Origin of the sequence: Micromonospora sp. CMU55-4 (genome assembly GCF_011602315.1) — a bacterium.
Lineage (GTDB): Bacteria > Actinomycetota > Actinomycetes > Mycobacteriales > Micromonosporaceae > Micromonospora > Micromonospora chalcea.
In genome coordinates this window covers 1-225,069 of sequence record NZ_JAAOLH010000003.1, presented here as the reverse complement: position 1 = coordinate 225,069, position 225,069 = coordinate 1, and the positions used below count along the sequence as shown (strand labels likewise).

The 225,069-nt window shown below is 74.4% G+C and carries 212 protein-coding genes and 1 riboswitch (1 of these 213 only partly in view); of the genes, 121 read left to right on the top strand and 91 right to left on the bottom strand.

From position 1 onward, the window contains the following. The 4 genes in view from HA073_RS07215 to HA073_RS07200 are tightly spaced (at most 16 nt apart) and all read right to left on the bottom strand, a layout consistent with a single transcriptional unit that may run on beyond the window. Positions 1 to 1,292 carry the 5' portion of a selenium-binding family protein gene (locus tag HA073_RS07215; RefSeq protein ID WP_166455962.1) on the bottom strand. Its footprint begins 115 nt before the window's first position, so 1,292 of the gene's 1,407 nt are visible here — the first part of the coding sequence; the start codon lies at positions 1,290 to 1,292; its stop codon lies off the left edge, out of view. 16 nt (positions 1,293 to 1,308) lie between these two features. Further along, positions 1,309 to 2,034 (bottom strand): ABC transporter ATP-binding protein, encoded by a 726-nt coding sequence (locus HA073_RS07210; protein ID WP_166455961.1) that lies wholly within the window; start codon positions 2,032 to 2,034, stop codon positions 1,309 to 1,311. Beyond that, positions 2,007 to 2,843 carry an ABC transporter permease gene (locus tag HA073_RS07205; RefSeq protein WP_104114083.1) on the bottom strand — a complete coding sequence of 279 codons (837 nt, stop codon included), beginning with the start codon at positions 2,841 to 2,843 and terminating at the stop codon, positions 2,007 to 2,009. Before HA073_RS07205 ends, HA073_RS07210 begins: the two co-directional genes overlap by 28 nt. Next, the gene (locus tag HA073_RS07200) at positions 2,840 to 3,814 is read right to left on the bottom strand and encodes a sulfonate ABC transporter substrate-binding protein (protein WP_064445699.1); all 975 of its coding nucleotides are present in this window, start codon (positions 3,812 to 3,814) and stop codon (positions 2,840 to 2,842) included. Before HA073_RS07200 ends, HA073_RS07205 begins: the two co-directional genes overlap by 4 nt. A 140-nt stretch (positions 3,815 to 3,954) precedes the next feature. Between HA073_RS07200 and HA073_RS07195 the strand changes: the two genes are divergently transcribed. Continuing rightward, entirely contained in the window at positions 3,955 to 5,121 is a 1,167-nt protein-coding gene (locus HA073_RS07195) for an LLM class flavin-dependent oxidoreductase (protein ID WP_166455960.1), read from the top strand. A gap of 30 nt (positions 5,122 to 5,151) precedes the next feature. On the opposite strand, the gene HA073_RS07190 is transcribed toward HA073_RS07195, so the two are convergent. The 7 genes from HA073_RS07190 to HA073_RS07160 all read right to left on the bottom strand — a co-directional run bounded on the left by HA073_RS07190 (position 5,152) and on the right by HA073_RS07160 (position 10,772). After that, complete coding sequence (locus tag HA073_RS07190; RefSeq protein ID WP_166455959.1) at positions 5,152 to 5,661, bottom strand: NUDIX domain-containing protein; 510 nt, start codon at positions 5,659 to 5,661, stop codon at positions 5,152 to 5,154. A 41-nt stretch (positions 5,662 to 5,702) separates the two neighbouring features. After that, positions 5,703 to 6,293 carry an NADAR family protein gene (locus tag HA073_RS07185; protein ID WP_069088505.1) on the bottom strand — a complete coding sequence of 197 codons (591 nt, stop codon included), beginning with the start codon at positions 6,291 to 6,293 and terminating at the stop codon, positions 5,703 to 5,705. A gap of 308 nt (positions 6,294 to 6,601) precedes the next feature. Beyond that, a complete protein-coding gene (locus HA073_RS07180) occupies positions 6,602 to 7,243 on the bottom strand; it encodes an SRPBCC family protein (protein WP_166455958.1) in 642 nt (213 codons plus the stop codon). After that, on the bottom strand, positions 7,240 to 7,605 hold the full coding sequence (locus HA073_RS07175; RefSeq protein ID WP_064445703.1) for a helix-turn-helix transcriptional regulator: 366 nt from the start codon (positions 7,603 to 7,605) through the stop codon (positions 7,240 to 7,242). Before HA073_RS07175 ends, HA073_RS07180 begins: the two co-directional genes overlap by 4 nt. A 91-nt stretch (positions 7,606 to 7,696) precedes the next feature. Beyond that, on the bottom strand, positions 7,697 to 8,371 hold the full coding sequence (locus tag HA073_RS07170) for a peptidoglycan recognition family protein (RefSeq protein ID WP_064445704.1): 675 nt from the start codon (positions 8,369 to 8,371) through the stop codon (positions 7,697 to 7,699). Positions 8,372 to 8,444: 73 nt separating this feature from the next. Beyond that, positions 8,445 to 9,191: a lysozyme gene (locus HA073_RS07165; protein WP_166455957.1), complete on the bottom strand. Its 747-nt coding sequence runs from the start codon at positions 9,189 to 9,191 to the stop codon at positions 8,445 to 8,447. A gap of 126 nt (positions 9,192 to 9,317) precedes the next feature. Next, entirely contained in the window at positions 9,318 to 10,772 is a 1,455-nt protein-coding gene (locus tag HA073_RS07160; RefSeq protein WP_205796509.1) for an FAD-dependent oxidoreductase, read from the bottom strand. On the opposite strand from HA073_RS07160, the gene HA073_RS07155 reads away from it, so the two are divergent. From HA073_RS07155 to HA073_RS07120, 8 genes are all read left to right on the top strand, one after another. Next, positions 10,764 to 11,114, top strand: a complete 351-nt coding sequence (locus tag HA073_RS07155) for a YciI family protein (RefSeq protein ID WP_064445706.1) — start codon at positions 10,764 to 10,766, stop codon at positions 11,112 to 11,114. The two genes, HA073_RS07160 and HA073_RS07155, sit on opposite strands and share 9 nt — an antisense overlap. Then, a complete protein-coding gene (locus tag HA073_RS07150; RefSeq protein WP_166455955.1) occupies positions 11,111 to 12,316 on the top strand; it encodes an RNA polymerase sigma factor in 1,206 nt (401 codons plus the stop codon). The genes HA073_RS07155 and HA073_RS07150 overlap by 4 nt, the downstream gene beginning before the upstream one ends. 140 nt (positions 12,317 to 12,456) lie before the next feature. Beyond that, the gene (locus HA073_RS07145; RefSeq protein WP_166455954.1) at positions 12,457 to 13,269 is read left to right on the top strand and encodes an ABC transporter ATP-binding protein; all 813 of its coding nucleotides are present in this window, start codon (positions 12,457 to 12,459) and stop codon (positions 13,267 to 13,269) included. Then, on the top strand, positions 13,266 to 13,982 hold the full coding sequence (locus HA073_RS07140; protein ID WP_166455953.1) for an ABC transporter ATP-binding protein: 717 nt from the start codon (positions 13,266 to 13,268) through the stop codon (positions 13,980 to 13,982). Before HA073_RS07145 ends, HA073_RS07140 begins: the two co-directional genes overlap by 4 nt. A 13-nt stretch (positions 13,983 to 13,995) precedes the next feature. After that, positions 13,996 to 14,874 (top strand): branched-chain amino acid ABC transporter permease, encoded by an 879-nt coding sequence (locus HA073_RS07135; RefSeq protein WP_166455952.1) that lies wholly within the window; start codon positions 13,996 to 13,998, stop codon positions 14,872 to 14,874. Beyond that, entirely contained in the window at positions 14,871 to 16,016 is a 1,146-nt protein-coding gene (locus tag HA073_RS07130) for a branched-chain amino acid ABC transporter permease (protein WP_069088511.1), read from the top strand. Before HA073_RS07135 ends, HA073_RS07130 begins: the two co-directional genes overlap by 4 nt. 52 nt (positions 16,017 to 16,068) lie before the next feature. After that, complete coding sequence (locus tag HA073_RS07125; protein WP_166455951.1) at positions 16,069 to 17,340, top strand: ABC transporter substrate-binding protein; 1,272 nt, start codon at positions 16,069 to 16,071, stop codon at positions 17,338 to 17,340. 89 nt (positions 17,341 to 17,429) lie between these two features. After that, positions 17,430 to 18,056 carry a TetR/AcrR family transcriptional regulator gene (locus HA073_RS07120; RefSeq protein WP_064445710.1) on the top strand — a complete coding sequence of 209 codons (627 nt, stop codon included), beginning with the start codon at positions 17,430 to 17,432 and terminating at the stop codon, positions 18,054 to 18,056. 16 nt (positions 18,057 to 18,072) lie between these two features. On the opposite strand, the gene HA073_RS07115 is transcribed toward HA073_RS07120, so the two are convergent. The 4 genes from HA073_RS07115 to HA073_RS07100 form a co-directional block, all read right to left on the bottom strand. Beyond that, positions 18,073 to 18,660: a cysteine hydrolase family protein gene (locus HA073_RS07115; RefSeq protein WP_166455950.1), complete on the bottom strand. Its 588-nt coding sequence runs from the start codon at positions 18,658 to 18,660 to the stop codon at positions 18,073 to 18,075. 10 nt (positions 18,661 to 18,670) lie between these two features. After that, positions 18,671 to 20,758 carry an amylo-alpha-1,6-glucosidase gene (locus tag HA073_RS07110; RefSeq protein WP_166455949.1) on the bottom strand — a complete coding sequence of 696 codons (2,088 nt, stop codon included), beginning with the start codon at positions 20,756 to 20,758 and terminating at the stop codon, positions 18,671 to 18,673. Further along, entirely contained in the window at positions 20,751 to 21,119 is a 369-nt protein-coding gene (locus HA073_RS07105) for an SCP2 sterol-binding domain-containing protein (protein WP_064445712.1), read from the bottom strand. The genes HA073_RS07110 and HA073_RS07105 overlap by 8 nt, the downstream gene beginning before the upstream one ends. Before the next feature lie 74 nt (positions 21,120 to 21,193). Beyond that, positions 21,194 to 21,610 (bottom strand): MarR family winged helix-turn-helix transcriptional regulator, encoded by a 417-nt coding sequence (locus HA073_RS07100; protein WP_166455948.1) that lies wholly within the window; start codon positions 21,608 to 21,610, stop codon positions 21,194 to 21,196. Positions 21,611 to 21,717: 107 nt separating this feature from the next. Here HA073_RS07100 and HA073_RS07095 point away from each other — a divergent pair, with 107 nt between their 5' ends. Next, positions 21,718 to 23,499 (top strand): ABC transporter ATP-binding protein, encoded by a 1,782-nt coding sequence (locus HA073_RS07095; RefSeq protein WP_369799351.1) that lies wholly within the window; start codon positions 21,718 to 21,720, stop codon positions 23,497 to 23,499. Positions 23,500 to 23,602: 103 nt separating this feature from the next. Continuing rightward, positions 23,603 to 24,160 carry a M23 family metallopeptidase gene (locus HA073_RS07090; protein ID WP_082930909.1) on the top strand — a complete coding sequence of 186 codons (558 nt, stop codon included), beginning with the start codon at positions 23,603 to 23,605 and terminating at the stop codon, positions 24,158 to 24,160. Positions 24,161 to 24,251: 91 nt separating this feature from the next. Here the strand turns inward: HA073_RS07090 and HA073_RS07085 are convergent, their stop codons facing one another. Beyond that, entirely contained in the window at positions 24,252 to 25,031 is a 780-nt protein-coding gene (locus tag HA073_RS07085; RefSeq protein WP_240925576.1) for a hypothetical protein, read from the bottom strand. Positions 25,032 to 25,361: 330 nt separating this feature from the next. On the opposite strand from HA073_RS07085, the gene HA073_RS07080 reads away from it, so the two are divergent. Next, positions 25,362 to 25,907, top strand: coding sequence for a hypothetical protein (locus HA073_RS07080; RefSeq protein WP_043323518.1), 546 nt, complete (start codon positions 25,362 to 25,364; stop codon positions 25,905 to 25,907). Here the strand turns inward: HA073_RS07080 and HA073_RS07075 are convergent. Together HA073_RS07075 and HA073_RS07070 are read right to left on the bottom strand one after the other, a co-directional pair. Continuing rightward, complete coding sequence (locus tag HA073_RS07075; protein ID WP_166455947.1) at positions 25,835 to 26,140, bottom strand: hypothetical protein; 306 nt, start codon at positions 26,138 to 26,140, stop codon at positions 25,835 to 25,837. The genes HA073_RS07080 and HA073_RS07075 overlap by 73 nt on opposite strands. Before the next feature lie 2 nt (positions 26,141 to 26,142). Continuing rightward, positions 26,143 to 26,418: a DivIVA domain-containing protein gene (locus tag HA073_RS07070; protein WP_069088517.1), complete on the bottom strand. Its 276-nt coding sequence runs from the start codon at positions 26,416 to 26,418 to the stop codon at positions 26,143 to 26,145. A gap of 299 nt (positions 26,419 to 26,717) precedes the next feature. On the opposite strand from HA073_RS07070, the gene HA073_RS07065 reads away from it, so the two are divergent. The 5 genes from HA073_RS07065 (at position 26,718) to HA073_RS07045 (ending at position 32,163) form a co-directional block, all read left to right on the top strand. Next, on the top strand, positions 26,718 to 26,957 hold the full coding sequence (locus HA073_RS07065) for a winged helix-turn-helix domain-containing protein (RefSeq protein ID WP_064445718.1): 240 nt from the start codon (positions 26,718 to 26,720) through the stop codon (positions 26,955 to 26,957). 58 nt (positions 26,958 to 27,015) lie between these two features. After that, the gene (locus HA073_RS07060; protein ID WP_166455946.1) at positions 27,016 to 27,861 is read left to right on the top strand and encodes an alpha/beta fold hydrolase; all 846 of its coding nucleotides are present in this window, start codon (positions 27,016 to 27,018) and stop codon (positions 27,859 to 27,861) included. 286 nt (positions 27,862 to 28,147) lie between these two features. Continuing rightward, entirely contained in the window at positions 28,148 to 31,057 is a 2,910-nt protein-coding gene (locus HA073_RS07055) for a M36 family metallopeptidase (RefSeq protein WP_255481358.1), read from the top strand. Positions 31,058 to 31,244: 187 nt separating this feature from the next. Then, on the top strand, positions 31,245 to 31,685 hold the full coding sequence (locus HA073_RS07050) for a ribonuclease domain-containing protein (RefSeq protein WP_030499301.1): 441 nt from the start codon (positions 31,245 to 31,247) through the stop codon (positions 31,683 to 31,685). Between the two features lie 61 nt (positions 31,686 to 31,746). Then, positions 31,747 to 32,163, top strand: a complete 417-nt coding sequence (locus HA073_RS07045; protein WP_064445722.1) for a barstar family protein — start codon at positions 31,747 to 31,749, stop codon at positions 32,161 to 32,163. 128 nt (positions 32,164 to 32,291) lie between these two features. Here the strand turns inward: HA073_RS07045 and HA073_RS07040 are convergent, their stop codons facing one another. The 9 genes from HA073_RS07040 to HA073_RS07000 all read right to left on the bottom strand — a co-directional run bounded on the left by HA073_RS07040 (position 32,292) and on the right by HA073_RS07000 (position 45,271). Next, on the bottom strand, positions 32,292 to 33,020 hold the full coding sequence (locus HA073_RS07040; RefSeq protein ID WP_064445723.1) for an HD domain-containing protein: 729 nt from the start codon (positions 33,018 to 33,020) through the stop codon (positions 32,292 to 32,294). Positions 33,021 to 33,077: 57 nt separating this feature from the next. Further along, positions 33,078 to 36,341 (bottom strand): ATP-binding protein, encoded by a 3,264-nt coding sequence (locus HA073_RS07035; protein ID WP_166455944.1) that lies wholly within the window; start codon positions 36,339 to 36,341, stop codon positions 33,078 to 33,080. 111 nt (positions 36,342 to 36,452) lie between these two features. Continuing rightward, positions 36,453 to 36,872, bottom strand: a complete 420-nt coding sequence (locus tag HA073_RS07030) for an ATP-binding protein (protein ID WP_113972873.1) — start codon at positions 36,870 to 36,872, stop codon at positions 36,453 to 36,455. Positions 36,873 to 37,154: 282 nt separating this feature from the next. After that, positions 37,155 to 38,498, bottom strand: a complete 1,344-nt coding sequence (locus HA073_RS07025; RefSeq protein ID WP_166455943.1) for a polysaccharide lyase family 1 protein — start codon at positions 38,496 to 38,498, stop codon at positions 37,155 to 37,157. A gap of 28 nt (positions 38,499 to 38,526) precedes the next feature. Then, positions 38,527 to 39,693: a Gfo/Idh/MocA family oxidoreductase gene (locus tag HA073_RS07020; protein WP_166455942.1), complete on the bottom strand. Its 1,167-nt coding sequence runs from the start codon at positions 39,691 to 39,693 to the stop codon at positions 38,527 to 38,529. Positions 39,694 to 39,718: 25 nt separating this feature from the next. After that, positions 39,719 to 41,203, bottom strand: a complete 1,485-nt coding sequence (locus HA073_RS07015) for a mannitol dehydrogenase family protein (protein ID WP_166455941.1) — start codon at positions 41,201 to 41,203, stop codon at positions 39,719 to 39,721. Further along, positions 41,194 to 42,495 carry an enolase C-terminal domain-like protein gene (locus HA073_RS07010; RefSeq protein ID WP_166455940.1) on the bottom strand — a complete coding sequence of 434 codons (1,302 nt, stop codon included), beginning with the start codon at positions 42,493 to 42,495 and terminating at the stop codon, positions 41,194 to 41,196. Before HA073_RS07010 ends, HA073_RS07015 begins: the two co-directional genes overlap by 10 nt. Next, positions 42,492 to 43,925, bottom strand: a complete 1,434-nt coding sequence (gene uxaC / locus HA073_RS07005; RefSeq protein WP_166455939.1) for a glucuronate isomerase — start codon at positions 43,923 to 43,925, stop codon at positions 42,492 to 42,494. Before uxaC ends, HA073_RS07010 begins: the two co-directional genes overlap by 4 nt. Before the next feature lie 17 nt (positions 43,926 to 43,942). Next, positions 43,943 to 45,271, bottom strand: coding sequence for a Gfo/Idh/MocA family protein (locus HA073_RS07000; RefSeq protein WP_064445730.1), 1,329 nt, complete (start codon positions 45,269 to 45,271; stop codon positions 43,943 to 43,945). Between the two features lie 241 nt (positions 45,272 to 45,512). On the opposite strand from HA073_RS07000, the gene HA073_RS06995 reads away from it, so the two are divergent. The 8 genes from HA073_RS06995 to HA073_RS06960 all read left to right on the top strand — a co-directional run bounded on the left by HA073_RS06995 (position 45,513) and on the right by HA073_RS06960 (position 52,903). Continuing rightward, positions 45,513 to 46,559, top strand: a complete 1,047-nt coding sequence (locus HA073_RS06995; RefSeq protein ID WP_043323558.1) for a LacI family DNA-binding transcriptional regulator — start codon at positions 45,513 to 45,515, stop codon at positions 46,557 to 46,559. A gap of 97 nt (positions 46,560 to 46,656) precedes the next feature. Beyond that, a complete protein-coding gene (locus tag HA073_RS06990) occupies positions 46,657 to 48,000 on the top strand; it encodes an ABC transporter substrate-binding protein (protein ID WP_043323559.1) in 1,344 nt (447 codons plus the stop codon). Between the two features lie 21 nt (positions 48,001 to 48,021). Beyond that, positions 48,022 to 49,002 (top strand): carbohydrate ABC transporter permease, encoded by a 981-nt coding sequence (locus HA073_RS06985; RefSeq protein WP_064445732.1) that lies wholly within the window; start codon positions 48,022 to 48,024, stop codon positions 49,000 to 49,002. Beyond that, the gene (locus tag HA073_RS06980; RefSeq protein ID WP_104114116.1) at positions 48,999 to 49,868 is read left to right on the top strand and encodes a carbohydrate ABC transporter permease; all 870 of its coding nucleotides are present in this window, start codon (positions 48,999 to 49,001) and stop codon (positions 49,866 to 49,868) included. Before HA073_RS06985 ends, HA073_RS06980 begins: the two co-directional genes overlap by 4 nt. Next, positions 49,865 to 50,473: a hypothetical protein gene (locus tag HA073_RS06975; RefSeq protein WP_166455938.1), complete on the top strand. Its 609-nt coding sequence runs from the start codon at positions 49,865 to 49,867 to the stop codon at positions 50,471 to 50,473. The genes HA073_RS06980 and HA073_RS06975 overlap by 4 nt, the downstream gene beginning before the upstream one ends. Beyond that, positions 50,470 to 51,312 carry a PmoA family protein gene (locus HA073_RS06970; protein ID WP_166455937.1) on the top strand — a complete coding sequence of 281 codons (843 nt, stop codon included), beginning with the start codon at positions 50,470 to 50,472 and terminating at the stop codon, positions 51,310 to 51,312. Before HA073_RS06975 ends, HA073_RS06970 begins: the two co-directional genes overlap by 4 nt. 29 nt (positions 51,313 to 51,341) lie before the next feature. After that, positions 51,342 to 52,292 carry a sugar kinase gene (locus tag HA073_RS06965; protein WP_309227993.1) on the top strand — a complete coding sequence of 317 codons (951 nt, stop codon included), beginning with the start codon at positions 51,342 to 51,344 and terminating at the stop codon, positions 52,290 to 52,292. Continuing rightward, positions 52,289 to 52,903 carry a bifunctional 4-hydroxy-2-oxoglutarate aldolase/2-dehydro-3-deoxy-phosphogluconate aldolase gene (locus HA073_RS06960; protein ID WP_166455935.1) on the top strand — a complete coding sequence of 205 codons (615 nt, stop codon included), beginning with the start codon at positions 52,289 to 52,291 and terminating at the stop codon, positions 52,901 to 52,903. The genes HA073_RS06965 and HA073_RS06960 overlap by 4 nt, the downstream gene beginning before the upstream one ends. On the opposite strand, the gene HA073_RS06955 is transcribed toward HA073_RS06960, so the two are convergent. The 18 genes from HA073_RS06955 to HA073_RS06870 form a co-directional block, all read right to left on the bottom strand. Continuing rightward, complete coding sequence (locus HA073_RS06955; RefSeq protein WP_166455934.1) at positions 52,896 to 53,660, bottom strand: hypothetical protein; 765 nt, start codon at positions 53,658 to 53,660, stop codon at positions 52,896 to 52,898. The genes HA073_RS06960 and HA073_RS06955 overlap by 8 nt on opposite strands. A gap of 18 nt (positions 53,661 to 53,678) precedes the next feature. Next, on the bottom strand, positions 53,679 to 54,155 hold the full coding sequence (locus tag HA073_RS06950) for a hypothetical protein (protein ID WP_104114122.1): 477 nt from the start codon (positions 54,153 to 54,155) through the stop codon (positions 53,679 to 53,681). Then, on the bottom strand, positions 54,152 to 55,072 hold the full coding sequence (locus HA073_RS06945) for a hypothetical protein (RefSeq protein ID WP_113972860.1): 921 nt from the start codon (positions 55,070 to 55,072) through the stop codon (positions 54,152 to 54,154). Before HA073_RS06945 ends, HA073_RS06950 begins: the two co-directional genes overlap by 4 nt. Continuing rightward, the gene (locus HA073_RS06940; protein WP_166455933.1) at positions 55,069 to 55,704 is read right to left on the bottom strand and encodes a phage tail protein; all 636 of its coding nucleotides are present in this window, start codon (positions 55,702 to 55,704) and stop codon (positions 55,069 to 55,071) included. The genes HA073_RS06945 and HA073_RS06940 overlap by 4 nt, the downstream gene beginning before the upstream one ends. Continuing rightward, positions 55,685 to 58,309 (bottom strand): putative baseplate assembly protein, encoded by a 2,625-nt coding sequence (locus tag HA073_RS06935; RefSeq protein WP_166455932.1) that lies wholly within the window; start codon positions 58,307 to 58,309, stop codon positions 55,685 to 55,687. Before HA073_RS06935 ends, HA073_RS06940 begins: the two co-directional genes overlap by 20 nt. Continuing rightward, entirely contained in the window at positions 58,306 to 58,746 is a 441-nt protein-coding gene (locus HA073_RS06930) for a GPW/gp25 family protein (RefSeq protein ID WP_064445742.1), read from the bottom strand. Before HA073_RS06930 ends, HA073_RS06935 begins: the two co-directional genes overlap by 4 nt. Then, complete coding sequence (locus tag HA073_RS06925) at positions 58,743 to 59,081, bottom strand: hypothetical protein (RefSeq protein ID WP_166455931.1); 339 nt, start codon at positions 59,079 to 59,081, stop codon at positions 58,743 to 58,745. Before HA073_RS06925 ends, HA073_RS06930 begins: the two co-directional genes overlap by 4 nt. After that, positions 59,081 to 60,652, bottom strand: coding sequence for a phage baseplate assembly protein V (locus HA073_RS06920; RefSeq protein ID WP_166455930.1), 1,572 nt, complete (start codon positions 60,650 to 60,652; stop codon positions 59,081 to 59,083). Before HA073_RS06920 ends, HA073_RS06925 begins: the two co-directional genes overlap by 1 nt. A 109-nt stretch (positions 60,653 to 60,761) precedes the next feature. After that, the gene (locus tag HA073_RS06915; protein WP_069088535.1) at positions 60,762 to 61,520 is read right to left on the bottom strand and encodes a hypothetical protein; all 759 of its coding nucleotides are present in this window, start codon (positions 61,518 to 61,520) and stop codon (positions 60,762 to 60,764) included. After that, the gene (locus tag HA073_RS30530; RefSeq protein ID WP_231915426.1) at positions 61,520 to 61,660 is read right to left on the bottom strand and encodes a hypothetical protein; all 141 of its coding nucleotides are present in this window, start codon (positions 61,658 to 61,660) and stop codon (positions 61,520 to 61,522) included. The genes HA073_RS06915 and HA073_RS30530 overlap by 1 nt, the downstream gene beginning before the upstream one ends. Before the next feature lie 1,261 nt (positions 61,661 to 62,921). Then, positions 62,922 to 63,404: a phage tail protein gene (locus tag HA073_RS06905; protein WP_043323571.1), complete on the bottom strand. Its 483-nt coding sequence runs from the start codon at positions 63,402 to 63,404 to the stop codon at positions 62,922 to 62,924. Position 63,405: 1 nt separating this feature from the next. After that, complete coding sequence (locus HA073_RS06900; protein ID WP_069088537.1) at positions 63,406 to 64,662, bottom strand: phage tail sheath subtilisin-like domain-containing protein; 1,257 nt, start codon at positions 64,660 to 64,662, stop codon at positions 63,406 to 63,408. A 16-nt stretch (positions 64,663 to 64,678) separates the two neighbouring features. After that, complete coding sequence (locus HA073_RS06895; protein WP_069088538.1) at positions 64,679 to 65,359, bottom strand: carboxypeptidase-like regulatory domain-containing protein; 681 nt, start codon at positions 65,357 to 65,359, stop codon at positions 64,679 to 64,681. After that, positions 65,356 to 65,964 (bottom strand): hypothetical protein, encoded by a 609-nt coding sequence (locus tag HA073_RS06890; protein ID WP_069088539.1) that lies wholly within the window; start codon positions 65,962 to 65,964, stop codon positions 65,356 to 65,358. The genes HA073_RS06895 and HA073_RS06890 overlap by 4 nt, the downstream gene beginning before the upstream one ends. Before the next feature lie 13 nt (positions 65,965 to 65,977). Continuing rightward, the gene (locus HA073_RS06885; RefSeq protein WP_069088684.1) at positions 65,978 to 66,322 is read right to left on the bottom strand and encodes a hypothetical protein; all 345 of its coding nucleotides are present in this window, start codon (positions 66,320 to 66,322) and stop codon (positions 65,978 to 65,980) included. A 138-nt stretch (positions 66,323 to 66,460) separates the two neighbouring features. After that, a complete protein-coding gene (locus tag HA073_RS06880) occupies positions 66,461 to 67,297 on the bottom strand; it encodes an LppM family (lipo)protein (protein ID WP_240925575.1) in 837 nt (278 codons plus the stop codon). Positions 67,298 to 67,476: 179 nt separating this feature from the next. Next, positions 67,477 to 67,728 (bottom strand): hypothetical protein, encoded by a 252-nt coding sequence (locus HA073_RS06875; RefSeq protein ID WP_223201021.1) that lies wholly within the window; start codon positions 67,726 to 67,728, stop codon positions 67,477 to 67,479. Positions 67,729 to 67,760: 32 nt separating this feature from the next. Continuing rightward, positions 67,761 to 68,750, bottom strand: a complete 990-nt coding sequence (locus HA073_RS06870; RefSeq protein ID WP_064445751.1) for a LacI family DNA-binding transcriptional regulator — start codon at positions 68,748 to 68,750, stop codon at positions 67,761 to 67,763. A gap of 118 nt (positions 68,751 to 68,868) precedes the next feature. Between HA073_RS06870 and HA073_RS06865 the strand changes: the two genes are divergently transcribed. Beyond that, complete coding sequence (locus HA073_RS06865) at positions 68,869 to 70,128, top strand: MFS transporter (RefSeq protein ID WP_113972851.1); 1,260 nt, start codon at positions 68,869 to 68,871, stop codon at positions 70,126 to 70,128. An 88-nt stretch (positions 70,129 to 70,216) separates the two neighbouring features. Beyond that, entirely contained in the window at positions 70,217 to 70,549 is a 333-nt protein-coding gene (locus HA073_RS06860) for a hypothetical protein (RefSeq protein WP_030499339.1), read from the top strand. Positions 70,550 to 70,558: 9 nt separating this feature from the next. Here HA073_RS06860 and HA073_RS06855 read toward each other — a convergent pair whose 3' ends face one another. Further along, on the bottom strand, positions 70,559 to 70,921 hold the full coding sequence (locus tag HA073_RS06855; RefSeq protein ID WP_113972850.1) for a CrcB family protein: 363 nt from the start codon (positions 70,919 to 70,921) through the stop codon (positions 70,559 to 70,561). Positions 70,922 to 70,943: 22 nt separating this feature from the next. After that, positions 70,944 to 71,414 (bottom strand): CrcB family protein, encoded by a 471-nt coding sequence (locus tag HA073_RS06850; RefSeq protein WP_043330057.1) that lies wholly within the window; start codon positions 71,412 to 71,414, stop codon positions 70,944 to 70,946. Between the two features lie 223 nt (positions 71,415 to 71,637). Here HA073_RS06850 and paaK point away from each other — a divergent pair, with 223 nt between their 5' ends. Together paaK and paaI are read left to right on the top strand one after the other, a co-directional pair. After that, entirely contained in the window at positions 71,638 to 72,945 is a 1,308-nt protein-coding gene (gene paaK, locus HA073_RS06845; protein WP_166455928.1) for a phenylacetate--CoA ligase PaaK, read from the top strand. A 1-nt stretch (position 72,946) separates the two neighbouring features. Further along, positions 72,947 to 73,354, top strand: coding sequence for a hydroxyphenylacetyl-CoA thioesterase PaaI (paaI, locus tag HA073_RS06840; RefSeq protein WP_043323587.1), 408 nt, complete (start codon positions 72,947 to 72,949; stop codon positions 73,352 to 73,354). A gap of 76 nt (positions 73,355 to 73,430) precedes the next feature. On the opposite strand, the gene HA073_RS06835 is transcribed toward paaI, so the two are convergent. Beyond that, complete coding sequence (locus tag HA073_RS06835; RefSeq protein WP_166455927.1) at positions 73,431 to 75,599, bottom strand: adenylate/guanylate cyclase domain-containing protein; 2,169 nt, start codon at positions 75,597 to 75,599, stop codon at positions 73,431 to 73,433. A 189-nt stretch (positions 75,600 to 75,788) separates the two neighbouring features. Here HA073_RS06835 and HA073_RS06830 point away from each other — a divergent pair, with 189 nt between their 5' ends. The 4 genes from HA073_RS06830 (at position 75,789) to HA073_RS06815 (ending at position 82,277) form a co-directional block, all read left to right on the top strand. Beyond that, the gene (locus HA073_RS06830; RefSeq protein ID WP_064445755.1) at positions 75,789 to 78,725 is read left to right on the top strand and encodes a LuxR family transcriptional regulator; all 2,937 of its coding nucleotides are present in this window, start codon (positions 75,789 to 75,791) and stop codon (positions 78,723 to 78,725) included. 112 nt (positions 78,726 to 78,837) lie between these two features. Further along, entirely contained in the window at positions 78,838 to 79,608 is a 771-nt protein-coding gene (locus HA073_RS06825) for a DUF5995 family protein (RefSeq protein WP_043323591.1), read from the top strand. Positions 79,609 to 79,704: 96 nt separating this feature from the next. Next, on the top strand, positions 79,705 to 80,115 hold the full coding sequence (locus HA073_RS06820) for a hypothetical protein (protein WP_043323592.1): 411 nt from the start codon (positions 79,705 to 79,707) through the stop codon (positions 80,113 to 80,115). Positions 80,116 to 80,180: 65 nt separating this feature from the next. Further along, positions 80,181 to 82,277, top strand: coding sequence for an amino acid transporter (locus tag HA073_RS06815; protein ID WP_104115214.1), 2,097 nt, complete (start codon positions 80,181 to 80,183; stop codon positions 82,275 to 82,277). Between the two features lie 9 nt (positions 82,278 to 82,286). On the opposite strand, the gene HA073_RS06810 is transcribed toward HA073_RS06815, so the two are convergent. The 6 genes from HA073_RS06810 to HA073_RS06785 form a co-directional block, all read right to left on the bottom strand. Beyond that, complete coding sequence (locus HA073_RS06810) at positions 82,287 to 83,249, bottom strand: TIGR03557 family F420-dependent LLM class oxidoreductase (RefSeq protein WP_166455926.1); 963 nt, start codon at positions 83,247 to 83,249, stop codon at positions 82,287 to 82,289. A gap of 168 nt (positions 83,250 to 83,417) precedes the next feature. Continuing rightward, entirely contained in the window at positions 83,418 to 83,624 is a 207-nt protein-coding gene (locus tag HA073_RS06805) for a hypothetical protein (RefSeq protein WP_030504423.1), read from the bottom strand. A 121-nt stretch (positions 83,625 to 83,745) separates the two neighbouring features. Next, positions 83,746 to 84,945, bottom strand: a complete 1,200-nt coding sequence (locus tag HA073_RS06800; protein WP_064445757.1) for a low temperature requirement protein A — start codon at positions 84,943 to 84,945, stop codon at positions 83,746 to 83,748. A gap of 220 nt (positions 84,946 to 85,165) precedes the next feature. After that, the gene (locus HA073_RS06795) at positions 85,166 to 86,122 is read right to left on the bottom strand and encodes a helix-hairpin-helix domain-containing protein (protein ID WP_166455925.1); all 957 of its coding nucleotides are present in this window, start codon (positions 86,120 to 86,122) and stop codon (positions 85,166 to 85,168) included. 243 nt (positions 86,123 to 86,365) lie between these two features. Further along, a complete protein-coding gene (locus HA073_RS06790; RefSeq protein ID WP_030504426.1) occupies positions 86,366 to 86,713 on the bottom strand; it encodes a TcmI family type II polyketide cyclase in 348 nt (115 codons plus the stop codon). 63 nt (positions 86,714 to 86,776) lie between these two features. Next, positions 86,777 to 87,577 (bottom strand): BTAD domain-containing putative transcriptional regulator, encoded by an 801-nt coding sequence (locus HA073_RS06785; protein WP_113972844.1) that lies wholly within the window; start codon positions 87,575 to 87,577, stop codon positions 86,777 to 86,779. Between the two features lie 429 nt (positions 87,578 to 88,006). Between HA073_RS06785 and HA073_RS06780 the strand changes: the two genes are divergently transcribed. From HA073_RS06780 to HA073_RS06680, 21 genes are all read left to right on the top strand, one after another. Beyond that, entirely contained in the window at positions 88,007 to 88,360 is a 354-nt protein-coding gene (locus tag HA073_RS06780) for a TcmI family type II polyketide cyclase (RefSeq protein WP_043323608.1), read from the top strand. Continuing rightward, positions 88,357 to 90,081, top strand: a complete 1,725-nt coding sequence (locus HA073_RS06775; RefSeq protein ID WP_140946471.1) for an acetyl-CoA carboxylase carboxyltransferase subunit alpha — start codon at positions 88,357 to 88,359, stop codon at positions 90,079 to 90,081. Before HA073_RS06780 ends, HA073_RS06775 begins: the two co-directional genes overlap by 4 nt. Beyond that, positions 90,081 to 90,560 (top strand): acetyl-CoA carboxylase biotin carboxyl carrier protein, encoded by a 480-nt coding sequence (gene accB, locus HA073_RS06770; protein WP_043323610.1) that lies wholly within the window; start codon positions 90,081 to 90,083, stop codon positions 90,558 to 90,560. Before HA073_RS06775 ends, accB begins: the two co-directional genes overlap by 1 nt. Beyond that, positions 90,560 to 92,107 (top strand): acetyl/propionyl/methylcrotonyl-CoA carboxylase subunit alpha, encoded by a 1,548-nt coding sequence (locus HA073_RS06765; RefSeq protein WP_166455924.1) that lies wholly within the window; start codon positions 90,560 to 90,562, stop codon positions 92,105 to 92,107. The genes accB and HA073_RS06765 overlap by 1 nt, the downstream gene beginning before the upstream one ends. Then, entirely contained in the window at positions 92,104 to 92,811 is a 708-nt protein-coding gene (locus tag HA073_RS06760) for an SRPBCC family protein (RefSeq protein WP_166455923.1), read from the top strand. The genes HA073_RS06765 and HA073_RS06760 overlap by 4 nt, the downstream gene beginning before the upstream one ends. Then, positions 92,808 to 93,218 carry a cupin domain-containing protein gene (locus tag HA073_RS06755; protein WP_018784080.1) on the top strand — a complete coding sequence of 137 codons (411 nt, stop codon included), beginning with the start codon at positions 92,808 to 92,810 and terminating at the stop codon, positions 93,216 to 93,218. The genes HA073_RS06760 and HA073_RS06755 overlap by 4 nt, the downstream gene beginning before the upstream one ends. Beyond that, a complete protein-coding gene (locus HA073_RS06750; protein WP_069088550.1) occupies positions 93,215 to 94,486 on the top strand; it encodes a beta-ketoacyl synthase in 1,272 nt (423 codons plus the stop codon). The genes HA073_RS06755 and HA073_RS06750 overlap by 4 nt, the downstream gene beginning before the upstream one ends. Beyond that, on the top strand, positions 94,483 to 95,730 hold the full coding sequence (locus tag HA073_RS06745) for a beta-ketoacyl synthase N-terminal-like domain-containing protein (protein ID WP_166455922.1): 1,248 nt from the start codon (positions 94,483 to 94,485) through the stop codon (positions 95,728 to 95,730). Before HA073_RS06750 ends, HA073_RS06745 begins: the two co-directional genes overlap by 4 nt. 264 nt (positions 95,731 to 95,994) lie before the next feature. Continuing rightward, complete coding sequence (locus HA073_RS06740) at positions 95,995 to 97,392, top strand: class I adenylate-forming enzyme family protein (RefSeq protein WP_064446474.1); 1,398 nt, start codon at positions 95,995 to 95,997, stop codon at positions 97,390 to 97,392. 180 nt (positions 97,393 to 97,572) lie between these two features. Beyond that, positions 97,573 to 97,836 carry an acyl carrier protein gene (locus tag HA073_RS06735; RefSeq protein WP_043323623.1) on the top strand — a complete coding sequence of 88 codons (264 nt, stop codon included), beginning with the start codon at positions 97,573 to 97,575 and terminating at the stop codon, positions 97,834 to 97,836. Continuing rightward, positions 97,836 to 98,081, top strand: coding sequence for a hypothetical protein (locus HA073_RS06730; protein WP_043323626.1), 246 nt, complete (start codon positions 97,836 to 97,838; stop codon positions 98,079 to 98,081). Before HA073_RS06735 ends, HA073_RS06730 begins: the two co-directional genes overlap by 1 nt. After that, positions 98,074 to 99,204 carry a beta-ketoacyl synthase gene (locus tag HA073_RS06725; RefSeq protein ID WP_166455921.1) on the top strand — a complete coding sequence of 377 codons (1,131 nt, stop codon included), beginning with the start codon at positions 98,074 to 98,076 and terminating at the stop codon, positions 99,202 to 99,204. The genes HA073_RS06730 and HA073_RS06725 overlap by 8 nt, the downstream gene beginning before the upstream one ends. Positions 99,205 to 99,350: 146 nt before the next feature. Then, positions 99,351 to 99,791 (top strand): beta-ketoacyl synthase chain length factor, encoded by a 441-nt coding sequence (locus tag HA073_RS06720; protein ID WP_104115201.1) that lies wholly within the window; start codon positions 99,351 to 99,353, stop codon positions 99,789 to 99,791. Then, a complete protein-coding gene (locus HA073_RS06715) occupies positions 99,788 to 101,407 on the top strand; it encodes a class I adenylate-forming enzyme family protein (protein WP_166455920.1) in 1,620 nt (539 codons plus the stop codon). Before HA073_RS06720 ends, HA073_RS06715 begins: the two co-directional genes overlap by 4 nt. Further along, the gene (locus HA073_RS06710) at positions 101,404 to 102,666 is read left to right on the top strand and encodes a beta-ketoacyl synthase (protein WP_166455919.1); all 1,263 of its coding nucleotides are present in this window, start codon (positions 101,404 to 101,406) and stop codon (positions 102,664 to 102,666) included. The genes HA073_RS06715 and HA073_RS06710 overlap by 4 nt, the downstream gene beginning before the upstream one ends. 62 nt (positions 102,667 to 102,728) lie before the next feature. Next, positions 102,729 to 103,826, top strand: coding sequence for a 4-hydroxyphenylpyruvate dioxygenase (gene hppD, locus HA073_RS06705; RefSeq protein ID WP_166455918.1), 1,098 nt, complete (start codon positions 102,729 to 102,731; stop codon positions 103,824 to 103,826). Further along, positions 103,823 to 104,746 (top strand): phytanoyl-CoA dioxygenase family protein, encoded by a 924-nt coding sequence (locus HA073_RS06700; RefSeq protein ID WP_166455917.1) that lies wholly within the window; start codon positions 103,823 to 103,825, stop codon positions 104,744 to 104,746. Before hppD ends, HA073_RS06700 begins: the two co-directional genes overlap by 4 nt. A gap of 2 nt (positions 104,747 to 104,748) precedes the next feature. Further along, on the top strand, positions 104,749 to 105,546 hold the full coding sequence (locus HA073_RS06695; protein WP_013286631.1) for a DUF3050 domain-containing protein: 798 nt from the start codon (positions 104,749 to 104,751) through the stop codon (positions 105,544 to 105,546). After that, positions 105,543 to 106,514, top strand: coding sequence for a thiamine pyrophosphate-dependent dehydrogenase E1 component subunit alpha (locus tag HA073_RS06690; RefSeq protein ID WP_064445767.1), 972 nt, complete (start codon positions 105,543 to 105,545; stop codon positions 106,512 to 106,514). Before HA073_RS06695 ends, HA073_RS06690 begins: the two co-directional genes overlap by 4 nt. Continuing rightward, positions 106,514 to 107,479 carry an alpha-ketoacid dehydrogenase subunit beta gene (locus HA073_RS06685; protein ID WP_064445768.1) on the top strand — a complete coding sequence of 322 codons (966 nt, stop codon included), beginning with the start codon at positions 106,514 to 106,516 and terminating at the stop codon, positions 107,477 to 107,479. Before HA073_RS06690 ends, HA073_RS06685 begins: the two co-directional genes overlap by 1 nt. Positions 107,480 to 107,482: 3 nt before the next feature. After that, on the top strand, positions 107,483 to 108,832 hold the full coding sequence (locus HA073_RS06680; RefSeq protein WP_166455916.1) for a hypothetical protein: 1,350 nt from the start codon (positions 107,483 to 107,485) through the stop codon (positions 108,830 to 108,832). Between the two features lie 136 nt (positions 108,833 to 108,968). Here HA073_RS06680 and HA073_RS06675 read toward each other — a convergent pair whose 3' ends face one another. Genes HA073_RS06675 through HA073_RS06655 form a run of 5 tightly spaced genes read right to left on the bottom strand, consistent with a single transcriptional unit; the run spans position 108,969 to position 113,540 of the window. Beyond that, positions 108,969 to 109,649 (bottom strand): SGNH/GDSL hydrolase family protein, encoded by a 681-nt coding sequence (locus tag HA073_RS06675; protein ID WP_166455915.1) that lies wholly within the window; start codon positions 109,647 to 109,649, stop codon positions 108,969 to 108,971. Between the two features lie 41 nt (positions 109,650 to 109,690). Beyond that, complete coding sequence (locus HA073_RS06670) at positions 109,691 to 110,323, bottom strand: HAD family hydrolase (RefSeq protein WP_166455914.1); 633 nt, start codon at positions 110,321 to 110,323, stop codon at positions 109,691 to 109,693. Beyond that, a complete protein-coding gene (locus HA073_RS06665; protein ID WP_064445772.1) occupies positions 110,320 to 110,712 on the bottom strand; it encodes an MmcQ/YjbR family DNA-binding protein in 393 nt (130 codons plus the stop codon). The genes HA073_RS06670 and HA073_RS06665 overlap by 4 nt, the downstream gene beginning before the upstream one ends. Before the next feature lie 36 nt (positions 110,713 to 110,748). Beyond that, positions 110,749 to 111,969 (bottom strand): MFS transporter, encoded by a 1,221-nt coding sequence (locus HA073_RS06660; protein ID WP_166455913.1) that lies wholly within the window; start codon positions 111,967 to 111,969, stop codon positions 110,749 to 110,751. Further along, the gene (locus HA073_RS06655) at positions 111,966 to 113,540 is read right to left on the bottom strand and encodes a class I adenylate-forming enzyme family protein (RefSeq protein WP_166455912.1); all 1,575 of its coding nucleotides are present in this window, start codon (positions 113,538 to 113,540) and stop codon (positions 111,966 to 111,968) included. Before HA073_RS06655 ends, HA073_RS06660 begins: the two co-directional genes overlap by 4 nt. Positions 113,541 to 113,825: 285 nt before the next feature. Here HA073_RS06655 and HA073_RS06650 point away from each other — a divergent pair, with 285 nt between their 5' ends. From HA073_RS06650 to HA073_RS06625, 6 genes are all read left to right on the top strand, one after another. Next, positions 113,826 to 115,136: an SGNH/GDSL hydrolase family protein gene (locus HA073_RS06650; protein ID WP_043323654.1), complete on the top strand. Its 1,311-nt coding sequence runs from the start codon at positions 113,826 to 113,828 to the stop codon at positions 115,134 to 115,136. A 66-nt stretch (positions 115,137 to 115,202) separates the two neighbouring features. After that, positions 115,203 to 116,426, top strand: coding sequence for a cytochrome P450 (locus tag HA073_RS06645; protein ID WP_166455911.1), 1,224 nt, complete (start codon positions 115,203 to 115,205; stop codon positions 116,424 to 116,426). Next, entirely contained in the window at positions 116,423 to 117,391 is a 969-nt protein-coding gene (locus HA073_RS06640; RefSeq protein WP_166455910.1) for an alpha/beta hydrolase, read from the top strand. Before HA073_RS06645 ends, HA073_RS06640 begins: the two co-directional genes overlap by 4 nt. Beyond that, positions 117,384 to 118,487, top strand: a complete 1,104-nt coding sequence (locus HA073_RS06635) for an alpha-hydroxy acid oxidase (protein WP_166455909.1) — start codon at positions 117,384 to 117,386, stop codon at positions 118,485 to 118,487. The genes HA073_RS06640 and HA073_RS06635 overlap by 8 nt, the downstream gene beginning before the upstream one ends. Before the next feature lies 1 nt (position 118,488). Continuing rightward, entirely contained in the window at positions 118,489 to 119,832 is a 1,344-nt protein-coding gene (locus HA073_RS06630; RefSeq protein ID WP_166455908.1) for a PLP-dependent aminotransferase family protein, read from the top strand. A gap of 27 nt (positions 119,833 to 119,859) precedes the next feature. Beyond that, on the top strand, positions 119,860 to 120,111 hold the full coding sequence (locus HA073_RS06625; RefSeq protein WP_013286617.1) for a hypothetical protein: 252 nt from the start codon (positions 119,860 to 119,862) through the stop codon (positions 120,109 to 120,111). Positions 120,112 to 120,176: 65 nt separating this feature from the next. On the opposite strand, the gene HA073_RS06620 is transcribed toward HA073_RS06625, so the two are convergent. From HA073_RS06620 to HA073_RS06600, 5 genes are all read right to left on the bottom strand, one after another. Next, entirely contained in the window at positions 120,177 to 121,613 is a 1,437-nt protein-coding gene (locus HA073_RS06620) for a glycine hydroxymethyltransferase (protein ID WP_166455907.1), read from the bottom strand. 18 nt (positions 121,614 to 121,631) lie between these two features. Further along, a riboswitch (ZMP/ZTP riboswitch) is annotated at positions 121,632 to 121,721 on the bottom strand. 123 nt (positions 121,722 to 121,844) lie between these two features. Further along, the gene (locus HA073_RS06615) at positions 121,845 to 122,345 is read right to left on the bottom strand and encodes a hemerythrin domain-containing protein (protein ID WP_030499909.1); all 501 of its coding nucleotides are present in this window, start codon (positions 122,343 to 122,345) and stop codon (positions 121,845 to 121,847) included. Between the two features lie 107 nt (positions 122,346 to 122,452). Beyond that, positions 122,453 to 123,937 carry a S8 family serine peptidase gene (locus HA073_RS06610; protein WP_166455906.1) on the bottom strand — a complete coding sequence of 495 codons (1,485 nt, stop codon included), beginning with the start codon at positions 123,935 to 123,937 and terminating at the stop codon, positions 122,453 to 122,455. A gap of 145 nt (positions 123,938 to 124,082) precedes the next feature. Further along, complete coding sequence (locus tag HA073_RS06605; protein ID WP_043323664.1) at positions 124,083 to 124,946, bottom strand: NAD(P)H-hydrate dehydratase; 864 nt, start codon at positions 124,944 to 124,946, stop codon at positions 124,083 to 124,085. Beyond that, positions 124,930 to 125,661, bottom strand: coding sequence for a histidine phosphatase family protein (locus HA073_RS06600; protein WP_166455905.1), 732 nt, complete (start codon positions 125,659 to 125,661; stop codon positions 124,930 to 124,932). Before HA073_RS06600 ends, HA073_RS06605 begins: the two co-directional genes overlap by 17 nt. A gap of 135 nt (positions 125,662 to 125,796) precedes the next feature. On the opposite strand from HA073_RS06600, the gene HA073_RS06595 reads away from it, so the two are divergent. From HA073_RS06595 to HA073_RS06565, 7 genes are all read left to right on the top strand, one after another. After that, positions 125,797 to 126,126, top strand: a complete 330-nt coding sequence (locus HA073_RS06595) for a hypothetical protein (RefSeq protein ID WP_166455904.1) — start codon at positions 125,797 to 125,799, stop codon at positions 126,124 to 126,126. Between the two features lie 67 nt (positions 126,127 to 126,193). Then, on the top strand, positions 126,194 to 129,877 hold the full coding sequence (locus tag HA073_RS06590; protein ID WP_166455903.1) for a DUF4132 domain-containing protein: 3,684 nt from the start codon (positions 126,194 to 126,196) through the stop codon (positions 129,875 to 129,877). Then, the gene (locus tag HA073_RS06585) at positions 129,874 to 131,004 is read left to right on the top strand and encodes an AAA family ATPase (protein WP_166455902.1); all 1,131 of its coding nucleotides are present in this window, start codon (positions 129,874 to 129,876) and stop codon (positions 131,002 to 131,004) included. Before HA073_RS06590 ends, HA073_RS06585 begins: the two co-directional genes overlap by 4 nt. After that, the gene (locus HA073_RS06580) at positions 131,001 to 133,310 is read left to right on the top strand and encodes a DUF5682 family protein (RefSeq protein ID WP_166455901.1); all 2,310 of its coding nucleotides are present in this window, start codon (positions 131,001 to 131,003) and stop codon (positions 133,308 to 133,310) included. Before HA073_RS06585 ends, HA073_RS06580 begins: the two co-directional genes overlap by 4 nt. After that, complete coding sequence (locus HA073_RS06575) at positions 133,307 to 134,419, top strand: VWA domain-containing protein (RefSeq protein WP_069088567.1); 1,113 nt, start codon at positions 133,307 to 133,309, stop codon at positions 134,417 to 134,419. Before HA073_RS06580 ends, HA073_RS06575 begins: the two co-directional genes overlap by 4 nt. A 9-nt stretch (positions 134,420 to 134,428) precedes the next feature. Further along, the gene (locus tag HA073_RS06570) at positions 134,429 to 136,471 is read left to right on the top strand and encodes a hypothetical protein (protein ID WP_166455900.1); all 2,043 of its coding nucleotides are present in this window, start codon (positions 134,429 to 134,431) and stop codon (positions 136,469 to 136,471) included. A 34-nt stretch (positions 136,472 to 136,505) separates the two neighbouring features. Next, positions 136,506 to 137,486 (top strand): DNA polymerase domain-containing protein, encoded by a 981-nt coding sequence (locus tag HA073_RS06565; protein WP_064445786.1) that lies wholly within the window; start codon positions 136,506 to 136,508, stop codon positions 137,484 to 137,486. A 5-nt stretch (positions 137,487 to 137,491) separates the two neighbouring features. Here HA073_RS06565 and HA073_RS06560 read toward each other — a convergent pair whose 3' ends face one another. Next, positions 137,492 to 137,998, bottom strand: coding sequence for an Lrp/AsnC family transcriptional regulator (locus HA073_RS06560; RefSeq protein ID WP_030499924.1), 507 nt, complete (start codon positions 137,996 to 137,998; stop codon positions 137,492 to 137,494). A gap of 72 nt (positions 137,999 to 138,070) precedes the next feature. Here HA073_RS06560 and pdhA point away from each other — a divergent pair, with 72 nt between their 5' ends. The 4 genes from pdhA to HA073_RS06540 all read left to right on the top strand — a co-directional run bounded on the left by pdhA (position 138,071) and on the right by HA073_RS06540 (position 143,578). Continuing rightward, positions 138,071 to 139,270: a pyruvate dehydrogenase (acetyl-transferring) E1 component subunit alpha gene (gene pdhA / locus HA073_RS06555; RefSeq protein WP_166456104.1), complete on the top strand. Its 1,200-nt coding sequence runs from the start codon at positions 138,071 to 138,073 to the stop codon at positions 139,268 to 139,270. Beyond that, positions 139,270 to 140,274 carry an alpha-ketoacid dehydrogenase subunit beta gene (locus HA073_RS06550; RefSeq protein ID WP_069088570.1) on the top strand — a complete coding sequence of 335 codons (1,005 nt, stop codon included), beginning with the start codon at positions 139,270 to 139,272 and terminating at the stop codon, positions 140,272 to 140,274. Before pdhA ends, HA073_RS06550 begins: the two co-directional genes overlap by 1 nt. A 110-nt stretch (positions 140,275 to 140,384) precedes the next feature. Next, positions 140,385 to 141,719, top strand: a complete 1,335-nt coding sequence (locus HA073_RS06545; RefSeq protein ID WP_166456105.1) for a dihydrolipoamide acetyltransferase family protein — start codon at positions 140,385 to 140,387, stop codon at positions 141,717 to 141,719. Between the two features lie 587 nt (positions 141,720 to 142,306). Further along, entirely contained in the window at positions 142,307 to 143,578 is a 1,272-nt protein-coding gene (locus HA073_RS06540) for an Ig-like domain-containing protein (protein ID WP_064445788.1), read from the top strand. A 60-nt stretch (positions 143,579 to 143,638) separates the two neighbouring features. Here the strand turns inward: HA073_RS06540 and HA073_RS06535 are convergent, their stop codons facing one another. Beyond that, a complete protein-coding gene (locus tag HA073_RS06535) occupies positions 143,639 to 144,658 on the bottom strand; it encodes an SMP-30/gluconolactonase/LRE family protein (RefSeq protein WP_166455899.1) in 1,020 nt (339 codons plus the stop codon). Positions 144,659 to 144,832: 174 nt separating this feature from the next. Between HA073_RS06535 and HA073_RS06530 the strand changes: the two genes are divergently transcribed. Further along, positions 144,833 to 145,231 carry an STAS domain-containing protein gene (locus tag HA073_RS06530; protein ID WP_083297017.1) on the top strand — a complete coding sequence of 133 codons (399 nt, stop codon included), beginning with the start codon at positions 144,833 to 144,835 and terminating at the stop codon, positions 145,229 to 145,231. Positions 145,232 to 145,305: 74 nt separating this feature from the next. Here HA073_RS06530 and HA073_RS06525 read toward each other — a convergent pair whose 3' ends face one another. Continuing rightward, on the bottom strand, positions 145,306 to 145,674 hold the full coding sequence (locus HA073_RS06525) for an FKBP-type peptidyl-prolyl cis-trans isomerase (protein WP_030499930.1): 369 nt from the start codon (positions 145,672 to 145,674) through the stop codon (positions 145,306 to 145,308). 154 nt (positions 145,675 to 145,828) lie between these two features. Beyond that, the gene (locus tag HA073_RS06520; RefSeq protein ID WP_369799256.1) at positions 145,829 to 146,410 is read right to left on the bottom strand and encodes a hypothetical protein; all 582 of its coding nucleotides are present in this window, start codon (positions 146,408 to 146,410) and stop codon (positions 145,829 to 145,831) included. A 217-nt stretch (positions 146,411 to 146,627) separates the two neighbouring features. Here HA073_RS06520 and HA073_RS06515 point away from each other — a divergent pair, with 217 nt between their 5' ends. Continuing rightward, positions 146,628 to 147,326 carry a CBS domain-containing protein gene (locus HA073_RS06515; protein WP_030499932.1) on the top strand — a complete coding sequence of 233 codons (699 nt, stop codon included), beginning with the start codon at positions 146,628 to 146,630 and terminating at the stop codon, positions 147,324 to 147,326. A 14-nt stretch (positions 147,327 to 147,340) separates the two neighbouring features. Here the strand turns inward: HA073_RS06515 and HA073_RS06510 are convergent, their stop codons facing one another. Next, positions 147,341 to 148,060 (bottom strand): helical backbone metal receptor, encoded by a 720-nt coding sequence (locus HA073_RS06510; RefSeq protein ID WP_166455898.1) that lies wholly within the window; start codon positions 148,058 to 148,060, stop codon positions 147,341 to 147,343. Positions 148,061 to 148,086: 26 nt separating this feature from the next. After that, positions 148,087 to 149,178: a DICT sensory domain-containing protein gene (locus HA073_RS06505; RefSeq protein ID WP_043323680.1), complete on the bottom strand. Its 1,092-nt coding sequence runs from the start codon at positions 149,176 to 149,178 to the stop codon at positions 148,087 to 148,089. Between the two features lie 131 nt (positions 149,179 to 149,309). On the opposite strand from HA073_RS06505, the gene HA073_RS06500 reads away from it, so the two are divergent. Beyond that, positions 149,310 to 150,176 (top strand): hypothetical protein, encoded by an 867-nt coding sequence (locus HA073_RS06500; RefSeq protein ID WP_166455897.1) that lies wholly within the window; start codon positions 149,310 to 149,312, stop codon positions 150,174 to 150,176. Between the two features lie 270 nt (positions 150,177 to 150,446). Beyond that, the gene (locus HA073_RS06495; RefSeq protein ID WP_069088576.1) at positions 150,447 to 151,739 is read left to right on the top strand and encodes a hypothetical protein; all 1,293 of its coding nucleotides are present in this window, start codon (positions 150,447 to 150,449) and stop codon (positions 151,737 to 151,739) included. Positions 151,740 to 151,973: 234 nt separating this feature from the next. On the opposite strand, the gene HA073_RS06490 is transcribed toward HA073_RS06495, so the two are convergent. Then, positions 151,974 to 152,321: an Lsr2 family protein gene (locus tag HA073_RS06490; RefSeq protein ID WP_043330078.1), complete on the bottom strand. Its 348-nt coding sequence runs from the start codon at positions 152,319 to 152,321 to the stop codon at positions 151,974 to 151,976. Positions 152,322 to 152,566: 245 nt separating this feature from the next. Between HA073_RS06490 and lon the strand changes: the two genes are divergently transcribed. After that, on the top strand, positions 152,567 to 154,903 hold the full coding sequence (lon, locus tag HA073_RS06485) for an endopeptidase La (RefSeq protein WP_113972817.1): 2,337 nt from the start codon (positions 152,567 to 152,569) through the stop codon (positions 154,901 to 154,903). A 60-nt stretch (positions 154,904 to 154,963) separates the two neighbouring features. On the opposite strand, the gene HA073_RS06480 is transcribed toward lon, so the two are convergent. Continuing rightward, the gene (locus tag HA073_RS06480; protein ID WP_043323686.1) at positions 154,964 to 156,721 is read right to left on the bottom strand and encodes a DEAD/DEAH box helicase; all 1,758 of its coding nucleotides are present in this window, start codon (positions 156,719 to 156,721) and stop codon (positions 154,964 to 154,966) included. Positions 156,722 to 156,839: 118 nt separating this feature from the next. After that, positions 156,840 to 157,667, bottom strand: coding sequence for a hypothetical protein (locus HA073_RS06475; RefSeq protein WP_166455896.1), 828 nt, complete (start codon positions 157,665 to 157,667; stop codon positions 156,840 to 156,842). Between the two features lie 132 nt (positions 157,668 to 157,799). Here HA073_RS06475 and HA073_RS06470 point away from each other — a divergent pair, with 132 nt between their 5' ends. From HA073_RS06470 to HA073_RS06430, 9 genes are all read left to right on the top strand, one after another. Further along, positions 157,800 to 158,945 (top strand): sensor histidine kinase, encoded by a 1,146-nt coding sequence (locus HA073_RS06470; protein ID WP_166455895.1) that lies wholly within the window; start codon positions 157,800 to 157,802, stop codon positions 158,943 to 158,945. After that, positions 158,942 to 159,547, top strand: coding sequence for a response regulator transcription factor (locus HA073_RS06465; protein WP_064445796.1), 606 nt, complete (start codon positions 158,942 to 158,944; stop codon positions 159,545 to 159,547). The genes HA073_RS06470 and HA073_RS06465 overlap by 4 nt, the downstream gene beginning before the upstream one ends. Before the next feature lie 44 nt (positions 159,548 to 159,591). Beyond that, positions 159,592 to 160,125: a 2'-5' RNA ligase family protein gene (locus tag HA073_RS06460; protein WP_166455894.1), complete on the top strand. Its 534-nt coding sequence runs from the start codon at positions 159,592 to 159,594 to the stop codon at positions 160,123 to 160,125. Positions 160,126 to 160,210: 85 nt separating this feature from the next. Further along, positions 160,211 to 161,155 (top strand): inositol-3-phosphate synthase, encoded by a 945-nt coding sequence (locus HA073_RS06455; protein ID WP_043323695.1) that lies wholly within the window; start codon positions 160,211 to 160,213, stop codon positions 161,153 to 161,155. A 57-nt stretch (positions 161,156 to 161,212) separates the two neighbouring features. After that, complete coding sequence (locus HA073_RS06450) at positions 161,213 to 161,956, top strand: helix-turn-helix transcriptional regulator (RefSeq protein ID WP_064445798.1); 744 nt, start codon at positions 161,213 to 161,215, stop codon at positions 161,954 to 161,956. A gap of 105 nt (positions 161,957 to 162,061) precedes the next feature. Beyond that, on the top strand, positions 162,062 to 163,066 hold the full coding sequence (locus tag HA073_RS06445; protein WP_240925574.1) for a cytochrome P450: 1,005 nt from the start codon (positions 162,062 to 162,064) through the stop codon (positions 163,064 to 163,066). Continuing rightward, the gene (locus tag HA073_RS06440; RefSeq protein WP_140946515.1) at positions 163,063 to 163,857 is read left to right on the top strand and encodes an isocitrate lyase/phosphoenolpyruvate mutase family protein; all 795 of its coding nucleotides are present in this window, start codon (positions 163,063 to 163,065) and stop codon (positions 163,855 to 163,857) included. The genes HA073_RS06445 and HA073_RS06440 overlap by 4 nt, the downstream gene beginning before the upstream one ends. A 102-nt stretch (positions 163,858 to 163,959) precedes the next feature. Beyond that, on the top strand, positions 163,960 to 164,919 hold the full coding sequence (locus HA073_RS06435; protein WP_043323699.1) for a hypothetical protein: 960 nt from the start codon (positions 163,960 to 163,962) through the stop codon (positions 164,917 to 164,919). Positions 164,920 to 164,923: 4 nt separating this feature from the next. Next, positions 164,924 to 166,534 carry an asparagine synthase-related protein gene (locus HA073_RS06430; protein ID WP_166455893.1) on the top strand — a complete coding sequence of 537 codons (1,611 nt, stop codon included), beginning with the start codon at positions 164,924 to 164,926 and terminating at the stop codon, positions 166,532 to 166,534. 31 nt (positions 166,535 to 166,565) lie between these two features. Here HA073_RS06430 and HA073_RS06425 read toward each other — a convergent pair whose 3' ends face one another. Next, positions 166,566 to 167,441, bottom strand: coding sequence for a transglutaminase domain-containing protein (locus HA073_RS06425; protein ID WP_166455892.1), 876 nt, complete (start codon positions 167,439 to 167,441; stop codon positions 166,566 to 166,568). A 122-nt stretch (positions 167,442 to 167,563) separates the two neighbouring features. On the opposite strand from HA073_RS06425, the gene HA073_RS06420 reads away from it, so the two are divergent. After that, the gene (locus HA073_RS06420) at positions 167,564 to 168,037 is read left to right on the top strand and encodes a DUF1203 domain-containing protein (RefSeq protein ID WP_166455891.1); all 474 of its coding nucleotides are present in this window, start codon (positions 167,564 to 167,566) and stop codon (positions 168,035 to 168,037) included. 48 nt (positions 168,038 to 168,085) lie between these two features. Next, positions 168,086 to 169,078: a carcinine hydrolase/isopenicillin-N N-acyltransferase family protein gene (locus HA073_RS06415; protein ID WP_069088584.1), complete on the top strand. Its 993-nt coding sequence runs from the start codon at positions 168,086 to 168,088 to the stop codon at positions 169,076 to 169,078. Here HA073_RS06415 and HA073_RS31100 read toward each other — a convergent pair. Next, positions 169,057 to 169,485 (bottom strand): hypothetical protein, encoded by a 429-nt coding sequence (locus HA073_RS31100; RefSeq protein ID WP_198033267.1) that lies wholly within the window; start codon positions 169,483 to 169,485, stop codon positions 169,057 to 169,059. The genes HA073_RS06415 and HA073_RS31100 overlap by 22 nt on opposite strands. Before the next feature lie 114 nt (positions 169,486 to 169,599). Next, complete coding sequence (locus HA073_RS06405) at positions 169,600 to 171,042, bottom strand: LVIVD repeat-containing protein (RefSeq protein WP_375336228.1); 1,443 nt, start codon at positions 171,040 to 171,042, stop codon at positions 169,600 to 169,602. Positions 171,043 to 171,189: 147 nt separating this feature from the next. On the opposite strand from HA073_RS06405, the gene HA073_RS06400 reads away from it, so the two are divergent. The 5 genes from HA073_RS06400 to HA073_RS06380 all read left to right on the top strand — a co-directional run bounded on the left by HA073_RS06400 (position 171,190) and on the right by HA073_RS06380 (position 177,289). Beyond that, on the top strand, positions 171,190 to 171,885 hold the full coding sequence (locus tag HA073_RS06400; RefSeq protein ID WP_166455890.1) for a DUF305 domain-containing protein: 696 nt from the start codon (positions 171,190 to 171,192) through the stop codon (positions 171,883 to 171,885). 139 nt (positions 171,886 to 172,024) lie between these two features. Continuing rightward, the gene (locus HA073_RS06395; protein WP_375336223.1) at positions 172,025 to 173,227 is read left to right on the top strand and encodes a sensor histidine kinase; all 1,203 of its coding nucleotides are present in this window, start codon (positions 172,025 to 172,027) and stop codon (positions 173,225 to 173,227) included. Continuing rightward, on the top strand, positions 173,224 to 173,889 hold the full coding sequence (locus HA073_RS06390; RefSeq protein ID WP_043323707.1) for a response regulator transcription factor: 666 nt from the start codon (positions 173,224 to 173,226) through the stop codon (positions 173,887 to 173,889). Before HA073_RS06395 ends, HA073_RS06390 begins: the two co-directional genes overlap by 4 nt. Positions 173,890 to 174,089: 200 nt before the next feature. Continuing rightward, positions 174,090 to 174,803, top strand: coding sequence for an ABC transporter ATP-binding protein (locus HA073_RS06385; RefSeq protein WP_166456103.1), 714 nt, complete (start codon positions 174,090 to 174,092; stop codon positions 174,801 to 174,803). A 5-nt stretch (positions 174,804 to 174,808) separates the two neighbouring features. Next, positions 174,809 to 177,289 carry an ABC transporter permease gene (locus tag HA073_RS06380; RefSeq protein ID WP_166455888.1) on the top strand — a complete coding sequence of 827 codons (2,481 nt, stop codon included), beginning with the start codon at positions 174,809 to 174,811 and terminating at the stop codon, positions 177,287 to 177,289. Positions 177,290 to 177,352: 63 nt separating this feature from the next. Here HA073_RS06380 and HA073_RS06375 read toward each other — a convergent pair whose 3' ends face one another. Next, entirely contained in the window at positions 177,353 to 178,735 is a 1,383-nt protein-coding gene (locus HA073_RS06375; RefSeq protein ID WP_166455887.1) for a serine/threonine-protein kinase, read from the bottom strand. Positions 178,736 to 179,231: 496 nt separating this feature from the next. On the opposite strand from HA073_RS06375, the gene HA073_RS06370 reads away from it, so the two are divergent. The 7 genes from HA073_RS06370 to HA073_RS06340 all read left to right on the top strand — a co-directional run bounded on the left by HA073_RS06370 (position 179,232) and on the right by HA073_RS06340 (position 185,907). Beyond that, the gene (locus tag HA073_RS06370; RefSeq protein ID WP_069088687.1) at positions 179,232 to 179,867 is read left to right on the top strand and encodes an RNA polymerase sigma factor; all 636 of its coding nucleotides are present in this window, start codon (positions 179,232 to 179,234) and stop codon (positions 179,865 to 179,867) included. A 16-nt stretch (positions 179,868 to 179,883) separates the two neighbouring features. Further along, entirely contained in the window at positions 179,884 to 180,615 is a 732-nt protein-coding gene (locus HA073_RS06365; protein ID WP_064445808.1) for a hypothetical protein, read from the top strand. A 156-nt stretch (positions 180,616 to 180,771) separates the two neighbouring features. Beyond that, the gene (gene egtA, locus HA073_RS06360) at positions 180,772 to 182,007 is read left to right on the top strand and encodes an ergothioneine biosynthesis glutamate--cysteine ligase EgtA (protein ID WP_166455886.1); all 1,236 of its coding nucleotides are present in this window, start codon (positions 180,772 to 180,774) and stop codon (positions 182,005 to 182,007) included. Further along, on the top strand, positions 182,004 to 183,332 hold the full coding sequence (gene egtB / locus HA073_RS06355) for an ergothioneine biosynthesis protein EgtB (RefSeq protein ID WP_043323713.1): 1,329 nt from the start codon (positions 182,004 to 182,006) through the stop codon (positions 183,330 to 183,332). Before egtA ends, egtB begins: the two co-directional genes overlap by 4 nt. Positions 183,333 to 183,341: 9 nt before the next feature. Further along, positions 183,342 to 184,088, top strand: coding sequence for an ergothioneine biosynthesis protein EgtC (egtC, locus tag HA073_RS06350; RefSeq protein WP_166455885.1), 747 nt, complete (start codon positions 183,342 to 183,344; stop codon positions 184,086 to 184,088). 38 nt (positions 184,089 to 184,126) lie between these two features. Next, entirely contained in the window at positions 184,127 to 185,092 is a 966-nt protein-coding gene (egtD, locus tag HA073_RS06345) for an L-histidine N(alpha)-methyltransferase (RefSeq protein ID WP_069088591.1), read from the top strand. 227 nt (positions 185,093 to 185,319) lie between these two features. Beyond that, complete coding sequence (locus tag HA073_RS06340) at positions 185,320 to 185,907, top strand: TMEM165/GDT1 family protein (RefSeq protein WP_043323720.1); 588 nt, start codon at positions 185,320 to 185,322, stop codon at positions 185,905 to 185,907. 55 nt (positions 185,908 to 185,962) lie between these two features. Here the strand turns inward: HA073_RS06340 and nhaA are convergent, their stop codons facing one another. Both nhaA and HA073_RS06330 read right to left on the bottom strand, forming a co-directional pair. Further along, on the bottom strand, positions 185,963 to 187,261 hold the full coding sequence (nhaA, locus tag HA073_RS06335) for a Na+/H+ antiporter NhaA (RefSeq protein ID WP_113972798.1): 1,299 nt from the start codon (positions 187,259 to 187,261) through the stop codon (positions 185,963 to 185,965). Between the two features lie 154 nt (positions 187,262 to 187,415). After that, positions 187,416 to 189,263, bottom strand: a complete 1,848-nt coding sequence (locus HA073_RS06330) for a nucleoside-diphosphate sugar epimerase/dehydratase (protein WP_043323722.1) — start codon at positions 189,261 to 189,263, stop codon at positions 187,416 to 187,418. Positions 189,264 to 189,448: 185 nt separating this feature from the next. On the opposite strand from HA073_RS06330, the gene HA073_RS06325 reads away from it, so the two are divergent. Continuing rightward, positions 189,449 to 190,900: a polysaccharide biosynthesis tyrosine autokinase gene (locus tag HA073_RS06325; protein ID WP_043323724.1), complete on the top strand. Its 1,452-nt coding sequence runs from the start codon at positions 189,449 to 189,451 to the stop codon at positions 190,898 to 190,900. Here the strand turns inward: HA073_RS06325 and HA073_RS06320 are convergent. Then, positions 190,881 to 191,435: a protein-tyrosine-phosphatase gene (locus HA073_RS06320; protein WP_043330096.1), complete on the bottom strand. Its 555-nt coding sequence runs from the start codon at positions 191,433 to 191,435 to the stop codon at positions 190,881 to 190,883. The two genes, HA073_RS06325 and HA073_RS06320, sit on opposite strands and share 20 nt — an antisense overlap. Before the next feature lie 144 nt (positions 191,436 to 191,579). Between HA073_RS06320 and HA073_RS06315 the strand changes: the two genes are divergently transcribed. The 8 genes from HA073_RS06315 (at position 191,580) to HA073_RS06280 (ending at position 200,545) form a co-directional block, all read left to right on the top strand. Continuing rightward, positions 191,580 to 192,842: a glycosyltransferase family 4 protein gene (locus HA073_RS06315; protein WP_166455884.1), complete on the top strand. Its 1,263-nt coding sequence runs from the start codon at positions 191,580 to 191,582 to the stop codon at positions 192,840 to 192,842. A 78-nt stretch (positions 192,843 to 192,920) separates the two neighbouring features. Next, the gene (locus HA073_RS06310; protein ID WP_113972795.1) at positions 192,921 to 194,705 is read left to right on the top strand and encodes a DUF4012 domain-containing protein; all 1,785 of its coding nucleotides are present in this window, start codon (positions 192,921 to 192,923) and stop codon (positions 194,703 to 194,705) included. Positions 194,706 to 194,718: 13 nt separating this feature from the next. Then, the gene (locus HA073_RS06305; protein ID WP_043323730.1) at positions 194,719 to 195,339 is read left to right on the top strand and encodes a hypothetical protein; all 621 of its coding nucleotides are present in this window, start codon (positions 194,719 to 194,721) and stop codon (positions 195,337 to 195,339) included. 98 nt (positions 195,340 to 195,437) lie between these two features. Further along, entirely contained in the window at positions 195,438 to 195,854 is a 417-nt protein-coding gene (locus tag HA073_RS06300; protein ID WP_166455883.1) for a protein-tyrosine phosphatase family protein, read from the top strand. A 98-nt stretch (positions 195,855 to 195,952) separates the two neighbouring features. Beyond that, the gene (locus tag HA073_RS06295; RefSeq protein ID WP_166455882.1) at positions 195,953 to 197,221 is read left to right on the top strand and encodes a D-alanyl-D-alanine carboxypeptidase family protein; all 1,269 of its coding nucleotides are present in this window, start codon (positions 195,953 to 195,955) and stop codon (positions 197,219 to 197,221) included. A gap of 54 nt (positions 197,222 to 197,275) precedes the next feature. Then, positions 197,276 to 198,439 (top strand): glycosyltransferase, encoded by a 1,164-nt coding sequence (locus HA073_RS06290; RefSeq protein WP_140946350.1) that lies wholly within the window; start codon positions 197,276 to 197,278, stop codon positions 198,437 to 198,439. Then, entirely contained in the window at positions 198,436 to 199,158 is a 723-nt protein-coding gene (locus tag HA073_RS06285; RefSeq protein WP_166455881.1) for a polysaccharide deacetylase family protein, read from the top strand. Before HA073_RS06290 ends, HA073_RS06285 begins: the two co-directional genes overlap by 4 nt. A 100-nt stretch (positions 199,159 to 199,258) precedes the next feature. Next, a complete protein-coding gene (locus tag HA073_RS06280; protein WP_166455880.1) occupies positions 199,259 to 200,545 on the top strand; it encodes a D-alanyl-D-alanine carboxypeptidase family protein in 1,287 nt (428 codons plus the stop codon). 15 nt (positions 200,546 to 200,560) lie between these two features. Here the strand turns inward: HA073_RS06280 and HA073_RS06275 are convergent, their stop codons facing one another. After that, positions 200,561 to 201,586, bottom strand: a complete 1,026-nt coding sequence (locus tag HA073_RS06275) for a LacI family DNA-binding transcriptional regulator (RefSeq protein WP_043323734.1) — start codon at positions 201,584 to 201,586, stop codon at positions 200,561 to 200,563. Between the two features lie 199 nt (positions 201,587 to 201,785). Here HA073_RS06275 and HA073_RS06270 point away from each other — a divergent pair, with 199 nt between their 5' ends. The 3 genes from HA073_RS06270 to HA073_RS06260 are packed head-to-tail and all read left to right on the top strand — an operon-like array spanning position 201,786 to position 204,175. After that, positions 201,786 to 202,751: an acetylxylan esterase gene (locus HA073_RS06270; protein ID WP_043323736.1), complete on the top strand. Its 966-nt coding sequence runs from the start codon at positions 201,786 to 201,788 to the stop codon at positions 202,749 to 202,751. Positions 202,752 to 202,799: 48 nt separating this feature from the next. Next, positions 202,800 to 203,624, top strand: coding sequence for a M15 family metallopeptidase (locus tag HA073_RS06265; RefSeq protein ID WP_113972792.1), 825 nt, complete (start codon positions 202,800 to 202,802; stop codon positions 203,622 to 203,624). 44 nt (positions 203,625 to 203,668) lie between these two features. Next, entirely contained in the window at positions 203,669 to 204,175 is a 507-nt protein-coding gene (locus tag HA073_RS06260; protein WP_064445820.1) for a DinB family protein, read from the top strand. A gap of 10 nt (positions 204,176 to 204,185) precedes the next feature. On the opposite strand, the gene HA073_RS06255 is transcribed toward HA073_RS06260, so the two are convergent. After that, positions 204,186 to 204,959, bottom strand: a complete 774-nt coding sequence (locus HA073_RS06255) for an alpha/beta hydrolase family protein (RefSeq protein ID WP_043323740.1) — start codon at positions 204,957 to 204,959, stop codon at positions 204,186 to 204,188. Between the two features lie 147 nt (positions 204,960 to 205,106). Between HA073_RS06255 and HA073_RS06250 the strand changes: the two genes are divergently transcribed. From HA073_RS06250 to HA073_RS06240, 3 genes are all read left to right on the top strand, one after another. Further along, positions 205,107 to 205,499 (top strand): hypothetical protein, encoded by a 393-nt coding sequence (locus HA073_RS06250; protein ID WP_043323741.1) that lies wholly within the window; start codon positions 205,107 to 205,109, stop codon positions 205,497 to 205,499. A gap of 75 nt (positions 205,500 to 205,574) precedes the next feature. After that, positions 205,575 to 206,249 carry an HAD family hydrolase gene (locus HA073_RS06245; RefSeq protein WP_166455879.1) on the top strand — a complete coding sequence of 225 codons (675 nt, stop codon included), beginning with the start codon at positions 205,575 to 205,577 and terminating at the stop codon, positions 206,247 to 206,249. Positions 206,250 to 206,622: 373 nt separating this feature from the next. Further along, positions 206,623 to 207,822, top strand: coding sequence for an RtcB family protein (locus HA073_RS06240; protein ID WP_064445823.1), 1,200 nt, complete (start codon positions 206,623 to 206,625; stop codon positions 207,820 to 207,822). Between the two features lie 32 nt (positions 207,823 to 207,854). Here HA073_RS06240 and HA073_RS06235 read toward each other — a convergent pair whose 3' ends face one another. The 5 genes from HA073_RS06235 to HA073_RS06215 all read right to left on the bottom strand — a co-directional run bounded on the left by HA073_RS06235 (position 207,855) and on the right by HA073_RS06215 (position 210,063). Next, on the bottom strand, positions 207,855 to 208,019 hold the full coding sequence (locus HA073_RS06235; protein WP_166455878.1) for a hypothetical protein: 165 nt from the start codon (positions 208,017 to 208,019) through the stop codon (positions 207,855 to 207,857). Beyond that, a complete protein-coding gene (locus tag HA073_RS06230; protein WP_030499989.1) occupies positions 208,016 to 208,234 on the bottom strand; it encodes a helix-turn-helix transcriptional regulator in 219 nt (72 codons plus the stop codon). The genes HA073_RS06235 and HA073_RS06230 overlap by 4 nt, the downstream gene beginning before the upstream one ends. After that, on the bottom strand, positions 208,234 to 208,713 hold the full coding sequence (locus HA073_RS06225) for a DUF2975 domain-containing protein (protein ID WP_043323747.1): 480 nt from the start codon (positions 208,711 to 208,713) through the stop codon (positions 208,234 to 208,236). The genes HA073_RS06230 and HA073_RS06225 overlap by 1 nt, the downstream gene beginning before the upstream one ends. Positions 208,714 to 208,744: 31 nt before the next feature. After that, positions 208,745 to 209,386 carry a dihydrofolate reductase family protein gene (locus HA073_RS06220; RefSeq protein ID WP_113972789.1) on the bottom strand — a complete coding sequence of 214 codons (642 nt, stop codon included), beginning with the start codon at positions 209,384 to 209,386 and terminating at the stop codon, positions 208,745 to 208,747. A gap of 83 nt (positions 209,387 to 209,469) precedes the next feature. Then, positions 209,470 to 210,063, bottom strand: coding sequence for an HD domain-containing protein (locus HA073_RS06215; RefSeq protein WP_064445826.1), 594 nt, complete (start codon positions 210,061 to 210,063; stop codon positions 209,470 to 209,472). Between the two features lie 140 nt (positions 210,064 to 210,203). Here HA073_RS06215 and HA073_RS06210 point away from each other — a divergent pair, with 140 nt between their 5' ends. The 5 genes from HA073_RS06210 (at position 210,204) to HA073_RS06190 (ending at position 214,657) form a co-directional block, all read left to right on the top strand. Next, positions 210,204 to 211,151, top strand: a complete 948-nt coding sequence (locus HA073_RS06210; RefSeq protein WP_166455877.1) for an LpqB family beta-propeller domain-containing protein — start codon at positions 210,204 to 210,206, stop codon at positions 211,149 to 211,151. Positions 211,152 to 211,258: 107 nt separating this feature from the next. Beyond that, positions 211,259 to 212,029 carry a class I SAM-dependent methyltransferase gene (locus HA073_RS06205; protein ID WP_166455876.1) on the top strand — a complete coding sequence of 257 codons (771 nt, stop codon included), beginning with the start codon at positions 211,259 to 211,261 and terminating at the stop codon, positions 212,027 to 212,029. A 55-nt stretch (positions 212,030 to 212,084) separates the two neighbouring features. After that, positions 212,085 to 213,089: a hypothetical protein gene (locus HA073_RS06200; RefSeq protein ID WP_064445829.1), complete on the top strand. Its 1,005-nt coding sequence runs from the start codon at positions 212,085 to 212,087 to the stop codon at positions 213,087 to 213,089. After that, positions 213,086 to 213,739, top strand: a complete 654-nt coding sequence (locus tag HA073_RS06195; protein WP_064445830.1) for a hypothetical protein — start codon at positions 213,086 to 213,088, stop codon at positions 213,737 to 213,739. Before HA073_RS06200 ends, HA073_RS06195 begins: the two co-directional genes overlap by 4 nt. Positions 213,740 to 213,754: 15 nt before the next feature. Next, the gene (locus HA073_RS06190; protein WP_064445831.1) at positions 213,755 to 214,657 is read left to right on the top strand and encodes an inositol monophosphatase family protein; all 903 of its coding nucleotides are present in this window, start codon (positions 213,755 to 213,757) and stop codon (positions 214,655 to 214,657) included. Between the two features lie 28 nt (positions 214,658 to 214,685). Here the strand turns inward: HA073_RS06190 and HA073_RS06185 are convergent, their stop codons facing one another. Continuing rightward, positions 214,686 to 215,450: an SDR family oxidoreductase gene (locus tag HA073_RS06185; RefSeq protein WP_113972786.1), complete on the bottom strand. Its 765-nt coding sequence runs from the start codon at positions 215,448 to 215,450 to the stop codon at positions 214,686 to 214,688. Between the two features lie 140 nt (positions 215,451 to 215,590). Between HA073_RS06185 and sigJ the strand changes: the two genes are divergently transcribed. Then, complete coding sequence (sigJ, locus tag HA073_RS06180) at positions 215,591 to 216,451, top strand: RNA polymerase sigma factor SigJ (RefSeq protein ID WP_166456102.1); 861 nt, start codon at positions 215,591 to 215,593, stop codon at positions 216,449 to 216,451. 36 nt (positions 216,452 to 216,487) lie between these two features. Here the strand turns inward: sigJ and HA073_RS06175 are convergent, their stop codons facing one another. Genes HA073_RS06175 through HA073_RS06165 form a run of 3 tightly spaced genes read right to left on the bottom strand, consistent with a single transcriptional unit; the run spans position 216,488 to position 219,009 of the window. Next, positions 216,488 to 217,387 carry a GNAT family N-acetyltransferase gene (locus HA073_RS06175; protein ID WP_166455875.1) on the bottom strand — a complete coding sequence of 300 codons (900 nt, stop codon included), beginning with the start codon at positions 217,385 to 217,387 and terminating at the stop codon, positions 216,488 to 216,490. Between the two features lie 55 nt (positions 217,388 to 217,442). Next, positions 217,443 to 217,766: a nuclear transport factor 2 family protein gene (locus HA073_RS06170; protein WP_043323765.1), complete on the bottom strand. Its 324-nt coding sequence runs from the start codon at positions 217,764 to 217,766 to the stop codon at positions 217,443 to 217,445. Between the two features lie 10 nt (positions 217,767 to 217,776). Continuing rightward, positions 217,777 to 219,009 carry an SLC13 family permease gene (locus HA073_RS06165; protein ID WP_043323767.1) on the bottom strand — a complete coding sequence of 411 codons (1,233 nt, stop codon included), beginning with the start codon at positions 219,007 to 219,009 and terminating at the stop codon, positions 217,777 to 217,779. Positions 219,010 to 219,117: 108 nt separating this feature from the next. On the opposite strand from HA073_RS06165, the gene HA073_RS06160 reads away from it, so the two are divergent. After that, on the top strand, positions 219,118 to 224,883 hold the full coding sequence (locus tag HA073_RS06160; protein WP_140946346.1) for a TIR domain-containing protein: 5,766 nt from the start codon (positions 219,118 to 219,120) through the stop codon (positions 224,881 to 224,883). The last annotated feature ends 186 nt before the right edge of the window (positions 224,884 to 225,069 follow it).

The window sequence follows — 225,069 nt, the reverse complement described above, 5'->3', positions numbered from 1 at the left end:
CCGCCGGTGTCCGGGTCGACGTCGAGCTTCGCCACCCACGCGCCCACCCCGTCGGGGTAGAACTGGTCGTCCCAGGCGCCGTAGAGCGAGTTGCTGACGTAGACGCGGCGGCCGTCGCGGCTGATCTCGACCATCTGCGGGCCGCCGGCCAGCGGCTCGTCCGGGTACGCCGGGTGCGGCGTGCGGTTGACGATGCCGCCCAGGCGCACCGAGCCGACGCGTACCGGGTGGAACGGGTCGCTGACGTCGTAGCGGATCAGCTCTCCGGTGCCCCAGCAGGAGACGTGCAGGAACCTGTCGTCCACTGACAGGTCGATGTCGGTGACCAGCGGCGGCACCGCCCCGAACGGCTTGAGCAGGTCCGGCAGGTCCGCCGGCTCGGCCGCCTCGGCCGGGATGTCGATCACCTTGGTCACGGCCCAGGCGTCGCCGTCGCGGTGCCACAGCCAGATCGAGGCGGACAGGTCCTCGACGCTGATCACCACGCCGACGAAGCCGTACGACTTCGTCGGGTCGTGCGCGGGGCGCAGCTCCAGCGGCATCTGGTACTGGTCGCCGAGGTCGACGCGCTGCACGTGCCGGCGCTTCGCCAGGTCCCAGAAGTGGATCGCGTGCCCGTACTTCCGCCCCAGCAGCAGTTCCCCGACGATGCCGTCCTCGATCATCGACGGCGTGCCCCACTCGCTGGTGACCAGCACGTCCTGCGTGTAGTGCCACCAGAAGTCGTACGCCAGGAACTGCGGCCCCCGGTCGGCCTCCCACGCGCCGCGTACCTCGAACGTGGTGTGGTCGAGCACGGCGATGCCGCCGGGCCCCTCCTGCCCGTCCGCGCCGCCGAGCGCGGAGACGTAGATGCCGTCCGGCCCGCAGTGCACGGTGTGCGGGCGTGAGTACCCGGCGCGCTTGCCGAGTTCCTCCGGGCCGATCACCTTCACCAGTTCGGGGCGGCGCGGGTCGGGCTTGGTGTCGAGCACGTGGATCCGGGACGAGCGCAGGCCCGGCACGATCAGGTAGCGGCGTTCCACGTGCGGGTGCGGCGCGGTGGGGCAGAGCGCGCTGCTGCACGCGTTCCAGCCGAAGTGGTGCAGCTCGTCGCCGGTGTTCGGCAGCTCGGTCCAGCCCACCACCCGGCCGTACGAGCCGGAGTCCGGGTCGGTGTCGAGCACCGCGATGGCGTCGGGGCGCTGCCCGGCGCGGTCGAACGCGGCGACGTACGCGAGTTTCTCGGCCGGCGCGGTGGCGGCGAGCGCGGGGGAGGGGTAGAAGGTCGGGTCGGGGGTCCAGCGGGTCATCGGTTCTCCCTCGCGGTCAGCCGGCGGGTACGCCGAGGCGGTCGAGCAGGTGGCGGCGCAGCGCGCCGAGGGCCGGGTCGTCGGGGCTCGGGGTGGGGCCGAGGCGTACCGGCACCTCTTCGGCGATCACGCCGTCGTCGAGGAGCAGGACGCGATCGGCGAGCAGCAGCGCCTCCTCCACGTCGTGGGTGACCAGCAGCGCGGCGAAGCCGTGCTGGGCGCGCAGCCGCCGCAGCAGCCCCTGCATGCGCAGCCGGGTCAGCGCGTCGAGCGCGCCGAACGGCTCGTCCAGCAGCAGCAGGTCCGGTTCGCGGACCAGCGCGCGGGCCACCGCGACCCGCTGCGCCTGCCCGCCGGACAGCTCGGCGGGCCAGGCCCGGCCCCGGTCGGCGAGCCCGACCTCGGCCAGCGCGCGGCCGACCCGGTCGCCCACGTCCGGCCCGGTCAGCCCGAGCGCCACGTTGTCCGCGACCCGCTTCCACGGCAGCAGCCGGTGCTCCTGGAACACCACGGCGGCGGTGCCGTGCACCGCGTGCTCGCCGCCCGCGTCGCCGTCGAGCCCGGCGAGCACGCGCAGCAGCGTGCTCTTGCCGGATCCGCTGCCGCCCAGCAGCGCCACCGTCTCCCCGGCGCCGATGATCAGGTCCACCCCGGCCAGCACCACCGCCGGGCCGAACGCCCGGGTCACCGCGCGCGCGGTGAGCACCGGCCCGGTCAGGTCGCGCGCAGTCCGCGTCGCCACGCCAGCGTCCTCCTCTCCGCGTACCGGATGAGCAGGTCGGAGGCGAGCCCCAGCAGCGCGTAGATGAGCAGGCCGAGCACCACCACGTCGGTCTGGCTGAACTCGCGTGCCTCCATCATCAGGAAGCCGACGCCGGTCTGCGCGTTCACCTGCTCGCCGACGACCAGGCTGAGCCAGGCCGCGCCGATGGCCAGCCGCAGCCCGAGGAACAGCGCCGGCAGCGCGCCGGGCAGCACCACGTGCCGCAGGCGGGCCGCCGCGCCGAGACCGCAGGTGCGCGCCGCCTCGACCAGGCGTTCGTCGATGTCGCGGATGCCGGCGTACGTGTTGAAGTAGATCGGGAAGAACGCGCCGAGCGCGACGAGCGTGACCTTCAGCGACTCGCCGATGCCGACCCAGATGATCAGCAGCGGGACCAGGCCCAGGTGCGGCAGCATCCGGGCCATCTGCACCGGCGGGTCGACCAGGTCGTCACCGAGGCGCAGCAGCCCCGCCGCCGCGCCGAGCACCAGCGCCAGGCCGCCGCCGATGAGCAGGCCGAGCGCGGCGCGGGTGAGCGAGTCGAGCAGGTGCACGCCGAGCGTCCCGTCGCGCGCCAGCCGCCACCCGGTCGCCAGCACCGCGCTGGGCGCGGGCAGCTTCTCCGCGGCGAGCAGGCCGGTGCGCGCGGCGACCTCCCAGGCGAGCACCAGCACGACCGGGCTCACCGCGCGCCGCCACCGCCGCGAGGCGCGGGCCCGGGACCGCCGCGGCGTCGCCCGATCGGGTACGACAGCGGGGATCGCCTCGGCCAGCGCCGGACCGCTCACTGGAACGCCTCGTTGAACCGGCCGTCCACCCGCCCGGCGATGTCGACCGGTCCGGGCACCAGCTTCAGCTCCACGAAGCTGTCCGCGATGGCCTGCAACTCTGCGCCGATCTCCGGGGTGACCGGGGCGAGCGGCTTGGCGCTGCGGGCCAGCGCCCGGGTGGTCACGTCGAGCGGGATCTTCAGCTCCGGGGCGAGGACGGCGGCCCGCTCGGTCGGGTGGGCGATGCCCCAGTCGGTGGTCTGCCGGTACGTGTCCAGGAACGCGCGTACGTCGGCGGTGCGGTTCTTCACCGCGTCCGGCGCGGCCAGCACGTACTCGCGGTTGCCGGCCAGGCCGGTGGCGTCGGCGAGCACCCGTACGCCGGGCTGCTCGGCCAGCGCGAAGTAGGGATCCCAGATGATCCAGGCGTCGACCTGCCCGTTGTCGAACGCGGGCCGCCCCTCGGCGGGCTTGAGGTACTTCACCTTGATGTCGGCGAGCGTCATCCGGTTCGCCTCCAGCAGCTTGACCAGCAGCCAGTGCACGTTGGAGCCCTTGTTCAGCGCGACCGTCTTCCCGCGCAGGTCGGCGAATCCACGATACGGGCTGCCCGCCTTGACCAGAACCGCCTCGCCCTGCGGGATCGGCTGGGACGTGCCGACCACGGAGAACGGGATCTTGCCGGCGGCGGCGAACACGGGTGGGGCCTCGCCGACCTGACCGATGTCGATCGAGCCGGCCTTGAGCGCCTCGGTCAGCGCCGGGCCGCTCTCGAACAGCGACCAGGTGACGTTCTTCGCGTCGCCGCGCGCCTTGACCAGGCTGAGCCCGCCGAAGCGCTGGTAGCCGATCCGCAGCGGGCCGTCACTGCCGCCGCCGCTGGCGTCGGCCGCCTCGCCGCCGCAGGCCGTCAGCGCCGTCGCGGCCAGCAGCGCGAGGGTGGTGAGCAGCGCGGCCACCGGCCGGCGGCGGGTTCTGGGGGTACGCATGGCGACTCCTCGGGGAGGGAAGGGCCCGGCATCGACGGGCGACAGCAACCTACCAACCCGATAGGTTTTATGGGTAGTCTGTCGGCGCGGTCGTCCCACCACTCAGGAGACGGCCCGTCCGACGCGCACCGGAGGCCCCCATGTCGCTCACCTTCCACTGGTTCCTGCCGACCTACGGCGACAGCCGGGACATCGTGGGCGGCGGACACGGCGTACCGGTCGGCACGGCCGGTGGCGCGCGACCCGCGAGCGTGGCGTACCTGGGGCAGATCGCCCGCACCGCCGAACAGCTCGGTTTCGCCGGCGCGCTCACCCCCACCGGCGCCTGGTGCGAGGACGCCTGGCTGACCACCGCCATGCTCACCGAGGTCACCGAGCGGCTGAAGTTCCTCGTCGCGTTCCGGCCCGGCCTGCTCTCACCCACCCTCGCCGCGCAGATGGCGTCCACGTTCCAGCGCCTGTCCGGCGGGCGGCTGCTACTGAACGTGGTCACCGGCGGCGAGTCGGCCGAGCAGCGCGCGTACGGCGACTTCCTGGACAAGGACGCCCGCTACGCGCGTACCGACGAGTTCCTGCACGTGGTGCGGGCGCTGTGGCGCGGCGAGACGGTCGACCACGACGGCGCCCACGTGCAGGTCGAGGGCGCCCGGCTCGGCCGGCTGCCCGACCCGGTGCCGCCGGTCTACTTCGGCGGGTCGTCCGGCGCGGCCGGGCCGGTGGCCGTCCGGCACAGCGACGTGTACCTGACCTGGGGCGAACCGCCCGCGCAGGTGGCCGGCAAGCTGGACTGGATCCGTGGGCTCGCCGCCGGGGCCGGCCGCGAGCTGCGGTACGGCATCCGGCTGCACGTGATCAGCCGGGACACCGCCGAGGAGGCGTGGGCCCAGGCGCGCAAGCTGCTCGACGGCATCCCCGAGGCCGACGTGCGCGCCGTGCAGGAAGGGCTGCGACGCAGCGAGTCCGAGGGGCAGCGGCGGATGCTCGACCTGCACGGCGGCTCCCGCGACGGGCTGGAGGTCTCGCCGAACCTGTGGGCCGGATTCGGGCTGGTACGCGGCGGCGCGGGCACCGCACTCGTCGGCAGCCACACCGAGGTCGCCGACCGGATCGCCGAGTACCACGCGCTCGGCCTGGACGAGTTCATCCTCTCCGGTCACCCGCACCTGGAGGAGGCGTACTGGTTCGGCGAGGGCGTGCTGCCGATCCTGCGGCGGCGCGGGCTGTGGCGGCACCCGGCCGGCGAGCCGGAGATCGAGGCGCCGGCCGCAGTGCCGTTCTCACCCCAGCCGGTTCCGGCCCGCGGCTGACCGCGCCGCACGCTGCCGGGGCCGGTCCGGTCAGAGCGGGCGTTGCCCGGCGAGGAAATCGGCGAGCACCCGGGTGTGCGTGGAGAAGGCCAGCTCGACCGGATCGGTGAGCACCAGCCACTCGGTGGCCTCCTCGGTCGGCGCCGACGGCGGCAGGTCACCGATAGCCCGCTCGGGCAGCACCCCGAAGACCATCATGGTGCCGCCAGCCGGAGCGCCGTGCACCGCGAACAGCCGCGCCTCGCCGGCCTCGGCCAGCAGCCCGGTCTCCTCGCGCAGCTCCCGCACGAGCGCCTCGGACCACTCCTCGCCGTACTCGACGAAGCCACCCGGGAGCGCCAGCAGCCCCCGGGCCGGTTCGATGTCGCGGCGCACCACGACCACGCCGAGCCCTTCCGGCGTGCGGACCGGCAGCACCGCCACCGCCACCGGCAGCGGATTGCGCCACACCGTCTCGCCGCACGAGGAACAGACCCGCGGCCACCCGGCGCCCGCCGGGTAGGCCGCGCCGCAGAAGGAGCAGTGCGAGTACGGGGTCACGCCGCAGCACGTTACCCGCACCTGCCGCCCGAGGTCAGACGTCACCCCCTCTGGCCGGCGAGCTGGGCGCGCGCCTCCATCAGGGCGAAGCCGAGCAGGTTGTCGCCCCGCCAGGTCGCCGGGTCGGCGGCGCGCGGGTCGTCGGCGGTCAGGCCGATGCCCCAGACCCGGTCCGTCGGGCTGGCCTCGACGAGCACCCGGTCGCCGGTGCCGAGCAGGAACCGCCGCAACGGCTCGTGCTGGGCGAACTTGGCCACGCTGCCGGCCACCACGATCTCGTAGCGGCGGGCCGCCCAGGTCGCCTCGTCGAAGTCGCGCACCTGCCGGCCGAGCGCCTTGGCCCGGTGCGGGTGCCCGGCGGCCAGCACCCGCTCGGCGACCGCCAGGTCACCGAAGAGGGTGGCCTTGTGCCACATCATCCAGTGCTCGGCGGTGGCGAACTCCCGGCCGTCCACTGTGAACGCCGCCGGCCACCACTGGCTCAGGCAACCGGCGCCGACACCGCCGTCGCGCTGCGGCCGGTGCCCCCAGAAGCGCAGATACTTGAACGTCGCGCCGGTGTCGAGCGCGGCGGTCAGGTCGGCGACGGAACGGATCGGCATGCCCCGCAGTCTGCCCCACCCCACTGACATCCCACCGCCGCTTTTCGCCCCCGCAACGATCACCCGCATCTCCGCCGGGACAACGACGGATGTCCTGCTTGGAGAGGCCTGCTCCACATCACGAGATGCAAAGAGATCTTGAAAGGAAAAGGCTCCTATGGCGACCCTTTCCTTCCAAGATCTCGAAGAGCTCGACCGAACCCGCCGATCTTGCGATTCGGTGCCCCGCAAACTCCGTCAAACGGACATTCTGAGGGCCCAAACCGCAAGATCGACGAGGAGAGAGCGGGAGGGGAGAGGGCGGGGAGGGGGGAGGGCGGGGAGGGGGGAGAGGAGGGTCAGGGCGTGGGGGCGCCTGTGTAGAACGCGGTGACGCGCTCGCCCGCGCCTTGTGCCTCCTCGGCCGGGGTGCCGGCTTCGATGCTTGCCTCCGTCCAGCTCCTGCTGGACTCGGTGACGAAACGGAGGCCCTCGGGTGAGGCCATCCACTCGGCTGCGGCGGCCGGGTCGACGCCCGTGCCGTCGGCCGCGAAGTGGGAGGCCAGCCCGACCAGCGCCAGGTCCCAGCCGATGCCGACCGCGCCCGGGCCGTACTCGGCCCACCGCTGGTCGTCGACGTGCGCGACGTGCTCCAGCTCGAAGCGGGTACGCCCGGGGCCGGCCTCGCGCAGCCGCACCTCGATCCAGCTCACCTCGTCGCCGAACTCCCAGGTGGCGGCGAAGCCGTGCGGCGGGTCGCAGCGTTCGACGGTGCCACCGGCGTTGCCCTCCAGCTGGTAGCGGCCGCCGAGGCTCAGGTCGCCGGAGACCGGCAGGAACCAGCGCGGTATCCGTTCCGGGTTGGTGCAGGCGTCGAAGACGTCGTCCACCGGCGCGTCGTACGTCTGGGCGATGGTGAGCACCCGCGCCTGCCCGGCGGGGAGCGTGCGGTCGCCGATGCGGCGCTCGACGGCGCTGATCTGTCCGGTCACGTCGATCATGGTTCGGTCCTCTCGTCGTCGGTGTCGTCTGCGCGCAGCCGTCGTTCGCGGCGGCCCCGGGCCAGCTCGGTGGCGAGCGCGGCCAGTGGCGGCGTCCAGAAGCGGCGGAACCCGTCCAGCCACGCGTCGATCTCGCGCAGCGGGCCGGGATCCACGGCGTAGAGCCGGCGGGTGCCGTCGGCGCGCACCGTGGTGAAGCCGTGTTCGCGCAGCACCTTGAGGTGCTGCGAGACGGCGGGCTGGCTGATGCCGAACTCGCGCCGCACGGTCTCACCGAGCGCCCCGGCGGGCTGCTCACCGTCGGCGAGCAGCTCCAGGATCCGGCGGCGGACCGGGTCGCCGAGGACGTCGAAGGCGTGCACGACACCTTTGTATCAGACGCGGCTTATATAAGCGAGCACTGACGCGCTGCGGGACGCCCGTCGCACCCGGGCGTCCCGCGTACCCCCGTGGTCAGCCGCCGAGACGGGCGGCGACGGTACGGCGCAGCTCCGGCAGGCGGTCGTGCAGCAGGCCCGGGCACTGCGTGTCGTTGAAGTCCTTGTGTCCGTAGATCTCGGTGGGCGCGATGCCGTACTGCTGGCAGGTGAACGCGCAGAACGTCACCAGGCTGTTCCAGAGCGCCTGGGGCGGCTGCACGTCCAGGTAGATGCCGTCGTTCTCGATGCCGATGGCCTGGCTGTTCTGCCCGACGCAGTGCGCGCCCTGCACCATGGTCTGGCCGTGCAGCAGCGCGTAGAGGCTGCCGTGGCGGCCCTCGGTCAGGTAGCCGCCCCGGCTGTTGGTGAAGTGCTGCCCGGAGTCGAGCCAGCCGTTGCTGTCCATGTGCAGGTCCTGGATGTCGCGGGAGTTCCGGTACGCCTGGGCGAGGCTGTAGTCGGTGGTGTTCGGGAACGCGGTGTGGTGCACGATGATCTTGTTGGGCCGGCTGGACACCACGCTCACCGGCGACGAGGGCGGGCGGGCGCCCCAGGTCGCGCAGTTGGCGATGGTCGGCTGGTCGACCCGGGTGGCAGCGGCCCGCGCGTCGGGGCCGGAGCCGATCTGGGTCAGCGCACCGACGCCGGCGGCGGCGCCGAGCAGGACCGCGCCGCGCAGCACGGTCCGCCGGTGGACGGGAACAGACATCGCAGCCTCCTCGTGGGGTGAGGTACGGCCGGGCGTGGCGGGACCGGCACCGCCCGCCACGCCCGGGCCGGGGTCAGCAGGGTCCGTTGCAGGCCAGCACGCGCAGCCGGTCCAGCGAGCCGTTCCACACGTTCTGGTCACCGGGGAAGACCCCGGAGGAGGACCACTGCCAGAACGAGTACGTGCCCCAGCCGGCCGGCAGCGCGCCGACGCTGCTGGAGTAGCGGGCGATCCACAGTGGGTTGTTGGCCGCGAACTGCGAGGTGTTGCCGGTGCAGGTGCTCCACCAGTCGGTGGTGGTGTAGATGGTGGCCCACCGTCCGGTGCGGGCGTAGTACTGGTTGACGAACGAGGCGATCCAGCTGCGCATCGACGCCTGGCTCAGGCCGTAGCAGGTCGCGCCGTACGGGTTGTACTCGATGTCCAGCGCGCCGGGCAGCGTCCGCCCGTCCTTGGACCAGCCGCCGCCGTGGTCGACGAAGTAGTTGGCCTGGACGGCGCCGCTGGTGGTGTCGGGGCGGGCGAAGTGGTACGAGCCGCGGATCATCCCGACGTTGTAGGAGCCGTTGTACTGCTGGGCGAAGTACGGGTTGGTGTAGTACGTGCCCTCGGTCGCCTTGACGTAGGCGAACCGGGCGCCGTTGGCCCACGCCCCGGACCAGTTCACGTTGCCCTGGTAGCTGGACACGTCCATGCCGGGTAGTCCGGCCGGGGCGGCGGAGGCGGGTGCCGCTGCGGACAGGGCCGCGGCGGCGACGGTGACGGTGGCGAGCAGCGCGGCTCCGGCCGCGCGCAGCGCCGATCGGATCGATCTGTGCATCTGTCCTCCCTGGGGGTTGCCGCGCTCCGGCGGCGGGAGTATGACGAAAGGAACTGTCGTCATTAGTGCACAGGGCGGAGAAACTTTTCAATAGAGCGCATCGAAGAATCTCACTGAATTGGGTGCTCAGCCGAGCTGGGCGAGCGCCTCGGCGGCGGCGCGCTCGCCGGCGGTCACCGCGCCCTCCAGGTAGCCGCTCCACCGGGTCGCGGTCTCCGTGCCGGCCCAGTGCACCCGGCCCACCGGCGTGCGCAGTTCCGGGCCGTACGCGCACCACGCGCCGGTCGGCAGGACGCCGCAGAAGCAGCCGCGCGTCCACTCGTCGGCAGACCAGTCGTACTCGACGAGGTCGTCGGGGCGCGCGGCGGCCGGGCCGAAGATCGCGGCGAGCGCCTCGCACAGCGCGTCCCGGCGCGCGCCCTCCGGCAGCCGGCGCAGCGCCCGGGCCTGCGCGCCGTAGCTGAACGCGGTGAGGATCCCACCGGGTACGTCCGGCAGCGAGTTGTCCACCGTCTCGGTGAGCGGCCCGGTGTCGGTGCTGGACACGCCGGAGCGGCCGTCGGCCCGCCAGAACGGCTCCGGATAGAGCGCGTGGACCTTGAGCGCCGCGCCCATCGGCATCCGCTGGGTCAGCCCGTCGCGCAGCGGCGGCAGCGGCGGGTCGTACCGGATGCGCCCGGCCAGCGTCGGCGCCAGCGCGACCACCACCGCGTCGCCGCGGTACGTCTCGCCGCCGCAGCGCACCCGCACCCCGTCGCGGTCCTGCGCGACGCCGTCCACCGGCGCGCGCAGGCACAGGCTCCCCGGAGGCAGCGCGGCGGCCATCCGCTCGGCCAGCGCGGCCGGGCCGCCGGCGATCCGGTCCTGCTGGGCGCCACCCGCCATGCGCAGCAGCGACCCGGTGCCGCCGCCGCTGCGCAGGTAGAACAGCATGTGCAGCAGCGAGACCTCGTCCGGCGAGGCGGCCAGCAGGCCACCGGCGAGCATCCGGCCCGCGTACCCGGCGGTGACCGGGTCGGCCCCGCTCGCATCGAGCCAGCCGCCGAACGTGACCCGGTCCCACAGTGCCGCCCCGTCCGCCCGCCACGGCGCGGCCGGGTCGAGCCCGGCCGCCATCTCGTCGAGCGTGCCCAGCAGCGCGGACAGCCCCGGCGCCTCGCCGGTGGCCGGGCGTGCGCCGAGCAGCAGCGTCGCCGCGCCGCGCGCGGGGGAGGGGAACGTGGCCAGGCCGTACGCGGCGGCGAGCGCGTACATCCGGTCCTGGGTCGGGCCGATCCACTGCGCGCCGAGATCGAGCCAGCCGCCGCCTGGTAGCGGTCGGCTGAGCGTGCGGCCGCCCACCCGGTCCCGGGCCTCCAGCACCCGCACCTGCGCGCCCGCCGCGTCCAGCGCGAGCGCGCAGGCCAGACCGGAGAACCCGGCGCCCACGACGACGACCCGGTGGCGGCGCACGCGGCGGCGTACCCCGCTCCCGGCCGGATTCACCCGGCCCGGCGTGTCGAAACCGGCGCCAGCCGTTCGTGTGGAGGGTGAAGGGGCGGCGCGGGGCCGTCCGGTGACGAGGAGAAGCCGATGAAGCAGTACCTGATCAGCATGTACCAGCCGGCCGGCCAGGGACGCCCGGACCCGGAGTTCCTGGCCGGGGTGATGCGCGAGGTCGAGGCCATCGGCCGGGACCTGCGGGAGGCGGGGTGCTGGGTGTTCGGCAACGGCCTGCACGACCCGCAGACCGCCACCGTGCTGCGCCCGGCCGGTGACGAGGTGCTGGTCACCGACGGGCCGTTCGCCGAGGGCAAGGAGTACCTGGGCGGCGTCACCATCATCCGGGCGCCCGATCTGGACGCCGCGCTGGACTGGGGCCGCCGGTACGCCCTCGCGACCACGCTGCCGATCGAGGTCCGCCCGTTCCAGGGCGAGGGATGACCGACGTCGAACGGGTCTTCCGGGCCGAGTACGGCCGCGCGGTAGCCGTCCTGGTCCGTCTCCTCGGCGACATCGACCTCGCCGAGGAGGCGGTCCAGGAGGCGTTCGCGATCGCGGTGACGCGCTGGGCCGCCGACGGGCCGCCGCCCAGCCCGGCCGGCTGGATCATCACCACCGCCCGGAACCGGGCGATCGACAGGTTGCGCCGCGAGGCCACCCGGACTGCCCGGCACGCCGAGGCCGCCCTGCTGCACGCCGCCGACCCGCCCGCCGAGGAGGGGCCCGTGCCCGACGACCGCCTGCGCCTGATCTTCACCTGCTGCCACCCGGCGCTCGCCGCGCCCGCCCGGGTGGCGTTGACGCTGCGCCTGCTCGGCGGCCTGAGCACCGCCGAGATCGCGCGCGCCTTCCTGGTGCCGGAGCGGACGATGGCGCAGCGCCTGGTCCGGGCCAAGGCGAAGATCCGCGACGCCGGTATCCCGTACCGGGTGCCGCGCGACGCGGACCTGCCGGACCGGCTGCGCGGGGTCCTCGCGGTGGTCTACCTGATCTTCAACGAGGGGCACACGGCCAGCGCGGGGGAGCGGCTGGGCCGCGCCGAGCTGGGCGCCGAGGCGATCCGGCTGGGCCGGCTGCTGGTGACGCTGATGCCGGACGAGCCGGAGGCGCTCGGCCTGCTCGCGCTGATGCTGCTCACCGAGGCGCGCCGGGACGCCCGGACCGGGCCGGACGGGGCGCCGGTGTCGCTGTCCGAGCAGGACCGTGGCCGGTGGGACCGGGAGCTGATCGCCGAGGGCCAGGATCTGGTCCGCCGGTGCCTGCGGCGGGGCCGGCCCGGCCCGTACCAGCTCCAGGCCGCGATCGGCGCGGTGCACGCGGACGCGCCGACCGCCGCCGCGACCGACTGGGGACAGATCCTCGCGCTCTACGACCAGTTGGCGGCCGTCGCGCCGGGACCGGTGGTGGCGCTGAACCGGGCGGTCGCGCTGGCCGAGGTACGCGGACCGGCGGCCGCTCTGGCCGAAGTGGACCGGCTGGACCTGACCGGATACCACGTGTGGCACGCGATCCGGGCCGACCTGTTGCGCCGCCTCGACCGTCCGGCGCAGGCCCGGATCGCGTACGACGCGGCGATCGCCGGCACCGGCAACGCGGCGGAGCAGACGTTCCTGCGCCGCGCCCGCGACCGGATGGCGGGATGATCACACCGACAGTGCACGTTGGAGGCCGATAACCCCGGGAAATGAACCGTGATCGTCTGGGCATTGACGCGGCGGCAGAGAAAAGTACACTCCCGGTGTAATTAGTTTTTCCGCGCTCCGTCGACCGGCACGAGGTGACGATGAGCCCACCGGCCACCCCCGTCGACGATCAGGGTCTGGCGCTGCACCACGTCGGCGTACGCTTCGGCGGCCTGGTCGCCCTCGACGACGTCTCGCTGCGCGTACCGCCCGGCCGGGTCGTCGGCGTGATCGGGCCCAACGGCGCCGGCAAGACCACGCTGTTCAACGTGGTCTGCGGCTTCGTCCGACCCACCGAGGGGTCGCTCACGCTCGACGGCCGGCCGTTCCGGCCCCGCCCGCACGCCCTCACCCGGCTCGGCATCGCCCGCACGCTGCAGGGCGTCGGCCTGTTCGCCGGGCTGACCGTGCTGGAGAACGTGGTGGCCGGCGCGAGCCACACCGCCCGCGCCGGTTTCGCCGCCGCGCTGTTCGGCCTGCCGCGCAGCGACAACGACGAGCGCCGGCTGCGCGCCCGGGCCCTGGACCTGCTCGCCGAGCTGGGCATCGACAAGCACGCCGACGCCGCGCCGGGCACCCTGCCCTATGCGGTACGCAAGCGGGTCGCGCTGGCCCGCGCGCTGATCGCCCGCCCCCGGCTGCTGCTGCTCGACGAGCCGGCCGGCGGTCTCGGCGCCGACGACGTGGCCGAGCTGGCCGACCTGGTCCGCGCGTTGCCCGACCGGGCCGACGGCTGCGCCGTGCTGCTCGTCGAGCACCACATGGACCTGGTCATGTCCGTCTGCCACGACCTCGTGGTGCTCGACTTCGGCAAGGTGATCGCCGCCGGGGCGCCGGAGAGCATCCGCGACGACCCGAGGGTCACCGAGGCCTACCTGGGCGCCGACGTGCCGGTCGAGGGGAGCACGCCGTGACCGCCGTGCTGGAGGTGGAGGCGCTCAGCAGCGGCTACGGCCCGGTGCCGGTGCTGCGCGACGTCGCGTTCACCGTCCCGGCCGGCACCGTCACCGCCGTGCTCGGCGCCAACGGCGCGGGCAAGACCACGCTGCTGCGTACCCTCTCGGGCCTGCTGCGGCCCACCGGCGGCCGGATCCGGTACGCGGGCGAGGACCTGCGCGGCGTCCGGGTGGAACACCTGGTCCGGCGCGGGCTGGCGCACGTGCCGGAGGGGCGCGGCGTGGTGACCGAGCTGACCGTGGCGGAGAACCTGCGCCTGGGCGGGCTGTGGCGGCGTGACCGGGCCGACGCCCGGCGCGCGCAGGACGAGGTGTACGAGCTGTTCCCCGCGCTGGCCCGCCGCCGCGACCACGCCGGACACCAGCTCTCCGGCGGCGAACGGCAGATGCTCGCGATCGGCCGCGCGCTGATCGCCCGGCCCCGGCTGCTGCTGCTCGACGAGCCGTCGCTCGGGCTGGCGCCCAAGGTCACCGCGCAGATCATGGCGCTGCTGCGGCGGCTGCGCGACGAACGGGGGCTCACCGTGCTGCTGGTCGAGCAGAACGTGCGCTCCGCGCTCTCCATCGCCGACCAGGGCATCGTCATGTCGCTCGGGCGCGTGGTGACCGCCGCGCCGGCAGCCCGGCTGCGCGACGACGACCAGCTCCGGCACGCGTACCTCGGATTCTAGGAAGGGGTCGCGGATGGAGCGGTTCTGGTTCCTCACCTTCGACGGGCTCGCCGCCGGGGCGGTCTACGCGGCGTTCGCGCTCGCGCTGGTGCTCATCTGGCGGGCCGCCCGGGTGGTCAACTTCGCCCAGGGCGCGATGGCCGTGGCCACCGCCTACGTCGGCTACGCGGTCGTCTCCGCCACCGGCTCGTACTGGCTCGGCCTGGCCGCCGCGATCCTGTCCGGACTGGCCCTGGGCGCGCTGGTGGAGCGGGTGCTGATGCGGTTCGCCGGACCCGGCGGGCCGCTCAACCAGGTGATCGTCGCGCTCGGCCTGGTGCTCGTCATCCAGGCGGTGCTCGGCATGATCTTCGGCAACGAGTACCGTCCCGCCCCGGCGCCGTTCGACACCGACGCGCTCACCATCGCCGGGGTGGCCGCGCTGTCCCCGTACGACCTCTGGGTGCTCGGCGCGGCGCTCACGGTGGTGGCGCTGCTCGCGGTGCTGTTCACCCGCACCCCGATCGGATTGCGGATGCGGGCTGCCGCGTTCGCCCCCGAGGTGTCCCGGCTGCTCGGCGTCAGCGTCGGCCGGATGCTCACGCTCGGCTGGGCGCTCGCCGCCGCCGTCGGCGCGCTGGCCGGGATGCTCGTCGTCCCCACCGGACTCGGCCTGCACTCGCACGCCATGGACCTGGTCTTCGTGGTCGCGTTCACCGCCGCCGTGGTCGGCGGCCTGGACAGCCCGGTCGGCGCTGTCGTCGGCGGCCTGCTGGTCGGGCTGATCCTGTCCTACGTCACCGGCTACCTCGGACCGGACACCACCCCGCTGGCCGTCCTGGTGCTGCTGCTGGCCGTCCTGCTGGTCCGCCCCGGCGGGCTCTTCTCCGCGGCGAGAGCGAGGCACGTGTGACGACCACCCCGACCGAGACCGCGCCCGCCACGGCGTCCCCGCTGCGCCGGCTGCTGCCCGGCGCGCCGGCCGGACGCGATCCGCGCGGCTCCACGCTGCTGCGCCACCTGGCCGTGGCCGTGTTCGCCGGCACGCTCGTCGTGCTGGTCACCAACCAGCTCGCGCCGTACCAGAACCTCCAGGTGGCGCGCGTCTGCGCGTTCCTCTGCGTCACCGCCGGGCACACCGTGCTGGTCGGGCTCAACGGCCAGCTCTCGCTCGGGCACGGCGCGCTGATGGCCACCGGCGCGTACACCGTGGCGCTGACCCAGCAGGCCCTCGACGAGCGGGCCGTACGCGGGTGGTGGACGCTGCCGGCGTCGCTGCTCGCGGGGGTCGCGGTGACCGCGCTCGGCGGACTCGTCGTCGGGCTGGCCGCGGCCCGGCTGCGCGGCCCCTACCTGGCCGGCGTGACCCTCGCCGTGGCGACGCTCGTCCCGGCGGTCACCACGATCTTCACCGGCGTGTTCAACGGCGAGCAGGGGCTGTCGTTCCCGGCGCAGACGCCACCGGCCGCGCTCGGCGCCTACTTCCAGCCCGAGCGCTGGCTGGCCTGGATCGCGCTGGCCGCCGCGCTGCTCACCATGCTGCTGCTGGCCAACCTGGTGCGCAGCCGCTTCGGCCGGTCGCTGCGGGCGGTACGCGACGACGAGGTCGCGGCCCGGCTCGCCGGCATCCCGGTGGCCCGTACGCAGGTGCTCGCGTTCGTGGTCAGCGCCGCCTGCGCCGGGCTGGGCGGCGGCGTGTACGCCATGCTCACCGCCACCGTCGCGCCCGGCAAGTTCCCGCTGGACCTGTCGCTGTTCCTGCTCATGGCGATCGTCATCGGCGGGCTGGGCAGCCTGGCCGGCGCGGTCTGGGGCGCGGTGCTGCTGGTCGCGCTCCAGGACCTGCCCGGCCTGCTCACCGAACACCTCAGCCTCTCCGCCGGGCTGGCCCAGCGGCTGGAGGGCAACCTCGCGCTGGCCGTGTTCGGCCTGGTCCTCATCGTCGTCATGCTCGCCGCCCCGGGCGGCCTGCAGGGCGGCGTGCGTGCCCTCACCGCCCGCCTACGCGGGGCCGTCCGCCGCCGTCCCGCCACCCCCCGGCCGCCGGACCGCTGACCTCACCGGTTCCACCCACACCGTTCGCACCGTCGCACCGGAATGGAGAACCATGCGCACCACCACCCGCCGCGTTCTCGCGGCCGCCGCCGGCCTGGCCCTGCTGGCCGCGCTGCCGGCCTGCGCCGACGACGAGAAGCAGGCCGCCGAGAACGTTCCCGGCGTCAGCGACTCCGAGGTCGTCATCGGCACCCACCAACCGCTCACCGGACCGGCCGCGCCCGGCTACTCGAAGATCTCCGCCGCCACCAAGGCGTACTTCGAGCACGTCAACGCCAAGGGCGGCGTGCACGGCCGGAAGATCGTCTACAAGGTCATGGACGACGGCTACAACCCCGCCAACACCGAGAACGTGGTCCGCAAGCTGGTGCTCGACGACAAGGTCTTCGCGCTGCTCGGCGGCCTAGGCACGCCCACGCACACGAACGTGCTGGAGTTCGTCAAGACGCAGAAGGTGCCGGACCTGTTCGTCGCCTCCGGCAGCCGCAACTGGAACGAGCCGGACAGGTACCCGACGACGTTCGGCTGGCAGCCCGACTACACGGTCGAGGGCAAGATCCTGGCCAGCTACGTCAAGCGGGAGTTCCCCGGCGCGAAGGTCTGCCACTTCGGGCAGAACGACGACTTCGGGCGGGACTCGCTGGTCGGCGTCGAGCAGGTCCTCGGCCCGGTCGCGGCGAAGCAGACGTACACCACCACCAACCAGCAGGTCGGCCCGGCGATCGGGGCGCTGCGCGCGGCCGGCTGCCAGGTGGTCATCTCGGCGACCATCCCCGGCTTCACCGCGCTGGCCATGGGCCAGGCCGCCGGGCAGGGCTTCAAGGCGCAGTGGGTGGTGTCCAACGTGGGCGCCGACTACACCACGCTGGCCGCCCAGCTCGGCGACAAGAAGGTGATCCTCGAGGGCATGGTGGCCGACAACTACCTGCCGAACGTGGCCGACACCGCGAACCCGTGGATCCAGGAGTTCACCAAGATCCACCAGAAGTACAACGCGGGCAACCCGGTCGACGGCAACGCCATCTACGGCTACTCGATGGCGTACACGTTCGTCCAGGCGATGCTCGCCGCCGGGCCCGACCCCACCCGGGAGAAGCTGGTCGAGGCCGTGCGCAAGGGCGGCTTCCGCGGGCCCGGCCTGGTCCCCTTCCGGTACGCCGACGGCGTGCACGCCGGCTACGGCGGCGTCCGGCTCACCAAGGTGAGCAACGGCGTGCAGGAGTACTTCGGTCCCGCGTACACCACGGACGACGGCGACGGCGCGGTCACCGAGTTCACCGAGCCGCCGACGAACCCGCCCGCCGACGCGGTGCCGACCGCCTGAGGCGTCCCGCCGGGCGGCCGGGTGCCGGTCGCCCGGCGGCACGCACGTAGAGTTGCCGCCGGTACCCGAGCAACAGGAGATCCGTACCCATGATCGAGGTGGAGGCCGACCCGCCGGAGCGGGTGGACGGCCGGGCGGCGCGAGCCGAGCGGACCCGGGCCGCGATCGTGGAGGCGCACCTGGCCCTGATCGACTCCGGTGACCTGCGCCCCACCGGGGAACGGATCGCCGAGCGGGCCGGGGTGTCGCTGCGCACGCTCTGGACCAACTTCAAGGACATGGAGACGCTGTTCGCCGCGACCGGGCGGCGGGTCGGCGAGCGGCAGGCCGCGCTCTGGCGGCCGGTGTCGCCGGAACTGCCGCTGACCGCCCGGATCGCCGCGTTCTGCGACCAGCGCGCCCGGCTGCTGGAGGTGCTGGCGCCCTCGGCCCGCGCGTCGGCGCTGCGGGAGCCGTTCTCCCCGCAGTTGCGCCGCAACCGGGAGGCGGCGGTCGCCCGGGTCCGGCACGAGATCGAGGCGGTGTTCGCCCCGGAGCTGGCGCACGCCGGTCCGGGCCGCGCGCAGTTGCTGGACGCGCTGACGGTGGCCGGCACCTGGTCGTCCTGGTCGATGATGCGCGACTCGATGGGTCTCGACGTGGACGCCGCCCGCGCGGTGATGGCCCGGATGCTCGGCGCGCTGCTGGTCGACGCGATCGCCGCCGGCCTGCGCTGAGCGCCCCGGCGGCCGGTCAGGCGATCTCGCCGGTGGTGGCGATCTCGCCGAGCTGGCCCAGCGTGGTCAGGTACGCCTCGTGCAGCTCGTCGGTGGCCGCCGTGCACGCGTCGGAGACGGTGACGATGCGGTACCCGTTGTCGACCGCCTGGTAGGCGGTGGCGGCGACGGCCAGGTTCGTCGCGACGCCGGTGAACACCACGGTCCGCACGCCCCGGCCGCGCAGGATCAGGTCCAGTTCGGTGCCGGAGAATCCACCGAGCCGGGTGCCGGTGACCACGACGTCGCCGGGCTGTCGCCCGACCTCGTCGACGATGCGGGTCTTCGGGTCGCCCTCCAGGAACGCCCCGCGTTCGGCGATCATCGCGAAGCTCGGGGTGTTGGTGATCAGGTCCGGGTAGCCGGGCCGGTAGGCGACCCGGGTGAAGACCACGAGGCCGCCCGCTGCCCGCGCGGCGGCGGCGACCCGGGCCGCGTTCGCCGCCACGCCGTGCCGGGCCACCTGGTCGGCGAAGAACGGGCCGAAGACGCCGTCCGGGCTGACCACCTCGGGTTGCCAGTGGACGCCCACGACCGCGGTGTGCTCCCAGTCGATGCGCTGCATGTCGATCCCGTCACGGTGCGGAGAGCTGCTGTGGCGCCAGCTCGTAACGGCTCAGGCCGCCGGCGGCGGTGCTCCTGCCGAAGGCGTCCAGCCGCCCCCAACGACCGGGGATGTCGAGCAACGCCACGTAGTCGAGGCTAGCAGGCAGAGCCGGCCGGGCCACGAGATCGTCGCCGACCGGCCGCAGGCCGAGCATCGTCCGCAGGAGCAGCAGCGGCGCTCCGGCCGACCACGCCTGCGGGCTGCACGCGGTCGGATACCGGATCGGGTAGCGGGTCTCGGACCGGTTGTGCCCGGCGAACGCCTCCGGCAGCCGGCCGTCGTAGAAGGCCGCCGCGTCCAGGATGCCGGCCGCGACGCGGGCCGCCTCCTCGGCGTACCCGTAGCGCCGCAGTCCCCAGGCGATGAACGAGTTGTCGAACGGCCAGATGGTCCCGACGTGGTAGCCCACCGGGTTGTAGCGGGCCTCGCCCTCGGCCAGCGTGCGGACACCCCAGCCGCTGAACATCGCCGGTGACATCAGGTGCCGCACCAGGGCCTCGGCCTTCGGCTCCTCGACGATGCCGCTCCACAGCAGGTGGCCGATGTTCGACGACAGGGCGTCCACCTTGCTGCCGTCGCCGTCCAGCGCCAGCGCCATGTACTCGCCGTCGTCGATCCAGAAGTCGTGGTTGAAGCGGCGCTTGAGGTCGGCGGCGTCCCGCTCCAGCCGGTCCGCGTACGCCGCGTCGTGCCAGATCTCGCGGGCCAGCCGGGCGGTGCGCACCTTCGCGTCGTACGCGTACCCCTGGAGTTCGCAGGTGGCGCGCGGGAAGCCCGGCAGCCGGCCGTCGCGGTAGGAGATGCTGTCCCAGGAGTCCTTCCAGCACTGGTTCTCCAGGCCGTTCACCGGGTTGCGCCGCTCGTAGGAGACGTAGCCGTTGCCGGCCCGGTCGGCGTAGTGGTCGATCCAGTCGACGGCCGCCCGCGCCTCCTGCTCCACCGCGCGCACGAGGGCGGCGTCGCCGGTCCACCGCTCGTACTCGTCGAGCAGCACGAGGAACAGGGGAGTGGCGTCCGCGCTGCCGAAGTAGGGGCTGTGCGGCGTCTCGTCGAAGACGGTCAGCTCGCCGTAGCGCATCTCGTGCAGGATCCGGCCCGGCTCCTCCTCCCGGAAGTCGTCGATCCGGCTGCCCTGGCGGAACGCGAGCACGGTGAGCGTGGTGGCGGCGAGTTCCGGTGCGAACGGCAGCGCCTGGAGGCTGGTGAGGATGCTGTCGCGGCCGAACAGGCTCATGAACCAGGGCAGCCCGGCGGCCAGCACGCACCCGGTCCCGGCGAGGAACGGGCTGAACCGCAGCGCGGCCAGGTCGATGAGGCTCTGCCGGTAGGTGTTCTGCAACGGCCCCCAGCTGGTCTCCAGTCGCGGCGCCCGGTCCAGCCACTCCCGTAGCTCGACGGGCTTGTCCCGGGCGTTGCCCTCGACCCGTCCGGGCAGGCTGAGCCGTTCCAGTCCGCGGGGCAGGGGGAGGTCCGGCTCGGCGGTCAGCCGGGTCTGCCACCGGCCGTGCGGTTCGATGTGCACGCGCAGCGTCAGGCCGTTCTCGTCCACCTCCGCCGGAGCCGTCGCCGACACGATCGTCTCGCGGCGGTAGCGTTCGCGCTGGTAACCCAGGACGAGTCGCGGGCCGTCGACCCGCCGGTAGTGCCGCCCCTCCCGGTTCGTCGTGCCCTCCTTGACCGCGAAGAGGTCCGCGAAGTCCGCGTCCACCTCGATCCGTACGGTCAGGTCGACGGCTCGCCGGTCGTTGTTGACCAGGACCAGTTCCTCGTGGAGTCCGCTGTTCAGCCTGTGGGTGCGGCGCACCTCGAGCGTGCTGTTGACGTAGACGTCCTGCGCGCCCGGGACCAGGTAGAACCGGTTCTCGAAGTACTGGATGTCGTCGATGGACAGCGTGCTGAGCCGCTCGCCGTCGATGGTGAGCTGCCACCGGGACAGCAGGCGGGTGTCGTGGGCGAACAGGCCGTGGGTGCCGTCGGCCGCCGGGACGATGTCGCCGGCCCGGTCGCAGACCAGGAAGATCGTCCCGTCGAAGATGCCGACGTGGTCGTCACCCATGATCGTCTCCCCGGTGTCCTTCCGGGCGCGAGCCGGGCGGGGAGGGGAACAGCCGGCGTACGGTCGCGAACAGCCGGGGGCTGCCCTCCACCTCGGCCTCGCCGCGCAGGACGGTGGTCAGGAAGTACGCCTCGCCCCGGGCGATCCGGTCGAAGACGGCCCGGTCCGCCCGGACGACCGCGTCCCCGCCGGTGGCCTGCCGTGCCGCGGTGACCTCGCCCCGGGCGATGGAGACCAGCCAGTGGTCGACCGACCCGTCACCGGCGATGTCGAACCGGACGCTGCCCTCGTGGAGCGCTGTCAGCCCGCGCTGCCGGCGCTGCCCCAGGCTCCGGAAGAACTCTTCGGTGGCGTCGACCATCGGCCCTCCTCCCGATGGCGCTATTCCCCGCCACGGGGCCTGTCGCCTCACCCGGATCGGGTGAAACCGCTGATCTAGTCCTCGCGCAGGCGGCGCAGGATGCGGGTCAGCTCGTCCCGGTCGTCCGGCGAGAGCGCGCCGAAGAACCGTTCCGCCTCGGTGGCCCGCGCCTGCCGGATCGCGGCGCCCACCCGCTCGCCCTCGGCGGTGGGCGCGACCAGCGTGGCCCGCCGGTCGGCCGGGTCGGGCCGGCGTTCGACCAGCCCGCGCTCCTGCAACCCGTCGATCACCTCGGTGGCCGATCGCGGCGCGATGCGCAGGTGCTCGGCGAGCGCGCCGGGACGCAGCGCGCCGTGACGCATCAGCACGCCCAGCGCCCGCGCCTGCCCGGGGCTGATCTCCCACGGCGCAAGCGCGCGCTTGGTCTGGTGCCGCAGCTGGCGGGTCACCGCCCAGAACGTCTCGGCCAGGCTCTCGTCGCTGCCGTCCACGGGGAATACGGTAACAGGCTTTCGTGTTGTTCCCTCATGTTGAGGTAACCTCAGCATTGTTGGTAGTTCGGCATTCGTCCCCCACATGAGGAGCACCCTTGGATCGCATCCCCGAAGGCCGTCGCGACGGCCGAACCGTCTCCCCGGCCGAGAAGGCCCAGGCCCGCGACGTGTCCCTGCGCCGGATCGGCGGCCTGTTCACCGCGCACCGCGGCCCGCTCGCCACCGTGGTGGCGATCATCGTGGCGTCCTCGATCATCGCGATGGCCACGCCGTTCCTGCTGCGTACCGTGATCGACAGGGCCCTGCCCGAGCGTGACCTGACGCTGCTGGCCTGGCTGGTCGCGGGCATGGTCGCGGTCGCCGCCGTCACCGCCGTGCTCGGCGTCGCCCAGACCTGGATCTCCACCCGCGTCGGCCAGCAGGTCATGCACCGGCTGCGCGCCGACGTCTTCGCGCACCTCCAGCGGCAGTCGATCGGCTTCTTCGTGCGCACCCGCACCGGCGAGGTCCAGTCGCGCATCACCAACGACATCGGCGGCATGCAGGCGGTCGTCACCTCCACCGCCACCTCGATCGCCGCCAACCTCACCACAGTGGTCGCCACCACCATCGCCATGCTGGCGCTGAGCTGGCGCCTCACGCTCGTCTCGGCGGTCGTGCTGCCGCCCGCGCTGTGGCTCACCCGCCGCGTCGCCCGGCTGCGCCGGGAGATCACCGCCCAGCGCCAGCGCGAGCTGGCCGACCTCACCGTGACCATCGAGGAGGGGCTGTCGGTCAGTGGCGTCCGGCTGGCCAAGACGCTCGGCACCGGCCCGGCCCTGGTCGACCGGTTCACCGCGTCCTCGGCCCGCCTGGTCGACCTGGAACTGCGCTCCGAGCTGGCCGGACGCTGGCGGATGGCCGCCATGAGCATCGTCTTCGCCGCCATCCCCGCGGTGATCTACCTCGGTGCCGGGCTGCCCGGCACCGCCGGCACGCTCACCATCGGCACGCTCGTCGCGTTCACCGCCCTGCAGGGCAACCTGTTCCGGCCGCTGATGGGCCTGCTCAACGTGGGCGTCACGCTCACCGCGTCGCTTGCGCTGTTCGCCCGCATCTTCGAATACCTCGACCTGCCCGTCGAGGTCGCCGAGCCGGCCCGCCCGGTCCCGCTCGACCCGGCCACCGCCCGCGGCCACCTGCGCGTCGAGGACGTCACCTTCAGCTACCCGGGCAGCGACACCGCCGCCCTCGCGGGCGTCAGCCTGGACGTCCCGGCCGGCACCAGCCTCGCCCTGGTGGGGGAGACCGGCTCCGGCAAGAGCACGCTCGCCGCGCTGATCAGCCGGCTGCACGACCCGGACGCCGGCCGCATCACCATCGACGGGATCGACCTGCGCGACCTGCGCCCGGCCGATCTGGCCGCCGTCGTGGGCGTGGTCAGCCAGGAGACGTACCTGCTGCACGGCACCGTGCGGGACAACCTCCGGTACGCGCGTCCGGACGCCACCGACGCCGACATCGAGGCCGCCGCCCGCGCCGCCCGCATCCACGACCTCATCGCCGCGCTGCCCGACGGGTACGACACCATGGTCGGCTCGCGCGGCCACCGGTTCTCCGGCGGCGAGCAGCAGCGCCTGGCGATCGCCCGGACCCTGCTGCGCGACCCGCGGATCCTGGTGCTGGACGAGGCGACCAGCGCGCTGGACACCGAGACCGAACGCGCGGTCCAGCGGGCGCTGGACGAGCTGGCCCGGGGCCGCACCGTGGTGACCATCGCGCACCGGCTCTCCACCGTGCGCGACGCCGACCGGATCGCGGTGCTCGACCACGGCCGGATCGTCGAGTCCGGCACCCACGACGCGCTGCTGGACCGGCGCGGCCGCTACGCCGCCCTGGTCGGCTGACCGTAGGATAGTTTTGATCGAGCATTCATCCGTGTAGCTATTTACCCGACCTCCGCGCGGCCCATAGCATCGACCTGGATCACTCGATGCGAGGAGGGGAACGATGTCGCTGACGACCACCGCCGCCCGGTGGCGCGTGCCGGCGCTGCTCACGACCGCCGTCGTCGCGGGCGCGATGCTCGGCGTGCAGCCCGCGCAGGCCGCCCGGCCGGGCTTCCGGATGCCGTTCCTGTGCGGCCAGACCTGGCAGGGCAACAACTGGAACGGGCACAGCCCGGCTCACGCCATCGACTGGAACCACTACGACGCCAACGGCAGCCCGGACGACCTCAACCGCCGGACGGTCGCCAGCGCCGCCGGCACCGTGCTGGAGTCGTACTACTCCACCACCTCCGGCTACGGGAACACCATCGTCATCGGGCACGGCGACGGCTGGCGCACCCGGTACGCCCACCTCAACTCGCGCGCGGTGGCCACTGGCGACACCGTGAAGCGCGGCGACGTCATCGGCCGGGTCGGCGCGACCTCGGCGAAGTACGACCTCAGCCCGCACCTGCACTACGAGCAGATCCACAACGGCAGCGTCGTGGTGGCCGTCGTGCAGGGCGTGACCTGGTCAGACGGGCTGAAGCGCAACCAGAAGAGCACCAACGGCTGCTGATCGGCCTCGCCGCGTACCTGACCGCCCGCCGGACCCGGCCGGACGAGGCGGCCGTAGCGGGCTGACCGCCGCCGTCCGTCCGTGCGGCGCGTCAGACAGCCGGTGGCTGCGGCTCGCCGGGACGCGGTCGCTGCCCCGGAGCCGGGCGCGGCGCGGGCGGGGGGAGCAGCGGCTCCAACGGGAACAGGTCCGCCGGCCCCTCGGCGTCCGGCGCTCGCGGCGCGGGCCTCGCTCCCGCCGCCTCCGGCTGCCGGTCGCGCCGGTCCCGCTCGTCGGCGTACTCGGCGCGGCGGCGGGCCAGGTCGCGCTCGCACTCCAGCGCGATGCGCTGCTCCCAGTACGGCTGGAGCAGCCGGCGCACCCGCTCGTCCAGATGCACCGTGACGTCCGGCTCGCAGGCGAACGTCACCTCCCCGCGCGCGTACGTCCAGGGCGGTGGATCGTCCTCGGCCAGCGCCGCCGTCAGCGCGGCGTGCAGGTCACGCGGCCGGTGCGGCGGCACCTCCACCGCGTAGCGGACGGCCAGCCGGTGCAGCCGCTGCGTGGCCTGCGCCTGGAAGTAGTCGACGTACCAGCCGAACAGCTCCGGCCGCGCGGTCTCCGACGACCAGGTGTAGGTGGCCCGCACCAGGAACACGTACACCTGGCCCTGCGCCGGCACCACGAGCGGCTCCGGGGCGCGCCGGTCGACTGTGGTCACCGGCGTCTCCGGCTCCTCGGTCCACCAGAGCCGCCGCAGCGTAGGCTGCGCGCCGTCCCAGAAACGCCGGGCCCGCAGGCGCGCCGCGTCGCCGAGCGCCCGCGCCCGCCAGCCGTTGCGCGGCGCGGGCCGCTGGTCGGCCGGCCCCGGATCCTCCGGCACCGCGGTCATCGCACCCCCTCCCTGCCGGATCGCGGCACCGCGTCCCGCGGCGTCACCGGGACGCGCGGGCCGTCGGGTGAGGGGTGGCCGGACCGCCGTGGCGGTCCGCGATCCACGCTAACAACAGCGACCGGTGTACGCGCGCAGCCGCGCGGACGGCTCCGCCCCGCCGGTTGACCGATCGGACGAGCCGTCCCGTAGTCCTATCCGTGGGACTCGGGGCGGGTTCGGTCCCGTTCACGAGACCGACCATCCAAACTCGATCGGCATGCCTTGATCTGTTATCGAAGCGCTTCGTAGCGTGAGGCTCCGCGATGCTTCGGGGGAGGACCAGAACGCATGGGCGTAGACGCTCGCCACGCCGCCGGCCAGACCGTGACGTACGTGCGGTCCCTGGCGGAGCGGCAGTACGACCGGGTCTGGACTCCGGACTTCCTGCACCTCACCCCCGACGTGCAGGGCTTCGCCGTCTTCCACCGCGGTGGCCTGGTGCTGGTCTACGGCGCGGTGTCGCCGGAGGACCCGGCCCGCTGGGTCTTCCGGATGGCCTGCGCGGCCGGCGCCGACGTGCCGGACATCTCCGGGGCCATGGCCTGGGCGAACATCCGCAACCGGCTGGCCGAGGAGGGGCGTTACTACTGCGTCGTCAAGGCCGACCAGAGCGCCTGCCACGTGGTGTTCGCGCTGGACGTCCGCAGCCCGCTGCTCGACGACGCCACCGCGCCCGACGCGCAGGCGTTGCGCGAACTGCTGCACTTCTCGCTCGCGGTGTGCGTGCACAACGCCGTAGCGGACTTCCGCGATCTGGCGTCCTACCTGCCGGCGCGGCCCCTCGCGCCGACCGAGATCGACGCCTGGACGCTGTTCGCCGGCACCCAGGACTGATCGCGCGGCAACGGTTCGCGGGCCCGGCGCAGCCCGGCGAGCTGCACGAAGATCTCCCGCTTCGCGGTCGCGGTGCCTCGACGGTTGAGCACGTAGCCGGTCAGCCAGATCCAGCCGGTGTGCGTCACCTCGGCGCCGACCGACGCGACCCGGAACGTGAGCGCCCGGTCGCCGCCGAACTGCACGGACGCTCGGCCGTCGACGCGCAGCAGGTCACCGGGTTGCGGGCGCACCGCTACCAGTGGCCGTCGTTCGGCGGGCGGCACTCGCGGGCGTGCATGGTCTGCCAGTCCCGCAGGGCGCGCTTCAGCCTGTCGTTCTCCTGCGCGAGCAGGCGTACCTGTCGGTGCAGCTCGGTCAGCTCGTCGGCGACCCGGGCCTGGAACTCGCGTACCTGATCGGGGTCGACGCCGCGCCTGCGGGCGTCGAAGGCGCGGATGCGCACCTCGTGCGGGGTCAGCCGGGCCGGTGGGGCGGTCAGGTAGAGCCGACCGGATCGATGCGGCGTCATATCGGTCCTTCCAGGAGCGGGGGACAGGTGCGGTGGGTCTGGAAGGGCGGGCCGTCCGCACACCGGCCGCGGGCGGCCCGCCCGCCCCGCCGCCGCAGCCCGGATCGGCGGTACGGAGGCGGAGCAGTCCGGAGGGTCGGGACGGGTACGCGCACCCGCCCCGACCGGGGGATGAGCCGAACTCGTTGCCACGCGAGGAGCGGCCCGGAATCAACATATCTAGACATGTTAGATGAGTCAACGCTGCTTGTTAGGCGAGTCGCGGTGTGATCGAATCGGATCGCCACGCGAGGAGTGCCATGCGAGAAGTGCCGGATTACTGGCGCATCGCCGATGATGTGATCGCCGACGTCAGAGGAAAGAAGCTGAAGCCGGGGGACAAGCTGCCCTCAATCGCTGAGCTGCGCGATCGCTACGACGTCAGTCATGGGACCGTGCAGATGGCGTATGCGCGGCTGGAAGCGTTGCGGGTGATCCGACGACAGCAGGGCAAGGGCGTCTTCGTGACCGATCCGAAGACCTGGATGAGAGAGCCGTAACCGGCGTCAGCCCAGCAAGCCCTCATCGGCCGGCGCGCGACTCGCCATACTGTCGGCGATGACTGGGGATGTGCGTACCGAAGACGGTTGTCGCCTGTGGGCCGACCAGGGCGGCGCCGGAGCGGCGCTGGTGCTCTGTCACGGCGGTCCGGGCATGTGGGACTACCTCGGCCCGGTCGCCCGGCTGCTCGACCGGCACGCCCGCGTCATCCGGTGGGACCAGCGTGGTTGCGGGCGCTCCGAGCGGCGCGGTCCGTACTCGATCGGCCGCTTCGTCGCGGACCTCGATGCGGTACGCGAACGCCTGGCCGGGCCGCGAACGGCGGTGCTGGGCCACTCGTGGGGCGCGCACCTGGCGCTGCGGTACGCGATCGACCACCCGGAACGGGTCAGTCACCTGATCTACGTGTCCGGCACCGGCATCGACCCCGATCGCGGCTGGCACCCGCACTACGAACGGAATCTCCGGCGGCGGCTCGGGCCGCACCTGGATCGGTGGGAGGCGCTTGGCGCACGGGACCGCACCCCGGCCGAGGAACGGGAACGGGCGGTCCTGCAGTGGTCGGCCGACTTCGCCGACCCCGACGACGCCGTGCGGCACGCCGAGGAGATGGCCACGCCGTGGCTCGGTGTCAACAGCGACTGCAACCGGGCGATCAACGCCGAGGTCAAGCAGGAACTCCGCATCCGCGACCTCGCGGCGCGGTGCCGGACGCTCGACCTGCCCGTGCTGATCATCGACGGACCCGAGGACATCCGTCCCCGCTGGGGCGTCGACTCGCTGGAGAAGGCGCTGCCGAACTGCCAGCGGGTCAGCCTCCGCGGATCCGCTCATCTGCCGTGGGTCGAGAATCCGCACGACTTCCGCCGGGCGGTGACCACCTTCCTCGACGCGACGATGTAAGCCGGGGTGCCCCCGTCCGGCACGCTACCGACCTGTGGAGATCTTGGTACGAAAGGGCCCTCATAGGGGCCGTTTCGTACCAAGATCTATTCGCGTCTCGACTGGTGAGAAGCGAGTCTCGAAACTGCTCGGCCAGGGGTGCCTGTGGGCGCCATCGAGAAATCGACGCAACAACATTTATGGATGTTCGGATGGTGTCGGCGCGTCGATCGTGCTGGTCGGATGGCGGAACGGACATCGCCGTTCGACGATGACAGGAGGGACCGTGCGCACACCATCCCGTGCGTTGACGGGGACCACCGCGCTGCTGCTGGCAGCCGGTCTGGTCCTGACCGCCGCTGGCGGCGGCCAGGCGGCACCCCGGGAACAGACCCGTACCCAGGCGCCACCCGACCACCTGCCGGGCGACCGGCACGACACCAAGGCCACCGACAACCGCAAGGGCCGCGTCGCCGCCACCGAGCGGCAGCGGGACCGGGCCGCCGCGCTCGGCGCGCGCGTGCGCTGGACCGACTTCGGTACGCCCGCCACGCTCACCTCCACCGGCAAGCCCCTGGCCACCGGCCTGCCCGCCGACCCGGCCGCCGCCGCGCGCGCGTACGTGGCCGCCAACCGGGACGTGCTGGGCCTGACCGCCGAGGGCGCCGCCGCGCTGGAACTGCTGACCGTGGCGCCGATGGGGCAGGGCGCGACGGTGCTGCTCCGGCAGCGCTTCGGTGACCTGCCGGCCGCCGTCGACGGTATGCTGTCGGTCGGCGTACGCGACGGAGCGGTGTGGCACGTCAGCTCCTCGCTCGCCCGCGACGCCGGTACGCCGGCCCCTGCGACGATCAGCGCCGAGCAGGCCCGCAAGGCGGCGATCGCCGATGCCGGCCGCGGCGACGCGCAGGTCATACGTACCTCATTGGTCGCGGTGCCCACCGCGGACCGTGGGCCGCGCGCGGCGTGGGAGGTGGTCCTCGGCGCGGACACCACCGGCGCGGACCCGGCCGCCTACTCCACCTACGTGGACGCCCGCGACGGCGCCGTGCTGGTCCGCGAGGACCTGATCGACCACGCCTCGGACCACCCGTCCTGGGAGGTCTTCCCGAACTCGCCCCGGGTCGACAGGTCCTCCGTCGACACCCGTAAGCGGTGGTGCGCGGTGCCGGCGCGCGGCTGCGCCGAGGTGGTCGGGGTGCCCGGGCACCCGGCCTGGGACGTGGACCCGGCGACCGGCGAGTCCACCACCACGACCAAGGGCAACAACGCGATAGCCGTGCAGAACTGGTTCAGCAACGACGCGTTCAGCGTCGGCACCGAGACCGCCACGCCCCGCCCGGACCGCAAATACGCGTACCCGTGGACGAACCAGTGGCGGGAGCAGCGCTGCAACCCGGAGGTGTTCACCTCGCCGCGCGCCAACGACATCGACGCGGCCCGGGCCAACCTGTTCGCGATGCACAACCGGATGCACGACTGGACGTACCACCTCGGGTTCACCGAGGAGACCTGGAACATGCAGCAGGACAACCTCGGCCGCGGCGGTCTCGGTAACGACCCCGAGCAGGGCAACGCCCAGGCCGGTGGCGTCAGCGGCGGCCCGCCGACGTTCCCGGCCCGCAACAACGCCAACCAGATCACCCCGCCGGACGGCGTCGCGCCGACCACCAACATGTACCTGTGGCAGCCCACCGCCGGCTCGTTCTACGCGCCCTGCGTCGACGGCGACTTCGACATGTCGGTGATCGCCCACGAGTACGGTCACGCGGTCACCAACCGCATGATCGCCGGCCCGAGCGCCGGGGTCAGCACGCCGCAGGGCATGAGCGAGAGCTGGTCCGACCAGCTCGCGATGGAGTACCTCTTCGAGCACGGGTACGCCGCGCCCGGCCGGCGCGGTTTCACCATCGGCGAGTACACCACGCAGGACCCGAACGCGGGCATCCGCAACTACAACATGAGCGACAGCCCGCTGAACTACAGCTCGCTGGACTACGACTTCGTCGGCCTGCAGGTGCACGCCTCCGGCGAGGTGTGGAGCGCCACCAACACCGACATCCGCGCGGCCATGATGCGCCGCTGGGGCAGCGGCACCCCGGCGATCCAGAAGGCGTGCGCGACCGGCGCTCGCGACGTGACCGCCTGCCCCGGCAACCGGCGCTGGATCCAGCTGGTCTTCGACTCGTTCCTGCTGATGGCGGTCAGCCAGGTCAGCATGGTCGACGCCCGGGACGCGATGCTCGCCGCCGACCGGATCCGTTTCGGCGGGGCCAACCAGGACCTGCTCTGGAACGCGTTCGCCAAGCGCGGCCTGGGGGAGGGCGCGGTCAGCGTCGGCCACACCGACCCCGACCCCACGCCGGGCTTCACCTCCCCGTACGCCCGGGAGGGCTCGCTGCGGCTCCTGCCGGTGGGCGAGCGCGGGCCGGTGGCCGGTGCGCAGCTGTTCGTCGGGCGCTACCAGGCGCGGGCCGTGCCGGTCGCGGACACCGACGCGGCGACCCCGCTGACCGACCGGGTGGACCTGGTGCCCGGCACGTACGAGTTCGTGGTGCGGGCCCCCGGCTACGGGCACACCCGGATCGGCCCGGTGACGATCAAGGCGGGCCAGAACCGGACGCTGCCGGTGAAGCTGCGACCCAACCTGGCCTCGGCGACCACCGGCGCGACAGTGGCCGGTGACGGGATCAACCTGCCGCAGATCGTCGACGACGACGAGGCCACCAACTGGGCCTCGCTCGGCGCGCCGGTCGCCGGCCGGCAGGTCACCGTCGACCTGGCCGGCGGCGTCCAGCAGGTACGCCGGGTGCAGGTCAGCGCGATGCTGCGCCCGCCGGTGGCCGGTGACGCGGATGCCGGCACCCAGAGCCGGTACTCCGCGCTGCGGCAGTTCCGGGTGCTGGCGTGCACCGCGCAGGGGCCGGTGACGTGCGCCGACGCGGCGGACTTCCGGCCGGTCTACACCAGCAAGCCGGACGCCTTCCCGTCGGTGGCGCCGCGTCCCCGGGCGCCGGAGCTGATCATGCGGTCGTTCGACATCCCGCGCACCACTGCCACGCACCTGCGCGTCGAGGTGCTGACCAACCAGTGCACCGGCGCGCCGGACTACGCCGGTGAGCAGGACGACGACCCGCGGGCGGCGACCGACTGCGCCACCGCCAGCCCGCAGGCGCAGAACGTGCGGATCGCCGAGTTCCAGGCGTTCTCGCACTAGCTCCACTCGGCGGGTGTGGACGGGCGGCCCCTGTCGTCCGTCCGCACCCGCCGCCGTGTGTTCACGCGGGGTTCGGGGCGCCGTCGCCGGATCGGGGCTGTACCGGGGGCAGGATCCCGGACAGACTGAGCGTCGACCGGTCATCAACGCCGGTCGATGCGCTGTCGTCCCGTTCAAGGAGGATCCCTTGACCCCGTTCCGCGCCGCCGTCACCCGCGTACGCCGCGCCCTCGCCGCGTCCGCCCTGGTCGCCGCCGTGGCCGCCGCCGCGCTCGTCGCCCCCGCCACTGTCTCCACCCGGCTCGCCGAACCGGCCGCTGCCGCCGTCTACGGCTCCTGCACCCAGTCCCGCTGCGCCGACGCGCGCACCGCGCGGTCCGGCTGGTCCGCGAAGAGCTTCCCGACCAGCCGCGGCTGGTACTCGTGGAGCGGCGGCCAGTGCAACTTCGCCGGCGGCCGGTTCTACAACTACGAGGGACAGCTGCCCTCCGGCGCCACCTACTACGAGTACGACGTCTACCCGCGCGCCTGCAACGCCTCCCGGGACGCGTACCGGATCGTGGTCAACAAGAGCACCGGGGCGACCTGGTTCTCACCCGACCACTACGCCAACTTCTACCGGCTCTGAGCAGCCTCGACGCCGGCCGGGCTCCCGACGCCCGGCCGGCGCCGTCGGGAAAGGACGGATCATGGGTACGCGGTTGCCGGCCTGGCTCGGGTACGACTTTGCGCCGTCCGAGCCGGACGGTGTGCCGGTCTCCGGCGTGGCCGGCCGCACCCGGGCCGGGCTGCACGAGACGCTGGCCGGTGCGCTGGACCTGCCCGACTGGTACGGCCGTAACTGGGACGCCCTGGCCGACGCGCTCGCCGACCGCCTCGACGCCGGTCCGCTGACAGTGGTCGTGACCGACGCGGCGTACCTGCTCGCCGACGAGCCACCCGCCCAGCTCGGCACGCTGCTCGACGTGCTCGGCGCGGTCGCCGCCGGTGGCCACGAGACGCTGCGGGTGGTGCTGCACGACCACCCGGACCGGCTGCCCGCCCTGCGTGACCGCGTCGCCGCCGTGCTCGGCGGACGGCTCGCCGGCCCACCCGCCACCGGCTGATCCCACCACCCGCACCCGTCACCCTCACCCGGCCTGCCGACCGGGGCGGTGATCAAGGAGTTTGTGTCCGAATCAGGCCGCCGGGGCGACCCAAACTCCTTGATCAACGCCGCGAGGGCGGGTGGGGGTCAGGTGGGGTGGTCGAGGATGGCGCTGAAGCGTTCCTCGGCCAGGTCCAGCTGGGCGAGGATGTGCTCCTTGACCGGTGGCGACAGCGGTGTGTCCGGGCGGGCGACCAGGTCGCGGAAGACCGGCACCAGCGGGCGGTACTTCGCGGCGGCGCGGGCCACCTTCGGCCCGACCGTGTGGATCACGCCCACGCCGTTGTCGGTGAAGTCGGACACCTTGATCACCCGAGCCCAGGGCTCCCGTTCCAGGCTGGCCGCCACGTGCTCCCGGTACTGCTCGTCGCGGTCCCGCCCCGGGTCGTACTCGGGGTTGGTGACCGCCGCGACCAGCCGGGCGACCCGCGACCCGAACCGGCCGGACAGTGCGGCGAGCGCCGCCGAGGTCACGTCGGGCCCGGTGGCCGAAGGGTCGAGCCCGGCCAGCTCGGCGGGGTGGTCCTCGACCGCGTCGTGCAGCAGCCCGGCGACGATCACGTCCACGTCCCGCACCTGGTAGTGGTGCATCAGCCGGATCGACACCCGCAGCAGGTGGTTGAGGTACGGCTCGCGTACCCGCCGGTCGTCGCGGTGCAGGTCGGCGGCCAGGTCGAGCGCCTCGGTCAGCCGGTCGCGGTCGGCCTCGTCGAACGCCTCGATCTCCAGCCGGAACCGGGCCAGCAGGCCGGGCTCACCGTGGATCTCGGTGATCGCGTGCATCGGCATGGTGGCGAGGTACGCGGGGAACTCCATGCGTCCCTTATAGCCGATCTTCGCTAGATCCGGGGTCCGACACCGCGGCCGAGCAGTTCACCAGCGGCGCCACCTCGGCAGGTCGCGGCGGGACATCTGTCGCCAGAACCGGCGCATCCGTGCACGCCGCACGTTCTGCCAGGAGGCGCGGGCGGAGATCGCGTACCACAGGGAGGTCAGGTCGGCCTGCCGGGCGCAGAAGTTCTGGTCCATCCGGTGCGGCAGCGGCTCACCCTTGGGCGGCAACGGGCACAGCCGGAAGGCGCAGTCGTCCAGGCAGGTGGCGCCGGGTACGCAGGCATCGCCCCGGCGGGTGCTGCGTTCGGGCTCCAGCGGTTCCCGGTCGTCGGTGAGGCAGGGCGGGAGATCACACCGGTCGGCCCGGTGCAGGCGTTCCTCACGCTGCTTCACCGATCCGCCCCGGTCGGCGAGGTTCAGCAGCAGCATGACGTCGGCGAGCAGCCGTTCGGCGGTTGGTTCGAGCACGCTCCAACCCGTGGAGTCGGGAATCCACAGCCGTTGGCTGCGCCGTACCTCGGGCGACGGGCTGCACGACCCGACCCGGCCGGCCGTCTCGCCCTCCTCGATCCAGCAGAACCGTTCCGGCTGCCGGGTGACGAGTGCCGACATGCAGAGCCGCGCCGCGGCCAGCAGGAAAGGATGGGCCGGGCACGGCTCGCGGTCGGTGACCGCGCTTCCCGCCGTACGCAACCAGTGCTGCACCAGGCCGATGGGATTGGCGCCGGCCCCCCGTTTCGGCAGCGGCTCGCTCGGGTTCATCGGCAGCGACAGCAGGGTCAGCGCCTGGATCAGCACCAGGTGGCTGTACCAGAAGCGGGAATGGGCCAGGGCGAACTCGGCCTTCTCGACCAGGAAGCTGCGATCGGCCTCCTGCCGGCCGATCGGCAGGTGACGGATGTTCGCCGCGATGCGGAAACCCTGCGCCAGCGCGATCTCCAAGGAGACTCCGAGTCCACGGTCGTCGCCGGGGCCGTGCTTCGCCGCCAGTGCGTCGAGCCAGGCATCGAGTTGACGCTCGGTCCGCAGCCGGGTCTCCGGGCTGCCCTCGGTGTCGCGGGTGACCGAGAGGAGCAGCAACGGCGCGCTCCACGTCCGCAGCCGCTGGGGCCAGAGCGCCGAAGCGGAGGCATTCCGGTCGGGCAGGTGCGGGAGCACGCCGCCCTCGGGTCGCAGCGCGTCCGCGGCGTCCGCGCCACCGAGTCCGATCTCGCGGGCGGCGGCCAACTGGACCCGGTAGGAGGCCTCCCCGGCGGCGAGACGGAAGAGACTGGCGTAACTCGACGGTAGTCCGGGCGGTGGCTGCGGCACCTGGTGCCGGCGACGGCGTTCGGCGAGGTACCGGGCGGCGTCGCCCCACCGGCGGACGAGCCCGAGTTTCGCCTCGTCCAGCGGGCGGTCGCCGACGTCGCCCTCCTGGAACTGGGACCAGCTCGCCTCGATCCTCGCGGCGATCCGCTCCTGCTGCGGACAGTTTGTGCCGGCGTCGATCTCGAACGCGGTCGCGTACATCTCCAGCCGCCAGCAGGGGTTACGCCCCTTCTCGGCGTGGTGCAGCAGCCGTTCGACCAGATCGGCGTCGGATTCGCCGTGGCCCGCCCCCCGGGACAGGAGGACCAGCGCGATCAGCGCCTCCCGGCTGGGTTCGTCTGCGACGAGGAACGGCAGCAGGGCGTCCCGCACCTGCGTGTCGGCCAGGAACCGTGCCCCGAGATAGGCCTGGACAACACCGTGCTGGAAGCGCATGCCGTCGGGATGCAGGGTGACGAGGGAGAACTCACCGGCGGTGGTGACGGCCGTGACGAGGTCGGCGCGGCTTCGCACGTCGAGCCCGCCCTCGACCTGGTCTCCCAGGTGGTTCGTGACGGCTTCGAGCGCTTCTCTGAAGTCCTTCCCGCCGTCGCCGGCGTCCGTCAACTGGTCGTAGGTTACGTTCAGCGACTTGCGCAGCAGGCCCGCGCACGCGAAGGCGGACACCACGGCCAGGGCGTGCCGGCGCTCATCCGAGCCGTGCGCGAAGTCCTCGCAGATGTATCCGTCCTGGAGCGCCTGCAGCCATGCGTCGAGCAGGCGGCGGCGGATGTCTGCCCGGTCCACCGGACGGACCGATCCGCCGGTCTCCCGGTGGCTACCGAGCCCCTCCGGCAGCCGCCCGAGCCGGTTGAGGTCCCGGATGACCTTCAGATAGACGGGTGACTCGGTCACGTCGGCGTCGTTGATCAGATGCGCGACGGTCATCCGGGCCGGCCTCGGCGCCTGGTCGTCGCTGTCCAGGCCGAAGGTGAGCGCGTGGGTCTCGCTGAGCGGCTCGAGCCCGATCACCACCGCCGGCATGCTGCGCAGCGGGTCGTAGGGGCGGGTGGCGGTGACCAACGGAAGCCGGTTCTGCGCGGCCCGGGTGAACGCCTGGCGGAGCACACTGTCGTGCTGGCCCTCCTGACCCTCCTGGCCCTTCCCGTACTGCCCGCCGAGTTCTTCCAAGCCGTCGGCCAGCACCGCGATCTTGTTGCTCCACCGCAGTTGGCGCCACAACCGGTCGGCCTGTCCACCGTTCCACAGGTACGGGTCGACGTACTGCGTGAACTGCTCGCGCGCCGCCTTCTCGAAGTCGAGGGAGTCGACGTCCTTCACCTCGCGCAGCGAGAGGGCGACAGGTACGACGCCGCGCCGCGCCAGCTCGTGGGTCAGCCGCAACATCACCGCGGTCTTGCCGGCGCCGACGCCGCCGACGAGGATCATCGGGCACCGGACGTCCGGGTCCCGGATCCGTTCGATCAGTACCTCGCACAGCTCGTCGCGGCCGACGATGTCGGCGAGCGTGTCGTTCGAGGTGCCCACCAGGTCCTCGGCGTGCTCCTTGGCGATCCGCTGGTACCGCCGATAGACCCGGACGAAGGTGAGCAGGTAGAAGCCGACGAAGGCGATCGCGACCGCGAGGACCGTGCCGAGGAAGCCGCTGATCTTCTTGCACTGCCCCTGGTTCGCGGCGCCGTCGCAGAACTGGTCCTGGACCCAGGCCAGCGGCGGGAGCTGCTCCACCCGCCAGTGCCCCACCGTCACGTTCCACAACGGCAGTACGAACTGGGTGAGCACCCAGACACCCACCACCACCGCCGCGCCGACCGCCAGCACCAGCCACCACCAGGGACGGTGCCACCATCGGGCCGGAGCCGCGGGACGGGTCGCCGCTCTCCGGCGCTGTCGTTGCGACCGCTCCCCGTACCAGGTGGTGGCCCGGCGGGACACCATCGCGGCCCAGACACGGGGCGTCCAGAGCCAGCCGCGCCACAACGGACCCCGCATGCCGGCACCCCCCCGGGCTCGCGTGCCGCCCGTACGGCGGAGGCGAGCGACGCTCACTTGGTCTCCGGGCCGAGGCTAACCCCTGCCTGAGCTGGGAGGAGGGGGTTTGCGTCAGCCGCCGGGGGTGAGGCGCTTGACCAGGCGTACGCAGGTGCCCTCCGGCGTGCCGACGATGGTTGCCTCGTCCATCACCCGCGCCATGATCAGCCGCCCGCGTCCCCGGTCGCCGCTCTCGTCGCCGTCGGCTGGCCGCCAGCCGCCCTGGTCGCGTACCTCGATCTCCAGCCGGTCGCCGCGCAGCTCGGCCCGCAGCGTGGTGATCCCCTCCGGTGCGAAGCGGTACCCGTGCTCGATGGCGTTGGCGCACGCCTCGCCGGTGGCGATGAGGACGGTTTCGACGTCCCACTCGCTGACGCCCCGGGCGTGCAGCCAGCCGCGTAGCCGCTCGCGGGTGGCGGCGAGCCGGCCCGGGTCGGCCGGCAGCTCGATGGTGAGGACCGGGCCGACGTCGCCGGATGTCCCACCCGTCACGTCCGGCCCTCCGTCCCGTGCCCGTCCCCGGACCTGGGCGCCCACTCGCGCTGTCACCGCCCGATTCTCACCCTGCTGTCCCCGGTGACCGCCGATTCATTCCCCCGGCGGCGCTGTCCGTCAAACGTGATCATTGCGCATCGGGGGCGGCGTGTCAGCCGGCGGCCCGGCAGGGCGGCAACGGCGGCGGGCCGGCGCCCCCCGGAGGGGACGCCGGCGCGGGATGAGCGGACGGTCACGCCGGCGACGTGGAGGCGGTACGCGAGCGGGTATCGGGGCAGGTCAGAGCGGCAGCCGCCTGGCGCCGGCGAAGGCGTCGACGACGAGCGGGACCAGCGGGGCCGGCATCGGCCGGGCGGCGCGCAGCGTCGGCGTCCATCCGGCGTCGCCGCCGAGGTCCGGGTCGTGGACGGCGTTGTACGCGGCGAGCAGGCTCACCGGCCGGGGCAGGCGGTCACCCTGGCGCACCCAGCTGCCGCGCTCGGTGAGCGCGGTGCCGCCCCAGTCGTACAGCAGGTCTGCGGGGCCGGCGTCGCCGGTGAGCGTGAAGAAGTTGTTCTCCGCGTACAGCGCGGACTGCACGCCGACGCCGAGGGCGTACTCGAAGCCGGGCCCGCCGAGCCGGTAGTGGTTCTCGTGCACGTCGACCTGGCCGAACCGTACCCGGGGCAGCCGTTGCAGCGTGCCGTCGAACAGGTTGTGCCGCACGGTGACGGCGAGCCGGCCCACGTCCGGCCCGACGGTGTTGGACGAGCCGATCAGCATCACCTTGTCCCGGCCGGTGAACCGGTTCCAGGAGACGGTGACCAGGCTGGCGGTGTGCGTGACGTCCAGCGAACCGTCGTGCACCTGCCAGGGCCGGCCGAAGTAGACGGGCTGCGTGCTGTCCGGGTTGTCGCCGTCGGTGAACGTGTTGTGGTCGATCCAGACGTGTTCGCTGCGCCGCACCGAGATCTGGTCGTACTGGGAGTTCCAGTTGCCGGTGTCGCCGTCGGTGGGGGACCAGGCGGGGAAGCAGTCCCGGGCGTCGACGAACTCGATGTTGCGCACGATCACGTTGTCCACCCGGTCGATCATCAGCGTCAGGCCGGTGAGCCGGGCGCCGCGCAGGCCGATGATCGTGGTGTTGGAGCCGACGTTGATCTGGGTCAGCCGGGTCTGGTTGGCCACCGACCGCACCCGGGCGGCCTCCAGCGGCCCGCTCGGGTTCGTCCGCCCCCAGGTCGCCGGGTCGTACGCGGCCAGGTAGGCGGGCAGCGAATACTCCGGATCGGCCAGGTCGGCGCAGTCCAGCGGCGTGCCGTCCGGACCCTCGAAACCGTCGACGGTTCCGGCCACGTACACAATCTTGGAGGTGGCGTCGGTGGCGTTCGTGGCGTTGTCGCCGCCGAGCGCGGCGACCAGTTCGGCCCGGGTACGCACGACGCGCACCCGCTCCGGCGTGGCGGCCGACCCGCCGGTGGTGCCGGTGCCGGCGGCGGCCCAGCCGTCGTTCGCGGCGAGGGCCTGGCGGCCGATCAGCTCGGCGGCCCGGGACGGCTCACCAGGTGCGGCCGGCGCGGGCGCGGCGGTGGTGAGGACGAGCGCGGCGGTCAGCGCCGCGACGACTGCGGTTCGGGTACGCATGACTCGTTCCGTTCTCCTGGAGGGACATTCACTGCGCGGGCAGGTCCACCACGTACGGCGTGACCGCCCACGGCACGCCCGCCTCGGACGGCAGCGCGCCGGTCTGCGCGGCGGCCCGCAGCACCGCGCCGACGCCCCGCACCACCCGCACCCGCTGCGGGCCGTCGCCCGCCACGCGCACCAGGTCCCCGTCGAGCAGCCTCGGTTCGGGCGCGTCCCGCAGCGCGTCCAGCACCGCGGTGAACGGTTCGGTACGCGCCAGCGGCGCGATCAGCGGCGTGCCGTCCGCGCGGTGGTCGAGCAGGTTCGCCAGCAGCCCGCGGCGGCCGGGCACCGGGCGTGGCGTGTCGTCGCCGGGTAGCCGCAGCCGGTCGGTGGGGTACTCCAGCACCGCCCGGCCCCGCTCGCCGGTGACCAGCACCTCCCCGGGTACGTGTTCCTCGGCGGCGAGGGTGAGCGCGGCCAGCACGGGCGGCCCGGCGTGCGGGGTCAGTCGCAGCACTGTGGTGTCGTCCACCTCGATCGGGCGCACCCGGTAGCGCTCCACGGCGATCCGGGCGGGGCGGACGGGTGCGCCGGTGACCGATTCTGCGACGGCGAGGCACTGCATGAGCGCGTGGGCGAGCGGGTTGGCGAGCGCTCCGTCCAGCGCCGGGCGGCCGTCGACGGTTCGTCGCCCGGCCCACGGGGAGCGGGCGTAGTAGGCGTCCGGGCGTTGCCAGGCGGCGAGTGTGGCGATGCCGGTGAGCGGGCCGAGCCGCCCGAGCGCGCCGGTCAGTTCGGTCAGCGCGGCCGAGCCGAGCGCCTGGAAGTTGACCTGCACGGCCCGGCCGGCGGCGTCCGCGGCGGCGGTGAGCGTCAGGTGTTCGGCGAGGTCGAGCACCGGCGGCTTCTCCAGCAGCAGGTCCGCCCCGGCGGCGAGCGCGTCGAGCGCGATCGGCAGGTGGGTGTGCGGCGGCGTGCAGATCACCACCACGTCGGGCCGGGACTCGGCGAGCATGGCCCGGTGGTCGGTGAAAACGGCCGCCTCCGGCGGGACCGGCGCGTCCGGTTCGGCATCCAGCGGCCGCACGTCGACCAGCGCGACCAGGCGCGCCCGCCCGGCCGCGTGCAGTTCCGCGATGGTCCGGCGGTGCCAGCGGCCGTGCCCGTTCGCCCCGATCAACGCCACCCGTGGCGGCCCGCCGGCGCTCACCGGGCGCCGCCCGGCGTGCTCCCGGTCACCGGGCGTCCGCCAGCGTGGCCCGGACGCCGTGGCGTTCCAGCGCGGTGAGCCAGCCGGTCACGTCGGCGCGGAACTCGTCGTCGGCGGCCAGGTCGGGCGGGAACACCTCGCGCAGCGCGAAGACCGCGTCCACCACCCCGGCCGGGGTGTGCGCTCCGGCGGCGAGGGCGGCGCGCAGCCGGTCGGCGAGCGGGTCATCCAGCGGCAGCGGCCGGCCGTCGTCGGCGTACCCGAGCAGGAACCGCAGCCAGGCCGCCACCACGAGCGCGCTCCACCGCGCCGACCGGCCGGCCGCCCGCAGGTCGGCGACGGTGTGCAGCACCCGCTGCGGCAGCTTCTGCGAGCCGTCCATGGCGACCTGCGTCGTCCGGTACCGGATCGCGGGGTTGGCGAAGCGGGCGAGCACCTGCTCGCCGTAGGCGGTCACGTCGACGCCGGCCGGCGGGGTGAAGCTCGGCGTGATGTCCTCGGCGACCAGCCGCCGCAGCACCGCCTCCAGGTGCGGCAGCGCCAGCGCCTCGGCCACCGTCTCCGCGCCGGCGAGCGCGCCCAGGTACGCGGTGGCCGAGTGCACGCCGTTGAGGGCCCGCAGTTTCAGCCGCTCCCACGGGCCGGCGTCGTCGGTGAGCACCGCGCCGGACCGCTCCCAGGCCGGGCGGCCGCCGGGGAAGTCGTCCTCGATCACCCACTGCGACCACGGTTCGGCGGCGATCGCCGCCAGGTCGGTCACGCCCAGCGCCCGGCGCGCGGTGTCCCGGGTCTCGTCGGTGGCGGCCGGCACGATCCGGTCGACCATGGTGCCGGGGCAGGTGACGGCGGTGAGCACCCGTTCGGCGCTCGCGTCCGGCACCCGGGCCAGCGCGAGGCACTGCTCCACCAGCCCGCGCAGACGGCGTCCGTTGGCGGGCAGGTTGTCGCAGCTCACCAGCGCGATCGGCCCGGCGTCGGCGGCGGCGCGGGCGAGCAGCCCGCGCACCAGCAGACCGGGCACGGTACGCGGGGGACGGCCGGTGGTGAGGTCGGCGGTCAGGTCCGCGTCCACCGTCAGCGCTGCGGTCACCGGGTCCAGCCGGTACGCCTTCTCGGTCACCGTCAGCGTGACCACCCGGATCGCCGGGTCGGCGAGCAGGCCGACCACCGCGTCCGGGTCACTCGCGGCGTGCCGTACCCCGGCGAGCGCGCCGACCACCCGGGTGGCCGCGGCGTCGGGGGCGAGCGTGGTGACGCTGAACAGGCAGTCCTGCGCGGCCAGGGCGTCGACCACGTCGGTGCTGCGCGGCGCGACGCCGATGATGCCCCAGTCGCCGCCGGCCGCGCCGACCGCCGCCTCGGTGTGCACCGCCTGGTGGGCGCGGTGGAACGCGCCGACGCCGAGGTGGACGATGCCGGCCGGCACGGTGCCGGGGCGCAGCAGCGGCCGGGACTCCGGCGGCAGGTGGCGTAGCGTGGCCAGGCCGAGCCGGTCGGGGGTCAGCGCCATGCCGGGCCGTCCGGGAAGCGGAACCGCGCGATCGACTCCGGGCGCATGGTGGAGCTGTAGCCGGGCACGGTGGGCACCAGGTAGCGCCCGCCCCGGGTGCGGACCGGGTCGGTGAAGTGCTCGTGCAGGTGGTCGACGTACTCGACCATGCGGCCGTCCAGGCTCGTGCCGACCCGCAGGTGGTCGAAGATCGCGAGGTGCTGCACGTACTCGCACAGGCCCACGCCGCCCGCGTGCGGGCAGACCGGCACGCCGAACTTCGCCGCCAGCAGCAGCTCGGCGAGCACCTCGTCCACGCCGCCGACGCGGCAGGCGTCGATCTGCATCACGCCGATCGCCTCGGCCTGGAGCAGCTGCTTGAAGATGACCTTGTTGGCGGCGACCTCGCCGGTGGCGACCCGGCAGCGTCCGCCGGTCAGCTCGGTGACCGCGCGGGCGATCCGGGCGTGGCCGAGCACGTCGTCGGCGTGCGTGGGCTCCTCGATCCAGTACGGGTCGACCTCGGCGAGCACGCCCATCGCGGCGATCGCCTCGTCCACGTCCCACACCTGGTTGGCGTCCATCATCAGCAGCGCGTCCGGGCCGATCTCGGCCCTGATGATCCGGGCCCGCCGCAGGTCGTCCTCGATCCGCCCGCCGACCTTCATCTTCATCGCGCGCCACCCGGCGGCGTACGCGTCGCGGGTCAGCGCGCGCACCTGCTCGTCCGGGTAGCCGAGCCAGCCCACCGACGTGGTGTACGAGGGGAACCCGTCGCGTTCCAGCCCGGCGAGCCGGTCGGCCAGGCCGTCGCGTCCCTTGTCGAGGATGGCCGCCGCCTCGTCCGGGGTGAGCGCGTCGGTGATGTGGTGGAAGTCGACAGTCGCGACCAGCTCGTCGGTGGGCAACTCGGCGAGGAGGCGCCACATCGGCTTGCCGGCGAGCTTGGCGCGCAGGTCCCAGACCGCGTTGACGAGCGCGCCGGTGGCCATGTGGATCACGCCCTTCTCCGGGCCCAGCCAGCGCAGCTGCACGTCGGCGGCCAGGGAGCGCCAGAACGCGACGGGTTCGGCGGCGATCTCGGCGACGGTGCGTCCGCGTACGTGGTGGGCGAGCGCGCGGACCGCCGCGCAGGTGATCTCGTTGCCCCGGCCGTTGGTGAACGTGAACCCGGTGCCGGTGGGCCCGCCGTCGGTGGTCAGCTCCACGTACGTGGCCGAGTAGTCGCCCCGGTTTATCGCGTCCGACCCGTCGCCGCTGGCGGCGGTGGGGAAGCGCACGTCGTGCACCTCGACGTCGACGATTGTGGTCATGACGGCCCACCTCCGAACTTGAAGACCTGCTTCGGCAGCCGGTACGCCAGGTCGACGATCGTCTCGGCGGCCTCGTCAGCGGTCATCCGGTGCTCGGTGACGAGGCGGGCGAGGAATCCGGCGTCGACCCGGCGGGCCACGTCGTGGCGTACCGGGATGGAGCAGAACGCGCGGGTGTCGTCGACGAACCCGGCGGTGTTGTAGAAGCCGGCCGTCTCGGTGACCGCCTCGCGGAACCGGCGCAGCACCTCGGGGGAGTCCAGGAACCACCAGGGCGCGCCGAGGCGCAGCGCCGCGTAGCCGCCGGCCAGGGGGGCGAGTTCCCTGGTGAACGTGTCCTCGTCGAGCGTGTAGAGCACCACTGTGAGCCGCGGGTCGTTGCCGTGCGCGTCCAGCAGCGGCGCGAGAGCGTGCACGTACTCGGTGGCCTGCGGCACGTCCCCGCCCACGTCGCGGCCGTGCCGGGCGTGCAGCCACCGGTTGTGGTTGCGCACCGCACCGGGGTGCAGCTGCATGACCAGGCCGTCGTCGAGCGACATCCGGGCGAACTCCAGCAGCATGTGCGCCCGGAACGCCTCCGCGTCGCCCGTGTCGGCCAGGCCGCGCCGGCCCCTGTCGTAGAGCGCGGCGGCCTGCGCCGGACTGAGGTCGAGGGTACGGGCGGTCGGGTGCCCGTGGTCGGTGGAGGTGGCCCCGGCGGCGGCGAACGCCTCCCGCCGGGCCCGCAGCGCGGCCAGGTATCCGGCGTACGTGCCGGTGTCCTCGCCGGAGACCTCGGCGAGCCGGTCCACGTTTGCCGCCCAGTTGCCGAACTCCATGTCCACCACGTCGTCGGGGCGGAACGTGGTGACCACCCGCCCGCCCGGCCCGCCCCAGCCGTCGGCGGCGAGCTTGGCGTGCCGGCCCAGGTCGTCCAGCGGCGACTCGGTGGTGGCGAGCACCTCGATGCCGAAGCGCTCGAACAGCGCCCGGGGCCGGAATCCCGGTTCGGCCAGGCGCGCGGCGAGCGCGTCGTAGACGGTGTCGGCGGTGGCCGGGCTCAGCGGCGTGTCGACGTCGAACACGTTGCGGAACGTCTGCTCCAGCCACAGGCGGGACGGGGTGCCGCGGAACAGGTGCCAGTGCGCGGCGAAGCGCCGCCAGATGGTCCGCCCGTCGGTCTCCACCGGGCTGCCGTCGACGCTGGGCACGCCCAGGTCGGCCGGGGGTACGCCCTGGCTGAGCAGCATCCGGGTCAGGTAGTGGTCGGGTACGACGAGCAGCCGGGCCGGGTCGGGGAACGGCTGGTCGTCGGCCAGCAGCCCGGGGTCGACGTGCCCGTGCGGGGAGATGATCGGCTGCTGCGCGGCGAGCGCGTACAGCTCGCGGGCCAGGGCACGCAGGCCGGGCTCGGCGGGCAGCAGCAGATCGCTGGGGGAGATGATCGGCACGGGGGCGGGCTCCTCGGTCAGGGCAGGGTGAGCAGGTCGGCGACGCGGGTGGGGGCGCCGGTCTCCAGCGAGCGGTTGGCGGCCAGGCCGGTGAGCAGCGCGAGCGCGCCGTCGCGGGCGGTGGCGGCCCGGCCGAGCGGGTCGGGTTCGCCGCCGAGCAGCACCCGGGTCATCCGGGTGTCCGCGCCGCCGTGCCCGCGCCGGGTCCAGCCCTCGACCGGGATCTGGACCGGCGGCGCCCAGAACGGGCGCAGCGTGAGCCGGGCCGCGCCCCGCTCGACGGCGGCCTCGTCGCCGTGCAGCGCCGCGCCCTTCAGTGCACCGGCGACGGACGGGCTGACGTGGTCGCTCTCGGTCACCTCCAGCTCCAGGCGGCCCCGGCTGCCGTTGACCATCACCCGGTAGCCCTCCCAGGGGGCGTACGCGGTCAGGTGGTAGGTCATGGTCGCGCCGGTGTCGTAGCGGGCGAGCACCGCGAGGTCGTCCTCGATGGTCACGCCGGGGGCGAAGACGTTGCGGTCGCGGTGGTAGCCGTCCTCGGCCTCGGCGTCGAGGTACAGCTCGCGCAGTCGCGGGTGGTCGGCCAGGCGCAGCGCGAACGGGTCGCCGTCGGCGGCGGGGGAGCCGTGCGCCCGGTCGTAGTCGCGGGCGTAGCCGTGCCGGCGGCCGTGGGCGCCGTAGAAGAACAACCTGCCGTACGCGTGCACCTCGACCGGGCGCGCGTCCAGCCACCAGTTGACCAGGTCGAAGTGGTGGCCGGACTTGTGCACCAGCAGCCCGCCGGAGACGGACTTGTCGCGGTGCCAGCGGCGGAAGTAGTCGGCGCCGTGGCGCACGTCGAGCAGCCACTCGAAGTGCACCGACCCGATCTCGCCCACCGCGCCGTCGGCGAGCAGCCGCCGGACCTGCTCGTGCAGCGGGTTGTAGCGGTAGTTGAACGCGACTGTGACGCGGCGGCCGGTCTCGGCGACCGCGTCCAGGATGCGGCGGCACCGTTCCGCGTCGACCGTCATGGGCTTCTCGACGATCACGTCGCAGCCGGCGCGCAGCGCCGCCGTCACGTACTCGTCGTGGGTGGCGTCCACGCTGGTCACCAGCGCCACGTCGACGCGTTCCTTGGCGAGCATGGTGGTGAAGTCGGCGGCGGCGTACGTGGGCACCGGCGACCGGCCCAGCTCGGCCAGCCAGCGGTTGTGCGCGTCCATCCTCGTCTGGTTGACGTCGGCGAACGCGACCAGCTCGGCGGTGTCGGCGTGGTCGAGCGCCAGGGCGCGGACGAACATCTCGGCGCGCGCCCCGGCGCCGACCAGGGCGTGGCGGACCCGTTCCCGGGCCGGTGGTGACATGACGTCGGCCTCCCCGGCAGTCGGCTGCAAAGGTTTGCAGCCGAAGAAACCACGACGATGGATACGTCGTCAACGGATGGCGGTCAAGCCGCCCTGTCCATCCGCATTGATGAGGTTTCGCGCGCCCACCGGCACCGTCGCCGCAATCGAGCCGCAACAATGGACCGTTGACACGGGCGCAACCGTTTGCATTAATGGGCGACACCCGTGACCCCCACCACATCGGACGAGGGAGCCCGCCGTGCCAGCCACCATCCGGGACGTCGCCCGCGCCTCCGGTGTGCACATCTCCACCGTGTCCCGGACGTTCTCGGCCCCGCACCTGGTCAACCCGGAGACCCGGGTCCGGGTGCTGGCCTGCGCGGAGGACCTCGGCTACCGGCCCAACCGGGCCGCCCGGGCCCTCATCACCGGCCGTACGCACAACATCGGCCTGATCGTGGCCGACATCGCCAACCCGTTCTTCCCGCCGCTGATCAAGGCGGCGGAGGGGCAGGCCCGGCACCGCGACTACCACGTGTTCGTCGCCGACACCAACGAGGACCCGGTCGCCGAGGAGGACCTGGTCCACGCGCTGGCCAAGCAGGTCGACGGCGTGCTGCTGTGCAGCCCCCGGATGAGCAACAGCCTGATCGAGCAGGTCAGCCGCGAGGTCCCGGTGGTGGTGATAAACCGCCAGGTCGCCGGCCTGCCCTGCGTGATGATGGACGTCGGGCAGGGCGCCCGGGCCGCGATCGAGCACCTGCTCGGGCTCGGCCACCGCCGGATCGCGCTGCTCGGCGGCCCACGCGGCTCGTGGACCGCCCGGGAGATGCGCCGCGCCGCTACCGCCGCCGCCCGCAGCGGCTCAGCGGAGCTGACCGTCCTCGGACCCAACCAGCCCACCGAGACCGGCGGCGGCGCCCTGGCCGAACAGGTGCGCCGCAGCGGCGTCACCGCCGTGCTCGCCTACAACGACCTGATGGCGATCGGCCTGATCGAAGGGCTGGACGCGCTCGGGACGCGGGTGCCGCACGACGTGAGCGTGGTCGGCGTCGACGACATCGCGCTGAGCCGGCTCACCCGCCCCAAGTTGACGACGGTGGCCACGCCGACCGCGGCCGCCGGCCGGACGGCCGTCGACATGCTGCTGCAACTCGACTCCGACGCGCCACGCGGCGCCCGGGGCCGGGGCGCGGCGGCCGGCGACCGTCGCACCACCGCACAGGTAATGCTCCAGACCGAACTGGTCGTCCGCGACTCGACCGGGCCCGTCCCCGCGCCCGGCCGGGACGGCACCGGGGCCTGAGCAGGTGGCCCGGGCCCGCACAGCACTGCGGACCCGGGCGGCCCGTGGACGGCCGCCGGTGACGTCGTCGCCTCCCACAGCCGAGGAGTGAGCGCAGATGCACCCCGCAACGTCCCCCACCGCCGGCGCACCCGCCGGGCGGCATCACCGTACCCCTCTGACCCGACGCCGACTCGTGCGCGGCCTGGCCGCCGTCGCGCTCGCCGTGCCCCTCGCCCTGGGCGCGGCCGGCTGCGGCGACGACGACGCCGGCGGCGACGGCGGCCCGGTCAAACTCTCCGTCTTCTGGTGGGGCGGTGAGGCCCGGGCCAAGCTCACCGAGGACGCCCTGGCCCTCTACACCAAGAAGCACCCGGACGTGACGTTCGAGAAGACCTGGCAGGCCAACCAGGGCTACTTCGACAAGCTCGCCACGCTCACCGCCGGCGGCAACCCGCCGGACCTGTTCCAGATCGACGACAACTACCTGGCCGAGTACGCCGGCCGCAGCACCACGCTCGACCTGGGCAGCTACCAGGACTCCGGCAAGCTCGACGTGTCGAAGTTCCCCAAGAGCCTGCTGGAGTACGGCGTGGTCGACGGCAAGCTCGCCGGGGTGGCCGCCGGGGAGAACACCCAGGGCCTGGTCTACAACAAGACGCTGCTGCAAAAGAACGGGCTGCCCGAGCCGACCACCGGGATGAGCTGGGAGGAGCACATCGCCTGGGCCGAGCAGGTGGCGAAGAAGACGAAGGTGCCCGGCACTCAGGACCCGAGCGCCGACTACAAGGCGCTCTGGGTGTGGCTGCGCCAGCAGGGCAAGGACCTGTACAACGGCAAGGAGCTCGGCTTCACCGCCGAGGACGTGACGAAGTGGTTCGAGCTGTGGAAGGGCGCGCGGGACCGGGGCGCCACCCCGAAGCCGGATGTCATCCACGAGGGCAACTCCAGCGACATCACCAAGCAGCTGGTGGTCACCGGCAAGTCGGCCACCTCCTGGGTGTGGGTCAACCAGATGCCGGACCTGAAGAAGAACACCAAGGACGAGCTGGGCGTGGTCGCGTACCCGGGTGACCCGAGCGGGCAGTGGGCGCGCGCCTCGATGTACTGGTCGGTGTTCAAGGGCAGCAAGCACAAGGACGTCGCCGTCGACGTGATCAACTTCCTGAACAACGACCCGGAGGCGGTCGCGCTGCTCGGCACCGACCGTGGTCTGCCGTCGAACATGGATCTGCGCGCCAAGGTCAGCGAGACCGCCACCGACCCGGCCATGAAGCAGTCCATCCAGGTCGAGTCCGACCTGGCGCAGAAGTTCGGCGCCTCGCCCCAGGTGCCGATCAAGGGGCACAGCAAGGTCAAGTCCGAGCTGGTCAAGGCCGCCGAGAACGCGCAGTACGGCCGCGCCACCCCGGCTCAGGCGGCCGAGCAGTTCGTCACCGCCTGCAAGTCCGCGATCGCCTGACCACACGAAAGGACCGGTCCCGTGGCTGTCACCACGGCGCCCGGCCGGACCCCGCGCACCGGACCGGCCGGCCCTCGCCCCACGCGGCGTCGGGCCGGCCGGGCCCGGCTCGGCGAGGGCCTGGCGGGGTACGTCTTCCTCTCGCCCTGGCTCATCGGACTGATGGGCGTCACGGCGATCCCCATGCTGCTGTCGCTCTGGCTGAGCTTCACCGACTACGACATCCTCACGCCGCTGTCCGAGGTGCGGTGGGTGGGGCTGGCCAACTACGAGCGGATGTTCACCGCCGACCCGTCGTACTGGCACGCGGTGCGGGTCACGCTGACGTTCGCGCTGATCGCGGTGCCGCTGAAGCTGGCCGCCGCGCTCGGCGTGGCGCTGCTGCTCAACCGGGCCTGGCGCGGCGTCGGGCTGTTCCGCAGCCTGTTCTACCTGCCGTCGCTGCTCGGCGGCAGCGTCGCGCTGGCCATCGTCTGGGTCAACATGTTCAACCGGGACGGCGCGTTCAACTCGTTCCTCGCCCTGTTCGGCGTCGAGGGGCTGCCCTGGGTCAGCGACCCGGACTGGGCGCTGGAGACGCTGATGGTGCTGGCCATCTGGCAGTTCGGCGCGCCCATGGTGATCTTCCTGGCCGGGCTCAAGCAGGTGCCCACCGAGCTGTACGAGGCGGCGGCGGTGGACGGCGCCGGGGCGTGGCGGCGCTTCCGCGCGGTCACCCTGCCCATGCTCTCCCCGGTGATCTTCTTCAACCTGGTGCTGGAGACCATCAACGGCTTCCAGGGCTTCACCGCCGCGTTCGTGCTCAGCAACGGCACCGGCGGCCCGGTCGACTCCACCCTGATGTACACGCTGAAGCTCTACATCTCCGGCTTCACCGACCTGGAGATGGGCTACGCGTCGGCGATGGCGTGGGTGTTCCTGGTGGCGATCGGCGTGGTCACCGCCGTCTTCTTCAGCACCGGCCGGTTCTGGGTGCACTACTCGGACGGAGACGACTCATGACGGCGCTTCCTGTCGCCCGCCGCCGGCCGGGCAGCGGCCGCAACGTCCTGCGGCTGGTCGTGCTCGTGGCGATCGTCGCGGTGGTGCTCTACCCGCTGTTCTGGATGCTCGGCACCTCGGTCAAGTCGCAAGCCGAGATCGTCAACAACGTCGGCCTGCTGCCGGAGGTGTTCACCCCCGGCAACTACGTCGACGGCTGGACCAACTTCGACATCAGCTTCGGCCGGTTCTTCCTCAACAGTGTGCTGGTCAGCGGGCTCACCGTCGTCGGCAACGCGCTGTCCTGCCTGCTCGCCGCGTACGCCCTGGGCCGGCTGCGGTTCCGGCTGCGCAAGCTGTGGTTCACCGTCATGATCGGAACGCTGCTGCTGCCCGGGCACGTGCTGATCGTGCCGCAGTACATCCTGTTCCGCAGCCTCGGCCTCGTCGGCGGCGACTGGCCGTACCTGCCGCTGCTGGTGCCGCAGTTCCTGGCCACCGAGGCGTTCTTCGTCTTCCTCATGGTGCAGTTCATGCGCGGCATCCCGCGCGAGCTGGACGAGGCGGCCACCATCGACGGCGCGTCCCCGTACGGCGTGTTCCGGCACGTCATCCTGCCGCTGAGCCGCCCGGCGCTGGTCACCACCGCGATCTTCTCGTTCATCTGGACCTGGAACGACTTCTTCCGGCAACTGGTGTTCCTGTCCAGCCTGGAGGACTACACGGTCCCGGTGGCGCTGACGCTGTTCATCGACTCGACGAGCCAGAGCGCCGTCGGCCCGATGTTCGCCATGTCGGTGCTGTCGCTGCTGCCGGTGTTCCTGTTCTTCCTGGCCTTCCAGCGGATGCTCGTCGAGGGCATCAACACCAGCGGGCTGAAGGGATGACCGCCGTGCCTGCCCGTGGCGACTGGCGGGACACGCTGCGCGAGGCGACCGATCTGGCGCTGCTCGGCTTCGCCGTGGCGCTGGCCGCGCTGCCGGTGCTCACGCTCGCCCCGGCGCTCGCCACTGCCAGTGCCGCGCTGCACGACAGGTCGGTCACCGGTTCCTGGCCCGACGCGCGGACCAGCCTGGCCCGGTTCGGCCGCGCGCTGCCCGCCGGGCTGGCGGTCAGCGCCGTCGCCCTGGCCGCCGTCGCGCTGCTCGCCGCCGACCTGCTCGCGCTCGCCACCGGCCGGGTTCCCGGCGGCGGGCCCGCGCTCGCGCTCACCGCCGTCGTGGTCGCGGTCCTGCTCGGGTACGCGGGCCTGGTCACCGTCGCGGTCGGGCGCAGCGGCGGCCGGGGCTGGCGGTCCGCCGCCCGTAAGGTGGCCCGCACCTGCCCGCAGCGCCCCGGCGTGTGGGCCGCCGCCTCCGGCATCTGCGCCCTCGCGGTGCTGCTGGGCGTGCTGGTCACGCCGGTCGCGGTGCCGATCCTCGGCGGGTACGCCCTCGCGGCGCTGCACGCGCTCGACGCCCGCCGCCCGGTCCCCGCCCCGGACCCGACGTGACCGCCGAACCCCGGCTGGTGGTGGACGGTGTCGAGGTGGCCCGGTACCTGGTCCGGCCGGAGCTGGACCCGCGCCACGGGCCCCGGCCGTACCTGCATCCGGTGCGGACCCGGGCCGGCACGCCGGTCACCGACGCGCTCCCGGCCGACCACGTCTGGCACCTCGGCGCGTCACTGGCCGTGCAGGACGTGGACGGCGTCAACCTGTGGGGCGGCCGGACGTACGTGCGCGGCACCGGCTACGCCTGGCGCGACGACCACGGCGTCATCGCGCACACCGGCTGGCGGGAGCGGACCGCCGACCGGCTGGACCACGACCTGGAATGGCGGGACCGGCACGGCCGGGTGCTGCTGCGCGAGCACCGGCGGATCACCGCCACCCCGGCCGGGGAGGACGCCTGGTGGCTGGACCTGTCCGCCACGCTCACCTCCGCCACCGGCGCCGACGTGCGCCTGGGCAGCCCGGCCACGAACGGCCGCCCGGGCGGTGCCGGCTACGGCGGCTTCTTCTGGCGTGCCCTGGCCGACGGGGAAGCGCGGGTGCGCACCGCCGAGGCGGCGGGCGAGGAGGCGGTGAACGGCTCGGCCGCGCCCTGGCTGGCGTTGTCCGCCTCCGCGCCCGGCGGTGGCGCGTACACGCTGGTGTTCACCGGTCTGGGGCCCGGTGACAGGTGGTTCGTACGCACCGCCATGTACCCGGGCGTCTGCGTCGCGTACGCGTTCGACACCCCGACGGTGGTCGCGGCCAGCCGGCCCCGGCACAACCGGCACCGGGTGCTGGTCGCCGACGGCCACCTGGACCCGGACGACGTGTCGGCCCGCCTGGGGGTGACGCCGTGAGCCCGGCGGGCGGGCCGGAGGTGGTCTGCGTGGGCGAGACGATGGTGGTGCTCGCCCCTGACGACGGCGGGTCGCTGGAGCGCGCGGCGCGGCTGACCGTCGGCGTGGGCGGCGCGGAGTCGAACGTGGCGGCCGGGCTGGCCCGGCTCGGGCACCGCGCGGCGTGGGTGAGCCGGGTCGGCGACGACCCGTTCGGGCGGCGGGTGGTGGCCGAGGTCGCCGCCGCGGGCGTGGACGTCAGCCTGGTCACCGTGGACCCGGACGCGCCGACCGGGCTCTACCTGAAGGATCCGGGGCCGTACGGCACCCGCGTGCACTACCACCGCGCCGGGTCGGCCGCGAGCCGCCTCGGTGCCGCCGACCTCGCGCGTCCCGGGCTGGCCGGGGCACGCCTGCTGCACCTGTCCGGGATCACCGCGGCGCTCTCCGGCACCTGCCGTGACCTGCTCGTATCAGCGCTGGACGGGCGCGCGCTACCGGGTGCCCGGGTCAGCTTCGACGTGAACCACCGCCCGGCGCTCTGGCCCGCCGACCGGGCCGCCCCGGTCCTGCGCGGCCTGGCCGACCGCGCCGACGTGGTGCTGGTCGGGCTGGACGAGGCGGCCGGACTGTGGGCTGCGGACGATCCGGCCGACGTTCGTGCCCTGCTGCCCGACCCGGAACTGGTGGTGGTCAAGGACGGGCCGGTCGGCGCGACGGCGCTGCCGCGTACCGGGCCGGCGGTGTTCGTGCCGGCGCTGCCGGTGGACGTGGTGGAGCCGGTCGGCGCGGGTGACGCGTTCGCCGCCGGGTTCCTGTCCGGGCTGCTGCGCGGCCTGGACCTGCGCGCCTGTCTGCGGCTGGGGCACCTGACCGCCGCGCCGGTGCTGGTCGTGCCGGGCGACACCGCGCCGCCGCCGGACCCGGAGACGATCGCGCGGGCGCTGGCGCTGCCGGAGACGATGTGGACCGCGCAGGTCAGGGGAGGGAGTGGGAGATGAGCGGGCACGACTTCGAGGCACTGTTCGGCGACGCGCGGGTGATGGTGATCCTGCGCGACCTGCCTGTCGACGAGACGGTCCGGCTGGCGGAACTGGCCTGGGATCTCGGCATCGCCGTGGTGGAGGTGCCCATCCGTACCCCGGAAGCGGTGCCGGCGCTGCGCGCCGCGGTGACGGCCGGGCGGCGGCGGGACCGGATCGTCGGCGCGGGCACCGTGCGTACCCCGGCGCAGGTCCACGACGCGGTGGCCGCCGGGGCGGCGTTCACGGTGGCGCCGGGCCTGGATCTGGCGGTGGCCGACGCGGCGGCCGGTCTCGGCATGCCGCACCTGCCCGGCGTGGCCACCCCGACCGAGGCGCAGCGGGCGCTCGACCACGGCCTGGTGTGGCTCAAGGCGTTCCCGGCGGTCAGCCTCGGCCCGGCCTGGTTCCGGGCGGTCGCCGGGCCGCTGCCGGAGGCCCGGTTCGTGGCCACCGGCGGCGTCGACGCCGGCAACGCGGGTGACTTCCTCGCCGCCGGGGCGCGCGTGGTGGCGGTCGGGTCGGCGCTCACCGACCCGGCGCAACTGCCGCGCCTGGCCACGCTCGCGGCCGGCGGCGCGGTCAGGTGACGGTACGGCCGGACGTGGTGGCGGTGGTCCGGATCGCCTTCACGATCGCCGGGATCGACCCGATCAGCAGCACCAGCGCCCAGATCAGCGCCACCACCGCGAACACCACGGCGCCCAGGTCGTCCAGGATGCTGACCAGGATCACCGGCACCAGGCCGTGCAGGAACTGCAGCGCCACTGTGCACAGCAGCGTGGTCAGCACCAGCGCGACGAGGCCCTTGTTGCGCAGGAACCGGGGCTGGGCGGCGAGCAGCAGCCCGGCCCAGACCAGTTTGAGCAGCAGCGCCAGCCCGAGCAGCACCGCCGCGTCGCCGACCGGGAAGAACCCCCACACCGCGAGGTACGCCAGCGTGCCGAACGGCGGCGCCAGGAACAGCGACACCATCACCGTCAGCTCGACGAACGCGACGACCAGCAGGACCAGCGACACCAGCAGCAGCACGATCGAGAAGACGAGCGTGGCCACGCCCTGCACCCGGCCCTGCACCCGGTCCGGCAGCACCAGGCTCAGGCAGAACAGCCCGGTCGTCCAGAGCGCCACCACGTCGATCAGCGCCAGGTAGCCGATGCCCCGGCCGGACGGCTCGGACACCGCGCCGACGTCGCCCAGCTCGACGCCGAGCCGCCCGGCGCGCTCCCGCAGCGCGCCGCTCGCGTCGCCGCCGCCGGTCAGCGCCGCCGCGCCCAGCTCCACGCCGACCACGAGCGCCACCGCGAGCAACGCCAGCAGCAGGAACGGCTTGCGCAACTCACCCATGCCGCGTCTCCGTCCCGGTCAGGACCGGGCCAGCGTGACCGAACATCCGCCACCTCCCGGACACCGCAGGAGCACCTCGGTCTCCCGGTCCACCGCCACCTTCGCCGCCGCCGGGCCGTCCGCGTCCGGGGCGACCTCGTCGGTGACCGTGACGTCCGCGTCGCCCGGCGCGCGGGCGGTCACCTCGAACGGTGTCGTGCCGCGCAGCACCAGCGTGCGCAGCGCGCCCGGGTCGGCCACCCGCAGCCGGCACACCGTGCCGAAGGTGAGCGTCACCCCGTCGGCGGTGGTGGCCGGTTCGGCGGCAGGCGGCAGGCAGTTCACCGCCACCGTCGCCGGGTCGACCGTCCCGGACCCGCGTCCCAGCCGGGCCAGCGCGCCCGGCCCGGCCGCCGGGTCGCCCCTGTCGTCGCGGCGTCCGGCCACCGCCACCACGTACAGCGCCACCAGCAGCACTGCCACCGCCACCAGCAGCACCTTCTGCCTGGTGGTCATGGCCGGACGACGGGCGTGAAGCGGATCTCGTCCACCCCGGCGAAGTACCTGTCGGTGCCCTGCGTCTTGCTCACCGCCACGAGCGTCAGCTTGTGCGGGCCGCGGGTCAGCTCCAGGGTCCCCACGTCCACCTCGTCGGTGCGGACCACCGTCGGGGTGAACCCGAAGAACGTGTCGCCGACCTGCCGGCCGTCGACCAGCCAGATCGTGTTCGCGTAGTCGAACGACGTGGTCCGCACGGTGGAGAACCGCCAGGTGCCGTCGGACGGCAGGTCCACCTGCACGGTGACCCGGTCGCCGACGCCCCGGCCCAGGAAGAACAGCTGGGCGTCGCCGGACCACACCACGTCGCAGCAGTTCTTTTGCGCCACCACGTCCGCCTTCGCGCCGGTGGTGGACTGCACCGTCGCGCCGGAGACCAGCGTCTCCGCCTCCACGGTCACCGCGTCGGCCTGCGGCGGCGCGGGGGTGTCCGGTCCGCGGGTCACCAGCCAGGCCACCACCCCGGCCACGACCAGCACCAGCGCCGCGGCGGCCGCGATCCACGGCCACGGCGTGCGCTTCGGGGGTACGACGGCCCGCACGTCGTACGTGACCCGGCCGCTGGAGCGGGAACTCTCCTCCGGCGCGGTGTTCGCCGAGTACGCGAACCCGGTCATGTCGTAGCGCCGGGGCGGCGTGCCGGGCGGCACGGCCAGGCGTACCAGGAACGACACCGAGCCCTGCCCGGGCACCACCCGCTGCGGCTCGGCCACGGTGAACCAGGCCCGCTGGCTGCCCTCGCCGGGCGCGACGTCGAAGACGACGGTGTCCGGCGCGGTGCCCGGGTTCGACACGGTGAACGTCAGCTCACCGCTGTTGCGGGCGTCCAGGGTGAACTGTTCGGCGGCGGCGACGACTGTCCATTCGGTGGTCATGACGGCTCCTCGGGCGGATCGTGGGGTGCGGGTACGTGCGCCCGGCCGACCGCGCGCACCGTCGCCACCCCGGCGGCGGGCTCGGCATCGTCCGGCTCGGGCGTGGGCGGCGGGCCCGGGGCGGGCGGGTCCCCGGTGACGACCTCGACGGTGACCGCCGCCGGTTTCTCCGCCTCGACGATGCGGGTGACCAGCGCGAGCCGGTCGGCGGCGGCCGGTGGCACCCGCACCACCAGGTGGAACGGCCGGTCCGGCGGTTCGTCCAGCACGAACCCGGTCACGCCGGTGGCCAGCTCCAGCGCGGTCCGCATGCCGTACGGGGTGCCGCGCCACCGGGCCAGCAGCGCGCCGTGCGCCACCAGGTCCCGCAGCCGGCCCGCCGGCAACGGCAGCGGCGCGTCGGCGCGGGGCGCGGCGACCACGTGGTCCATCGCCACCCAGCGGGTCAGGTACGCCACGAACCCGTCCGGCGTCCGGTACGGCCCGAACAGCGCGTCGACGTCGGCGAGCACCACCTCGTCCGGGGCGTGCAGCGCCTCCATCACGTCCAGCAGCGCGCCCAGCACGCTGCCCGGGCCGGCGGCCCGCTGGTACGCGGCCGGCAGCAGCCGCTCAATCGCCGCTCGGCGCATCCTGCCGCACCACCTCGATGTCGTGCTCGCCGGAGCAGAGCAGCCAGGTGCCGGGGACGGTGACCACGTCGGCGGTGGCCTGGTTGGCGCTCGCCGTCCAGTTCTCGCCGTCGCCGCTGCGGAACACGCCGCGCTCGCCGCCGGCGAGCACCAGCCGCCCGGCGCCGGAGGTGCCGGTGGGCGCGGTGGCGGCGATGGCGTCGACCGGGACGAACCGGGTGCGGTCCCGCAGCGGCAGGCCGCAGTTGACCATCACGGGCGACCACTGCGGCTGCCCGGCGAGCGTGTCGAGGCGGACCACGCCGCCGCTCTGCGTCGCGGCGAGCGCGAGCGGGCCGCTGAACGCCAGGTCGCGGCAGGTGCCGCCGATCCAGCCGGACGCCATCGACTGCCACTTCACGTCCGACTCGAACAGCCGGGTGCGGTGGCAGCCCTGGCCGGGCTTCTTCGGGTCCGGCTCGCCCGCGCCGCACCACAGCAGCGTGGCCGGGCCGTCGTACTGGACGGCGAGGATCCGGTTGTCGACGTTGGCGAGGCCGACGTGGGCGAACGTGCCGGGCCGCCCGGCCGCGGTGGACAGGTAGACGCCGAATCCGGCCTGCGCGGCGACCGCGACCCCTGGTGCGCCGCGCTCGGAGACGAACGCGCGCACCGCGTAGAAGCCCCGGTCGGCGTCGGCCGGGTCGACCAGGATCTGCAACGGCACCGCGCCGGGTAGCAGCGGCACCTCGTACAGGCCCGCGTCGGTGGCCAGCAGCAGCGCGCCGGTGCCGTCCCGGTCGATCCAGGCCAGATCGCGGACGCCGGAGTCGAGGTCGGTCAGCAGCGTCCACGTCTCACCCAGGTCGGTGCTCAGCCGGACCCGGGAGCCGCCGGCGGCGCGGGCCGTCACCACCGCCACCGAACCGGCCCGGGGGACCACGCCGGGGCGGACCGGGGCGGGCGCGGGCACCACCCGCACCACTGTCTCGTCGTCGAACCGGCCGGCCGGTTCCCAGCCCGCCCCCGCGTTGGTGGAGCGGAACAGCACCGGGCCGCCGCCGGCGTACCAGGTGTCGGCCTGGTACTGGTCCACCGCCACGGTCCGTACCTGCGCGTCCGGCGCCTCGTCGACCACGAACCGCACCGACTCGACGTAGCGCACGCCCGGCTCGGCGTGCTCCAGCATCCGGTACACGTTGGAGGCGCGCAGCGGCTCGCCGAACGCCCAGCCGGCCGGGTTCAGCGGCGTCGGCAGCGGGCTGAGCGTCTGGTGCAGCCGGTCGTGGATGCGGCGGCGCACCGCGTCCACGTCCTCCTCGCGGCGCACCACCACCCGGGCCCTGATCGACACCGCTTTGTACCGGGCCCAGCCGGCCCGCACCGCCGTACCCAGGGCACGGCGGCGTTCCAGGTCGGCCTCGACCCGGCGGCGGGCCTCCTCCACCTCGTGCTCGCGCAGCACCGCCACCGGCAGCCGGCCGCCGGGGCGGGCCGCGTCCGGCACGTACGGCACCAGCACCACCTCGACCTCGCCGGGCCGGGCGAAGCTGTAGACGGCGGCCCGGGTGAACGCCCGCGCCCGCGCCACCGCCCCGGAGCCGGTGGCCAGGATCTCGAAGTCCCGGGCGGTCACCGCGCGCTGCTGGGCGAAGAACTCGTACGGCCCGCGCGCCAGCACCGACTCCAGCGACTCCAGTTCCCGCCCACCGGTGGCCGGCTCCGGGTTGTCCACCCGCACCCCCGGCAGCGGGTCGCGCAGGCTGGTCAGCACGCCCGCCGCGACGTTCCCGGCCGGTCCGCCGCCGCAGCGGTACCAGAGCCGCACCTGCCGTCCGGCCGGCGGCACCGCCGCCACAGTGGTCGCCCCGGCCGCCCCCTCGACGGCCGGAGCGGCTTCGGTGTCCGGGCGCAGGTCCAGCGCCGGGGCGAACGTGACCACCCCGGAGGCCCGGTCCACCAGGTAGACCTTCGCCTGCGGGCCGACACCGGCGAAGCTGTCCACCGGCCGCCAGATCTCGTACGTGCGCCCCTCGTGCTCGCGGGCGGCCGCGCCCAGCTCCACCGAACCGGCCGGCACCTCCACCCCGAGCAGCAGATCAAGCGCCTCGGTGGTACGGGTCAGCGGCGCACGGCCGGCCCGCAACACCTGACCGGGCTGCCCGGTGCCGGTGCCCAGCAGCTCCGCCTCGACCGGCTCGCAGTGGTGCACACGTACCGTCGTCGTGGTCTCCCCGGCGGGCAGCACCGCCGGTTCGGTGGTCACGAAGACGACCGGCCGGGGGTCCGCGCCGCGGGCCGCGGCGACCCGGGTGCCGGCCGGCACCCGCACCGGGCCGCGGTCCGGGCCGGTACGGGTCAGGCGCACGTCCGCCCAGGCCGCCGCCGGTGGATGCCGGGTGACGCCGAGCAGGTTCAGGAACGCCACGTACGCCTTCTCCGGCAACTGGTTCAGCCGGTAGATCATCACCTCGGTCAGGTACGCGAACGCCTCCACCAGCGCCATGCCCGGGTCGTGCGCGGACAGGTCGGTCCAGTCCGGGCAGGACCGGGCGATGCGTTCCCGCGCCTCGGTGACCAGGTCGAGGAAGGCGCGGTCGTCCAGGTGCGGCACCGGCAGCGTCATGACGTGCCCTCCTCGTCTCCGGTTTCCTCGTCGGCGGGCAGCAGGTCGACGGAGAACACCAGGTGGCCGGGGGAGAGGCTGGCCCGCACCCGGTAGTCCAGCCGGATCACCAGACGCCACGGGTCGTCCGGGTCGGGGCCGGCGTCCACATCGAGCACCTCGACCCGGGGCTCCCAGCGCCGGATCGCCTGCCGCACGTAGTGGATCGCCAGCCCGGCGGTGGTGTCGTCGTTCGGCGCGAAGACGAGCCGGTGCAGCCGCGACCCGTACCCGGGACGCATCAGCCGCTCCCCGGGCGTGGTGGACAGCAGCAGGTACAGCGCCTGGCGTACCGTCTCGTCGCCGTCGGTCATGGCGAGCGAGCCTGCGGCGGTGAGCGCGAGACCACCGGCGCGGCCGGCGTCGAAGCCGGCGCCGACGAAGCGGAAGGCCCTCATGCGTCCGCCCCCAGGAACCCCTGCCGCACGTCGCGGACCTGGTGGTGCACGGTGCCCGGCGGGGTGCCGTCGGTGAGGCCGTCCAGGTGTGACAGCACCACCGGCTGCCGGTCCACCCGCACCCACGTGCTGTAACCCACTGTCACGGTCAGCGTGTGCAGGCACGGTTTGATCGTCGGGCCGTAGTTCGGGCAGGCGGTGATGTCGCGCCCCTCCGGGTCGGGGCGGATCAGCACCGGCACGGCCTGGACCGTGACCCACTGCTGGGACGGGCGGTTGCTCACCCGCCCGTCGTGTCCGCAGGTGATCAGCGAGTCGCGGTGGATCCAGCGCATCAGCCACCTCCGGCGGAACGGGCGAGCGTACGGGCCCGCGCGGCGGCGGTCTCGGCGTCCTCGGCCGCCGGGGCGTGCAGGAAGTCGACGGTGCGGCCGCGTACCACGACGGCCCGGCCGGGCGCGGAGAGCACCAGGTCACCGGCGGCGTGCACGGTGGTCAGCTCGGGGCGCAGCTCGACGAAGCTGCCCGCGTCGGTGGCCAGGCGCAGCGTCCGCCCGTCGTCGTCGATCACGATGGACTGCCCGGTGCCGGTCCGCATCGACCAGCGGCGCGAGCGGCCGGACACGATCCCGGTGTCGTACGGCTCGACCGCGCCGAACAGCGAACCGAGCACCACGCCCGAGGCCGGCTCGCCGCCGGGCAGCGCCACCAGCACGGTGTCGTCCGGATCGGGCAGCGCGACGATCCCCTTGCCCCGGCCCGCGCCCGGGCAGAGCACCGCGAGCCAGCCGGCGTCCAGATCGCCGTACGCGGGGAGCGTCACCCGGGCCCGGCCCAGCCCGTCCGGGTCGTCGACGTCGGTGACGGTGCCGAGCGTGACAGTCGCCGCCGGGGGCGCGGCCGACGGCGGCGGGCCGGGCGGCACCGTGGAGAACCGGGTCAGGTGCCCGTCGGCGTCCACCGTGTGCACCACCTCGGTGAGCACGTACACCCCGGCCAGCGGCTCCGGGACGCCGGCCAGCGCGATCCGCCGGCCCGGCCGCAGCGCCGGGTCGCCCTCCGCGGTGCCCTCGGCGGTGACCAGCGCCGCCACCCGGGCGTCCAGCCCGGCCTGGGCCAGCGCGGCCAGCTCGTCGTCGCTGCGGCCCGGCTGGTCCACAGCGGTACGCACGCCGTCCGCGCCCACGTCGCCCGGGTCCGGGCGCAGCGGGATGCGCCGCCCGCTGCGCGCCTCGTCCGCGCGCTGGCTCAGCGGCTCGGCGCGCTGCGGGTGCCAGCCGAGCACTGCGCACTCCGCGCCCGCCCGGTCCAGGTTCTCGGTGATCCGCAGCGCGTGCACCGTCTCGCCGAGCGTCAACGGCAGCGGCTCCCCGTAGCCGGCCAGCGTGCACAGCCGCAACCGGTCACCGTCCACGCCGAGGTGCAGCCCGGCGCGACCGGCCACCTCGCACAGCAGATCCAGGTCGGTGTGCCGGTGCTGGAGCAGCCGGTCCAGGCGCGGCCCGTCGTCCTCGGCCGCCACGCTCAACCCCAGCCCGGCGCACAGGTCGGCGGCCAGCTCGGCGGCGGTCACCGACTCGAACACGCGCAGCTCCTGCCGCTTGCGCAGCCGGTGCAGCGGGTCGTACGCCCGGATCCGGGCCAGCGCGGCGCCGTCACCGGCGTACTCCCGCTCGACTGCTGTCACCTCGCCGGTGAACAGCGCCTCCGCCTGCCCGTCGAGGCGGACGTCGAGGGCGGCGCCGGGGCGTACCGGAGGGTCGAGCGGACCCGCGCCGGGGGCGGCGGCGAGGGTCAGCTCGCACTGTGCCGGGCGGTCGAGGCGGGCGGCGACGCGGATGCCGCGCAGCCGGGCCGGGTCGGCCAGCGGTCGCCCGTCGACCGTGACCAGGGCGGCCCGGCTCACGGCGCACCCCCGGCGGTCGCAGGCCGCGCGGCGCTTCTTGTCGCGTCGCCGCTCAGGGGAGTCGTGCTCGCGGTAGCGGGGCGGCACGAGGCGCCGGTCGCGTGGCGGGTCACGGGGCGCCTCCCGCGGTGACGGCGTCCGGCGCGACGGTGGCGGCGCCGGCCGGAGGGACGGCGAGCGCGGTGCCGGCGGGCACGGTGAGCGGGTCGGTGATCCGGTTGTGCTCGGCGAGCAGACGCCAGCGCAGCGGCGAGCCCAGCGCGTCGTGGGCGAGCAGGTCGAAGCGCACCCCGGACCAGCCCGGCTCGGCCGCGCCGTCGGCGGCGGCGACCACCGCCGACCCGGGCGCGACAGCGGGTGTGCTCGCCGCGGCCAGTTCCTCCTCGAACCCGGCGCGCGCCGCCTCCGCGCCCTCCGCGACGCGGACCAGCTTCAGCCGCAGCCAGGAGCGCCGGGGCGTACCGGTGAGGGTGAACGCGTCGAAGCGTTCCGCGATCGCGGTGATCACGCCCGGGACGTTCCAGGTCTTGCCCCAGACCAGGCGGACCAGCGGCGGGCGCAGCCAGCCGTGCTCGACCGCCGAGTTCTCCGCCAGCATCCACAACGGCCGGGTCAGCGCGCGGACGTCCTCCGGCCGGGCCGGCGACTCCACGAAGTCGACGTCGAAGAGCAGATCCAGGACCAGTTCGGTACGCCCGCCGCCGGTGAAGACCAGCGGGTCGTCGGCCAGCCCGGCGCCGGTCAGCGGCCCGTCCGGTCCGCCGCGCGGGCGTACCCCGGCCAGCCGGGTCACCTGCACGGTCTCCGGGTTGAGCAGGCAGTCGACCCGGGTGCCGGACTCGTCCACGAGGAAGGCCACGCGCTCCATCAGTCACCCGCCTGTTCCCGGTCCAGCCGGGCCGTGTCGCTCCACCGCGTGGGCTGCGGGGCGGGCCAGGCCGGTTCGGCCGGGAGCGCCGGCCACGGATCCGCGTGCGTCCCGCCGCCCTCGGCCATCCCGGTCGCCACGTGGCCCGTCGTGCGGGTCGGGTCGGAACCGTCCGGCAGGGCCGGCCACGGGTTGCTGTACGTGGGACGCGCGGGCCACCGCCCCTGCCTCTCCCCGGACGCCGGGTCGTGTCCGCCCGGGTACGGCAGGCCGGCGGCGCGCCCCGGGTACTGGGCGACGGATCCGTCCCTTGTCCCGTTGCGACCGTTCGTTGATCCGGTTCGACCGCCCTTGATGCGTGCGGCCGGTCCACGCGGCAACGACGGTGGCGCAGCCGCGAAGGCGAGCGGGGGCATGTCCCCTCGACCGGACGGCACGTCCGCTCCGGCGATGTCGTCCCTGCGCGTCGGCCGGCCCCGGTCGACCTGTGGGAGGTTCCGGAGCGGGTCCACCCGGTCGGGGCCGGGCCTGCGCTCGGACGGTGAGGGCCGGTCCGATTCGCCGGATACCACGGGACCCGGCGACCCGATCGTGTCCCGGCTGCCGGCGGGGTGTACGGGCCCGGCGGGCACGCCCGGATCGGTGGGCCGACCGGTGCCGTCGCTGCTCGCGCCCCTCGTGCCGGTGAGGGCCGGCCTGAGGGCGCGAGTCACCACCGGCCGGCGTGCCGGGGGCGCGCCACCGATGGCTTCCGTGGTGCTTGCGGTACCGGTCGGGCCGACGGCGCCCGGTGATCCGGTCCGGTCCGGCATACGCGCCGCTCTCGTCCTCTCCGGTGCCCCGGCCAAGCCGATCGGCTCCGTCACGAACCGGTTCGCGGGTTCACCCGCAGACGCCCCGTCGTCCCACGACCGCGAGGCCCCGTCCGAGCGGGACCGGGCGCCCGGCGTCGGCGTGGAGGGCGTCGCCCCGCTCACTTCCCACCCGGCACTCGTCGCTCCCGGCGACCGCGCACCGCGCCCCGGCTCCGAGTTCCCGCTTCCCGAGATCCCCGTCCCACTTCCCAGGAGCTCCGGGAGATCTTGGTAGGAAACGGCCCCTATAGGGGCCCTTTCGTACCGAGATCTCGGCGGGCTGTTGCGGAAAGCGGCGAGTCCGTTGATCAAACGTGCCATCCAGCGCCACCGGCCCCTCTGGCGCCGCTCGTCGGAGAGCGGGGGAGGAGCGGAAACCGGCGGAAGGTCGCGCAGCAGGCCGGGGGCGTGCGCCGCCACCAGCCGCCGCCAGTGCTCGGGCGGCTGACCGGGGGCGGGCTGCTGGCCGGGCAAGGACGGCGCGTCCTCGGCCGGGGCCGGACCGGACAGGCGATCCGCGGTGGCCCGCAGCGCGCGGGCCAGCCGGTCACGCGCCCGCCGGGGCGGCGGCACCGCCGGCCTCCAGTTCCAGGCCCTCGTACGCCAGGGTCAGCGCCTCGATGGCGATCTCCTGCGACAGGGTGTTCAGGTGCGCGCCCCGCCACCGGGTCGGCCAGGCGTTGATCATGTTCCAGCGCAGCACCTCGGCGGTGCCGGCCGGGTCGAGCAGCACCACCGACACGTTGCGCCGGTTGACGGTGCCCTTCGCCGCCGCGTTCACCCAGTCCCACAGCTCACGCGAGCTGGTCAGGCCGAAGTGGAGCGTGACCGGGGCGTACTCGACCTGTCCCGGCACGGCCCGGATGCGCTCGTTGCCCGCCTCCCGGTACGACAGCGCGGGAATCGCCACCTCGAAGCCGCTGACCTCGGTGAAGTGCCCGTTGGTGATGCCGTTGATCAGCAGCTTGAAGTGGTAGGCGCGGTACGGGTCGACGGGCGCCCCCGGCTGCGGCGTCGCGGTGGTGGGCATGTCAGCCTCCGATCGTCTCGGTCTCGGTGCCGCCGGCCCACTGGCTCAGCTTGAACACCACGAACTCCGCGGGCTTGACCACCGCGATGCCGATGTGCGCGACCACCATCCCGGCGTCGCGGACGTCGGCCGGGTTGGTCTCCTCGTCGCACTTGACGAAGAACGCCTCCTCGGGCGTACGGCCGAGCAGCGCGCCGTCGCGCCACACCCGGGTGAGGAACGCGCCGATGTCGCGGCGGATCGAGCGCCACAGCGTGAAGTCGTTCGGCTCGAACACCATCCACCGGGTGCCGCCCGCGATGGCCTGCTCGATCGAGATGGACAGCCGCCGCACGTTCAGGTAGCGCCACTCGCTGGCCTCGGCGGCGAGCGTACGGGCGCCCCACAGCCGGATGCCCTCCCCCGCGAAGAAGCGGATCACGTTGACGCCCTTGGGGTTGAGCACGTCGTGCTCCGGCCGGGTCACCCGGTACGCGAGGTCGACGGCGCCGCGTACCGGCTCGTTGGCGGGCGCCTTGTGCACGCCGCGCAGCGCGTCGGTGCGGGCCCAGATGCCGGCGACGTGCCCGCTCGGCGGGGTGAGCACCAGGTCGCCGCTGAGCGGGTCGCGGACCCGGATCCACGGGAAGTAGAAGGTGGCGTAGTCCGACTGCCGGGGCCGGTCACCGCCGGTGCCGGGCGGTTCGTCGTCGGCGTCGCCCGGCGTACCCTCGGCGGGTTTGTCGACCGACGCGGATGAAGCGGCCGACGCGGGCTTGGGCGGCTTGCCCGGCGTGGCGACGCGGGTGAGCCGGGAGACGTCGGTGACCTCCGGCGGCGGGTCGCAGATCGCCACCATGGTGCGCAGCCGCTCGGCCATGCTGATCAGGGCCTCGTGCGAGACCGGGTCGTGGTAGCCGGGCGCGGCCACTATGGAGACCTCGTCGATCGCCTCCAGCAGTTCCAGGCCGCCGCGCCGCCCGCCGGTGCCGGTGAGGCGGCCGCCCTCGCCGACGTTCACCACCCAGCAGCGGGTGCCGCCGTTGTCCAGGAAGCCGAACACGGCGCGGGCCAGCGGGGTGCTCTCCAGGTGCTCGCCGTCGGCGTACAGCCGCAGGAACTCGGTCCAGCTGTTCACCGCCAGCGCCTCGCCGACGTGGGCGCCCCGGTCGGGCGCGACCCCGACGAACGCGGCGGTGCTCATGCCGACCGGTCCGATCGGGCGGGCCCCGCTGGGCACCTCCTCGACGTAGATGCCGGGGGAGAAGTAGGTGGGCATCGGTCCTCCTCGGACGTCAGTCGGGCGCGCGGACGACGATCAGGTGGTCGCCGTCCGGATCGAGTTCGGCGGTGTGGACGCGTCCCGCGCCGACCAGCCGGATCCGCACCGGGGCCTCCGGCGCGTCGGGGTCGTGCGGCACGCCGGTCAGCCGGAACCGGCCGGCGGTGTCGGTCTCGGTGGCCTGGGCGGTGTCCACCAGCTCCACCCGGACGGCGGCGAGCGGCTGGTCCTGCGGGCCGACCACCCGGCCGTCGAGCGTGCGCATGCCGAGCTGCCGCAGTCGCAGCGGGTGCCGCACCGGCGGCGCGACCGGGACCGGCCGGTCGATCCGGGCCGGCACGTCCAGCAGCAGCGCCGGCCGGGGCGCCACGCCGAGCGCCCGCCACAGCGCCGGGTCGCCGGTGGCGAGCACCAGTTCCGGCCGGCCGGACGTGGTGGCGGCGGCGAGCACCCGGTCCAGCGCGGGCAGCGCCGCCGGCCCGCCGCCGGAGACCAGCAGCCGGACCACGAACCGGTACGGCTCGCGCGCCGCGCCGCCGGTGGCGGTCTGCCGGCCCGGCCGCAGCTCCAGCGGCCAGACCGTGAGGCCGCCGCCGGGGTCGTCGCGCGGCGGGCCGACCGGTACGGGCTCACCCGCGGCTCCGGTCAGCCAGCTCGCGACGTCCGCGACGGCCGCCTCGATCGCGCCGGTCATCGCGGTGGCGTCCCCTGGATCCGGTACGCGATGGCCTCGTTCCACACGTGCGGGTAGACGCCGATCTCGAAGTAGCGGGTGAACCGGTTGATCGGCGCGTTGGTGTGGTCGTGCCAGAGCAGCCACACCGGGGCGATGGTGAACAGCACGTAGTTGAGAGCCACGAGCGGCAGGTAGAACGGGCCGAGCAGCCGGGCCTGGAACACGTGCACGTCCTCGTGGCGCTGGATGCCCGGGCTGGAGCCGGCGCACACGGTGCCGATCGTGGTCGCGTACCGGGGTGAGACGCCCTCGATCACGTTGACCCGGCCGCTGCCGGCCGAGACGATCCGGTCGAGCTGGTGGCCGAAGACCAGGTGCAGGGCCAGGAAGAGCGCCCCGGCGAACGTGTTGAGCAGGCTCCAGGTGTGGTCGACCACGAACAGGAAGATCCCCTTCGGGTCGGGGCCGTACGTGCCGGCGGACGCGGACGCCCAGCCGAACGGCGCGCCGACGAGCAGGCCGACGACCGCGCCGGCCAGCAGGCCGACGGTGCCGGCGGCGAGTTGCCCGAGTACGGCGCCGAAGACGACCTGGACGGCCGCGCTGAGGATGCCGAAGATCATGGGGTCACCTCTCTCAGACCCAGGAGCGGACGTAGCGGGGCTCGCGGCCCTGGGCGAGCTGGGTCGGCGACGCCTGCGTCGCCTGCCGGTTACCAGGGGGGAGCTGGTTGACGCCGAGCGCGGCGGAGAAGATCACCAGCCCGTTGAAGAACGCGATGATCCACTTCTCCGGGCCGGCGTCGGCGGCGAACGCGGCGGTCAGGTAGGACAGCAGGAGCGCGAAGCCCAGCGCGATCCACTTGCGCGCCTTGTCGCCGCTCGGGCCGATCAGCCCGCCGATGACGTTCGCGGCGAGCAGGGTGGCGGCGCTGGCGCCGGTGAGGCTGCCCAGGGCGGCCCAGGTGAAGAGATCGTTCACGGCGATCCCCCTCTTTTCGGTGGTGCGGTGGTGCAGGTCGGGGTGGGATGGTGCGGCGGCGTTCCGGGTCACGTGACCCAGCCTCCGCCCGGTGTGCTGGTGGGCCGCCGGCGCGGACGCCGTCGGTGGTCGGTGGGCTCAGGCCGACGGACCGGCGGGTCGAGTCGGTGCGTCGGGCGCGGCCGGGGCGCCGGTGGAGGCCGGGGCGGGGTCGGCCGGCACGCCCGGGCCGGTGGTCGCCGTCGCGTCCGGGCCGCCGCGGGAGCGCCGTCGCCGCATCAGCAGCACGAGCACGACGGCGGCGACCAGCAGCAGGACGACCACGGCGGCCACCACCGGCAGCCACGGGAAGGAACCGTCACCGGTCACCACGGCGGCCGGGCTGGTGGCCGGCGGCGGGGGCGCCTGGGCGACGGCGCGCAGCTCGGACGGCTTGGGCTGGTTGGCGACCACCTTCCAGGTGACCGAGCGCCCGGTGACAGTGCCGTTGGTGTCGAGCACCCGGCCGGGGAACGTCACCGAGATCTCGAACGCCATCAGCGTCATGAACGCCTGCTGCTGGCGCGGATCCTGCTGCCCGAACTTGCCGCCGTATTTCTTCGGGTCCAGCGGGAGCGAGAAGCGATACAGATCATCGTCCCGGACAAGATTCACGCTTTCGCTCGTGAATTGTGCCAGCGGTGTTTTCCGGTACGTGATCTGAATGCCGTACGAGGTGGCGTCCTCGTACCGGGTCTCCGCTCCGGGCGGAAGTGAGGGAATGTTCGGCCGCAGTTCCGCGAAGGCCACCGCCGGGTCCGGGTTGCGCTGCTTGAGCACGGACTTCGGCGCGGTGAGCAGGAGCTGACCGGAGACCGTGTCGTCGTCGTTCACGGTCAGCCCGAGGTTGAGCTGCATGCAGCCGCTCAATATCGCCACGAGGGCGAGACACACCGCGAGGCGGAATGCCCGGCTGCGGCGGAGTCTCGTATTCATGCGCTCAGTGTGAGCCGGTGCAGCCCGCCGGGCAGTCCGTGATCGGTCGCCGTTCTGTCGCCGATCTTACCGGCGTCCTCTCCCATTCGGACGACGTCGAAAACGTGAGCGATCGATATTCTGAAGGATTGTCGTGTCGCCGTTCCGCCGGGGTTCCCGGTGACGACCCGGGCGGCGGGTCACCGCGCCGGGGACTCCGCCGCGACGATCCGGAAGACCGGGATGCCGGGGGCGACCCGGGCGAAGTCGGCGAGCGGGGCGTGCCGGTCCACCGGCGCGTGCGGGCGCGCGCCGGGAGCGAGCGCGAGATGCCGGCGCAGGATCGGTGGCCGCTGCGCCACCGGCACCTCGACCAGCCGGACCGGCTCGCGGCGGCGACGGCGCAGCACCACCCGGCCGCCCCGGTACATCCACGTCATGACACCGCCCACCGGAGGCCCTCCTTCGCCGTACCCGTCGACCGTCAGGCGCTCTCGCGGGCCACCAGCGTCGACGGGAACGCGGTGCTCGGGGCGACCGGCGCGCGCGTCAGCACGGCCGTGGCCGCGGCGGCGGCGATCCGGTCCACCGGATGGGTCGCGGTGGTCAGCGGCGGGCTGCTGATCGCCGCGTACGGCAGGTCGTCGAACCCGGCCACCGCCACGTCGTGCGGCACCCGCACGCCGCGCCCGCGCAGCGCGGCGATCACGCCGAACGCGGTGGCGTCGCTGGCCGCGTAGACCGCGTCGGCGTCCGGCCACCGGCGCAGCGCCTCCAGTGCCGCCCGGCCGCCCCGCGCCGCGGTGAAGTCGCCGGTGACCAGCCGCTCCGGCGACCCGGACTCCCGCATCAGCTCCCGGTACGCGGTCACCGACCGTTCTGCGCAGCTCAACCAGCGCGGCCCGGTGACCATGACGACGCGGCGCCGGCCGGTGGCGTACAGGTGACGCAGCACCTCACCCGCGCCACCGGCGTTGTCGACGTCGAACGACGGCACCGCCGGAGAGCCCTGACCGATCGAGACGACCCGGCCGCGCAGCCTCGGCGGCACCGCGTCCAGCGCGGCCTGGGTCGTGTTGACCAGGATCACCCCGCACACGCCCCGGTCGGCGCCCAGCCGGGTCAGCCCGGACGGGTCGGCCAGCGGCAGCCACTCCAGCGCCACCCCGACGCCGTGCGGCGCGCCCACCCGCGACGCCGCGCCCACCACCCGGTGCACGTACGGGTCGTCCAGCACGGTGTCGTCGCGGCCCACCACGGCCACCACCAGGCGTACGCCCGCTCCGCGCACCAGCGACCGGGCCGCGAGGTCCGGCACGTAGCCGAGGTGCTCGGCGGCGGCGTGCACCCGGGCGCGGGCGTCCGCCGAGGCGAACCCGTAGCCGCCGAGCACCCGGGAGGCGGTGGCCCGGGACACCCCGGCGCCGCGGGCGACGTCGTCGAGCGTGGCGGGACGTGCGGTCGGCGTACCCATGTCCGCATCATGCCTGCTCCGGCGCGGATGGGCGAAGCCATAACGGCGCTTGTGGTGGAAGCGCTCTCAGGTGTGCGATTGTCGTCGGGAACCAGACGGGGGAAGGGACCACCGCACCGTGAGCAGCACCATCGACGCACCGGCCGGGAAGCGGCCACCGGCGCCCCGGGCGGTGCTGACCGCCCGCAACGGCGTCGCCGTCGTCTTCGCCCTCAACGGGCTCGCGGTGGCGAGCTGGTTCTCCCGGGTCCCGGCGGCCCAGGAGGCGCTCGACCTCAACCCGGGGCGGCTCGGCCTGCTGCTGCTCTGCGCGTCGGCGGGTTCGCTGCTGGCCATGCCGACGGCCGGCCTGGTCACCCAGCGGCTCGGGCCCGCGCGCACTGTCGCCGTGTCGGTGGTGCTGGTCTCGCTCGGCCTGACCGTGGCGGGTCTGTCCGCCAGCCTGGTCGGCTCGGTCGTCGGGGTGGGGTTCGGCCTCGCCGCGTTCGGCTTCGGCTCCGGCATGTGCGACGTGGCGATGAACGTCGAGGGCGCGGCCGTGGAGAAGCGCCTCGGCTACACCATCCTGCCCCGGTTCCACGCCGCCTGGAGTCTCGGCTCGGTGGCCGGGGCCGGGCTCGGCGCCGGCGCCGCGCACTTCGGCGTACCCGTGGGCGTGCACCTGCCGGTCCTGTCCGTACTGATCCTGGCCGGCACGCTGGTCGGCGCCCGGGCATTCCTCGCGGCCACCGCCGAGGCGGCCGGGGCCGGGGAGCCGGCCGCCCGGCGGCAGGCGCTGCTGGCCGCCTGGCGCGAGCCCCGCACCCTGCTGGTCGGCCTGCTCGTGCTGGTCATGGCGTTCACCGAGGGCAGTGCCAACGACTGGCTCGCGGTGGCGTTCGTCGACGGGTACGGGGTCGACGAGGCGGTCGGCGCCGCGGTCTTCGGCGTGTTCGTGGTGGGCATGACGATCGGCCGCACCGTCGGCACCGTCGCCATCGACAGGTGGGGCCGGGTGCCGGTCCTGTTCACCACCATCGCGATGGCGTCCGCCGGCGCGGCGCTCGCCGTACTGGCCGGGAACGGCCCCCTCGCGGTGGTCGGCGTCGCGCTGTGGGGACTCGGTGCCTCGCTCGGCTTCCCGGTCGGGATGAGCGCCGTCGCCGACGACGAGGACAAGGCCCCGGCCCGGGTGAGCGTGGTCGCGGTGATCGGCTACACCGCCTTCCTGGCCGGCCCGCCGCTGCTCGGCTTCCTCGGCGACCACTTCGGCGTGCTGTCCGCGCTCGGCGTGGTGCCGCTGCTCCTGCTGCCCACGCTCGCGCTGGTGCCGGTGCTGCGGGAGCGCCCCGCCGCGCCGGACACGCAGGCCGGCGCAGCGGCGGCGAAGGTCGGCTGAGCGGGTCCAGCCGACTCCCACCGCGCTCCCAGCCGCCTGCCAGGCCGGCGTGCTGCACTGGAGCGAACGCCGAGGAGAGGAGGCGGGCATGGGCTGGTTCAGCCGCCGGGCCGCCGACCCGACGACGCCCACGAAGCTCGACCGCGAGGCGACCAAGGAGGACCTGGCGCAGCTGGAGGCGTTCGTCACCAGCCGGCGCGGGGTCGAGTTCTACCTGGAACCGGAGACCACCGCCACCGACACCACAGTCGTCGCCATCGCGCACGACGGTGAGTGGATCCGCCGCCGTACCGGCTCGCCCCGCGCCGCCGGCAAGATCGCCCAGAAGCACGCGGTGCCGCTGTACGAGGCGGCCCGCACCGGCTACCCGGAGCGGATGCGGGCGTGGAACCGGGCCCACCCGGAACGCCGGGCCCGCTGACCGGCGCGGTCAGCCGGTCAGCGCGGTGACGAGGGCGTAGCCCAGGAACGCCGCGCCCAGGCCCGCGGCCACGCTGAGCGCCGCATTCGCGTACGCGAGGCGGCGCTTCCCGGTGCGGGCCAGGCGCAGCGTCTCGTAGCTCAGCGTCGACCAGGTGGTCAGCGCGCCGCAGAAACCGGTGCCGACCAGCGCGGTCACCGCCGGGTCGACGGGCGCCGCGAGCAGGCCGCCGAGCAGCAGCGACCCGGACACGTTCACGGTGAGCGTGCCCCACGGGAACGGTGAGCCGTGCCGGGCCTGCACCGCCCGGTCGGTCAGGTAGCGCAGCGGCGCGCCGAGCGCGGCGCCGAGCGCGATCAGCAGGACGGTCATCGGCCCGCCACCGTCTGGGCGGTCACGGGGCCCGCCCGTGCCGGGCGGCCAGCAGGCGCGCTGTCACCGCGTCCCCGGCCGCGACCGCGGCCAGCGCGCCGAGCACCGTGGCGGCCAGGTAGACGCCCGCCGTCGCCGCCGCGCCGTCGGTCAGCAGCCGCTGCGCGTCGACCGCGTACGCGGAGAACGTGGTGAACCCGCCGAGCACGCCGACGCCGAGGAACGGCCGGGTCAGCGGGTGGGCCGGGCGGGCGGCGAGCATCGCCGTCAGCGCACCGATCAGCAGGCAGCCGGTGACGTTGACGGCGAACGTGGCCCACGGAAACTCGCCGGGCCGGTGCGGCACCGCCGCCTGCGCGCCCGCCCGCGCGAGCGCGCCGAACACGCCACCGGCGGCGATCACGCCGAGCACGGCCGCCGGGTGCGCGGACAGTTCCGACCGGTCCGCCGGTACGCGCAGGTCGACGTCCGGATCAACACGCGGATCCGACACCACACCTCCCACCGCCCCCGCGAGCATAACCCCGCCGCCCGCCCGCGCCCCCGCTCTCGGTGATCTTGCGGTTCCAGCCCCGGCATTGCGCGTAAAGCGGACACCCGAGGGGCGGCAAGTGCAAGATCACGGGGGCGGGGGGTGGGGGAGGGATGAGGGGCGTACGGTGGGCGGCAGCGCCCGGCGCGGCGGTGCCCGGGGCCCGTCGCGCCAGGAGGAAGCCGTGCAGGACCGCACCCCTCGTCCGGACGAGCTGGATCCCGTCGAGCGGATCGGCGTCGACGAGCTGCGCGCCCTGCAGCTGGACCGGCTGCGCCACTCGCTGCGGCACGCGTACGACAACGTGCCGCACTACCGCCGCGCGTTCGACGACGCCGGCGCGCACCCGGGCGACCTGCGCGAGTTGACCGACCTGGCGCGCTTCCCGTTCACCACGAAGGCGGAGCTGCGGGAGAACTACCCGTTCGGCATGTTCGCGGTGCCCCGCGAACGGGTCGCCCGGCTGCACGCGTCCTCCGGCACCACCGGACGCCCGACCGTGGTCGGCTACACCCGCGCCGACCTGGACACCTGGGCGAAGCTGATGGCCCGCTCGATCCGGGCCGCCGGTGGCCGCCGCGGTGACCGGGTGCACGTCGCGTACGGCTACGGGCTGTTCACCGGCGGCCTCGGCGCGCACTACGGCGCCGAGGAGCTGGGCTGCACCGTCGTCCCGGTCTCCGGTGGCATGACCGAGCGCCAGGTCATGCTGATCCGCGACCTGGAACCGGAGGTCATCATGGTGACCCCGAGCTACATGCTCGCCATCGTGGACGAGATGGAACGCCAGGGCGTCGACCCGCGCGCCACCTCGCTGCGGGTGGGCGTCTTCGGCGCCGAGCCGTGGACCGAGGACATGCGCCGTGAGCTGGAGCAGCGCCTGGACATGCACGCGCTGGACATCTACGGCCTGTCCGAGGTGATGGGCCCGGGGGTGGCGGTCGAGTGCGTGGAGACCAAGGACGGCCTGCACCTGTGGGAGGACCACTTCTACCCGGAGATCATCGACCCGGTGACCGGGGAGGTGCTGCCCGACGGACAGCGGGGCGAGCTGGTGCTGACCTCGCTGACCAAGGAGGCCATGCCGGTGGTCCGCTACCGCACCCGGGACCTGACCCGGCTGCTGCCCGGCACAGCCCGCCCGATGCGGCGGATCGAGAAGATCACCGGACGGACCGACGACATGATGATCGTCCGGGGGGTGAACGTCTTTCCGACGCAGATCGAGGAGCTGATCCTGCGTACCCCGGCCCTGTCGCCGCACTTCCAGTGCGTGCTCGACCGGCGGGGGCGGATGGACACGCTCGCCGTCCACGTGGAGCGGCGCGCGGACGCCGCCGCCGACGAGGCCGAACGGGCCGGCGCGGCCCTGGCCGAGCAGGTCAAGAACACCATCGGCGTCTCCGTCGCGGTGCGGGTGATCGAACCGGACGGGGTGGAACGGTCGATGGGCAAGATGCGCCGCATCGTCGACCAGCGGCGGGAGCGCTGACATGGCGGACGACGGCGGCCGCACCGCGGCGCACGACATGTTCGACGCCGACGTGGCGTCCAAGGGGCTCGGCATCGAACTCGTCTCGGCCGGTGACGGCGCGGCCGTGGCGCGGATGCGGGTCACCCCGGCGATGCTCAACGGGCACGCGATCGGGCACGGCGGCTTCGTGTTCCTGCTCGCCGACACCGCGTTCGCGCTGGCCTGCAACAGCCACGGCCCGGCCACCGTCGCGGCCGGCGGCGAGATCAGCTTCCTGCGACCGGTACGCGAGGGCGACGTGCTGGAGGCGTACGCCACCGAGCGGGTCCGGCAGGGCCGCAGCGGCATCTACGACGTCACGGTGCGGCGCGGCGACGAGGTGGTGGCGGAGTTCCGGGGACGCAGCCGCACCATCGCCCGCGGCTGACGGCCACCGCTCGACCCGCCCGACGAGCCGCCCGGGCCGGAGTGGCCCCGTGCCCGCTCCGACCCGGACGTCGCCGTCATGCGGCGAGCCCAGTCGCGTACCCGCCGGGCTCGGCTCTTCGCCGCGCGCGGCCCGCCCTCTCAGGCCGCGCCGCGGCTCCGGGTAACGGGACGGTCCGCCACCCGGGCCACGCCGCGAGATCGCCGGCCGTCGCCGGTCCGGCCCAGGACGGCCCGGGCACCGCCCGGAGCACGCCGCTCCGATCCGGCGGGCCGGGCGCCGGTCGGGCCCCTCCACCCGACCGGCGCGACCGTCCCGCCCCGAGCGGGCAGAGTTCCCGCTCGTCGGGGTCCCGTGCGGGGACACCGGCTCCCGCTCCCGGCGCGAAGCCGGCAGCGGTGTCCTCCGGGACGCGGGCCGGATGCCGACCCGCGCCCACTCCGGCCGTCCGGGCGGCGGCGCGTCCGCCACCGGCCACGCCCGGCGGTACGGCCGCGCCGACGGTCCGGACACCGGCCCGGGCGGCGACGCGCTCGCCGTCCGCCATTGCGCCGATGTCGCCGACTCCGGACGCGGCGCGAAGACGGCGGGCGAAATCCGCTCGCACGGCCCGGGAGAGCCGGTGCGCGGCCACCCGCGCCACCAGCGGCTCGACCGTCCACCCGCCCGGCGCGACGGGCCGCAGCAGTCCGGCCGCGGCCAGGGCGCGCAGCGCCGGCGTGGCCCGGCCGGCGGGCCAGCCGAGCATCGCCTCCACCGTCGCGGCGGCGACCGGGCCGCCGCGGGCGGCGGCGGCCATCAGCACCGCCCGGTGCGTGCCGTCCAGCCGGTCCAGCCGGGCGTCCACCAGCCGCCGCGCGGCCGAGGGCACGCCGGCCGGCTCGTCCGCCGGGTCGGTCAGGGCGTACGCGGTCGCGACGGCCGGGTTGCCGCCGGCCAGGGGGAGCAGCCGCGCGGCGAGCGCGGCCGGCCGGCCGGTGTGGCCGAGCAGGTGCCGCAGCAGCCGTCCGGTCTCCAGCGGGCTCAGCGGGCGCAGCGGGATCCGCCGGGTCCCCGGGGCGGGCAGCGGGTCGGCCGACCCGGAGCCGTACGTGGTGACCACCGCGAGCGGCAGCCCGCGGTCGCTCGCCGCGACGTGGAGCTGGCGCAGGAACCGGCGCAGCGCCGGCGCGGCCCGGTCCAGGTCGTCGACGGCCACCACCACGGGCGCCTCGGCGGCCAGGCCGAGCAGCGCCTCCCGGCAGGCCACCACGGCCCGCGCCGCCGCGGTGTCGTCGTGCGGCGCGGCCAGGAACGCGGCCAGCGCCCCGCCGCCCGGACCGTCGGTGACGGCCACGCCCGGCAGTGGGCGCGGCGCCTCGGCCCGGGTGCGGAGCAGGTCGGCCAGGGGCGCCAGCTCGCCGGCCGGGTACGGCGGGCAGTACGCCACCCGCCGGAGTACCGGGACACCGTCCACCTGGGACACCGCGCGGATCACCTCGTGCAGCAGCCGGCTGCGGCCGCTGCCGGGCGGCCCGACCAGCGAGATCCACCGGGGACGCCGCTGCCGGAGCGCGGCGGTCACCTCCTCGGCCGCGGTGGCCAGCTCACGCCGTCGCCCGACCAGCGGGGCGCGATGCCGCGCCGGCCGGCGCCCGGCGGTCCCGGTCACCCGCCACACGTCCAGCGGCAGCGACTTGCCGGCGAGCGTCATGGTGGCCAGTGGACGCTGCTCGACCAGGCCGGCCACCGCGTCGCGGGTGACCGGGCAGACCACCACGCCACCGGGCGGCGCGTGCTCCTGGAGCCGGGCCGCGGTGGTGATGACCGCGCCGCTCGCCGCGCCGTGGCCGCCGTCGCGGGCGCCGGCCAGGTCGAGCAGCACCTCGCCGGTCGCCACGCCGACCCGCACGCGCAGCCGGACGCCGCCCGGCCGCCGCCGGTCCAGCGCGGCCTGGATGTCCAGCCCGGCCCGCACCGCCCGGTATGCGTCGAAGCCGTCCGAAGCGGACGCGCCGAACAGCGCCATCACCGCGTCGCCGACGTACTTCTCCACCACGCCCCGCCAGCGGCGCAGCACCGACGCGACGGTGCCGAAGTAGGCGCGTTGCAAGGCCCGCAGGTCCTCCGGGTCGAGCCGCTCGACCAGCCGGGTCGAGCCGACGATGTCGACGAAGAGGACGGTCACCGTGCGGCGTTCCTCCGGCACCGGCGGGCAGGCCGCGACGACGGCTTCCCGACTTACCACGGGCGTGGTGATCAACATCGCACCCACCCTTTCCCTGGTCCGGTGCCTGACGACCTCCGAAGACTTTCACCACCGGGTTCTCGGGGGATCGGTAGGACGACGTATGTCGGCCACCCGCAACCATTAGTCGTGTAGTCGACGCGAGGAGTACGAGTCCGACCCCGAGGCCGTAGAACGGTGCGGGGCCCTGTGACTAGGCTGCGTCCCATGGCCAGCGAAGTGGACACCGCACCGCTCGTCGGCCGCACCGGCACCATGGCGACGCTGCGGTCGGCGCTCTACGACGACCTGCGGCCCGGGCAGACCGGGGCGGTGTTCCTCACCGGTGAGAGCGGAGTGGGCAAGACCCGCCTGCTGAGCGAGGTCGGTGACCAGCTGCGGCAGGCCGGGGCCCTGGTGCTGACCGGCGCCTGCCTGGACATCGGCGACGCCTCGCCGCTGCACCCGGTACGCCAGGCGTTGCGCCGGCTCGACGCCGAGCAGGGCGAGGCGCGTACCGCGTCGGCGATCCGCGGGCTGTTGCAGGTCTTCGACGAGGAGACGCCCGGCCCGGACGGCGCCGGGGCGCTGCTGGAGCGCGTCGCCCAGGGCCTGCACCTGGTGGCCGGCGGGCGGCCGCTGGTGCTCGTCCTCGACGATCTGCAGTGGGTCGACCGCAGCACCCGGCAGCTCCTGCTCTACCTGCTCGCCGGTCTGGGCGACCTGCAGCTCTCCGTGCTGGCCGCGATCCGGGCCGAGTCGCTGCGCGGCGCGCACCCGCTGCGCCGGGTCCTCACCGAACTGCGCCGGCTGCGCTCGGTGCAGGTGGTCGATCTGCTGCCGCTGGACCGGGCCGCCACCGACGAGCTGGCCGCCGCCGTGGTCGGGGCGCCGCTGCCGCCGGAGGCCGCCGACCAGCTCTGGCGGCGCAGCGGCGGCAACCCGTTCGTGGCCGAGGAACTGGCCCGCGACCGGCGCGACGGCCGCGACGGCATCTCCGACACCGTGCGCGAGGTGTTCCTGGACCGGGTCGACGCGCTGCCGCAGCCCGCGCACGCCGTGGTGCACGCGGTGGCAGTGGGCGTCGAACCGGTCGAGCACTGGCTGCTGGCCCAGGTCGTCCGGCTGCCCGAGGAGGAGCTGCTCGACGCGGTCCGCGAGGCGGTGGCGCACCGCCTGCTGGTCGGCGCCGACGACGGCTACCGGCTGCGCCACCGGCTGGTCGCCGAGGTGCTGGCGAGCGAGCTGCTGCCGGCCGAGCGGGCCGCGCTGCACCGCCGCTTCGCCGAGGCGCTCACCGCCGCCCCGGGCGAGCTGCACCAGGCCCGGCTGGCCCACCACTGGCGGCACGCCGGTGAGCCGGCCCGGGCGCTGCCCGCCGCGATGGCCGCCGCCCGCGAGGCGGAGCGGCTGCACGGGTACGCCGAGGCGCACCGCCACTGGTCGGCCGCGCTGACGCTCGCCACCGAGCCGCCTGCGGTGCTGCCCGACGGCGGCCGGCCCGAGCCGGTCGAGGTGGACCGGGCCGAGCTGCTCAGCCACGCCGCCGAGGCCGCGCACCACAGCGGGGAACACGCCCGCGCCCTGACCCTGCTGGAGGAGCTGGCAGCCGAGGAGTCCGGGCCGCCGGTCTGCGCGCTGCACATCCGCCGCGCCCGCTACCTGGCCGCGGCGGGCCGGTCCGCGCCGGCCGAGGAGGAGTACCGGCGGGTGCTGGCCTCGCCCGACTGCACGCCGCACGAGCGCTGCACGGCCGCGGCCCGGCTGGCCGAGCTGCTGCTGCACCTGGGCCGCTACGCCGAGGCCGGTGAGCAGGCCCGGGAGGCGCTCGCGCTCGCCGCCGACGTGCCGGGCTCCACCTCCGAGGTGGTGATGGCCAGCGCCGCGCTCGGGTTCAGCGAGGCGTTCCTGGAGGATCCGGCCGCCGGGCTGGCGGTCATGCGCCGCGCTCTGGACACCGCCGAGCGCTCCGGCGGCCCGGAGGACGTGGCGTGCGCGTACCTGCACCTGGCCGACCTGATGACCGGGCCGCTGAACATCCTCGAGGAGGGTGTGGTGGTGGCCCGCCGTGGCGCCGAGCGGGTCGCCGAACTGGGGCTGGGCCGCACCTGGGAGACCCGGCTGCTGGCGGTGGCGACGAACGGGCTGTTCCGGGTGGGGCAGTGGGCCGAGGCGGAGAAGGTCGTCGCCGCCGCGCTGCGGCACCGCCCCTCCGGCGCCGACGCGGTCGAGCTGCTGCTGGCCCGGTGCCGGCTCTCCGTCGGGTACGGCGACGTCGAGGCGTCCGACCGTGACCTGGAGGCGGTCGCCACCATGCTGGCCGGCGGCGGCGCCCGGCACGTGCTGCCGATGCTCATCCTGCGCGCCGGCCTGTCCATGTGGCAGGGCCGGCACGACCTGGCCCGGCAGGCGGTGCAGCGGGGCCTGACCGAGAGCCGGTCCGACGACGTGATCGTGCTGGCCACGCTGGCCTGGCACGGGCTGCGCGCGGAGGCGGAGGCCGCGGCCGGCCGCACCATCGAGCCGGATCCGAACGCGGTACGCCGGCTGCGCGAGGCGGTCGACCGGGTGACCCGCAAGAGCGCCCGGGCGGGCGCGCCGGTGCGGTACGTCGCCGACGGGTTCCTGGCGCTCTGCGACGCCGAGCTGAGCCGGCTCGACGACGGCCGTGGCGACCCCGCGCTGTGGGAGCGTTCGGCGCTCGAGTGGGACCGGCGCAACCACCCCTATCCGGCGGCGTACTCCCGGTTGCGGCAGGCCGAGGCGCTGCTGGGACGGCGCAGCCGGGTGGCCACCGCGGGCAAGCTGCTGCGCCAGGCGTACGAGATGGCCCAGTCGCTCGGCGCGGTGCCGCTGACCGCGGAGATCCGTACCATCGCCTCGCGGGCCCGGGTGACCGTGGACGCCGCGCCCGGCCCCGCGCCGGTGCCCCGGCCACGGGCGGCGCCGGCCGGGCCCGCGGTGGACGAGCTGGCCACGCTCACCGCGCGGGAGCGGGAGGTGCTCGCGGCGGTCGCCGAGGGGCTGACCAACCGGGAGATCGGCCAGCGGCTGTTCATCAGTGAGCGGACCATCGGCGTCCACGTCTCGCACATCTTCGACAAGCTGCAGGTCCGTACGCGGGTGCAGGCCAGCGCGATCTTCCTGCGCAGCCGTCCGGGATAGACGTACGTCGGCAATACGTCGTTCTACCGATCCGGCGCGCGGGCGCCGGCTGGCACGCTGTGCGCCGGAGCGCCGGTGGCGTCGTGGGGGCGCCGACCATCGTGGAGGAGAAATGACCGAACCGGTCTGGGGTCCTGTGCACCAGGACATCGTCGGGTTGCTCGCCGATCACCCGGCCGACGTGCCGGCGGTCGTGGACCATCTCACCAAGCTGCAGGATCTGCTGGTCCGGCTCCCCCCGCTGGAGGAGAGCTGCCCGCTCGCCGACTTCAACAAGCTCTACCTGGTCATCACCAGCACCGTGCTCGACGGCCTGTACGACGACCGGTTCCGTGACCCGGCGTTCCTGGCCCGCCTGGACGTGGAGTTCGCGGCCCGGTACTTCGACGCGCTGCGGTTCTGGACCGACTCCAGCCCGAGCACGCCGAAGGCGTGGGCGTGCCTGTTCAAGCGGATGCGCGGCCCGGACGCCCGGCCGCTGCCCTCGGCCGCCGCGGGCGTCAACGCGCACATCAACTACGACCTGCCGTTCGCCCTGGTGACGACGTTCGACAGCCTGGACTCCGAGCCGATCGACGGCAGCGACCAGCACCGCGACTACCTGGAGATCAACAACATCTTCGCCGAGCGGATCCCGCAGCTGCGCCGGGGCTACCTGGACAACTGGCAGCTCATGATCGACATGGTGAACGGTGACATCGACGACTGGTACCAGGGCGAACTGGTGGAGTACACCCGGAACGTGGCCTGGCGCAACGCGCAGAAGATCTGGCGCTGCCGCCACGACCCGGAGGCCCGCGAGTGTGAGCGGACGCGGCTGGACGACAACGCCGCGCTGCTCGGCCGGCTGCTGCTGTCGCCCCTCGGGGCGTTCCTGCAGTAGCCGGGACGGGGGGTTCCCGCGTCCCGCCGTCCGGGCGCGGGACGCGGGAACGCCGCCGGCGGGTGTCGGCCCCGCCGGACCGGGTACGTCGCCGCCGTGCCGCGAGACGAACCGACCCGCCGTTTCCCGTTCCGCTTCGACCCGGTCTTCCGGCTGCCCCTGGCGCTGCTCGGGGTACGTCCCGCCACGGCCTGGGTCGACTGGGGCCCGGACGGTCTGCTCGTCCGGTTCGGCCCCTGGCTGCTGCGCACCACCAGGGACAACGTCACCGGCGCCGAGCTGAGCGGGCCGTACCGCTGGTGGCGGGCGATCGGCCCGCACCTGTCGCTGGCCGACGGCGGGGTGACCTTCGGCGCCGGCCTGGCCGCCGGGGTCTGCCTGCGCTTCGCCGAGCCGGTGCCGGCACTGGCGCCCGGTCCGTGGCTGCGGCACCCGGCGGTCACCGTCACCGTGGCCGACCCGGCCGCGCTGCGCGACGCGGTGACCGCCGCCGCAGCGGATCTTTGACCGGTTCGGCCGGGCCGCGACCGGGACAACCCCTACCGTCTTTGCCAGGGGACGAAGGGGAACAGATGGGGCAGGCGGGGGACGCGGAACAGCCCAGGCGTACGCGGGAGCGGCGCCGGGAGGCGCACGCCGCCGCGGCCGCCCGGGCCGGCCGGCACGGCGACCACGCCGAGCGGTCCGGTCGTCCCGTGCCGGAGCTGCCGGAACGGGTGGCCGCCCCGGCCCGGCCGGCCCCACCGCCCGGCCGGCTGCACCGGTGGCTGTTCGCCCACCGCGTCGAACCGGTCGGCCCGGAGGTAAGGGAGCACCAGACCCGGTCGCACCCGTGGTGGCAGGTGATGTGCCTGACCGGCGTCGACTACTTCTCCACGCTGTCCTACCTGCCGGGCATCGCGGTCGTGGCGGCCGGCGCGCTCAGTCCGCTGGCCACCCTGCTGATCGTGGCGCTGACCCTGCTCGGGATGCTGCCGATGTACCGCCGCGTGGCCCGGGAGAGCCCGCACGGGCAGGGCTCGGTGGCGATGCTGGAGCGGCTGCTGCCGTTCTGGCGCGGCAAGGTCTTCGTGCTGGTGCTGCTGGGCTTCGTCGCCACCTCGTGGATCATCACGATCACGCTCTCCGCCGCCGACGCCAGCGTGCACCTGCTGGAGAACCCGGCCCTGCCCGCCGCGTTCCCGCACGGCCGGACAGCGGCGGTGCTGGTCACCGTGGCGCTGCTGCTCGTGCTCGGCGGCGTGTTCCTGCTCGGGTTCAGCGAGGCGGTGCAGGTGGCCATCCCGCTGGTGGCGGTGTTCCTGGCGCTGAACGCGGTGGTGGTGGTCGCCGGCGTGGCCGAGCTGGCCGCCGACCCGGCGCCGCTGGCCGACTGGACCGGCCGGCTGGCCGACGCCGGCGGACCCGGGGACGTCCTGGCCACCAGCGCGCTCGCGTTCCCGCTGCTGGTGCTCGGCCTGTCCGGCTTCGAGACCGGGGTGAGCATGATGCCGCTGGTGCGCGGCCGCGGCGCCGATCCGGAGCAGCGGCTGGCCGCCCGCATCCGCAACACCCGCCGGCTGCTCACCGCCGCCGCGCTGATCATGTCGGTCTACCTGATCGCCACCACGTTCGTGACCACCGTGCTGATCCCGCCCGAGGCGTTCGCGCCCGGCGGGCCGGCCAACGGCCGGGCGCTCGCGTTCCTCGCCCACGAGCATCTCGGCCAGGCGTTCGGCACCGTCTACGACATCAGCAGCATCCTCATCCTCTGGTTCGCCGGCGCCTCGGCGATGGCCGGGCTGATCAACATCGTGCCGCGCTACCTGCCGTCGTACGGCATGGCGCCGGAGTGGGGCCGCGCGGTCCGCCCGGTGGTGCTGGTCTACACCGCGATCAGCGTCGCCATCACCATCGCGTTCGCCGCCGACGTCAACGCCCAGGCCGGCGCGTACGCCACCGGCATCCTGGCGATGATGGTCTCCGGCGCGATAGCGGTGACCATCGCGGCGCTGCGGGCCGGCAGCCGCGCGGCCGGCGCCGGGTTCGCGCTGCTCACCGCCGTGCTGCTGTACGCGCTGGCGGAGAACGTGGTGGCCAAGCCGGACGGCATCACCATCTCCGGGTTCTTCATCGCCGGGATCGTCGCGGTGTCGCTGATCTCCCGCGTCACCCGGACCACCGAGCTGCGCGCCGAGCGGATCGAGTTCGACGAGACGGCCCGCCGGTTCGTCGACGAGTCGGTGGCCCGGGACGGGCGGCTGCACCTGATCGCCAACAAGCGGCAGCGCGGGTCGGTCAAGGAGTACCGGGTCAAGGAGCGGGCGCAACGGTCGATGAACCCGGTGCCCGGCGCCGCCGACGTGCTCTTCCTGGAGATCGACGTGAGCGACCCGTCGCAGTTCAGCCAGGTGCTGCGGGTGCACGGGGTGGAGGCCGGCGGCTACCGGATCCTGCGTGCCAGCAGCCCGGCCGCGCCGAACGCGATTGCCGCGATCCTGCTGGCGCTGCGCGACGCCACCGGGGTACGCCCGCACTGCCACTTCGAGTGGTCGGAGGGGAACCCGATCGCGCACCTGCTGCGCTACCTCATCCTCGGCCGGGGCGACACGCCGCCGGTGGTGCGGGAGATCATCCGCAAGTCCGAGCCGGATCCCACCCGCCGTCCCGGCATCCACGTCGGCGGCTGACCCGCCGGGCTACGACCCGAGGGCCCGTACCCGGGCCAGCAGGTCGCGGGCGCAGAAGTCGAGGAAGCCGTCCGGGTCCGGGCCGGCGTTCTGCAGCACGATGTGGTCGAAGCCGGCCTCGACGTACGCGCGCGCCTTCTCCACGTGCGGCCCGGCGTCCGGGCCGACGGAGAACTGGCTGCGGATGTGGTGGTCCTCGACCCAGGTGGTGGCGGCGTCGAAGTTCACCGGGTTCGGCAGCTCGCTCATCACCTTCCAGCCGGTGACCGCCCAGCGGCTGGTCTCCTTCGCCGCGCGTACCGCCGACTCCTCGTCGGTGGCCCAGGCCATCGGCACCTCGGCGTAGCGGGGGCCCCGGCCGCCGGCGTTGCGGTACTGGTCGACGATGGACGCCTTCGGCTCGGTGGCGAACAGGCCGGTGCCCAGCTCGGCGGCCAGGCCGGCGGACTCCCGGCCGCTGGCCGCCACGGCGATCACCGGTAGGTCGTCGGGCAGGTCCCAGATCCGCGCGTCCTCCAGCTTCAGGTGCCGGCCCTCGTAGGACCGGTAGCCGCCCTGCCAGAGCAACCGGATGATCTCCAGCGCCTCGCGCAGCCGCTCGTGCCGCCCCCGTACGCTGGGGAACCCCTGCCCGACGACGTGCTCGTTGAGCCGCTCGCCGGCGCCGACGCCGAGCGTGAACCGCCCGTCGGAGATCAGCGCCATGGTCGCGGCGGCCTGCGCGACGATCGCCGGGTGGTAGCGGACGGTGGGGCAGGTGACGCCGGTGGCGAGGCCGAGCGTGCTGGTACGGGCGGCGATCGCGCCGAGCGCGCTCCACGTGAAGCAGGAATGCCCCTGCGACTCCAGCCAGGGGTGGTAGTGGTCGCTCATCTCGACGAAGTCGAAGCCGACCTCCTCGGCCCGGATCGCCTGCCGGATGAGTTCCCGGGGCCCGAACGCCTCCGAGGCGAGCTTGTAGCCGATCCGCATGCCCGGTTCTCCGTTTCCGTCGTCGGCGAACCGCTGCCGTTCCCGCCCCTCCGCCGGGCAAACCCCGGCCAAACCCAGCCTCCTAGGACGCCTTAGGGGTGGTGGCGTGCCGCGCCCCGGGCACGGAACGGCCCGCGCTCGCCGGGCGGGCGCGGGCCGGGAGGTGATCTACTTCGAGGGCTCGGGCAGCTTGCAGTCCACCTTCGGGTTGGCGCCGATGTAGTTCAGCGGGCCGGCCACGATGGTGACCAGGATCGTGCCCGCCTCCGCGCAGTTCGTCTCGTCGTTGCCGTAGTAGCCGCGCTGACCGGCGGCGATGGCACCGATGATGAGCCAGATGACGACCAGGACGCCGAATATCGAGGTGCCGCGCATCAGTTGCCTCCACTGGGGTTGTGGTGGATTCGAGGTGGAGGCCATGTACCCCGGGCGGGTGATCCGCCAAACGGCGCGCTGGTGCCCGGCGCGGCCGATTCCGATTACCGGCGGCGCCCGCTCAGTGCGGCGGCATCGGCTCCTCCGGCGGGCGGCCCCGGCTGCGGCGGTAGTCGGCGGACGCCACCCCGGCCAGCACCAGCATCGCCCCGGCCGAGGCGTAGACCGGCGCGAGGAACAACCCGGCCGGCGCGATCGTGAGCAGCGCCAGCACCCCGCCCGGCCGGGACGACGACACCCGGCTGAACACCTCGTACTCGAAGGCGGCCCGCCCGGTCAGGAACAGCGCCGGCCCGCCGAGGATCACCGCCAGCCAGGCCGGTGGCGTGTGCCCGGTCGGCTCCAGCAGCACTAGGTCGAAGCCCGCCGCGGTGGTCACCACGCCCGCCACCATCATCAGATGGGTGTACGGCGCGGTGTTGAGGAACCGGCTCGGCTGGGCGGCCCGGGCGATGGCGTGCGGCAGCAGCTCACCGGACTTGTGCACGTAGATGCGCCAGAGCAGCAGCGTGGTGGCGAACGCGACGGTGAAGGCGGCCAGGTTCTCCACCTCGGAGTGGTGCAGGCTGAACACGGTGCCGGCGACCAGCACGGCGTCGCCGAGCGCGATGATGAAGAACTGCTGGTACCGCTCGGACAGGTGCTCGGCGGTCACGTTGCGCTGGGAGTCCGGCACCGCGCCCAGGACCGGCACCGGGTACGCCAGCCGGAATCCGAGGTAGTCGATGGCCAGGGCGCCGAACCAGAGCAAAAGCCGTGCGGTGCCGTGCGCGGCCAGCGCGCCGACCAGCCAGGGCACCGCCGACACGGCGAACCAGACGAAGATGCGCAGGGCCCGCTGGTTGCTCTGCGGGTGCCGCCGTACGGCGGGCATGAGGAACAGGCCGCGTCCGAGATGGATCGCCACGTACGTGCCGGCGAACACCAGCCCTCGGGAGCTGAACGCCTCCGGGATGGCGGTGGTCATCAGCAGCGCGCCGAACATCACCGCCACGATCAGCAGCTTGATCTCGGTGCGCTGCGGATCGTAGATGTCGGTGACCAGCGTGGTGATCGCCCAGGTCCACCAGATCGCCATCAGCATGACCAGGGACTCGGCGGCCCGCTCCCAGGTCACCGACCCGACCAGGTGACGTGAGATCAACGCGAGCGCGGCCACGTAGACCAGGTCGAAGAAGAGTTCGAGCAGCGTCACCCGGCGCGGCGCCTCCGGATCGCGGACCGGCGGTCGCCGGCCGGGCTCCGGCGCTGCGGTGGGCACGACATGCTCCTGCGGGTGGCGGTTCGTGCGGCGGGCCGTGAGGGCCCCTCACCGACCGTAGCGATGCCTGTCCGCAAGCGGTCAGTTTTCCGACATACCGGTCCGGGTGGTGGCTGATGGTCGCGCGGTGATGTCACCACTTCGGGGTTCTGGTGGGGCGGGAAACGCGCCGGGCCGGTGGCGACGATCGTCACCACCGGCCCGGAACACGGAGGAGCGTCTACTCGGTACCGGCCGGGAGCACCCGATCGGCCTCAGCGCCGGCACCCGCCAGCACCTTCGCCTGCTGCGGCCAGGTGGCCAGACCCGGCGCGGAGCGCAGGCCGGCGGCCTTCACCGTCTGCCGCAGTGCAGCCTCGTCCAGCTCGGCGAGCTGCCGGTAGGTGCGGATCCCGGCGTCCTGCAGGGCGGCGGCCAGCTTCGGCCCGATGCCCTGGATTCGCCGGAAGTCGTCCGACGCGTCGGTGTCCGCCGCGGCCGGGACATTCTCGACCGAAGTACGCGGCGCGGGCACGGCGACCGGCTCGATGGCCTCGGCCGGCGCGGCCTCGGTGGCCGGCGCGTCGACGGCCGTGCCGACCGCGGGCTGCTTCTCCGTGGCGGGCTCGTCCTCGGCGAGGGTTGCCGAAGCCGCCACCGGCTCGGCGTCAACGGTGGCCGGAACCGTCACCGAGTCGGAGTCAACGGTGGCCGGAGCCGGCTCGGCGTCGGCCACGGGCGCGGCAACCGGCCCGGCGTCAGCCGAGGGCGACACCGGCTCGGCACCGACGGGCTCGGACTCGACCCGCTCGGAGGCAACGGGTGCGGAAACGACGGGCTCGGCGCTGACCGGCTCAGACCCGACCGGCTCGGCGGTGGCTGGCTCAGACACGACCGGGTCGGAGGCGGCGGGCGAGGACTCGGCCGGCTCGTCGGCGGTGCGGGCGGCGGTGGCTACGGCCGGTTCGGCGGTCGCGGACTCGGTGGGGGCGGGCTCGGTCACGGTGGCGGTCGCCGGCGGCTCGTCGACCACGGCGACCGGACGCGGCTCGTCGACGGTGGCGGTCACCGCGGGGGCGCCCTCCACCGTGGGCGTCGCCGGGGCGCCGGGCCGGCGGCCGAAGAGCACCCAGCCGGCGACCAGTCCGATGAGCAGGGCCAGGATCACGAACAGCCACTGCCCGAAGCTCGACGGCATGGCCAACCTCCTTCTATGTACGTGCACGACGGTGGCGAAAGACTCGGGGCAGCTTCGCACACGCGCGCCGACGACGACAGGCAGGCTGGTGCCGGGCCGCGACTGCGGGACGGGTGGTGTCCGCCGGTGGCCGGCGAGTGACCGAGCGTGCGTCGGGAATCGAATGGTGCACGGCCGGGAGGCGCCCCGGAACCTGGGTGCCGTGCGTGGTTCCGGGGCGCCCCGTCCGTCGCCCGTGTCCGGTCAGCGGATCCGGTCGGGCGCAGGGGTGCCGGCGGCGGTCCAGCTGTAGAAGCAGCCGGCCACCGCGTCCCGGGGCGAGTCCCAGGTCGGCAGGTACGGCGAGGTGTGCGCGGACAGCCGCTTGTTCACCTGCTCGTAGAGCGGGTGGTCGCGTAGTTCCGCGGTCAGGTCGGGCGCCACGTCGACGGTCTCCATCAGATGGACGCACAGGTCGTGCAGGTAGTACAGGGACCGGTGCCGCACGCCGGTGAGGTGGGGCAGTTCCGTCGCGTCGGACTCGGCGAAGATCTGCGCCACCCGTCCCTGTGCGCCCGGCACGATCCGGCTGACCACCAACAGTCGACTCATCGTGTGACCCCCTCTGCCGCGCGGTGCTGGGCTCACCGTGCCGGTCGCGCTGTCACCTCGCCGTCACCGCGTACCCCGGGGGATTGATGGCGGTGCCGCCTTGGCGGCCCGGTCCGTGCGGCGCGGCGGCGGCGGTTCCGGGCGGCTGGCCCGCCGGATCGGCGCGAGCGTGTCGTCCAGCAGCGCGGTCATGGCCGGGGACGGTTCCAGGCGCAGTTCGCGCAGGAGCAGGTCACGGTAGACGTAGAAGGAGTGGACCGCCTCGAACGCGTTGCCCTCGGCCAGGTGGATGCGGACCACCAGGCGGTGCGGGGTCTCCCGCAGCGGTTCGGCGGCCATCGCTTCCAGCGCGGCCTCGAGCGCCTCGCCGTGCCGGCCGGCGGTGAGGTGGTTGCCGGCGAGTTCCTCCAGCATGTGCAGGCGCAGCTGGCGCAGCCGTTCGCGTTCCAGCAGCACCCAGTCGTCGTACCAGCCGGGGAGCAGGTCGTGGCGTCCGGCGCCGGCAGCGCCGCGGGGGACTGCGCCTTCGCGTACCCGGGTGGCCGTCTCCACCAGGTCGTCCACGTCGAGGCGTACGGTCGGTCCGAGGCGGACGGTGTCGCCGTCGGTGCGCAGCGGGCAGCACGGGTCCTGCCGCAGCCGCCACAGCGCGGTCCGCAGCGACGACAGCGCTCGCTCCTCGGGGGTCTCGGGCCAGAGCAGACCGGCGAGGTGGCTGCGGGTGGCAGCCGGGCGCAGGCCGATCAGGGCGATGACGCGCTGCAGCCCCCGGGGTACGACCACCGGAGTGTCGTCGTGCAGCAACTGGAAACCGCCGAGCAGGTGCAGTGCCACCCGTGGGGCGGGTTCGCCCGCCGTCGGCATCCTCGATCCACCCGACACGGCGCACCCCCCAGCACCGGAACCCTCGTCCCGACCGTCGTCTCCCGGCCCGTCGCCCGCGACGCCGGTGTCGGAACGCCTCCACCACGGTCCGGAACCTCCACCGTGGCCGGGCTGACCGAGACGGAGAATATCAATGCCTGTTACTCTCAGTCAACGGTCGGTCGGCCACCTGACCGTCCGGCGCGGACCCGTAACACGCCTGTGATCTGCGAAAAAGTGTCGCCGCCCGGAATCCGGAAGGTGATCTTCCCATAGCTCACGCACAGCTCCCGTCAACGCAGCGTCACCATGTTTGTGGCGCGATGGGGTGCGGTTGACGCCCGGTAGACGGCCCTGGCGGCACCGTGTGGCAATCCGTGCGGCGCGACCGGTTCGCCGCGCACCGGGACGTACGCAGGGAGGCCGCGAATGGACCGTTCGCTCATCGTCGCCAAGGTGGTGCCCACGGCCGAGGACCGGGTGGCCGAGATCTTCGCCGAGTCCGACGCGACCGAGCTGCCCGGCCTGGTCGGTGTCCGGCACCGCTCGCTGTACCGGCTGCACGATCTCTACGTCCATCTGCTGGAGACGGAGACGCCGGCGCAGGGCGCGGTGGAGGACAACCGCGGGCACCCGGAGTTCATCCGGATCAGCGAGCGGCTGCGGCCGTACATCTCGCCGTACCTGCCGACCTGGCGCTCGCCCCGCGACGCGATGGCGCACTGCTTCTACCGGTACGACGCCCCGGCCCACCTGCACGACGCCGCCGGGCGGCTTCAGTGACCACCACCGCGCCGCGCGACGAGCAGCTGTGGTCCCGGTGCGACGGGTGCGCGTCGCTGCTCTACCGCAAGCGGCTGCGCCGCAACCTGGACGTGTGCCCGGAGTGCGGCTCGCACGCCCGGCTCGACGCGCCGGACCGGGTGGCGCAGCTCGCCGACCCGGACTCGTTCACGCCGCTGCCGGACCGGGCGGTACGCGTCGACCCGATCGAGTTCGTCGACGCGCTGCCGTACCCGCATCGGCTCGGCGCGGCCCGCGCGGCGACCGGCCTGGACGAGGCGGTGCTCTGCGGCACCGCCCGGGTGGGCGGGCACCCGGTGGCGCTGGCGGTGATGGACTTCCGTTTCCTCGGCGGCAGCCTCGGCTGCGCGGTCGGTGAGCTGATCACCCGGACCGCCGAGCGGGCCCTGGCCGACGACGTCCCGCTGGTGCTGGTGACCGCGTCCGGCGGCGCGCGGATGCAGGAGGGCGCGCTGTCGCTGATGCAGATGGCCACCGTCAGCCAGGCCCTCGCGGGGATGCGCGAGGCGGGTCTGCTGACGGTCAGCGTGGTCACCGATCCCACGTACGGCGGGGTGGCCGCCTCCTTCGCCACAAACACCGACCTGGTGCTCGCCGAGAGCGGCGCCCGGCTGGGCTTCGCCGGCCCCCGGGTGATCCGCCAGGTCACCGGCGCCACGCTGCCGGAGGGCTTCCAGACCGCCGAGTACCTGCTGCGCCACGGCCAGGTGGACATGGTGGTGCCCCGGCACGCGCTGCGCGGCCGGCTCGCCGCGCTGCTCGCCGCCGCCCACTCCGGCCGCCGCGCGCCGGCAGGTGCGCCCGCGCCGCGCCCGGCGCCGGCCGTGAGCACCGTGGCCGCCGCGCCGGACCGCGACCCGTGGGAGACGGTACGCACGGCGCGGCACCCGGGCCGCCCGACCACACTGGACTATCTGGAGACCGCGTTCGACGGGTTCGTGGAGCTGCACGGGGACCGGCTCGGCGCGGACTGCCCGGCCGTCGTCGGCGGCATCGCCCGTCTCGACGGCCGGCCGGTGATGGTGATCGGCCACCAGAAGGGGCACACCACCGCCGAGCTGGTCACCCGCAACTTCGGCATGGCGAGCCCGGCCGGTCACCGCAAGGCGCTGCGGTTGATGCGTCTCGCGGCGCGGCTGCGGCTGCCGGTGGTGACGCTGGTGGACACGCCCGGCGCGGATCCGGGGGTGACCGCCGAGCAGCAGGGCCAGGCGGCGGCGATCGCGGAGAACATCCTCGCGCTCACCGTGCTGCCCACGCCTGTGGTGGCGGTGGTCACCGGCGAGGGCGGCAGCGGCGGCGCGCTCGCGCTCGCGGTCGCCGACCGGGTGCTCATGCTGGAACACGCGGTCTACTCGGTGATCAGCCCCGAGGGCTGCGCCGCGATCCTCTGGCCGGACAGCTCGGCGGCGCCGCAGGCGGCCCGCGCGTTACGGCTCACCGGCACCGACCTGTGTCACCTCGGCGTGGTCGACGAGCTGGTGCCGGAGCCGCGGCCGGCCGCGCACGCCGACCCGGCCGGCGCGGCCGAGCTGCTGCGCCGGGCGGTCGCGGCGAACCTCGCCCCGTTGCTCACCGTGCCTCCCGCCACGCTGGTCCGCCGACGGCGTCAGCGGTTCCGCCGCTTCGGGGCGGCCCGCTCGGCCACCGCCGGTCCCGCCGCGACGGCGCGCGCCGCCGAGCGGCCGGAGGTGGCGTGATGGCCGACGTGGAGTCCGAGCAGGTGCTCGACGGGCTGCGCCGGCAGGCCCGCAAGCTCGTCGCCGACCTGGCCGGGCCGGTACGCCGGGTGCGGCTGCGCAGCGGCGAGTCGGTGCTGGAGGTCGAGTGGCACGACCCGGCGGCGCCGGCGCCGCGCGCCGGGACCGAACCGGTGGGCGCGCGCATCGAGGAGCCCGCCCGGCAGACGGCGCCGCCGGTCGACCGGCCGGCCGTGCGCTCGCCGGTGGTGGGCACGTTCTACCGGGCTCCCGAGCCCGGGGCGATGCCGTTCGTCGCGGTCGGCGACGTGGTCCGCCCGGGCCAGGTGGTCGGCATCGTCGAGGCCATGAAGCTGATGAACGAGGTGACCGCCGGCCAGGCCGGACGGGTGGTCGAGGTGCTTGTCGACGACGGCAAGCCCGTCGAGTACGACCAGCCGCTGATCGCCCTGGAACCGGTCACCGGACAGGACGGCTGATGTTCGACAAGGTGCTGATCGCCAACCGGGGCGAGATCGCGCTGCGGGTGCTGCGCGCCTGCCGGGAGCTGGGTGTGCGCACCGTGGTGGTGCACTCCAGCGCCGACGCCGACTCGCTGCCGGTGCGGCTGGCCGACGAGGCGGTCCGGATCGGCCCTGCGGCCAGCCGGCGCAGCTACCTCAACGCGGCGGCGATCGTGGAGGCGGCCCGGCAGACCGGCGCGCAGGCGGTCCACCCCGGGTACGGCTTCCTGTCCGAGGACGCCGACTTCGCCGAGATCTGCGCGGAGAACGGGTTGGTCTTCGTCGGCCCGCCGCCGCAGGTGATGGCCGCGCTCGCGGACAAGTCGACGGCGCGGGCGCTGATGAGCGCCGCCGGGCTGCCGCTGCCGCCGGGCAGCGTCCGGACACTGCCCACCGTCGCCGAGGCGCAGGAGGTGGCCGCCGACGTGGGCTACCCGGTGATCGTGAAGGCCGCTGCGGGCGGGGGCGGGCGCGGCATGACTGTGGTGCGCTCGGCCGCGGAGCTGCCCCGCGCGTACGCCCGCACCCGCGCCGCCGCGCAGGTCGCGTTCGGCGACGACCGGGTGTACGTCGAGCGGTACCTCGCCGACGCCCGCCACGTCGAGGTTCAGGTGCTCTGCGACGGCCAGGGCAACGGCGTGCACCTGGGCACCCGGGACTGCTCGGTGCAGCGCCGGCACCAGAAGCTGATCGAGGAGGCGCCCGCGCCCGCGCTGCGGCAGGCCACCCTGGACACCGTCGCCGAGGTGGCGCTGCGCGGCGCGCTGTCGGTCGGCTTCACCGGGGCCGGCACCGTGGAGTTCCTGGTGGACGAGGCGGAACGCTGCCACTTCCTGGAGATCAACTGCCGGATCCAGGTGGAACACCCGGTCACCGAGATGGTCACCGGCGTGGACCTGGTGCAGGAGCAGCTGCACATCGCGTACGGCACCCCGCTGCGCCTGCGTCAGTCCGACGTCCGGCTGACCGGCGTGGCGATCGAGTGCCGGGTCAACGTGGAGGACCCGGACCGCGACTTCGCGCCCGCGCCCGGCCGGCTGGACCGGTTCCGGCCGCCCGGCGGCCCGTTCACCCGGGTCGACACCCACGGGCACACCGGCTACCTGGTCAGCCCGCACTACGACTCGCTGCTGGCGAAGGTGGCGGTCTGGGCGCCGGACCGGGACGCCGCGCTGGACCGGCTCGACCGGGCGCTGGCCGAATTCGACGTGGCCGGTCCGGGTGTGCGTACCACGATTCCGTTCGCCCGGCGGGTGCTGCGCGACCCCGCGTTCCGGGCCGCCCGGCACACCACCGCCCTGGTGGAACGCCTGCTCACCCCGCCCGCCGTGGCCACCGACGGGCCCGTCGGGAGCGTCGGCAGCGCCCCGGCCGGCGAGCGGGCCGACGGCGCCCACGCCGGCGCCGTCGTACCGCGGCTGCGGTCGGCGGTGCCCGACCCGCGCGCCGAGGCCGACCCGGCCGGCCGTACCCCCGTTCGCGCCGTGCCCGCCGCCGGCCCGACCACCTGGAGGAACCAATGACAGTCGCCCCCGACCGCCCGCTCGCCCGCGAGATCACCGACATCCTGGTCACGCACTGCGGCCTGGACCCGGACGCCGCCGCCAGCACGCCCGCCGCGAGCCTGGAGGAGCTGGGCATGGACTCGCTGGCGCTGCTCGAACTGTCCGCGGTGGTGGCCGACCGGTGGCGGGTGAAGATCCCGGAACAGGCCGGGCAGCTCAGCATCGCCGGCGTCGCCGACCTGGTCGCCCGCAAGGCCGATCCGCCCGGGCATACCGAGAACGCGGTGGAGATCGACGCGCCGCTGCCGCTGGTCTGGGAGATCACCAACGACGTGGCCCGGTGGCCCGAGCTGTTCACCGAGTACGCGGTCGCCGAGATCCTGCACCGCGACGGCGACGCGGTGCGCTTCCGGCTCACCATGCACCCCGACGAGAACGGCGTGGCGTGGAGCTGGGTCAGCGAACGTACCGCCGACCCGGCCACCCGCGAGGTGCACGCCCGGCGCGTCGAGACCGGGCCGTTCGAGTACATGCGCATCCACTGGCGGTACGAGGAGATCCCCGGCGGCACCCGGATGACGTGGACGCAGGACTTCGCGATGAAGCCGACCGCGCCGGTCGACAACGCCGGCATGACCGACCGGATCAACACCAACAGCGCGATCCAGCTCGCCGTGATCAAGGAAAAGATCGAGCGGGCGTACGCGGGAGGCACCCGATGACCGACACCACCACCGCCCGGGTCTCCGTCCACGACGTGCCGGCCGACCGCCGTCGCGGCGGGGAGCTGCGGGTCCTGCTCGGCCCGAAGACGGTCGGCAGCACCTCCGGATTCATGGGCGTGGCCACGCTCGCGCCGGGGGAGCGGATCGCCGAGCACTACCACCCGTACAGCGAGGAGTTCCTCTACGTCGCCCGCGGCGCGATCACCGTGGACCTGGACGACGTGCCGGTGCCGGTCGCCGCCGGGGAGGCGCTCTACGTGCCGAAGGACGTGCGGCACCGGCTGCGCAACACCGGCGACGAGCCCGCCGAGGTGGTGTTCCATCTCGGACCGCTCGCCCCCCGCCCGGAACTCGGCCACGTCGACACCGAGAGCGCGGCCCCGCCGCCACGGGAGCCGTCGTGACCGGCCGGCGCACCGTGGTCACCGGCGTGGGCGTCGTCGCGCCCGGCGGCGCCACCCGGGACCGGTTCTGGAAGACGATCACCGAGGGCCGCACCGCGACCCGGCGGATCAGCTTCTTCGACCCGTCGCCGTTCCGGTCGCAGATCGCCGCCGAGTGCGACTTCGACCCGGACGCCGCCGGGATCACGCTCGCCGAGCGGCAGCGCGCCGACCGGTACGTGCAGTTCGCGCTCGCCTGCTCCGCCGAGGCGCTCGCGGACAGCGGTCTCGTCCTCACCGACGCGCAGCGCGAACGCGCCGGGGTGGTGCTCGGCACCGCCGTCGGCGGGACCATGGCCCTGGAACAGGAGTACGTGCGGGTCAGCGACTCCGGCCGGCACTGGCTGGTCGACCACGCGCTCGGCGGGCCGTACCTCTATCAGGCGCTGGTGCCCAGCAGCCTGGCCGCCGACGTGGCGTGCCGGCACGGCCTGCACGGCCCCGCGCAGGTCGTCTCCACCGGCTGCACCTCCGGCATCGACGCGATCGGGTACGCCCACCAGCTCGTCGCCGACGGCGAGGCCGACGTGGTGCTGGCCGGGGCGGCCGACTCGCCGATCTCCCCGGTCACCGTCGCCTCGTTCGACGCGATCGGCGCGACCAGCCCGGACAACGACGACCCGGAGCACGCCTCCCGGCCGTTCGACGCCGACCGGCACGGTTTCGTCCTCGCCGAGGGCGCCGCCGTGCTGGTGCTGGAGGAGGCCGAGCACGCCCGACGCCGGGGCGCGCACGTGTACTGCGAGGTCGCCGGGTACGCCAGCCGCAGCAACGGCTTCCACATGACCGGGCTGCGCCCGGACGGCGCGGAGATGGCGGTGGCGATCAGCGACGCGCTGCGGCAGGCCCGGCTCGCCCCGTCGGCCGTTTCCTACGTCAGCGCGCACGGCTCCGGCACCCGGCAGAACGACAGGCACGAGACCGCAGCGTTCAAGCGGGCGCTGGGGGAGACCGCGTACCGGGTGCCGATCAGCTCGATCAAGTCGATGGTCGGCCACTCGCTCGGCGCCATCGGCTCGATCGAGATGGCCGCCTGCGCGCTGGCCATCGAGTACGGCGTGGTCCCGCCCACGGCGAACTGGACCACCCGCGACCCGGAGTGCGACCTGGACTACGTGCCGAACGAGGCGCGGGAGGTGCCGGTGGACGTGGCGCTGTCGGTGGGCAGCGGATTCGGCGGCTTCCAGTCCGCGATGGTGTTCCGCCGGCTGGCGGCGGTGCCGACATGACCGCGCGGGCCGTGGTGACGGGCATCGGTGTGGTCGCGCCCAGCGGGATCGGCGCCGAGGCGCACTGGAACACCGTGCTGGCCGGCACCCGGCGCATCGGGCCGATCACGCTGTTCGACCCGGAGCGCTACCCGACCCGGGTGGCCGGGGAGGTGTCCGACTTCGACCCGGCCGGGTTCAGCGACACCCGGCAGCGGGTGCAGACCGACAGGTGGACCCACCTCGGCTTCGCCGCGACCAGGCTGGCGCTGGCCGACGCCGGGCTGCCCGAGGTGTCGCCCGACCCGTACCAGTGGGCGGTCACGCTCGCCAGTTCCTCCGGCGGCAACCTGTTCGGCCAGCGGGAGCTGCAGCGGCTGTGGGGCGGGCCGACCCGCACCGTCGGGGCGTACCAGTCGATCGCCTGGTTCTACGCGGCCAGTGTGGGCCAGCTGTCGATCCGCCACCAGTTCAAGGGGCCGTCCGGGGTGACCGTGTCCGAGTCGGCCGGCGGGCTGGACAGCCTCGCGCACGCGGTGCGCACCGTCCGCCGGGGCACGCCGGTGGTGATCGCCGGGGCCACCGAGTGCCCGCTGAGCCCGTACGCGCTCGCCTGCCAGCTGCGCTCCGGCCTGCTCAGCGACGTGTCCGACCCGCAGGCCGCGTACCGGCCGTTCGACGTCGCGGCCAGCGGCTACGTGCCGGCCGAGGGCGGCGCGGTCTTCGTGGTCGAGGAGCTGGGCCACGCGCTGGCGCGGGGCGCGCGCGTCTACGGGGAGATCACCGGCTGGGCCGCCACCCACGACGCCGCGCCCACCGACCCGGCCGCCGGCCCCGACCCGGCGCACTACGCCCGGGCGCTGCGGCTGGCGCTGGAACGCGCCGGGGTACGCCCGCACGACGTGGACGTGGTCTGGCCGGACGCGCTCGGGGTGCCCGCGTACGACCGGGCCGAGGCGACCGCGTTGCGTGCCGTCTTCGGCGACCGGACCCCGCCGGTGACCACCCAGAAGCCGCTGACCGGCCGGGCGCACCAGGGTGGGTCCGCGCTGGACGCGGCCACCGCGCTGCTGGCGTTCCGCCGCGGGATGCTGCCCGCCTCGGCCGGCCCGGACGAGCCCGCGCCCGGCTGCGAGCTGACGTTCCTGCGGCAGCCCCGCCCGCCGCGCAGCCGGATCGCGCTGGTCGGCGCGCGCGGCTTCGACGGGTTCAACAGCGCGCTGGTGCTGCGCGGCGCCGCGCCCCCACCGGCGGGCGAGCGCTGAGCGGGGCCACCCGGGAGCGTCGTCGCCCGCCGTCCGCGCGGGAGCCCGCGCGCACAGCATCCGGCGGCCGGCGGACTACCTTGCCGGCGTGGCCCCGATCCTGCCTGTCCGATCGAGCCTGAGCAATCCACCCAGCCGCTGTTTTGGATCTAGCCATTTGCATCTGGCGATGCAGAAGAGGGTCGTCGTAGGGTTCCGCCATACCCCGAACGACGTACCCGCTGGGCGGATCCGCCCAGTTCCTCATTGGAACGGTGGCTGGTCGTGACTGCACATCCCGTGGCGGAAGATCCTGCCTCGACGACGGTGGACTGGGTGGACGACATCCTGTTCACCGGCCGCGACACCGACGTCTGCCTGCGCCTGCCCGAACCGGTGGACAAGGGCACGCTGCGCCGGCTCGTCGGCGAGGCGCAGGACCGGCTCGCCGAGGCCGGGCTGCGCGCCGGAGGCGCCGCCGCGCTGCGTCTGCCGCCCTCGCTGGCGTACGTGGCGCACCTGCTCGCCACCTGGCGTACCGGCGCCCAGGCGGTGCTGCTGGACCACCGGCTCACCGACCACGAGGTCGACCAGGCACTGCGCCGGCTCAGCCCGCAGGTGGTGGTCGCCCCGGTGCGCTCCGGCGGCGGCGCGCTGCGGATCTTCGTCGACGTCACCGCCGGGGTGAGCGCGTACTCCGACCGCCCGGCGGGCAGCCCGCACGCGGTGATCCAGCTCAGCTCCGGCTCCACCGGGCCGTCCAAGGTGATCGGCCGCACCGCCGCCGACCTGGTCGGCGAGGTGCGCCGCTACACCCGCATCGACGGCGTCGCGCTGCCCGGCGAGCGGATCATCCTGCTGCCCAGCATGGTGCACGTGCTCGGCCTGGTCGGCGGCCTGCTCTACGGGCTGCACGCGGGCGTCGAGCTGTGCCCGCCGGAGCGGCTCAGCGGCGACGCGATCCTCGCCGCCGTGGCCGCCCAGGACACCCCGGCCACTGTGCTCGGCGTGCCGTTCCACATCGGGCTGCTCGCCTCCACCACACCGGCCGGGCCGCTGCCGCAGCTCAAACGCATGACCACCGGCGGCGAGCTGGTGAGCGCCGCCGTGGCCAATGCCTTCACCGACCGCTACGGCGTGCCGCTGGGCAACATGTACGGGATGACCGAGGTCGGCGTCATCGGCACCGACCTGTACGGGCGGCACCGCCCCGCCATCGCGCCCGCCCCCGGCATCGAGGTGCGCGAGCGTGACGGCGAGCTGTGGGTCAGCTGCCCCGCCAACCCGTACGTCGGACTGGCCGACCCGACCCGGTGGGCCGACGGCTGGCTGCACACCCGCGACGCCGGGGTGGTCGACCCGGACACCGGCCTGGTCACCATCAAGGGCCGGCTGGACTCGCAGGTGTCGGTGGGCGGCCTGAAGGTCGACCTGACCGAGGTGGAGGCCACAGTGGCCGGGCTGCCCGGCGTCGTCGCCGCGGTGGTGGTCTGGGACGACGGCATCACCGCGTACGTCCAGGCCGACGGCTCGCTGACCGAGGAGACGCTGGACAAGCTGATCGCCGAGCGGCTGGCCGGCTTCAAGCGTCCCCGCACGCTGCGGCTGCTCGACCAGATGCCCCGCACCACCACCGGAAAGCTGGTCCGGTCGGTCCCGGCGCTGCGGGACGCGGCGTCGTGACCGGACCGCTGTACGAGCCGCGCAGCCGCCGGACTCCCGCCGGACGTCCGATCCACCCCGATTCCCGACCCGCCCCGGCCGAGCGGCGCGCCACCCGCGCGTCCGAGCCGGCCGGTCCACACGCACACGGTGTCCCGACCGGGCACCGTCAGCCGGTACACGGAGAAGAGGTCTGAACCCATGCGAGACCAGGTCCGCACTTTCGTCGTCGAACAGCTCGCCGACATGAACTACGACGTGGACGAGCTCGACGACGACACCACGCTCGGCCCTTCCGGCGTCGACCTGGAGTCGCTGGCCCTGGCCGACCTCGCGGTCCGCGTCGAGGACCGGTACGGCGTGAAGTTCGCCGACGACGAGTCGGAGAAACTGGCGCTGATGACGGTCGGCGAGTTCACCACGATGGTCGCCGACCGGGTGGCCGCGAACAGCGACAAGTCCTGATGTCCGGTCAGCCCGACCTGGGGCGAGCTGACCTGGTGAGCATGCTCGCCGAACTGACCGCGAAACCCGCCGACCAGGTGCCGGACCGGCTCGGCTCGATGGAGCTGGCCTGGCTGGTGCACATGGTCGAGCAGCGCCACGACCGCCGGCTGGACCTGAGCGACGACGAACTCGCCGGCATCCGCACCGTCGACGACGCGCTCGCGGTGTTCCGCGGCGCGCTGACCGCTCCCGCAGATGGCTGAGCGGGAAACCGTACGGATCACCGGCACGTACGCGCTCAGCGCCCTCGGCAGGGGCGCGGACGCGCTGCTGGCCGGGGTGCTCACCGGCGCCCCGGCGTTCGGACCGGTGCGCCGTTTCGACACCACCGGCCGCCGGGTCACCGTGGCGGCCACAGCGCCGGACGTCGGCACGCTCGCCGACGAGCTGGCCGACGCGATCGACGCCGCCGCCGGGGTCGCCGGGCTGGACCGGGCCGGGCGCGCCGGGTCGGCGCTGTTCCTGGCCACCCACGGCGGGCCGCACTCGCTGCCCGTACCGCAGGGGCGGGACGCGCCGACGGTGCCGGCGCTGGCCGGTCACCTGGCCGCGCGGTGCGGACTCGGCGGGCGGACCCGGATCTACACCACGGCCTGCGTGTCGGCGAGCAGCGCGGTCGCCGACGCCGCCGCGTTGATCCGCCGGGGCGACCTGGAGCGTGTCGTGGTCGCGGCCGGTTACCTGGTCGAACCGGACCAGTACGCGCTGTTCGACGCCGGGCGGGCGCTCGCCGCCGACGGCGCGGTACGCCCGTTCAGCGCCGGGCGCAAGGGACTGCTGCTGGGCGACGGGGTGGCCGCTGTGGTGCTGGAGTCGGCGAGTGCCGCCGCCCGGCGGGGCGCCGAGACGGTGGCGACGGTGGCCGGGTGGGGGCGGGCGGGGGACGCCTACCACGCGTGCCAGCCGCACCCGGAGGGGCTGGGGCTGGCCCGGGCGGTCGAGGCGGCGCTGCGGCGCGGCGGGCTGCCCCCGGACGCGGTCGGTTACGTCAACGCCAACGCCACCGGCACCTCGTTCAGCGACGCCTCCGAGGCGGCGGCGCTGACCCGGGTGTTCGGCGACGACGCCGGGCGGCTGCCGGTCAGCTCCACCAAGTCGGTGCACGGGCACGCGCTGGAGGCGTCCGGGCTGCTGGAACTGCTGGTCACCGTGCTGGCCCTGCGGCACGGCAAGCTGCCGGTCACCGCCGGCTGGCTCGGCCCGGACCCGCAGTGCCCGCTGGACGTCATCCGCGACGCCCCCCGCCCCGCGCGCACCGCACACGCCCTGACCCTCAACGCCGCCTTCGGCGGCGCCAACACCGCCCTCCTGGTGAGCACCTCATGACCGCCTCCACCCCCAGCCCTCCGCGATCTTGCACTTCCGGTCCCGGCGAAACGGGCACAACGCCCGCCGAGAGGGCGCCAACCGCAAGATCGCGCAGCCAAGGGGAGGCGCGGTGGCCCGAGGACGGGGATGAGGGGCCGGCGGGGGTGCCGGGGTTTGTGCACTCGGCGTTCGCGCCTCTCGTGGTGGCGGTCGCCGAGCGGTGCCTCGCGCGGCGCTACGGCACCGGGCCGCTGCCGCCGGGCAACGGTACGGCGGTGGTGCTGGTCAGCGCCGGCGGAGACACGGCCAGCGCGGCGCACGTCCGGGCCGCGGTGGACGCCGGTGACCGGATCGGGCCGCTGTTCTTCTTCCAGTCGGTGCCGAACAGCGTGGCCGGGCACGTCGCGGCGCGCTGGGGACTGGACGGGCCGGTGGTGTGCCTGAGCCCGACCGGCGACCCGCGGGCCGAGGGGGAGGCCGAGGCGGACCTGCTGCTGCACGACGGCGACGCCGCACAGGCGTTGCTGATCCTGATCGAACTGGCATCGGACGGTACGCCGGGCGAGGCGACCGCGGTGCTGCTGGGGGAGGGAACACGTCAATGAGGACGAAGGGACTGCGCGGCGCGCTCGCAGCCGACGCGGAACTGGGCGCGGGCAACGTGCTCGCCCGGGTGCTGGCCCACGGCGCCGACCCGGACGGGCCGGGGCTCACATTCGACACCGAGGTCGACGGCCACCCGGCCGAGACCCCGCTGACCCTGGGCCGGCTCGACCGGATGGTCGCCGCCCGGGCGGCCTGGCTGCACGAACGCGGGGTGAAACCCCGCGACCCGGTCGCCGTCTGGGCCGGTACGGCCGCCGACATGGTGCTGTCGTTCCTGGCGCTGACCCGCCTCGGCGCCATCCCGGCGCTGATGAACGGCAGGCTGCGCCCCGAGATCGCCGCCGAGTACATCCGCCGGCTACGCGCCGCCGGGGTGCTCGCCGACGCCGCGCACGCGCAGGCGCTGGCCGGGCACGACCTGGGCGCGCCGATGCTCGGCGAGCCCGCGCAGGCCGGGACCGGCGACCCGGACGCGGCGCCGGCGCACTACCGGCACCACCCGGACGACCCGATCGTCATCACCCACACCTCCGGCACCACCGGAGTGCCGAAGGCGGTGCTGCACTCGCACGCCAGCCTGTTCGCCGCCACCCGGCACCTGCTGTCCATGCCGCAGGCGCAGGGCACCACGCGCATCCTCAACGCGCTGCCCGCCCCGCACACCGCCACGGTGCTGATGGTCAACCAGGCGCTCGGCAACCGGGCGGAGATGTTCCTGCTCTCCGAGCAGGGCGGCGAGCGGGTGCTCGACGCGATCCAGCGGTGGCGCCCCGACGGCGTGTTCGGCTTCTCCGTCACCTGGGCCGAGCTGGCCCGCTTCGACCTGTCCGGCTACGACCTGGACTCGGTGCGGCTGTGGTTCAACACCGGCGACTGCTCGCACGAGCCGCACGTACGGCGGCTGGTCGCGGTGGGCTCCCGCGACGTGGTGACCCGTCAGGGCGTGACCCGGGTACCCGGGTCGGTGTTCATCGACGGCCTGGGCTCCAGCGAGATGGGCCACTCGATGTTCCACATCACGCACACCTCCGACACCGACAGGTACGGCCGCTGCGTCGGCCGCCCGTACCGGTTCACCAAGGTCGCGGTGCTCGACACCGACGGCAACGAGCTGCCGCCCGGGCAGGTCGGCTGGCTCGGCATCGACTCGCCGTCGCTGTTCCGCGGCTACTGGAACGACTCGGTCACCACGTACCGGTTCCGGCTGCGCGGCTGGTACCTCACCGGTGACCTGGTGTACGCCGACGAGGACGGCCGCTACTACCACCTGGACCGGGCGGTCGACTCGGTCGAGGCGGGCGACGGCAAACGGTTCTTCACCGCGCTGTCCGAGGAGCGCATCCTGGCCGCCAGCCCCGACGTGACCGACTGCACCGTGGTGATCGTCAAGGCGGACGACGGCACGGTCACCACCGACGTGCTGCTGGAACTGGCCGCCGGCGTCGACCCGGACGCGGACCGCACCGAGCGGATCCGTACCGCGCTGGGCCCGGACGTGGGCGCCACGCTGCGCCGGATCGTCCCGGTGCGCGCCGACGACATCCCGGTCACCGTCACCGGCAAGGTACGCAAGGTGGCGCTGCGCGAGCGCTATCTGACCGAGGCGCCGTCGTGACCGCCGTCGTCACCGGCATGGGCCTGTTCACCCCGGCGGGGCGCGGCGTGGCGGACACGTTCGACGCGCTGCTCACCGGCCGCTCCGGACTGCGTCGCCCGCCCGAGGGACACCCGGCGGCGGGCAGCCTGGAGGTGGCCGGCGTGCTGCCGGACATCGACCCGCGCAGCGTCGCCTCCGGACCGGAGACGAAGGTGCTCGACCGGGTGGTGCTGCTGGCCCTGATCACCGCCGCCGAGGCGCTCGCCGACGCGGGCATCGAGGTGGGCCGCGACGTCGACCCGGAGCGCATCGCGGTGATCGTCGGCGGTGTCGGCGGGATGTCCACGCTGGAGGGGCAGGTGCTGGCGCGGGCCGCCCGGGGCCGGGCGGCGGTCAGCCCGTATCTGCTCACCGGCATCCTGCCGAACATGCCGTCGGCGCGGATCGCCATCGCGCACGGCATCCGCGGCTACAGCTCGTCGGTCGGCACGGCCTGCGCCTCCGGCGCCCAGGCGGTCGCCGACGGGGTACGCCTCATCCGCTCCGGCGAGGCCGACGTGGTGGTGTGCGGGGCGAGCGAGGCGCCGCTGTTTCCCACGTTCGCCGACACGTTCGGCAACGCCCGGGCGCTGGCCCGGGGCTGGGACGAACCCACCGAGGCGAGCCGCCCGTTCGACAAGCGGCGCAACGGGTTCGTGCTGGCCGAGGGCGCGGCGCTGCTGGTGCTGGAGCGCGCCGGGCACGCCGACGGTCGGGGCGTGCGCGGCTACGCCGAGGTCGCCGGTTTCGGGGCGAACACCGACGCGTACCACCCGACCGCGCCGCGCCCGGACGGCGCGGGAGCGGCCGCGTGCATGCGCCGGGCGCTGGCCGCCGGCGGGATCGTGCCGGGCGACGTCGGGTACGTCAACGCGCACGGCACCGGCACCAAGCTCGGTGACGTCGCCGAGACGATCGCCCTGGCCGAGGTGTTCGGCCTCGGCGGCGTCCCGGTCAGCTCCACCAAGGCGCTCACCGGGCACCTGCTCGGCGCATCAGGTGTGCTGGAGGCCGCCGCCACCGCGCTGGCGCTCGACAGTGGCCTGCTGCCGCCCACCTACCACCTGGACGACCCGGACCCGGAGTGCGAGGCGGACCACGTCCGCGCCGTGCCCCGGCCCACCCGGGCCGACCACGCGCTGACGAACTCGTTCGGGTTCGGCGGCCAGAACGTCAGTCTGCTCCTGCGCCGGCTCTCCGGGCCGGCCCGCCGGGCCGCCACCCCGGCCGCCGGCTGACCGGACTCCAGTCCCGGGCGTCCGTCCGGGTCGCGATCACGGGGGGAACAGGGGAAGCCCATATGACCATCAACGGGATAGATCATCTCGAACTGTACGTGGGGGACGCCCGGCAGGCGGCCTTCTACTTCGACAACGCCGTCGGTTTCCGGCTGCGCGGGCAGGGCGGGCCGGAGACCGGGCTGGACGGGCAGCGTTCGCTGCTGCTGGCCCAGGCCGGCATCCGGCTGCTGCTGACCACTGGACTGTCCGCCGAGCACCCGGCGGCCACGTACGTGCACCGGCACGGCGACGGCATCGCCGTGGTGGCGCTCGCCGTCGACGACGCCGCCGGGGCGTACGCGGAACTGGTGGAACGCGGCGCGACACCGCTGAGCCCGCCGCGCACCTTCACCGGCGCGGACGCCGAGGTCGTGGTCGCCGAGGTCGGCGGCTTCGGCGACGTGGTGCACCGCCTCGTCCAGCGCAGCGGTGACCCGGAGGTGTTCCTGCCCGGCGTGATCGAGCCGGTGGCCGCGCCGGACGGCGACTCGCTGCTGGCCGAGGTGGACCACCTGGCCGTCTGCGTGCCGCCGGGGCAGCTCGACGAGACAGTCGCGCACTACGAGAAGGTGTTCGGCTTCGCCGACATCTTCACCGAGCACATCGAGGTCGCCGGTCAGGCGATGAACTCCAAGGTGGTGCAGAGCCCGTCGGGGAAGGTCACGCTGGTGCTGCTGGAGCCGGACACGAGCGCCCGGCCCGGCCAGATCGAGGACTTCCTGCGCTGGCACGCCGGCGCCGGGGTGCAGCACCTGGGGCTGCGCACCGACGACATCGTCACCGCCGTCGGCGCGCTCGCCGGGCGCGGGGTGCGGTTCGCCAGCACGCCCGGCGCCTACTACGACGGCCTGGAGCAGCGGGTCGGCCGCCTCGACGCGCCGGTGGACCGGCTGCGCGAGCTGAGCATCCTGGTCGACTCCGACCACGACGGGCAGCTGCTGCAGATCTTCACCGAGTCGATGCACGTGCGCCGCACCCTGTTCCTCGAACTCATCGAGCGGCGCGGGGCGCGCACCTTCGGCAGCGGCAACATCAAGGCGCTCTACGAGGCCAAGGAACGCGAGCTGGCCGCGGCGGGGGCGACCCCTGCTGCCGCGGCCGGAGGGGTAGGGGCATGACCACCATCGATCCCGGGCTGACCGCCGAGGAGGAGGCGCTGCTTCCCTCCGACGAGGACGTCCGGCACTACGCCGAGCACGGCTGGTACCTGTCGAAGAAGCTGCTCACCGACGACGAGGTGGACGAGCTGGTCGCCGCCACCGACAGCTACTACGCCGGGGAACGCGACCGGCGGCTGCCGGTCCGGCCGCCGAAGCTGGCCTACTGGGAGCCGGCCAAGGGCGACGTGCAGCGGCACAACGACTACGTGCACCACGAACACGACGGCATCGCGCGCATCCTGCGCAAACCGCTGATCGGGGCGGTCGCCGCCCGGCTGGCGCAGGCCACCGAGATCCGCATCTTCCAGTCCACGCTGATCTGGAAGCCGCCGATCGCCGGTGAGCCGTCGAACATCGTGCCCTGGCACTTCGACAAGCACTACTGGGCGTCCTCGTCGTCGGAGAACATGCTCACCGCGTTCATCCCGTTCCACGACTGCGGCGAGGAGATGGGCACCATCACCATGGTCGACGGCTCCCACCGCTGGCGGGAGATCGGCGCCGACGACACGGTGGTGCGGCACTTCGCCGACCGGGACCGCGACCAGCTCGAGGCGATGCTGGCCGAGAACGCGGCGTACAACGGGGCGACGATCCGCAAGATCCCCATGGTGATCCCCAAGGGGCACATGAGTTTCCACCACTGCCGCACCTACCACGGCAGCGGTGCGAACGTCAGCGGGCGGCCCCGCCGGGCCATCTCGCTGCACCTGCAGGACGGCGACAACGCCTGGCGGGAGTATCCGCTCTCCGACGGCACGCTCGCCGCGTACAACCACGACGTGCTGGTCCGCCGCACCCACGAGGGCCGGCCGGACTACGCGGACCCCGATTACTGCCCGGTCATCTGGCGCGACCGCGCCCAGCAGGGAGGCTGACAATGTCACGGTACGACTGGGGTAAGACGCACCCGGGCATCGAGCGACTCGAGCGGGCGGTGACCGAGCGCCGCGACGTGGTGGTCAAGCACCCGCTCTACGCCAACCTCGACACCCACGACGCGCTCGTCACGTTCATGGAGCACCACGTCTTCGCGGTCTGGGACTTCATGTCCCTGCTGAAGTCGCTGCAGCGGCAGCTCACCTGCGTCACGGTGCCGTGGATCCCGACCGGCCCGACCGGCAGCCGCCGCCTGATCAACGACATCGTCATGGTCGAGGAGAGCGACGAGCTGGGCGACGGCTACATCAGCCACTTCGAGCTGTACGTGCAGGGCATGACCGAGGCCGGCGCCGACACCACGGCCGTGAACAAGCTCGTCGACCTGCTGCGCGACGGCACGCCGGTCACCGAGGCGCTCGGCGCGGCGGGCGTACCCGCGGCGTCGGCCGCGTTCGCCGGCACCACCTGGCGGATCATCGAGACCACCCCGGTGCACTGCCAGGCCGCGGCGTTCGCGTTCGGCCGCGAGGACCTCATCCCGGAGATGTTCACCCAGGTCGTCGCCGTCAACGAGCGCAGCAACCGGCTCAACAAGTTCGTCGACTACCTGGAGCGGCACATCGAGGTCGACGGCGAGCAGCACACCCCGATGGCCATGCAGATGCTGGCCGACCTGTGCGGCGACGACGACACCAAGTGGCAGGAGTGCGCCGACACGGTCAACGCCGCGCTGGCCGCCCGCGCCCGACTCTGGGACGACATCCTCGCCGCCGTCAAGGAGGGCCGTCCGGCGTGACCGGCTCCGACCCGCTCCGGCTCTACCGGGCGGTCCGGCTGATCCGCCGCTTCGAGGAGCGCGCGATCGAGCTGGTCCGCGCCGGACAGATCGTCGGTGGCATCCACCCGTACCTCGGTCAGGAGGGGATCGCCGCCGGCGTCTGCGCGGCGCTGGACCGCGAGGACCTGGTCACCGGCACCCACCGCGGGCACGGGCACGTGCTCGCCAAGGGCGCCGACCCGGCCCGGATGCTGGCCGAGCTGTGCGGCCGGGTCACCGGGCTCAACCGGGGCCGGGGCGGGTCGATGCACGCCGCCGACTTCGGCGTCGGCGTCCTCGGCGCCAACGCCATCGTCGGAGCCGCCGGCGCGATCCTCACCGGAGCGGTGTGGGAGCGCCGGCGGCGCGGCGCCGACATCGTCGGCGTCACCTTCTTCGGCGACGGCGCGGTCAACGAGGGCATGCTGCTGGAGGCGTTCAACCTGGCCGCGCTCTGGCGGGTGCCGGTGCTGTTCGTCTGCGAGAACAACGGCTACGCCACCACCATGCCGGTCGAGGGCGCGGTCGCCGGCACCATCGCCGGGCGGGCTGCCGCCTTCGGCATGCCGGCGGCCGCCGTCGACGGGCAGGACCCCGAAGCGGTACGCGAGGTCACCGCCGCCGCCGTCGCGCGGATGCGCGCCGGCGGCGGCCCCGAGCTGGTCGAGGCCCGCACCTACCGCTTCGACGCCCACCACACGTTCGAACATCAGGTACGCCTCGACTACCGGCCGCCGGAAGAGGTGGCCGAGGGCCGGTCCCGCGATCCCGTCGACATCGCCGGAGCGCGACTCGACCCGGCGGTACGGGCCGAGGTGGACGCCGCCGTCGAGGCGGAACTGGACGCCGCCGTCGAATACGCGCTCGCCGGTCCGCACCCCGACCCGGCGACCGCCTTGGACCACCTGTACGCCAGCGGGCTCACCGCCCGGACCGGAGGTGGCTGATGCCCCGGCTCTCCTACCGCAGGGCGCTCACCCGGGCGCTCGCCGACGAGATGGCCCGCGACGAGTCGGTCGTGGTGCTCGGCGAGGACATCCGGGTGGCCGCCGCGAACGTCACCACCGGCCTGCTGAAGAAGTTCGGCCCGGAACGGGTACGCGACACCCCGCTGTCCGAGCAGGCGTTCACCAGCTTCGCCACCGGCGCGGCGCTGGCCGGGGCCCGCCCGGTGGTGGAGTTCCAGATCCCGTCGCTGCTGTTCCTGGTCTTCGAGCAGATCGTCAACCACGCGCACAAGTTCCCGCTGATGACCGGCGGCCAGTGCGCGGTGCCGGTCACCTACGTGGTGCCCGGCTCCGGCTCCCGCACCGGCTGGGCCGGGCAGCACTCCGACCACCCGTACGCGTTGTTCGCCCACGTCGGGGTGACCACAGTCGTACCGGCCACCCCGGCCGACGCGTACGGGCTGCTGGTCTCCGCGATCCGCTGCGACGACCCGGTGGTGGTCTTCGCCCCGGCCGGCGCGCTGGACCTGCGCGCCGACGTCACCGACCTGACGCCGGTGCCGCTGGGCCGCGGGATCGTCCGCCGCCCCGGCGCCGACGTGACGGTGGTGGCCGTCGGGCACCTGGTGCACGACGCGCTCGCCGTCGCCGAGGAACTCGCCGGGCAGGCGTCGGTGGAGGTCTTCGACCCCCGCACGCTCTACCCCTTCGACTGGGACGGCCTGGTCGAGTCGGTGAGCCGCACCGGGCGGCTGGTGGTAGTCGACGACGGCAACCGCTCCTGCGGCATCGCCGGGGAGATCATCGCCACCGTGGTCGAGCGGGTCCGGCTGGCCGCGCCACCCCGGCGGGTCACCCGCCCCGACGGTGCCGTGCTGCCCTTCGCCCCGGCCCTGGACCGGGCCGTGCAACCCGGCCGCGACCAGCTCACCGCCGCCATCCAACTGACCCTCAAGGACGGATGAACGATGGACCCGAACTACACGTGGCCGCCACTCGGCCAGGCGTGGACCGACCTGCCCGAGTCCACCCGTACCGCGATGGTGACCACCGGCGCCGCGGCCTGGGAGAAGATCTTCCACGGCCGGGCCACGTACAACAAGCAGTGGCGGCTGGCCCGCCCGCCCGTCTTCACCGCCGACGCGTTCGGCGAGCTGAACGAGGTCTGCGACCGCATCGCCCAGCTCATCCTGGAAGCCTGCCGGCGTCGCGCGCGTACCGCCGGTGAGCTGCAGCGGCTCCTCGACGTGCCGGAGGGGGAGACCCGGCTGCTCGACCCGGAGGAGGAACTGCACGAGGGGCTGCTCGCCGCGTACCGGCCGGACGTGCTGTTCTCCGGCGGCGTGCCGTGCATCGTCGAGTACAACATCGACAGCAGCCTCGGCGGCGGCTTCGACGCCGACACCGTCATCCAGCGGTACGCCGAGCTGTACCGTACCCATGACCTGCTCGACGGCGCGCGGCCCGCGCCGTCCCTGCTGGACCAGCGGTTCGCCGCCATCCGGGACACGCTCGGCCTGGCCGACGGCGCGCGGGTGGCGCTGCTGATGGACTTCGACGCCGACTACCCGGGACTGGACGACCCGGAGACGTTCATCCGGATCCTGTCCCCGCTGATCGACCAGGCCCGCCCGTTCGGCATCGACCTGGTCATCGCCCCGGTCGCCACCGCCGGCCTGGACGCGCAGAGCCGCCTGGTCGTCGGCGGCGCCCCGGTGGACGCCCTGTTCCGGCTGTTCGTGCCGAACCGGGTCACCCACAGCCCCGGCCTGGACGCGGTCGCCGGCGCGCTCGCCGCCGGCACGCTGCCGATGTTCGTCAGCAGCGCCGCCTGGCTGCTCAGCAACAAGCTCAACTACGCCTGGCTCTGGGAGGACCTGGACCTGCTGCCGGAGGACGACCGGACGCTGATCCGCCGGTACGTGCCGCACACCGTCGCGCTCACCGCCGACCAGCTCGACCGGGCGCTGGCCGAACAGGCCGACCTGGTGGCCAAGCCGGCCGGCGGATCGGCCGGGCACGGGGTGCTGATCGGCCGCGAGATGACGGCTGTCGCGTGGGCGGACGGGGTGCGCGCGGCGATCGCCGAGGGCGGCAACATCCTGCAGCGCTACCACGAGGCGGACCGGGTGGCGATGGACTTCGTGCAGATCGAGACCGGTGAGACGGTCACCGCCGATGTCCCGTACAGCCTCGCCCCGTACCTGTTCGGCCGCACCGGTTCCGGCGCGCTGGCCCGGGTCGGCTACCCGGGCTGCGACGAGGTCCTCAACCTGGCCCGAGGCGTCCTCCTGACCGGCATCCTCCTAACCGACTGACCCCCTCCCCGCCTGCCCGCTTCGTTGATCAAGGAGTTCGTGTCCTCATCGGGGCGCGTCACCGACCCCAAACTCCTTGGTCAACAACGTGGATCCGGGCCGAGGGCGCCGGGCGCGGGTGAGGGGGAGGGCGCGGTCAGGGGTGGGGGAGGTGGGTGGCCAGGACTCTCAGGGTTTCGGCTGTGGCTATCGCGTCGCTGCGGGCGCTGCCGTGCCGCCCGTCGCTGCTGTACAGCGACGGGTCGGCCACCAGCGGATGGTCGGTCAGGTGCACGTGCAGCGTCCCCAGCCGCTCGGCCACGCCCCGGGTGTGCCGGGACAGCCGGCGCATCCGCTCGCCCAGGCCCGCGCGCAGCGTCTCCGGCACGGCCGGGCTGTGCGAGACGTCGAACATGCCCACCGTGATCACGTCCGCCCCCGCTTCCCGCAGCGCGGTGATCATGGCGGTCAGCTCGGCGTCGACCGCGTCCGGGTCGTAGGCGGACCGGAACGCGTCGTTGCCGCCGCACACCACGAGGGCCAGGTCCGGTTCGAAGGCCAGCGCGTCGGCCAGCTGGGTGGCCCGTACCTCGTGCGCGCGCAGCCCGCGCCGCCCCAGATTCAGGTACGCCAGCTCCGGCCGGACGGCGCGCAGCTCGGCGGCGATCCGGTCGGCCCACTGGAGGTCCGGGTAGCCGTCGACCGGCTCGCACAGTCCTTCCGCGACGCTGTCGCCGAGCACCACGAACCGGCGCCACGGGTGCCCGCGCAGCAGCTCGGTGGCCTCGCCCGGACGCAGGCACCACGGATCAGTCGCCTCGGTCAACGTCGATGCCATGATCGGCAGGCTAGCCGAGCGCCCGGCGCGGGAAAAGGGGCTCAGCTCAGCAGGGTCAGCAGTTCGCCGGGCCGGGACAGACTGAGGTCGGCGGGCTCGGCCGGATCGTACTGATGGCCCCACGCGGCGGCCACCGCCACCGCGCCGCTGCTGCGGGCGGCGCGCAGGTCCAGCGGCGAGTCGCCCACGTACGCGGCCCGGCCGGCCGGCACGCCGAGCCGCCGGCAGGCCACCTCGACGCCCTCGGGCGCCGGTTTGGGGCGGGTGACCTGGTCGCCGCCGAGGACCACCCGGAAGTGACCGAGCAGGCCGACCCGGTCGAGCATGATCTCCGCCGCCTGGTGGCTCGCGCCGGTGAACACGCCCACCGGCACCCGGGCGGCGAGGTCGGCGAGCATCTCCGCGACTCCGGGGTAGACGCTCACCCGCCCGGCCGTCGCGGCCAGTTCGGTGTGGTAGCGGTCGAGGTCAGCGGCGGTGGCGGGGCGCCGGAGCAGGTGCGTCAGCAGGTCGGACGGTGAGCCGATCGAGTAGCCGGCGATGACCTCGGCGTCGGTGTACGACGGGCCGCCACCGGCCCGCACCGCCGCCCGGTACGCCGCCGGCACCACCTCGTGCGACTCGATGAGCGTGCCGTCCATGTCGAAGACGACGGCGTCCACCGGGCGGCTCACGCGGCCCCGGCCCGGTGCGCGGCGGCGAGCCGCTTCGGCGCGCGGGCGTGCCACGCCTCGGTGATCAGCTCGGTCAGGTCGTCCACGGCGATCCGGTCGAGCCGGACCAGCACGGCCGGGTAGCCGTCGAGGTGCGGCGTGGTGAAGTAGACCGCCGGGTCGTCGGCGAGCAGCGCCTCCTTGGCGCCCAGGTCGGGCACCCGGGCACCGAGGATCGGGCCGTCCGGCGCGGCGTCGCCGAGCGCCTCGAGGTCGCTGCGGCGCAGCGGCCGGTCCCAGACGAACATCTTGTCGCGCACCCGCCAGGCGGGCAGGTCGTCGTACGAGCCGCGCTCGGTGGTCTCCGGCAGGGCCAGCGCGATGCGCCGCACGTCGTCCCAGGTCGCCATGGCCCCGACCCTACCGCCGCCCACCGACACCCCGGCTCAGACCGGCGTGGGGGTCGCCGGTTCCGGGGCCGGGCGGTGGGACCCGCGGGTCAGCAGCAGCGGTCCCACGGTCAGCACCAGGCAGACCACCGACATCACCAGCAGCGCCGGGGTGAGGTCGAGCAGCGCCACCGACCAGCCGCCGAGCAGCGCGCCGACGGGCAGGCCGAGGAACGCCACCGACCCGGAGATGCCCAGCACCCGGGTCTGCAGCTCGCCCGGCACCCGCTGGTAGAGCGACGCGCCGAGCAGCGGGTTCACCGCCGCGATGCCGATGCCGGACAGGAACGTCACCACGAGCACCACGACCAGGTCGTCGCTGAGCGCCAGCGCGAGCAGCCGGGGCGCGCCGCTGAGCGTCAGCCCCAGCGCGAACGTCGTCCCGGCGGGCAGCCGGGTGCCGAACATCGTGAACAGCACGTTGCCCAGCAGCGCGCCGCCCGAGAACACACCGAGCAGCAGGCCGAAGCCGGCCGGGTCGCCGAGCACCTGGTTGACCCAGAGCGGGATCCAGACCGCGACGCTGGCGTTGGCGAACATGTTCGACACCGAGACCACGATCAGCATGATCATCAGCGTCCGGTCGGTGCGCAGGTACGCGAAGCCGCCGCGTAGTGCCCGCAGGTAGGGCTCCCGGGGTGCGGGTTGCGCCGGCGCGGGCGGCCGGACCAGCACGCCGATGAGCAGCGCGCAGACCGCGAACGTGGCCGCGTCGATCCAGATGGCCCGGGTCAGCCCGACCCAGTCGATGAGCAGTCCGCCGAGCACCGCGCCGAACAGCGTCATGCCCCGGGCCAGGCCGTCGTAGGCGCTGGTGAGCCGGATCAGCGGCACCCCGGCCCGCTCGGCGGCCGGTTTGAACAGCACGTGCTTGACCCGGTCGCCGATGCCGCGCAGCCCGCCGGCGACCGCCACCAGGACCAGCAGCGTGCCGAACCCGAGCCAGGGGGCCAGCGCCACCACCGCCATCGCGACAGCGCTCGCCGCGTCCACGAACACGGAGGTACGGCGTACCCCGAAGCGGTCCGCCCACGGCGTGGCCAGCGCGCTGGAGAGCATGTACGGCAGCGTCTCCGCCGCCGCGACGAGTCCCATCTTGGTGGGGCTGCCGGTGGTCTCCAGCACCAGCCAGGGGATGGCCACCACGGAGATCCGGGTGCCGAGGTTGGACAGCAGGTCGGCGCCGACCAGGGTGTACAACTCCCGGCGCGGGTTCATGCCGAGCTGCCGATCACGGTGCCCAGCGTGTCGGTGTCGGCCGGATGCGCGGCGGCGTACCGGGCCCGAAGCGCCCGTTTGTCCACCTTCGCGGACCGGTTCAGCGGCAGCGCGTCCACGAACTCCACGGCGCCGGGCGCCCACGTCTCGCTCAGCTCCCGCACCACCAGCGCGATCAGCTCCTCGCCGGTCACCGACGCGCCGGGCGCCGGCACCACGTACGCGTACGGCAGTTCCCCGGCGACCGGGTCCGGCGCGCCGATCACGGCGGCGGCCCGCACCTCGGGGTGGCCGGCGAGCACGTCCTCGATGGGGCGGGAGTAGATCGGCCAGCTGCGCGCCCGGGTGAGGATCCGGTCCTGCAACCGGTCGACCAGGTAGAGGTAGCCGTCGGCGTCGAGGTGGCCGATGTCGCGGGTGCGGACCCAGCCGTCGACGAGCGTCTCCGCGGTCAGCTCCGGCCGGCCGTGGTAGCCGGCGAAGCTCAGCTTCGTGCGGACCCACACCTCGCCGTCGTCGCCGGGCGGCAGCACCTTGCCGTCGGTGTCGCGGATCTCCACCGTCACGTCGCCGTACGGGCGGCCGCAGGAGCGCAGACGCTCCGGGTGCTCCGGGTCCTCGGTCAGCCCGGGCAGCGCGCAGATGACCACCGCCTCGCTGAGGCCGTACACGATGCGCAGGCACGGGCCGAAACGGGCGATGGCCTGGCGCAGCCGGGCGGGCGCGGCGGGCCCGGCGCCCACGTTGAACATGAACATGGCGGAGAAGTCGGCGCCCGGCAGGTCGGGGTGGTCGAGCACCTCGTAGAGCATCGGCGGGGTGACGAACGTGGAGGTGAGCCGCTCGGCGTCCACTGTCGCGATGAACGCGGCCGGGTCCCACTGGTCGCGCAGGAACAGCACGCCGCCGGTGAACAGGTTGAACAGCGTGGTGATCTGGCCACTGGCCAGCCACATCGGTGAGTGGGACAGGTGCCGCAGCAGCGGGAACCCGGCGCCCCGGAAGTCGGCGGCCAGGGCGAGGATCTGCCGGTAGAAGCTCTCCCGGTGGTGCACCAGCTTCGGCGTGCCGGTGGTGCCGCTGGTCTGCAGGAACGACTCCGGCGCGGGCGCGTCGGCGGGCAGCTCCGCGGCCGGCTCGCCGGCCGTCGCGGTCAGGTCCGGTCCGGCGCCGCCGGGGCCGAGGCAGAGCACCGGTACGCCGGACAGCCCGGCCGCGATCTGGACCGCCTGCGGGTCGCGCGGGTCGTACACGAACGCCTCCGGCGCGGACAGCGCGACGAACTCGTCGACCTCCCGCCGCGAGGTCACCGGGGCGACCCACATGCTCCGGCAGCCCAGCAGGTGCAGCGCCAGTTGCAGCAACGGACCCTCGACCGTGTTGCCGAGCATCACCAGCACTGCCGCGCCGGGGCGTACCCCGTGCCGGCGCAGCGCGGCGGCCAGGCCGCGCACCCGCGCGGCGACCTGGGGGTAGGTGAGGCGGCGTCCGCCGCCGACGAGCGCCTCCCGGTCGCCGAAGCCGGCGAAGAGCTCCAGCGCCTCGTGCACATAGTTCGGCCGGTCGGTCATCGGGCAGCCCCCATCATGGTCCGCGAGCGGCGTCCGGCCAGGTCAGGGCCGGGACATGACGGCAGGTGCCAGGTCGGCGACCGCACCGCCGCCAGCTTCCGAGCCTAGGCAGCGGCGGTCCACCGCGGACAGAGCCGATCGTCGCTGCGTCCCGCGACGTGGGCATTTGATCATGTCGATCAGGTTGATTGACGCTCGTCACCGCCGGAAGCTAGTTTCCGGTCCATCGCCCGGGCCGGTGCCGCCGACCGCGTCACGCCCGGGGCTGCCGACCATGGAGGATCGATGCCGACCCCGAAGAGATGGCACGTCATAGCTTCCGCCGTAACGCTGCTGATCGCCGCCACCCCGGCGGTCACCGCGAGCGCCGGCCCGACCGACACCGACCGCGCCGGGCACGGGCGCGCCGAGTGGGCCGGGACCTGGGCCGCGGCGGTGACCCGCGGGAACACCGTGGGCCTGACCGAGACCGGCCTGAACAACCAGAGCATCCGGATGACCGTGCAGACCTCGGTGGGCGGGCCGCGCCTGCGGGTGCGGCTGACCAACCTCTACGGCCAGCAGGCCATCCAGGTCGGCCGCGCCACCATCGCCCGGCCGAACACCGCCACCCCCGACGACCTGTCCGACATCGTCCCGGCCAGCGTCCGTCAGCTGACCTTCTCCGGCGCCGGTTCGGCGACCATCAACAAGGGTGCCGAGCTGCTCAGCGACCCGGTGGCCTTCCCGGTGGCCGAGCAGGAGGACCTGGTGGTCACCCTGTACTTCCCGGTGCTCACCGGGCCGGTCACGTTCCACGGCCAGTCCCGGGTCACCAACTTCATCGGCGCCACCGACCTCACCTCGGCGGCCGACGGCGCCGGCTTCACGATCCGGCCCAACTGCTGCTGGATGTTCCTGTCCGGCATCGACGTGGAGCGCAAGGTGACGCCCGGCTCCGTGGTGGTGCTCGGCGACTCCATCAGCGACGGCAACGGCAGCACCGTCAACGCCGACCGCCGCTGGCCGGACCTGCTCGCCAAGCGGCTGATCGACGCCCGCCCGGAGCCGCGTACGCCGGGCGTGCTCAACCTCAGCCTGGCCGGCAACCGGCTCAACCACGAGGGCACCGAGCCCGGCGCGGGCGACTTCCCCGGCTACTACGAGCTGGGCCCGAACGCGCTGGCCCGGCTCAACGAGGACGTGTTCCCGCAGACCGGGGTGCGTACCGTCATCACCCACCTGGGCATCAACGACATCTGGATGAACGGTGACAGCCCGGAGGCGATCATCGCCTCGCTGCGCCAGCTCAACCGGCAGGTCCAGGCGCGCGGCCTGACCAGCATCGCCGGCACGCTCATGCCGTACGAGGGCAACGGCGGGCCGGGCGTGTGGACGCCGGAGAAGGACGCCACCCGGCAGGCCGTCAACACCTGGCTGCGCGGGCCCGGCCGGGCCGAGTTCGACGGCGTCGTCGACTTCGACGCGGTGATGCGCGACCCGGCGCAGCCCAGCCGGCTGCTGCCGGCGTACGACTCGGGTGACCACATCCACCCGAACGACACCGGAGCCGCGGCGATGGCGAACGCGGTGCCGTTGAAGCTGCTCGGACTGTGACACCGGGCGGGGGCGGCGGTCGACACGACGCCGCCCCCGCCGCCGTTTTCCTGGGGAGGAAAGACAGTGGACGTCAGCGAGATCCTGACCGGGCTCTACAGCGAACAGGGCCGGCAGAACCCCTATCCCTTCTACGCGGCCCTGCACGAGCACGGGCCGATAAACGCCGTTCCGGCCCGCGCCGAGCACAGCACCGTCAGCGCGGTGGCCGGCGGGTACGACATGGTGGACCAGATCCTGCGCGATCCCGGCTGGTACAAGGGCTTCCCGCCCGGCTGGGAGGAGCAGGAGATCCTACGGACTTTCCTGACGTCGATGATGTTCGTCAACCCGCCCGACCACACCCGGATGCGCGCGGTGTTCGCGAAGACGTTCACCCCGCGCCGGCTGGTCGCGCTGGAGCCGGTGATCGAGCGGGTCGTCGCCGAACGCCTGGACCACATGGCCGAGGTGGGCGCCGACGGGCACGAGGTGGACTTCGTGGCCGACTTCGCGTACCCGGTCCCGGCGCTGGTGATGGCCGAGTTCATCGGCCTGCCCCCGGCCGACCTGGCCTGGTACCGGCAGCGGGTCGACTGGATCGACGAGTACATGGACGTGTCCGGCAAGACGCCGGAGCGGCTGGCCCGGGCCAACCAGGCCGCCGAGGAGCTGCGCGTCTACTACCGCGACCTGATCGCCCACCGGCGCCGTACGCCCGGCCACGACCTGATCAGCGGGCTGGTCGAGGTGCTCGACGCGGGCGGCGTCGACCTCACCGAGGACGAGCTGATCAGTAACCTGATCGTGCTGTTCAACGCCAGCTTCGTCACCACCGTCTACATGTTCAGCAACGGCCTGCCGCTGCTGCTGGAGCACCCGGACGTGACCGCCGCGCTACCCGGTGACGACGCGCTGGCCCGGGGCTGCGTGGAGGAGGTGCTGCGGATGGAGAGCCCGGTGCACTTCCTGGCCCGCTCCGCGCCCGCCGGCGTCGACCTCGGCGGCGTGCCGGTCGACCGGGACGACAACGTGCTGCTGCTGATCGCCGCCGCCAACCGCGACCCGGCCCGGTTCCCCGACCCGGACCGCTTCGACCCGCGCCGTCCCGGCCCGCCGTCGCTGGCCTTCGGCGTCGGGCTGCACTTCTGCCTCGGCTCGGCGGTGTCCCGGCTGGAGGGCCGGCTGGCGCTGCCGCGCCTGTTCGCGCGCTTCCCGCGGCTGGCCGTCACCCAGCCGTACACGTACAGCGGGAGCCTGTTCCTGCGCGGCATCGACAAGCTCTTCGTCACCACAGGGGAGGCCGGATGACACTCGATCCGCAGGTGGTCGCGTGGCGGACCGCGCGGGCCGCCGCCGGGACCGTGCCGCTCTACACCCAGACCCTGGCCGAGGCCCGCGCCGCCGACCTCGCCGCGATCCGTGCCGGCTCCGGCGCGGTCGAGCCGGTCGCCGAGGTACGCGACACGACGGTGCCCGGCCCGGCCGGGCCGCTGCCGGTGCGGATCCACCGGCCGGACGGCGACGGCCCGCTGCCGACTCTCGTCTACTTCTTCGGTGGCGGCTGGACCCTCGGCAGCGTCGACACCGCCGACGGAATCTGCCGGCGGCTGGTCAACCTGACCGGCGCGCAGACCGTGACGGTCGGCTACCGGCTCGCCCCGGAGCATCCGTTCCCGGCGGCGGTGGAGGACTGCCATGCCGCGGTGCGGCACCTCGCCGCGCACGCCGCCGAGTTCCGCGTCGACCCGGACCGGCTGGCGGTCGGCGGGGACAGCGCGGGCGGGAACCTGGCCGCCGCGGTGACGCTGCTGGCCCGCGCCGACGGCGGTCCCCGGCTCGCCGCCCAGCTGCTGGTCTATCCGAACACCGACCAGCGGCCCGGGCACCGCCCCGGCGACGACGAGGACCCGATGCTGTTCAACAGGCACTCGGTGGGCTGGTACCGGAGCCACTACCTGGCCGACCCGGGCGACGCGGCGCACCCGCTGGCGTCTCCGCTGCTCGCCGAGGACCTGGGCGGCCTGCCCCCGGCGCTCGTGATCACCGCCGGGTACGACCCGCTGTGCGCCGAGGGCCGGCGGTACGCCGAGCGGCTGGGCGAGGCCGGCGTGCCCACCGAGACGGCCCACTACCCGGGGATGGTGCACGGGTTCTTCGCCATGCCCGGCGTGTTCGACGCCGGACGGCAGGCCCAGGAGCGGGCCGCCGCCTTCCTGCGCCGCACGTTCGGGCTCGACCCGGCGCACGCGGCGGCGGGTGCCGACCATGGCTGACGCGGTGGACGGCTTCGTGCCGCCGGTCAGCCTGGCCGAATTCGCCGCGCTGGCCCGGGCGGTGCTGCCGCCCGACGTGTGGGACTTCGTCGACGGCGGCAGCGGCGCCGAGACCGCCCTGGCCGCGAACCGGGCCGCGCTGGACCGGGTGGCGGTGCTGCCGCGGATGCTGGCCGGCGTGGACGACCCGTCCACCGAGGCGGCGCTGCCCGGCGGCCGGGCCGCGTTGCCGGTGGCTGTCGCGCCGATGGCGTACCAGCGGTTGCTGCACCCCGACGGCGAGCCCGCGCTCGCGGCGGCGGCCCGCGCGGCGGGCGTGCCCTACGTGGCCAGCACGCTGGCCAGCACGCCGATCGAGGAGATCGCGGCGACCGGCGCGACCGTGTGGTTCCAGCTGTACTGGCTGCGCGACCGGGCGCTGGTGGCCGACCTGCTCGACCGGGCGTCGGCGGCCGGCTGCGCGGCGGTGATGGTGACTGTGGACGTGCCGGTGCTCGGGCGGCGCCTGCGCGACGCCCGCAACGGGTTCGCGCTGCCGCCGCACGTCACCGCCGCGAACCTGCCCGGCGGCCGGGACGACCTGGCGCACCAGGGCACCCCCGGCGTGTCGGCGGTGGCGGTGCACACCGGCGCGGTCTTCGCCCCGGCGCTGAGCTGGGCGGACCTGGAGTGGCTGCGGGAGCGTACCCGGGTGCCGTTGCTGGTCAAGGGCATCCTGGACGCGCGCGACGCGGTCCGCGCGGCGGACGCCGGCGTGGACGCCGTGGTGGTCTCCAACCACGGCGGACGGCAGCTCGACGCCGCCCCGGCCAGCGCGGCCGTGCTGCCCGAGGTGGTCGAGGCGGTCGACCGGCGGTGCGCGGTGCTGCTGGACAGCGGCGTCCGCGGCGGCGTCGACGTGCTGCGCGCGCTGGCGCTGGGCGCGGACGGCGTGCTGCTGGGCCGGCCGCTGCTCTGGGCCCTGGCCGCCGGTGGCCGGGCCGGCGCCGAGGCGGCGCTCGCGCTGCTCGCGGCGGAACTGCGCGACGCGCTCATCCTCAGCGGCTGCCCGGACCCGGCCTCGGCCCGGCGGCTGCGCACCCGGATCGGAGGCTGACGTGGAACCGGTCGACCTGGCCGTCACGGCGCTGCACGGCAGTGTCGGCGACCCGGCGCTGAACTCGATGAACTTCCTCAACGAGGTGGCGCAGCACTACCCGGACGCGGTGTCGCTGGCGGCCGGGCGGCCGTACGAGGAGTTCTTCGACTCGGCGGTGCTGCACACGTACCTGGACCGCTTCCGCCGCCACCTCGCCGAGGACGTCGGGCTGGACCGGGCCGGCGTGGACCGGACGCTGTTGCAGTACGGCCGGACCAAGGGCGTCGTGCACCACCTGATCGCCCGGCACCTCGCCGTGGACGAGGGGCTCACCGTCGACCCGGAGTCGATAGTGGTGACAGTCGGCTGCCAGGAGGCGATGTTCCTGGTGCTGCGCGCGCTGCGGACCGGCCCGGCGGACGTGCTGTTCGCTGTCGCGCCCACGTACGTCGGGCTCACCGGCGCGGCCCGTCTGGTCGACCTGCCGGTGCGCCCGGTGGCCGGCGGGCCCGACGGCGTCGACCTGGCCGACCTGCGCGCCGGGGTGCGCCGCGCCCGCGCGGAAGGGCTGACGCCCCGGGCCTGCTACGTGATGCCCGACTTCGCCAACCCGTCCGGCGTCAGCATGGGCACCGGGCAGCGGCGGCGGCTGCTGGAGCTGGCCGCCGAGGAGAACCTGCTGCTGATCGAGGACAACCCGTACGGCCTGTTCCCGGCCGACGGCACCGCGCGGCGGCCCACGCTCAAGGCGCTGGACACCGCGCGCCGGGTGGTCTACCTCGGCTCGTTCGCCAAGACCGTGCTGCCCGGGGCCCGGGTCGGCTACGTGGTCGCCGACCAGCGGGTGGGGGAGGCCGACGGCACCGTGGTCCCGTTCGCCGACCACCTCGCGAAGATCAAGAGCATGGTCACGGTGAACACGTCACCGATCAGCCAGGCGGTGATCGGCGGCGCGCTGCTGGCGCACGACTGCTCGCTGGTGGCCGCGAACGTGCGGGAACGGGCCGCGTACGCCCGCAACCTGCGCCACCTGGTCGACGGCCTGGCCCGGCGCTTCCCGGCCGGCGGTCCGGTCACCTGGACCGTCCCGGCGGGCGGCTTCTTCGTGGTGGTGAGCGTGCCGTTCCCGGTGGACGACGCGCTGCTGCACCGCTCGGCTCGCGAGTACGGCGTGCTCTGGACGCCGATGGCCCACTTCTACGATGCGGGCACGCCGGTGAATGCGTTGCGGCTGTCGGTGAGCGCTGTCACACCGGAGTCGATCGATCTCGGGCTGGACCGGCTCGCCACGCTGGTCACGGACACCATGTCCGGCGGCGTGACGCCGGAGTGTCAGGGTTCCGGCACACTACGTGTTTCCTGACGCCGTTCGTCTGTTGATAATGGACCAATGGTTGCCTGGGAGTACGCGTTGCTCGTTCGTCGGTATCAGGGTCAGGGACGCAATTTCCACGTCTCGTTCGTGTGGTACGGCCCGGACGGGTCACGCACCGACGTGACCGCGTACGGCGACACCGCCATCGCGCACCTGAACCGGGTCGGCCGGGAGGGCTGGGAACTGGTCTCCGCCGCCGAGGACGTGAACAACGTGCAGGGCAGCACCGAGGTCCACCGCTACCACCTGAAGCGCCCGCTGCGCTGACCCCGTAACCGCCGGCACCCCGGGAGACTCCTTCTCCCGGGGTGCCGCTTCGTGTTGTCGGGCGCTCAGGCCAGGTCGACCGAGGGGTAGAGCGGGAACGGCGTGAGCAGGTCGGCGGCCTGCTTGCCGACGGACTCGGCGACCGCCGGGTCCAGCACGTACTTCGCCTTCGACGGCGCGCCGTCCGGGCCGGTGCCGGGCGTGGTCTGGCTGAGCACGGTGTGGATCAGCTCGGCGGTGGCGTCCATCTCCGCGGCGCCGAGGCCCCGGGTGGTCAGCGCCGGGGTGCCGATGCGGATGCCGGAGGTGTACCAGGCGCCGTTCGGGTCCTGCGGCACCGAGTTGCGGTTGGTCACGATGCCCGAGTCCAGCAGCGCCTGCTCGGCCTGCCGGCCGGTCAGGCCGTACCCGGACACGTCGATGAGCACCAGGTGGTTGTCGGTGCCGCCGGTGACCAGCGTCGCGCCCCGGCGCAGCAGCCCGTCGGCGAGCGCCTGCGCGTTGTCCACGATCCGCTGGGCGTAGTCGGCGAAGTCGGGGCGGCGCGCCTCGGCCAGCGCTACCGCCTTGGCGGCCATCACGTGCGGCAGCGGCCCGCCGAGCACCATCGGGCAGCCCCGGTCGACCTGGTCGGCCAGCTCCGGGCCGCAGAGCACCATGCCGCCGCGCGGGCCGCGCAGCGACTTGTGCGTGGTGGTGGTGACGATGTGCGCGTGCGGCACCGGGTCGAAGTCGCCGGTGAAGACCTTGCCGGCGACCAGCCCGGCGAAGTGGGCCATGTCGACCATGAACGTGGCGCCGACCGAGTCGGCGATCTCCCGCATGATCCGGAAGTTGACCTTCCGCGGGTACGCGGAGTAGCCGGCGACCAGGATCAGCGGCTTGAACTCGCGGGCCGCCTCGTCCACCCGGTCGTAGTCGATCAGGCCGGTGGCCGGGTCGGTGCCGTAGCTGCGCTGGTCGAACATCTTGCCGGAGATGTTCGGCCGGAAGCCGTGGGTGAGGTGCCCGCCGGCGTCCAGCGACATGCCGAGCATCCGCTGGTTGCCCAGCTCGCGGCGCAGCGCGAACCAGTCGGCCTCGGTGAGGTCGTTCACCTGCCGGGCCTGCGCCTTGCGCAGCGCGGGGGACTCGACCCGGTCGGCCAGGATCGCCCAGAACGCGACCAGGTTGGCGTCGATGCCCGAGTGCGGCTGGACGTAGGCGTGGGACGCGCCGAACAGCTCGCGGGCGTGCTCGGCGGCGAGCGCCTCGACCGTGTCGACGTTCTGGCAGCCGGCGTAGAAGCGGCGCCCCACGGTGCCCTCGGCGTACTTGTCGCTGAACCAGTTGCCCATGGCCAGCAGCGTCGCCGGGGAGGCGTAGTTCTCGCTGGCGATGAGCTTGAGCGACTCGCGCTGGTCGGCCAGTTCCGCGGCGATGGCGTCGGCGACGCGCGGCTCGACGCCGCGGACGACCTCCAGCGCACTGCGGAAGGCGGTGGACTCGGCGTTGCGCGACATGCGACCTCCAGGTGACGTGCGGAAGGCCCAGGCGCTCGGCATGCGTCCTCATGACGAGGCCGCTCCCCGATGGTGCTCCATCTCCACGCGCCAGTCACGGCCCGTGCCGATCCTACCGGCCCGGCCCGGACCTGCGGGGTTGGGCCGCCCGTCCCGGCGACTGAACCCCGCGACGCGAGCGGGACCGCCCCTCTGCCTCGGGGCGGTCCCGCTCGCGTCGCGCGGCCGGTGTCAGGCGACCACGGCATCGAGGGACTTCTTCAGCGCCTTCGGGGCGGTCGGCGTCTTCGGGGCCTTCGGGCGCAGGTCGAGCATCCGCTGGCCGATCTCCTGGAGCTGGTTACGGCCGAGCGCCTCCCGGACCTTCGGGAACCACTCCTGCTCCTCCTCCTCGACGTGGTGCAGCACGTTCTCGATCAGCACCGTCGTCTTTGCGTTGAACCGCTCGTCGTCGGCGTCCATGGTGAACAGCTCGAAGCAGAGCACGTCCGCGACGTGGTGCTCCTCGTACGACTCCAGGATGTCGTCCTCGACGTCGGGCACCAGCTTGCGGACCTCCGGGTACATCACCTCGTTCTCCAGGTAGGTGTGCACCGTCAGCGCCTCGAGGATCTGCTCGACGATCTTCCCGCGCTTGCTCGCCGGTCCCTCCTCGGCCTCCTGGAAGGCCTTGAACAGGCGGCGGATCTCCTTGTGGTCCTCCTTGAGCAGGACGATCGCGTCGGTGGACACCGGTTACCTCCTATAGTCGGCTGACGCTGCCCCCCTACCCGGGGCCCGACCAGGACAAACAGACCGGGCCCGGCGCGTTCGCCGGGCCCGGTCCACGCGGGTACGGGTTACTTCACCGCGTTGTACGCGTCCACGACACCGGCGCCGTAGAACCCGTTGCGCTTCCCGCCGGAGCAGGTCGCGTCGTACGCGTTCGGGCCCGCCGGGATCAGCGGCACCGGGTTGTACACGCCCGCCGGGCAGGACTTCGCCACCGCCGTGCGCTCCAGGAACGAGGAGAGCTGGCCCGGCGTCATGCCCGGGTGCGCGGACAGCGCCAGCGCCGCGACGCCCGCGGCGTGCGGGCCGGACATCGAGGTGCCCTGCTTGTAGCCCCACCCGTTGGTACGGGTGGCGGTGTTGAAGGTGGTGGACAGGATGCCGTCGGTGGACGTCGAGCGCGCGCCCCGGGTCCGGAACCGGGTGTCGCCACCGGGTGCGGTCACGTCGATCACGCCCTGGCCGTACGAGGAGTAGTAGCTCTTGTCACCGGTCGGGCCGACGGCGGCGACGGTCACCACGCCCGGCGCCTCGGCCGGGAGGACCAGGCAGGCGTTGGTGAGGTTCGCGCGCTCCTCCGGCGTGCCGTTGTTCGGGCTGCCGGTGTCGGTGATCTTGTGGGCCAGGTCGAAGTTCGCGTTGCCGGCCGACGCCACGTGCAGCACGCCCTGCGACTGCGAGTAGCGCAGCGCCCGCTGCACGGCCTGCCACACCGGACGCTGGCGGGCGTCGTTGCGGCAGTTCAGCTGCCACGGGTCGATGTAGTAGCTGTTGTTGGTGAGCTGGAAGCCGTGCTCGGCGGCCCACATGAACCCGCAGACCGCGGCCTCCGGGAAGATGTAGCCGTCGTCGTTGACCACCTTCACGGCGGCGACCTTCACACCCGGGGCGACGCCGGTGACGCCGACGCCGTTGACCGCGGCGGCGATGGTGCCCGCCACGTGGGTGCCGTGGTCGCTGGTGGTCGGGTTCCACGCCGGCTCGGCGGTGTCGGTGACGCCGCCGACGCAGGACGTGCTCTTGTCCTTGGCGATCTGGGTCGCCAGGTCCGGGTGGCTGCTGGAGATGCCGCTGTCCAGCACGCCCACCACGACCGACGGGCTGCCGCCGGTCACCGCGTGGGCCTGCGGGACGCGGATCATGTCCATGTCCCACTGCTGGCCGTACAGCGGCTCGGCGGTCGGGTCGCCCGCGGCGCGGACCACGTCGGCGGCCGGGACCTCGACCGTCTCGCCCTCGTCGAGGGCGGTGCCCAGACCGGCGGTGGAGGCGACCGACTCGACGCCGGCACCGGCCACGCGGGTGGCGAAGTCCGGGGCGGAGGAGCGCGCGACGAGCACGCCGATCTTGTCGTACGCGGCCACGACAGCGCCGTCGGCGGCGGCCACCCGCGCGGCGGCCTTGGCGGTGCCGTTGCCCTGCGGGGCGAGGACGAGGTACGACGTCTCCGGTCCGGCGGCCGCCACCGGCGCCGGGACGCCGATCAGGGCGAGACCGGCGCCGAGCGTCACGGCGGACGCGGCGGCGAGTGTCTTGCGACGGAGATTGTTCACACAGACTCCCAGGGGGTTGGTGCGGCCGGGCCGCTCCCTGGACGGGGGTACGGCCCGGTGGAGACGCGCAGGCTGCACGCCTCGCCGCAACAGCGCCCACCGACGGCGGGGTGTTACACGCCTCACCCCGCCGAGCTGTGGATCGTCAGACCGTGGCGATCGTGTACGGGATCTCGTCGAGCAGTTCCCGGGCGAGGAAGCCGATCCGCCCGTACCGGGGGACCAGCCGCTGCCCGCTCACCGCGTGCGCGAACGCCGCCCAGCAGGCGGCCTGCGCCGGGTCGGCGCCCCGGGAGAGCAGGCCCGCGAGCAGCCCGGAGCGCACGTCGCCGCTGCCCGAGGTGCCCAGCCCGGCGTCCCCGCTCTCCTCCCGCCAGGCCCGGCCGTCCGGCGTCGCGATGTGCCCGTACAGCGAGACGACAGCGTCGTACCGGCCGGCCAGTTCCACCGCCTCGGCGTCCAGGTCGTCGCCCGGATCGCGGCCCAGCAGGTGCTTCGCCTCGGTCAGGTTGGGAGTGAGCACCGCCTTGCGGCCGGACCCGGCCAGCAGCTCCGGCGCGTGGCTGAGCGCGCCCAGCGCGTACGCGTCGAGCACCAGCGCGGTCTCCCGGCCGGCCGCGTCCAGGACCAGGCGCAGCAGCTCCCCGGTGGTCTCGATGTCGGTCAGGCCGGGTCCGACCGCCACCACGTCGGCCTCGGCGACCAGGCCGCGGAGCAGGTCGCCCGGGTCGCCGCGGACCGCGCCGTCACCGGTCTCCGGCAGGCCGACCACGAGCGCCTCCGGCACCTGGATGCTCAGCGACGCCGCCGTCGACTCGGCCGCGGCGAGCTGGAGCACGCCGGCCCCGGCGCGCAGCGCGGCCACCCCGGCGAGCAGCACCGCGCCGGGGGTGAACCGGGAGCCGCCGACCACCAGCACGGTGCCGCGCGCCTCCTTGCCGCCGGTGGGCACCGGCAGCGCCCAGTCCCGCAGCAGCGCGGGGGTGATCACGTCAGACCGGCTCGGCATTGACCTCGTCCTCCCTGGTGGGCGTCGCCCCCTGCCGGTGCAGGTGGGCGACGTCGTTGAACACGTCCGGCACGAGCCGGCCGGTGTCGTCGGCGTGCCAGCCGGTGACCGAGCAGTTGGCGATCACGTGCTCGCGGGTCAGCGCCATCAGCTCCGCCTCGGTGAGCCCCTCCACCAGGTAGCGCAGCAGGAAGACCAGCGCGTCGTGGCCGAACAGCAGCACCCGGCCCCCCTCGTGGTCGCGGCGCAGGTCGCCGAGCAGCGCCCGCAGCCGCAGCGCCACGTCGGTCCAGGACTCGCCGCCGGGCGGGCGGTAGTAGAACTTGCCGAGCCGGGTGCGCCGCCGCGCCTCCTCCGGGTAGCGCCGGTTCACGCCGTGGCCGGTGAGCCCGTCGAGGACGCCCAGCTCCCGGTCGCGCAGCCGCTCGTCGACGCTGGCCGGGATCCCGGTGCCGTGCAGCGCCAGCTCGGCCGTGCGCACCGCCCGCAGGTACGGCGACACCACCGCGACGTCCGGCCGTTGCGAGTCCGGCAGCCCGGCCAGCCACCGGCCGGTCGCCCGCGCCTGCTCCTCGCCGGTGGACGACAGCGGCACGTCCGCGTCCCGGTGGCTGAGGTCGATCAGCTCGGCGCCGGACGTCTCGGCCGCCGTGGCCGCGACGTTCGCCGTGCTCTCACCGTGCCGGACGATCCAGAGCGATGCCAACTCCGCCATGCGGCTCCCGGTACCCGGGCCCGACCGGGGATAACCGTGCCGGACCGGCCCGGCGCGGGACTGCGCGGCCGTGCATCGACCCGGCACAATGTCCCACGACGCGGGACGGACGGCCCGGGTACGAGGGAGGCGCACATGACGACTGTGGTGCGGGGGCTGCGGGAGGCGCTGGTGCTCTTCCTGATCGCGGTCCTGGTGATCGCGGCGGCGGTCGGCATCTGGGTGGCCGTCGGCGGCGGCGACTTCACGCACCGGCTCGGCGTCGCGTTCATGATCGTCGGCGCCGTGATCGGGATGACCGGTGACCTCACGTTGAGCCGCATCGGCATGCTGCCGGCCCGGTCGGCGTTCGGCCTCGCGCCGGAGCGGGAGGACGGCGGCGGCGGGCGGGTGCTCACCGGCGTCGGCATCTTCCTGTTCGTCTCGGTGCCGCTGATCGTCGTCGGGGCGCTGCTGATCACCTGAGCGGTTCTCACGCTGTCGGTGCCGCCGGTTATGGTCCCCGCACACTGCGGGCGATCAAGGAGACGGTGTGCGCAGATTCGAGTTCGTGGGCGGCGGTTCGGCCAAGTTCTGGGAGGTCGGGCAGCGCGACGCGACGGTGACGGTCCGCTATGGATCCCTCGGCGCGCAGGGCCGCACCCAGGTCAAGGAGCTGGGTTCGCCGGCCGAGGCCGCCGCGCACGCCGACCGGCTGATCGCGGAGAAACTGCGCAAGGGGTACGCCGAGGCGACCGCCGCGCCCTCCGCCGGGCACACCGGCGCGCCGGCCGTCGGGCCGGCCGGGCCGAGCCACGAACCGGAGGCGACCGTCGCCGATCCGGCCGGCGCTGGTTCGGCCGGCAGCGACCGGGCCGGGACGCCGTCGGCCGCGTCGCCCGCCGGCGACCTGCCGGACGAGGACGCGTTCGAGGTCCCGGCCGGCTGGCGACGGATGCTGGCCCCGCGCCGGGGCGGCGCACCGGGCCCGGCCCTGCCCAGCGCCGCGAAGGGGCGGGCCGCCGGGCGGAAGGTGCTGGACTCGGTGGCCGACCAGGTCGCCGCCATCGCCCGGGCCACCACCGACCCGGAGCTGGGTCCGGCGCTGCGCGGCTACCTCGACGGCGAGCCCGGTCCGCTGGGCGGTGCCGCGCTGGTGGCGGCGGTGGCCATGGCGCTCGGCTATCACGGGCGCGACCAGCAAGGGCTGGCCCTCGGCGACCTGCTGGTCGCCGATCTCGGTCCGGCCGGTGCGGCCGTCGCCGCGACCGAGCAGATCACCGTGGCTGCCGCCGGGTCGATGTCCCCGCTGCCGCTGAACCGCATCAGGGCGGAGAAATCGCAGAACTACGGCCACTGGCGGCTTCGCCAGTCCGTGCTGCGCCGGGTCCGCGCCCATCTCGCGGCGGCCGGCGACGACGACTACGCCGCGGCCCGCGCCGCGCTGGTCCCGTACCGGTCCGGGCCGTTGGCGACGCGGGTGGTCACCTCGTTCCTGCTGCCGACCGAGCGGGAGTGGGTGGCCCGGGACGTCGCCGACGTGGCGCGCGACGGGGGCCCGCTGCTCGCCGAGCTGCTGCTGGGCGCGGTCGACGAGGTGGACGCGATCCACGCCCTCAGCGGGCACCTGGCGGTCTACCGGCTGATGTACGACCAGGCGCCGATCGTCACCGCCACCGCGGCGGTCGGGTCGCCGATCGCGCCGCTGCTGACCGAATGGTTCGACCACGAGCACGCCGGCGCGGACGCGCGGCAGCGGCTGGCGTCGCTGCTGGCGGCCCTGCCCGGCGACGAGCCGATGGCGGCGCTGCTCGACCGGCTGGACCGTAGGTACGTGCCGCCCGCGGTGACGGAGATGCTGCGCCGCTTCCCGGTGCGCGGCGTGCGCCTGCTGTCCGCCGCCGCCGAGGGGCGCAGCCCGGCTGCGCGGGAGGCCGCCACGTTGCTGCGCGCCCACGTGCTGGCCAACCCGGCCGCTGTCGAGGCGGCGCTGCCGACGCTGGCCCCGGCGCAGCGGGAGCGGATCGAGCGGATCCACGACGACGCCTCCGCGCTGTCGGCCGCCGGGCCGGACCGGCTGCCGCCGGTGCTGGTGTCCCCGCCCTGGTCGGTCCGCCGCCCACGTTCCGCCCCGCCGGTGGTGGACGGGCTGGCCCGTCCCGCAGGGTCCGCCACGGCCTGGCTGCCGGGCGAGCGGGAGCGGTGGGCCGCGGTGGTGCCCCGCTGGTCCGGCTGGTGGCGGGGTGACGACCTGACCGTGCTGGCCGCCGAGGTCGCCGCCGGGCGAGCCGGATCGTCAGCGGCGATCCACTTCTTCGTCCGGGCCACCGAGGAACTGGCCCGGCCGCTGCTGCCGGCCTGGCGGCCGACCGAGTCCTGGGGCGCCGACGAGTGGATGTCCCGCCTCGCCGGGCGCTACGAGCTGGACGCGCTGCCCACCGCGCTGCACCTGGCCCGTACCGCGCCGAAGAGTGTCGGCGAGGTGCTGCTGCCGTACGCCGACGGCGAGGTCGCCGACCTGATGGCCGACTGGCTCGACCGGCTCAAGACGGCCCGCCCGGTCGCTCGGGCCTGGCTGCGGCGGCACCCGGAGTACGCCGTGCGGGCGCTGCTGCCGGCTGCCCTGGGCGCGCCCGGCCCGCGCCGCCGGGCCGCCGAGCGGGCGCTGCGCCTGGTCGCCGCCGAACACCGCGACACGCTCCTCGGCGTGGCCCGCGAGCACGGCGAGGAGGCGCTCGCCGCCGCCACGGCGATGCTCGACGCGGACCCGCTGGCGCAGCTCCCGGCCCGGGTGCCGAGCCTGCCGGCGTGGCTGGACCCGGCGGTGCTGCCGCAGGTGCTGCTGCGGGACCGTTCGGCGGCGCTGCCCGCCGAGGCGGTACGCCACCTCTGCACGATGCTCGCCATCTCCGCGCCCGGCGAGCCGTACCCGGGGGTGGAGATCGTCCGCACGGCGTGCGACAGCGACTCCCTGGCGGAGTTCGGCTGGGCGCTGTTCGAGAGCTGGCAGGCCGCCGGCGCGCCGTCGAGGGACGGCTGGGCGTTCACCGCGCTGGGGCTGCTCGGCGACGACTCGACCGCGCGGCGGCTCGCGCCGTTGGTCCGGGCCTGGCCGGGTGAGAGCCAGCACGCCCGGGCGGTGACCGGCCTGGAGGTGCTGGCGCAGATCGGCACCGACGTGGCGCTGATGCACCTGTACGGCATCTCGCAGAAGGTGAAGTTCCGCGGCCTGCGGGAGCAGGCGGCCCGCAAGGTCACCGAGGTCGCCGACGGGCTGGGGCTGACGCCCGAGCAGCTCGGCGACCGGCTGGTGCCCGACCTCGGGCTGGACGCCGACGGCAGTCTGGTCCTCGACTACGGGCCGCGCCGGTTCACCGTCGGCTTCGACGAGCAGCTCAAGCCGTACGTGGTGGACGGCGCCGGCGCCCGCCGCAAGGACCTGCCCAAGCCCGGCGCCCGGGACGACGCCACGCTCGCGCCCGCCGCGCACAAGCGCTTCGCCGGCCTGAAGAAGGACGTGCGCACGCTCGCCGCCGATCAGATCCGCCGCTTCGAGACGGCCATGGTGACCGGGCGGCGCTGGCCGGCCACGGACTTCCGCCGCTACTTCCTGTCCCACCCGCTGCTGTGGCACGTCGTGCGCCGGCTGGTCTGGGCCACTGTGGACGACGCCGGTCAGGTGGTCACCGCGTTCCGGGTCGCCGAGGACCGCACGCTCGCCGACGCCGACGACGAGACGTACGCGCTGCCGGATGACGCCACCGTCACCATCGCGCACCCGCTGCGCCTCGGCACGGCGGTGCCGGCCTGGGCGGAGGTCTTCGCCGACTACGAGATCCTCCAGCCGTTCCCGCAGCTCGGCCGCGACGTGCACCGGCTGGACGAGGCCGAGCGCGCGGAGAAGCTGCTGCGGCGGCACGCGGGCGTCACGGTCCCGGCGGGGCGGCTGCTCAGCCTGGAGCGGCGAGGCTGGCGGCGCGGCGACCCGCAGGACGCCGGCATCCAGAGCTGGCTGGAACGCGAGGTCCCCGGCGGCGGGGCGGTGGTGATCGACCTCGACCCCGGCATCGCGGTCGGGATCGTCGACATGTTCCCCGACCAGAAGATCGAGGCGATCTGGGTCAACGACGTGCCGTACGGCGGCTGGTTCCAGCGCGACGGCAAGGTCCGCCTCGGCGACCTGGACGACGTCACCGTCTCCGAGGTGCTGCGCGACCTGGCGGAGGTGACCCGGTGACCGCGCTCGACCCGACCGCCGAGCGGGCCCAGCGGCCTCCGGCCGTCGAGCGAGCGCAGCGGCCCCCGGCCGAGGTGCGGTACGCCGACGAGCTGACCGCGCTGGCCGCGAACGACAGTGACCCGCGCCCGCCGGGCTGGCGGCTGAGCCTGCGCGCCGCGCGCCGGTTCATCCTCGGTGACCCGGCGGCCGGGATCCGGCGCAAGTTCGTCGGCGACCCGTCGCTGATCGACAGGGCGCTGGTGGCGCTGGCGACCAGCCGCGGGCTGATGCTCGTCGGCGAGCCCGGCACCGCCAAGTCGCTGCTGTCGGAGCTGCTCGCGGCCGCGGTCAGCGGCGACTCCACGCTCACCATCCAGGGCGGCGCGGCCACCACCGAGGACCAGATCCGCTACTCGTGGAACTACGCGCTGCTGGTCGCCGACGGCCCGTCGCCGCGCGCGCTGGTGCCGGCGCCGCTGCTGCGCGGCATGGCCGAGGGGCGGATGGTCCGCTTCGAGGAGATCACCCGCTGCCCGCTGGAGGTGCAGGACTGCCTGCTCTCCCCGCTGTCGGACCGCGTGCTCGCCATTCCGGAGCTGCCCGGCGCCGACGCCATGGTGTTCGCCCGCGAGGGCTTCAACGTGATCGCCACCGCGAACACCCGGGACCGGGGCGTCAACGAGATGAGCGCCGCGCTGAAGCGGCGGTTCAACTTCGAGACCGTCTTCCCGATCCCCGACCTCGGCACCGAGCTGGAACTGGTGGAGGCCGAGGCGGGCGAGTTGCTGCGCCGCTCCGGCGTGACCGCGCCGCCCCGCCGGGACCTGCTGGAGGTGCTGGTCACCACGTTCCGGGAGCTGCGGACCGGGATCACCGAACGCGGCGACGCGATGGAGCGGCTGTCGGCGGTGATGAGCACCGCCGAGGCGGTGTCGGTGGCGCACGCGGTCGGGCTGCGCGGCTGGTTCCTGCGCGGCGAGCCCGGCGACGCCGCCGACCTGGTCGCCTGCCTGGCCGGCACCGCCGCGAAGGACGACGCGGAGGACCTGGCCCGGCTGCGTCGCTACCTGGAACAGCAGGTGTCCCGCCGCTCCGGCGCGCAGTGGCGGGCGGTGCACGACGCCCGGCACCTGCTGCCCGGGTGAGCACCGTCGAGGCGCCCGGCGGCGTCACCTTCCTCGGCGTCCGGCATCACAGCCCGGCCTGCGCCCGGCTGGTCGCGGCCACGGTGGCGCGGCTGCGCCCGGCGTACGTGCTGGTGGAGGGGCCGGCGGACCTGAACGGGCGGATGGACGAGTTGCTGGGAGACCACGAGCTGCCGATCGCCGTGTTCACCGCCTACCGCGACGGCAACCGGCGGCACGTCTCCTGGAGCCCGTTCTGCGCGTACTCGCCGGAGTGGGTGGCGCTGACCGCCGGCCGTGAGGTGGGCGCGCAGCTGCGCTTCATCGACCTGCCCGCGTGGCATCCCGCGCTGTCCGGCCGCGCCAACCGGTACGCCGACGCCGACCAGCGGTACGCCGAGGCGGTACGCCGGCTCTGCGCCACCCTCGCCGTGGACAACGTGGACGCGCTCTGGGACCACCTGTTCGAGATCGGCCCGGACGACGGGCTGGCCGAGCGCCTCGACACGTACTTCGACGTGCTGCGCGGCGAGTCCGCGGCCGGGGCGGACGACACGGCCCGGGAGGCGTACATGGCCCGCTGGGTACGCGCCGCCCGCCGCCGGGCCGCCGGCCGCCCGGTGCTGGTGGTGACCGGCGGCTTCCACCGTCCCGCCCTGGTCCGGCTCACCGCCGGGGCGGGGGACGACGGACCGGAGGACGAGGACTGGCCGGAGGTGCCCGCCCCGGCTCCGGACGCGGTGGCGGGCAGCTACCTCGTGCCGTACTCGTTCCGGCGCCTCGACGCGTTCGTCGGCTACCAGTCCGGGATGCCGTCCCCGGCGTACTACCAGCGGGTCTGGGAGGACGGGCCGCGCCGGGCCGCGGAGGCGCTCACCGAGGCGGTGGCGGCCCGGCTGCGTGCCCGGCGGCAGCCCGTCTCCACCGCCGACCTGATCGCCGCCCGGACGATGGCCGGCGGCCTGGCCCGGCTGCGCGGCCACGCCCACCCGGGCCGGGTCGACGTGCTCGACGCTCTGGTGTCCGCGCTGGTCACCGACGCGCTCGACCAGCCGCTGCCGTGGGCGACCCGGGGCACCCTCGCGCCCGGCGCGCACCCGGTGGTGGTGGAGATGGTCGCAGCGCTCAGCGGCGACCAGGTCGGCCGCCTGCACCCGGACACGCCACTTCCGCCGCTCGTGCACGACGTCGACGCCGAGCTGGCACGGCACCGGATCGATCCGCAGGAGACGGTCGAGCTGGACCTGACAGTCTCCGGCGACCTGGCCCGCAGCCGCCTGCTGCACCGGCTGCGGCTGCTCGACGTACCCGGTCACAGCCGCGAGAGCGGCCCCCGGGTGGGCGCGGACGCGCTGCTCACCGAACGCTGGACGCCCGCGCCGTCGGCGGACCGGCTCGCCCGGGTGATCGAGGCCGGTGGGTACGGGCCGACCGTCACCGACGCCGTCACCGCCCGGATCGAGGAGCGGATGACGCTGCTCGGCGCCGACGTCGACGCGCTCGCCACGACGCTGTTCGACACCGCGCTGGCCGGGCTTTCCGAGCATTCCACCCGCACGCTCACCGCGATCACCCGCGCCACCGGCACGGTCACCGACCTGCGGGCGCTGGGCCGGGCGCTCGCCGTCGCGCTGGCGCTGTGGCGGCACGACCGGCTCCTCGGCAGCGCCGGAACCGCACCGCTGGGCGCGCTGATCACCGCCGCCGTACGCCGGGCGCTCTGGCTCGTCGAGGGCGTGCGGGCCACGGCCGCGCCGGCCGACCCGGGACGGCTGGCCGCGCTCGTCGCGGTCCGGGACGCGATCCGCCACGCCGGTCCCGCGCTCGGGCTCGACCGGGACGGCGCGCTCGCGGTGGCCGGGCGGGTCGCCGCCGACGCGGCGGCCCCGCCGGACCTGCGCGGCGCGGCGCTGGGCCTGGCCTGGTCGCTGGGCGACGTGCCGGACGCCGCCCGCGCGGTCCGGGCCGTGGCCGCGCCGGACACGCTCGGTGACTGGCTGTCCGGGTTGTTCGCGCTGGCCCGCGAGGAGGTGGTGGCCGGCGACGCCGCGCTGCTCACGGTCGTCGACGAGCTGCTGGCCGGGATGGGCGCGCACGACTTCCTGGTGGCGTTGCCCGCGCTGCGGCAGGCGTTCGGCTGGTTCCCGCCCCGGGAGCGGGCGGAGGTGGCCCGGCACGTGCAGGCGCTGCACGGCGGCGACGCGCCGCCCGGTGACCTGCTGCGGCTGGACGCCGACCCGCTGCTGGTGGCCGCCGCCCGCGCGGTGGAGGAGCGGGTCGACGCGGTGCTGGCCCGGGAAGGGCTGTGGGAGGGGGAGCGGGCGTGACGGACCCGATGCGGGAACGCTGGCGGCTGGTGCTCGGCGACGCCGCGCAGGACAGCCTGGGCGGTCTGTCGGCGGAGGCGGCCGGCCGGGACGCGGCGCTGGACTGGCTCTACGGCCGCGACGCCGACCTCGGCCGCCGCGACGTGCGGCGCGGCGGGTCCGGCCCGTCCGTGCTGACCACTGTGGACTGGCTGGACGGGATCACCCGGCTGTTCCCGAAGGAGACGGTGCAGCGGCTGGAACGCGACGCGGTCGAGCGGTACGGCATCCACGAGGTCGTCACCGACCCGGCGGTGCTGGCCCGGGTCGAGCCGAACCCGGCGCTGCTGCGCGCGGTGCTACGCACCAAGCACCTGATGGACCCGGAGGTGCTGCGCCTGGCCCGCAAGCTGGTCGAGGCGGTGGTGCGGCAACTGGTCGAGCGGCTGGCCGCCGAGGTACGGCAGTCGTTCTCCGGGCCCCGGGCGCGACGACCCAGCCGGTTCCGGCAGGCCCGCAACTTCGACGTCCGGCGCACCATCCGGGCGAACCTGGCGCACTGGCGGCCGGACGAGCGCCGGCTGCACGTACGGCAGCCGCACTTCTTCTCCCGTACCCGCCGCCACCTGGACCGCTGGCAGGTGATCCTGCTGGTGGACCAGTCCGGTTCGATGCTCGGCTCGGTGATCCACGCTGCGGTGACCGCCGCCTGCCTGTGGGGGCTGCCGGGCGTGCGCACCCACCTGGTCGCGTTCGACACCGACGTGGTCGACCTGACCTCCGACGTCGACGACCCGGTGGAGCTGCTGATGAAGGTGCAGCTCGGCGGCGGCACCGACATCGCCCGCGCGGTCGCGTACGGCGCGCAGCTCGTGGAGAACCCGCGCCGGGCGATCGTCGCGCTGGTGTCCGACTTCTACGAGGGAGGGAACGCCGGACGTCTGGTCCGGTCGGTGCAGCAGCTCGTGGAGCAGGGCACGCACGTGCTCGCGCTCGCCGCGCTGGACGAGGAGGCCGACCCGGCGTACGACCGGGCCACCGCGCAGCGGCTGGCCGACGTGGGCGCCGCGGTGGGCGCGATGACGCCGGGCGAGCTGGCCGCGTTCGTGGCCGAGCACGTGGGCCGGTAGGGGGACCGGATGACCCGTGACGACCTGATCGCGCTCACCCCGGACGTGCTGGCCGCGCTGAGCAACAGGGGCCTGGTGAAGCGCGCCACCAGGGAGGTCGACGCCGGTGAGCGGCCGGTGCTCACCGAGGACGCCGACGGCGCGGTTCGCGCCGCGTACCCGGACGGGGTGACCGTCACGCTGCCCGTGGGTGGCGGCCTCGCGGCCGGGATCTGCTCCTGCCCGGCGCCCGGCGTGTGCCGGCACCTGCTCTCCGTCGTGCTGACCTACCAGCGCACGCACGCCGACGCCCCGGCCCGCGAGGCCACGCCGGACGGGGAGGCCGCCTTGGACGGGGAGGCCGCCCCGGACACGGATGCCGCGCCGGGCCGGGACGACGCCGGGGTCCCTGCCGAGCCGTGGCGGTGGTCGCCGGGCGACGTCACCGACGAGGAACTGGCCGCCGCGATCAACGCCCCGGCGCTCGCCGCCGCGAAGCGACGGCTGCGCCGCGGCTACACCGCCGTGGTCCACCGGCCGGACGCCGCCGACCCGGTCCCGCGCGTGGAGCTGCCCACCGGCACGGTCCGGTTCCTCGTGCCCCGCCAGATCGGGTACGCGCGCGGCGACGCCGCCGACGACGGCGGAGAGTCGATCGCGCTCGCCGTGTGGGCGTGCCGGGCGGCCGACCGGGAACACCCGGACCGTCCCGAGGCGCAGGTACGCGTCGGCGGACCGGCCACCGTGACGGATCACCCGGCGCTGGACGCGGCGGTGGCGCTGGCCGCCGACGTGCTGCTGACCGGCGTCGCGCACCTGGGCTCCGGCGTGGACGCCCGGCTCGCGGCGGCCCGGCGGGACCTCGACGCGGCCGGTCTGCGCTGGCCGCTGCTCGCCGTGGAGGACCTGGCCGGGCAACTGGAGGCGTACGCCGCGCGCGGCGCCCGGTACCGGCCGGAGACCCTCGCCGACCTGCTCGCCGAGCTGCCCGCGCGGCGGCGCGCGGTGGTCAACGCCGGGGCCACCCCGCCGGAGCGGGTACTCGGCACCCACGAGCCGGCGGAGACGCCGCTGCGGCGGGTACGGCTGACCGGCCTCGGCGCCCGGGTCCGGTCCAGCGGCGGCGAGGTGGGCGTGGACGTGGTGCTCGCCCACCCGGCCGCCGTCTCGGTGCTGGTGCTGCGCCGCGCCTACCCGGTCACCGGCGACGACCCGCCCACCGGGCGCGAGCTGGCCGGGCGGCGGATCACCGGCGCCACGCTCGGCGCGCTCGCCGGCGGCAACGTGGTCTCCGAGTCGGCGGTGCGCAGCGCCGCGCACCAGCTCCGGTTCGCCGCCGGCCGGCTGGCCCGCACCACTGTCACGCCCGGCGCGGGGGACTGGTCCGGTCTGCCGCCGGGCCTGCTCGCCCGCGACCCGGACGCGCTCGCCGCCGAGCTGGCCGGACGGCCGCCCCGGTTGCTGCGCCCCCGGACCGCCGCCGAGTCGGTGCGGGTGCTCGCGCTCGGCGAGGTCCGCGCCATCGGGTACGCGGCCGGCGAACAGCGCCTGCACGCCACGGTGACCGGGGTCGACGGCGGCACGGCGACCGTCACCGCCACTCACCACGCCGCCGCCCCGGGTGCACTCGACGCGCTCGCGGCGGCACTGGACGGCACACACGGGCCGCCGCGCTACGTCAGCGGGACAGTCCGCCGGGGCGCCGACGGACTCGTCGTCGAGCCGCTGGCGGTGGTCGCCGACACTGTGGTCGTACCCGATCTGGCGCCTGGGGTAGGTGACGGGCGGCTGGCCGGCGCGGTCGACGCCCGGCCCGACCCGGTCGCCGCGGCGCTGGGTGCGGCGGCGGCGCTGCTCGCGCAGGCCGCGCACACCGGCCTGCGGCACCTGCCGGCCGCCTTCCCGGAGCGGTTGCGCGCGACGGCGGCCGGGCTCGCCGCGGTCGGCCTGGACCGCTGCGGCGCGACAGTGTCCGGCCTGGCCGGCGCGCTCGGCGCCGACCCCGGCGAACCGGCGGTACGGGCCTGGGTGGACGCCTGGATCCGGCTGTCGGTCACCGGGGAGTCCCGGTGAGCCGGTCCCCACGCCCGGCCAGGATCGCTACGGTGTGACGGTGGCGACCACGGCGGCGCAGGAGATCCAGGTGGGGGAGCGGCTGGTCCGCGTCTCCAGCCCCGACAAGCCCTACTTCCCGGAGCGCGGGCTGACCAAGCTGGACGTGGTCAACTACTTCCTGTCCGTCGGCGACGGCATCCTGCGCGCGCTGCGGGACCGGCCGACCATGCTGGAACGCTGGCCGCGCGGCGTGTTCGAGGGCGCCAAGGTGGCCACCCGGCAGACCAACAAGGGCGACGCGTTCTACCAGAAGCGGCTTCCGGCCGGCGCGCCCGACTGGGTGCGCACCGCGCACATCACGTTCCCCAGCGGCCGTACCGCCGACGAGGTGGCCCCGAGCGAGCTGGCCGTGGTGATCTGGGCGGCCAACCTGGGCACGCTGCGGTTCCACCCGTGGCCGGTGTCGAAGGGCGACGTGGAACGCCCCGACCAGCTGCGCATCGACCTCGACCCGATGCCGGGTGTCGACTTCGCGCAGGTGGTGCCGGTGGCGCACGAGGTACGCGCGTTCCTGACGGAGCTGGGCCTGGAGGGCTACCCGAAGACCACCGGCGGGCGCGGCATCCACGTGTACGTCTCGATCGAGCCGCGCTGGAGCTTCGGCGAGTGCCGGCGTGCGGTGCTCGCGCTGGGCCGGGAGATGCAGCGCCGCCTGCCCGACCTGGTCACCACCACCTGGTGGCGCGACCAGCGGGACCGGCCGGTCTTCGTCGACTACAACCAGATGGCCCGCGACCACACCATGACCTCGGCGTACTCGATCCGGCCGACCCCCGCGGCGCTGGTCTCGGCGCCGCTGGACTGGTCCGAGCTGGACGACGCCCGCCCGGAGGACTTCGACGTGCTCAGCATGCCCGCGCGGTTCGCCGACCGCGGCGACCCGCACGCCGGGCTGGACGGGCGGCGGTACTCGCTGGAACCCCTGCTGGAGCGGGCCGACGCCGAAGGGCTGGAGTCGCCGCCGGAACGCTGAGGCGGTCAGTCCCAGGGGCTCTGCGTGCCGTCGAACTCCTCGAACACCAGCCAGGTGCGCGTCGACAGCACCCCGGCGATGCTCTGCACCCGGTCCAGCACCACGTCCCGCAACGTCGCGTTGTCCGGCGCCCGGACCAGCGCGAGGACGTCGTGCTCGCCGCTGAGCAGCGCCGCGTGCTCGATGTAGCGCACCCGGGCCAGCTCGGCGGAGACCTCCCGCCAGGTGTTCTGCTCGATGGTCAGCGCGATGTACGCCGACGTGCCCAGCCCGGCCGGCTCCGGCGCGACCCGCGCGGTGAACCCGGTCAGCACGCCGTCGCGCAGCAGCCGCTCCACCCGGGCGTACGCGTTGGTACGCGAGACGTGCACCCGTTCGGCCAGCGTACGGATGGACGTGCGGGCGTCACGGACCAGCTCGCGCAGGATCCGCCGATCCACCTCGTCCAACGGCCCGGCCGAACGTCCCGTTCCGCCCGCCGCGCCCGGTGTGGTGCCGGTCTCCTGGCTCACCGCAGCCGCCCTCCCGTGCCATTCGTCCCGCGTTCATCCCGCATGTTGAGTCAATCATCCACGACCGGGAGCATAGGGCCACCACACGTCCAGGAGGTCCCCGCCGTGACGACCACACCCCAGGCGGTCCGCAGGGCATCCCCGCGCACCCGCCGGAAGACCACCCAGGCCGCACCCGACCCGTCGGCCGGCTTCATGCCGCAGCGGGAACCGGTCCGGCTGCTCGAACCCGACGGGACCCCGCTGCCGGCCCGCGACGACTACCCGGAGCCGCCGGTCGAGACGCTGCGCGAGATGTACCGGCGGATGGTCGTGGGCCGCCGCTTCGACGTGCAGGCCACCGCGCTCACCAAGCAGGGCCGCCTCGCCGTCTACCCGTCCGCGCGCGGCCAGGAGGCGTGCCAGATCGGCGGCGTGCTCGCGCTGCGCGAGGACGACTGGGTGTTCCCCACGTACCGCGAGTCGATGGCGCTGACCGCGCGCGGCCTCGACCCGGTCGAGGTGCTCACGCTGCTGCGCGGCGACTGGCACTGCGGGTACGACCCGGCCGCCACCCGCACCGCGCCGCAGTGCACCCCGCTCGCCACCCAGTGCGTGCACGCCGCCGGGCTGGCCTACGGCGAGTCGTACCAGGGCCGCGACACCGTGGCGCTGGCGTTCATCGGCGACGGCGCCACCAGCGAGGGCGACTTCCACGAGGGCATCAACTTCGCCGCCGTGTTCAAGGCGCCCGTCGTCTACCTGGTGCAGAACAACAAGTACGCGATCAGCGTGCCGCTGTCCCGGCAGACCGCCGCGCCGAGCCTCGCGTACAAGGGCGTCGGCTACGGCGTACCCAGCGAGCAGGTCGACGGCAACGACCCGGTCGCCGTGCTCGCGGTGCTGGAGCGCGCCGTCGCGCACGCCCGCGCCGGCAAGGGCCCCTACCTGGTCGAGGCGCACACCTACCGGATGGAACCGCACACCAACGCCGACGACCAGACCCGCTACCGCGACGCCGACGAGGTCGAGGCGTGGCGCGACCGCGACCCGATCGCCCGGCTCGAGGCGTACCTGCGGGCCAAGGGCGTCCTCGACGACGCCGCCGTCGCGGCGATCGCCGAGGAGGCCGAGGAGTACGCCGCGGCGCTGCGCCGCCGGATGGACGACCAGCCCACGGTGGACCCGCTGAGCCTGTTCGACCACGTGTACGCCGAACCGACGCCGCAACTCGTCGAGCAGCGCGAGATGGTCCGGGCCGAGCTGGCCGCCGACGCGGAGGGGGACGCCTGATGGCCACCATGACCATGGCGAAGGCGCTCAACGCGGCGCTCGCCGACGCGATGCTCGACGACGAGCGGGTGGTCGTCTTCGGTGAGGACGTCGGCCAGCTCGGCGGCGTCTTCCGGATCACCGACGGGCTGCAGGCCCGGTTCGGCGACAAGCGCTGCTTCGACACCCCGCTCGCCGAGGCCGGCATCGTCGGGTTCGCCGTCGGTCTGGCCATGTCCGGGCTGCGGCCGGTCGTGGAGATGCAGTTCGACGCGTTCGCCTACCCGGCGTTCGAGCAGATCGCCTCGCACGTGGCGAAGCTGCGCAACCGCACCCGCGGCGCGTTGAGCGTGCCGATCGTCATCCGCGTGCCGTACGCCGGTGGCATCGGCGGCGTGGAGCACCACTGCGACTCGTCCGAGGCGTACTACGCGCACACACCCGGCCTGAAGGTGGTCACGCCCGCGACCGTGGACGACGCGTACTCGCTGCTGCGCGCCGCCATCGACGACCCCGACCCGGTGGTGTTCCTGGAGCCCAAGAAGCTCTACTTCACCAGCGCCGAGGCGGAGCTGCCGGCCCGTACCGCGCCGATCGGCAGCGCCGTGGTGCGCCGCCCCGGCACCGACGCGACGCTTATCGCGTACGGGCCGGCGGTGCCTGTGGCGCTGGCCGCCGCCGAGGCCGCCCGCGAGGAGGGCTGGGACCTGGAGGTGGTCGACGTGCGCAGCATCGTGCCGTTCGACGACGCCACGGTCACCGCCTCGGTACGCCGTACCGGCCGGTGCGTGGTGATCCAGGAGGCGCAGGGCTTCGCCGGTGTCGGCGCGGAGATCGCCGCGCGGGTGCAGGAGCGCTGCTTCCATGCCCTGCACGCGCCGGTGCTGCGGGTGTCCGGGCTGGACATCCCGTACCCGGCGCCGATGCTGGAGCACACCCACCTGCCCTCGGTCGACCGGGTGCTGGACACCGTGGCCCGCCTGCAGTGGGACGACCAGCCCGACACGAGGTGGGTGGCGGCATGACCGAACGCACCGAGCGGAGCGAGGGCCGTGAGGGCATGCCCGGCCGGCACGGCATGACCGAACGCACCGAGCGGAGCGAGGGCCGTGAGGGCATGCCCAACCAGCGCGGCATGAGCACGGCTGTGGGGACCCGCGACTTCCTCCTGCCCGACCTCGGGGAAGGGCTGAGCGAGGCGGAGATCGTCGAGTGGCGGGTGGCCGTGGGCGACGTGGTCACCGTGGACCAGAGCGTGGTCGAGGTGGAGACCGCCAAGGCCGTCGTCGACGTGCCGTGCCCGTACGCCGGACGGGTCGTGGCCCTGCACGGCGCGGCCGGTGAGGTACGCCCGGTCGGTCAGCCGCTGATCACCATCGCCCCGCTCGACGACGCCCCCGACCCGCACGCCACCTACCGCGAGGAGGAGCGGGCCGGGTCCGGAAACGTCCTGATCGGCTACGGCACCGGCCACGGCGGCTCGGGCCGGCGGCGGCGTCGGCCGCGTCTGGCGCTCGCTCCCGAGGCCGCGCCGGCGTCGGTCGACCCGGCTCGGGCCGGCGGACCGGCGGCGGCGCCGCTTGTCATCTCGCCGATCGTGCGGCGGCTGGCCAAGGAGCACGGCATCGACCTGGCGTCGCTGCGCGGCACCGGGCCGGGCGGCGTGATCCGCCGGGCTGACCTGGACGCCGCCGTGGCCGCTGCTGCTCCGGCGGCCCGGCTGGCCGCGGTGCCGGACGCCCCGGCCGCCCACGTCGGGCTCGCCCCGGCCGGCGACGGTGACATGGTCATCCCGCTCACCGGCATCCGCAAGGTGATCGCCGACAAGCTCTCCCGCAGCCGCCGGGAGATCCCGGAGGTGACCATCTGGGTCGACGTGGACGCCACCGGCCTGCTGGAGACGCGCGCCGCGATCAACGCCGCCACGCCGGAGGCGCCGGTGAGCATCCTGGCCCTGCTGGCCCGGATCTGCCTCAGCGGCCTGCGGAAGTATCCGCAGCTCAACGCGCACGTCGACACCGAGGGGCAGCGGATCATCCAGTCCGCGGGCGTGCACCTGGGCATCGCCGCGCAGACCGACAGGGGCCTGGTCGTGCCGGTGCTGCGTGACGCGCAGCGGCTGACCACCCGGGAGCTGGCCGCCGCGCTCGCCGAGACCACCGCGGCGGCCCGGGCCGGCACGCTGCCCCCGGCACGGCTGACCGGCGGGACATTCACGCTCAACAACTACGGCGTGTTCGGCGTCGACGGCTCGACGCCGATCATCAACCATCCGGAGGCGGCGCTGCTCGGCGTCGGCCGGATCGTGGACAAGCCGTGGGTGGTGGACGGGCAGCTCGCCGTCCGCAAGGTGACCCAGATCAGCCTCACCTTCGACCACCGGGTCTGCGACGGCGGGGTGGCGGGCGGCTTCCTGCGCCACGTCGCCGACTGCGTCGAGCAGCCCGCCCTCCTGGTCGCCAACGTCTGACCGGTCAGGCTCCCGGCCCCGGCCCTCCCCACGGAGGTCCGGGGCCGCGCCGCGTCCCCGCCCCCGCTCCCCGCCCCGGGCTCCCCGTCCCCCGCTCGCGATCTTGCACTTGCGGCCCTCGACGTGCCCGATTCGCACCCTTCTCCGGAGCCGCAACTGCAAGATCGCCGCGGCGGCGCGGGTGACGCGAGCGAGGGAGTCCAGCGCTGGCCGTCTTGCGGGACCCTTGTTCCGGTGGGTGGGATCGGTCGAGATCTTGGTAGCAAAGTGCCCCTATGGAGGCCGTTTCGTACCAAGATCTCGCCGGGTCGGAACCTCACGCCGCCCCTTCTTCGTCGATCATGAGGTTGACGGGGATGAAACGGACATCGTGTGCCGTCAACTTCATGATCGACGGACCCGGGGGCGGCCGGGCAGTAGGTGAGGGGGAACCGGGCGGAGGGCGCGTGCGGCGCAAGCGGGGACGGGAATTACCTGTCCGGCACGATTCTCCGCAGCCTTTTCCGAGCAATTCCGCCGAAGGTGCCACGGCGTGATCCCGGGCCTACAGAATGTGGGCGAGAGGGTTCGGAAATGGGGGGCGAAATATGTTTGCGAGGCGCCGACTGACGCTTTTCGCGATGACTGTCGCAGCCGCGCCGCTGGCGGTCGGCGCGTGCACCGCCGGCCCGAAGTCGGTGGCGAAACAGGCCGAGGCGTCGCCGCCGTCGGTCACCGTGACACCCGCCGATCGCACGAAGAACGTGCCGATCAGCGCGGAGGTGGGCACGAAGGTCAGCAACGGCAAGGTGACAGCCGTCAAGCTGACCGACGACAAGGGCAACGCCGTACCGGCCCAGCCGCGCGAGGACGGCTCCGGCTGGGTGCCGGACCGTCCGCTGGCCAATTCCCGGACGTACACGGCGGAGGTGACCGCGACCGGCGATTCGGGGAAGACCGCCACGCAGAAGACGACGTTCACGACGATGGCCAAATCCACCAAACCGGCCGTCACCAGCGAATTGTATTTCCGGCCGAATCAGACGTACGGGACGGCGATGCCGGTGGTGCTCGGATTCGACCCGCCGATTCCGAAGGAGGCCCGCGCGGACGTGCAGCGCCGGCTGTTCGTGAAGACCGACCCGCCGCAGCCGGGCACCTGGTCGTGGGTGGCCGACGGCAAGCAGGCCGAGTACCGGGCGCCGGACCGCTGGAAGCCGGGCACGACGATCAGCGTGCGCAGCGCGTTGCAGGGGCTGCCCATCGGCAAGGAGGCGATCGGCGACTCCGACCGGGTCGCGACCGCCAAGGTCGGCCGGCAGGTGACGCTCGACATCGACAACGGGACCAAGCAGATGACCGTCTACGAGGACGGCAAGGTGCTCAAGAAGATCCCGGTCAGTCTCGGCAAGGAGAGCACGCCGACGTCCAGCGGCACCATGGTGATCATGGAGAAGCACGAGCACACCACGTTCGACACCCGGGGTGAGCCAAACGGCGGCTACGTGGTCGACGTGGACGACGCCCAGCGGCTGACCTGGGGCGGCGAGTTCATCCACTCCGCGCCGTGGTCGGAGGGGGAGCAGGGCTACACCAACACCTCGCACGGCTGCACGAACGTGTCGGCCACGGCCGCGGACTGGCTCATGGGCGTCACGCAGGTCGGTGACCTGGTGACAGTGCGGGGCACCGAGGTGAAGCTCGACCAGGGCAACGGCTTCACCGCCTGGAACGTCAGCTGGGACGAGTTCGCCAAGGGCAGCGCGCTGCCCGTACCGGCGGGGCTGAAGCCCACGCAGAGCGCCACGCCGCACCCGGGCGCGGTGGCCGGCGGGTCGGCGCCGGCGCCGGCGCCGTCGCGGAGCAACAGCGGCGGCTGAACCTGGGGAGGAACGGCCCAGGGGCCGGCCCGCGTCGCGCGGGCCGGCCCCGTGCCGTGCTCAGTCCAGGTCGACGCGGGCCACCCCGGCCGCGGTCAGGCTGCCGAGCCAGAGCCGGCGGCCGTGCTGCCGCACGCCGGTGACCATCGGGTACGCCCCGCTGGGGCCGTGCAGCGTCCGCAGCACCCGCCCCGTGCCGTCAACGAGCGCGACCAGCCCGTAGCGGCGCGGCCGGGGCTGCACCGCGCCGGGCAGCAGCGCGACGAGCTGGCGGACGCGCGGATGCGGCAGCAGCCGTTCCATCGCCGCCAGCCGGGGGCTGGGCAACGCGACCCAGTACGTCCCGTCACCCACCGCGGAGATGTTGTCCGGGTACGCCGGGAGGTCGGTCAGCACCGTGGCCCGCCCGCCCGGCAGGTCGATCCGGAGCAGCCGGTGGGTGGCGGTCTCGGCGAGCATCAGCGCCGACTCGTCCGGGGTGAGCGCCAGCCCGTTGGGGAAGTAGAGCCCGTCGGCCACCACGTCGGTGCGCCCGGTGCGCCTGTCGTAGGCCAGCACCCGCCCGTTGGGCCGGTGCTCCAGCAGGTCCCGCTTCCAGTGCGACAGCGGGAAGCGGTCGGAGGAGTCGGTGAAGTAGACGGTGCCGTCGCTCGCGACCGCCGCGTTGTCGGCCAGGTGCACCGGCGGGGCGGTCCCGGTCAGCTCGTGCACCGCGCCGGCGGGGTCGACCCGCAGCAGTCCCCGGTACGCGTCGCAGACGAGCAGCCCGCCGTCGACCGGGTCCCGTTCGATGCCCAGCGGCCGTCCGCCGGTCTCGGCCAGAAGCGTGGGCCGGGTGCCGGCCGGCGCGTCGGCGGGCCACCACCAGAGCCGGCCGTCCTCGTCGCCGCTGACCACCCGGCCGTCGGCGTCGACCACCACGTCCTCCGGCCCGTGCCCGCCGGCCGGCAACGGCAGCAGGTCGGCCCGGTCGAGCCGGGTGTCGGCGGGCGTCCAGGGCCCGGTCAGCGGCGGCGGCACGGTCGCCGGCTCGCGGACCGGCCGGATCAGCAGGGGCGCACGCGGGCGGGGGACGGCCATCGGCTCATTGTGGCCCGGCGGCGTCGCGAAGGGCAGTGCCCGACGGCGTTTCGCGCCCGTGGCGCGGCGGCTGCGGGATGACCCTGAGACGGCTCGGGGTCGGTTCCCGGACAGTACCCGGAACCCCCGCCGCGAGGCCCGGAAATGTCGGTGGGGCCGGGTAGGTTTGGCCGCATGGTACACAGCGTTGAGCGCTTCCACGTGGCGATGGACGTGCACGATCACGTGGTCGAGCTGCGTCCGGTCGGCGAGATCGACATCGCCACCGTGACGGCGTTCCGGGCCGCGCTCTGGGCCGCGCCGGCGCGGCCGGTGCTGCGGGTCGACCTGTCGGGTGTGCGGCTGCTGTCCGCCGCCGGGGTCCGCGCGCTCGTCGCCACCCACCTGCGGGTCCGGGCCCGCGGTGGCGAGCTGGTGCTCGTCGACCCCGACCCGGTGGTGGCCCGGGTGCTGCGGGTGACCGGCCTGCACCGGGTGCTCCCGGTGCGCTGCTCCGACCGCTCGCAGGACGTGCCGAGCCGTGCCCACGACCGGTCCGGCCGCACCCACGAGATGGTGGCGTGCGCGGCCTGAACGGGAGCGGGCCGCCGGGCACACGACGGGCCGCCGGCGCGAGTGCCGACGGCCCGACGTGAACGGCGCTGCGCTCAGCGCACGCCGAGCAGGTCCACCACGAAGACGAGCGTCTCGTTCGGCTTGATGACGCCGCCGGCGCCGCGGGCGCCGTAGCCCAGGTGCGGCGGGATGGTGAGCTTGCGCCGGCCGCCGACCTTCATGCCGACGACGCCCTGGTCCCAGCCGGCGATGACCTGGCCGCCGCCGAGCGGGAACTCGAACGTCTCACCCCGGTTCCACGAGGCGTCGAACTCGCGGCCGTTCGAGTGGGCCACGCCCACGTAGTGCACGCTCACCAGTTGGCCCGGGCGGGCCTCCGGGCCGTCGCCGACGGTGATGTCCTCGACGACCAGATCCGCGGGCGGCGCGCCCTCGATCGGGCCGACCTGGGGCTTGTCCATGAACGGTCTCCTCGGTGCTGACGGTGTGGTCACCGTCGATCCTGCCGGATCGCGACCGGCCGATACGCGCCGGTCCCCGCACACCGGCGTGGCGGGGACACGAGAAGGGGGCGGGCGCCGCCTGTCGGCGACGCCCGCCCCGCAGCGGGCTGGTTCACTTCAGCCAGGGGAGACGCTGGACCAGGGGGAGCTTCGCCCAGATCCGGCCGAGGCCGAGGGTGTTGCCGGCGCCCACCAGGGCGAGACCGGCCAACAGGCCCGCGTAGATGAGGTGGTCGTCCATGAAGGGGTTGTTCGCCGGGGGCAGCACGGCCGTCCACATCAGGACCAGGAGCAGTCCGCCGGCCACGGCGGCGATCCGGATGCCGATGCCGAGCATCAGCGCGACACCGATGCCGAGCAGGCCGAGCATGAACAGCGTGTCCGCCCAGGCCGCGCCGGCGATGTTCCGGTAGAGGTCCGCGAACGGGCCCTCGACCGCGTTGCCCAGGAAGCCCTTGGTCGGGCTGCCGCCGTTGATCCAGGCGTTCTTCGCCGCGGTCTCGTGGCCGAGGCCGAACATCTTGTCGAGGAAGGCCCAGAGGAAGATCCAGCCCAGCGCGAGCCGCAGGCCGGCCCACACGTACCGGGTGGCCTTCTGCCGGGTGGTCTCGATGTGCGCCGCCGGAGCGGTGGTGGCGGCGGGGGTCCGCTTGACGGCGGGGGTCCGCTCGATTGTCGCGGTCATGGTCTCCACGTCCCTTCCTGTGCCTCGCACCGCGCTTCCCGGTGGCACATTCATTCCACCGCCGAGCCGCCTCCCGGAGCAGGGCCGACCGGTGCCCTGATGACCGGGTCTTTGGTCCCGTCCGTACCCGGTCCGGTCGGCCCCTCCCCGCCGGTCCGCCGCCCCTGACCAGGGCGTTTGCGGCGGCCTATCGTCGCAGGTGAAGGCCCGGTACGAGGAGGTCGTGATGAGGACGTGGCAGGTGGCCGACGTGATGACCAGGGACGTCGCGGCGGTGACGGAGCAGACCCCGTACCGCGAGATCGTCGACGTGCTGGTGCGTAAGCGGATCAGCGGCGTGCCGGTGGTCGACTCGTTCCACCGGGTGCTCGGCGTGATCTCCGAGGCGGACCTGCTGCACAAGGTGGAGCGGGCCGGTCACCCGGACGAGCGCCGGGTGTTCGAGGGGCGGCGGCGCCGTACCGCCCGGGAGAAGGCCGACGCGCTGGTGGCCGGGGACCTGATGACCGCACCGGCGGTCACCACCCACGAGCGCGCCTCGCTGGCCGCGACGGCCCGGCTGATGGACCGCGAGGCGGTCAAGCGGGTGCCGGTGCTGGACGACCTGGGCCGGCTGTCCGGCATCGTCACCCGTGGTGACCTGCTCCGGGTGCACCTGCGTACCGACGCGGAGATCCGCGAGGAGGTGGTGCACGAGGTGCTGCGCCGGGTGCTGTCGGTCCGCGACGGCCTGGTCACGGTGCAGGTCCGCGGCGGCGAGGTCACCATGGACGGTCGGCTGGACCGGCGCAGCGCCGTCGAGCTCGCCGGTCGCCTGGCCGGACAGGTCGCGGGCGTGGTCGCCGTGCACAACGCGATCGGGTACGACCTGGACGACACCACGCTGATGGAGCTGGACCCGGTGCACGCCACCCCGGTTGCCTGAGCGTGCCGGCGCGGTCAGGCGGTGGCGCTCGCGAGCTGGGCGGCGAGCAGCGCCGGGGCCTCGGCCAGCGACGGGCCGTACCAGGTGAGGTGCCGGCCGGACACCAGCGCCGCCGGCACCCCCGGGAACGCCTCCGGCCCGTCGTCGGCGGTGAACCGGTACGGCTCGTCGGGCAGCACCACCAGCTCCGGTGACCGGGCGCGCAGCTCGTCGAGAGCGGGCCGGGGATAGCGTTCCGCGTCCCCGGCCCAGCCGTTCACCACGCCGAGCCGGGCCAGCACGTCCCCGGCGAACGTGTCCCGGCCGAGCACCACCCACGGGCGCCGCCACACCGGCACCACAGCGGTGCGGACGCGCGCCGGCGTGCCCAGGGCCGCCCAGGCGCGACGGGCTGCCGTCAGCCACGGCGGCTCGGCCGGCGCGCCGAGCGCGACCACCAGCTCGCCGAGCTGGTCGAGCGCCTCCGGCACGGTACGCGGGAACGTGACCCGCACCGGCGCCCCGGCCGCGCGCAACGCCTCGGCGTCGGCCAGCCGGTTCTCCTCCTCGTTGAGCAGCACCAGATCCGGTTTGAGGGCGAGCACCCGGTCCAGGTCCGGATACTTCGTCCCGCCGACCCGGGCGACGTCCAGCCCGGCCGGATGGGTGCACCAGTCGGTCGCCCCGACCAGCACCTCCGGGCGGGTGGCCGCCACCGCCTCGGTCAGCGACGGCACCAGCGACACCACCCGCACGGCGTGTTCTCCCCTCGTACCGCGGATCAGCGGGCCGGCGCGGTCGCGGCGTCGGCCGTCTCCGGCGGCAGGCCCGCCACCGGCAGGCCCTTGCGGGCCGCCCAGTCGACGGCGGCGCGCAGGTCCGCGGTGGGCAGCGGCCGCCGGGTGCTCACCCCGACCGCCGCGTGCATCGTGTAAACCAGGAACGGGTACGACTTGGCGAGCGCGGCGATCGCGTCGTGCAGGCGGCGCACCACCTCGAGCGCGGCCGGCTCGTCCAGCCCGGGCAGCAGGAGCTGGTACTCGTTCTCGGCGACCCGCAGCGCGCGGTCGACCGGGCGCAGCGCGCCGGTGACGGCGGCGAGCACGGCATGGCCCTCCCGGGCGCCGTTGCGCCGGCCGAATCGTTCCGGCGAGCCGGGCGGCTCGTCCACCCGCAGGCCGACCAGCGCCACCGGCAGCGTGCCCGAGGCGGTCACCCCGTCCATGCCGGCCCACCGGCGCAGGCCCGGCTCGTCGAGGAACGCCTCGGCCGGCTGGACCGGCGGCGTGACCCGGTCGGCGCGGCGGGCCAGCAGCCGCAGCGCCGCCTCGGCGCGCGGCTCGCCCGGTCCGGCCGGGATGTCGCGCACCCGGGCGATCGCCTCGTCCAGCGCCGTGCGCGCCTCGGCGGGCAGCCGCTCGGCGAGTTGTTCGCGCAGCCGGATGGCCTCGTGCAGCGCCTCGTCCCGGCGGAATCCCCAGCGGCCGTCGAAGAGCCGGCCGGCTTCCAGCGTCGGCGCGGGCGTCGCCTCGGCGCGGTCGTGGGCCACGAGGGTGGCGCCGAACCGGGGGCTCAGCACCACCACGCTCCACTCGCGGGCCAGCTCCTCCGCCTCGTCGAGCGTCACGCCGTACGTGCGCTCGGGCAGGTCGGGCGGCGGGCCGCCGACCATCGCCACCACCGTCGCCGCGGCGCGGCCGGCGATGCGCCGGTAGACCTCGCGCTCCCGGTCGAAGTACGGCAGCCGCTGGAACAGGGCGAACACGATCAGCGGGCCGTCCTCGGCCTCGGCGAGCGCGGCCCGCTCGATGGCGTGGGAGAGGGCGACGAGACTGCGTTTGGTGAACTGCTCCGGGGTCCGTCCGCTGTGCACGGGCAGAGCCTAGAGGCACGGACGCGGCTGCGCACCGGTCGGCGGGCCCCGGCGTGCTCCACCGCACCGCCGGGGCGGACGCCCGACGCCCTACACTCGGGCGTCGACCGGACGACGGGGGGCGGGGCGAGATGACGAACACCGGCAGCGTGACCGCCTCCTGGCTGCGGCCGGTCCCGTCCGGCGCGACGCCGTGCCTGACCCGCCACGGGCACGTCGGGTACGCCGGCCGGCGGCTCGGCGATCTGGTGCAGGGCCGTCCGCCGGGGGTCACCGGCAACCAGTGGAGCACGGCCGGGCGGGCGCCGCTGGACCTGGTGGTCGGCGCCGCCGACACCGGCCTGCCGCGCTTCGCGGTGCGGTTCACCGCGCCCGCGTCCGACGGGTCGCCCGCCCGCCGGGAGGAACGGCTGACCGACGCGGTGTCCGCCGCCGTCGGCCTGCCGCTGCTGCGGGTCGAGTCACCGACGCTGCGCGGCGCCGATCACGTCCGCCGCTTCGTCGAGTACGTCCTGGACGCGCGGGCCTACGCCGAGGGCACCGACCCGGACGCCGGGGACGCGGTCGGCTTCCGGGACATCATCGGCCGGCTGCCGGACGGCCGGCGTGGACCGGTGAACGACCTCGGGGCGCTCGCGCGGGTCGAGGCGGTCGAGGCGTACGTGGCCGGCCGGCTCGCCGACCCGATCGTGCGCGGGCTGCACGTGCGCTGGACCGGCGGCCCGGCGGAGGGCTGGTGCTGGGTCGAGGTGCGGCCCGGCGGCTGCCTGCTGGAGCGGGTACGGCTGACGTCGCGGGGATTCTCCTGCGGCGTGGACCCGGGCCGGCTCGCCGAGGACCTGGCCGCGATGGCGCTGGGGGAGCGACTGCGCGATCTCGACGCCGCCGGGGCGTCCCTGGTGGACCGGGAGGAGCTTCGCGGTCGGGTGCGCGCGCTCGCGGCCCGGCGGGACTCCTTCGACGGCGGCTTCGCCTTCGACCACCTCTGCGCGGACTGAATCCTTCCTGGCCGCGGCGCCGAGCCGGCCCCGGCCCGGCACGTCCCGATTTTTTTCGATCTCCGGTTGAACCTTCGCCGACGGCGCTCCGTACCTCATCGGGAATGGACGCAGACTTCCCCGCCGCGCCCGGACGGCGCGGAGACGGTGCGGAAAGGGCATCGTCGGCCATCGACGCGCGACCCGAGCGTCGCAGTGATCTCACACCCCGAATTCATCGGTCCGCCGGGATCACCAGTCAACTACCGGATCGAGAAGGAGAGCAATTCGATGCGCAGGTCCACACGGGCGCGCCGGTCATCCGGTAACGCGCGGAGCAAGCGGGTGCTGGCAGTGGTCGGCACGCTCGCGGTCTTCGGCGGCATCGTGGCCGTCACCCAGATCTCGTCCGCCCAGGACCGGCGGACGACCACGCGCGCCGCCTCGGCGTCCTGTGTGCCCGCCAGCCCGGGGGCGACCGCCCCGGACGGCCAGGGCAGCAGCACCCGTACCTGGCAGAACGGCCGCTGGGTCCGTAACCACTGGGGCGACGGCCAGATGTCGCCGGCCGAGTGCCAGCAGACGACCGCGGGTGGCGCCGGCGCCGGCACTCCGACCGTGACCTGCCCGGACGTCCGGGGTCGGCTGCCGCAGGTGCCCGGCCGGGCCCGTGCCGAGGTGGATCGAGAACTGGCGGCGCTGACGTCCCAGATCGCTGAGGCGAACCGGCGGCTCGCGGCGGAGGGCCGCAACGGGGGCGAGTTCATCAACAACGCGATCCTGGGTCCGCTCGCGGACAAGCGGACCGCGGCGCTGAACCGGATCGCCACCGCCATCGGCCGGTTCGGCCAGCGCCCGCAGGGGCTGGACCAGTTCGCCCGGTGCGCGTTGACCGACGTCCCCGGCAACGGTGGGGGTCAGAACGGCGGGGGTCAGAACGGCGGCAACAACAACGGCGGTCAGAACGGGGGCCAGAACGGCGGGAACAACGGCGGCGGGAACAACAACGGCGGCGGCCAGAACAACGGTGGCGGCAACGGGCTGAACGTGCTCGCCAAGGACTGCTCCGGCAGCCAGCTGCAGGGGCACGACGGCTTCCAGAACGGCAACCGGTGCGTCAGCACCGCGTTCGGTGAGGTGGGCGCCGCGGCGAACAACCCGTCGCTGCTGATCACGCAGTTCCCGAACCAGGTGCGGCGCAACCAGCCGTTCACGCTCCGGGTGACCACCAAGAACCTGGTGCGGGACCGCTTCCTCGCGGCCGGGCAGGGCGGCTACTACCTGGAGAGCTCGCTGCTCAACGGTCAGGGCCTGGTGCGCGGCCACTTCCACACCGCCTGCCGGATGCTCGGCAGCACCCGGCAGCCCCCGAACCCGCAGGACGTGCCGGCGTTCTTCGTCGCCACCGAGGACGGCCGCGGCGGCAACCAGCCGGACGACGTGCTGATCCAGATCCCGGGCCTGGCGCAGTCGGGCGTGGCGCAGTGCGCGGTCTGGGCCGGTGACGGCTCGCACCGCATCCCGATGATGGAGCGGGCGAACCAGACTCCCGCCATCGACGTGGTGCGCATCCGGGTCAACTGAGGACACGCGACGGCCGCGGCCGCCCGGGAACCGTCCGGGTGGCCGCGGCCGTGTCGTGTCCGCGTGGTGGGTACGCGAGGCGGGTCCGGCAGGGGAGCGTGGGAATCGTTCCGGGAAGAAGTTTCGTGCCGTCGGACTCCAGCCCGATGAAAGTCACCGACAACACAAAAGGCCGGCCGGGCGCTGCGATTTCTCAGCGTGACCCTGGGATACCCGACGGTGAGTGTTTAGCGCTCAGCGGTTCTTGTACGCCTCGACGACCGACACCGGGATGCGCCCGCGCTCGGAAATCTCGTACCCGTTCTTGGCTGCCCATTCGCGGATGGCGCGGTTCTGCTCGCGGTCCATTCCCGAGGTGCTCGGCCGGCCCGCGCGCCGGGTGGCGCGGGCGACCTCGGTGGCGCCGCGGCCGATCCGCCTGCCAGCGCTGATGTACGGGTCCAGCGCCTTGCGCAGAACGCCCGCGTTCTCGTCGGACACGTCGATCGTGTACGCCACGCCGTCCAGGCTGAACTCGACGGTCCGATCGGCCTTTCCGCCGTCGAGGTCGTCGGTCAGAACGGTGATTACTTTCCTTGCCATCGCCATTACTCCCTGTGTCGGGCGGGGTGTGCTAAGAGTCTGACTTACCTCACGGTAATTTCGCAACAATACCCGCCTCTTTGCATTCGGCGGGTCGTGCCAGGTAAGCGTCGCGGCCAATAGAGGACCGGTGCGCGAACAGGCGTCGGGAAGGCCGGACAGTGGCGTGGGTCACAACCCGGAACAAGGGGCACCTTTTGTTACTTGAGCCAGACACGCTCAACCAACGTGATGGCAGGTGTCCGATGGCAACTCTTCCGGTACTTCCCCTGACCGACACCGTCCTGCTGCCCGGGATGGTCATCCCGGTCACCCTCGACCCGACCACCCAGGCCGCCGTCGACGCGGCCCGCGCCACCGGCGACAAGGAACTCCTGGCCGTGCCCCGCCTCGACGGCGAGTACGGCTCCGTCGGCGTGGTCGCCACGATCGAGAAGGTGGGCCGGCTGCCCAGCGGCGAGCCGGCCGCCGTGATCCGCGGTCTCGTCCGGGCCCGTATCGGCTCCGGCGTGCCCGGTCCCGGCGCCGCGCTCTGGGTCGAGGCCGCGACGCTCGACGAACCCGCCCCGGCGGGCCGCGCCCGGGAACTCGCCCGCGAGTACCGCGCGCTCATGACCTCGGTGCTCCAGCAGCGCGGCGCCTGGCAGGTGATCGACGCGATGGAGCGGATGACGGACCTGTCCGAGCTGGCCGACTCGGCCGGCTACGCGCCCTGGCTCAGCCTGGCGCAGAAGACCGAGCTGCTCGCCGCGCCGGACGTCACCGCCCGGCTGGAGCTGCTGGTCGGCTGGGTGAAGGAGCACCTGGCCGAGCAGGAGGTCACCGAGCAGATCAACAGCGACGTGCGCGAAGGGCTGGAGAAGTCCCAGCGCGAGTTCCTGCTCCGCCAGCAGCTCGCCGCGATCCGCAAGGAACTCGGCGAGGACGAGCCCGACGGCTCCGCCGACTACCGCTCCCGGGTGGAGTCCGCCGACCTGCCGGAGAAGGTACGCGAGGCGGCGCTGCGCGAGGTCGGCAAGCTGGAACGGGCCAGTGACGCCTCACCCGAGGCGGGCTGGATCCGTACCTGGCTGGACACCGTGCTGGAGATGCCGTGGAGCACGCGTACCGCTGACAACACGGACCTGGCCGCGGCGCGGGCCGTGCTCGACGCCGACCACGCCGGCCTGGCCGACGTGAAGGACCGCATCCTGGAGTACCTCGCGGTGCGCAACCGGCGCGCGGAGCGCAACCTCGGCGTGGTCGGCGGACGCGGCTCCGGCGCGGTGCTGGCCCTGGCCGGCCCGCCCGGTGTCGGCAAGACCAGCCTCGGCGAGTCGGTCGCCCGGGCGCTGGGCCGCAACTTCGTCCGCGTCTCCCTCGGCGGTGTCCGGGACGAGGCGGAGATCCGCGGCCACCGGCGCACCTACGTCGGCGCGCTGCCCGGCCGGATCGTGCGGGCGCTGCGCGAGGCCGGCTCGATGAACCCGGTCGTGCTGCTCGACGAGGTCGACAAGCTGGCCGCCGGCTACTCCGGCGACCCGGCGGCGGCTCTGCTGGAGGTGCTCGACCCGGCGCAGAACCACACGTTCCGCGACCACTACCTGGAGGTCGACCTCGACCTGTCCGACGTGCTGTTCCTCGCCACCGCCAACGTGGTGGAGGCGATCCCCGGCCCGCTGCTGGACCGGATGGAGCTGGTCGCGCTGGACGGCTACACCGAGGACGAGAAGGTGGCCATCGCCCGCGACCACCTGCTGCCCCGGCAGCGGGAGCGGGCCGGGCTGACCGGCGAGGAGGTGAGCGTCGCCGACGACGCGCTGGCGCTGATCGCGGGCGAGTACACCCGGGAGGCCGGTGTCCGGCAGCTCGAACGGGCCCTGGCGAAGATCCTGCGCAAGGTGGCCGTCGCGCTCGCCACGGACGCCGCGCCGGTACACGTGGACGCCGGGAACCTGGCCCGCTACCTGGGCCGGCCGAAGTTCACCCCGGAGTCGGCCGAGCGGACCGCCGTGCCCGGCGTGGCGACCGGCCTGGCCGTCACCGGCGCCGGTGGCGACGTGCTGTTCATCGAGGCCACCACCATGGAGGGCGAGCCCGGGCTGACGCTCACCGGGCAGCTCGGCGACGTGATGAAGGAGTCCGCGCACATCGCGTGGTCGTACCTGCGGTCGAACGGGCGGCGCTACGGGCTGGACCCGAACGCGCTGGCCGGGCGGCGGATCCACCTGCACGTCCCGGCGGGCGCGGTACCGAAGGACGGCCCGAGCGCCGGCATCACCATGGTGACCGCGCTGGCCTCACTGGTGACCGGGCGTCCGGTGCGGCCCGAGTTCGGGATGACCGGCGAGGTGACGCTCTCCGGCCGGGTGCTGCCGATCGGCGGGGTGAAGCAGAAGCTGCTCGCCGCGCACCGGGCCGGTCTCACCGAGGTGATCATCCCGAAGCGCAACGAGCCGGACCTGGACGACCTGCCGGCGCAGGTGCGGGAGGCGCTGACCGTGCACACCCTGTCCGACGTGGCGGACGTGCTCGCGCTGGCGCTGCGCCCAGCCGAACTCGACACGCAGGCGCTGGACGGCCCGGCGCTCGCCGCGGCCTGACGGCCGTCGCCCCGGCCACCGCACGCACGGTGGCCGGGGCGACGCCGTGTCCGCCCGCGCTCAGCGCCGGTCGCGCCGCTCGTAACCCCGGTCGCGGCGCTCACCGGAACCGTCGCCGTCCCGGTCCCGGCGTACGGTCGCCTTACGGCCCTTGATCGTGGTGCCCCGCAGCCCTGAGATGATCTCGTCGGCCACCGCCTGCGGCACCTCGACCAGCGAGAACCGGTCGGCGATCTCGATCGAGCCGATGTCCCGGCCACTGATCCGGGTCTCCCCGGTGATCGCGCCGACCAGGTCCTGCGGCCGTACCCCGGCGCGTCGGCCCAGCCCGATGAAGACCTGGGTGGTCCCCCCGGTACGCGGACGGCCCGGGCCCCGGCGCTCGCCCCGCCCACCGGTCTCCGGGCGGCCCTCGCGCGGGCCCCGGACCGGAACCTGCGGGATCTCCTCCTCGTCGTCCGAGCCGGGCGACGTCGCCTCGTGCGCCAGCTTCACCGCCGCCAGCGCCACCTCGACCAGGTCGAACTCGTCGGTCAGCGACTCGACGATCACCCGGTACGGGTCGAGGTCGTCCTCCAGCAGGCTCTCCCGCAGCGCGCCCTGGGTCAGCTCCAGCCGCCGGGTCCGCATGTCCGCCACCGTGGGGATCTTGTCGATGGTGATCCGCTGGCCGGTGACCCGCTCGATGGTCTTGAGCATCCGGTGCTCGCGCGGCTCGGCGAGCGTGATCGCCACACCCTCCCGCCCGGCCCGGCCCACCCGGCCGATCCGGTGCACGTACGACTCCGGCGCCGACGGGACGTCGTAGTTGACCACGTGGGTGAGCTGCTCGACGTCCAGCCCCCGGGCGGCCACGTCGGTGGCGACCAGCAGGTCCGCCGTGCCGGCGCGCAGCCGGCCCATCACCCGGTCCCGCTGCTCCTGGCTCATCCCGCCGTGCAGCGCCTCGGCCCGGTAGCCCCGGCCGTTCATCGTCTCGGTGAGCCGGTCGACCTCCTCGCGGCTGCGGCAGAACACGATCGCCGCGGTCGGCGACTCCACGTCCAGCACCCGGCCCAGCGCGGCCGGCTTGTGCCCCCGGGCCACGATGTACGCGCTCTGCCGCACCCGGGGCGCCTCCCCGGCGACCGGCCGCTCCCGCTCGATCTGGATCCGGACCGGATCGGTCAGGTGCTGCCGGGCCAGCCCGTCGATGCGGGCCGGCATGGTGGCCGAGAACAGCACCGTCTGCCGGCCGGCCGGCGCGTGCTCCAGGATCGCCTCGATGTCCTCGGCGAAGCCCATGTCGAGCATCTCGTCCGCCTCGTCCAGCACCACCGTGGCCAGCGCGCCCAGCCGCAGCGTGCCCCGGGCGATGTGGTCCAGGGCCCGGCCCGGCGTCGCGACCACCACGTCCACCCCGTGGTCGAGCGCGCGCAGCTGCCGGCCGATCGGCTGCCCGCCGTAGATCGGCAGCACCCGGGCGCCCAGGTCCTTGCCGTAGCGGTGGAACGCCTCGGAGACCTGCACGGCCAGCTCACGGGTGGGCACCAGCACCAGCGACACCGGGTCGCCGTCCGGCCGTCCCACCGGCATCCGCTGCAGCAGCGGCAGCGCGAACGCGGCGGTCTTGCCCGTACCGGTCGCCGCCTGTCCCAGCAGATCCTGCCCGGCCAGCAGCGGGGGGATCGCCTCCCGCTGGATCGGGGTGGGTTCCTCGTAGCCGAGCGCGGCCAGCGCGCCCAGCAACTCGGTGCGCAGCCCGAGATCCGCGAAGGCGGTGGCGTCCTCGGCGTCGGCGGGAATGGCGGGGTCGGTCGGGGTCGGTGCGGCGGTCATGCGACAAGTTTTTCATCACCGCCGCGCGGCGGTCGCGGCGACCGGGCCAAACGTTCGCCGCGCCACCTGCGTGCTGTCCCCTCCGGGTGGTCCGGCGCGGCCCCGTGCCCTCGCCGGATCACCGGGACAGGACGGCCAGCAACGTGGTGAAACCGACCGCGACGTCGAACACCGCGCACCACAGCGCGTACCCGCGCGGCACCACCGCGCCGGTGCGGTGGTACCAGGCGTCCCAGGCGGCGTGGACGAGCCAGCCCACCCCGACGAGCACCCCGGCGACGTCGGCGGAGGCGACCATCGCCACGACCGCCAGGCCGCCCCACCCGGCCGCCCCGGCGAGCTGCGCGGCCAGCGCGCGCCGGTCGCCCCACTGCCGCCGCCAGGTGCCGATCAGCAGGTAGCCGGCCGGCAGGACCAGCAGCGTCCACGGCGCGAAGACGGTCGGCGCGAACCACATGTCCACGGTCATGAGCAGCGCCAGCCCGGCCGGCCACCCGCGCGCCACGGCTGCCGCGACCGGGTGTCGGCGGGGCGGCGCCGCGGACGTGTGCCGGTGCCGCAGCGCCACCAGCAGCATCGCCGGCACCATCAGCAGGTGGCCGCCGAGCAGCAGCGCGTCGTCCCCGGCCCACCCCGCCCACCAGAGCGGGAGCAGCAGCAGAAACGGCACGTACATGGCCGCCGACATCTCCGCGGTGGCGGCCCGCCCGTACCCCCGGTGCCACATCCACGCGGCCATGCCCGCCGCCATGTTCGTCGCCATCACCAGCGCGCCCACGTCCGGCCGCGCCAGCACCGCCGCGCCGCCCAGCACGCCCGCGCCCACCCGCCACAGCGGCCCGAGCAGCACCATCCCGGCCAGCATCGCCACCACCATCGCGGCCAGGTGCCGCGTCCGCGCCCACCCGGCCCACCGCCGGGGTACGACCACAGTCATCTCCGTCATGCCCCGACCCTGCCGCCGCCGGGCGCACCGGAGAAGGCGCGTCAGTCATCGGGAAACCGTGCGGATCGCACGGCCCGGCCGTGACGTTTCTCAGGAGTGGGCGGACCGGTGCACGCCCTAGGATCAGCGGGCATGAGCGTCGATCCGGCGGACCACCGGCTGCGCCGGGCCCGGCGGGTCACGCTGCTGTCGCTGGCCACGAACGTGTGGACGACGGTGCTGCTGCCAGCGGTCGGACTGGCCCGCGAACCCGACCCGGTACGCGTCGCGCTCGGCGCCGCCGGGCTGCTCGTGTTCGCCGCCGCCCAGGTCGCGGTGCTGCACGCCGCCGTCACGCCGTGGCTGCCCGTGCCGGCGCGCCGCCGCCGGCACGCCGCGCTGACCGTGGCGGCGCTGCTCAGCCTGCCGCTGCTCGGCCCGGTCGCGGCCGGCTCCTGGCCCACCTGGGCGTGGCTCGGCGCGTCGCTGGTCGGCATGACGCCGCTGCTGTTCCGGCCCGTCGTGGCGGCGGTGGCGGCGGCCGGCGTCCTCGCGGCGTCCGCGGCCGTCACCTGGTGGACCGATGGCCCGCTGACCACGGCGCTGCTGGTCACCGGCCTGGTGGGGGCCGGGACAGCCGCGCTCACCTGGGTCCAGGTCTGGTTCTGGGACCTGCTGGTCGAGGCCCGGCAGGGGCAGGCCGCCCAGGCCCGGCTGGCCGCCGCCGAGGAACGGCTGCGCTTCGCCCGGGACGTGCACGACCTGCTCGGCCACGACCTGACGGTGATCGCGCTGAAGGCCGAGCTGGCCGAGCGGCTGGCGCCGACCGACCCGGACCGGGCCGCCCGGGAGGCGGCGCAGGCGCGGCGGCTCGCCGCAACGGCGCTGACCCGGGTACGCGCGGCGGTGCACGGCTACCGCGCCGTCGACCTGGCCGAGCAGGCCGCCGCGGTGGGGGAGGTGCTGCGCTCCAGCGGCGTACGCACGACTGTGGTCCCGCCGTCCGGCGACGTGCCCGGTCCGGTCGCCGCCGACCTGGCCGCGGTGCTGCGTGAGGCCGGAACCAACGTGCTGCGGCACAGCCGGGCCGGCTGGTGCCGGATCGAGATCACCCGGGAGGACACGGCGGTGACGCTGACCGTACGCAACGACGGCGTGCGTGACGGCGACGGCCCGGACCGGCTCAGCGGCGGCCTGCGCGGCCTGTCCGACCGGCTCGCCCCGGTCGGCGGCCGGGTCCGGGCGGACGCCGCCGACGGCGTGTTCAGCCTGGTCGCGACCGTGCCGGTGGCGCGATGATCCGGGTGCTGCTGGCCGACGACGAGGAGCTGATCCGGCTCGCCCTCGCCGCGCTGCTCGACCTGGAGCCGGACATCGAGGTGGTGGCGCACGCGGGCGACGGGCGCGCGGCCCTGGACGCGGCGCTGGCTCACCGCCCGGACGTCGCCGTGCTCGACCTGGAGATGCCGGCGCCCGGCGGGGTGGAGGTCGCCGCCGAGCTGACCCGGGCGCTGCCCGGCTGCGCCCCGGTGATCCTCACCGGACACGGCCGCCCCGCCCAGCTCCGGCCGGCGCTGGCCGCCGGAGTGCGCGGCTTCCTCGCCAAGGGCGCTCCCGGCGGCGCGCTGGCCGACGTGATCCGCCGCGTGCACTCCGGCGCCCGGTACGTCGATCCGGCGCTCGCGGCCGACGCGCTCACCCTGCCCGAGTGCCCGTTGACACCACGCGAGCTGGAGACGCTGCGGCTGGCTGAGCTGGGCACCCCGGTCGCGGTGATCGCCCGGCGTACCCACCTGGCCGCCGGGACGGTCCGCAACCACCTGAGCGCCTGCGTGCAGAAGCTCGGCGCCGCGAACCGGGCCGAAGCGGTACGGCTCGCCCGCGAGGCCGGCTGGCTCTGAGGTACGGGACGTCGTGGCACGCTGCCGGCGGCTAGCCTGATCACGTGCGGACGGTCGAACTGCTCTGCTCATCCGAACTGGAAGCGGCGGTTCGCGCTGCCTGGGACCGGCTCGCCGCCGCCGGGCTGCCCAGCCTGGCCCGCAACACGCACCCGACGAACCGGCCGCACCTGACGCTCGCCTCCGTCGAGGAGTTCCCGCCCGGCGCCGAGCAGCGACTGGCCGACCTCTGTGACGCGGCGCTGCCGCTGCCGGTGCGGCTGGGCCGGGTGGCGGTGCTCGACGGCAGCGCGCCACTGGTGTGGCTGGTCCGCCCGACACCGCAGCTCGTCGCGCTGCACGGCGCGGTCTGGGACGTGCTAGCCGAGGCGTCCGGCGGGCACTCGTGGCACCAGCCCGGCCGGTGGGTGCCGCACCTGAGCCTGGCGCTGCGGTTCGGCGCGGCGGACCGGCGGCGCGCCCGGGCGGTCGCCGGGGCGCACCCGCCGGCCGGGGCGTTCGTGGCGGCGCGCAGCTACGACGGCGACACCCGCACGATCAGCGAGCTGACCACCGCCTGCCCACGTTCCGGCGGCTGACCGAGAGGTCATACCCGGCGCTGGTGGGCGTCGGTTCCGCTGACCGGGACCCCCGGCGTGGGCAGATCCGGGTACTCTTCGCCCCATGATCGACAGTGTTCGATTGGCGGTCGTCGGTGTGGGCAACAACACGTCGGCGTTGGTGCAGGGCATCGCCTTCTACCGCAACACCGGCAGCCTGGTAGGGCTCCACCGGCCAGAGATCGCGGGACTGGGCGTCAGCGACATCGACGTCGTCGCCGCTTTCGCCATGTCCGACCGAAAGGTGGGCAAGGATCTCCACGAGGCGATATTCATGCCGCCCAACAACTTCCCGCGCCTCGACACCGAACTTCCGCCCGCCGGCGTGACGGTGCGGCGTGGCCTGGTGGACTCGACGGAAGTCGAACGGGTGGCGCACGCGCTGGAAGGGGCGGAGGTGCTGCTCTACTCCGCTCCGAGCGGCCGGCCGGACACGGCTCGGGCTTACGCCGAGGCGGCTCTGACAGCGGGAGTCGCGTTCGTGAACACCACGTCGGATCCGGTGGCCAGGCACGAGTCACTACTGGCACGTTTCGAGGAAGCCCGTGTGCCGTTGCTCGGCGACGACCTGGCCAGCCAGTTCGGCACCTCCGTGCTGCACCACGCACTACTGCGGCTGATCGAGGAGCGCGGCCTCACCCTGGGCAGTTCCTACCAGGTCAATCTGGGCGGGACCGAAGACTTCCGCAACCTGGTCGAGAACCCGAACACCAAGAAGCAGTCCAAGCTGAACGCCCTGGGGTCGTCCGGCAAGGTCCAGATGGCGCCCCTCGCGTACATGCCGCACCTGCGATCCCACAAGATCGCCCACCTCAACATCGAAGCGCAGGGCTGGGCCGAGACGGCGGTGAGTGTGGAGGTGCGCCTGCAGGTGCATGACCCGAGTGGTGCTGCCGGCGTCAACATCGACCTGATTCGTCTGGCGGCCATCGCCCTGCGGTCGGGTCGTGGCGGCTACCCGGCCGAAGCGGCATCCCTCCTGAAGTCCCCACCCGGAACCGCGATCTGACCCCAACCCCCGGACCGTTCGGCGCGGCCCGAACCGTGCCCGTGTCAGCATGGGCCGATGACCACCGGTGCCGACGGACGCGGACTCGCCGGGTTCGCCGCGCTGCTCGCCGACCCCACCCGGGCCGGCTTCTGCCTGGCCCTGCTCGACGGCCGCGCCTGGACCGCCGGGGAGCTGGCCCGCGCCGCCGGGGTGGCCGCGTCCACCGCGAGCGGCCACCTCACCCGGCTGGTGGCGGGCGGTCTGGTGGTCGAGGAGCGGCAGGGCCGCCACCGGTACGTCCGCCTCGCCGACCCGGGCGTCGCCCAGCTCGTCGAGGACCTGGCCGCGCGGGCGCCCGCACCGGCGGCCCCGCCCCGCACGTTGCGCGCCGCGTCGGCCGGTGCCGCCCTGGCGTACGCGCGCACCTGCTACGACCACCTGGCCGGGCGGCTCGGCGTGCTGCTGCACGACGCCCTGCTCGACCGTGGCGTGCTCGACCGCACCGGCGGCCTCGCGCTGACCGAGGCCGGCATGAGCTGGCTGGACCGTCTCGGCGTACCCGTCGAACCACTGCGCGGCACCCGGCGGCCGCTCGTCCGCGACTGCCTGGACTGGACCGAACGGCGCCCGCACCTGGCCGGCGCGGTCGGGGCGGCGCTGTGCGGGCGCTTCCTCGACCTCGGCTGGACCGCGCGCGGCAATGGCCGGGCGGTACGGGTCACCCCGGCGGGGCGGGACGCGCTGGCCGAGGCGCTCGGGCTCGACCCGGTGCTGCTGGCCGCGCCCGCCACCCGCGACACCGGCCCGGCGCGCGCCTGACCCGCCCGTGCCCCGCGGCACCGGTCCCGCCCGCGACTGACCGCCGGGTGTGCCCGGCCGGATCGTTCGGTCCGGGCCGAACTGTCGGCGCCCTACGGTCGGGTGATGGATTCACCGACGATCACGGCTGCTCCGGGCACGCCGCCCTGCGGGCCGCCGACCTCGGACGACGGCGGCTGGGTGGTCACCCGGTACGCGGACGTCGTCTCCGTCCTGACCGATCCCCGCTGCGTGGTTCCGCCCGCCGAGGAGGCGCCGGAGGGTGGCCTGGCATGGCTGCGCGCCTCGGTGAGCCGGTTCAGCCCGCCGGACCGGCATGCCGCGCGGCGAGCCGTCGGGGTGGCGGCGCTCGACACGCTCGACCCACGGGAACTGCGCGTGATCGCGGAACGGCTGACCGGGCGGATCCTCGACCGCGCCGCGAGCGCGGACAACGGCGGCGACCGGGTGGACGTGACCGGTGACCTGGCTCGGCGCGTACCCCTTGTGGTGCTGGCGGAGCGGCTCGGGCTGGCCGACCCGGCGGCGGCCGTAGCGGAGGTGACGGCGGTGGCCGCCGCCTACCACCCGGGCGCCGGCCCGGCGGCGGTGCGGCGGGCGGACCGGGCGGTGGCGGCGCTGCTGGCCATGTCGCCGCCCGCTCCGGCCGAGGTGACAGCGAACCGGCTCGGGCTGCTGGTGCAGGCCGCCGACGCCACCGCCGGGCTGATCGTGGCCGCCGTCCGGCACGGGCTCGACGCGCCGGACGGGCTCGAGACCGACGCGCTGCTCGCCGAGGTGCTGCGCCTCGACCCGCCGGTACGGGTCACCCGCCGGGTCGCCGCCGACCCGCTGACCCTGGACGGCCAGCCGGTGCGCGTGGGGGAGCGGCTGCTGCTGCGGTTCGACGCCGCCAACCGCGACCCGGCGGTCTTTCCGGAGCCGGACCGTTTCCGCGCCGGCCGGGCGAACGCCGCGCTGACGTTCGGCGCCGGCCCCCGCGGCTGCCCCGGGCAGCGGCACGCGCTCGCCCTGGCCGCCGGCGTGGTCGGCGTGCTGCGCCGCCGCTGCCGTCCCGCCGGCCCTACCCCTGACGTCCCGCCGACCCCACTCGAGGTGATCCTCCGATGACCGACCGGTACCGCGCATTCCGTGACCTGCACCGGCCCGGCGAACCGCTGCTCCTGCCGAACGCCTGGGACCACGCCTCCGCCGCGGCGCTCGCCGCCAGGGGCCATCAGGCGATCGGCACCACCAGCCTGGGCGTGGCGGCGGCCGCCGGCCGACCGGACGCCGTCAGGGCGACCCGCGCCGAGACGCTGGAGCTGGCGTACCGGCTGCGGGACCTGCCGACGCTGCTCACGGTGGACGTCGAGGACGGCTTCCACGACGACCCGGCGGAGGTCGCCGGGTTCGTGGGCGAGCTGGCCGCGCTCGGTGTGGTCGGCGTGAACCTGGAGGACGGGCGCCCGGACGGGCGACTGGCCCCGGCGGACCACGTCACCGCCGTGATCGGGGCGGTCCGCGCGGCGGTGCCGCGGATGGTCGTCAACGCCCGCACCGACGCCTGGTGGCTGGGCGTGCCGGCGCCGCTGGACGAGGCACGGCGGCGGGCGGCGGCGTTCCGGGCCGCCGGGGCCGACTGCCTGTTCGTGCCGGGCGCACCGGACGACCTGGTCGGCCTGCTCGCCGCCGAGGTGGGGTTGCCGCTGAACGTGCTGTACCAGCCGGGCGGCCCGGACCTCGCAGCCCTCGGGCGGCTCGGCGTGGCCCGGGTCAGCACCGGATCGCTGCTGTTCCGGGCCGCGCTCGGTGCCGCGCTGCACCTGACCGACGCGATCGGCGCCGGGCGCGACGCGGGCCTGCCGGCGCCGCCCGGATACGAGGAGGTGCAGGCCCTGGTGTCGCCGTCCGCCACCTGATCGGGCACTTCGGAGGAGATGGGAGGAATCGCGCCTTCTCCGGTCTTTACGGTGTGCGCAGGCCCAATCACGCCGTGTCCCGACCGAGAGGGGACGGAGACCATGCGAGTGCCCAGCCGCAGCCCCGGTCGCCAGCCCGGTCCCGCCGCCGCACCCACCGCTCCCGCCCGCCGGGTGCCCGCAGCCGGCCGGCGCGGCGACGCCGTCCCGGACCTGTCCGCGTACCGGGCGGCGGTGGCGGACCTCCTGGTCGAGGTGGGCGCGCTCGCCGACGCGCCGTCGGCCACCGCCCGCCAGGTGCTGCTCGACCAGCGGCTGCGCGAACCCGCCATCGCCGCCGTCCTCGACGCCACCCCCCAGGGGCTGATCGGGGCCCGGGAGACGCTGCTGCTGGAGATGGCCCGCTACCAGCCAAACGCGCGCAGCTCGGCGCAGGACCTCACCGCGCTGGTGCGGATCTACCTGCTCTCCCGCGTCGACGTGCTCTGGTGGCGGGACGCCCCGACGTTCCTCACCGACGACCAGGTCCGCACCAGCGCCGAACTCGTCGACCTGGAGTGGCTGCGCCGGCGCGGGCTGATCGAGTTCCGCTATCAGGAGCAGCCCGCCACGGTCGTGGGCCGGGGCCTGCGCGCGGCGCGCCGCCGGTTGCTTCCGGCCGCCACCCCGCGTACCGCCGGGCTGCTGTTCCGCCGGGCCCGCCGCGAGATGATCGCGTTCCTCAACGACCTGGCCCGGGAGTTCGCGGCCGTCGCGCCGGACCGCACGCCGCCGCTCTGGGTGACCAGCCTGGCCCGCAGCGCCGAGCACCAGTACCGGCTGCGCCGCCTGGGGTACGCCGCGATGGTGCCCAGCGGACACTGCCTCGGCTGGGCCGCCGATGTCGAGCTGGAATGGTACGAGCGCTTCGGCGCCCGTTCGGCCCTCGCCGGGTTGCTCCTGGCCCGCCAGGACGCCGGCGAGGTGAACGTGGTCGACGAGGGACAGGCCTGGCACGTGTGTCTCGCCCCGGACGCCCGCCGCCGCTACCGGCGGGCGTACGAGGCCGAGATGGGGGTGTGACCCGGTGTGCGGCATCGCGCTGAGCATCGGCCCCGAGGCCGACCCGGCCACGTTCCGCCGGATGCTCACCGCGCTCGCGTCGCGCGGTGAGGTCACCGAGACCCGCCAGGAGAACGGCCTCCTGGCCGGCGTACGGCGGCTGAAGATCGTGGACCGGGAACGGTCCGTCCAGCCGTGGATGTCGCCGGACGAGCGGCACCTGCTCTGCTACAACGGCGAGATCTTCAACCACCACGAGCTGCGCGTCGAGCTGACCCGGCTCGGGCACGAGTTCCGCACCACCGGCGACACCGAGGTCGTGCTGACCGCGTTCCGCCAGTGGGGCGAGAACGCGGTACGCCGGCTGCGTGGGGAGTACGCGTTCGTGATCGTCGAGCGGGACAGCGGGCGGGCGTACCTGGCCCGGGACCCGCTCGGGGTCAAGCCGCTGTACTGGTCCCGCCTGCCCGGCTGCCTGCACCTCGCCTCCGAGGTCAAGGCGCTCGTCGGGCACGGCGCGCCGATCGGCGAGGTGGCGCCCGGGCACCACGGCTGGGTCGAGCCCGGCGAACCGGTCCGGCCGCGCCCGCACGTCGACCTGCTCACCCTCGGCGACGGCCTGCCGGTGATCGACGACCCGGACGAGGCGGCCCTGCTGGTCCGCGTCGCGCTCACCGACGCGATGCGGGCCCGGCTGGACACCGACCTCACCGTCGGCGTGGTGCTCTCCGGCGGCCTGGACAGCTCGCTGGCGCTGCTGCACGCCCGCGAACTGCACCCGGACTGCGTGGCGGTCACCATCGGCGTGCCGGAGAGCCCCGACGTCGCGTACGCCCGGCGGCTCGCCGCCGACCTCGGCGTGCCGCACGAGGTGATCGAGCTGCGCCCCCGCGACATCCGGCTGGCCGACGTACGTGAGGCGATCCGGGTCTCCGAGCTGACCGAGTACGGCGACATCATCAACGCTGTCGTCTCGGTGCCGATCTTCCGGCGGCTGCGCGAGCTGGGCGTACGGGTGGTGCTCACCGGCGACGGCTCCGACGAGCTGTTCGGCGGCTATCCGATGTACCACCAGGTCGGGCCGGAGCGGTCCCGCCGGCTGTTCCTGCACAAGATCCGCAACCTGTGCCGGACCGAGCTGCAACGGGTGGACCGGGCCAGCATGGCGCACGGGGTGGAGGCCCGGGTGCCGTTCCTCGACCTCAGCGTCGTCGAGCTGGCCATGCGGCTGCCGCTGGACCTCAAGCTGCGCGACGGGCAGGAGAAGTGGATCGTCCGGCAGGCCTTCGCCGACCTGCTGCCCGGCTACGTCCGGCAGCGGCCGAAGAACCCGATGTCGTACTCGTCGGGACTGCACGAGCGGGCCCGCCTCTACAAGCCGCTGTTCGCCCGGCTGCACCGCTCCTTCGGCTACGACCTGCTGGAACCGGTCCGCCGTGACTTCGACAGCGTGCTCACCCGCTGCGGCAACGACCTCGACCGGGCCATCGCCGAGGGCATGGCCCGGCCCGACTACACCGTGCTGGAACACGCCCGGGACCTGGTCGGCGCGGCCCGGTGGAACGCCGCGCCGATGGTCCGGCGGCTGGTCAACCCGCGCCGCACCCGAGGCGACGAGGCGCCCCTGCCCGGGTGAGCCCGCGTGGCCCCGGTAGGAGGCCGCCGGGTCAGCGCCGCAGGTCCACGTCGGCGGCCACGCCGGAGACCGGGTCCATGCAGTGCACCGTCGGGCCCGGACGCAGCCGGGCGTTCGAGGCGTACCGCCGGGCCAGCTCCCGCCCGGCGGCGGCGTCGCCGCGGTCGGCGGCCACCAGCAGCGCGGCGACCCCGTCGACGAGCGTGAGGTCGGCGCCGGTCAGGTCCTCGGTCATCGCCCCGAAACCGTCCCAGAGCAGCACCTCGTCCTTGTGCCGGTGGGCCAGCTCCAGCAGCACGTAGTCGTGGATGAACCAGTCGCCCCGGATCGGCAGCGACGGGTCCACGCCGTAGGTGTCCGGGTCGACCCGGCCCGCCCGGTACGCCAGCCACACCCGGGCCGCCGACTCGAAGTGCCCGGCCTCCGGGTCGATGTCGTAGCCGTCGAACGGCCGGTCGCCGGCCGGGTCCAGCTCGGGGTCGGACCAGACCCAGCGCTCGCCGTTCCACCACTCGGCCAGCACGTGGTCGTGGTGCCAGCCGGGCACGAAGTAGCTCGCGAACCCGACCCGGCTGCGGGCCGGGACGCCGTGCTGGCGCAGCGCCGCGACGGTGAGCAGCGTGTGGTCCCGGCAGCAGCCGGCGACCCGCTCGGCGGCCGGGCGCTCGGCGGCCAGCGGCAGCGGGAACCGCGACTGGTCGGCGTCGAGGATGCGGTCCAGCCAGCGCAGATTCACCTCGGCCCGGCGGACGTCCGGGAGCTCCACCCCGCCGGCCCGGTAGTGGATGATCACGTTGCGGGCGGTCGCCGCGACGGTGGGCAGGTCAGCCGGCACGGCGTCGAGCAGCGCCGCGTGGTGGCGGGGATCGCTGTACGGGGAGTGGGTCCGGTAGTCGTCGACGTCCATCCGGCCATTGTCGGCGCGGGACGCGGCCGGCGGGTGCCCGCTCGGCGCGCAATCTCGCGGCGCCCGAATGCCAGGTCCGATCACCGCCAGCGCCGCGGTCCGGGCCGCGCCAGGCTGGGACCGTGACGACCACCCGTACCGCGTTCCGGATCCGCCCGCTGCCCGCGGGGACGCTCGCCGAGCTGCGCCGCACCGGCCGCGACGCCACCGGGCAGCCGCCCGAGCACCTGCACGCCACCGGGGGCGAGCCGCTGCGCTGCTGCCTGCGCGACGCCCGGCCAGACGAGACGCTGCTGCTGTTCGGGTACGCCCCGCCGCTGCCGCCGAGCCCGTACCGCGAGGTGGGACCGGTGTTCGCGCACGCCGCCGAATGCGCCGGCCCGCACGACGTGACGGCGTACCCGTCCCAGTGGCGCGGACGGGAGCAGGTGCTGCGCGCGTACGACAGCCGGGGTCGCATCGTGGGCGGACGGCGACACGACGGCGGCGACCCGGAGGCGGTGGTCGCGGAGCTGTTCGCCGACCCGGCGGTGGACCTGCTGCACAGCCGCAACGTCGTGTACGGCTGCTGGATGTTCGCTGTCGTGCGGAGTTGACCGGGTCCCGGATGGACATCGGCGGACGCCTCTTCTAGCGTCGCTGTCATGCGGAGGACCCTCATCGCCGGCGGGCTCGCGTTGCTCCTGCTCGGCACGGCCTGCGGGGAGAGCCGCCGGTCCGACCCGCCGGCCGCGGCCGGCTCGCCCACCGCCTCCCGGCAGGACCCGGGCCAGGTCGAACGGACGCTGGCCAGCCTCCGCAAGATCGACGACCTGCCGATGTACGAGATGACGTACGACGGCGACTACGACCCGACCGCCGGGCTGGCCGGGTCGACGCCGCCGAGCCCGTTCGGCTGCTCGCTGTTCGCCGCGCTCGGCGACCGGGAGCGGCCGGTGTTCGCCCGCAACTTCGACTGGGAGCCGAACCCCGCGCTGGTGCTGCGCACCGACCCGCCGGACGGGTACGCCTCGATCTCGCTGGTCGACATCTCCTACCTGGGGGTGGCCGCCGACCCGACGGGGGACCGGCGGCTGCTGGACGCGCCGCTGCTGCCGTTCGACGGCATGAACGAGCGGGGTCTCGCGGTCGGGCTGGCCGCCGACGACGGGGCGCGCGCCGAGCCGGTGCCGGGACTGCCGAAGGTGGGCTCGGTGCGCATCCTGCGCCTGGTGCTCGACTCGGCCGCGACCGTGGACGAGGCGGTCGCCGTGTTCAAGCGCTACAACCTGGACTTCGACGGCGGGCCGCCGCTGCACTACCTGCTGGCCGACGCGACCGGCACGTCGGCGGTGGTGGAGTTCGTCGACGGGAAGATGACAGTGGACCGGCGCAGCGGCCCGTGGCAGGCCCTGACGAACGTGCCGGCCGTCGGTGTGCCGGACCGGGAACTGCGCCAGGACCGCAGGTACGGGGTGCTGGCGAAGGAACTGGACCGTGCCGGTGGGGTGGTCGACGCGGCCGGGGCGCTGCGGCTGCTGAACGCGGTACGCCAGTCGCACACCCGCTGGTCGGTCACGTACGGGCTGCGCAGCGGCGAGGTGCGGGTGGTCACGGCCGGTGGCGGCACCCGTGACTACCGCCTGCCGATGAGCTGATCCGGGCCGGGTGGACCGCTCCGGCCGAGGTCGTCGGCGCTGATCACGAGGCAGCCCAGCAGGTCGGCGAGCACGGTCCGCTGCACCGGCGTCAGGGTGTTCACGAAGACGGCGGCGTCGACGCCGGCCTCCCGGCACGCCTCGGCGATCTCGCGGAGCCTGCCGTGCGTCAGCAGCGTCCGGCGGGAGAACGGCTGGGACATCCGGGTGGCTCCGCCGGGACGCGCGTGCCACCGGTCGGAGACGCCTCGGCGTTGCACGAACCGGCCCACCACCCGGGCGCCGCGTTGCTCGGCCACGGCGGCGAGCCGGTCGAGGCGGGCCTCGTAGTCCTTGTCCTTGGCCGGGAAGAGCCCGACGAGCACGACGTCGGCGCCGTCGAGCGGGTCGCTCACGTACCTCTTCACGCGGACAGGATCGCCCGCGGCGGCCGGTGCGGCCAGGGGTTTCCGGGCTGTCTCAACGCACCGGGCCCGGCGGCCCCCGCGAGGGGAGCGCCGGGCCCGGGACGGGTCAGCGGGTCACCAGCTCAGGTAGCCCGCCTGGGTCTGCACGTTCAGCTCGGGAACCAGCAGGAACTGCGCCAGCCAGGTACGCGGGTCACGCAGCTCCAGCACGTCCAGTCCCTTCTGGATGTCGCTGGAGTAGATGTGGCCGTTGTACCAGTACGCCGACCAGGACCCGCCGGTACGCAGCTGCGTGGCGTCCAGCGGACCGCGCTCCCAGTAGGCGATCTCGGTCGGCTTGCGGGAGTTGGTGAAGTCCCACACCGAGATGCCGCCCTGGTACCACGCCTGCACCATGATGTCGCGGCCGGGCACCGGGATCAGCGAGCCGTTGTGAGCCACGCAGTTCTCGGTGTCGGCGTTGACGCGCGGGATCTTGTAGTAGCTGCGGAATTCCAGCTTGCGGGCGTTGCCGCGGCCGGTGATGTCGTAGATGGCGTCCGCGCCACGGTTCGGGCCGACCACCTCGTTGCAGGTGGCCGCGCCGCCGCCGCCCAGCTCGTCGGTGAAGACGACCTTGGTGCCGGAGTTGTTGAACGTGGCCGAGTGCCAGAACGCGAAGTTCTCGGCGTCGGTCACCCGCTCGATCACCCGGGGCGCCTCACGGTCCTTGATGTCCAGCAGGATGCCGTCACCCATGCACGCGCCGGCGGCCAGGTCCTTCGCCGGGTACGCGGTGATGTCGTGGCAGCCGGTGGTGGCCGACGACTGACCGGGGATGCCCGGGTAGCCGCCGTCCGGGAACAGGTTCGGCGTGGCCACCACGGAGGCGGTGGTGGGGCTCTTCACCGGCACCTTGACGATGGAGATGGAGTCGTGCGGCGGCTGGCAGTCCGGGAAATCGGCGCGCGGGCTGTACGACGAGACGTACAGGTAGACGTTGCGCTTGTCCTTGCCGGGCACGAGCGTGTGGGTGTGCGAGCCGCATGCCGTCTCGACCGACTTGATGTAGCGCGGGTTGCGCTTGTCGCGGATGTCGAAGATCTTGATGCCCTCCCAGGACTCCTTCACCGACGCCGGCTGGCTGGTGCTGGCGCAGGAGTCGTCGCTGCGGGAGGAGTCGGTGGACAGGAAGAGCAGGTCGCCGTGGACCGAGATGTCGTTCTGCGAGCCGGGGCAGAGCACCTGCGACACGATCGTCGGGCGGCTCGGCCGGAGGATGTCGTAGATGACGAACCCGTCGTAGTTGCCGACGAACGCGTACCGCCCCTGGAAGGCGATGTCGGTGCCGAGGGCTGCGGTGGTGTCGAACGGCGCCTGCTTCGGCAGGTTGGCCACCTGCCGCAGGTTGGGGCTGCTGGAGATCTCGTCGACACCGGGGACGGCGCTGTCCACGGTGGCCGGCGCGGCCTGGGCGCGGGGGATCTCCTGGGCGCTGCTCGGCGGCGCGGCGACCACGCCGGCGAGCAGCAGGCCGGCGGCGGCGAGGCTGATGATGCGGGTGCGGGACGTGCGGATGCTGATCACCGGCAACACCCTTCGAAAGGGGATGATGATTCGCCAAACCTTACCTATCGGAGACCGTCATCAATGTGACCTGGGTCACACTAGGGAACTTTTATCTATGTATAGGATCGCCTTCACCTTGACCGGAGGAGGCGTCGTATGACCAGCCGGCAGGCGCGCGTGTGGGTGGGCGTCACAGCGCTCGTCATGCTCGTGGTGATCGGCGGGCTGGCGCTCGCCGGGCGCGACGACACCCGGCCCGAGGCCGCGGCGGGCAACGCCGCGACGGGCGCGCCGAGCCCGAGCGCCACCACCTCGGCGCCGCCGCTGCTGGTCCCCGGCCGCCCGGGGGAGTCGGCCGCCACCCGTGCGCCCGATCAGGTGCGGGCAGCGTCGACGCCCCGGTTCAACAGCCTCGACGTCTGGTACGTCCGGATGATGATCCCGCACCACGAGCAGGCGCTGGAGATGGCGACGCTCGCCCCCGACCGGGCCGCCGACCCCCGCATCCGCGCCGTGGCCGAGCGGATCCGCGCCGCCCAGGGGCCGGAGGTCGGCCTGCTGCGTGCCTGGCTCAGCACCCGCGACCTGCCCGCCGACGTGCCGGGGCACGACCACGGCAGCATGCGCGGGATGCAGTCCGCCGAGGCGATGCGGCAGCTCGCCGACGCAAGGGGCGCGGCGTTCGACCGGATGTTCGTGCAGATGATGACCGATCACCACCAGGGCGCGATCGTGATGTCCACCGACCTGCTGAAGGTCGGCGCCGACCAGTCCATGCAGGAGTTCGCCACCGGCGTGGCCGTCGAGCAGTCCGCCGAGATCACCCGCATGCGAGCCCTCCTGCTCTCCTGACCCCCGCACCCCGCCGATCCTCGCGGTGATCATGAGGTTGGCGGCGACAAATCGGACGACGACGCCCGTCAACCTCATGATCACCGCGAGGTGGGGCGGCGGGGGAGGGGTGGGGAGAGCGGGCCTAGGCTGGGGAATCGTGGCTCGCCTCATCCTCGGCCGTCCGCTGCGCGGCATCGCCTTCGACACCGCCGTCTGCGGGCTGGTCGTGTTCTTCGCCGTCTCCGCGTACGTCGCCGGCCAGATCGGCGTACCGGCGTTCGCGGTCGGGCTGGCGGCGGCGGTGGCGGTGTTCTTCCGGCGTACCCACCCGACGGCGGTCGCCGCCGCGGTGGCCGCGCTCGCGCTGGTCCAGGTGATCGCCGGCTGGGGTCCGCTCGCCTACGACATCGCCGTGCTGATCGCCCTCTACAGCGTGGTCAAGTACGCCGACCGGCTCCGTGACGGCATCGTGGCCGGGGTCGTCGCCGTGCTCGGCGGGGTGCTCGCCGCGCTCCAGACGCCCGGCGCCGGGCCCTGGTGGATGGGCGCGTTCTTCTACGCCCTGATCGTCGGCGCGGTCTGGCTGGCCGGGCTGAACCTGCGGACCCGCCGGCTCTACGTGCTCAGCCTGGAGGACCGGGCCGCGACGCTGGAACGGGAACGGGAGGCGCAGGCGCGGGCCGCGGTCGCCGAGGAGCGCACCCGGATCGCCCGCGAGCTGCACGACGTGGTCGCCCACAGCATGGCCGTGATGATCGTGCAGGCGGACGGGGTGCGGTTCACGCTCGACCGGGATCCGGCCATCGCCCGCGAGGCGGCCAAGGTGGTGGCGGACACCGGCCGGGCGGCGCTGGAGGAGATGCGGCGCCTGGTCGGCGTACTGCGGGAACCCACCGCGACGCAGCCGGACCCGGCGGACGGGCCCGCGCACCGCCGGCCCGCGCTGGTGGAGCTGCCCGCGTTGCTCGACCGGTTCCGCGCCGCCGGGCTGCGGGTCGCCTGCGGCGGCGCCGGCGCGCCGCCGCCGCTGCCCCCCGGCCTGGAGCTGACCGTCTACCGGGTGGTGCAGGAGAGCCTGACCAACACGCTCAAGCACGCGGGCGTCGGCGCGTCGGTGGAGCTGACGCTGGACTGGAGCGCCGACGCCGTCGTGATCCGCGCCGTGGACGACGGGCGCGGCCGTCCGGTCGACGGCCCGGCGCCGTCCGGCGGTCACGGCCTGGTCGGCATGCGGGAACGGGTCGGGGTGTACGACGGCAGCCTCGCCGCCGGACCCACACTTGCCGGTGGCTGGCGGGTGCGGGCGCGGCTGCCGCTGTCCCCGGCGGCCGGCACCGGGGAAGGGAGCGCGGCGGCGTGACGGTACGGGTGATGATCGTCGACGACCAGGCGCTGGTACGCGCCGGGTTCCGGATGGTGCTCGACTCCCAGCCCGACCTGGCGGTGGTCGCCGAGGCCATCGACGGCGCGGACGCGCTGCGGGTGCTGGACCGGGTCGCCGTCGACGTGGTGGTGATGGACCTGCGCATGCCGACCATGGACGGGGTGGAGGCGACCCGGCGGATCTGTGCCCGGCGCGACGACGGGCGCCCCCGCGTGCTGGCGCTGACCACGTTCGACACGGAGGCCGACGCGTTCGCCGCGCTGCGCGCCGGGGCGAGCGGGTTCCTGCTCAAGAACGTGCCGCCGGAGGAGCTCATGGCCGCGATCCGGGTGGTCGCCCAGGGCGACTCGGTGGTGGCCCCGTCGATCACCCGGCGGCTGCTCGACCGGTTCGCCGGGCAGCTCGGCCCCGCGCCGGCCGCCGATCCCCGGCTGGCCCAGCTCACCGAGCGGGAACGGGAGGTGCTGCTGCTGGTGGCGCAGGGGCTCTCCAACGCCGAGATCGCCGCCCGGGTGCACGTCGCGGAGGCGACGGTGAAGACCCACGTCGGCCGCATCCTGGCCAAGCTCCAGCTGCGCGACCGGGTCCAGGCGGTCGTCCTGGCGTACGAGAGCGGCCTGATCACGCCCGGCGGCTGACCCGGCGTACGCCTCAGGTCGTACGGGTTTCCCCGGTGGGGGACGACCTCCGTCGCATCGAGGTCGAGCGCGCAGGTGGAGATCAACCAGGTGGTGCCGCCCCTAGCGTCGGAACTGTCAGAAAAGCCGTGTCCGACAGGAGCACCTCAGTGTCCGCACCACCGACCACCGGCGTCGCCCTCGCCGCCCGCGCGCTGCGCATGGAGTACGGCGCCGGGCAGTCCCGCGTCGTCGCGCTCGACGGCGTCGACCTCGACCTGGCCGCCGCCCGGTTCACCGCCGTCATGGGCCCGTCCGGCTCCGGCAAGTCCACCCTGCTGCACTGCCTCGCCGGCCTCGACCGGCCGACCGCCGGGGCGGTGCACATCGGTGACGCCGACCTGACGCGCCTGGACGACCGGCGGCTCACCCGGCTGCGCCGGGACCGGATCGGCTTCGTCTTCCAGAAGTTCAACCTGCTGCCCACGCTCAGCGCGCAGGAGAACATCGTCCTGCCGCTGGCGATCGCCGGCCGTCGCCCGGACCCGGCGTGGCTGGGGCAGGTGGTGGCCGCGGTGGGCCTGACCGACCGCCTCGGGCACCGCCCGGCGGAGCTGTCCGGCGGGCAGCAGCAGCGCGTCGCGGTGGCCCGCGCGCTGATCACCCGGCCCTGGGTGATCTTCGCCGACGAGCCGACCGGCAACCTCGACTCGCGTTCCGGCGCCGAGGTGCTGCGGCTGCTGCGCGAGGCGGTGGACATGCTCGGTCAGACCGTCGTCATGGTCACCCACGACCCGGCCGCCGCCGCGTACGCCGACCGGGTGGTCTTCCTGGCCGACGGCCGGCTGGTCGACGAGCTGCACGCGCCCACGGTCGGCGCGGTCCGGGACGCGCTCAGCCGGCTCGACCCGGCCGTCGCGCCGGCAGGGCGGTGACCGGGATGCTGCGCCTGACCCTGCGCCAGGTCCGCGCCGACGGCCTGCGCCTGCTGCTGTCCTCACTGGCGATCGTGCTCGGCGTCGCGTTCGTCGCCGGCACGCTGATGTTCACCGACGGCATGCGCGCCGGGGCGTACGAGCGCGCCGGTGAGTTCGACAGACACACCGACCTGGCCGCGTACGCCGAGAGCGACCCGCTGCCCCCGGCGCTCGTGGACCGGGTACGCGCCCTCGACGGGGTGGCCGCCGCCGCGGGCGAGCTGACCGGCTCCGCCGGGGTGGTCGGCGCCGACGGCCGTCCCGTGCTCGGCTACGCGGTGCTCGCCGCCGTCCCCACCGAGGCGGCCCTGCAGTCCTACGACGTGGTGGCCGGGCGGCTGCCGCAGCGCCCCGGCGAGGTGGTGCTCGACGACGAGACCGTCGCCGAGGAGCGCTTCACCGTCGGCGGCCCGGTGTCGATCGGCGGACGCGACGGCGCGGCCCGGCCGTACACGCTTGTCGGCACCGTCGACGTGGACGGCAGCTCCCGCGACGTCGGCGGCCCCTACATCGGGCTGACCGGCCCGGACGCGCTGGCCGTCAGCGGCGAGAAGGGTTACGGCCGGATCATGGTGGCGGCCCGTCCCGGGGTGGACACGGCGGCGCTGGCCGACCGGATCCGCGCCGTGGTGGGACCGGACGTGACGGTCCGGGACCGCGACGCCATCCTCGACGCGGCCGTCGACGACGCGGTACGCGACCTGCGGCAGTTCGGCATGCTGCTTGGCACGTTCGCCGCCGTCGCGGTGGTGGTGGCCGGCTTCGTGATCGCCAACACCTTCGCCATCGTGCTCGCCCAGCGCTCCCGGCGTACCGCGCTGCTGCGGCTGGTCGGCGCCACCCGGGGGCAGATCTACCGGGCCACGCTGTCCGAGGCGGCGGTGACCGGCCTGCTCGCCTCCGTCGTGGGGGTGCTGGCCGGCGCGGCGGTGGCCGGCGGCCTCGGCGTGCTGCTCGCCGGCACCGGCGCGCCGCTGGGCGGCGGGCTCACCCTGACCCCGCGTACGCTGCTGCTGTCGCTGGGGCTGGGGACGCTGCTCACCGTGGCGTCGGCGGCGCTGCCGGCCTGGCAGGGCACCCGGGTCGCCCCGGTGGCCGCGCTCACCGACGCGGCGGTCAACCCGGTCCGTCCGGCCGGGCGGATCCGGCTGGCGGTCGGCGCGCTGGCGCTCGCCGCCGGTGTGGCGGCGCTGGCCGGCGCCGGCGCCACCGGCCAGGTGGTGCTGGTCGCGGCCGGCGGGTTGCTGGCCTTCGGCGGCATCGTGGCGTTCGGCCCGGTGCTGGTGCCGGCGCTGGTACGGGTGCTCGGCGGGCCGTTCCGCGCGGCGTTCGGCGCCACCGGTGGGCTGGCCGTGTCGAACGCGGTGCGCAACCCGCGCCGGGTCGCCGCCACCGCGACGGCCATGGTGATCGGCATCGGGCTGGTCTCCGCCTTCGTGGTCGGCGCGGCGAGCGTCAAGTCCGGCATCGAACGCGCGGTGGACGCCCGGATCGGCGTGGACTTCCTGGTCACCGGCATCGGCGGGGACCTGCCGGCCACCGTCGCCGGCGAACTGGCCGCCCGCCCGGAGCTGGGCGTGGTGCACGAGCAGCGCAGCCGGGTGGTCGACGACGTGCAGCTGCGGGCCGCGCACCCGGCGCTGGTCCGGCGCACGCTGTCCGCGGTGGACGCCGGTGACCCGGCCGGCCTGGGGCCGGGAGCGGTGCTGGTGCACCGCGAGCTGGCCGCGACCAGGGGCTGGACGGCCGGTTCCACGATCACGCTCGCCGGGCGGCCGTTCCGGGTCGCCGCGGTGGTGGCCGACGAGGAGCCAATCCTGGCCGGGAGCCCGGTGCCCCCGGGTCACCTGGTGGACGTGCTGGACGCCGACTTCACCGCCATGTTCCCGACCGTGCGCGGCCACCTGGCCGAGGTGGATCCGGCCGCCGGGGTGAGCGTCGACGAGGCCCGGACCGCTGTCGAGTCGGTGCTGGCGCGCTACCCGACGGTGAACGTGATGGACCAGGCCGCGTACAAGAAGATGCTCACCGGCACCGTCGACCTGGTGCTGGGGTTCGTCACCGCGCTGCTCGGCCTCGCCGTGGTGATCTCACTCGTGGGGGTCGCCAACACGCTCAGCCTGTCCGTGGTGGAACGCACCCGGGAGACGGCGGTGCTGCGCGCGGTCGGACTGAGCCGGGCCGGGATGCGGGGTGTGCTGGCGGTCGAGGCGGTGCTCACCGCGCTCGTCGGCACGCTGCTCGGCATCGCGCTCGGCACCGGGGCGGCCGCCGGGGCGATGGCAGTGGTGGCCCGCATCGGCGGGGACTTCACGCTGGTCCTGCCCTGGGCGCGGATCGGGCTGATCGTCGCGGTGGCGGTGGTGGCCGCGCTGCTCGCCTCGGTCCTGCCGGCCCGCCGGGCGCTGTCCCGGCCGGTGGTGGCGTCGCTCGGCGCGGACTGAGCGCCACCGGCCGGACACGCCGAGGAGCCGGCTCCGCCGCGGGCGGGGCCGGCTCGTCTTGGGTCAGGGTTGGGTGGCCGGCTGCCCGCCGGTGTCACCGCCGCCGGTGCCGGGGTCGGCGGTGGTCGGTTCGGGTGCCGGCGTAGTGGTGGGCGCCGTCGTCGCCGGCGTGCTGGGCGGCGTGGTGGTCGGCGCGCCGGTGGGCGCCGGCTCCTCGCTGACGCTCGGCTGCGCCGACGGGACCGTCGAGGCGCTCGGCGTCACCGACGGCGTGGCCGACGGCCGGCCGCCCGGGCCGACCGGCCGGTAGGTGTAGTCGTCGCCGGCCGTCGGCTCGTCGACGACCGGCTCCGCGGCCGGGTCGCTCGGCGCCACCGCGGGCGCCGTCTTGTCGATCTTCGTGGCCGGTTCGGCGGTGTCGTTCGCGGCGGCCACCAGCGCGCCCAGCGCGCCCATCGCCACCAGCACCGCGCCCAGCGCCCCGACGAGCGTGCCGCGCCGGCCCCGCCGCCGCGACGTCGCCACCGCGGCGCCCGGCCGGACCGCCGGCTGGTCGTCGCGGGACCGCGCCGGGCCCGCCGCGCCGCGCAGCGCCATCGTCGCGGTCGGTGAGTCGGTACGGGCGGCCCGCGCCGCGTCGGCCATCGCCGCGGCGCTCGGGTAGCGGTCGGCCGGGTCCTTGGCCAGCGCCCGGGACACCAGCTCGCGCACCGACGCCGGGATCTCCGCCGGCAGCTCCGGCGGCTCGTCGTCGAGATGGCGTACGGCCACCTGCAGCGGGTTGTCACCGGTGAACGGCGGGCTGCCGGTGAGGCAGCAGTACGCGACCGCGCCGAGCGCGTACACGTCGGTGGCGCCCGAGACCGGCCGGCCGGCGGCCTGCTCCGGCGCCATGTAGAGGGCGGTGCCGGGCACCGCGTTGGTGCTGGTGATGCTCGTGACGTTGGTCGAGCGGGCCACCCCGAAGTCGACGAGCACCACGGTGCCGTCGTCCTGCACCAGCAGATTGCTCGGCTTCACGTCGCGGTGCACGATGCCGCGCCCGTGCGCCGCGTGCAGCGCCTGCGCCACCTGGGCCACGATCGACATGGTCTCGGCGACCTCGAGGCACCCCGCGTCCTCGATCCGCCGCGACAGCGGCTCACCGGCGACGAACTCCATCACCAGGTAGTCGGCCCGGCCGCCGCTGGGCAGCTCGTCCTCGCCGCAGTCGAAGACCTGGACCACGCCGGGGTGGCGCAGCGAGGCCATGATCCGCGCCTCGGAACGGAAACGGGCGATGAAGTCGGGGTCGGACACCAGGGCGGGAAGAAGCACCTTCACCGCGACCGGACGACCGAGGACCAGGTCGGTGGCACGCCAGACGTCGCCCATGCCGCCGGTGGCGACACGGTCTTCCAGGCGGTACCGACCGCTGAGTACGACGTCTGAGGACAGCACCCCCATACCGTACCCACAGCGGGCGCGAAGTATTTCCCGCGATCTCGGCGCGGGATCGAAAGCCTTCAGCGGGGCGTTCCAGCAGCCGGGACGCTGATCGGCGCACCGTGACCGGACCGGCACGATCGGCCAGAATGTGACAGCACGTCGCTGTCCGCCCGCGGGGCCCGGCACGATCGGTTGCGCCGGGGAGCGTCGATTCCGTACGTTGCGTTACCTCGACACGCCGGTGACGGGCGTAGACATTTCTCTCTCTTCCTCCGGCCCTGGCGTCTTGCCGGAGCGCCCCGCGTTCCCAGGCGTCGGCCCGGCTCCCGGCCGCCCCGAGCCGTCGGTACCGTATGTCCGCCGACGCCCGTGCCGCGCGGCAATGTCCATGGCTCATCGCACCCGTGTGCGAGTGTCAGATCAACTCACCGGGGGGCGGGGTGCGGATGGCGGTGTGGCCACTGGCTCCCCGGCGTGCCCGGTGCCCGCACACGACCCGGTCCGGACGGCGACCGTGACGGCCGAGCTGAACGAGGCGGTCGCCGCGGCGCAGGCCGGCGACGAGGAGGCGTTCCGGTTCCTCTACCGCAGCCTGCAGCCCGCCCTGCTGCGCTACCTGACCGCTCTCGTCGGCGCCGACGCCGAGGACGTGGCCTCCGAGGCGTGGCTCCAGATCTCCCGCGACCTGCCCTCCTTCACCGGTGGGGAGTTCCGCGCCTGGGCGGTCACGATCGCCCGCAACCGGGCCATGGACCATCTGCGCCGGCAGCGGCGGCGTCCGTCGGTACCGGTGCCGGTGCAGGCGCTCAACGACCTGGCCGCCGACGCGGACACCGCCGACCGGGCCGGCGAGGCCATCGCCACCGAGAGCGCGCTGGCCCTGATCCGTACGCTGCCGCCGGCCGAGGCGGAGGCGGTGATGCTGCGGGCCGTCATCGGCCTCGACGCGGAGACCGCCGGGCGGGTGCTGGGACGGCGGGCCGGAGCCGTGCGCACCGCGGCGCACCGGGGCCTTCGCCGGCTGGCTGCCATGCTGGAGCGCTCGGCGGCGGACACTGCCCCGGACGACTCCCGGGGCGCCCTCGCGCCGCGTCCCCGTACCGACCGCCAGGTGCCGCACGCGCCCGAGGCCGAGCCGGCGGAGGGCTGACGTGAGGAGAGACGGCATGCACCCTCGCCGGTCCGGCGGGCCCGCCGACCGGGCGGAATCCGATCGTCTGCTCGACGCCGCGCGCGCCGGGTCGCCACCGGGGCCGCAGACCGACCCGCTGACCCGGCTGCTGTCGGCCGCGGCCGGCCCGGCCACCGCCGGTGAGATCGCCGGCGAGGACCGGGCGGTCGCTGCCTTCCGGGCCGCCCGCGCCGCGCCCGCGCCGGGGCCCGTGCCCGCGGTCCGGCCGCGCCGGCGCCTGCGGATCGCCGCCGCGCTGTCCGGGCTGGCCGCCACCGCGGTCGCCGGGGTGGCCTTCGCCGCCGTACGCCTGGACCGCCACCCGGACCCGGTGATCCCGCCGGCGCCGGCCACCAGCGGCCCGGGCGTCACCGGCCCCACCGCCACCGGGCCGTCGCGGCCGGCGCCGAGCACACCGGCCGGCGAGGCGTCGGGCGCGGCGTCCCGGCCGGCCCGCGACGTGACGCCGACGCCGACGCCGACGCCGAGCGTCCCGGCCGCGCCGCCCGCGCCCCCGGCGGGGAACAACCGGATCGTCGCCCACTGCCGCGCCTACCTGGTCAAGTCGGAGCGGCAGCGGGAGAAGGCGCTGACCAGGCCCGGCTTCGCCGACCTGGTGGCCGCCGCCGGCGGCCCCGAGCAGGTGGAGAGCTACTGCCGGAATCTGGTGGGGGAGCCTTCGGGGACCCCGCCAGCCGAAGACGACGACCAGGACGAGGACGACTGAGCGCGGGGGGCGCAATCAGATTCCGGACAAAAATTCATCTCTCCGGGCAAGCGGATCACGTCTGCTAGACAGAGGATGGTGTGACGGCGTCCCGCGCCGAACGGGCCGGGCGCGTCGCGACACCGTGGTCGTCCGTCGCCGAGGAGGAGCCGCCCCATGGTGATGTCGCCGGACCTGGACCGCGCCGTCGTCCTGGGCGACGAGCAGGCGGCCCGGGGCCACCTGGCCCGGATCTGCTTCAAGACCGGACCACCCACGCTCGTCGGCGTCGAACTGGAATGGACCGTGCACGACGCCGCGGACCCGGCCCGGCCGGTCGACCGCGAGCGACTACGCAGGGCGCTGGGGCGGCACAGCCCCGTGACGCTCGACCCCACCAGCCCGGCCGACGAGCTCCGGCGCGCGAGCGCCGTGACCGTGGAGCCCGGCGGGCAGGTGGAGATCTCCGCCGCGCCGCGACCGACTGTCGGCGCGCTCGTCCTGGCCACCGAGGCCGACGTCGCCGAGCTACGGGCCCGGTTGGACGCCGCCGGGCTGGTGCTCGGCCGTAGCGGCATCGACCCCTGGCGGCTGCCGCGACCCGTCGTGGAAACCCCCCGCTACCGGGCCATGCGGTGCGCCTTCGACCGGCGCGGCCCGGCGGGGCGGGCGATGATGTACAGCACGGCGGGCCTGCAGGTCTGCCTTGACGCGGGCGAGCCGGAGCACCTCGCGCAGCGGTGGGCCGCCGCGCACGCCGTCGGCCCGCCGCTGCTGGCCGCCTTCGCCACCGCCGACCGGCACGCGGGCCGGGCCACCGGCTGGGCCTCCGCCCGGATGGCCACCTGGCTGGCCATCGACCCGGCCCGGACCCGTCCGGTGTGGTCGCCCGAACGCGCCGACGAGGATCCGGTGGCCGCCTGGACCGGGTACGCGCTCGCCGCGCCGCTGCTCTGCGTACGCGGCGACGGCCCGGACTGGAGCGCGCCGCCGGACGTCACGTTCGCCGACTGGCTGGCCGGCGCGCTGCCCCGCCCGCCCACCACCGACGACCTGGAGTACCACGTCAGCACGCTGTTCCCGCCGGTGCGCCCGCGCGGCTACCTGGAGCTGCGCTACCTGGACGCACAGCCCGGGGCGGCGTGGACCGTGCCGCTGGCGGTCCTGGCCGCGCTCTTCGCCGACCCGGCGACCACCCGCGACGCGCTGGCGGCGGCCGCGCCGGTCGCCGACCGGTGGCGCGCGGCGGCCCGGTGCGGACTGGCCGAGCGCCCGCTGGCGACCGCCGCGGCGGCGCTGTTCGACCTGGCCCTGACGGCCCTGCCCCGCCTCGATCTGCCGCCCGCCATCCACGAGGAGACCCACCGAGAGATCCGGCGGCGACGTGCCGCCGCGGAGAGGGGACACCGGTGACCACGACCGAGCGACCGGGCACTGACGCCGAACGACTGCGCGACCGGATCGCCGCGGAGCTGGAGCGGACCCGCGCCCGCACCGCGGCGCTCACCGACGCGGTGGACGACGACGACCTGGTCCGGCAGCACTCCACGCTGATGTCGCCGCTGGTCTGGGACCTGGCGCACGTCGGCAACCAGGAGGAGCTGTGGCTGGTCCGCGACGTCGGCGGCCGCGAACCGGTGCGCCACGACATCGACGACCTCTACGACGCGTTCAAGCAGCCCCGCAAGGACCGCCCGGCGCTGCCGCTGCTGCCGCCGGCCGAGGCGCGCGCCTACGTGCGTACGGTCCGCGACAAGGTGTTCGACCTGCTCGACGGCATCCGCTTCACCGAGCGTCCCCTGGTCGCCGACGGGTTCGCGTTCGGCATGATCGTGCAGCACGAGCAGCAGCACGACGAGACCATGCTCGCCACCCACCAGCTGCGCGCCGGCGCCCCGGTGCTGGACGCGCCGCCCCCGCCGGAGCCCCGGGCCCGGGTCGGCGGGGAGGTACGGGTGCCGGCCGGGCCGTTCACGATGGGCACCTCCACCGACCCGTGGGCACTGGACAACGAGCGCCCGGCGCACACCGTCGACCTGCCCGCGTACCTCATCGACGCCGCGCCGGTCACGAACGGGCAGTACCGCGCGTTCATCGCCGACGGCGGATACGACGAGCCGCGCTGGTGGAGCGAGGCCGGCTGGCGGCACCGGATCGAGGCGGAGCTGAGCGCGCCGATGCACTGGCGGCGCGACGGCGACGGCTGGGCGTACCGCCGGTTCGGCCGCTGGTCGGCGGTCCGCGACGACGAGCCGGTGGTGCACGTCTGCTGGTACGAGGCGCAGGCGTACGCGGCGTGGGCCGGCAAGCGGCTGCCCACCGAGGCGGAGTGGGAGAAGGCGGCCCGCTGGGACCCGGCGTCCGGCCGGTCCCGCCGCTACCCGTGGGGCGACGAGGATCCGGGCGCCGAGCACGCCAACCTGGGCCAGCGGCACCTGTGGCCGGCGCCGGTGGGCGCGTACCCGGCGGGCGCCTCGCCGCTGGGCGTGCACCAGCTCGTCGGCGATGTGTGGGAGTGGACCTCGTCGCCGTTCCGCGGGCACCCGGGCTTCACCGCGTTCCCGTACCGGGAGTACTCGGAGGTCTTCTTCGGCGACGACCACAGGGTGCTGCGGGGCGGCTCGTTCGGCACCGACCGGTCCGCCTGCCGGGGCACGTTCCGCAACTGGGACTACCCGATCCGGCGGCAGATCTTCAGCGGTTTCCGCTGCGCCCGTGACGCCGGACCGGAGGAGTGAGCCGGCCCGATGTGCCGTCACCTCGCGTACCTCGGTCCACCCGTGCTCCTGGGCAGCCTGCTGTTCGACCCGCCGTACGGCCTGCTGCGCCAGTCGTGGGCGCCGCGTGACATGCGCGGCGGCGGCACCATAAACGCCGACGGCTTCGGCGTCGCCTGGTACCCGGACGACGGCGACCCGGTCCGGTACCGGCGGGCCCAGCCGATTTGGAGCGACACCACGCTGCCGGAGCTGGCCGCCGTGACGCGGGCGCGGGCGGTGCTGGCGGCGGTCCGGTCCGCCACCGTCGGCATGCCGCTGCACGAGACGGCGGCGGCGCCGTTCGCCGAGGGCCGCTGGTTGTTCAGCCACAACGGCGTGGTGCGGGGCTGGCCGGACAGCCTGGTCCCGCTCGCCGCAGGCCTGCCCGTGCGCGACCTGGTCACGCTCGACGTGCCGACCGACTCGGCGCTGCTGTGGGCGCTGGTCCGGCACCGGCTGCGCGCCGGGGCCCCGCCGGACGAGGCGGTCGCGGACACGGTCGCGGCGGTCGCCGCCGCCGCTCCCGGCTCGCGGCTGAATCTGCTGCTCACCGACGGTACGACGGTGGTGGCGAGCACGGGCGGCCACGCGCTGTCGGCGCGTCGCGGGCCGGACTCGGTGCTGCTGGCCTCCGAGCCGTTCGACGACGACCCGGCCTGGCAGGCGGTGCCGGACGGCCGGCTCGTGGTGGCGTCCACGGGCCGGTTCGACGTGCGGGAGCTGACCGCCGCCTGACGTTCTTCCCATCACCGGCAGGACAGAGAGGACACCTGATGAGCGCGGAGCCGCTGGAGATCCACCTGGAGGAGCGGGACCTCGACCGTGGGTTGCGGGAGGACGTACGGGTGGGGCTGGCCGCGACGCCGAAGTGGCTGCCGCCGAAGTGGTTCTACGACGCCCGGGGCAGCGAGCTGTTCGAGGAGATCACCCGCCTGCCGGAGTACTACCCGACCCGGGCCGAGCGGGCCGTGCTCGCCGCGCACGCCGACGACGTGGCCACCCTGACCGGCGCGAAGACGCTGATCGAGCTGGGGTCGGGCTCGTCGGAGAAGACCCGCCTGCTGCTGGACGCCTTCACCCGGCACGGCGACCTGGGCACGTTCGTGCCGCTGGACGTGTCGGTGAGCGCGTTGCGCTCCTCCACCGAGCAGATCGCCGCCGCGTACCCGGGGCTGCGGGTGCGGGGGATCGTCGGTGACTTCACCCGCCACCTGGACCGGCTGCCCACCGGCGGCCGGCGCCTGGTGGCGTTCCTCGGCGGCACGATCGGCAACCTGCTGCCGGTGGAGCGGTCCGGGTTCCTCACGGCGATGCGCGCGGCGCTGGAGACCGGCGACTGGCTGCTGATCGGCACCGACCTGGTGAAGGACCCGGCGGTGATCGTGCCCGCGTACGACGACGCGGCGGGCGTGACCGCCGAGTTCAACCGCAACGTGCTCCGGGTGATCAACCGGGAGCTGGGCGCGGACTTCGACGTCGACGCGTTCCGGCACGTGGCGGTCTGGGACCCGGAGCGGGAGTGGATCGAGATGCGGCTGCGCGCCGAGCGCCCGACAACGGTGCGGGTGCTGGACACCGACGTCGTGTTCGCCGCCGGCGAGGAGCTGCGCACCGAGGTGTCGGCCAAGTTCCGGCCGGAGGGGATCGCAGCCGAGCTGACCGCCGCCGGGTTCACCCGGCAGGCGTTCTGGACCGACCCGGGCGGGCTGTTCGGGGTGAGCCTGGCCCGGGCCGACTGAGGGCCTGGGTGGTCCGGGCCACACCCGCTGACGGGCCCGGCGGGTGATCGGCTAGGCTGGCTGCGCGAAGGGGAGTAGCCCCCAATGTCGTGGTCGACACACTGGTGCGTTCCGCATCCGGCCACGCGGCCCCGGTCTCCGGGGCGGGCGAGACCTTCGACTCAGGCTGTCGCAGCCGGGTCGAGGGCGCCCCCGTTCCTCCTCCCGGCTTGATCGGGAAGGTTCACATGGAGGGTTTCCTCGTCGCGCTGGTGGTCAGCTTCGGCGTGATCTTCGTTGCGGAGCTGGGCGACAAATCCCAGCTCATGGCGCTGACATTCGCCACTCGGTTCAAGACGGTGCCGGTGCTCATCGGCATCACGATCGCCACCGCGATCGTGCACCTGGCCTCGGTGGCCATCGGGTACGGCCTGAACGCCGCGCTGCCCACCGGCTGGATCTCGCTCATCGCCGGCCTGGCGTTCCTCGGATTCGGCGCGTGGACGCTGCGCGGCGACAAGCTGACCGAGGAGGAGAAGCGCAAGGCCGAGCGCAGCGGCAAGTCGGCGATCCTCGCGGTGGGTGTGGCGTTCTTCCTGGCCGAGCTGGGCGACAAGACCATGCTCGCCACCATCACGCTGGCCACCAAGTACGGCTGGTTCGGCACCTGGCTCGGGTCGACGCTCGGCATGGTCGCCGCGGACGCGCTGGCGATCCTGGTGGGCCGGATGCTCGGCCGGCACCTGCCGGAGCGGGCGATCCGTTACGGCGCGGCAGTGCTGTTCGCCATCTGCGGCCTGTGGCTGATCTTCGAGGCGGTGGCGGAGCTGAACTGATCGGCCCGTGTCGCGCCGGCCGTCCTCTCCCGGGGGACGGCCGGCGCGACACGGGTCAGGCGGTTCCGCCCTGGTAGACGTCCGGGATGCCGTCACCGTCGGCGTCCCGGTTCTCCCGTTCGCTGATCCGTCGGTAGACCCGGTTGCGGCGGACCAGCACCACCGAGGCGAGCAGGGCGGAGGTCAGCGAGCCGAGCAGCACCGCCACCTTGACGCCGTCCTCCTCCGGGCTGCCCGTGCCGAACGCGAGCTCGCCGATGAGCAGCGACACGGTGAAGCCGATGCCGGCCAGCAGCGCGAGTCCGAGCAGGTCGGCCCAGGTGATCTCCTCGTCCAGTTCGGCCCGGGTGAACCGGGCGAGCAGGTACGTCGAGCCGAACACGCCGACGACCTTGCCCAGCACGAGTCCGGCGGCGACCGCGAGCACCACCGGGTTGCTGAGCACGCCGCCCACGTCCACGCCGACCAGCGTCACCCCGGCGGCGAAGAAGGCGAAGACCGGTACGGCCAGGCCGGCGGAGACCGGCCGCCAGCGGTGCTCCAGCCGCTCGGCCAGGCCGGGTGAGCCGTCGCGTCCGCGCAGCACGGGCACGGTGAAGCCGAGCAGCACGCCCGCTACCGTGGCGTGCACGCCGGAGGCGTGCACGAGCGTCCAGGCGGTCACGGCCAGCGGGATCAGCGCCCACCACCAGGTGCGGCGCCGCTGCACGAGCAACCCGAACACGGCGATCGGCAGCAGCGCGCCGAGCAGCGGCAGCGGGTGGAAGTCGGCGGTGTAGAACACCGCGATGATGGTGATCGCGAAGAGGTCGTCCACCACCGCGAGGGTGAGCAGGAACGCGCGCAGCCCCTGCGGCAGGTGGGAGCTGACCACGGCGAGCACTGCGAGGGCGAACGCGATGTCGGTGGCGGTGGGGATGGCCCATCCGCGCAGCCCGGCGCCGCCGGCGCTGAGCGTCACCGCCAGGTAGATCAGCGCGGGCGCGACCATGCCGCCGACGGCCGCGATCACCGGCAGCGCGGCCCGGCGGGGGTCACGCAGGTCACCGGCGACGAACTCGCGTTTGAGTTCCAGGCCCACCACGAAGAAGAAGATCGCCAGCAACCCGTCGGCGGCCCAGGTGCGCAGGCTGAGGTCGAGGTGCAGCGCCGCGCCGCCGGGCCAGGGCACCCAGTGGCTCAGTTCCGCGTACCCGGCGCGCCACGGCGAGTTGGCCCAGATCAGCGCGATCACGGCGCCGAGAAGCAGCAGAGCGCCGCCGACCGTCTCGGTGCGCAGCACGTCGGCCAGGAACCGGGCCTCCGGCCAGGAGCGGCGGGAGAGCAGGCGCGACGGAGGTGGGGTGTGGGTCATGCGGCGTCCGTTCGGGAGCTGGGGTCGGCGAATCCATCGCCGACCAGGCTTCCCGGCACACCGGTTCCAAGCCTAACGGCCGCCGGGACCGGCGGCGAGCTGGGCCGGTGGGACGCTCGTCCCATCTCGTGGGCGGGCGTCCCACCGGCTCCGGTCAGCGCTGGCCGGGCAGCGCCGGCAGGGCGGCGCCGGCCGGTTCGCAGAACGCCGCCAGTCGCTTGATCAGCTCGTCCGGTTCCGCGTACGGGTCCAGCGTCCGCACCTCGTCCGGGTCCAGTTCCGGCACCGGGACGTGGGAGATCAGCGGGTGCAGCGGGCGGGTGTCCACCTCGTCCGCGCCGAACAGGTGCTCGTGCAGCTTCTCACCGGGCCGCAGGCCGGTGAAGACGATCTCCACGGGCCGGTCCGCCTCGGCGGCGAGCCGGCGCGCCACGTCCGCGATCCGGACCGGCTCGCCCATGTCGAGCACCAGCGCCTCGCCGCCCCGGCCGATGGTCGCGGCCTGGAGCACCAGGTGCACCGCCTCCTGGACGGTCATGAAGTAGCGGGTGACGTCGGGGTGGGTGACGGTGACCGGCACGCCGGCGCGGATCTGCGCCTGGAACGCGGTGAGCACCGACCCGCGGCTGCTGAGCACGTTGCCGAACCGGACGCTGAGGTAGGTGCCGTTGAGCCGCTGCGCGTGGTACGCGGTGAGCCGCTCGGTGATCCGCTTGGAGTAGCCGAGCACGCTCGCCGGGTTGGCCGCCTTGTCGGTGGAGATGTTCACGAACTCGGCGACGTCCCGGCACGCCTCCAGCACGTTCAGCGTACCCAGGATGTTGGTCTTGATCGCCTCACCGGGGTGGCGCTGGAGCAGCGTGAGGTGCTTGAGCGCGGCGGCGTGGAACACCACGTCGGGCTGCCGGTCGGCGATCACCCGGGCGATGCCCTCGGCGTCGCGGATGTCGGCCAGGATCAGCTCCGGCCCGTCCAGCAGCGCGCGCCCGTGCAGGGACATCTGCAGCGCGTGCAGCGCCGACTCGTCCCGGTCGAGCATCATCAGCTCGTCCGGCTCGCAGCGGGCGATCTGCCGGCACAGCTCCGAGCCGATCGAGCCGCCGGCGCCGGTCACCAGCACCCGCCGGCCGGCCAGCCCACCCCGCTCCACGCTCAGCTCCGCCACCCGGTGCGCCCGGCCCAGCAGATCGGTGAGCTGGACGTCGCGCACGTCGGTGGCGGCGACCGGCCGGTCGAGCAGCTCGCGCACCGGCGGCAGCACCTTGAACGCCGCCCCGGCCTCCAGGGTCCGGGTACGCACGTCGCGCAGCAGCTGCGGGTCCGAGCCGCTCATCGAGAAGATGACGGTGGTCGCCCCGGTCGCCCGAACGGCGTCGCCGACCTGCTCGCGGCCGCCCAGTACGCGCAGCCCCTCCAGCCGCAGGCCGCGGCTGTCGGCCGCGTCGTCGAGCAGGCCGACCGGCCGGTAGCTGCTGTCGGGATCCTGCAGCAGCACCCGGACGAGCCGCTCGCTGGCCGCGTCCACCCCGTAGACCAGGCAGCGCTCGGCGTTCCGTGGGGCGGGTGGCCGGCGGTCGGCGTGGGCACGCCACAGGCCGCGGGCGGTCGCCATCACCACCAGCGCCACCGTGCCGCCGACGAGCGGCGTGCTGGCCGGTACGGGATGCCGCGTCCACTGCATCACGGCGACGGCGCCGACGGCCGCGACGAGCGCGACGGTGACGGCGAGCCCCTGCGCGTCCCCAGAGCTGCCGATCGGGTAGCGGCCGTAGATCCGGGAGCGCAGCAGCGTGAGCGCGGCGTACAGCGCGGCGCAGGCCAGCGCCAGGCCGAGCGTACGGGCGCTGGCGGCGACGGTCAGGTCGAACTCGTACCTCGTCCAGGCGGCGCCGAGAAATCCTCCGCACCACGCGGCCGTGTCCAGCGTTAACAGGGAAAGGGTGGCGGCGCGGTGGGTGATCCGGCGGTGCGGTCGCACTGCTGTGCTGGCTTCACGATCCATGGGCTGCCCTCTGTGTCCTATCCGGATTGAAAGGATTAGACCTTCTGTGCCTGTTCGGTCGTTTACATTCGTCAAGTCACGTAACGTCGTGAATAGGCGATTCGATCCTGGCACGGGTACGGGTGCTTTTAGGGGGCTTTCGTGCAGTTTCATCGGCAGACCGGCGTGTCGCTAGGGAGGGCGTGATGGACGTTCTCGGCTACCTGCGCCTGGTCCGACGCCACTGGTGGATCGTGTTGGTGACGGTGATGCTCGCCCTGGGCACCGCCGCGCTCGTGACGGTCCGGACGGCACCTCGGTACGAGGCCTCGGTGACGTTCTTCGTCACCACGCCCAGCCAGGGCGTCACCGACGCCTACCAGGGCAGCCTCTTCCTTCAGCAGCGGGTGAAGTCCTACGGTGACCTGCTCACCAGCGACCGGCTGGCGCAGAGCGTGGTGGCCGACGCGCCGCTGGGTCTCACCGCCGACCAGGTGCGCAGCCGGATCCGGACCGCCAGCACGACCGGCACGGTCCTGCTCAAGGCCACGATCACCGACACCGACCAGACCCGGGCGCTGAAGACCACCGAGACGCTCGCGACGAAGTTCACCGAGCTGGTGCGCAAGGTCGAGACGCCGCCGGACGGCAATGCCCCGCCGATCAAGATCGAGGTCGTCAGTGGTCCCCGGGTGACGTCCAGCCCGGTCTCGCCGCAGCCCACGCGCAACCTGGTCATGGGCGGTGTGCTGGGCCTGCTGCTCGGCGCCGCGCTGGCCGTGCTGCGCGGGCTGGCCGACGTCCGGATGCGCGACGGCGCCGCGCTGCAACGGGTGACCGGCAGCCCGCTGCTCGGCGAGATCCCGTACGAGAACGGCGCGAAGGCGGCGCCGCTGATCGTCGGCGCGGCGGCCACCTCCGCCCGGGCCGAGGCGGTCCGCAAACTGCGCACGAACCTGCGCTTCGTGGACGTGCACGAGCCGGCCCGGGTCATCGCGGTCACGAGCGCGTTGCAGGGCGAGGGGAAGACCACGATGGCCTGCAACACCGCCATCGCGCTGGCCGAGGCGGGCTGGCGGGTGCTTCTCATCGACGCCGACCTGCGCCGCCCGAAGGTGGCCGACTACCTGGGCCTCGACGGCGGCGTCGGCCTCACCGACGTGCTGGTCGGCGACGTCCAGGTCGGTGACGTGGTGCAGCGCTGGGGGGAGAAGTCCCTTCTCGTGCTGCCCAGCGGCGCCACCCCGCCCAACCCGAGCGAGCTGCTCGGCTCGAAGTCCATGGCGGACCTGCTGGTGGCGCTGCGGGACTCGGCGGACATCGTGGTGATCGACACCGCGCCGCTGCTGGCCGTCACCGACGGCGTGGTGGTGGCCGTGCAGGCCGACGGCGCGCTCCTGGTCACCCAGCAGGGCCGGACCTCGCGCAGCCAGGTGGCGGCGGCGGCGAACGCGCTCAGCTCGGTCTCGGTGCGCCTGCTCGGCTGCGTGCTCAACATGGCCAAGGTGGCCAAGTCGGACGCCTACCAGTACGAGGCGTACAAGGTGGTCGTGCCGCCGGCCGCGCCCTCGGTGCCGGCCGACCGGGCCGGCAGCCGCCGGGGCGCCAAGGCCGTCGGGGGCGACCGGACGCAGGAACTCACCCGGCTGTCGCGATGAGCGCGAGCACGGGGCGGATCGACCGCTCGATCTCCTCCGCGCACCGCCGGAAGTCGGCCGGCGAGCCGCCGATCGGGTCGCGCAGGTCGTCCACGTCGGGGGCGGCGGGTTGCAGCCGCCCCCGGGCGCGCACGGCGGCCGACACCGCCGCCCGCAACGGCGTGCCCGCCTCCGCCTCGTCCGCCCGGGCCTCGGTGGCCAGCCGGGCGAACTGCCGGAGCGTGAACGTCCGCGCCAGCGTGGCCGGGGCCATCGCGGTGCAGGCCGAGCGCTGGCGGCGGGTCGCGGTCAGCACCAGCGCCGCTCCGGTCAGGTGCTCGGGGCGCAGCCGCCGGGTGCGGAAGGCCGCCGGGTCCGCGCCGGTCCGGGCAGCCACCTCGACCGCGTACGGGTGCATGGCGGCGCCGTCGATCGCGTCGGTGCCCGCGCTGGCGACCGCCAGCGGCAGACCGGCCAGCATCCGGCGGGCGATGAACTCCGCCATCGGTGACCGGCACATGTTCGCGTGGCAGACGAAGAGGACCTCGTCGACCATCTGCACCCCTCTCGTCGGCACGGTCGCGGCGCAGAGTGCCGCGACGGCGTTCTTCCGGCTGTCGCGGCCGGACGCAGAGGGGTTGCCGGAATCGTACGCGCCGCGCCGCGCGCCCGTCCGGCAAGCCGCGCCGGGAGCGTGGACATGAGGATCGGCATCCTGTCGTACCACTTCCCGCCGGAGCCGGCGTTCGTCCCGGGCAGCCTGGCCGAGGAGTTGGTCGCCCGGGGCCACGAGGTACGGGTGCTCACCGGGTTCCCGGACTATCCGGGTGGCCACGTCTATCCGGGCTGGCGGCAGCGCTGGCGGCACCAGACGCACAGCGAGCGGCTGACCGTACGCCGGGTGCCCCGGTACGCCGGCGGCGACGGCACGCCCCGGGCCCGTACCGCGAGCTGGCTCTCCTTCGCCGGCAGCGCCGCGCTCGCCGGGCGGGGCCTGCTGCGGGGCGTCGACGCGCTCTACGTCTTCGGTCACCCGGCGGTCACGTTCGCGGCGTCCGGGCTGCTGCGGCTGCTCGGCCGTACGCCCACCGTCCTGCACGTGCAGGACGTCTGGACGGAGCACGAGCCGGGCCCGGCACACAGCGACCGGGCGCCGGCCCGGTTGGAGGCCGCCATGCGCCGCCTCTACCGGGAGGCGGCAGTGGTGGCGGTCAGCTCGCCGTCCATGGCGGATCTGGTGCGCGCCCGCGGGGCCGATCCGGCGCGGGTGCGTACGGTGCTCAACTGGACCGACGAACGCATCTTCCGTCCGACCCAGGCCGGTCCGGCCGTCCGCCGGCTCATCCGGCGGGACGACCGTTGCGTGGTGATGCACGCCGGGACGATCGGCGTGCGCCAGGGGCTGGAGACGGCGGTCCGCGCGGCGGCGGCGCTCGGCGACCGGATGGACCTGGTGCTGGTCGGCTCCGGTCCGCAGGAGCGGCGGGTGCGGGGGCTCGCCGCCGAGCTCGGCGCGGACAACGTCCGGTTCGTCGAGCGACGGTCCGCCGTGGACATGCCGCAGCTCTACGCGGCCGCCGACTATCAGCTCGTGGCGCAGCGCGACCTGCCCGAGCTGCGGGGGACCGTGCCCGCCAAGCTCCAGGCCGCGCTCTCCTGTGCCGCGCCGGTGGTCGCCTCCGCCGGTGGGGAGACGGCGGAGCTGGTCGAGCGGGCCCGCGCGGGGCTGTCCTGCCCGCCGGAGGACTGGGCGGCGCTCGCCGACCGCTTCTGGCTGGCCGCCGCCATCCCGGCGGCCGCCCGGATCGACATGGGTAGGCGGGGCCGGGGCGCGTACCTGCGGGAGATGTCGATGCGGACCGGCGTGGACCGGATCGAGGCCCTGCTGCAGGAGGCGGCGGGTGTGGCGCCGAAGCGAGCAAAACTCGCAGAAGCGATGCAAGCCGACAGAGCGGCGGAATAGCCAACTAAAGCTTCCTTTTCCATGCTAGAAAGCATCTCGATTGCGAAAAGTGTCTTATTCGTCTCGTAGGAGGATTTTGTGTCCGGACCCGGTCCTTCGCCCGGCCGCCGACGGCGCTCGCGGCGGCGCCGGCGCGCCCGGGTCCGCCGGATCCTGCTGACCGGGCTGGTCGTCGTCTCGGTGCTGCTCAGCGCCGGTGGCTGGGTGGCGTTCCGGGGCTGGCAGGCCCGCGCCCACCTGGTCAACGCCGCCGGGCTGGCCAAGGAGCTCAGCGCCCAGGTGCTCGACGGCGACGTGGCCCGGGCGCAGCGCACGCTCGCCGCGTTGCAGGAGCAGGCGGCCGCCGCGCGCGGCGCTACCGGGGATCCGGTCTGGTGGGCCGGCCAGCAGGCCCCCTACGCGGGGGACAACCTGGCCGCGGTGCGGCAGATCTCGGTGGCGGTGGACGACCTGGCCCGGCTCGCGTTCCCCACGCTGCTGCGGGTCGACCTCGCCTCGCTGGTGCCGAAGCAGGGCCGGCTGGACCTGGCCCGCCTGCGCGGGGTCTCGGCCGAGGTCGCGGCGGCCGACCAGGCGGTCCGGGCCACCGCCGAGCGGTTGCGGCAGGTGCCGGTGGACAGCCTCGTGGCGCAGGTGCGCGACGCGGTCACCGCGCTGCGCGCGGAGCTGGACAAACTGGGCGAGCTGACCTCGGCGGCTGATCGGGGCGCGCGGCTGCTGCCGCCGCTGCTCGGTGCGGACGGGCCACGCAGTTATCTGCTCGTCTCGCAGAATCCGGCCGAGCTGCGCGCCACCGGCGGCATGTTCGGCGCGTACGCGGTGCTGCGGGCCGAGGGCGGCCGGGTCCGGTTGGTCAAGCAGGGCAGCTCGTCGGACCTGCGGTCCTTCGACCCACCGCTCAAGATCGGCGCGGAGGCGAAGCGGCTCTGGGGCGACCTGCCGGGCATCTATCCGGCTGATGTGAACCTCAGCCCGGACTTCCCGGCCGCCGCCGCGCTCTACCGGGACATGGTGCGCCGCCGTACCGGCACCACCGTGGACGGCGTGCTGGCGGTGGACCCCGTGGTCCTGTCGTACCTGCTCGGCGTGGTCGGCCCGGTGACCGTGCCGGACGGGCCTTCGCTGGCCGCCGCCACCGCCGTGCGGACGCTGCTCAGTGACTCGTACCGGGACCTGGACACCAAGGACCAGGACGTGTTCTTCGCCCGGGCCGCGTCCGGCGTGTTCGACACGTTGTTCACCAAGACGGTCGACCCTCGGTCGCTTTTGACCGTTTTTAGTCGTTCCATTAGCGAACGTCGGATATTGTTCTGGAGTGTCCGATCCGATGAGCAGCGCGCGCTGGCCGACACCCGGCTGGCGGGTCAGCTCCCGGAGAAGGACACCGTGCCGACTGTCGGCGTGTTCCTCAACGACGGCAGCGGCGCGAAGCTCGGTTACTACCTCAGGTTCTCGGCCACCGTGACGGTCGGCGAATGCCATCCGGACGGGCGCCGCGAGCTGCGGCTGAAGGTGACGGTGAACTCCACCGCCCCGAAGTCGGGCCTGACCAAGTCGGTGACCGGGCTGGCCCTGTCCGGCGACAAGTACACCGCACGCACCTTCGTCTCCGTCCACACGCCCACCGGGGGCGCCGTCCTCACCGGGCGGCTCGACGGGAGGGACACCGCGATGGGCAGCGGCACCGACGGCCGCCGCCAGGTGGCGGTGGCCAACGTGGAGACCCGCCCGGGGCAGACCCGGACGCTCGACGTCACGGTGCTCACCGGCCAGACCGGCGCCGGGACGGCCGAGCTGGTGCACACGCCCACCGTCACCCCATGGACCACCCAAGTAGTCAACGCACCAAGCTGTGAACAGTAGGAGGGAAACCATCATGCGGCTATCCCGCATCATCATGGCGCTCACGGTGGGCCTGGCCGTAGCGGCCGTGCCGACCGCGGCCGGGGCGGCGCAGCCGCAACCCCCGGTCTACCCGCCCGAGGTCGCGTCGCTGACCGTCTCACCGACGACCATCCGGCTCGGCGAGACGTTCACCCTGCGGGGATCGAACTTCGGGCCGAACGAGACGGTCCGAATCGACGTGGCGATCTCGGGCCTGCCCGCGGCCGCCCCGGCCGACGGTTCCGCGCGACGCAGCGACGGCAGCACGGTGGCGATGGCGCCGGTCGCCTACACGCCCAACCGTGCCCAGCCGCAGCCCGCGCCGACCACGTTCACCGTGACGACCGACGCCAGCGGCAACTTCACCGTGACCTACCGGCCGACCCGGCCCGGGCGGTACACGTTCACCGCCACCGGTCTGACGTCCGGTCGGATCGCCAGCGCCACCGGCACCGTCCTGCCGCCGCGGCCGACCAAGTCCCCGCACCACGGCGGGCTGCCGGTCACCGGTGACAGCATCGGCACGCCGCTGAAGCTCGGTGGGGGCCTCGCCGCCGCCGGCGCGGTGCTGCTGCTGGCCTCCATGGCCTGGCGTCGCCGTCGCCTCGGCTGATCCGGGGCGCGCCGGGAAAGACCCGGCTCGATCGTGAGTGCCCGCCGGACGGAGTCCGGCGGGCACTCACGTGTCCGTGCCACACGACACAATGGGCCATGGACGCGACACCGTGGACCGATCAGGCCGGCCTGCTCACGCTGCCCGGGGGCGCCACCGTCCGCGGGCGGCGAGTCGCCGAGCCCGCCTCGCCCGCCGACTTCGCGCTGCTGCTGGCGCCCGGCCCCGAACCGGAGTGGCCCGCCCGGCGCATCCGCTGGCCCGACTTCTGGATCCCGGCCGACCGCGCCGACGCGCTCGACGCGCTCCGGGAGGCGTGGCGGCGCGCGTACGCGGGCGAGCGGGTCGAGGTGGCCTGCCACGGCGGTGTGGGGCGTACCGGAACCGCGCTCGCCGCCTTCGCCGTACTGGACGGGCTGCCGCCCGCCCGGGCGGTGGCCTGGGTCCGCTCCCGCTACCACCGGAAGGCGGTGGAGACGCCGTGGCAACGATGGTGGTTGCGCGGCGTCCGCTGACTCGCCCGGTCACCGAGCGGGGCCGGGCGATCGGCGCCGCGTCACGGCCCCGGTGAGCCACCCGGCCCTGATCAACGGGCTCGGTATGGTGCCTTCTCATGAGAGCCCGGGTCCTGGCCGCCGTCACCGCCGTCACCCTGCTCGCCGCCGGGACACCCGCACCGGCGCCGGCCGCCCCCGGGACGACCACCGCGCCCGGCGCCACCGTGCCCTGCCCCCGGCAGCCCGCGCCGAAGGTGAGCCGGCCGCCCCGCCCGACGCCGCCGGCCACGACGCCCGAACAGGCGGCGGTGGGCGGGGAGGCGCTGGCCGGCGCCGGGCTGGTCGCGCCGCCGGGCAGCCCCGCGCCCCCGGCGGTCACCGCCAGCACCTGGCTCGTGGCGGACCTGGACACCGGCGCCGTTCTGGGCGCGTGCGGGGCGCACGTCCCCGGCACGCCGGCCAGCACCCAGAAACTGCTGCTGGCCGCCACCATGCTGAGCCGGCTCGACCCGAAGCAGGTGGCCGTCGCGACCCGCGCCGACCTCGACATCGAACCGGGCAGCTCGGCCGTCGGGCTGCTCGTCGGTGGCCGCTACAGCGTGGAGACGCTCTGGCTGGGCCTGCTCCTGCAGTCCGGCAACGACGCGGCGAACATGCTGGCCCGTCTCGGCGCCGGCAGCACGCAGGCCGGCGTCGCCGAGATGAACGCGCAGGCCCGCCGGCTCGGCGCCGGGCAGACCCACGCGGTCACCCCGTCCGGACTGGACGGCCCCGGGCAGTTCACCACCGCGTACGACCTGGCGCTGATCGCGCGGGCCTGCTTCGCCGACGCCGCGTTCCGCCGGTACGCGCTCACCGAACGCACACAGATCCCGGCCCAGCCCGCCCTGAAGAAGGGCGGGTTCCAGATCCAGAACGAGAACCAGCTGATCTACCGCTATCCGGGCGCGCTCGGCGGCAAGACCGGTTTCACCGAGCTGGCCCGGCACAGTTACGTCGGCGCCGCGCAACGCGGCGGACGCCGTCTCGTGGTGACGCTGCTCGGTGCCGAGGCCCGGCCGGTACGCGGCTGGCAGCAGGGCGCCCAGCTGCTCGACTGGGGCTTCGGGCTGCCCCGGGACGCCTCGGTCGGCCGGCTGGTGGAGCCGGGTGAGGGGGACGCCGAGGCGGCGGAACCCCGTAACGCTCCCGCCGCCGCGCCGGCCCGTACCGTCTCGCCGCCGTGGCGGGGGCCGGCCGGCACCGCGCTGCGCCGCGTCGGCGAGGGGGACTGGCGGATGATCGTGCCGCTCGCCGGTCTGCTCGCCCTCACCGTCGGTGGGGTGGCGGCGGTGCTCGCCGCCCGCCGGGGCCGGTCCCGCCGCCGCGGACGCCGCCGCGCCTGAACCCGGTGTCCCGGCTGGTCGCGTGGACACCGATTCCGTGGGTATGCGCCCGGCATGGAGCACCCGGGCCGGATCGTGGTGGTCTCGGCGGACATCGGCGCCGGACACGACCGGGCCGCTGACGAGCTGGCGCAACGGCTGCGTGCGCGGGGCTTCGCGGTGGACCGGCTGAACCTTCTGCACCTGCTGCCCCGCCCGCTGCACCGGGCGGTGCGCGAGACGTACCGGGGGGTGCTGCACCGGCTCCCGTGGGGCTACCACGCGCTGTTCCGGCTGACCGGCAGCTCACCGACGGCCGTACGCGTGATCCGCGCGCTGCTGAGGCCGTTGCGCCGTCGCCTGCGCCGCCGCATCCCGTCCGACACCCGGGCCGTGGTCACCACCTATCCGTTCGCCAACCAGCTCCTCGGCCCGTTGCGGCGGCACGGGCGGCTCCGTGTCCCGGTGATCACCTACGTGACCGATTTCGTGGTGCACCCGACCTGGCTCGCGCCGGGCGTGGACGTGTACTGCGCGGTCCGCCACGCCGAGACGCGTCAGGCCGACGCCGCCGACGTCACGGTGGTGCAGCCGCTGGTGTCCCGCGCCTTCGCCCGGCCCGGCCCGGAGGACCGGCAGCGGGCCCGGCAGCGGTTCGGCCTGCCGGCCGACGGTGTGCTCGCGCTTGTCGTCGCGGGCTCCTGGGGCGCCGGCGAGGTGCCGGCGACGGTGGCCGAGGTCGCCGCGGCGGGTGTCCGCCCGGTGGTGGTGTGCGGGCACAACGCGGCGCTGCGCCGCCGGCTGCACGGCGCCGGCCGGTACGTGCTGGGCTGGGTCGACGACATGCCGGCACTGATGCGCGCCGTCGACGTGATGGTGGAGAACGCCGGCGGGCTGACCTGCCAGGAGGCGCTGGCGGCCGGGCTGCCGGTGGTCACGTACCGGCCCATCGCCGGTCACGGGCGTGCGAACGCCGCGATCCTGGCCCGCGCCGGCCTGAGCCGGTGGGCGGGCACACCGCAGCAGCTCGGGCCGGTGCTCGCGGCGGTGATCGGGACTTCACCGGTGGTCCCGTGCCACGACGACGTGTCCCAGGACCCGGCCGGCCTGGTCGCCGAGGCGGCTCGCCGGGCGCCGCCCGCGGGTTCGGCCGGCACGCGCCGCCCGCTGCTGGACCCGGTCGGCGACGCGGTCGCCGTACTCGCCGCGATGCTGCAGTCCACCGGCGGTCTGCGATGAGAGCGGCGACCCTGGCCCGGGCCGCCGCGCTCGCGCTGCCGGTGTTGCAGGTCGTGCCGTCGGTCACGGCGCTTCCCGCCGTGCGGCGGCGGTGGCTGCCCGGCCTGCACGGAATCGGGGCACCCGACCGGGTCGCGCTGACCTTCGACGACGGCCCGGACCCGGAGTCCACCGGCCACGTCCTGGACGTGCTGGCGGCGCACCGGGTCCGTGCCACGTTCTTCGTGCTCGGCGCGATGCTGCGGCGCAACCCGGCGCTGGGCCGCCGGCTGGTCGACGACGGCCACGAGGTGGCCGTGCACGGCTGGACGCACGACAACCTGCTGCTGCGCGGCCCGGCCCGCACCGTCCGGGACCTGACCCGCGCGTACGACCTGGTCACGGACGTGACCGGCCGTGCGCCCCGGTTCCTGCGACCGCCGTACGGCGTGCTCACCGCCGCGGCGCTCACGGCCGCCCGGCGGCTGCGTCTGCGGCCGGTGCTGTGGAGCTGCTGGGGGCGGGACTGGACCGCCACGGCCACCGCCGACACGGTCGCGCGAACCGTCCTGTCCGGGCTGGAGGGAGGCGGCACGATCCTGCTGCACGACTCCTCCCGTACCGCCGCGCCGGGTGCCTGGCGTGCCGGTGTCGCCGCGCTTCCGCGCGTGCTGGCCGAGTGCCGTCGCCGCGGATGGCACGTCGGCCCGCTCAGCGGTCACGGGCTGCCCGCGCGCTGATCCGGGCACGGGCGGGGGAGCCTACCGCGTGGCCCCGGCGCCGGGGCCCGAATCCCGGAGCCGGTGACCCGTTCGGGTCGGCGTGGCTAGCGTCCGGGTCATGAGGACCTGGGGATCCTTCGTGGCGCTGGCCGCCGCCCTGCTGGTGCCGGTGTCGGCGACGCCCGCGGTGGCGGGCGTCCGCGCGCCCGTACGCCGGATGCCGGCCGCGCCGCCCTGCCCGAACGTGCCGCCCCCGTCGACCCGGCCGCCGCAGCCGCCGCCCGCGCCCGATCCGGCCGCGCGGGCCGTCGGCGGCGCGACGCTGGACACCGCCGGGCTGGTCGTCCCGCCCGCGTCGACCGCGCCGCCGCCGGTCACCGCCACCTCCTGGGTGGTCGCCGACCTGGACAGCGGCGCGGTGCTCGGCGGCTGCGGGCCGCACGAGTACGCGGTGCCCGCGAGCGTGCAGAAGCTGCTGCTGGCGGCCACGATGCTGCCCCGGCTGGACCCGAACCGGGAGGTCACCGTGACCGCCGGGGATCTGGCCGTGGAACCGGGCAGCTCGGCGGTCGGGCTGGTCGAGGGCGGGCGGTACCGGATCGAGACGATCTGGCTGGGACTGCTGCTGCGTTCCGGCAACGAGGCGGCGAACGCGCTGGCCCGCCTCGGCGGCGGCCCGGACGGGCTGGCCGGCGGGGTGCGGGCGATGAACGAGGAGGCGCACCGGCTCGGCGCGCGGCAGACCCACGCGGTCACCCCGTCCGGGCTGGACGGTCCGGGCCAGTTCACCAGCGCGTACGACCTGGCGCTCATCGCGCGGGCGTGCTTCGCGAACCCGGCCTTCCGCCGGTACGCCGCCACCCGTACGGCGCAGATCCCGGCCCAGCCGGCGCTGCGCAAGAAGGCGTTCGCGATCTCCAACGACAACATGCTGCTGGACCAGTACCCGGGCGCGATCGGCGGCAAGACCGGCTTCACCGACCTGGCCCGGCACACCTACGTCGGCGCCGCCGAGCGCGGCGGGCGGCGGCTCGTGGTCACGCTGCTCGGCGCCGAGGTGACCAGCCAGCGGGGCTGGCAGCAGGGCGCCGCGCTGCTGGACTGGGGATTCGCGCAGCCTCGGGACGCCTCGGTCGGGCGGCTGGTCGAGCCGGGTGAGCTGGACCGGACCGCGCCACCGGCGGGCGGCGGGGCGTCGGCCCTGGCCGGGCACGCCGACCTGCGTGGCGGCGCGCCGGGCCCCGGCGCCGCGCCCAGCGCCGGTGTGACGGTGGCGGTGGGCGCGGTGCTGACGGCCGGGGGAGCGGTGCTGCTGGCACGGCGGCGCCGGCACGCCGCGGCGGCCGCCGCCACCATGTCGACCGGGCCGGTTCTGCGCGAGCCGGAAATTCCGGAACAGGACTGAAAGCGGCGGTCCGGGTCAGCGGCAGGCGGGCGCCGCGGTGCTGTCGCGCACCACCAGTTCGGTGGCCAGTTCGACCCGGGGCGAGTCGATCTCCTCACCCTGGGCCAGCCGCAGCACGGTACGCGCGGCGAGCCGCCCCATCTCGACGAGGGGCTGGCGGACGGTGGTCAGCGGCGGTGAGGCCCACCGTGCCTCGGGCAGGTCGTCGAAGCCCACCACGCTCACGTCGTCGCAGACCCGCAGTCCGCGCCGGCGCACCGCCTCGTACACCCCGAACGCCATCTGGTCGCTCGCCGCGAAGATGGCCGTCGGCGGCTCGTCGAGGTCGAGCAGCGCGCCACCGGCGGTGAACCCGGAGGCGTGGTAGAAGTCGCCGGGCTGCACCAGCCGGTCGTCGGCGGCCACACCGGCAGCGGCCAGCGCGGCCCGGTAGCCGTCCAGCCGGGCCCGGCTGCACAGCAGGTGCGGCGGGCCGGCCACGAAACCGATCCGCCGGTGGCCGAGCTTGAGCAGGTGCTCGGTGGCGGCCAGGCCGCCGGTCCAGTTGGTGGCGCCGATCGCCGGCACGTCGGTGGCGGCCACGCCGGCGGCCGGGTCGACCACCACCACCGGCACGTTGAGGCGGCGCAACTGGGCCTGCACGGCCGGGCTCAGGTGCGAGGTCACCACGATCACGCCGTCGGACGCGCGGGCGCGCAGGTTGTGCAGCCACTGCCGGGTGGAGCTGGACTCGCGGTGGATCGCCGAGACGACGGTGCCCACCCCGGCGGCGTGACTGACGTCCTCCACGCCGCGGATGATCTCCACGGCCCAAGGGCTGTCCAGGTCGTTGAAGACCAGGTCGACCAGGTCCGCCCGGCGCACCGTACGGCTGCCCCGGCGCCGGTAGCCGTGGTGGCGCAGCAGCTCCTCGACCCGTTCCCGCGTGTCCGGCGCGACGTCGGACCGCCCGTTGAGCACGCGCGACACGGTCGGGACCGAGACGCCGGCCTCCCGTGCGATCGCGGTGATGGTCACCCTGCGTTCGTCGTCCGCGCTCACCCGTGTTCCCTTCGCCGGCTGCCGGAACCGACCGGTAGACCGTCCCGCCCCACGCACATCTTGCCGTACGCAGAGGGCTTGACGACAGGCCGGACCGGCCCTAGCGTTCGCACGAGTTGCGGAAACGTTCCGGAAATGCGCCAGTCATCTTCCGGCGGCTCGCCGTCCACCCCCGACGAACGACGAGGAAGACCGAGGCGTGCTCACCGACCTGACCGAGGCCGAACTCCGTACCTACCGCAGCGACCTGCACGAGCCTGCCGACTTCGACGCCTTCTGGGCTGACACTCTCGCACAGGCGCGCTCGTGCGGCGACCCCGTGACGGCGACCCCGCTGCCGACGCCGCTGACCGGTGTCGACGTCTTCGACGTGACCTTCCCCGGCTTCGCCGGACAGCCGATCCGCGCGTGGCTGCGGGCGCCGCGCGGCGCGTCCGGCCCGCTGCCCACGATCGTGCAGTACGTCGGGTACGGCGGCGGGCGCGGCCACGCGCTGGAGAACCTGCTCTGGTCCGCGGCCGGCTTCGCCCACCTCCAGATGGACACCCGTGGCCAGGGCTCGGGGTGGAGCCGGGGCGACACCCCGGACGTGGCCGCCGCCGGGCCGCAGGCGCCGGGCATGGCCACCCGGGGCATCGAGGACCCGAACAAGTACTACTACCGTCGTTTCCTCACCGACGCGGTCCGCGCCGTGGACGCCGCGCGTGAGCTGCCGGCAGTCGACCCGGACCGGATCGCCGTTCTCGGTCACAGCCAGGGCGGGGCCGCAGCGCTCGCGGCCGCCGCGCTGGCGCCGTCGGTACGCGCGGCGGTGGCGTACGTGCCGTTCCTCTGCGACATCCCGCGCGCGATCACGATCACCGACTCGGCGCCGTTCCGGGAGATCCGGGACTACCTCGCCGTGCACCGCGACCGCGAGGAGCAGACGCTGCGCACGCTCGGCTACGTCGACGGCGTCGCGTTCGCCCGCCGCGCCACCGCGCCGGCCCGGTTCTCCGTCGCGCTGATGGACGAGATCGTCCCGCCGTCCACGGTCTACGCCGCCTACCACGACTACCGGGGCGACAAGGACCTGACGGTGTGGCGGTTCAACGGCCACGAGGCGGGCGGCATCGACGACGACGCCGCCGCTGTGGACTTCCTGCGTACCGTCCTGGGCGCCTGACCACCGGTTCCGCCGATGCCGGCCCGCCCGGGCTGGTAGACACGGCGGGTGGGCACCGGTAGACGCGCGACGGCGGTCCTCGCCGTCGCGGCCACGCTGCTGGCCGCCGCCTGCCAGCGGCCCGCGCCGTCGCCGCCGCCGTCCGCGCCGCCGTCAGCCACCCCGACCGGCCCGCGGGCCCCGGCGGACTTCGTGGACCTCAGCACCGTCGACCCCACCGTCCGCACCGACATCCGGTACGCGGGCCCGCACAACTTCGTCGGCCGCCCGATCGACGGGTACGCCGAACCACGCTGCCTGCTCACCCGGCCCGCCGCGCAGGCGCTGCACCGGGTGCAGACCGCCGCGCTCGCCGGCGGGCACAGCCTCAAGGTGTACGACTGCTACCGCCCGCAGCGCGCGGCCGACGACTTCGTCTCCTGGGCGAAACTCCCCGGCGAACAGCTGATGAAGGGCGAGTTCTACCCCGCCGTGCCGAAGGACCGGCTCTTCGCCGACGGGTACATCGGCGCGCCCACCGCGCACAGCCGGGGCAGCACCGTCGACCTGACCCTGGTGCCGGTCTCCGGGCCCCCGCAGGCCGGGTACACGCCCGGCCAGCCGCTGGTGCCCTGCACCGACCCGGCCGGCCGCCGCTTCGCCGACGACTCGATCGACATGGGCACCGGCTTCGACTGCTTCGACCCGCGTGCCCACACCGCCGACGCGCGGATCAGCGACACCGCCCGCAACAACAGGGACCTGCTGCGCCGGCTGATGTCCGCGCAGGGCTTCGAGAACTATCCGCTGGAGTGGTGGCACTACCGCTACGTCGACGAGCCGTACCCGGACACCTGGTTCGACTTCCCGGTGGCCGGTTCGTCGCTGCGGTGACGCGGCCGTTCCATCATGATCGATTGCGGCTAGGGTGGGCGTTCATGGAGACCGAACGGATCGGCCCGCCGCTGCTCGGCGGGGAGCGGGAGTCGCTGCGCGCGTTCCTCGACTTCCACCGGGCCACGCTGGCTCTCAAGTGCGAGGGGCTGACCGACGAGCAGTTGCGCCGGCAGGCGTCGCCGCCGTCCACGCTGTCCCTGCTCGGGCTGGTCCGGCACATGGCGGAGGTGGAGCGCACCTGGTTCCGCCGGGTCATCGCCGCCGAGGACGTGCCGCTGGTGTGGTCGGACACCGGTGACTTCCAGCAGGCGTACGACGCCCGCGACGCCGACGTGGCGGAGGCGTTCGAGGCCTGGCAGCGCGAGATCGAGCACGCCCGGCGCATCGAGCGGGAGGCCGAGTCCCTCGACGTGACAGGTCACCAGGCCCGCTGGGGCGAGGACGTGTCGCTGCGCCTGGTCATGCTGCACATGCTGCACGAGTACGCCCGCCACAACGGGCACGCCGACCTGATCCGCGAGGCGATCGACGGCACCGTCGGCGTCTGAGTCCGGCCGATCAACGCGTGCGCAGCGGCAGCCAGGCCAGCACGTCGGAGATGCGTGCGTCCCAGTACGCCCAGTCGTGGTCCCCCGGACCGAAGTCGACGGTGACCGGCACGTCGCGCTTGCGGGCCGCGTCGAGGAACCGCACGTTGTCCTCGTACAGGAAGTCCTCGGTGCCGCACGCGACGTAGAGCGCCGGCCGGTCGTCGCCGGAGCGCTCCAGCAGCCCCACCGTGTCGTCGTCCGCCGGCACCGGGTCGTCGCCCCAGACCGTGTGCCACACCGCCGGGTCGACCGGGTGGGTCGGATGGTGGCGGCGGCGGGTCACGTCCAGCGCGCCGGACAGGCTGGCCGCCGCCGCGAACCGCTCCGGCCGGCGCAACGCCCACTTGAGCGCGCCGTAGCCGCCCATCGACAGGCCCGCGACGAACGTGTCCTCCCGGCGGTCGGACAGCCGGAAGAACGACCGGCACACCTCGGGCAGCTCCTCGCTGAGGAACGTCCAGTAGCGGTTGCCGTGCGCCTCGTCGCAGTAGAAGCTGCGCTGCACCTGCGGCATCACCACGGCCAGCCCCAGCGGCGCCACGTACCGCTCGATCGACGTGCGGCGCGTCCACACCGTGTCGTCGTCGGTCAGCCCGTGCAGCAGGTAGAGCACCGGCGGGTCACCGTCCGCGCCGGAACCCGCCATGCCGATCCCGGCGGCGCCCGGGTCGGGCAGCAGCACCGTCATCGAGGTGCCCACGCCGAGCGCCTCGGAGAAGAAGTCACACCGGATGTGCGCCATGAGGCGGGAGCGTACCTCGCAGGGGTTCGATGAGGGCGTTCCTATTGCCCCCGGACGGTCGTACGGGACAGGATGGCCGTGCGTGCCGGTAACACACCCGTAACCTGCGCGCTGCTGGTCTCTGTCACAAGGAAGTGGGAGTCAGGCATGAGCGACGTGTCGGCCGCACTGGGTGTGCGCCTCTACCCGGACCTGGTCGAGCCGGGCGGTCTCGCCCCCGCGCTCGTGGCGACCGCCGCCGCGCACCAGCTCGACGTCGGCGCGGTCTCCGCGCCCGAGCAGGGGCGCAGCCGCTTCACCTGCGCCGAGATGACCTCCCCCCGGGGCGTGGTCTGCGTCAGCCTCGGCTCCCAGGCCCGCTACTTCATGATCGACCTGAGGGTGGACGGCGACGTCCAGGCCCGCGGCGACGCCACCGACCTGCTCCAGGTCGCGCAGGTGGCGGCCGCCTGGCGGGCGGGGATCACGCTCGCCGAGCTGACCGCGCGCTACCCGTTCATGGAGGAGATGCGGCGCCACCCGGTCGCGCAGGCCGGCTGAGGCCGGCACCCTGGCCCGGCCCGATCCAGGTCGACCGCCGCTCCCGGACGCGCCGTGTCGATCTAGGGTGATGCGATGACCGCCAGGCGCGTGACGACAGTACTGTTCGACTTCGCGTGGACTCTGTTCGCCAGAGACTCGGAGCGCTGGGTGGGCAACGCGGCGGCATCGATCGACCGGACATTGGCTGTCGGCGAGGCGCACCGTATTGCCGGCGACTTCGCGGAACTGTTGCGGGAGACGGCCACGGATCCGGCCCACATCGCCCGAGATCTGGACCCGCGATTCTGGGATCGGGCGATCCTCGCTGTGCTGGAACAGATTCCTGGGGTGGACCAGGCGCTGGCATCGGCCATGCACGAAACACACGCCGAAGCAGTCGAGCCGTACGCCGACACCGTCGCCACCCTGTCCGCATTGCGTGACAGCGGTGTTCGCATCGGCGTCGTCAGCAACGTCGGCTGGGACATCCGCACATGCTTTGCGCGGCATGGACTCGACGGCTATGTCGATGCGTTCGTACTGTCCTACGAGGTCGGCTTCGTCAAACCGGACCCTCTGATCTGGGTCGCCGCCCTCGAAGCCCTCCATGCCGCACCGGGCCAGACCCTGATGGTCGGTGATCATCCCGCCGGCGACGGCGGATCGGTTGCCGCCGGCATACCGGCGCTGATCCTGCCAATGGTGGATTCGCCCGCGCAGAAACGCGGATTCGAATACGTGCTCAGGCTTGCCCAGGTTCCGTCCTGACGGGTCTTTCGCTGGTCACTCACGTGAAGCTCCTGGTAATCAGCGCGTGCGCGGAAAGGTTCAGTGCTGTCGCAAATTCGCGTTGCCGCCGGTGCGTGGCGGCCGTACGGTGAGCGGGCAACGTCGATCTGATCCACCAGGGGAGTCCACCGTGTCGCAGCAGAACCGCACCCGCGCCGAGCGGCAAGCGCCGCGCGCCGGTGCCCTGCTGCCCGAACCGGGCACGGGCCGGGAACGGCAGTGGCAACCAGGGTGGTGGCGCGTCTAGCGCCGGCGCGACGATCCGCGCGAACCGCCCGCCCCGACACCGGAGCAGGGCGGTTCTCCGTTTCCGGGGTACCTATCTCCGACGGACACGAGCAAGGAGACGACGATGGGTTTCACCCCGCTGGCCGGTACCCGGGCGCCGGTCCGCGTCTGGACCGACCCGTACACGATCGAGGCGCAGGCGGCCCGGCAGCTGCGCAACATCGGCGCGCTGCCGTGGGTGCAGGGCGTCGCGGTGATGCCGGACGTGCACTTCGGCAAGGGCGCCACAGTCGGCTCGGTGATCGCGATGCGGCAGGCCGTGTCGCCGGCCGCGGTCGGCGTGGACATCGGCTGCGGCATGTCCGCGGTGCGGACCTCGCTGACCGCCGCCGACCTGCCCGACGACCTCGCGCCGCTGCGTTCGGCAATCGAGGCGGCGATCCCGGTCGGCTTCGCGATGCGCGACGACGCTGTCGATCCGCGGCGGGTCCGGGGCCTGGAGCAGGCCGGCTGGGACGAGTTCTGGCGGCGGTTCGCCACGCTGGACCGGAAGGTCGCCCAGCTCGAGACGCGGGCGCAGCGGCAGCTCGGCACGCTCGGCGGCGGCAACCACTTCATCGAGGTCTGCCTGGAGCAGGGTGGCCCGGACGACGGCCGGGTCTGGCTGATGCTGCACTCCGGTTCCCGCAACATCGGCAAGGAACTGGCCGAGCGGCACATGTCGGTGGCGCGCGGGCTGCCGCACAACACCGACCTGCCGGACCGGGACCTCGCGGTGTTCCTCGCCGGCACGCCGGAGATGGAGGCGTACCGGCGGGACCTGTGGTGGGCGCAGGAGTACGCCCGGCGTAACCGGGCGGTCATGCTCGCGCTGCTGAGCCAGGTGGTCCGGGAGGCGTTCCCGCACGTGCGCTACGACGAGCCGATCTCCTGCCACCACAACTACGTGGCGGAGGAGAGCTACGACGGGGTGGACGTGCTGGTGACCCGCAAGGGCGCGATCCGGGCCGGTAAGGGGGACCTGGGCATCATCCCCGGCTCGATGGGCACCGGGTCGTACATCGTGCGCGGCAAGGGCAACGTCGACGCGTACTGCTCGGCGTCGCACGGGGCCGGGCGGCGGATGTCGCGGGGGCAGGCGAAGCGCACGTACAGCACGGCGGATCTGGCCGCGCAGACCGCCGGTGTGGAGTGCCGTAAGGATGCCGGTGTGGTGGACGAGATTCCCGGCGCGTACAAGGACATCACCGAGGTGATGGCCCAGCAGGAGGACCTGGTCGAGGTGGTCGCCCACCTCAAGCAGGTCGTCTGCGTGAAGGGCTGAGCGGCAGGGCCGGCGTCGAGGGGGCGCCGGCCCTAACGGGTACGCCGGGCGACGCGTACGCCGATGGCTACAGCGCCGATGACGAGCAGCGCGGACAGGAGTTGCAGGCCGGGGGAGTCGTCGGCCTCGCCGTACACGAAGCCGGCGACGCCGAGCACGACGGCGAGCACCGCCACGGCGGCGGCCAGGTGCCTCATCGCTCCTCCTCGTCGGGGACCCATTCGAGCAGGTCGCCGGGCTGGCAGTCGAGCACCCGGCACATGGCCTCCAGGGTGCTGAACCGGACGGCCTTGGCGCGGCCGTTCTTGAGCACGGCGACGTTGGCCGGGGTGAGCCCGACGCGTTCGGCGAACTCGCCGACGCTCATCTTGCGCTTGGCCAGCTCCACGTCGATGCGCACGACGATCGGCATCAGATCACCGCTTCCATGTCGGTGCGCAGCGTGGTGGCCTGGCGCAGCAGCGCGCGCAGGACGACCATCAGCAGCCCCAGCACGCTGACGCCGGTGACCAGCAGGAACAGCAGCAGCGGCAGCCCGGGGTCGTCGGCGTTGAAGCCCACATAGAGGAACACCCCGACGAGCACCACCCAGGCGGCGGCGACCGCCCAGACGATCCCGTCGACCCAGCGCAGGGACGCCTCGGTGAAGATGCGGTCGCGCTTGACCAGGGTGAGCAGGTGCCAGGTGCAGACGATCACCACCTGGACGCAGAGCACCCAGAAGACCGTGACCGCGGTGGCGGGCCATCGCAGGTACGCCATGTCCGGGTCTTCCCGGGCCATGTGGGCGAACTGGCCGGGCAGCGACATGGTCTGGAACAGCACCAGGATCGCGAACAGCAGGACCAGGAAGGCGCGGAGTGGTGTCACCGCGCGTTGCGCCGTAAGCATGCATCGACTATCGCGCGGAACCTATCGAAAGTCAATCGGTATCGCTCGCGCGGCGGCCGACGGCGTAGCGGACGTGCACGGCGTACCGCGAGTGGTGCACGGCGCGGATCTCCAGATCGACGTCCCGGTCGAAGCCCTCGAAGAGCCGCTTCCCGCCGCCGAGCACCACCGGAGCCGTGGACAGGCCCAGCTCGTCGACCACGCCGGCGGCGAGCGCCTGCCGGATGACGTCGGCGCCCCCGCCGATGATCACCGCACTGTCCCCGGCCGTACGCCGGGCCGCCGCCAGCGCCGCGTCGAACCCGTCGACCATGAGGAAACCGGCGTCCGGATCAGGCTGGTCGGCGGTGCGGTGGGTGAGCACGACCAGGGGCGCCTGGAACGGGTTCCGGCCGCCCCAGGCGCCCGCGGCGTCGTACATGCCCCGGCCGCACAGCGCCGCGCCGGCACCCTCCAGCAGCTCGTCGAAGTACGCGCGGTCCTCGGCGGTCATGCCGGCACCGGGTTCGCGTGGCGTGTCGTACGTCCACGGCCCGCCCATCACCCAGTAGTGCAGCCGCTCGCCGCCGGCACCGAGCCCCTGACCCGCGTGGTCGTCCGGACCGGTGACGTAGCCGTCCAGGGACACGGTGACGAACGCCCGCACCCGGCCCCGCGCTTCGCTGGTGCTCATGCTTCCTCCCGGAGACTCGGAGAACACCGACTCACCGAAGACCGCGCACCGGCACCGGACTCATCGCCGTCCTCGGTCCGGCGTCAGCCGTACACCGGATGTTCGGCCTGGAACGCCAGCCGGCGGTCCGCGCCGGCGGCCAGCTCGGCGAGCACGTCGTCGAGGTCCAGGAACGTCTGCCAGCGCTCCTGGCCGGTGATGCCGGCGAGCCGGTCGACCACGAGTTGCTCCAGGTCGGCGACCCGGCGGCCCTTCCACACCTTGTCGGCCAGGCTGACCATCAGGTCCTCCAGCTGCACGCCGGGGGAGTGCCAGGCGGCGTGGGTGACGGCGAAGCGGGCCCGCTCCTCCGGCACGCCGAAGCGCAGCAGCAACTGGTAGCCCGCCTCCTCGTGCGCGGACCCCGGGCCGGTCAGCTCGGCCGGATGCTCGACCTTGCCGAGGTCGTGTACCGCAGCGCCGAACAGCACCGCCTGCCTGTCGAACGGCACCGCGGCGAACCGGTCGGCGAACGCGGCGGTCAGGTGCCAGGCGACGTCGTGCACCAGCCGCAGGTGCGCGCCCAGGCGCGGCGGGGCGGCGAGGGCGGCCAGCAGCTCGACCGCCACGCCGGGCAGCGCGAGCAGCGGCGGGTCACCCGGCTCGGTGAGGGCGCGGCGCAGGGCGTCGGAGGTCATCGGGGCGAGCGTACCGGGTCGCTGCGGCCTCACCAGCGGTGATGGACGAGCAGCCGAGCGTGAAGCGGCCGCTCGCCCGATTCCCGTCTATCGATCCACTCGCGAGGGTGAGGGCCACGTCTCTCACGGGGGGTTGTCGAATGACAGCGTTGAATCGTCGTGCCCTGCTGCGTACCGCCGCGTTGACCGGGCTGGCCGCCGCGACCGGGCTGGCCGCCACGTCCCACGGCGCGGCCGCCGCCGAGCCGGTCAACGGGCCGTGGCTGGTCAGCGTCGGCTGGGGTGTGCTCCAGGTCGACCCGGGCCGCACCACGCCGCGGGAGCTGCTGCCGAACGGGGACCACGCCAAGACCTCGCCCGACGGCCGGTACGTGGCCTGGGTCAACACGGCCCGCTCCGGCGACGGCACGCTGGAGCCGTTCGTCGCGGTGTACGACCGGACCACCGGCCAGAAGCGCACGCTGCTCGCCGACCCGTTCGGCGTCCGCTACGGCGCGCCGACCTGGTCGCCGGACGGCACCGAGATCGCGCTGGTCACCGGGCAGGACAACGACCGCCTGATCGCCGTCGACGTGGCGACCGGTGCCACCCGGGTGCTGGTCGAGGGGCACACCATGGCCGACCCGGACTGGTCCCGGGACGGCTCCTCGATCGCCCTGCGGTGGCGCAGCCGTTCCGAGGGGCCGCAGCTGCGCGTGCTGGACCTGGCGACCGGCAGGGCGCGGCCGATCTACACACCGCTGGCCGGCGAGCGGTTCGGCTCGCCGGTCTTCATGCCCGACTCCGGGCGCGTGGTGTTCTGCACCGACCGCTGGTATCCGGACCTGGAGACGCTCAACCAGTCGCTCGCCTCGGTGCGGATCAACGGGACCGGGCTGAAAAAGCTCACCGACGAACCCCGGTTCTACCTGTCCCCGGTGTTCTCCCCGGACGGCCGCTACTGCGCCGCGCTGTCGATCCCGCCGGAGAACGAGTACCCCGACGGCGGCAACATCATCGTGTCCACCAGCGGTTTCGGCGAGCAGTGGTGGATACCCGGCGACGAGTACGACGACAGCACCCGGCTGGACTGGGCGCGGGCGATCTGACGTGCCGGGCGCGCGCATCACGGACCGGATGCGCGCCGCCGGGCGTGACCGGTGCGAGGCTTGGAGCGGACGCCGCCGACGGGGCCGGCGTCCGCTCTGGAGGGGTGATGGCCGAGCCGCCGACCGGGACGTCGTCGCACCGCGCGCAGGCGCACGGCCGGCACGCCAACCACCGCCGCTACCACGACGGCGCGGAGGTCGACGGGTACGTCGACGACCCGTACCACAGGGTGCGCCGCGCGGTCGCGGCCCGGCTGGTGACCGAGGGGGTGACCGGCGGCGGGCCGGTGCTGGAACTGGGCTGCGGACCGCGCGGCATGCTCGACCCGGCGGCGCTGCCCGGCCCGCTCGTGCTCGCCGACATGGCCGAGGCGGCGCTGGGCGCGGCGCGCGCGGTGACCGGCGGCCGGGCGCTGCCGGTCTGCCTGGACGCCACCCGCGGGCTGCCGTTCCGCGCCGGCAGCTTCGCCGGGCTGCTCGCCGGAGAGCTGATCGAGCACGTGTACGACCCGCTGGCGCTGCTGCGAGAGTGCCACCGGGTGCTGGCGCCGGACGGGCTGCTGGTGCTCACCACCCCGAACCTGGCGCCGGTGCAGGACCGGCTGGCGTTCCTCGCCGGCCGCGCGCCACGCCAGGTCGACCCGCTGCACCCCTATCTGTGGCTGCACATCCGCCCGTTCACCGCCTCGCTGCTGCGCCGCACGCTGCGCCGGGCCGGGTTCACGCCGGTGGCCCTGCGCTCCAACGAGGTCGGCTGGCGGCTGCCCGGCGGGCGGTGGGTGGCGTCGCGGCGGCTGGCCCGCGCCGCGCCCGGGCTCGGCGGCTCGCTGATCTGCGCCGCCCGCCGGCAGCCGCCGCCGGCCGGAAACAGGATGTGATGGTGACATTGACAGCGGGCTATCATGGAGGTTCCGTCGTCGACCGGGGGATGTCATGACGCGCCTGCTCGCCTGGGTCGTGACCAACCTCGACGCGTTCATCGGTCTCGTCCTGGCCCTCACGGTCGCCGTGCTCGGCCTGACCAACGACGCGGTCAGCCAGGAGGTCGTCAACAGCGCGATCCTGCTGGTGCTGGGCCTGCTCGCGCAGGCGGTGCTGCGGGACCGGCTGCGCCGGCGCACCACCGAGCGGGAGATCCGCCAGGTCATCGTGGACACCCGCGACCGGCTCACCGAACTGGTGCCGCAGATGCGGGAGATCACCGGCCCCGAGGGCGCGCTGAACCGGGCCCGCGAGGCCATCGACAGCGTCTCCATGGTGCGGGTGCTGCACGGCAGCGAGGTCGGGCAGGCGCTCGCCGAGGCCCGGCGGCACACCGACCAGTGGAGCTTCAAGGGCGGCACCGGCACCTTCCTGCGCGCGGTCACGCTGCCGGACTGCCTGGAACACGCCCGGCGGCGCAACGCCACGCTCACCGTCGCCATCGAGATCATCGACCCGACCGACGAGGAGGTCTGCGAGCGGTACGCGCGGTTCCGGCGCAGCCTCGACCCGGACGCGCCGGGCGAGCCGTGGACCGTCGACCGCACCCGCAAGGAGTCGTACGCGACGGTGCTGGCCGCCTGCTGGCACCTGCAACGCTCCGGTCTGCTCACTGTCGACGTGCGGCTCTCCGCGCAGATGACCACGTTCCGCTACGACCTCTCCTCCTCCTGCGTCGTCGTCACCCAGGAGAACCCGCAGACGCCCGCGCTGCGCATCGACCGCGGCGAGGTCTACTACAACCGTTTCAACATCGAGCTGGACTACAGCCGCCGGCAGAGCCGGCGCGTGCCGATCGAGGCGGCGGCCCAGGTCAAGCTCGACGACGAGCCGTCGGTCGAGCAGGTACGGCGGTTGTTCACCGCCCTCGGCCTGACGCTGCCCCGGTCCTTCGGCGACCGCGAGGTCGCCGACATCATCGGCAAGGCCGTCCAGGCGAGGAACCCCTACTCATGACCAGTTACGCCGACCTCGAACGGGAGATCGACCGGGGCACCCGGCCGGAGCTCCTACGCGGCTGGGCGCTGGACGTGCTCGACGACGTCGCCGAGGGGCGGCGGTCGCTGCGCGCGGTCCGGCACCCGCTCGGCTTCACCTGTCTGCCGGTGGAACGCGACGGCCCGGACGGCGTCTGCGTGCACGCCTGGCCCGCCGACCCGCCGCCGGTGCGCCCGACCACCTCCACCATGCACTCGCACAGCTGGGACCTGCTCAGCCACGTGCTGCACGGCACCGTCCGCAACGAGCTGATCGAGGTCGACGACGCGCCGGCCGACCCGGCCTGGCGGGTCTACGAGGTGCGCAGCCTCGGCGAGGTGGACGAGATGGCCGCCACCGACCGGCTGGTCACCGCGATGACCGCCACTGTGGAGACGCACTCGGCCGGCGACTCGTACGCGCTGCGCGCCGGCGGCTTCCACACCTCGGAGGTCGACGCCGGTGAGCCGGCGGTGACAGTGGCGCTCGGCCGGACCACTCCCGGCGCGTGCGACCTCAGCCTCGGCGCGGTGGACGGGCGCAGCCACCGGGTGCGCCGGGACCGATGCGACGCGGTGGAGACCGCGCGGATGGCGCGGCAGATCGCGCGACTGGTGGCACGGGGCTGACTGGCTGGAGGAGCCATGGACGTGGAGCCGAGCAGAGGCGGGCCCGACCTGCGCGAGGCGCACCGGTTCGCGGTGGAGGCCGCCCAGGCGGCGGGCCGGCTGCTGCGCCGGGGCACCCGGGGGGAGGTGCGCGCCCGGGCCAAGAACGACACCGGCGACCTCGTCACCGACCTCGACCTGGCCGCCGAGCGGCTGATCGTCGACCGGATCCGGGCCCGCTGGCCGGAGCACGGCGTGATCGCCGAGGAGGGCGGCGAGTACGCCCCGGACACCGCCTTCGCCTGGCTGGTCGACCCGCTCGACGGCACCAACAACGTGGCGATCGGACTGCCCGCGTACGTGGTCGGGATCGCCCTGTGCGACAACGGCTCGCCGGTGCTCGGCGTGGTCCACGACCCGGTCGCCGGCCGTACCTGGTCGGCGGTGCGCGGCCGGGGCGCGTTCGTGCACCCCTCCGGCCCGGCCGCCCGTCCGCTGCGCGCCGCGCACCGGCCGGTGCCGGCCGCGCCGGTGCTGGCCTGGACCCAGGGGCACGAGGTACGCCGGGACGACAGCACCGCCCGGGCGCTGAAGGTGGTGCTCGACACCACCGCGCGGCGGGTGCTGCAACTGTGGGCGCCGCTGCTGTCCTGGGTGATGCTGGCCCGCGGCGACATCGACGGCATCGTCGGCTACCGCCCCGAGGCGGTCGACCTGCCCGCCGGGATGCTGCTGGCCGCCGAGGCCGGCATGGCGGTACGCGCGCTCGACGGCGGCACGTTCGACGACCGGTACGGCTGCCCGGCGGACCGGCGCAGTTTCGTGGCCGGGCCGCCGGAGACCATCGACCGGCTGGTCAAGCTGGTCACCGCGGCACAGTGGATCGAGCCGCAGGTGCGCCGCCTCACCCCGGTCAGTCTCGGCTCGGTCGGCTGGTGAGACGCGATCCGCTGCAGACGAACCTGCGCTACCCCGGCCTTCGGTCGGCCAGGAAGTCGGTCCAGGTCCGCACGCCCCTCGCCGCACCGGGCCGGGCGAGGTTCGCGCCGTCCCGGTACGCCCGGCCCGCCCGCCCGGGGATGCGAACCGGCAGGCGTGCCCGGCGCTTCCCGGTGGCCGCCAGGTAGCCGGTCAGCAGCTCGCCGATGCCGTGGGTGTGCGGCCCGGCCAGGTCCGGCACCAGCCCGGCCGGTGCGCCCAGCGTCAGCTCGGCCAGCCGCGCCGCCACCTCGGCGGCGTCGACCGGCTCCAGCCGCAGCCCGCCCGGCACCGGCGTCACCGGCAGCCGGGTCATCGCCGTCAGCATGGTCAGCACCAGGTCGTGCACCTGCGCGGCGCGCAGCACCGTCCACGGGACGCCGGAGTCCGTCACCGCGCGCTCGGCGTCGAGCTTGGACCGGATCCAGGCCAGCGGCACCCGGTCGGCGCCGGTCACGGAGATGTGCACCAGGTGCGCCACACCGGCCCGGTGCGCGGCGCGGGCCAGGTGGGCGGTGGCGCGGTCGTCGCCCCTCGCGCCGCCGGCCAGGTGCAGCACCGTGGACACCCCGCGCAGCGCGGGGCCGAGGTCGGCGCCGGTGAGCAGGTCGGCGGTCACGTGGGTGACGCCGTCGCCGGACCGTCCGCCGCGCCGGCTGAGCACCCGCACCGGATGCCCGGCGGCGCGCAGCAGCGGTACGACGTGCCGGCCGATCGTGCCGGTGCCGCCGGTGACCAGGATCTGCGGGTTCATCGTCTTTCCCTCCGTCGCCTGTGCTGCCACGTCGACCCGCGCCGACCCGTCGACGTGACAGGTGTGACGGTGGTCACCTCCGGTCACCTCGGCCGGTTGTGGCGGGTCGGGACGACGTGTGGGAGAGGGAGGCTCAGGTGATGGACCACGGGCTGGCGCAGCGGTTCGAGCGGGAGCGGCCGCGTCTGCGCGCTGTGGCGTACCGGCTGCTCGGCTCGCTCACCGACGCCGAGGACGCGGTGCAGGAGACCTGGCTGCGGCTGGCCCGTACCGACCCGGCCAGCGTGGACAACCTGGATGCCTGGCTCACCACAGTGGTCGCCCGGGTCAGCCTCAACGCGCTGCGGTCCCGCGCCGCCCGCCGGGAGGACCCCCTCGACGTACGCCTGCCCGACCCGGTGGTGGACGCCGACGACCCGGCGCATGCCGCGGTCCTCGCCGACTCGGTGGGGCTGGCGTTGCTCGTGGTGCTGGACACGCTGAGCCCGGCCGAGCGGCTCGCGTTCGTGCTGCACGACATGTTCGGCGTGCCGTTCGACGAGATCGGCCCGCTCGTCGACCGCTCACCGGCGGCGGCCCGGCAGCTCGCCAGCCGGGCCCGCCGCCGGGTACGCGGACAGGCGCCCACCCCCGATCCCGACCTCACCCGGCAGCGGGCGGTGGTCGACGCCTTCCTCGCCGCCGCCCGCGACGGCGACCTCGACGCGCTGATCGCGGTGCTGCACCCGGACGTGGTGCTGCGCTCCGACGCGGGGACCGCCCGCGCCCGCCACACGGTCGTGCTCACCGGCGCGACGACGGTGGCCGCGCAGGCCACCACGTTCGGGCGGCTGTTCCCGCACGCCCGGCCGGTGCTGGTCAACGGCGCCGCCGGGGTGCTGGTGAGCGCCGGGGACCGCCCGCTGTCGGTGATGGCGTTCACCGTCACCGGCGGACGGATCGCCGCCGTGGACGTGATCGCCGATCCGCGCCGGCTGGCCGCGCTCGGCCTCACCGGCTGACCCGGAGCCCGCTCGGTCGGCCGGGACCAGGTCGGCTCAGTCGACCAGGGCCAGGTTGGCCATGTCGACCACCGGCCGGAAACCGAGGCCGGCGTAGAGCCGGTTCGACACCGGGTTGGCCTGGTCGGTGAACAGGCACACCCGCGCGCCCTCGGCCGTGAGCAGCCGGCTGACCTCGGCGACCGCGTTGCCGGCCCAGCCGCGTCCGCGCTGCTCGGGTGGCGTGTAGACCGGACCGACCCGGGCCACGCCGAACGACGGCGGGTTGGCGGCGGTCAGGTGCACCGGAGCGCCCGACCCGTCGGTCCAGAACCAGACCCGACCGTCCCGGATGCGGCGCAGCAGATCGGCGCGGTCGGGTGTCTCGTGGGCGCTCGTGCCGCGCGGGCGGCCCGCCTGCTCGTCGGCGTCGGCCATGAACGCGGCGAACCACGCGGCGACCAGGTCGACCTCGTCGGCGGTGGCCGTCCGCAACGCGCCCGGCGCCGGCGCGGGCGGCGTGAGCTGGTCGAGCACGTGCAGCCGGGTGTGCTGGGCGACAGCGACCCGGCCGCCGTCGAGCCGGGCGACCTCCTCGGCGCAGGCGCGCGCGGCGGGCAGCGCGCCGTTCACCGCGCGGACCCGCTCGCCGCGCCGGTGCCACGCGTGGGCCAGCGCCTCGGCGGCCTCCGGCGGCATCGGCAGCAGGAACGCCGGTCGCGGCGGGAACGGCGCGGTACGCATCGCGGCGCCCACCACCGCCCCGGAGGCGTCCCGCACCACCAGCCACCAGTCGTCCTCGGGCAGCGTCACGCCCTCGGCGCGGCGGGCCGCCATCCGGCGCGTGACGCTGGCGACGACGGTGCTCACCACCGGGTCGGCGGCCAGGTACGCCCCGGCGGCGGCGAGGAACTCCTCCGGGTCGGCGTAGAAGCGCAGGGTGGGATCGGCGGTCATGCGGGCACGGTAGTCACTGCCCGCGGCCGGGCCGTAGCGGTTTTCCCGCCCCGGCTCAGGGTGCGATGCGCAGTCGGCGGATGCGGGTGTCGTCGTACTCCTCGAACCGGAACCGCAGCCCGGCGAACGGGCTGCCGGGGAAGTCACCGCTGATCGTGGCGGTCACGACCGTCCCGGCGGGTGTCTGCTCGACGTCGGTGATCTCGTACGACACCAGCGGCGTGCCGTCGCGCCAGGCGCGGATCTCCCCGATCCCGCGGTGGGTGCGGCCCTCGTCCTCGACCACCGCGTCGTCGGCGAACAACGCGAGCCAGGGCTCCTTGTCGGCCTGGCCGGCGAGCGCGAAGTAGCGGCGGACGATCTCGGGCGGGTTGCTCATGGACGCGATGCTAGGCGCCGGGACCGACAAGAAGCGCCGTGACGGTGGCGGTGGTGGCGAGCACGGCCAGCGCGGCGCTGGTCGCCACGAACCGGCCCAGCGGCACGGCCACCCCGGCGGCCCGGCAGCGCTCGTACCAGATCAGTGTCGCCAGCGACGCCCACGGCGTGGCCAGCGGGCCCACGTTCGTGCCGATCAGCAGCGCCAGCAACTGGGTGTGCCGGTCGGCCGCGATCACCGCCTCGCCGGCCAGGTACGCGGGCAGGTTGTTCACCGCGTTGCTGAACAGCGCGCCGACCGCGCCCGCCCGCAGCGCGCCCTCCGCGCCCGGGTCGGTGCCGATGAGCGTGCCCATCACGGAGTCCAGGCCGTACCGTCCGATGGTCTGCACCACCAGGAACAGCCCGGTCACGAAGACCAGCAGCCGCCACGGCACCAGCGCGAGCCGCAACCGGTGCCGGGCCCGTACCGCGAAGCCGGCGACCAGGATCGCGGCGGCCACCCCGGAGGCGACGCCGATCTCCACCCCGGCGAGGATCCCGGCGACGAACAGCAGGCAGGCGGCGAGCGCGGTGCGGTAGAGCACCCGGTCCGGCGGCACGTACGGCGGCGGCGGGTCGAACGGATCGGCCCCGGCGCGTGCCGGACGCCAGTACCACCACCACAGCAGCAGCGCGGTCACTGCCACGGCGACCAGTTGCGGCCACCACATCCGGGCCGCCCACGGCACCGGGTCCAGGTCGACCCGGTCGCTGGCCAGGATGTTCGTCAGGTTGGACACCGGCAGCAGCAGGCTGGCCGTGTTCGCCAGCCACACGGTGGTCATGGCCAGCGGTGTCGGCGGCACGTTCAGCGCCCGGGCCAGCGCGATCATCACCGGCGTGAGCAGCACCGCCGTGGTGTCCAGGTTGAGCGCGATGGTGGTCACCGAGGCGAAGCCGACGCAGAGCCAGAACAGGGCCCGGAAACTGCCCCGCGCGGTCACCGCCACCCGGGTCGCGAGCGCGTCGAACACCCCGGCCACAGCGGTCAGCTCGGCCAGCACCACCACCGTGCCGAGGAAGATCAGGATCGGGATGATCCGCCGCATCGTGCCCTCGGCGTCGGCGCGCGGCAGCAGCCCGGTGAGCACGCACACCAGCCCGACCGCGGCCAGGCCGATCGCGATCCAGTCCAGCACGTGCAGGCGGCCCCAGCGGGAACGGTCGGGCACGGCGTTCGGCGGATCGCCGGGGGTCTCCACGAATGATGATCCTCGCACATGCGGGCGTGGCGGCAGGAGCCCGACGCGGGCCCGATCCGGGCTGCCGAGGGTGTCGATCTGTTGACCGTCGGTGGCCATAATGACCACGTGGCTGTAGGCGCGCACCCCACCCGGTCCGACCGCCCCATCGACTTCTTCATCAGTTACTCACCGGCCGACGAGCGCTGGGCGACGTGGCTGGCGTGGGAGTTCGAGGCGGCCGGCTACCGCACACTGTTGCAGGCGTGGGACTTCGTCGCCGGCACCAACTTCATCGACTTCATGGACCGTGGCGTCCGCGAGGCCGAGGTCGTGGTGGCGGTGCTGTCCGAACGCTACCTGCACTCCACGTACGGCAAGCTGGAGTGGCAGGCCGCGCTGCGCGCCGACCCCGACGGCACCGGAAACAAGCTCGTCACGGTACGCGTCGAGGACTGCCCGATCGACGGGCTGCTCGCCACCATCACCTATGTGGACCTGGTCGGTGTGGACGACCCGGCGCAGGCCCGCAACCGGGTGCTCGACCGCATCCGGGAGGCGCTCGACGGCCGGGCCAAACCGATGCGGCAGCCGGCGTTCCCGCACCACCCGGCCGACCCGCACGGGGTGCTCGCCGCGCCCGCCGCCGGAGCGCCCGCGCCGCGCCGCGCCCGGCGTACCCCGATCAACCCGCCGCCGTTCCCGCCGGCCGCGGTGGCGCCGCCGACCGCCCGGGACACCGTCACCGTGCTCCAGGTCGCCGGGCCGCGCTTCGGCCGGGGCGTGATCACCCCCGGCGCGCCGGTCACCCCCGGCGAGGTGCAGGAACACCTGATGGGTGACCTCACGCTGCTGATGAACGACGGCGTGCCCCGGCCGGACCTGCTCGTCGTCGCCGGCAACCTGACCGAGTCGGGCAGCCCGCGCGAGTTCTCCGACGCGCTGAGCTTCCTCACCGGCCTGCGGGTGCTGCTCGGGCTGGAGCCGCACCGCCTGATCGTGGTGCCCGGCCCGCGCGACGTGACGATGGCCGCCTGCCGCGCGTACTTCGCGACCTGCGAGGCCGACGACGTCGACCCGCAGCCGCCGTTCTGGCCGAAGTGGCGGCACTACGCGCGCCTGTTCGACGACCTCTACCAGGGCCTCGAGGACCGGATCTTCGACAGCGAGCAGCCCTGGACGCTGTTCCCCGTCCCGGACCTGCGGGTGGTGGTGGCCGGGCTGAACTCCACCATCGCCATCACCCACCGCGAGGAGGACCGGTACGGCTTCCTCGGCGAGGCGCAGTCGAGCTGGTTCGCCCAGCGGCTGCGCCACTACCAGCAGTCCGGCTGGCTGCGGCTGGGCGCGATGGCGCACGCGCCGGGGGCGCGCAGCCCGTACGCCGACGAGGTGCCGCCGGACCCGGTGTCGCTGCGCGACCGCGGCGCGGTCAACCGGCTGGTCGGCCCGATGCTCAACCTGCTGCTCTCCGACGCCGCGCCGTCGGCCCGGGTCGACCCGGTGGTGCCGCTGGCCGCCGCGCCCCGCGACGGCCGGGCGCAGGTGCTACGGCTCGGCGGCGACGGGATGACCCGCTGGGTGCTCGGCCGCGACGACCGCCTCGACTCCGGGGCTCTGACGGCGGTGAACTGGCCGCATGCCGAGGCGACGTTCGGCGCGGCCGGCCCGGCCCAGGTACCCGACCCGCGCCGCCCGGTCGCAGTCGAGGGGGCCACCCAGGGCGTGGCGGTCACCGCCGCCCCGGTGCAGCGCCTGCTGGACCGGCTCGCCGAGGTCTGCGAGGCCCGCTACGACCGGGTGGTGGTACGCCGCGTCGACACCGACCCGCCGCACCTCTACATCAGCTACCGCTCCGACGGCGTGGTCCGCCAGCAGCGCGTCGGCGCGCACGTGGGCACCCCCACCGCCGCCGACGTGGACGTCTTCGCCCGCCGGGTGCACGCCACCGATCCGGACATCGCCTCCGAACTGGTCTACGACGGTGACCGGGTGCCGCGCGGGCTGGCCGAGGAGGCGCAACGCCGGGGCGTGCGCGTGCTGCACCTGACCGAGTTCCAGGGCCTGCTCGACCTGCGTGACTACGTCGCGGCGCAGACCGCCCGGCTGCAGGCCGACCGCCTCTACCCGCCCGGGCAGTACGTGCCGCAGCGCTACCGTCACCTCGTCGGCGCCGACCAGCGCGTCCGCGACGACGTGGTGGACGAGCTGCTGGAGACCGTCTCCGCCCCGGACGGCCGGTTCGTGCTGGTGCTCGGCGACTTCGGCCGGGGCAAGACGTTCGCGCTGCGCGAGGTGGCCCGGCGGCTGCCCACCGCAGCCCCCGACCTGATCCCGATCCTTGTCGAGCTGCGCGCGCTCGACAAGGCACACTCCGTGGACGGCCTGGTCGCCGCGCACCTCGCGAATCACGGCGAGCAGGTGATCGACCTCAAGGCGTTCCGCTACATGCTGCGCCAGGGCCGCATCGTGCTGCTGTTCGACGGGTTCGACGAGCTGGTCGCCCGGGTCACGTACGACCGGGCGGCCGACCACCTGGAGACGCTGCTGCAGGCCGCCGAGGGCAACGCGAAGATCGTGGTGAGCAGCCGGACCCAGCACTTCAAGACCAACTCGCAGGTGCTGACCGCGCTCGGCGAACGGGTCGGCCTGCTGCCGCACCGGCGCGTGCTCGCCGTGGAGGACTTCACCCCCGGGCAGATCGAGGCGTTCCTGCGCAACCGGTACGGCGGCGACGAGCGGGCCGCCCGCGAGCGGATGGACCTGCTGGCCGGCGTGAAGGACCTGCTCGGGCTCTCCCGCAACCCGCGCATGCTCGGCTTCATCGCCAACCTGGACGAGGGGCGCCTCGCCGCGGTCGCCGGCGCGGGTGGCACATTCAGCGCCGCCGCGCTGTACCGGGAGATCCTGGAGTCCTGGCTGGACTTCGAGGAGCGCCGCACCCAGGGCATCCCCGGCGCGCCGGTGAGCCTGCGCCGCCCCGAGCTGTGGCAGGCGGTGAGCCGGCTGGCGTTCCAGCTCTGGGAGAGCGGCGAGGCGTACCTGCGCCTGGCCGAGCTGGCCGAGTCCACCGGCCAGCTCGCCGGCCGGGCCGACTCGCGGCTGTCCGGCCCGCAGGCGGCGCACGCGGTCGGCGCGGGCAGCCTGCTCGTCCGCACCGACGACGGACTGTTCGGGTTCATCCACACCTCGGTCATGGAATGGCTGGTCGCCGAGGGCGTCGCCGAGCAGATCAACCGGGGCGAGGAACCGGCCGCGCTGGCGGTGCGGTCGCTGTCCGCGCTCGCCGTCGAGTTCCTCGGCGACCTCGCCGACCCGGCCCGCTGCACCGCCTGGACCGCGCGGGTGCTCGGCGACGAGTCGGCGGGGGAGACGCTGCGCGCCAACGCGCTGCGGCTGTCCGCCCGGCTGCGCCTGCCCGACCGGGCCGACCTGCGCGGCGCGGTGCTGCGCGGCGAGGACCTGTCGCACCGCGAACTCGCCGGCGCCGACCTCACCGGCGCCGACCTGACCGACGCGCGGCTGGTCGCCACGAACCTGACCGAGGCGCGGCTGGAACACGCCCGGCTGCGCGGCGCCCGCCTGGACCAGGCCCGCCTCGCCGGGGCGGACCTGCGCGACGCGGAGCTGGCCGGGGCGCGGCTGTTCCGTACCGACCTGCGCGGCGCGCGCGTGGGCGGCAGCAGCTGGCACCGCACCGCGCTGATCGACGTCAGCGCCGACGCGGCCATGCTGCGCGCCCCGGAGCTGCGCGGCGCCGTCGTCGCGCCGGGCCGGCCGGTCGCGCCGGGCCTGGCCCCGCCCGCGGTGGGCGTCGCCTACGGCTTCGAGGTGGGCCGGCTGCCGGTGCCGGCGGCGTACAGCCCGGACGGCGCGGTGCTCGCGGTCGGCAGCGACGACGGCGGTGTGCTGCTCTGCGACACCGCCACCGGGCTGCCGGTACGCACGCTCCAGGGACACCGCTCCCGGGTGTACGCGGTCCGCTACGACGCCGCCTCCCACCAGCTCGTCACCGGCGCGGCCGACCTCACCGTACGGCTGTGGGACGCCGACCACGGCGACGTGCGGCACGTCATTGAGGACGTCTTCACCGGCTGGGTGTGGCCGCTGCTGACCGACGGCCGCCGCGGCCGGCTGGTGGTGGGCGACGCGGCCGGCGTGGTGCGGCTGTACGACACGCGCACCGCCCGGCTGCGCCACGAGTGGCCCGGCCACGCCGCGCCGATCTGGGGCACCTCGTTCAGCCCCGACGGCCGGCGGGTCGTGGTGGCCGACAGCGGCGGCACGGTACGCGGCTGGGACATCCCCACCGGCCGGCTGGCGTTCGAGGTGCGCGAGCCGGAAGTCGTCTACCGGCTGGCGCACACGCCGGACGGGCGGCTGCTGGCCGCGGTCGGGCAGCACGGCCGGGTCTGGGTCCGCCGGGCCGCCGACGGCGAGCTGCTGCGCTCGCCGCGCGGCCACGAGGCCGACGTGTACGCCCTCGACATCCACCCCGACGGCACGCTGATGGCCACCGGCGACACGCACGGCGCGCTGCGGCTGTGGGAGACCGAGACCGGCCGGCCGGTACGGGTGCTCGGGCGGCAGCGGGGCGCGATCTACAGCGTCCGGTTCAACGGCGACGGCAGCCTGCTCGCCACCGCCGCCAGCGACGGCGCGATCCAGCTCTGGGACACCGACGACGGGCAGGTCCGGCACGAGCTGACCCGGCACCGCGGCTCGGTCTGGCCGGTGGTCTGGCGGCCGGATCAGAACCAGGTGGCCACCAGCAGCAACGACGGCACCACCCGGCTGTGGGACGTACGCACCGGGCAGCTCCAGCACACGTTGCGCGGGCACGGCCGGCGGGTCACCGCGCTGTCCTTCCGCGACGACGGGGAAGTGCTCGCCGCCTGCGGCAACGACGGCGTGATCCGGCTCTGGGAACCGCGTACCGGCCGCCTGCTGCGCCAGCTCGCCAGCCCCGCCGACCGGCTGCTGTCCGTGGTGTTCTGCCCCGAGGAGCCGCTGGTCGCCTCGCCCAGCGGCGACGGCGGCGTGCACCTGTGGAACACCGACACCGGCGCCGACGAGCGGGAGCTCAACGTGGACACCGACCACGTCTGGGCGGTCGCGTTCAGCCCCGACGGCGACGCGCTCGCCACCGCGAACGACGACGACACGGTACGCCTGTGGTACCGCCGCACCGGCCGCCACTTCGCCACGCTGACCCCGCACCGGGGCCGGGTGCGCACCGTCGCGTTCAGCCCCGACGGCGAGACCATCGCCACCGGCTGCGACGACCAGACGGTACGGCTGTGGGACGCCGCCACCGCCACCTGCCGGATGACGCTGGAACACCACACCGACCGGGTCTACTCGGTCGGCTTCAACAGCGAGGGCACTCTGCTGGCCAGCGCCGGCAACGACGGCACGGCCGTGGTCTGGGACGTGCAGACCGGCCAGCCGCGTGTCGTGCTCACCGAACACGACGGCCGCCTCTGGTCGTGCGCGTTCAGCCCGGACGGCAACCTGCTCGCTACCGCCGGGGACGACCTGGTGATCCGGCTGTGGGACCCGGTCACCGGCCGGCTGCACGGCACGCTGGCGGCACACACCCGGCGGGTCTGGTCGGTGCACTTCAGCCCGGACAGCAGCCTGCTCGCCAGCGCCGGTGACGACGGCACCGTACGCCTGTGGGACGTGGCCGACCCGGAGCACGCCCAGCTGCGGACCACGCTGATCGGGCTGCCGGACGGATGGGCGGCGGTCAGCCCGGACGGCCGGTACAAGCTGGACGGTGACCCCGGCGGCCAGTTCTGGCACGTCATCGGCACGTGCCGCTTCGAGGTGGGCGAGCTGGATCCTTACCTGACCCAGGTCCGCCGACTACCCGTAGACGCCCCGTTCTGACCCCCGCGAATCTCCCCGTGCTCTCCGCGGTGATCAAGGAGTTTGTGTCCCGATCCGCGCCCGATCCGGACACAAACTCCTTGATCACCGCCGTGGGCGCTGCCGTGAGGTGCTCGTTCCGCCGGGCCGCCGTGGGCGCCTCGTCCGAGGGCGGTCCGGAGATCTTGGTAGGAAAGGGTCCCTATG

Excerpts from the sequence above, each read along its gene's own strand:
- HA073_RS07200 (WP_064445699.1), bottom strand. The coding sequence starts at position 3,814 with ATGCGTACCCCCAGAACCCGCCGCCGGCCGGTGGCCGCGCTGCTCACC.
- HA073_RS07195 (WP_166455960.1), top strand. The coding sequence starts at position 3,955 with ATGTCGCTCACCTTCCACTGGTTCCTGCCGACCTACGGCGACAGCCGG.
- HA073_RS07185 (WP_069088505.1), bottom strand. The coding sequence starts at position 6,293 with ATGTCAGTGGGGTGGGGCAGACTGCGGGGCATGCCGATCCGTTCCGTC.
- HA073_RS07180 (WP_166455958.1), bottom strand. The coding sequence starts at position 7,243 with ATGATCGACGTGACCGGACAGATCAGCGCCGTCGAGCGCCGCATCGGC.
- HA073_RS07170 (WP_064445704.1), bottom strand. The coding sequence starts at position 8,371 with ATGTCTGTTCCCGTCCACCGGCGGACCGTGCTGCGCGGCGCGGTCCTG.
- HA073_RS07165 (WP_166455957.1), bottom strand. The coding sequence starts at position 9,191 with ATGCACAGATCGATCCGATCGGCGCTGCGCGCGGCCGGAGCCGCGCTG.
- HA073_RS07155 (WP_064445706.1), top strand. The coding sequence starts at position 10,764 with ATGAAGCAGTACCTGATCAGCATGTACCAGCCGGCCGGCCAGGGACGC.
- HA073_RS07150 (WP_166455955.1), top strand. The coding sequence starts at position 11,111 with ATGACCGACGTCGAACGGGTCTTCCGGGCCGAGTACGGCCGCGCGGTA.
- HA073_RS07145 (WP_166455954.1), top strand. The coding sequence starts at position 12,457 with ATGAGCCCACCGGCCACCCCCGTCGACGATCAGGGTCTGGCGCTGCAC.
- HA073_RS07135 (WP_166455952.1), top strand. The coding sequence starts at position 13,996 with ATGGAGCGGTTCTGGTTCCTCACCTTCGACGGGCTCGCCGCCGGGGCG.
- HA073_RS07125 (WP_166455951.1), top strand. The coding sequence starts at position 16,069 with ATGCGCACCACCACCCGCCGCGTTCTCGCGGCCGCCGCCGGCCTGGCC.
- HA073_RS07120 (WP_064445710.1), top strand. The coding sequence starts at position 17,430 with ATGATCGAGGTGGAGGCCGACCCGCCGGAGCGGGTGGACGGCCGGGCG.
- HA073_RS07115 (WP_166455950.1), bottom strand. The coding sequence starts at position 18,660 with ATGCAGCGCATCGACTGGGAGCACACCGCGGTCGTGGGCGTCCACTGG.
- HA073_RS07110 (WP_166455949.1), bottom strand. The coding sequence starts at position 20,758 with ATGGGTGACGACCACGTCGGCATCTTCGACGGGACGATCTTCCTGGTC.
- HA073_RS07105 (WP_064445712.1), bottom strand. The coding sequence starts at position 21,119 with ATGGTCGACGCCACCGAAGAGTTCTTCCGGAGCCTGGGGCAGCGCCGG.
- HA073_RS07090 (WP_082930909.1), top strand. The coding sequence starts at position 23,603 with ATGTCGCTGACGACCACCGCCGCCCGGTGGCGCGTGCCGGCGCTGCTC.
- HA073_RS07085 (WP_240925576.1), bottom strand. The coding sequence starts at position 25,031 with ATGACCGCGGTGCCGGAGGATCCGGGGCCGGCCGACCAGCGGCCCGCG.
- HA073_RS07080 (WP_043323518.1), top strand. The coding sequence starts at position 25,362 with ATGGGCGTAGACGCTCGCCACGCCGCCGGCCAGACCGTGACGTACGTG.
- HA073_RS07070 (WP_069088517.1), bottom strand. The coding sequence starts at position 26,418 with ATGACGCCGCATCGATCCGGTCGGCTCTACCTGACCGCCCCACCGGCC.
- HA073_RS07065 (WP_064445718.1), top strand. The coding sequence starts at position 26,718 with ATGCGAGAAGTGCCGGATTACTGGCGCATCGCCGATGATGTGATCGCC.
- HA073_RS07060 (WP_166455946.1), top strand. The coding sequence starts at position 27,016 with ATGACTGGGGATGTGCGTACCGAAGACGGTTGTCGCCTGTGGGCCGAC.
- HA073_RS07045 (WP_064445722.1), top strand. The coding sequence starts at position 31,747 with ATGGGTACGCGGTTGCCGGCCTGGCTCGGGTACGACTTTGCGCCGTCC.
- HA073_RS07040 (WP_064445723.1), bottom strand. The coding sequence starts at position 33,020 with ATGGAGTTCCCCGCGTACCTCGCCACCATGCCGATGCACGCGATCACC.
- HA073_RS07035 (WP_166455944.1), bottom strand. The coding sequence starts at position 36,341 with ATGCGGGGTCCGTTGTGGCGCGGCTGGCTCTGGACGCCCCGTGTCTGG.
- HA073_RS07025 (WP_166455943.1), bottom strand. The coding sequence starts at position 38,498 with ATGCGTACCCGAACCGCAGTCGTCGCGGCGCTGACCGCCGCGCTCGTC.
- HA073_RS07015 (WP_166455941.1), bottom strand. The coding sequence starts at position 41,203 with ATGGCGCTGACCCCCGACCGGCTCGGCCTGGCCACGCTACGCCACCTG.
- HA073_RS07010 (WP_166455940.1), bottom strand. The coding sequence starts at position 42,495 with ATGACCACAATCGTCGACGTCGAGGTGCACGACGTGCGCTTCCCCACC.
- HA073_RS07000 (WP_064445730.1), bottom strand. The coding sequence starts at position 45,271 with ATGTCACCACCGGCCCGGGAACGGGTCCGCCACGCCCTGGTCGGCGCC.
- HA073_RS06990 (WP_043323559.1), top strand. The coding sequence starts at position 46,657 with ATGCACCCCGCAACGTCCCCCACCGCCGGCGCACCCGCCGGGCGGCAT.
- HA073_RS06980 (WP_104114116.1), top strand. The coding sequence starts at position 48,999 with ATGACGGCGCTTCCTGTCGCCCGCCGCCGGCCGGGCAGCGGCCGCAAC.
- HA073_RS06975 (WP_166455938.1), top strand. The coding sequence starts at position 49,865 with ATGACCGCCGTGCCTGCCCGTGGCGACTGGCGGGACACGCTGCGCGAG.
- HA073_RS06960 (WP_166455935.1), top strand. The coding sequence starts at position 52,289 with ATGAGCGGGCACGACTTCGAGGCACTGTTCGGCGACGCGCGGGTGATG.
- HA073_RS06955 (WP_166455934.1), bottom strand. The coding sequence starts at position 53,660 with ATGGGTGAGTTGCGCAAGCCGTTCCTGCTGCTGGCGTTGCTCGCGGTG.
- HA073_RS06950 (WP_104114122.1), bottom strand. The coding sequence starts at position 54,155 with ATGACCACCAGGCAGAAGGTGCTGCTGGTGGCGGTGGCAGTGCTGCTG.
- HA073_RS06945 (WP_113972860.1), bottom strand. The coding sequence starts at position 55,072 with ATGACCACCGAATGGACAGTCGTCGCCGCCGCCGAACAGTTCACCCTG.
- HA073_RS06940 (WP_166455933.1), bottom strand. The coding sequence starts at position 55,704 with ATGCGCCGAGCGGCGATTGAGCGGCTGCTGCCGGCCGCGTACCAGCGG.
- HA073_RS06935 (WP_166455932.1), bottom strand. The coding sequence starts at position 58,309 with ATGACGCTGCCGGTGCCGCACCTGGACGACCGCGCCTTCCTCGACCTG.
- HA073_RS06930 (WP_064445742.1), bottom strand. The coding sequence starts at position 58,746 with ATGAGGGCCTTCCGCTTCGTCGGCGCCGGCTTCGACGCCGGCCGCGCC.
- HA073_RS06925 (WP_166455931.1), bottom strand. The coding sequence starts at position 59,081 with ATGCGCTGGATCCACCGCGACTCGCTGATCACCTGCGGACACGACGGG.
- HA073_RS06915 (WP_069088535.1), bottom strand. The coding sequence starts at position 61,520 with ATGGAGCGCGTGGCCTTCCTCGTGGACGAGTCCGGCACCCGGGTCGAC.
- HA073_RS06905 (WP_043323571.1), bottom strand. The coding sequence starts at position 63,404 with ATGCCCACCACCGCGACGCCGCAGCCGGGGGCGCCCGTCGACCCGTAC.
- HA073_RS06900 (WP_069088537.1), bottom strand. The coding sequence starts at position 64,662 with ATGCCCACCTACTTCTCCCCCGGCATCTACGTCGAGGAGGTGCCCAGC.
- HA073_RS06895 (WP_069088538.1), bottom strand. The coding sequence starts at position 65,359 with ATGACCGGCGCGATCGAGGCGGCCGTCGCGGACGTCGCGAGCTGGCTG.
- HA073_RS06890 (WP_069088539.1), bottom strand. The coding sequence starts at position 65,964 with ATGATCTTCGGCATCCTCAGCGCGGCCGTCCAGGTCGTCTTCGGCGCC.
- HA073_RS06880 (WP_240925575.1), bottom strand. The coding sequence starts at position 67,297 with ATGAATACGAGACTCCGCCGCAGCCGGGCATTCCGCCTCGCGGTGTGT.
- HA073_RS06870 (WP_064445751.1), bottom strand. The coding sequence starts at position 68,750 with ATGGGTACGCCGACCGCACGTCCCGCCACGCTCGACGACGTCGCCCGC.
- HA073_RS06860 (WP_030499339.1), top strand. The coding sequence starts at position 70,217 with ATGGGCTGGTTCAGCCGCCGGGCCGCCGACCCGACGACGCCCACGAAG.
- HA073_RS06855 (WP_113972850.1), bottom strand. The coding sequence starts at position 70,921 with ATGACCGTCCTGCTGATCGCGCTCGGCGCCGCGCTCGGCGCGCCGCTG.
- paaI (WP_043323587.1), top strand. The coding sequence starts at position 72,947 with ATGGCGGACGACGGCGGCCGCACCGCGGCGCACGACATGTTCGACGCC.
- HA073_RS06835 (WP_166455927.1), bottom strand. The coding sequence starts at position 75,599 with ATGTTGATCACCACGCCCGTGGTAAGTCGGGAAGCCGTCGTCGCGGCC.
- HA073_RS06830 (WP_064445755.1), top strand. The coding sequence starts at position 75,789 with ATGGCCAGCGAAGTGGACACCGCACCGCTCGTCGGCCGCACCGGCACC.
- HA073_RS06825 (WP_043323591.1), top strand. The coding sequence starts at position 78,838 with ATGACCGAACCGGTCTGGGGTCCTGTGCACCAGGACATCGTCGGGTTG.
- HA073_RS06815 (WP_104115214.1), top strand. The coding sequence starts at position 80,181 with ATGGGGCAGGCGGGGGACGCGGAACAGCCCAGGCGTACGCGGGAGCGG.
- HA073_RS06810 (WP_166455926.1), bottom strand. The coding sequence starts at position 83,249 with ATGCGGATCGGCTACAAGCTCGCCTCGGAGGCGTTCGGGCCCCGGGAA.
- HA073_RS06805 (WP_030504423.1), bottom strand. The coding sequence starts at position 83,624 with ATGCGCGGCACCTCGATATTCGGCGTCCTGGTCGTCATCTGGCTCATC.
- HA073_RS06795 (WP_166455925.1), bottom strand. The coding sequence starts at position 86,122 with ATGCCGTCGAGCTTCGGGCAGTGGCTGTTCGTGATCCTGGCCCTGCTC.
- HA073_RS06790 (WP_030504426.1), bottom strand. The coding sequence starts at position 86,713 with ATGAGTCGACTGTTGGTGGTCAGCCGGATCGTGCCGGGCGCACAGGGA.
- HA073_RS06785 (WP_113972844.1), bottom strand. The coding sequence starts at position 87,577 with ATGCCGACGGCGGGCGAACCCGCCCCACGGGTGGCACTGCACCTGCTC.
- HA073_RS06780 (WP_043323608.1), top strand. The coding sequence starts at position 88,007 with ATGGACCGTTCGCTCATCGTCGCCAAGGTGGTGCCCACGGCCGAGGAC.
- accB (WP_043323610.1), top strand. The coding sequence starts at position 90,081 with ATGGCCGACGTGGAGTCCGAGCAGGTGCTCGACGGGCTGCGCCGGCAG.
- HA073_RS06765 (WP_166455924.1), top strand. The coding sequence starts at position 90,560 with ATGTTCGACAAGGTGCTGATCGCCAACCGGGGCGAGATCGCGCTGCGG.
- HA073_RS06760 (WP_166455923.1), top strand. The coding sequence starts at position 92,104 with ATGACAGTCGCCCCCGACCGCCCGCTCGCCCGCGAGATCACCGACATC.
- HA073_RS06755 (WP_018784080.1), top strand. The coding sequence starts at position 92,808 with ATGACCGACACCACCACCGCCCGGGTCTCCGTCCACGACGTGCCGGCC.
- HA073_RS06745 (WP_166455922.1), top strand. The coding sequence starts at position 94,483 with ATGACCGCGCGGGCCGTGGTGACGGGCATCGGTGTGGTCGCGCCCAGC.
- HA073_RS06735 (WP_043323623.1), top strand. The coding sequence starts at position 97,573 with ATGCGAGACCAGGTCCGCACTTTCGTCGTCGAACAGCTCGCCGACATG.
- HA073_RS06730 (WP_043323626.1), top strand. The coding sequence starts at position 97,836 with ATGTCCGGTCAGCCCGACCTGGGGCGAGCTGACCTGGTGAGCATGCTC.
- HA073_RS06725 (WP_166455921.1), top strand. The coding sequence starts at position 98,074 with ATGGCTGAGCGGGAAACCGTACGGATCACCGGCACGTACGCGCTCAGC.
- HA073_RS06715 (WP_166455920.1), top strand. The coding sequence starts at position 99,788 with ATGAGGACGAAGGGACTGCGCGGCGCGCTCGCAGCCGACGCGGAACTG.
- hppD (WP_166455918.1), top strand. The coding sequence starts at position 102,729 with ATGACCATCAACGGGATAGATCATCTCGAACTGTACGTGGGGGACGCC.
- HA073_RS06700 (WP_166455917.1), top strand. The coding sequence starts at position 103,823 with ATGACCACCATCGATCCCGGGCTGACCGCCGAGGAGGAGGCGCTGCTT.
- HA073_RS06695 (WP_013286631.1), top strand. The coding sequence starts at position 104,749 with ATGTCACGGTACGACTGGGGTAAGACGCACCCGGGCATCGAGCGACTC.
- HA073_RS06685 (WP_064445768.1), top strand. The coding sequence starts at position 106,514 with ATGCCCCGGCTCTCCTACCGCAGGGCGCTCACCCGGGCGCTCGCCGAC.
- HA073_RS06680 (WP_166455916.1), top strand. The coding sequence starts at position 107,483 with ATGGACCCGAACTACACGTGGCCGCCACTCGGCCAGGCGTGGACCGAC.
- HA073_RS06675 (WP_166455915.1), bottom strand. The coding sequence starts at position 109,649 with ATGGCATCGACGTTGACCGAGGCGACTGATCCGTGGTGCCTGCGTCCG.
- HA073_RS06665 (WP_064445772.1), bottom strand. The coding sequence starts at position 110,712 with ATGGCGACCTGGGACGACGTGCGGCGCATCGCGCTGGCCCTGCCGGAG.
- HA073_RS06660 (WP_166455913.1), bottom strand. The coding sequence starts at position 111,969 with ATGAACCCGCGCCGGGAGTTGTACACCCTGGTCGGCGCCGACCTGCTG.
- HA073_RS06655 (WP_166455912.1), bottom strand. The coding sequence starts at position 113,540 with ATGACCGACCGGCCGAACTATGTGCACGAGGCGCTGGAGCTCTTCGCC.
- HA073_RS06650 (WP_043323654.1), top strand. The coding sequence starts at position 113,826 with ATGCCGACCCCGAAGAGATGGCACGTCATAGCTTCCGCCGTAACGCTG.
- HA073_RS06640 (WP_166455910.1), top strand. The coding sequence starts at position 116,423 with ATGACACTCGATCCGCAGGTGGTCGCGTGGCGGACCGCGCGGGCCGCC.
- HA073_RS06635 (WP_166455909.1), top strand. The coding sequence starts at position 117,384 with ATGGCTGACGCGGTGGACGGCTTCGTGCCGCCGGTCAGCCTGGCCGAA.
- HA073_RS06625 (WP_013286617.1), top strand. The coding sequence starts at position 119,860 with ATGGTTGCCTGGGAGTACGCGTTGCTCGTTCGTCGGTATCAGGGTCAG.
- HA073_RS06620 (WP_166455907.1), bottom strand. The coding sequence starts at position 121,613 with ATGTCGCGCAACGCCGAGTCCACCGCCTTCCGCAGTGCGCTGGAGGTC.
- HA073_RS06605 (WP_043323664.1), bottom strand. The coding sequence starts at position 124,946 with ATGCCGAGCCGGTCTGACGTGATCACCCCCGCGCTGCTGCGGGACTGG.
- HA073_RS06600 (WP_166455905.1), bottom strand. The coding sequence starts at position 125,661 with ATGGCGGAGTTGGCATCGCTCTGGATCGTCCGGCACGGTGAGAGCACG.
- HA073_RS06595 (WP_166455904.1), top strand. The coding sequence starts at position 125,797 with ATGACGACTGTGGTGCGGGGGCTGCGGGAGGCGCTGGTGCTCTTCCTG.
- HA073_RS06570 (WP_166455900.1), top strand. The coding sequence starts at position 134,429 with ATGACCCGTGACGACCTGATCGCGCTCACCCCGGACGTGCTGGCCGCG.
- HA073_RS06550 (WP_069088570.1), top strand. The coding sequence starts at position 139,270 with ATGGCCACCATGACCATGGCGAAGGCGCTCAACGCGGCGCTCGCCGAC.
- HA073_RS06545 (WP_166456105.1), top strand. The coding sequence starts at position 140,385 with ATGAGCACGGCTGTGGGGACCCGCGACTTCCTCCTGCCCGACCTCGGG.
- HA073_RS06540 (WP_064445788.1), top strand. The coding sequence starts at position 142,307 with ATGTTTGCGAGGCGCCGACTGACGCTTTTCGCGATGACTGTCGCAGCC.
- HA073_RS06535 (WP_166455899.1), bottom strand. The coding sequence starts at position 144,658 with ATGGCCGTCCCCCGCCCGCGTGCGCCCCTGCTGATCCGGCCGGTCCGC.
- HA073_RS06530 (WP_083297017.1), top strand. The coding sequence starts at position 144,833 with ATGGTACACAGCGTTGAGCGCTTCCACGTGGCGATGGACGTGCACGAT.
- HA073_RS06525 (WP_030499930.1), bottom strand. The coding sequence starts at position 145,674 with ATGGACAAGCCCCAGGTCGGCCCGATCGAGGGCGCGCCGCCCGCGGAT.
- HA073_RS06515 (WP_030499932.1), top strand. The coding sequence starts at position 146,628 with ATGAGGACGTGGCAGGTGGCCGACGTGATGACCAGGGACGTCGCGGCG.
- HA073_RS06500 (WP_166455897.1), top strand. The coding sequence starts at position 149,310 with ATGACGAACACCGGCAGCGTGACCGCCTCCTGGCTGCGGCCGGTCCCG.
- HA073_RS06495 (WP_069088576.1), top strand. The coding sequence starts at position 150,447 with ATGCGCAGGTCCACACGGGCGCGCCGGTCATCCGGTAACGCGCGGAGC.
- HA073_RS06490 (WP_043330078.1), bottom strand. The coding sequence starts at position 152,321 with ATGGCAAGGAAAGTAATCACCGTTCTGACCGACGACCTCGACGGCGGA.
- lon (WP_113972817.1), top strand. The coding sequence starts at position 152,567 with ATGGCAACTCTTCCGGTACTTCCCCTGACCGACACCGTCCTGCTGCCC.
- HA073_RS06480 (WP_043323686.1), bottom strand. The coding sequence starts at position 156,721 with ATGACCGCCGCACCGACCCCGACCGACCCCGCCATTCCCGCCGACGCC.
- HA073_RS06475 (WP_166455896.1), bottom strand. The coding sequence starts at position 157,667 with ATGACGGAGATGACTGTGGTCGTACCCCGGCGGTGGGCCGGGTGGGCG.
- HA073_RS06470 (WP_166455895.1), top strand. The coding sequence starts at position 157,800 with ATGAGCGTCGATCCGGCGGACCACCGGCTGCGCCGGGCCCGGCGGGTC.
- HA073_RS06465 (WP_064445796.1), top strand. The coding sequence starts at position 158,942 with ATGATCCGGGTGCTGCTGGCCGACGACGAGGAGCTGATCCGGCTCGCC.
- HA073_RS06455 (WP_043323695.1), top strand. The coding sequence starts at position 160,211 with ATGATCGACAGTGTTCGATTGGCGGTCGTCGGTGTGGGCAACAACACG.
- HA073_RS06450 (WP_064445798.1), top strand. The coding sequence starts at position 161,213 with ATGACCACCGGTGCCGACGGACGCGGACTCGCCGGGTTCGCCGCGCTG.
- HA073_RS06445 (WP_240925574.1), top strand. The coding sequence starts at position 162,062 with ATGGATTCACCGACGATCACGGCTGCTCCGGGCACGCCGCCCTGCGGG.
- HA073_RS06440 (WP_140946515.1), top strand. The coding sequence starts at position 163,063 with ATGACCGACCGGTACCGCGCATTCCGTGACCTGCACCGGCCCGGCGAA.
- HA073_RS06435 (WP_043323699.1), top strand. The coding sequence starts at position 163,960 with ATGCGAGTGCCCAGCCGCAGCCCCGGTCGCCAGCCCGGTCCCGCCGCC.
- HA073_RS06425 (WP_166455892.1), bottom strand. The coding sequence starts at position 167,441 with ATGGACGTCGACGACTACCGGACCCACTCCCCGTACAGCGATCCCCGC.
- HA073_RS06415 (WP_069088584.1), top strand. The coding sequence starts at position 168,086 with ATGCGGAGGACCCTCATCGCCGGCGGGCTCGCGTTGCTCCTGCTCGGC.
- HA073_RS06400 (WP_166455890.1), top strand. The coding sequence starts at position 171,190 with ATGACCAGCCGGCAGGCGCGCGTGTGGGTGGGCGTCACAGCGCTCGTC.
- HA073_RS06385 (WP_166456103.1), top strand. The coding sequence starts at position 174,090 with ATGGAGTACGGCGCCGGGCAGTCCCGCGTCGTCGCGCTCGACGGCGTC.
- HA073_RS06380 (WP_166455888.1), top strand. The coding sequence starts at position 174,809 with ATGCTGCGCCTGACCCTGCGCCAGGTCCGCGCCGACGGCCTGCGCCTG.
- HA073_RS06375 (WP_166455887.1), bottom strand. The coding sequence starts at position 178,735 with ATGGGGGTGCTGTCCTCAGACGTCGTACTCAGCGGTCGGTACCGCCTG.
- HA073_RS06365 (WP_064445808.1), top strand. The coding sequence starts at position 179,884 with ATGCACCCTCGCCGGTCCGGCGGGCCCGCCGACCGGGCGGAATCCGAT.
- egtA (WP_166455886.1), top strand. The coding sequence starts at position 180,772 with ATGGTGATGTCGCCGGACCTGGACCGCGCCGTCGTCCTGGGCGACGAG.
- egtC (WP_166455885.1), top strand. The coding sequence starts at position 183,342 with ATGTGCCGTCACCTCGCGTACCTCGGTCCACCCGTGCTCCTGGGCAGC.
- egtD (WP_069088591.1), top strand. The coding sequence starts at position 184,127 with ATGAGCGCGGAGCCGCTGGAGATCCACCTGGAGGAGCGGGACCTCGAC.
- HA073_RS06340 (WP_043323720.1), top strand. The coding sequence starts at position 185,320 with ATGGAGGGTTTCCTCGTCGCGCTGGTGGTCAGCTTCGGCGTGATCTTC.
- nhaA (WP_113972798.1), bottom strand. The coding sequence starts at position 187,261 with ATGACCCACACCCCACCTCCGTCGCGCCTGCTCTCCCGCCGCTCCTGG.
- HA073_RS06330 (WP_043323722.1), bottom strand. The coding sequence starts at position 189,263 with ATGGATCGTGAAGCCAGCACAGCAGTGCGACCGCACCGCCGGATCACC.
- HA073_RS06325 (WP_043323724.1), top strand. The coding sequence starts at position 189,449 with ATGGACGTTCTCGGCTACCTGCGCCTGGTCCGACGCCACTGGTGGATC.
- HA073_RS06320 (WP_043330096.1), bottom strand. The coding sequence starts at position 191,435 with ATGGTCGACGAGGTCCTCTTCGTCTGCCACGCGAACATGTGCCGGTCA.
- HA073_RS06315 (WP_166455884.1), top strand. The coding sequence starts at position 191,580 with ATGAGGATCGGCATCCTGTCGTACCACTTCCCGCCGGAGCCGGCGTTC.
- HA073_RS06305 (WP_043323730.1), top strand. The coding sequence starts at position 194,719 with ATGCGGCTATCCCGCATCATCATGGCGCTCACGGTGGGCCTGGCCGTA.
- HA073_RS06300 (WP_166455883.1), top strand. The coding sequence starts at position 195,438 with ATGGACGCGACACCGTGGACCGATCAGGCCGGCCTGCTCACGCTGCCC.
- HA073_RS06295 (WP_166455882.1), top strand. The coding sequence starts at position 195,953 with ATGAGAGCCCGGGTCCTGGCCGCCGTCACCGCCGTCACCCTGCTCGCC.
- HA073_RS06290 (WP_140946350.1), top strand. The coding sequence starts at position 197,276 with ATGGAGCACCCGGGCCGGATCGTGGTGGTCTCGGCGGACATCGGCGCC.
- HA073_RS06285 (WP_166455881.1), top strand. The coding sequence starts at position 198,436 with ATGAGAGCGGCGACCCTGGCCCGGGCCGCCGCGCTCGCGCTGCCGGTG.
- HA073_RS06280 (WP_166455880.1), top strand. The coding sequence starts at position 199,259 with ATGAGGACCTGGGGATCCTTCGTGGCGCTGGCCGCCGCCCTGCTGGTG.
- HA073_RS06260 (WP_064445820.1), top strand. The coding sequence starts at position 203,669 with ATGGAGACCGAACGGATCGGCCCGCCGCTGCTCGGCGGGGAGCGGGAG.
- HA073_RS06255 (WP_043323740.1), bottom strand. The coding sequence starts at position 204,959 with ATGGCGCACATCCGGTGTGACTTCTTCTCCGAGGCGCTCGGCGTGGGC.
- HA073_RS06250 (WP_043323741.1), top strand. The coding sequence starts at position 205,107 with ATGAGCGACGTGTCGGCCGCACTGGGTGTGCGCCTCTACCCGGACCTG.
- HA073_RS06245 (WP_166455879.1), top strand. The coding sequence starts at position 205,575 with ATGACCGCCAGGCGCGTGACGACAGTACTGTTCGACTTCGCGTGGACT.
- HA073_RS06240 (WP_064445823.1), top strand. The coding sequence starts at position 206,623 with ATGGGTTTCACCCCGCTGGCCGGTACCCGGGCGCCGGTCCGCGTCTGG.
- HA073_RS06235 (WP_166455878.1), bottom strand. The coding sequence starts at position 208,019 with ATGAGGCACCTGGCCGCCGCCGTGGCGGTGCTCGCCGTCGTGCTCGGC.
- HA073_RS06230 (WP_030499989.1), bottom strand. The coding sequence starts at position 208,234 with ATGCCGATCGTCGTGCGCATCGACGTGGAGCTGGCCAAGCGCAAGATG.
- HA073_RS06225 (WP_043323747.1), bottom strand. The coding sequence starts at position 208,713 with ATGCTTACGGCGCAACGCGCGGTGACACCACTCCGCGCCTTCCTGGTC.
- HA073_RS06220 (WP_113972789.1), bottom strand. The coding sequence starts at position 209,386 with ATGAGCACCAGCGAAGCGCGGGGCCGGGTGCGGGCGTTCGTCACCGTG.
- HA073_RS06215 (WP_064445826.1), bottom strand. The coding sequence starts at position 210,063 with ATGACCTCCGACGCCCTGCGCCGCGCCCTCACCGAGCCGGGTGACCCG.
- HA073_RS06210 (WP_166455877.1), top strand. The coding sequence starts at position 210,204 with ATGACAGCGTTGAATCGTCGTGCCCTGCTGCGTACCGCCGCGTTGACC.
- HA073_RS06205 (WP_166455876.1), top strand. The coding sequence starts at position 211,259 with ATGGCCGAGCCGCCGACCGGGACGTCGTCGCACCGCGCGCAGGCGCAC.
- HA073_RS06200 (WP_064445829.1), top strand. The coding sequence starts at position 212,085 with ATGACGCGCCTGCTCGCCTGGGTCGTGACCAACCTCGACGCGTTCATC.
- HA073_RS06195 (WP_064445830.1), top strand. The coding sequence starts at position 213,086 with ATGACCAGTTACGCCGACCTCGAACGGGAGATCGACCGGGGCACCCGG.
- HA073_RS06190 (WP_064445831.1), top strand. The coding sequence starts at position 213,755 with ATGGACGTGGAGCCGAGCAGAGGCGGGCCCGACCTGCGCGAGGCGCAC.
- HA073_RS06185 (WP_113972786.1), bottom strand. The coding sequence starts at position 215,450 with ATGAACCCGCAGATCCTGGTCACCGGCGGCACCGGCACGATCGGCCGG.
- sigJ (WP_166456102.1), top strand. The coding sequence starts at position 215,591 with ATGGACCACGGGCTGGCGCAGCGGTTCGAGCGGGAGCGGCCGCGTCTG.
- HA073_RS06175 (WP_166455875.1), bottom strand. The coding sequence starts at position 217,387 with ATGACCGCCGATCCCACCCTGCGCTTCTACGCCGACCCGGAGGAGTTC.
- HA073_RS06170 (WP_043323765.1), bottom strand. The coding sequence starts at position 217,766 with ATGAGCAACCCGCCCGAGATCGTCCGCCGCTACTTCGCGCTCGCCGGC.